This window comes from Streptosporangium sp. NBC_01755 (assembly GCF_035917995.1).
Lineage (GTDB): Bacteria > Actinomycetota > Actinomycetes > Streptosporangiales > Streptosporangiaceae > Streptosporangium.
Genome location: NZ_CP109131.1, coordinates 975,777 through 1,206,462, shown reverse-complemented (window position 1 = coordinate 1,206,462; position 230,686 = coordinate 975,777). Strand labels below are relative to the sequence as shown.

The following is a 230,686-nucleotide window of genomic DNA, read 5'->3' as shown; positions in this document are numbered from 1 at the left end:
ACGGCCGTCATGTTGGCGACCACGATGGGGATGGTGGTTCCGGTGCCGTCCCGGCTGGAGAGGTCGACGGCGAGCCGTGAGCCGACGGAGGAGAGCGACGGCACCATGAACACGTCGCTGTAGGTCAGGTCGTAGGCCGGGACCGACTCGTTGAGAAATTTCACGTTATTCCACCTTATCCCGTGAATTGCCAGAGATGAGCGTTCCCCCTTTCCACGCTCTCCAAGAGGATCCAGCAGGTCGGAGCGGAGGCTAAGATCCGGTTTGCGTGAATAATGGGTGGCCATGAGGAGGCGTTGTGATCCTGGTTGATCGGCCCGAGATGCTCGTAGTAGGTCATGCGGTACGAACATCGAACGCCGACGAGATGGAGCCGGGTCGGGGCAGGCTCCGCGCGCAGTGGGCGAGGGCGGGGTCCCCCGGAGCCTTCGCGCACGTGCCGGGACGGATCGACGAGAACATCTACGCCGTGCTCACCGACTACGAGAGCGACCACCACGGCGCCTACACCCAGATCGTCGGGGTCACCGTGCGCAGTGCCGCGGCGCTGCCCGAGGGCATGGTGGCGGTGCGGGTGCCCGGGGTGCCCTCGCTGAAGCTGGAGGCCCGAGGGCCGATGCCGGACGCGCTGCTGGAGGAGTGGCAGCGGCTGTGGAAGCACACCGAGACGGGAGGCACCCCGCCGAGGGCCTTCACCACGGACGTGGAGGTGCACCACCCCGGGGGCGCCGACATCTACGCGGCGGTCATGTCCCCGATGCGCTGAGCGGCTCGGCGCGGCCCCTGTCGCGCCGGGCGATCCGGGGCGGGTTAGGTCGTCGTCGTTCGGCGGGCCGGGCCGCCGGGACTCGGCCCTCCTGCCTCCAGGTGTCCCTGAAGGCGTCGAGGACGTCGATCAGGCCAGCATGCCCGCTTCGCGCAGCCGCGCCGCGGCCTCGTCGGACAGGCCCCAGGAGGTCAGGTCCGCCAGCCGGGTGGCGGGGGAGAGGTCCTGTTCCCCCACGCCGAGCAGGCGTGGCGCGGGGGCGGGCTGCCGGACGCCGCCGACCTCGACGAACGTGCCCCTGGCCTTGTTGTGCGGATGCTCTGCGGCCTCGCCCACCTCCAGGACGGGGGAGACGCACGCGTCGGAGCCGTCGAAGATCGCCTCCCACTCGGCGCGGGTTCTGGATCGGAAGGCCTCGGCCAGCCGCTCGCGAAGCGCGGGCCACTGCTTCCTGTCATCGCGGTCGGGCAGGTCCTCAAGTCCCATCAGCGTGACCATCTCCGCCCAGAACTGCGGTTCCAGCGAGCCGACGGCCACATGTCCGCCGTCGGCGGTCTCGTAGGTGTCGTACATCGGCGCGCCGGTGTCGAGCAGGTTCGTGCCGCGCGGGCCCCAGAGGCCGGTCTGCGCGCCGTGGTGGAACATCGCGAACAATGTCGCCGCGCCGTCCACCATGGCGGCGTCGATCACCCGGCCCTCGCCGGTCCGCTCCCGCTCGATCAGCGCGAGCAGCACGCCGTACGCGAGCATGAGGCCGCCCCCGGCGAAGTCGCCGAGGATGTTGATCGGCGGGGTGGGGCGCTCGCCCTCGCGGCCCAGCATCGACAGCACGCCGGAGATGGCGATGTAGTCGATGTCGTGCCCGGCGGTCGGCGCGAGCGGGCCGTCCTGGCCCCAGCCGGTCATCCGCCCGTAGACCAGGCGCGGATTGATCGCGTGCAGGTCGGCGGGGCCGATGCCGAGGCGTTCGGCGCCCCCCGGCCGGAAGACCTCGACGACCACGTCGGCGTGGCGGGCCAGCTCCTTGAACGCGGCCACCCCCTCGGGGGACTTCAGATCCAGGCCGATCGTCCGTTTGCCCCGGTCCATCACATCGACGCGTGGCGCGTCCCCCGCCTTGGCGACGACGCTCGCGCGATCGACGCGCAGTACCTCGGCTCCGTGGTCGGCCAGCATCATCCCGGCGAACGGCCCGGGGGCCAGCCCCGCCAGTTCGAGCACGCGAACTCCGGCCAGCGGCCCCTTTCTGGTCACGCGCTCCATAGATATTCTCCTCGGGTGCGGTATCGACTCTAGTCCGGTACGGCTCACACAAGCAATCGCTCGGTAGGACGCGACACCGTTCCCTTCGCCTGAATAGAACAACATTCGGCTTTCTGTGGCAAGACACATCGCGAGTAGCCGCGTGGCGCCCGCGCGCGTATGGGAAACTTGCGCCTTCGCCGAATGGGACCTAGGGGTTTTGCGATGACATATCCGCACAGTGAACGGGTGGTCGCTGGGCGCTATCGATTGCTGCGGGAACTCGGCAGGGGCGGCATGGGTGTTGTCTGGGAGGGCTACGACACCCTCCTCAACCGCTCGGTCGCCGTCAAGGAGGTGCTCCTGCCGCCCAACCTCTCCCCGGCAGAGCACCAGCTCCAGCTGACCCGCACCTCTCGTGAGGCCAGGACCGCCGCCCGGCTCAATCACCGGGGCATCGTGGCGATCTACGACGTGGCGGAGCAGGACGGCCGTCCCTGGATCATCATGGAGCTGGTCAGGGCCCGCGGGCTGGACGAGGTAGGTCTGCTGCCGGTACGCCCTGTCGCCGACATCGGCCGTCAGGTCCTCTCGGCCCTGCGCGCGGCCCACGAGGCCGGGATCCTGCACCGCGACGTCAAGCCCAGCAACATCCTGCTGGAGGCCGACGGCCGCGCCGTGCTCTCCGACTTCGGTATCGCCACCATCGAGGGCGACACCTCGCTGACCCAGACCGGCATGGTGACGGGCTCGCCGAGCTTCCTGCCGCCCGAGCGCGCCACCGGCACCGACGCGGGTCCCTGGTCCGACCTGTGGGCGCTCGGCGCCACCCTTTACGCGGCCCTGGTCGGGCACGGTCCCTTCGAGCGTCGAGACGCCATCGCCACCCTCGGCGCACTCCTCACCGAGGAGCCCGACTTCAGCAGGGTGCCCCTGGAGATGCGCGCGGTGCTCACCGGCATGCTCCAGCGCGAGCCCGCCCACCGGCTGACCGCCCAGCAGGCCGACGCCATGCTGGCGGAGGTCCTCGACGACCCGTCGGCCGCGGCCCGGCGCACCGGAGAGAGGGCGGTCCACCGTACGGCACGGACCGGCGAGAGGGCGGTCCACCGTACGGCACGGACCGGCGAGAACCCGCGCGGCGCCGGGGAGCGAAACGGGCGCGAGATCGGAACCTCGCCGATGCCCGGCCGCCGGCGAGGTGGAGGGCGGAGCGGCGGGGCGCGGAGCGGCGGGGCGCGGAGCGGTGGCCGGATCCCGCTGGTCCTGGCGGCCGTCGTGCTCCTGGCCGCAGGTGGCGCCGTCGCGGCCGTGGCGATGTCACAGCCCGAGGCGCAGCCGGTGGCGCGCGCCGAACTCGCCTCCCCGGAGGCGAAGCCCGAAGCCACGGAGGAGACCAGGTCGCAGACGCCCACCCCGAGCCCCACTCCCACTCCCACTCCCACCACGGCCAGAACCGTGGCACCCGCCGGAGGGTTGAAGGTATGGCGGGCCCGCCCGCCGGAGAACTGGTCCATCAGCTATCCGGCCGGCTGGAACGGCGACTGGGCGGCCGAGACGGGCTACACCCAGTGGTTGCGCCGGGACGGGGCCGCCCACCTGTCAGTGGAGGTGCTGGAGGCGGACGCCGACGGTCTGGAGTCCCTCCAGGAGATCGTCAAGGAGAACGTGGCCCAGTGGAGCGAGATCCACTCCGAGGACACGGCGAAGATCCCCCTGGCCTACGGCGCCGGGCTCCAGTGGGAGTTCACCTGGAGTATGAAGGACAACGGCGGAGCCCCCTGGGCCACCGCCGGGGTGACCTACCACGAGGTGCGGCGTTTCATCGAGGTGGGCGACGCGGTCATGGTGCTCAGCTGGACCACCCACGACGGCGACTGGGGTGCCCAGCAGCCCCTCATGAACCGGGTGTTCGGCAGTTTCCACCCCCGCGGAGGCGAGTGAGATGACCTGGAAGGTGCTCGCGCCGTCGCCGCTCCCGGAAGGTGCGGTGCGTAACCTGCTCGGCTCGCTGGGCGACCGGATCGCGGTGTCGGTCCCCGCGGCCCGCGATCGGGAGTCGCTGCTCGCCGCGCTCGGCGAGGCCGCGATCGACGGCCGTCCGGTGACGAACGTGGTCAACGGGGTTGATCCGGTGGTCGGCCGTAGGTTCCTGGAAGGACGGCCGTAGAGTTTTCCAGTGTTTAACGCGCCCCGCCTGGCTCCCGAGACATCCGAGATATAACGTGCCTAGGGGCGATCTTTCCAACGATGGTGATGGGGGTGATTACCGTGCGACAGATGACAGAAATGTCGGCGCACCGGCAAGCGGTGGAGCAGATCAGGGATTCCTACGCCGCCATTCCCGGCGACGCGGTGCCCCGGCTCGCCAAGGCCACCACGAACCTGTTCCGGTTCAGAGAGGGCGCCCGGTCGGCGAAGCTTTCCGCCAGGGACCTGGACCAGGTCATCGCGGTCGATCCGGAGACGATGACCGCCGAGGTTCAGGGGATGACCACCTACGAGCACCTGGTGGACGCCACGCTCGCCCACGGGCTCATGCCGTACGTGGTGCCGCAGCTGAAGACGATCACGCTGGGCGGGGCGGTGACGGGGCTCGGCATCGAGTCCACCAGCTTCAGGGACGGGCTGCCGCACGAGTCGGTGGAGGAGTTGGAGATCCTCACCGGCGACGGAAGGATCGTCGTGGCCCGTGACGACAACGAGCATCGCGACCTGTTCCGGGCGTTCCCCAACTCCTACGGCACGCTTGGCTACGCCCTCCGGATCCGGATCAAGCTCAAGCCCGTCCAGCCGTACGTCAGGCTGACCCACATCCCGTTCGGCGACGCCGACAAGTGCATGCTCGCGATGCGCGAGATCTGTGAAAGCGGCGAGCACGAGGGCGAGCGCGTCGACTTCGTGGACGGCACGTTCTTTGGTCCAGGTGAGCTCTACATCACCGTGGGACGCTTCGCCGAGCGTGCCCCGTACCTGTCCGACTACACCGGGATGCGCATCTACTACCGGTCGATCCAGACCAGGACCCGCGACTGGCTGACCGTCCGCGACTACCTGTGGCGCTGGGACACCGACTGGTTCTGGTGCTCGCGCGCCTTCGGCGTGCAGACCGCGCTGGTGCGCTCCCTGATGCCGCGCAAGTGGATGCGCTCGGACGTCTACCGCAAGCTCGTGGGCCTCGACCGCAAGTACGGGGTGATCGCCAGGATCGACCGCTGGCGGGACCTGCCGGTGCAGGAGTCGGTCATCCAGGACATCGAGGTGCCCGTCGAGCGCGGTGCCGAGTTCCTGAGTTTCTTCCACGACAAGGTCGGGATGGCGCCGGTCTGGATGTGCCCGCTGAGGTCCGAGGGCGAGTGGCCGCTCTACCCGCTGGAGCCCGGCCGGCTGTACGTCAACTTCGGCTTCTGGGGGACGGTCCCGTTGCCCCGGGGGCAGTTCGACGGTTACCACAACCGTCTCATCGAGAACCGGGTCCACGAGCTGGACGGTCATAAATCGCTGTACTCCACCTCGTTCTACCCAGAGGATGAATTCTGGCGGTTTTATAACGGAACCGCCTATTGGCCGGTCAAGCGGGCATACGACGGGGGTGGCCGGTTGCTCGACCTCTACGACAAGTGTGTTCGGGGGCGTTAGGAGAGGCTGATTCTGTGTTGCTCGCAGAGATCTTCGAAAAGGTGATGGGCCCCGAGGCGGATGTGCGCTTCGTCGCCTACGACGGAAGTAAGGCCGGCCCGGCCAGCGCCGACATCAGCGTCGAGGTGAAGACCCCGGCGGCCGTCGCGTACCTGGCACAGGCCCCCGGGGAGCTGGGACTGGCCAGGGCGTACGTGTCCGGCCACCTCGACGTCCAGGGGGACATGTACACCCTGCTGTCCCGGATGTGGTCGCTCACGATCAACGACATCCCCGTCGGGCAGAAGCTCGCGGCCGTCCGAGCCCTCGGGGTCCGCCCACTGCTCACCCGGATGCCGCCGCCTCCGCAGGAGGTGCGGCGCAGCATGCTCGCCCGGATGGGCAGCAGGCACGCCAAGCAGCGCGACGCCGAGGCGATCCACCACCACTACGACGTCTCCAACAGGTTCTACTCGTGGGTGCTCGGCCCCTCCATGGCCTACACCTGTGCGGTCTTCCCCGAGCAGGAGTCCACCCTGGAGGAGGCACAACTCGCCAAGTTCGAGCTGGTCGCCCGGAAGCTGGGCCTGAAGCCGGGGATGAGGCTGCTGGACGTCGGCTGCGGCTGGGGCGGCATGGTCATCCACGCCGCCCGTGAGTACGGGGTGCAGGCGCTGGGCGTCACCCTCTCGCGCCAGCAGGCCGAGTGGGCGCAGAAGGCCATCGCGGAGGCCGGTCTCAGCGAGCTCGCCGAGGTCCGTCACATGGACTATCGCGACGTGCCGGAGACGGGCTTCGACGCCGTCAGCTCGATCGGCCTGACCGAGCACATCGGCAAGGGGCAACTGCCCTTCTACTTCCGTTCCCTGTACGACAAGCTCGTCCCCGGCGGGCGGCTGCTCAACCACTGCATCACCCGGCCGACGGGCACCGAGAAGACCCTCAACGCCGGCGGCTTCATCAACCGCTACGTCTTCCCCGACGGTGAGCTGGAGTCGGTCGGCTACCTGGCCCGCCAGATCGAGGACACCGGTTTCGAGATCCGGCACGAGGAGAACCTGCGCGAACACTACGCGCAGACCCTCCGCTACTGGTGCGCCAACCTCGACGAGCACTGGGACGAGGCGGTCGCCGAGGTAGGGGAGGGCACGGCGCGGGTCTGGCGTCTCTACATGGCGGCCTGCGTGGTCGGCTTCGAACGCAACAAGATCCAGCTTCACCAGATCCTCGGCGTGAAGCTGGACTCCGAGGGGGCGGCCCACGTACCGCTCCGCCCCTCACGCGACTGGCCCTGACCCTCTGCGGACGCGCTCACGCCGGGTGCGCCCGCGCGGAGGAAGCTCATAGGGGATGTTCCCGTACGAGATCCCGCGCGGACGCGCTCACGTGGGCGCGTTCACCTCGGTCCACCCGGTGTGGCCACCTCGTCGGGACCGGGTTCCGGCGACACACGAAGGCGCCGGAACCCGGTCCCGAGGCTTTCTCGGCCCGGCGGGTGCGAACCGCTCAGCGGAGCTCGCGCTTGAGGATCTTGCCCGTCGCGGTCATCGGCAGGGCGTCACGGAACTCGATGATCCGCGGGTACTTGTACGCCGCCATGTTCTCCTTACCCCAGGCGATGAGTTCGGCCTCGGTGATCGTCGCGCCGGGGATGCGGATGACGTACGCCTTGACCTCCTCGCCGTGCGAGTCGTGGGCGACGCCGACCACCGCCGCGAGGGAGACCTCCGGATGGGTGATCAGGACCTCTTCGAGCTCGCGCGGGTAGACGTTGAAGCCACCCCGGATGATCATGTCCTTGGCCCGGTCGACGATGGCGTAGTAGCCGTCCGCGTCGCGGGTGGCGATGTCACCGGTGCGGAACCAGCCGTCCCTCATGACCTCGGCGGTCGCCTCGGGCCGGTTGTAGTAGCCCTTCATCACGTTGTGGCCGCGGATCGCGATCTCGCCGGGACCCTCGCCCTCGACGGTCTTCCAGTCGCCGTCGACCAGCTTCATCTCCACACCCCAGATCGGCGTGCCGATCATGCCGGGCTTGGCGGGCCTGCCCGGATGGTTGAAGCTGGCCACCGGGGAGGTCTCCGACAGGCCGTACCCCTCCAGGATCCCGATCCCGAAGGTCTTCTCGAAGTCCCTGAGCACCTCGACGGGTGAGGAGGCGCCGCCGGCCACCGCGACCTTGAGCGAGGTGGGCACCTCGTCGCCCTCACTGTGGATCTTTGTCAGCATGGCCCAGTACATGGTCGGCACGCCCGCGAACAGCGTGACGTTCTCGGTGCGCATCAGCGCGAGGGCCGGCCCCGGCTCGAAGCGCGGCATGAGCACGATGGTCGCCTGGCGCCGGAACCCGGCGTTCATGATGACTGTCTGCCCGAAGGAGTGGAAGAGCGGCAGCACCGCCAGGTAGGCGTCGCCGCCCTCGGCGCGGGGGAACATCTCATCCGAGACCATGGCGTTGAGCAGCATGTTCTGATGACTGAGCTCGGCGCCCTTGGGCTGGCCGGTGGTGCCGCTGGTGTAGAGGATCACGGCCGTGTCGTCGGGCGCGGTCTGCACGGTCTCGAACTCGCCGGACACGCCGTCGAGCGCAGCCCAGAAGGTCTCCCCGTACTCGGACTCGGTGGCGAACGCGGCGGCGGGCAGCACGAAGAAGTGCTCCGCCGACGATCCCTCGAAGCCCGCCTTGCCCCGCTCGCCGAGCGGCAGTTCTGGGGTGCCCTCGAAGCAGAACAGCACCTTGGCCTCGGAGTCGTCCAGGTGGTAGGCGATCTCCCTGGACTGCAGCAGCACGTTGAGCGGCACGACCGTGGCGCCGGTCTTGAGGATGCCGTAGTAGACGAAGGGGAAGTAGGGCAGGTTGGGGCAGGCCAGCGCGACCTTGTCCCCCTTCCCGATCCCCCTGGAGACCAGTAGGTTGGCAACCTGGTTCGCGATGGTGTTGACCAGGGAGTACGGCAGCCGCAGGTCACCGAAGACCAGTGCGGTGCGCTCGGGGTTCTCCCGGGCGCTGTCCTCCAGTGCGACCGACAGGTTGAGCATCGTGCGTCCTCCTCCGAGCGAGCTCTGACTCGCCCATACTCGCAGCCATCGGATACCTACTGGTAGGTAACTTTGGTTACAAATTGACGAGCAACCCGCGGGGGAGTAAGTAGACAAGAGCCCGCTTACGGGGAGGCGAGCTGACCGTCTGTGCGAGGAGGGGTCAGTGAGCGTGGAGTACGACTACGTCATCGTGGGCGCGGGGTCGGCGGGATGCGTGCTGGCCAACCGACTCTCCGCGGATCCGGGTACAAGGGTCGTCCTCATCGAGGCGGGTGGTTCCGACAGGAGGCTTGAGGTCCGGATGCCGGCCGGCTTCGCCAAGCTGTTCAAAACCGAACACGACTGGAACTTCACCACCGCCAAGCAGTCCGAGCTGTCCGGCAGGGAGCTCTACTGGCCACGCGGCCGGATGCTCGGTGGATCCTCCTCGATGAACGCTCAGATGTGGGTGCGCGGGCACCGCGCGGACTACGACGGCTGGGACGTGCCAGGCTGGTCCTACGACGAGGTCCTGCCCTACTTCCACCGGATCGAGCGCCGTGCCGGCTCCAATCGGGGCGGTGTGTACGGCACGGAAGGCCCGACCCACATCTCGGAGCTGCGCTCCCCGAACCGGGCCACCGCACTCTTCCTTCGGGCCTGCGAGGAGCTGGGCATCGCCCGCCTGGAGGAGCTCAACGGCCCCTCCAACGAGGGGTGCTCGCCGACACCCGTCACCCAGCACAGGGGGCGCCGCTGGAGTTCCGCCGACGCCTATCTCGGACCCGCGGCCAAGCGGCCCAACCTCACGGTGCTGACCTCCTCACACGTGAGCCGGGTGCTGATCGAGGGCGGGCGCGCGACCGGCGTGCGGTATCACGGTGGCGACGACGACAGCGGTACGGTGGTGCGGGCGCGCAGGGAGGTCGTGCTGTCGGCCGGTGCGATCGGCTCCCCGCACCTGCTGATGCTGTCGGGCCTCGGCCCGGCCGACGAGCTGCGGGCCGCCGGCGTCGAGCCGGTCCACGAGTTGCCCGGGGTGGGCGCCAACCTCCAGGACCACCTCGCCTCGGGCGTCGTCCTGCACTGCCCCGAGCCGATCACGCTCGCCGGAGCCGAGTCGGCGGGCAACCTGCTCCGCTTCCTGGTCGGCCGCCGGGGCATGCTCACCTCCAACGTCGGCGAGGCCGTGGCGTTCATCCGCACCTCTCCCGAGGAGCACGCCCCCGACATCGAGCTGATCTTCGCTCCAGGCCCCTTCGTCAACCACGGCCTCACCCCGCCGTCCGGCCACGGCCTGACCATCGCCTCGATCCTGCTCCAACCCGAGAGTCGGGGCCGCGTCCTGCTGGACGGCCGCGACGTCGTGATCGATCCCGGCTACCTGACGGCGGAGGCCGACGTCCGGCGGCAGGTCGCCGGGCTGCGGAAGGCCGGGGAGCTGTTCGCCACCGAGGCGCTACGACCGCTCGCGGGGCCTCCGATGGACCCGTACTGGGGGGCGAGGACCACCGAGGAGCTTGTCCGCTGGATCCGCGAGCGCAGCGAGACCCTCTACCACCCGGTCGGCACCTGCCGGATGGGTGACGATCCCGAGTCGGTGGTGGACCCCGCCCTGAGGGTCCGCGGGGTCGCGGGTCTGCGGGTGGTCGACGCCTCCGTCATGCCGGTCATCAACCGGGGGCACACCCATGCGCCCACCGTCATGATCGCCGAGAAGGCCGCCGACCTCATCGCCACAGACAGCTGAGGCGCCCTCTTCGCCCCGAGCGCCGGCGTAAGGCGGTCGCGATGGCGGTGCCCCCGACGGGCGCGATGCCGCCGAGCAGTCCGCGACCGGCCGGGAGGTTCCGATCCTCTACCTGCACGGGGTCCGTGACGGCGGCCTGGGGGTGGACCAGATCGACCGGGCCGCGGCCTTCCTTCCGCCGGGCTCCAGGGGGGAGCATGTTCTCCAGGCAGGGCACTTCCTGCACCTGGAACGACCTCGGGAAGTCAACGACCTCGTTCTCGACTGGTTGAGCTGAGGATCCTGTGGCAGGATCGGTAAACCGAATGTGGTTCTAGTGGAGGCTGGCGTGACGGTTTCACTCGCGGACATCGACCTGTCGGACATCACTTTCTGGGAGCGTCCGATGGCCGAACGGGAGGCCGCCTTCGCGGTACTCCGCGCGCAGCCGGGCCCGATCCTGTTCGCCGAACCCGAGATCCCCTTCGCGCCGGTCGGTCCCGGCTACTACGCCCTGGTAAGGCACGCGGACATCGTCGAGGCCAGCCGTAACCCCGAGATCTTCTCCTCGGGCCGGGGGGCGACGTCCATCCAGGACCTCGGCCCCGACTTCAGCGAGTACTTCGGCTCGATGATCAGCATGGACGATCCCCGGCACGCGAGGCTTCGCCGGATCGTCTCCCGGGCGTTCACGCCAAAGATGATCAAGAAGTTCGAGGCCGACGTCGAGGCGACCGCCGTGCGGATCGTGGACGAGCTGATCGCCAGGGGCCCCGGCTGTGACTTCGTGACCGAGGTGGCCGCCAAGCTGCCCCTGAAGATCATCTGTGACATGATGGGTATCGGCCCCGAGCACTACCAGACGGTCTTCGACGCCACGAGCATCATCCTGTCGGGCGGCGACCCCGAGTTCATCGCCGACGTCAGCCGCGCGGCCGAGTTGCTCCTCGGAGCGGGGCAGCGGCTCCAGGACCTCGTCGTCTCCCTGGCCGCCGAGGGCGGAGACAACCTCACCACCTCCCTGACCAGTGCCAACATCGACGGTGAGAAGCTGACGATGCAGGAGCTCGGTTCGTTCTTCATTCTGCTGGTGGTGGCGGGCAACGAGACCACCCGCAACGCCATCTCGCACGGCCTGCACCTGTTCACCGAGAACCCCGACCAGCGGGCACTGCTGCTCGGGGACCTCGACGGGCGCCTGCCCGGCGCGGTCGAGGAGATCGTCCGCCTCGCCTCGCCCGTCGCCTGGATGCGCCGCAGCCTCACCCGCGACCACGAGATGAACGGTCACCTCTACCGAGAGGGCGAGAAGGTCCTGCTCTACTACTGGGCGGCCAACCGTGACGAGAGCGTTTTCACCGACCCGCACCGCTTCGACATCCTGCGCACCGAGGGCCCGCACGTCGGCTTCGGCGGCCCCGGGCCGCACTTCTGCCTCGGCGCCCACCTGGCCCGCCGCGAGATCACCGTGATGTTCCGCGAGCTGTTCACCCGCCTGCCCGCGATCCGCTCGGTCGGCGAGCCCGACCGCCTGCGATCCAGCTTCATCAACGGCATCAAGCACCTCGACTGCGACTTCTGAGGTCCTGCCACATCCTGCCGGTGGTGACGGGCGACGAGAGCACCGGCAGGGCGGCGGGCGACGAGAGCGCCGGCAGGGCGGCGGGCCCAGCGACTCCAGCCCGGTCAGAACACGGAATGCGCCCCCTGAGTGGTTCGAGCGGACTGAGCGGGCGAGGTCACCGCCCCGCCACGCGGATCGACTTGAAGACCGTGTTGATGTCGGGGAGCATTTCCTTCTTGCTGTCCGGCACCGACATGTAGACGATCGCCGGCAGGTCGGCGCCGGTGCTCACGGCCGCCACGACCATGATCGTCTTCGAATCGCCCGAGGTGATCTCGTACGCGGCGAGTTGGCCCGGCAGGCCGTTCACGGACAGGGTCTGCTGGGCGGTCTTGCGGGCGGTGTTGTCCTCGGGGAAGAACCTCTTGCGGCCGGTGGAGGCCACCGCGTTGATCACCGGGGCGAGGTTCTCCGGAGAGGTGTACCTGCTCTTCAAGCGAGGCGAGAGCGGGCCCGACATCAATTGCGCGTACTGGGCCTTGCCCGTGGAGTCCGTACCGGCCGGGAGATACTGGCGGGTCGTGAAGCCGTAAGTGGTGGGCACGCTGGGGCGCTGGTCCTGCCGCCACGGGGCACCGAGCTGGGCCAGGGTGATTCCCGCCGACTGGTCGGTGAGCGTACCGGCCACCGGCGAGGGATCGCCGGTGAATCGCGGCAGGCGACCGATGGCGGCGGGCTTGGAGGTCTTTTTGGGAGCCGTCGTCGCAGGCTTGGGCTCGGCGATCTCCTCCTCGGAGGAGGCCAGCGGCCCGGCCAGGAAAGCCCAGAGCACCACGCCGACCAGCGCGATGATCACGGATCCGGCCAGCGCGAAGATCCAGACCGGCCGGCCCCGCTCCTCAAGCTCGTCCTCGATGTCCCGGTAGTTGTCGCCGAAGACCGTGTTCCACAGCTCCTGCTGGCGCTCAGGCGGAGGTGTCTTCGGGCCGCTGATCTGGCCGGCGGTGACGAACGGTCTGTTCGGATCGGAGGGGTCGCGGCTCAGGTGATGGCCGGGTTGCCCCGGATGCTGGGGCTGTCCCGGCTGGGTCTGTGGCGCTTGAGGGCCGGCTCCGGGGTGAACGGAGGTTCCTTGGGGTGAGGGGGCCTGGGAGGCCGCCGCCGCGTTCGCCGCGGCCATGGCCCACATGGCGGGGTTGTCCGGCACGCCGTAGCTGCGCCGCGCGTTTCCGGCACCGGTTCTGTCGCCTCCCTCAGGGGAGGTGCCAGGGGCGCCGGGAGCCGCGCCCGAGGAGGCGTCGCCGAAGTGAGCGGCCGAGCCCTCGGAGGGAGGGGCGACCCAGGAGAACGTCGACGTCTGTGCCTCGGCGGAACCCGGGTTTCCCATGGGGGACGTGGGTGGCCAGGTGGCGCCGGCCGCCGGAGGGGTGGGTGGCCAGGTGGCGCCGGCCGCCGGAGGGGTGGGCGGCCAGGCGGCGTTCTCCGCCGGAGGGGTGGGCGGCCACACGCTGTTCTCAGCCGTCTGAGCCGGAGGGCGGCCGGAGGCGTCGCGCGGGGGTGCGGCTTGCCATGCCTCGCCCGTCGTACCGGGAACCCGCTGCCCCTGCCCATCCCCCTGCGGGCCTGACGCGTGTGTCCGGCCGTCGTTCTGCGGGGTGGCAGCCTGTGCCCAGCCGTCGTGCGAGGGTGCGGTGGCCTGTGCCCAGCCGCTGCCGCCGGAGGAGGTCTGGCCGCGGGGGTCCGCCTGGGGGGTGGAGGTGGGCTGCGGCCACCCGTTGCCCGGAGAGGAGGGATTGTGGTCGCCGGCGCCGCCCTGCGGGCCCGATGTCTGCGACCAGCCGCCACCCTGCGACGGCGTGGGCTGCGGCCACCCGTTGCCGGGGGAGGTCTGGTGCCGGTCATCGCCGCCCTGCGGGGTGGACGCCTGTGCCCAGTTGTCGTTCCGGGGGCTGAAAGCCTGTGCCCAGGTGTCGTTCTGTGGAGTCGAGGCTTGTGCCCAGGTGTCGTTCTGCGGGCCGGTGGCCTGTGCCCAGCCGTTGTTCTGCGGATCGGAGGCTTGCGCCCAGCCGTCGTGCGTGGGTGTGCCGGCCTGTGCCCAGGTGTTGTTCTGTGGGTTGGAGGCCTGTGCCCAGCCGTCGTGCGTGGGTGTGCCGGCCTGTGCCCAGGTGTTGTTCTGCGGATCGGAGGCTTGCGCCCAGCCGTCGTGCGTGGGTGTGCCGGCCTGTGCCCAGGTGTCGTTCTGCGGGCCGGTGGCCTGTGCCCAGCCGTCGTTCTGGGAGGCCGAGGCCTGTGCCCAGCCGCTGTTCTGCGGATCGGAGGCTTGCGCCCAGCCGTCGTGCGTGGGTGTGCCGGCCTGTGCCCAGCCGCTGTTCTGTGGGTTGGAGGCCTGTGCCCAGGTGTCGTTCTGTGGAGTCGAGGCTTGTGCCCAGCCGCTGTTCTGCGGGCCGGTGGCCTGTGCCCAGCCGTCGTTCTGGGAGGCCGAGGCCTGTGCCCAGCCGCTGTTCTGCGGATCGGAGGCCTGTGCCCAGCCGTTGCCGCCGGGGGAGGTCTGGCCGGGAGAACCGGTCTGCGGGTCGGAGTCCCGCTGCCCCCCGACGCCTGGCGAGGTCTGCCAGGAGCCGTTGCCGCCCTGTGGCTCCTCCTGTGGGTGGGGGAGCCTGGGGCCGGTGCCGAGGGGATCGTTCGTCCACGGCGGTGGCGGTTCGGCAGCCTCCGGCCATGCCGGAGGCAGGTGGGACTGGCTGGACTGCTCCGAGGCCATGCTTTCCTTACCTCCCGCGCGGGTGCCCGAATTGGGCGTATTGGGCATGATCTCACGTGAGACGGGGGGGCTCGCAGGGAAACTGGAGAACGCCCCTCTGAACTGGAGTCCGGTTGGGTCGGTCGGTGGGTCCTGCATGGGCAGGCCGACCTCCAACGGATCCGGGCCCCGCCCCGGCTCTACTGAATGTGCCACGGTGAAAAGAGTAAACGCGAAGGACGTACGAGGTCACAACAGGTGCATAGCCATCGGGTCTCGTTCGCTCCGGAGAGCACGGAAATCCTCATTCTGTCGACCTGCTCGGACGCCTGTCTCCTGTTTGCCGTGATCGGGCCTGTTTCCCCAGGCCACGAATATGCCTTGCGGGCTGCGATAGTCTTGGTCTATGCGTGCCGCGACCCTGCTTATCGGGCCGCATCGGCCTCCCTGCCCCTGAGCGCCCTGCCGATGCGGCCGCCCTCCGCGTGAGCGGGGGGTTTTTGCATTGGGCCAGGCGGGTCAGACCATCCACGCAGACATACCCCGAGGGAAAATCGACGTGAGCGAGCGAGCCGACATGCAGAGCGACGAGCAGCACTATGACCCGCAGGCCCTGCAGGTCAAGTGGCAGCGCCGGTGGGAGGAACTGGACCCCTTCCGGGCCGGTGACGACCCCGCCGACCCGCGTGAGCGGCGCTACATGCTCGACATGTTCCCCTACCCCTCGGGTGACCTGCACATGGGACACGCAGAGGTGTTCGCCATCGGCGACGTCGTCTCCCGCTATTGGCTGCAGCGCGGCTACAACGTGTTGCACCCCATCGGCTGGGACTCCTTCGGCCTGCCCGCGGAGAACGCCGCGATCAAGCGTGACGCCCACCCCGCCGAGTGGACCTACGCCAACATCGAGACCCAGGCCAACTCCTTCAAGCGCTACGCGATCTCCTTCGACTGGTCCAGCCGCCTGCACACCAGCGACGCCGAGTACTACAAGTGGACTCAGTGGCTGTTCATCCGCTTCTTCGAGCGCGGCCTGGCCTACCGCAAGGGCGGACTGGTCAACTGGTGCCCCAACGACCAGACGGTGCTGGCCAACGAGCAGGTCAAGGACGGCAGGTGTGAGCGCTGCGGTGCCGAGGTCATCCGCCGCGAGCTGACCCAGTGGTACTTCAAGATCACTGACTACGCGGACCGGCTGCTGAACGACATGGCCCAGTTGGAAGGGGGCTGGCCCGAGCGCGTGCTGACCATGCAGCGCAACTGGATCGGCCGCTCCGAGGGTGCCGACGTCAATTTCGTCATCGAGGGCCGTGACGAGCCGGTCACCGTTTACACCACCCGCCCCGACACCCTGTACGGCGCGACCTTCTTCGTGGTCGCCCCGGACGCGCCGCTGGCCGAGGAGATCGTCGCGGAGGACCGGCGCGAGGCATTCGAGGCGTACCGGGCCGAGGTGTCGAAGCTGTCCGACATCGACCGGCTGTCCACCGAGAAGGAGAAGACCGGCGTCTTCCTGGGCCGGTACGCGATCAACCCGGTCAACGGTGAGCGCATGCCGGTCTGGGCGGCCGACTACGTGCTGTCCGACTACGGTCATGGCGCGATCATGGCTGTGCCCGCGCACGACCAGCGCGACCTGGACTTCGCCCGCGCCTTCGACCTGCCGGTACGGGTCGTCGTACACACCGGCCTGGCCGACCCCGGTGAGACCGGCATCGCCACCGCCGGGAACGGTGCGATGGTCAACTCCGGCCCGCTGGACGGTCTGACCAAGACCGACGCGATCCGGAAGATCATCGAGGTGCTGAGCGAGCGGGGCACCGGCCGCTTCACCGTCAACTTCCGGCTGCGCGACTGGCTGCTGTCCCGCCAGCGCTTCTGGGGTTGCCCGATCCCGATCATCCACTGCGCCGACTGCGGCGAGGTCCCCGTCCCCGACGAGCAGCTGCCCGTCACCCTGCCCGACCTGCGCGGCGAGGCCCTGGCGCCCAAGGGCGTCTCCCCGCTGGCCTCGGCGGAAGAGTGGGTCAACGTCTCCTGCCCCAAGTGCGGCGGCCCGGCCAGGCGCGACACCGACACGATGGACACCTTCGTCGACTCCTCGTGGTACTTCCTGCGCTACGTCAATCCCTCCTACGAGGACGGCCCGTTCGACGTCGAGGGTGTCCGCAGGTGGGGCCCGATCGACCAGTACGTCGGGGGCGTCGAGCACGCCGTGCTGCACCTGCTGTACTCCAGGTTCTTCACCAAGGTCCTGTACGACATGGGCATGGTCGACTTCGTCGAGCCCTTCACCCGCCTGCTGAACCAGGGGCAGGTCATCAACCAGGGCAAGGCGATGTCCAAGTCGCTGGGCAACGGCGTCGACCTGGGCGAGCAGATCGACGCCTACGGGGTCGACGCGGTCAGGCTGACCGTCGTCTTCGCCGGCCCGCCCGAGGATGACATCGACTGGGCCGACGTCTCGCCGGCCGCGTCCCAGAAGTTCCTGGCCCGGGCGTTCCGCGTCATGGCCGAGGCGGGTGCGGCCTCCGCCCCCGGTGTCGACTTCGCAGGCGGAGACCTGGATCTGCGCAAGGTCGTGCACCGCACGGTCGACGAGGTCACCAGGCTGGTCGACTCCCACCGCTTCAACGTCGCGGTGGCCCGGATGATGGAGCTGACGAGCGCGACCCGCAAGGCCATCGACTCCGGGCCCGGCGCCGCCGACCCCGCGGTCAGGGAGTCCGCCGAGACGCTGGCGGTCATGCTCTCCCTGGTCGCGCCGTACGCGGCGGAGGAGGGCTGGGAGCGGCTGGGGCACAGCGGCTCGGTCGCGGTCGCGGGCTGGCCGGTGGCGGATCCGGCGCTGCTCGTCCAGGACTCCGTCACCTGCGTCGTTCAGGTCGCGGGCAAGGTGCGCGACCGGCTGGAGGTCTCTCCGGAGATCTCCGAGGGAGATCTGGAGGCGCTGGCGCTGGCATCGGAGAAGGTCCGGTCCTTCCTGCCCGGCGGCACGCCGCGCAAGGTCATCGTCCGAGCGCCCAAGCTGGTCAACATCGTCCCGTAGACGTTCGAGAGGGGACGTTCGAGAGGGGCGCCCGTCCGGTGTGCGCCCCCCGAGCTTTCATGGGCGGGCCGACCTCTGGCCCGCCCGGCTCGGGCTCTGCCGTCCGGTCGTCGCACCGCCACCCGAAAATCGTCGCACCGCCACCCGAAAACACGCCGGGCGACCGGCACCCCGATATCGGGGTGCCGGTCGCCCGGCGTTTCGCGCGTCCCTTGGAGTGTTGACGTGCAGGTCGAAGGTGCGTGCTTCAGAGCTTGCGGAGGACCGCCACGACCTTGCCGAGCACGGTGGCCTCGTCACCCGGAATCGGGTCGTAGTTGGAGTTGTGCGGGACCAGCCAGACGTGGCCGTCCCTGCGCTTGAAGGTCTTGACCGTGGCCTCGCCGTCGATCATCGCCGCGACCACGTCACCGTTGTCGGCCACCGGCTGCTGGCGTACGACCACCCAGTCGCCGTTGGCGATGGCGGCCTCGATCATCGAGTCTCCGGTCACCTGGAGGAGGAAGAGCGTGCCCTCGCCGACGAGTTGCTTGGGCAGGGCGAAGACATCCTCGATGCTCTCCTCGGCGAGGATCGGGCCGCCGGCGGCGATCCGGCCGACGAGTGGCACGTAGGCGGCGGTCGGGCGGCTGACCGGGGTCTCGTCCTCACCGGAGTCGGGATCCACCCACAGCACGGGCTCGCCGGGAAGGCGCACCTCCAGGGCACGGGGGCGGTGCGGGTCACGCCGCAGATAGCCCTTGCGCTGCAACGCCGTCAGCTGGTGCGACACGCTGGAGGTGCTGGTGAGCTGAACGGCCTCACCGATCTCCCGCATGGACGGCGGATAACCGCGCTGCTGCACGGAGTCGCGGATCACCTCAAGGATCTTCCGCTGCCTGGGGGTGAGGCCAAGGGAGTCACGCCTTCGCACCGCCAGGTCGCTGGCGGCCGAACCGTTCTCGTTGTGCTGGCTCATACGAACTCCTCGCCTCCCGGTCTGTATCTGATGTGTCGCACACAGCGACCATATAATGGCCGAAGATCATACTCAAACAATTGTTCGAATGTCCTCGATATCGGCCACGCCGTGGTGTACAACATCGTACGGGAGTTCGATCGACATCGTGTTCGATTCACCGATCTTTCTTCGACATGTGTTCGGCCAGGTCGAGGGGATGGGGGCCACCGTGAAACCGACCGCGACGACACCACGATCCATGGCTGTGCCGAGACCCCGGACGGCGCGGCGATCATCGGGGGCACCGGGGGCACCGGGAGTACCGCGCCTACGCCTTGTGCCGCCACCGAGACCGGAGCCGGAGCCCACGCCGGAGCCTGCGCTGGATCCCGGCAGAGGGGCCGGGGGCGGGCGGGGCGCGGAAGGCGGAAGGGGGCCGGGGCGGCTCGGGCGGGAGCAGGCGGTCGGGCGGCCGCGCGATCCGAAGGCGAGGTCGGGGGCCGGGTGCGAAGCGGGGCCGCGACTCGGGCGTGGAGCGAGAGGTGGGCCCGGGCGAGAGCGGGGAGCCGGGCGAGAGCGGGGAGCCGGGCGTGGGGCAGGGCCGAAGCGGGCGCCGGGATCGGGGGCGGCTCGTGCGGGGGGTGTACGCCGCCCGGGGGTCACCCGCTCCCGGACCGTCGGGCGGCCGCTCCGGCTCACCCGGCGTGGGAGGATCGTGGCGGTGGTGGTGCTCGCGCTGTTCACCCTGGGGGTGCTCTGGATCGGCGGGCGCATCGACACGGCCCTGGCGGGCGAGCGGACAGGTCCTGAGGGCCTGCCCCGGATCACGGTGCACGCGGGCGACACGCTGTGGGAGATCGCGGACGCGCTGACGCAGGAGGGTGACGCCGGTCGGACGGTCCGCCGCATCGTGGACCTCAACGGGCTGGCCGGATCCGCGGTGCGGCCCGGAACCCGGCTCTATCTCCCCGAGGGTCTCATTCGCTGAGAAGGGGGGCGGTCGGTGGGGCGCGTGGGAGTGATGGGCGGGGCCTGGGGAAGGTGTGGGTGGGCCATGCGAAGAGGGTTCGCCGGGGCTCCTGCCTGACAGATCGGCCGGGACGCGTGTGAGGGAGGGGGTGTGCGGGGTGGAGGGCATTGCCCGATGGGCGACACGCCGAGACGTGACGGCTGATCAGCGACTTCGCGTGGCGGGGTCCTTTCAACTTGCGTTCATGGTCGCGCACTTCTACCGTTAGACCACAACATCTAGTGGCTGCACCGCAACACTTCACCACAGATTGTGTTTCCATTACCGCATCTCGACTATTCGAGGGGCGTGCGCGAGCGTCTCGACACGCACGTCGTGGGGCAGGTGAGGTGGGTGAGCCGCTCCCGCAGGTCAAGGAGGCGACGCGCGTGCACTGTCCGTTCTGTCGTCATCCGGACACGCGAGTCATCGACAGCAGGGCCACCGAGGACGGTGGTGCCATCCGCCGCAGGCGCACGTGCCCGGAGTGCGGGCGCAGATTCACCACGCAGGAGACGGTCCTGCTCATGGTGGGCAAGCGCAGTGGCGTGACGGAGCCGTTCTTCAGGGACAAGGTGATCGCCGGGGTTCGGCGGGCCTGCCAGGGGCGGCCCGTCGGCGAGGACTCCCTGGCGCAGTTGGGCCAGCGGGTCGAGGAGAGCATCCGGGCCACCGGATGTGCCGAGATCGCGGCTCACGAGGTCGGGCTGGCGATCCTGGGTCCACTCCGCGAGCTGGACGAGGTGGCGTACCTGCGGTTCGCCTCCGTCTACCGGGGGTTCGAGACCCTGGCCGACTTCGAGGCGGAGATCGAGCAGCTCCGGGCGGGGCGCTCCAGCGAGCAAGACTGAGAAAGACCCTGGGCGCCGGGGGTGAGCGGCGTGTTGGTGTGGTCCGATTTGAGGGCTCGCGGAGCCCCAGGAGGGGGAAGTCATGACGGAGACCGCCGGTGCGGTGGCACGTGGGAGCAAGCGGCCGCGCAAGGGCCTGAGGATGAAGCGCATCTTCACCACCCCAGGCGTGCATCCTTATGACGAGTTGCCCTGGGAGCGCCGTGACGTCGTCATGACCAACTGGCGCGACGGCTCGGTCAACTTCGAGCAGCGCGGCGTCGAGTTCCCCCAGTCGTGGTCGGTCAACGCCGCCAACATCGTGACCACCAAATACTTCCGCGGTGCGGTCGGCACCCCGCAGCGGGAGTGGAGCCTCAAGCAGCTGATCGACCGGGTGGTGGGCGTCTACACCCGTACGGCGGTCGAGCACGGCTACTTCGCCGGCGAGGAGGATGTCGAGATCTTCGACCACGAGCTCAAGCACGCTCTGGTCAACCAGGTCTTCAGCTTCAACTCCCCCGTCTGGTTCAACGTCGGCACCGCGTCGCCGCAGCAGGTCAGCGCCTGCTTCATCCTGGCCGTCGACGACCAGATGGAGTCGATCCTCGACTGGTACAAGGAAGAGGGTGTGATCTTCAAGGGCGGTTCCGGTTCCGGCGTCAACCTCTCCAGGATCCGCTCCTCCAAGGAGCTCCTCTCCAGCGGCGGCACCGCCAGCGGCCCGGTCTCCTTCATGCGCGGAGCGGACGCCTCGGCGGGCACCATCAAGTCCGGGGGCGCCACCCGCCGCGCCGCCAAGATGGTGGTCCTCGACGTCGACCACCCCGACATCGAGGAGTTCGTCGAGACCAAGGCGCGCGAGGAGGACAAGATCCGCGCCCTCCGCGACGCCGGGTTCGACATGGACCTGGGCGGCAAGGACATCGTCTCCGTCCAGTACCAGAACGCCAACAACTCCGTGCGCGTCTCCGACGAGTTCATGCGCGCGGTGGAGAAGGGCGAGGAGTTCGGCCTGCGCGCCCGCCTCACCGGCGAGGTCATCGAGAAGGTCGACGCCAGGAGCCTGTTCCGCAAGATGGGCAAGGCCGCGTGGGAGTGCGCCGACCCCGGCCTCCAGTACGACGACACGATCAACGACTGGCACACCAGCCCCGAGACGGGCCGTATCACCGCCAGTAACCCCTGCTCGGAATACCTGCACCTGGACAACTCCTCGTGCAACCTGGCGAGCATCAACCTGCTGAGGTTCCTGAAGGACGACGACACCTTCGACATCGCGAACTTCGTGAAGATCACCGAGCTGATCATCACCGCGATGGACATCTCCATCACCTTCGCCGACTTCCCGACCGAGAAGATCGACGAGACCACTCGCGCCTACCGTCAGCTCGGCATCGGCTACGCCAACCTCGGCGCGCTGCTCATGGCCACCGGCCACGCCTACGACTCCGAAGGCGGCCGGGCCCTCGCCGGAGCCATCACCTCGCTGATGACCGGCGTCTCCTACCGCCGCAGCGCCGAGCTGGCCGCGGTCGTGGGCCCGTACGACGGCTACGCCCGCAACGCCGAGGCGCACAAGCGGGTCATGCGCAAGCACAACGACGCCAACGAGGCGCTGCGCACGTTCGAGAAGATGGACGGGGACATCCACCACGAGGCCTCGGGGCAGTGGGCCGAGTGTCTGCGGCTCGGCGAGAAGAACGGCTACCGCAACGCCCAGGCCTCGCTGCTCGCGCCCACCGGGTGCCTGACGGGTGAAACACTGATTACCACGGACCGAGGGCTCGTCCGCCTGGCCGAGATCGCGAACGTGTACGGCGATCGCTGGCAGGACCTCGACATGATGGTCTCCACCGACGAGGGGCCGCGCCGGGCTACGAAGTTCTTCGTCAACGGCGAGGAGCCCACCCGTCTCATCCGCACCCACGGCGGCTACCGCGTCCAGGGCACGCTGACCCACCGCGTCAAGGTCGTCGACAGCGCGACCGGAGTGTGGGAGTGGAAGCGCCTGGCCGACATCGAGCCGGGTGACCTCGTCCCCATGCAGCTGCAGACCCTCGTCGGTGAGCGCCGTGCGGTTCCCCTGCCCGTGCTCGACCAGGCGTACGGAGCCGAAGACCGCTCCATCGTCGTCCCCGACACGGTGTCGCCGGAGCTGGCCGAGCTGGTCGGCTACTTCATGGGTGACGGCAGCCTGCACGCCAAGGGCGTCCGGTTCTGTGTCGCGGACGCCGACCTCGATGTGGTCGAGCGTCTCCGCATCCTGTCCAAGGAGCTTTTCCACCTCGAACCGGTGCTCACCCAGCGGGAGGGATACCAGGAGGTCGTCCTCCAGTCGGTGCGGCTCGCGCGCTGGTGGCAGGCCTCCGGTTTCGCGAAAGAGCTTCCCGGTATCGACCACTCCGGCAAGGGCTGGACGCCGCGGGTCCCCTCGGCGATCCTTGAGACCAACGACAGCGAGATCTACGGTGCCTTCCTGCGTGGTCTCTTCGAGGCAGACGGCGCCGTCCTGGAGGGCGTGCCGAGCCTCTCGACGGCTTCGGACTCCTTCGCGGGTGAGATCCGGACCCTGCTTCTCGCCCTCGGCATGGCCACCACGACCCGTGAAACGGTCAGTGGCTTCGGCGGGCCGATCTTCCAGGTGCGGTTGCGCAACGTCGACCACGCCCTGAGCTTCGACGAGATCGTCGGGTTCATGGGAGACCGCAAGAACAAGCTCATGGCCGAGCTGGAGCCTGAGCGGTCCGCCAGGAAGGACCAGGTGTTCCTGCCCCGAGAGGTGTGGGAGACGATCCTGCCCGAGGGGCATTCCCTGCGCGGGACCGTGCTCCAGTCGGTTCGCAGGAGCGGCGGTGTCGCTCGCATGCCGGCCAAGCAGATCTTCGCCGAGTTTCTCGACGAGCGGCTCGGCCACGCGCTCGGCTACCTCTTCGAGCGAGTCGAGGCGAACGAGGACGGCGGAGTGCAGCCGACCTATGACCTGTCCGTCCCGGACAACGTCACCTACGTGGCCAACGGCATGGTCAGCCACAACACCATCGGCCTGATGATGGACTGCGACACCACCGGCATCGAGCCCGACCTCGCCCTGGTCAAGTTCAAGAAGCTCGTCGGCGGCGGCTCCATGCAGATCGTCAACCAGACGATCCCGCGCGCGCTCCGGCAGCTGGGCTATCAGGAGGAGCAGGTCGAGGCGATCGTCGAGTTCATCGCCGAGCACGGCCACGTCGTCGACGCCCCCGGCCTGCGCCGCGAGCACTACGAGGTGTTCGACTGCGCCATGGGCGAGCGCGCGATCGCTCCCATGGGTCACGTCCGCATGATGGCCGCGGCCCAGCCGTTCCTGTCCGGTGCCATCTCCAAGACCGTCAACCTCCCCGAGTCCGCCACCATCGAGGACATCGAGCAGGTCTACATGGAGGGCTGGAAGCTCGGTCTGAAGGCCCTCGCGGTCTACCGCGACAACTGCAAGGTCGGTCAGCCCCTTTCGGCCTCGGGCAAGAAGACCGAGGACAAGAGGATCGAGGACAGGAGGATCGAGCAGCAGGAGGCTTCGGCCGAGCCGGAGATCCAGGTCGTGGAGATCAGCCGCCCGACCCGTCGCCGGATGCCGAACCAGCGCCCCAGCACCACCACCCGCTTCACCGTGGGCGGAGCCAAGGGCTACATGACCGCCTCCTCCTACCCCGACGACGGCCTCGGCGAGGTCTTCCTGAAGATGTCCAAGCAGGGCTCGACCCTCGCGGGCGTCATGGACGCGTTCTCGGTGGCCATCTCCATCGGCCTGCAGTACGGGGTGCCGCTGGAGACCTACGTCGGCAAGTTCGTCAACATGCGCTTCGACCCGGCCGGCATGACCGACGACCCGGACATCCGGATGGCGGCCTCGGTGATGGACTACATCTTCCGCCGCCTGGCCCTGGACCACCTGCCCTACGACGACCGCGCCGCCCTCGGTGTCTTCTCCGCCTCCGAGCGCGCCGCTCAGCAGCGTGGCGAGGACCCGGCTCCGATCCACACCGACGAGGTCATCGCCGAACTCGCCACCTCGGCCCCCATCGAGGAGCCCCAGCCTCGCCCCGAAGCGGTGCCGGTGGAAACCCCGCGGCGGGTCGGCTCCCTGGAGTCCCACCAGGGCCGCACCGCCGACGCGCCGCTCTGCATGACCTGCGGTACCAAGATGCGCCCCGCGGGCAGCTGCTACGTCTGCGAGGGCTGCGGCTCCACCAGCGGCTGCAGCTGAAAATGGGCCGAGTTGCATCGGATACAACGTGCTGAATGTCCGTTGTGGGGGATGGCTCGGCCTGGTTAAACGTGGTTGTCCTTTGGCTTCGCAGCCGGAACCGGAGGATTGCCCAGGTTCGTCTCAGCCGCTGATAGTTGGCGGCTGAACGGCGAACGCCTGGCCTTGTAGGGGCCAGGCGTTCGGTGCGGCACTGAACTGATGTCAATGCGCTGGGTCAGATCACGCATGACATCAGCTTTCGGGTCGCGATGCAAATTAGACCCGGAGGGGGGTGTTGATCATTCCAAAGAATCCTCGTCAGACCGGCGCAAAGGCTGCTTCAGCCGCTGCTAAGGCCCTGACCAGCGCGAATGCGACCAAGGCGGAGAAGTCCGCTGCGGCCAGCGCACTGTCGCAGGCTCCCAAGAGCACCGGCCAGACCGGCGCGAAGGCCGCTTCGGCCGCCGGCAAGACGCTGGCGAACCCGAATGCGACCAAGGCGGAGAAGGCTGCCGCAGCCAGCGCGCTGGCGCAGACGCCGGTCCGCCCGAAGAAGAAGTAGCACGCGGCTGCTCGGGGCCTACACCCGGGCAGCCGCCCCGCTGAACGCCGTCTCCGACGGCTGCTCCGCATACTCAGAGCTTGCCGTGTCCTTGTCTTTTGATCACATCAACCACAACAATGTTGCGGTGAATACAACGGAAGCTCGTGAGGGTCATGTCAGCCGCTTGGCCGGGTCCGCCGGCTTGGAACTCGTCGATGGAGTGGTCCACCTCGACCCTTCAAGCGCGGTGTTCGAGGCGATGCTGCTGGGCTGGGCACGCCAGCAACGCACTCGTTTCCTCAACGAGGAGGCGACGATCAAACCGCGGATGTCGCTGGTGCGGCGTTTGGCTGACTTCACGAACCAGTACCCGTGGCAGTGGCAACCTGCCGATGGTGAGGCGTTCATAGCTCACCTGCGGTCCCCGAACCGCAAGAAGCCGGTCGTTCTGTCGACAGGGCGGGGCTACGAGACCACCCTCGCTCTGTTTATGGACTTCATCACCGACCGCCGCTACGGATGGGCGGCGGAGTGCCTGGAGCGGTTCGGACAGACCCCGCAGCAGATCTTCCACGAGGACAATCGTGTCGCCCACGTGGCCGAATACGAGGGCCAGCCTGATCGCCGCCCGTTGACCTACGACGAGGTCCAAGCCCTGTTCGACGCCGCCGACAGCCGAGTTGAGGAGGCCCAGACTCGGGGCCGCAAAGGCGCGTTGACCGCGATGCGCGACTCCGCCCTGCTCAAGACGGTCTACGCCTACGGGCTGCGGCGCAACGAGGCGCGGATGCTCGACCTCGCCGACCTTCGGCGGGCTCCGAAAAGACCGCAGTACGGCAAACACGGCGGCCTCTACGTCCGCTACGGCAAGGCCTCCAACGGCAGTCCGCCCAAGCGCCGCACGGTGTTCACGGTCAAGGAGTTCGACTGGATCGTTGACGTGCTCGACCACTGGTGCACCGAGGTCCGCCCCGCCTTCTCACCTGGCAAGCTCGCCGCACTGTTTGTCACCGAACGCTCCAGCCGCATGTCCCTGCGCGGCGTCAACATGGCTTTCACCACGGCCAGAGACGCCGCTGGCCTACCGCCCGAACTGGATCTGCACTGTCTGCGGCATTCGTACATCACGCACCTCGTGGAGTTCGACTATCCCGAGAAGTTCGTGTCCATGCAGGTCGGCCACAGCTACGCCAGCACGACCGCGATCTACACCGGTGTGTCCGACGAGTACCGCAACCGGGTGATCCAGCGCGCCCTGAAGGACCGCCACCCTGACCTCTGGGAGAGTCAATGATCAAGAAAATGGGGATCACCTGGAACCTGCGCAAGCTCATGGCCGACCGCGACATGTTCCAGACGACGGACATGGTCCCGCTACTCGCCGAACGAGGCGTCCATCTCTCCCGCGAGCAGGTCTTCCGGTTGGTCACCCAGCCCCCGCAGCGGCTGTCGATGGACACCCTCGCTGCGCTCTGCGACATCCTTCAATGCACCCCGAACGACTTGATCGAAGTCGAGACGGTCAATGCCCAGGTCAGCAAGGCTGTCGGAGACACGGACCGTCCTGCGCCGCAGGTTCGGCGGACCACGATCCGTCGACCGGGCCAGTGAGCCGCACCCGCGACGAGCGCAGAGTCGCAGAACGCCACGAACGACGCGTCCGGATCATCAATGCGCTCACCACCCGCCTGCCTGACCTGGACGCGGAGGCCGCGTCGGACGCACTGCTGCAGGCGCGGGCCGAACGCGGCGTCGCCCAGCGGGAGCTCGACGAGCACTTGGCCGCGCATCCGGACGCGCTCACCTCCGGCGATCCACGTTGCCCGGCCGTGATCGTGCGCCTCGCGCAGGCCCTGCTCGCCGCCGGACACACCGGTGTCACCTCGCCCGGTTGCTCGGAATGTCGACGCACCGGCATCACGCTGCCCCGCAGCGGCCCGGGCGGCCGGATCTGCCAGGCATGCGCCGCACGAAGCTCCCTGAACAAGAAGCCGTGCGGGCGCTGCGGTCGCACCGCCAGGATTTCCGCTCGGCGCGACGAAGGTGGCATCTGCTATTCCTGCTACCGCAAGGATCCGCAGGTCACCGAGGACTGCGCGGGCTGCGGACGTTCGCGGATGCCCGCCACCCGGCGCTCGGATGGCAAGCCGCTCTGTGAAGCCTGCTGGACTCCGCCCGCGCATACCTGCACCGCCTGCGGTCGCGTCGGCCGCGCCCATTCCCTCGGCTCGGCCGGGGCGCTCTGCCCGACCTGCTACCGCCACCTTGCCCAGCCTCGCCGGACCTGCGGGAACTGCGGCAGGCACCAGCAGATTGTCCGCCGAGCCACTACCAACAGCCCTGACCTCTGCTGGAACTGCGCGACCCCGGCCGCAACCCCGTGCTCAACTTGTGGGCAGGTCCGCCCCTGCACCAAGAACTCTCAAGGGCGGCTCGTCTGCCGCACCTGTCGGCCCCGGCCCACCAGTGTGTGCTCTGCTTGCAGCCAGGTTCGCCCCGTGCACGCCCACTGGCCCCGCGGACCGGTCTGTGGCGCCTGCTATGTCCGCATCCTCGACCACTCCGATGAGTGCCACCTCTGCCACGAGCAGCAACCTCTGATCGCAAGGGACGACAGCGGTCACAACATCTGCGGCCCATGCGCCGGCATGCCCGGCATCTACACCTGCCTGGCCTGCGGCAAGGGCGGACGCCTCTACGCTGATGGCCGCTGCCCCCGCTGCGTGCTCTTGCTCCGCCTCGAAGAACACCTCGCTGGACCCGATGGCCAGGTCTCCTGCCAACTCCGTCCGCTGCAGGACGCGCTGGCCGCCGCAAACGACCCCCGCGGTGTCCTGTGCTGGCTGCGGCGAAGCCCGAACGCACACCTACTGGGCGAACTTGCCGCAAGCGGAAAGCCGCTTAGTCACGACCTTTTAGACGAACTCCCGCCCAGCCGCTACGAGCACTACGTCCGGCAGACTCTGGTTCACACCGGCGTGCTGCCCGAACGCCACGAAGACCTCGACCGGATCCCCGCCTGGCTGGATCAACTCCTGGCCGACCGGCCTACCCAGCACGCCGCCCTGATCCGACCGTTCGTCCACTGGTTCCTGCTCAAACGGGCCCGCCGCCGAGCCGCCCACCGGGGACGACCCGCCATGGCGGGCACCTACGTCCGCACCCGGGTCCGCGTCGCCCTGGAACTGCTGACCTGGCTCGACGAGCACCGACTCGCGCTCGGGGACCTCACCCAAGACCGCCTCAACCAGTGGCTCGCGGACGGCAGCACGCGCAACTACTCCATCCGCTACTTCCTAAGCTGGGCCGCCAAACGCGACCTCCTGCCGGAGATGACCATCCCGTCCATCCCTCGCCAGGATCCAACGCGGATCTTGGACGAGGATGAGCGCTGGCACCAGCTCAGCCTCTTGCTGAACGACGCCACACTGCCGCTGGACGTCCGGGCCGCCGGCGCTTTGGTGCTGCTTTTCGGGCTTCCGACCTCACGCATCCGGCATATCCACACCGGGCACCTGCACGAGCATGACGGTCAGATGCACCTCAACGTCGGCTCACCTGCGTTGCTGATCCCGCCCAAGCTGGCCAGGCTGTTGAGCCAACTCGCTGAAGGCCAGAGCCGACAAGCCAGGATCAAGACCGACGGCCCCGGGCAGCGTTGGCTCTTCCCCGGCCTGCTACCAGGGCGCCCAGCCGCCCCGTCTGGGTTCAGCCGCAAGCTCCTCGACCACGGGATCGACGCTCGGCCGGCCCGCAACGCGGCCCTCATCGCGCTCCTGGAGGATGTTCCGCCCCCGATTCTGGCCGATCTCCTCGGCCTCCACATCAACACCGCAGTTCGATGGGCCAACATCGCCAGACGCGACTGGACCGACTACCTTGCCGCCCGCGACCAGGACACGACGAATACCGCACCCTCTGAATAAGTGCACGTCCCCAGTATTCCAGGCAGAAAAGCAGCGTTGGACACGGAAGCCAAATCTGCATAGTGCCCGGTAGCAAAGGGGGTCGGAGTTGAGTCCGGCCCCCTTTTGGCGTTTTCCGATGCGTGCCGACCCCGGTGATCCTGCTGTTCCTCACCTGGAAGGCCTCCGGCGGCGAGTAGGCCCGAGACCACCGGCGACCGGGCCGTGGACGTGGCGGCGGTCGGCGCCGGGGCGTGGGAAGGGGCCGGAAACGGAGAAAGACCCGCCCGGGCGGGTCTTTCGCGATGGAGGTCAGGCGGCGGAGGTGGGGCCGCTCGTCTGTGGAAAGCGCAGAACGTTGCGGCCGGTGTAGGCGTTGAGGTCGACGACCTTGGCGTCGCCGGTCACTCCACGGCGTGTCGCGGAACGGATATCCCTGATCTTGAGCCGTGCGACATATGGTGGCACGACCACAAGTCTCTTCATTGAGCCCCCCGGCGTGATGGTTCCGTTATATGAAATATCTACAGATCGCCGCATAAGACTGCCGTAAAGACCGGGTCAATAGGGGAGTGGGCGACCTGAGGGAGATCTCAGATCCAGGCCAAAGGCGCGGGCGGGACGGTTTGTGCTCCGCCGCCGGATGATCCTGATGCGTCGAATGATCTTCCTCCCCTCCTTGGGCTCGCCGTGCTATGCGTCACCTGACACCGGCGTGCCCGAGGCTTGCGGGCCCGGCACGCGCGAAAGTCCGTGCAAGCCAACCTAGCCCGCCCCCGCCCTGTGGATCAACCGGTTTGGCTACGGAGGGCTTCGGAGGTCATGCGTACGGTGATGGCGGTGCGGGTTCGGAGGTCATGCGTACGGTGTTGGGTGGTGCGGGTTCGGAGGTCATGCGTACGGTGATGGCGGTGCGGGTTCGGAGGTCATGCGTACGGTGTGGGTGGTGCGGGTTCGGACGTTGATCGCCGAGATCGTCACGACTCGCGTCGCCGGCACCTCGGGCCGGCCGCGGCGGCCCGCTCCCGGCCGCCACGACACGACGTGTTTTTCGCGGTGTAGGCGCGCCGGACGCGGCATGCCCGGTGCCGGCCCGGATACTGTGGCGACCGGCCGGCCCGTGACGTCCCCGATCTCCGAACGGTCACCCCGCCCAGCCGGAGGCAGGCATCCTGGTCGGTGTTCCCGGCCTCGTCGACGCCGCCCAGCGGGCCACGGGCCATGTCGTCCGCGAGAGTTTCGTCACCGTTCACGCAAGGAGGACGAGACGTGTGCAGAATATCCGGCACTCCGCGAACTTCGTCATCCTCCAGGGCGTCCAATCTGCCGTTGAACGGAGTGTGAGTTGAGCACGACACTTATCGACGGTGATCCGCAGCGGTTGGGCGGTTACTGGCTGGCCGGGCGGTTGGGCGCGGGTGGTCAGGGTGTGGTCTACGAGGCGTACGACGCCGCCGGCAGGCGTGTCGCGGTGAAGGTGTTGCACGGTGACGCCGGGAGCGATCCGGAGCTGCGTGAGCGGTTCGGTCGTGAGGCCGCCGCGGCGCGCCGGGTGGCCTCGTTCTGTACGGCGGGGGTGCTGGACGCCGATCTGGCCGGGCCCAGGCCGTACATCGTCAGCGAGTACGTCGAGGGCCCCAGCCTGCGCAGGGCCGTCGCCGAGGGGCGCCGCTTCACCGGAGGCGACCTGCACCGTCTCGCGACGGCGATCGCCACCGCGCTGACCGCCGTCCACGAGGCCGGGGTCATCCACCGCGACCTCAAACCCGACAACGTCCTGCTGGGCCCGGACGGCCCCCGCGTGATCGACTTCGGCATCGCCCGCACGGATGACATGTCACTGACCGCGACCGGCATGGTGGCGGGCACTCCGACCTACATGGCCCCCGAGATCTTCATGGGCCGGCGCGCGAGCGCCGCCGTCGACGTCTTCGCCTGGGGCGGGATCATGGTCTTCGCCGCGACGGGTGCCGACCCGTTCCGGGCGGAGAGCCTGGGCGGGATCATGCACCGCGTGCTGTCGGTACAGCCTCAGCTGGACATGCTCCCCGAGCACCTGCGGCCGTTCGTCGCCGCCTCGCTCGCCAAGGATCCCGCCTCCAGGCCCACGGCGAGGGACCTGCTGCTCGCCCTGGTCAGCGGGGACGGTGCCATCGACACACCGAGGCTGCTGGCGGCGGGCAGCGACGCCGGGGCCCAGATCCGCGCGGCCTCCGCCGACCCCGCGCTCGGCACCCTCGCCGAGGACGCCTACGTCGCGCTCGGCCCCGCCGAGCGGGAACTCGCCCCCGAGATCTTCCTGCGGCTGGTCACCGTGACCGACGACGACCAGCTGGTCGTACGGCAGGCGCGGTGGGCCGAGCTCCTCGACGGGCGCGAGGAGGGTGAGGTGACAGCGATCCGGCGCCTGGTGGAGGTGTTCTCGTACCTGATCGCCCACGACGAGCAGGAGGTCTGGCTGTCGCGGCCCGCACTGCCGCAGGCCTGGCCGAGGCTGCGGATGTGGGTCCAGGCCAATCGGGACGGCCTGGCCGTGCACCGCGGCATCCTGACCGCGGCGCGGCGCTGGGAGGCCCAGGGGCACCGGGACGGAGACCTGTTCCAGGGCAGCAGCCTGGAGAACGCCATGCGGTGGGCGGCCACGGGGCGCCGCAACATCACGCTCAGCCCGGTCGAGCGGGACTTCCTGGAGGCGGGTGCCGCCCTCACCCGGCGCCGCGCCCGCCGGGGCCGGGTGCTGTCCGGCACGCTGGCCGTGCTACTGGTCGTCGCGCTGGTCGCCGGGGTGCTCGCCGTGCAGCAGAGCAGGGTGGCCGACGCGCGCAGCGACGTCATCGCCTCCCAGCGTGACCAGGCGACGGCCGCCCGGCTCGCCGCGACGGCCGACGCGCTGCGGATCGCCGAGCCGGTCAGGGCCATGCTGCTCAGCGTGGCCGCCTGGCGGCTGGCGCCGGTGACCGAGGCCAGGGCGAGCCTGGCCGGTTCGCTGGCCCAGCGGGAGACGGCAGCCTTCCACGACCCGGCCGCGGGAATCCAGACCCTCAGGGCGCTGAGCGCCGACGGGCGCACGCTCGTCAGCGTGAGCGACGGCGAGGCGCGCTTCTGGGACGTGCGGACCGGAAGGCGCACCGGCGGTTTCACCGGCCTCGGCGACGACCTGCGCGGCATCGCGCTGAGCCCGGGCGGCGGGCTGCTGGCCGTGATCAGCGGCCTGAGGCTGAAGGTCTGGAACGTGCGGACCGGCAGGCCGACGGGGTTCTCCATCGCCGTCCAGGGGCGGACCGCGGGCGGTGACACCGGGGTGTTCTTCGGGCAGTCCGACGACTGGCTCGTGGTCACTCAAGGGCAGGGCCTCTCTCTCTGGAACGTCGTGACCGGTAAGGAGCTGTCGCCGCCCGTGGCCACCAGCGGCTTCGACATCTCGGCGGACGGGCGCGGGTTCGCGACCGGCGACCTCGACGGGGAGGTGGCGGCCTTCACCCTGGAGGACCTGCGCAGGATCCCGCTGGGCAGCCGCTGTAACGGCTGCGGGCCGCGCGTGGCCTACAGCCCCGACGGCGTGACCGTCGCCGTGGCCAGAGGCAGGCGGATCGAGTTGCGCGACGCGTCCACCGGGGCCGACCTGGATCGTTTCTTCGAGGAGGGTGCCACCGGCGGCCTCGTCTTCAGCTCCGACGGGCGCTTCCTGGCCTCGGCGCTCGATACGGCCCTGCGGGTCTGGCGGGTCCAGGACGGCCGGCTGCTGCTCACCCAGAAGATCGACGCGTACCAGCCCGTCGTGGCCTTCGACCCGGACGGGCGCACCCTGCGCTACCTCACGGAGGACTCGGTGACGAGCCTCGACGTCTCCGCGCTGACCAGGCCCGTCACGCTGAAGGGGCCCGGGACCGGCTGGGCGGCCCTCAGTCCCGACGGGAGGCTCCTCGCCTCCAGGGACGACAGGGCGAGCGAGGTCGTGATCCGGGACGTCCGGCGGCGCGCCCGCGTGGGCTCGCTGGAGGTCGGGCCCGAGGGCGCCGACGGCTTCTTCGAGATGGCCTTCAGCGCCGATGGCGGGCGGCTGGTGGCCAACACCGGAGGGGACGGTTCCCGGCTGACCGTCTGGGACACGGCCACCTCCAAGCGGATCGCCGCCGTCGCCACCGCCCGCGCGGGCCAGGTGCCCGCCGTGGCCATCAGCGCCGACGGCACCGCGGTGGCCTCCTACACCCTCTACTACGACTCCGACGAGGCGCCCGGCGGGGAGATCCACGTCTGGGACGTGCCCAGCGGCCGACTCCGCTGGTCGCGGGCGCAGGAGCTGGTCGATGGGCTGGTGTTCACCCCGGACGGCAGGGCGCTCGCGGTCGCGGGCGGCGACCACCGGTTGCTGGACGCGAAGACCGGCGAACCGTTCGGCGACACCTACGGCTCGCCCGGCGTCGGCATCCCGACGATCGCGCTGGCCTTCGGCGAGGACGGAGCCCGCTTCGCCATCGCCGATCAGGTCGGGCGGATCTCGGTGTTCGAGACCCGGGGCAGGGACCGGGTGGGCACCCTGATCCGGAGCGAGCGGGGCGCGGGGGCCGCCCTGACGTACTCGCCCCGCGGCGATGTCATCGCCGCGGCGGTGAACGAACGGTCGGTGGGGTTGTGGGACGTCGCGACCGGGCGCCGCCTCGGCCAGCCGATCGTCGCGCAGACCGGCGATCTCCAGTCGCTGGCGTTCAGTCCCGACGGGGCCAGGCTGGTCGTCGTCGACTCGGCAGGCACCCTGGACGAGTATCCGGTCGAGCCGGAGGCGGTGGCGCGGGCGGTCTGCGAGCGCGCGGGCCGCACCCTCTCGCGCGAGGAGTGGCGCACCTACCTCGGCGACCTGCCCTATCGCAACGTTTGCCGCGGTTAGAGAAACTTTTTCTCCAGGAGTCGCATCAAACACCGCATGAGAGTGGCGCGGGAACTGATCATGGGTGATCCGCAGCGGTTGGGCGGCTACCGGCTGGCCGGGCGGTTGGGCGCGGGTGGTCAGGGTGTGGTCTACGAGGCGTACGACGCCGCCGGCAGGCGTGTCGCGGTGAAGGTGTTGCACGGTGACGCCGGGAGCGATCCCAAGGTGCGTGAGCGGTTCGGTCGTGAGGCCGCCGCGGCGCGCCGGGTGGCCTCGTTCTGTACGGCGGGGGTGCTGGACGCCGATCTGGCCGGGCCCAGGCCGTACATCGTCAGCGAGTACGTCGAGGGCCCCAGCCTGCGCGGGGCCGGCCGGATCTTCGGTGGTGACGACCTGCACGCCCTCGCGACGGCGATCGCCGTCGCGCTGACCGCCCTCCACGACGTCGGGGTCGTTCACCGCGACCTCACCCCCGACAACGTGTTCCTCGGCCGGAGCGGACCCCGGATCGTCGGATTCGGGGTGAGTCCCGGCTTGAGAGCCTCGCTGACCGCCACCGGGCTCAGGCCACGCGCGCCGTCGTACACGGCGCCCGAGGTGTTCACCGGCGGCGAGGTGGGTCCCGCCGCCGACGTGTTCGCCTGGGGCGGGATCGTGCTGTACGCCGCGAGCGGCACGGATCCGTTCGCGGCGGGCAGCCTGGGCGCGGTGATGCATCGGATCCTCGCCCTCGATCCCGACCTGAGCCCGCTGCCCTGCCCGCTGCGGACCCTGGCCGCCGCCGCGCTCACCAAGGACCTCCGCGCCAGGCCCGCCGCCCGCGACCTGCTGCTCGCACTGATCGCCGCCGGGCCGGCCGCTCCCCGGACGGACGCGCCGGGGCTCGAGACGGCCTCGCTGCTGCGGGCGGGTGCCGAGGTGGCGGCCAGGGTCCGCACGGCCTGCGACGATCCTGGGCTGGGCGCGCTGGCCGAGTCGGCGTTCGCCGCGCTGGACCCGGCGGACCGGGAGCGTGTGCCGGCGGTGTTCCTGAGACTCGTCGCCATCGGTGCCGACGGGCAGGCGGTCGCCCGCGAGGCCAGGGCTCCCGCCGGGTCCGAGGGCGTCCTGCACGGCTTCGCGGGGCTGGTCGAGCACCGGGGCGACAGGGTGTGCCTGGTCCACCAGGCGCTGCCCTACGCCTGGCCCCGTCTGGGGGAGTGGATCGACGCCAACCGCACCCGGCTCGTGGCGCGTGAGAAGTTCGCCCGGCTGCTCCCCTTGCTGCTGGCCGCCTCGGCGGTGTTCGCGCTGGTCGCGGGAGTGATCGCGCTGGGATGGATTGACTGACCGGCGAATACCTGGGTAGGACTTCACCGGAAATGCCGCGAGTTTTCGGGGGGAAACATGGCGAAGTGTGAAACATGCGGTAACGACTATGAGATGAGCTTCGAGGTGCATACCCAGGGCAAGGTGCACATCTTCGACAGCTTCGAGTGTGCGATCCAGCGGCTGGCGCCGATCTGCGAGCACTGCGAGGTCCGCATCGTCGGACACGGCGTCGAGGCGGGCAGGCGCTGGTTCTGCTGCGCCAACTGCGCACGCCAGGAGGGCGCGACCGCGATAGTGGACCATGTGGGGGCGACGGTGTAGGGCGGTAACGACGCGGGGCGGCGGCGTGGGGCCGTGTGACATCGGAGGCGGTGCGGATCAGCCGGAGGGCGAGGCGCCTGGGGCCCCGCTACGAGGCGGGGTGCCGGTGCGCGGAGCCGGCGGAGGCGGCGTGAGGCGGTATTAACAAGACCGCCATGGTGCGGACCGCAATGACTATGGCTGAGATCGCCTCATGCGTTCACACTGATCCCTATGTGGGATTTTGATGTCCTTGTTCTTGGTTCCGGGCCAGGTGGGCAGAAGGCCGCGATCGCCGCCGCGAAACTCGAACGGCGCGTCGCGCTCGTCGAGCGGCGCAACATGCTCGGCGGAGTGTGCATCAACACCGGCACCATCCCCTCCAAGACGCTGCGTGAGGCCGTCCTGCACCTGACCGGCCTCAACCAGCGTGGCATGTACGGCCAGAGTTACCGGGTGAAGGACGAGATCACCGCGGCCGACCTGGGCATCCGCACCCAGCACGTGATCGGCCGGGAGATCGACGTGATCCGCAGCCAGCTGTCGCGCAACCACGTGGCGGTGCTCAGCGGGATGGGCCACTTCGTCGACCCGCACACGGTCGGCGTCGTCGACGAGCACGGCCACGAGACCAAGGTCACCGCCGACAAGGTCATTATCGCCACGGGCACCCGGCCGGCCCGCCCCGACACCGTGGAGTTCGACGACCACACCATCATCGACTCGGACGGCATCCTGAAGCTGCAGGACATCCCCGACTCCATGGTGGTCGTCGGGGCCGGGGTGATCGGCATCGAGTACGCCTCGATGTTCGCCGCACTGGGCACCAAGGTGACAGTGGTGGAGCGTCGCGACCGGATGCTCGACTTCTGCGACCTGGAGATCGTCGAGGCGCTCAAGTACCACCTGCGCGACCTGGCGGTGACCTTCCGCTTCGGTGAGACCGTCGCCGCGGTGGAGCGCCGCTCCAGGGGGGCGCTGACCGTGCTGGAGAGCGGCAAGAGGATCCCCGCCGAGACGGTGATGTACTCGGCCGGCCGCCATGGCATGACCGACGAGCTCGCCCTGGAGAGCGCGGAGCTGGCCGCCGACGCCCGAGGCCGTATCCAGGTCGACGAGCACTACCGCACCACAGTGCCGCACATCTACGCCGTCGGCGACGTCATCGGCTTCCCCTCCCTGGCGGCCACCTCCATGGAGCAGGGCCGGATCGCCGCCCACCACGCCTGCGGGGAACCGCTGCGCGGCATCCACCACCTGCAGCCGATCGGCATCTACACCATCCCCGAGATCAGCTTCATCGGCCACACCGAGGACGGGCTGACCGCCTCCCACGTCCCCTTCGAGGTCGGCATCTCCCGCTACCGCGAGCTGGCCAGAGGCCAGATCATCGGCGACACCTACGGCATGCTCAAACTCCTGGTCTCCCCGGAGACCCGCGCCCTGCTCGGCGTGCACGTCTTCGGCACCGGCGCCACCGAACTGCTCCACATCGGCCAGGCGGTCATGGGCTGCGGCGGCACCATCGACTACCTGGTCGACGCCGTCTTCAACTACCCCACCCTGGCCGAGTCCTACAAGGTCGCCGCCCTGGACGCCATGAACAAACTCCGCCGGGTGGCCCGCTTCGAGCTTTGAAGCACGCCGCACCCGTCGCGAAGGTGAGGGGCGGGCAGCCCTTCCCAGCCGTCAGGGCGGCCTACGCAGGACGGCGTCGAGGGCGTCGCCCCGTGAGTCGCCCCGTGACCTGCGTTTCGCGCCGCCTGCGGGAGCCGTGAGCGTCGCAGGAGAGGAGACGGCGGCGCCGAAGTGATCAAAGGGCCGCACCGCTCATCGTGGGCCGTACCGTCCAGGGGGCTCAGCTTTCGGACGGGGCGTCCTTCCGGCCGGCCACGAGGGTGTCACCGGCCTTGCCGGGTGCGGGCGGCGCGGAGGGTGCGGGCGGCGCGGAGGGTGCGGAGGGCGCGGGCGGCACGGAGGGTGCGGAGGGCGCGGTACCGGAGGAGGGCTTGCGGGTGCGCGTGCGCGGACGGGGTGCGGCGGGGAACTCCGCGGTGTCGACGGTGCTCTCGGCGGCGGTCGGAGCGGGCTTGTCGGTATCGGCGGGCTTCTTCCCGGCGGCGGGCAGGGCGGGCGCCGAGGGGGTCTCCGGCTCGCGCAGCGCGGCGATGACGTCGTCGGCCTCGGTCTCGGCGGCGAAGTCCTCGGCGGCCTCGGCCTCACGGCGCTTGATCACCACCATGTGGTCGACCGACAGGCGGCCCGCGCCGCCGACCGCGAGCAGTATGGAGGCGGCCCCGAGCGCCACGATCAGCTTGACGTCGCCCCCGGTTAGCGGCAGGCCCGTCTCACCGCTGGCCAGCACGAACACGGCTAGGGCCTCGGCGAACAGCAGCAGTCCGCACGCGGATACGGCGAGACCGGCCACCAGCAGCGCGCCGCCGATGAGCTCCGTCAGCATGGTGGTGGCGGCCCACACGCCTGGCGCGGGTGCACCCAAGGTCGTGAACTGCCCGGCGGTGGCGGTCAGGCCCGCTTCGAGCTTGTGCCAGCCGTTGGCGAAGAAGATCCCGCCCACCCCCAGCCTGGCGGCCAGGGAGGCGAGATCATGGAGGGTTCGTCGCACGGTTCCTCATTCTGGTTAGATTCACCGTTCCTGCCCAGGCTTGACCGATAGATGACCGAGCGAGGGACTTCCAAACCCTTCACTGGGAGTCACTCTCCTCTCTGTCGGAACTGTCGGAACGGCGGGGCACCAGGAGCATCACGGCCAGCGCGGTGGATCCGAGCAGGAGCACGCTCACCAGGATCGTCGAGTGCAGGCCCGAGACGAACGCGACGCGGGCCGAGGCGAGCAGCGTCTCCCCGACGCCGCCGCCGATCTCCCGCGCCATGTGCGCGGCGGAGGCGAGTGACTGGCGGGCCTGGTGCATCGTCTCGGGGGCGACGCCGGGGACCGGGGCCAGCGAGGGGGCGTACACCACCGTGGTGATCGTGCCGAGCACCGCGACCCCGAGCCCGGCGCCCAGCTCGTAGGCGGTCTCCTCGATCGCGGCGGCGCCGCCCGCGCGTGACTCCGGAGTGGCCGACATGATCGTGTCGGAGGCGGCCAGCAGGGTGACCTGGATGCCGAAGCCGATGCCGATGAAGCAGAACGTCAGGGCCATCGGATGTCCCTCGGTGCCCCAGGCCAGGGTGGGGGCGAGGGACAGGGCGGTCAGCGCCAGCCCGCCGCTCATCGTGATGCGCAGGCCGAACCAGTGCAGTAGCCGAGCCCCGGCCAGACCGCCCGCGACCGAGGCGATCATGAGTGGGAGCATCCGTACGGCCGCCCCGAGCGGGCTGTCGCCGAGGACCAGCTGGAGGTACTGGGCGAGCATGAGCTCCAGCCCGACCAGGGCGAAGACCGTCAGCAGCACACAGCCCACCCCGGCGCAGAACGCCCGCCGTCTGAACAGGCCCAGGTCGATCAGGGGGAAGGTCAGCCGCCGCTGCCTGCGTACGAACCACACCAGCATCCAGATCCCGAACACCAGGACCGCCACCCCGCCGAGATGCCCGGCTCCCGTCTCCTTCAGGCCGAAGGCCACCCCGAGGATGCCCAGCACCGACAGCAGCGCGCTGAGCGCGTCCCACGGCCGGTCGGTGCGCCTTCGGGACTCGGGAAGGAGTCTGATGGCTGCGGGCAGCAGGAACATCAGGATGGGGACGTTGATCAGGAAGACGGCGCCCCACCAGAAGTGCTCGATGAGCAGCCCGCCGACGAGCGGGCCGACCGCGGCCCCGGCCGCCGCCACCGCGCTCCACACACCCAGCGCGACCGCTCGCTCGCGCCGGTCCGTGAAGACCTGCCGGATGATGGAGAGGGTGGCCGGCATGATCATGGCTCCGCCGACGCCGAGCAGCGCGCGCGCCGCGATCAGCGTGAGCGGGGTCGGGGCGAAAGCGGCAGCCGCCGAGGCGACGCCGAAGACCAGGTACCCGGCCAGCACCAGCCGTTTGCGCCCGTAGCGGTCACCGAGCGTGCCGAAGGTGAGCAGCAGCGGCGCGACCACCAGCGAGTAGACGTCGATGATCCACAGCAGCTGCACGGAGGTCGGCTCCAGGGCCGCCGTCAGCGTGGGTACCGCGATGTGCAGCACCGTGGCGTCCACCGCGATCAGCAACAGGCTGAAGCAGAGCAGGACGAGGATCGACCACCGGCTGGCCCCGGGTGCCCGTGGGCCGCCGTCCCCACCCCTGGCTTTGGCCATGATGGTGGTCATGGGCCGCTCAGGAATTGTCAGCCTGGACGAACATACGTCGCAGCCTAGGCGAAGTGCGGCGGTGCGCGGGGTGGCATTCGATGATGGATTTACATGGATATGTGTACCTTGCGGCTTGCGGTCGGTCGGCAAGCCGTGTTTTCGGCGACACTGTGAGTGACCTCTCTAGAGAGATACAGGCATATACCGCTATCTAGGCAAATGGTGATCTCCCGCGGACCATGGCGGTCGTGGGGAGTCAGCGTGAGGCCCGTGAGCCGCCGTGGTGACCGGGTCCGGCGGGCACGATCCCGCCCCGGTGCCGCCGCCCCGAGACCCCGCAGCCCCTCGGCAGTGGTGTGCCGTGGCCGCCGCATGGCTGAACAGTGACCATCCCGAGGCCGCGCTGGAGGCCGCCCGCAGGGCGCTGGACCTCGACCCCCGATCCGAGTCGGGGGCCGACTGGGGATACCGCCTCGCCAGCCTCGCGTTCGAGCGGCTCGGCCGCGACGCGGAGGCGGTGGCCGCCGCCGAGGAGGCCGTACGCCTCGCGCCGGGCTCCTGGGCCGCGCGGATGCGCCTGGGGGCGGCACTGCGCAGGGTGCCGGGCCGCTGACGCGAGTCACGGGCGCAGGCGGCACAGGGAAGGGTGTGGCCACCGGTGCGGCACCGGTCGGAGCTAGCTACCTCGAACGTGGATTCATCCATTCTCGTCCACATATCTGATCGTGCCCGCGCGACGGCGTGGCGCGACGCTCAGGCACGCGCAAACGTCCCCCCGGTGCGATATAACCGGGGGCGGACCGGGGAGGCGTGATGCGGGAATCCAGCAGGGCCCGGCCGGCGGGGCGCGCGGCCGCACGGGATCTGTTCGAGCGGGTGCGGCTGGGCTACTTCCGGCTCTCGCCGCCTCTGCGCAGACTGATCTACGTCGCGGTGCTGGTCGGAGCGGTCGTGCTGGCGTTCGGGCTCGGCTGGCCGGCGCTCAACACGTTCTTCGTCACGCTGACGCTGCTCGGCTTCGCGGCGCTGACCCTGAGCTTTCCCCGCGCCGCCGCCACCCTGCTCGTGGTGCTCGCCTGGCTGGCGGTTCTGATGATCTTCCAGGGCGCGTCCGGCTGGAACTCGCCGATCCCGACGGCGCTGATGATCCTCGCCCCTGTGGTGGCCGGCGTGGCCCACCTCATCCGCTGGGTTCCCCCGTGGGTGAGCACGGCCATGGCGCTGGTGCCCGCCGGACTGGTGGCCGTCCTGCTCGGCGTGGTCATCACCGGGTTCGTGCCCGCCGTCGCCATCTGGGCCGCGTACGCCGTGGCGGCCGGGGTGCTCGTCCAGCGGTTCCTCCAGGCCCGCCGGGTGCGAGTGGCGCTGGCGGCGGAGGAGCGTGGCCAGGCCGGGCTCAGGGGCCGCGGGGGCGGGGCGCCCGCTCCCGCCGCCGCGACCGGCGAGCGGGACGCGCCGCCGCCCATCTCGGTGGAGGAGGCGCTCGGAGAGCTGGACGCCATGATCGGCCTGGCCCCGGTGAAGGAGCAGGTGCGCTCGATCGCCGCCTCGATCGAGGCGGCCAGGCTGCGCAGGGAGGCCGGATACTCCACCGAGCCGCCGATGCGGCACTTCGTGTTCGTCGGCCCCCCGGGCACCGGCAAGACCAGTGTGGCCAGGACCGTCGCGAAGATCTTCTATGCCTTCGGCCTGCTGGAGACCCCCTACGTGGTCGAGGCCCAGCGGGCCGACCTGGTGGGGGAGTTTCTCGGCGCCACCGCGATCAAGACGAACGAGCTGGTCGACCGGGCGCTCGGCGGCGTGCTGTTCGTCGACGAGGCGTACAGCCTGATCAACTCCGGTGACGGCCAGCCGGACAGGTTCGGCGCGGAGGCCGTGCAGACGCTGCTCAAGCGGGCCGAGGACGACCGCGACCGGCTGGTCGTCATCCTGGCCGGATACGAGAAGGAGATGGCCACCTTCCTGTCGTCCAACCCCGGCCTGTCCAGCCGGTTCGCAAGCCGGGTCCGCTTCCCCAGCTACGCCCCCGACGAGCTGCTCCAGATCACCGAGCTGCTGCAGCGGCGCCGGGGCGACCGGATGTCGCCGGAGGCCGTGCCCGCGCTGCTCGCCCGATTCGAGGACATCCACCGGCGCGCGATAGTCGACGACCTGGGCAACGCCCGGTTCGTCCGCAGCCTCGTGGAGGCCGCCGCGCAGGCGAGGGACGTGCGCGTGGTGGGGGCGGGCGGCGCGCCCACCACCGAGGACCTGGTCACCACGGTCCCGGGCGACGTCGTCAAGGCCTTTGACGAGCTCACCGCCCGCTACCGGGGCTACCAGGCCACGCCCACTCTTGAGGAGGCGCTGGCAGACCTCGACCGTATGGCGGGTCTCGAGCCGGTCAAACGGCAGGTGCACGCGATCGCCGCGCAACTCAGAGTGGCCAAGATGCGCCAGGAGCGGGGACTGCCGACCCCGACGCAGATGCGGCACTTCGTCTTCGCCGGGCCGCCGGGTACCGGAAAGACCACGGTGGCACGCATCCTGGGCCGTGTCTTCGCCGCGCTCGGCCTGCTCGCCCAACCGGACGTGGTGGAGGCCCAGCGGGCCGACCTGGTCGGCCAGCACCTCGGCGCCACCGCGATCAAGACGAACGAGCTGGTCGACCGGGCGCTCGGCGGGGTGCTGTTCGTCGACGAGGCCTACGGCCTGGTCAACTCCGGCTACAGCGGGGGTGACGCCTTCGGCACCGAGGCCGTGCAGACGCTGCTCAAGCGGGCCGAGGACGACCGCGGCCGGCTGGTGATCGTCCTGGCCGGATACGAGCGGGAGATGGACGCCTTCCTGTCGTCCAACCCCGGCCTGGGCAGCAGGTTCAGCCAGCGGGTGCGGTTTCCCTCGTACTCCTCCGAGGAGCTCACCGAGATCGCGGTGCTGCTCGCCGACTCCTCGGGCGACAGGTTCGACGACGACGCCCGGCGTGACCTGGCCGAGGTCTTCACCTGGGTCTGCGACGAGGGTCTGATCGACGGTCTGGGCAACGGCAGGTTCGCGCGCTCGCTCTTCGAGCGCGCGGCGATGCGCAGGGACGTCCGCCTGGCCGCCCTGGGCGGTGCCACCGCCACCGCGGCCGATCTGACCACCATCACCAGCATCGACCTGCGCGCCGCCGTGGACGAACTCTCCGGAAAGTGATTCCGGGCCCGACCGGCGCCATCGTTCACCGAGATCCCTCCGATTCGGTACGCTATGCAGCCCATCGGTCGCCGAGTGTAGCAAGATGGTCACCGACAGCGGCGGGGCTCCGGAGGAGGAAAGATGACGGGATTCCTTGCCCGCAGGCTGCTCAACTACCTGGTGCTGATCGTCGTGGCCACCAGCCTCGCCTACATGCTGGCGGCCTCCACGCTCGACCCGCGATCCAACTATGAGGGCCGCAACCCTCCGATTCCCCCCGCGGTCGTCGACGCGCGCCTCACCGAGCTCAACCTCAACGACCGCACCCCGCTGTTCGAGCGCTACCTGACCTGGGTGGGTGCCCTCACCCGAGGCGACTTCGGCAGGACGGTGGCCGGAGGCTCGGTCGGCGACGACCTCGGGCGCCGGATAGGCGTCACCCTGCGCCTGATCACGGTCGGGCTTCTCGTCGGCAGCGTCACCGGCGTGCTCGTCGGTGCCTACGCCGCGGTCAAGCAGTACGGCGCCTTCGACCGGCTCTCGACGGGTCTTTCCTTCGTCGTCCTCGCGGTCCCCACGGTGGTGCTGGCCAACATCCTGATCATCGCCGCGGTCCGGTTCAACGAGGCCGTCGGCACCCAGATCCTCCTCGTCAGCGGAGAGGCGACCCCCGGGCTCCAGGGCGGGGTCGCCGCCGCCGCGGTCGATCGGATCCAGCATCTGCTGCTGCCCACGCTGTCGCTCTCGCTCGGCCTGGCCGCCGTCTACAGCCGCTACCAGCGCAACATGATGCTCGATGTGCTCGGCGCCGACTTCATCCGCACGGCCATGGCCAAGGGGCTGAGCCGCCGCGCCGCGCTGACCCGGCACGCACTGCGCACCGCGCTGATTCCGGCGGTCACCTACTTCGCCTTCACCTTCGGGGCGCTGCTGGTCGGCACCACCTTCACCGAGAAGATCTTCGGCTGGCACGGCATGGGAGAGCAGCTGGTCGACTCGATCTCCACCAACGACATCAACACCGTCGCCGCGATCAGCTGCTTCGCCGCGCTGGCGGTGCTGCTGGCCGCGCTGGCCTCCGACGTGCTGCACGCCGTCCTCGACCCGCGCGTCCGGGTGGGGTGAGCCGGAGATGAGCATCGCGGAGGAGGAGCTCACCGAACAGCGGGCGTCCGTCGACAGGATCAAGGCGCCCTCGCGGCTGCGGGTGGTCATGGGCCGCCTCCTGCGCTCGGGCCGGGGCCGGATCGGCTTCGTGCTCCTCGTGCTGATCTTCCTGCTGGCCTTCGCCGGCCCCTACCTCACCCGCTGGACCTACACCGCCAAGGACTTCACGGCCTTTCTCGCGCCGCCGTCGGCCGAGCACTGGTGGGGGACCCTGCAGACCGGTGCCGACGTGTACGCGGTCACGCTGCGTGGCATGCGCAGGTCCCTGGTCGTCGGCCTGCTCGCCGCGGTGGTCGGCACCGCGCTCGCGGCCGTGGTGGGGGCCTTCGCCGGATACTTCGGGAGCTGGACCGATCGTTCACTGACCTGGGTGACCGACCTGCTGCTCGTGCTTCCCGCCTTCCTGATCCTGGCGATCATGTCCCCGCTCTTCGCCGGGGGACAGTGGCCGATGTTCGTGCTGGTGCTGGCGCTCTTCCTCTGGATGGTGACCTCGAAGATCGTCCGGAGCATGACCATCTCGCTCAGGGAACGGGAGTTCATCCACGCGGCCAGGTTCATGGGCGTGCCGCCGACAAGGATCATCTTCCGGCACATCATTCCCAACATGTCCTCGCTGCTGGTCGTCGACGCCACGCTGAACGTCAGCGCCGCGATCCTCACCGAGACGTCCCTCTCCTACTTCGGCTTCGGCATCCAGCCGCCGGACGTCTCGCTGGGCAGCCTCATCGCCGACGGCGCCCAGACGGCGCTCTACGCCCCCTGGACGTTCTGGTTCTGCGCGGGCCTGTTGATCGTCACCGTGCTCGCGGTGAACCTGGTCGGCGACTCCCTGCGCGACGCCTTCGACCCCACGGCCCGCAGGAGTGGGTGAGCGGATGACCAGCGAGCGAACCGCGGGCGCGAGATCCCGGATCGGCCGGACCGGCGGGCGCGGCGCCGGGGCCGACCCCCTGTCGATGGGGGCCGGTCCCGTGCTCACCGCCCCGGTGCTCGAGGTGCGCGACCTCGACGTCACCTTCGGCCCGGGCCCTGGAGCGGTTCGCGCGGTCCGGGGGATGGGCTACGCGGTCCGTCCGGGCGAGGTGCTCGGGATCGTCGGTGAGTCCGGCTCCGGCAAGTCGGTCACCTCGCTGGCCGTGATGGGGCTGCTCCCGCCGCACGCCCACGTCACCGGGTCGGTGCGGCTGCGAGGGCAGGAGATCCTGGGGGCCCCGGAGAGGACGCTCACCACGTTCCGCGGTAAGAGCATCTCGATGGTCTTCCAGGACCCGCTCTCCGCGCTCACCCCCGTCTACCGGGTCGGTGACCAGATCGCCGAGGCGGTCCGCGTCCACCAGCGGATCGGCGCCGAGCAGGCCGCCAGGCGCGCGGTCGAACTGCTCGACCTGGTCGGCATCCCCGACGCCGCGCAGCGCGCCAGGGCGTTCCCGCACGAGTTCTCCGGCGGCATGCGCCAGCGCGTGATGATCGCGATGGCGATGGCCAACGACCCCGACGTGATCCTCTGTGACGAACCGACCACCGCGCTCGACGTGACCGTCCAGGCTCAGGTGCTGGAGGTGCTGAAGACGGCGCAGCGGGAGACGGGCGCGGCGATCGTCATCATCACCCACGACCTGGGGGTGGTGGCCGGGTTCGTCGACCGGGTCCTCGTCATGTACGCCGGGCGCCCCGTCGAGGTCGGCTCGGTGGACGAGGTCTACTACCGCACCCGCATGCCGTACACCATGGGCCTGCTCGGTTCGATCCCGCGCCTCGACCGCGGCCGGGAGCGGCCGCTGGTGCCCATTGCGGGAAACCCGCCGTCACCTGCGGCGCTGCCGCCGGGCTGCCCGTTCGAGCCGCGTTGCCCGATCGCCGTCCCGGCGTGCGCCGAGGCCGAACCCGAGCCGGTGCAGGTGGGGTCGCCCGGCCACCTCGCGGCGTGCATACGCTCCGGTGAGATCGAGGCGAAGGGCTGGTCACCCGCCCAGGTCTACGGTGTGCGTGCCATCGCCGGGGAGGCGGCGGTCCGCCCGGTCTCCGGTTCCGTCCCCGCTTCCCCCGTCGGGGAGCGGCCACGGCCGCGTGGCGAGCGTGAGGTGGTCCTGGCGGTCGACGGCCTGGTCAAGCACTATCCCCTGGTGAAGGGGAGGCTCCTGCGGCGGCGGGTCGGCACGGTCCGCGCGGTGGACGGTGTCAGCTTCGACGTCCGCGAAGGCGAGACGCTCGGCCTGGTCGGGGAGTCGGGCTGCGGCAAGACGACCACCCTGATGGAGATCCTCGAACTGGCCGCACCACAGGGCGGTGCGATCACGGTGCTGGGCCGCGACACCTCGCGGATGAGCGCCCGTGACCGGATGGCCGTCCGGCGCGACATGCAGGTCGTCTTTCAGGATCCGCTGGCCTCGCTCGACCCGAGGATGACCGTCTACGACATTCTCGCCGAGCCACTGCGCGCGCACGGCAGCCGTGACCCTGGGCCGAGGGTCCGCGAGCTGCTCGGCCTGGTCGGCCTGGAGGCCGGTCACGCCGCCCGTTATCCGCAGGACTTCTCCGGGGGCCAGCGCCAGCGCATCGGCATCGCCCGCGCTCTTGCCCTGGAGCCCCGGCTGGTCGTGCTGGACGAGCCGGTCTCGGCGCTCGACGTGTCCATCCAGGCCGGGGTGCTCAATCTGCTGGAGGAGCTGAGGACCCGCCTGGGCCTGTCGTACCTGCTCGTGGCGCACGATCTGGCCGTGGTCCGGCACGTCGCGGACCGGGTCGCGGTCATGTATCTCGGCAGGATCGCCGAGATCGGGCAGGTCGGCCGGGTGTACGACGCTCCGATGCACCCCTACACGCGGGCACTGCTGTCGGCGATCCCGCTGCCGGATCCGATCATGGAACGTTCCAGGAGGCGCGTCCTGCTGGAGGGGGACCTGCCAAGCCCCGCCGATCCCCCCTCCGGCTGTCGCTTCCGCACCCGCTGCCCCCTGTTCAGGTCCCTCGACGAGACCGTCAGAAGGCGTTGTGTGGACGAGGAACCCCAGGTGCGCCGGCTAGGAGACGACCACGGAGTCTCATGTCACTTCGCCGAGAGGCTCGACGCCTGATGATCCAGTCGAGTGCCCTTCCGTTCGCCCAGTCGTATCCTCCGGGGAGGAAAACAGTGACATCGATCCGGCGCGTGGGCGCGCTCGCCACCGCGCTGGCCGTGGTCCTGGCGGTCTCGCCGGTTCTGACCGGCTGCGATGGCAGGGGCGGGACGGGGAGCGGGTCCACCTCGGCGATCAAGGCCTACGACGTCAACCCTGTCGCCCGTGACCGGGTCGTGGACGGAGGGGTGCTCCGCTGGGGGCTCAACGAGTATCCGTCCAACTGGAACCTCAACCATGTCGACGGCAACCTGGCGACGGTCAAGAAGGTCATGGACGCCCTCATGCCCTCGCCGTTCCGCTCCGACGCCAAGGGGCAGATCTCCCCGAACACCGACTACCTGTCGGCGGGCAGGGTCACCTCGGACGGCCCCAAGCAGGTCGTCACACTGACCCTCGACCCGCGTGCCAAATGGTCCGACGGCACCCAGATCACCTGGGAGGACTACCGTGCCCAGTGGCAGGCGATGAACGGTCGCAACGGCGACTACCGGGTGGCCGGCACCACCGGCTACCAGGACATCGAGAAGGTGACCAGGGGTAAGGACGCCCACCAGGTCGTGGTGACCTTCGCCAAACCCTTCGGTGACTGGCAGTCGCTGTTCGCGCCGCTGTACCCCCGAAGCACCAACGCCACCCCGGAGGCGTTCAACAACGCCTGGCTGAACCGCGTCCCGGTGACCGCCGGCCCGTTCAGGTTCGTCTCGTTCGATCCGACCGCCAAGACCGTCACCATCGCCAGGGACGACCACTGGTGGGGAGAGCGGGCCAAGCTGGACCAGATCATCTACCGCTCCCTGGAGAGCGACGCACTGGTCGGAGCCTTCAGCAACGGTGAGCTCGACACCTTCGACATCGGTCCGTCCGCGCCCGACTACGCGCGCGCCAAGGCCACCCCGGGCGCGATCGTACGGCAGGCGGCCGGACCCGACTTCCGGCACATCACGATGAACGGCGAGAGCGCCGTCCTGTCCGACCCGAGGGTCCGCAGGGCCGTGGCGACGGGTATCAACCGCCAGGCCATCGCCCAGTCCGACCTTCAGGGCCTCGACTGGCCGATCGTCCTGCTGAACAACCACTTCTTCATGAACACCCAGGAGGGCTACCGGGACAACGCAGGTGAGATCGGCAGGTACGACCCCGGTGCGGCCGGGCGGGAGCTGGACGACGCGGGCTGGAAGCGGGAGGGGCGGATCCGCAGGAAGGACGGCAGGGAGCTGAACCTGCGCTTCGTCCTGCCGTCCAGCCTGCAGCTCACCAAGTCCGAGGCCGAACTCGTCCAGGACATGCTCGCCCAGATCGGTGTCGGGGTCACTCTCCAGTCGGTACCCACCGACGACTACTTCACCAAATACATAATTCCCGGCAATTACGACATCACTGCTTTCGCGTACATGGGCACGCCGTTTCCCGTCTCCAGCGCCTACGGCCAGTACGCCGACGCCACCAGGCGCCCGGACGACACCGGGCAGTGGAACGCCAACCTCGGCCGCATCGGCTCCCCGCAGATCGACGCCGCCATGAACAAGGCGACCGCCGCCCTCGACGCCGGCCGTGCCATCGCCGACACCAACGCCGCCGACAAGCTCATCTGGCAGGCGGTCAACGTGGTGACGCTCTACCAGCGGCCACAGAACGTCGCGGTCAAGAGCACCGTCGCCAACTTCGGCGCCCGCGGCTTCTACGACCTGAGATACCAGGACATCGGCTTCACCCGGTGACGCGGTCGTGTCTGCCGGCGGAGGTGCCCGCCGAGGCCCTCGCAGCCGAGACCGAGCGGGTGTCCGGGCTGCTGCGCTGATGGCTCCGGCTTCGAAAGCCGTCACAACCAGGACTTCCGTGGCCGAAAGCCGAACCCCGTGCCCGAAGGCCCTCCCCCCGGATCCGGTGGAGAGCGGTTCAGCCGCGGCGGAAGCGTATCCGGTCGCCGGGGCGGAGCTGGGCGGCCTCGGCAAGGCTCGCCGAGGTCAGGACGGCGATGACCGGGTAGCCGCCGGTCGGCGGGTGGTCGGCGAGGAACACGATCGGCTGGCCGCTGGGCGGCACCTGGACGGCCCCGGCCACCATGCCCTCGCTGGGCAGCTCCCCGTCCCGGGCCCGTTCCAGGCGGGCACCGCGCATTCGCACGCCCACCCGGTTGCTGTCCTGGCCGACCTCGTACGGCTCCGCACACAGGGTGGTCAGGGCTCCGGGGACGAACCAGTCGTCCCGGGGACCCGGCAGGAGACGCAGGACGCCCGCTCCGAGTTCCGGCGAGGGCGCCGCGTCCACGGTGATCGGCGGCAGGCCGTCCGTCGGTCCCACGGGCAGAACCGTTCCGGCACGGAGCGGGGGAGGGCCGAGCCCGGACCGTGAGTCGGTCGACCGGCTCCCCATCGTGACGGGGGCGTCGAGACCTCCCCGGACGGCGACGTAGGTGCGCAGACCGGTTTCGGGCGTCCCCGCGCGCAGTTCGCCGCCCGCGGGCACCCAGAAAGGCGCGCACACCCCCTGCGGGGCCATCACACCGGGAGTCGCGTCGTCCGGGGCCGTCCCGCGCGGTCGTAGGAGATCCAGCGGGCAGGCGGCCCCGGTGACGGCGACCCAGGCACCGGCGGTGAAGCGCAGCCGGGCGCCGCCGAGGGTCAGCTCGATTCCCGCGGCGGCCTCCGGGTTGCCGACCAGGCGGTTGGCCAGCCTCAGGCTCGGCTCGTCCGCGGCACCCGAGCGGGGCACCCCGAGATGGGCGTACCCGGGCCGGCCGAGATCCTGCACCGTGGCGTACGGACCCGGTGCGATCACCTCGATCATGGCCCGCCGACCGACAGGAAGCGCACCCGGGTCCCCGGCGTGAGCAGGGCGGGCGGGTCGGCGGTCACGTCCCATACCGCCGTCGTGGAGCGGCCGAGCAGCCGCCACCCGCCGGGGGAGGCCGAGGGGTAGACCGCCGAGTAGGGGCCGGCGACCGCCACGGCTCCGGCGGGCACCGAGGTTCGCGGGGTGTCCAGCCGTGGGACGCGCAGCGCCGGATCCAGCCCCGTGAGGTAGGCGAACCCGGGGGCGAAGCCCAGCCAGCCCACCACCAGTTCCCGCCCGGTGTGCCGTTCGACCACCTCCCGGGGGGAGAGGCCGCTCAGCGCGGCCACCTCGTCGAGGTCCGCCCCGTCGTACACGACGGGGAGGGTGACGGCCGGTGCGGGCGTGGCGGTGCTCGCGCCGACGGTGGCCTCCGTCTCCAGCAGGCGAAGGAGCCGGTCCCGCAGACGCGTCAGGTCGGCCCCCGGGGCGGTGACGAGGACCGTGGTCGGGCCGGGCACGATCTCCACCACCCCGGTCGGCCGATCGGCCCGCAGCAGGGCGTCCAGCCGGTGGGAGACCTCCAGGGAGCCGGTCTCCACCAGCAGAGACCGCTCCCCGGCCGGTCGGATCACCGTCGGCCCCTCAACTGAAGGACCTCAGCGTCACCCCGGCGTCCACCAGGCCGTCGCGGACGGCCCGGGCCATCAGCACGGCGCCGGGGGTGTCGCCGTGGACGCAGATCGAGCGCGCCTCGACGGGGACCAGCGAGCCGTCCACCGCCTCGACCACCCCCTCGGTCACCATCCGCACCGCACGGGCGGCGACCGTACCGGGGTCGTGCAGCACGGCGCCGGGGGAGCGGCGGGAGACCAGTGTTCCGGCACCGGTGTAGGCACGGTCGGCGAAGGCCTCGACGACCGTGCTGACCCCCTCCCTGGCGGCGATCTCGTGGACGGCCGAGTCGGGCAGGGTCAGCAGCGGCAGGCTCCGGTCATAGTCGGCGACCGCCGCCACGACGGCCTCGGCCTGCTCGGGGTCGCGGCAGATCCGGTTGTACAGCGCGCCGTGCGGCTTGACATAGGAGACCTGGCCGCCCATCGCCCTGGCGATGCCGTCCACCGCCCCCAGCTGGTAGAGCACCTCGGCGCAGAGCTCCTCCGGGTCGACGTCCATCTCGCGGCGGCCGAACCCGGCCAGGTCCCGGTAGGACACCTGGGCGCCGATCGCCACCCCCCGGTCGACCGCCGCCGCGCACGTGCGGCGGATGGTCAGCGGATCACCGGCGTGGAATCCGCAGGCGATGTTGGCACTGGTCACCAGGTCGAGCAGGGCCGCGTCGTCGCCCAGCCGCCAGATCCCGAAGCCCTCACCCAGATCGGCGTTGAGATCGATCATCATGGCTCACCTACACCGGAGGCTCGTCGGGAATGTCCGCGATGTCGTCGAGAGCGATGGCCAGCTCCTCGGGGTCGTCGCCGATGCGCTCGGCGATCTCGATCAGCACGTGCAGCACGTCGTGCCGGTCGTGGCCCAGGTCCAGCAACCGCTGTGCGGCCTCCCAGAGTTGCGGCGGGTCGCCCTCCCACAGCCGGGCGGCGATCTCCTCGTGCCAGGCGAGGTGCTCGTCGTGGCCGGGCCGGGTGATCTCGCCCACGTGGTCGATGCCCAGCAGGATCCGCCGGTCGGTGTCGTCCGCGGGGTTGAGCAGGCCGAGCTGGATCTCGCCGTGTGTGCCCTGCAGAAAAGGGAACGCGAACACCCGCCTGGCCAGTGCCGACAGGTCGCCGTCCGGAAGCAGCCGGTCGAGCAGGCCGCGGTCGAGCCCGAAGGTCGTCGGATCGCGGTAGGACTCGGCGAACTTGCCCGTCGCCTCCCAGACCGCGTCGAGCGTGGCCCGCAGCCCTTCGTCCGGCAGCCCGGTCCGGCCGGCGGCGAAACGCGCCCAGGCGCCCAGCACGTGCGGCACCGCCTCCTGCTCGGCGGTGCTGAGCATCACCTTGCGCGGCAGCCAGTCGAGAAGGAACGTCTCGCACTTGGTCGGGCTGACCCGCAGTGGGCGGCCGAAATCCTGGTCGCAGCCGTAGTCGATGATGTGATCGGCGCATCGGGAGGCCGCCGAGGGGTCGGACAGGTGCTCGGCCGCGTCCGAGGAGAGGAACTCGGCGGCCAGCATCGCCCGGCGGTCGCGGCTGTAGGGGGCCTCGCTGTGCAGCGGGGCCGGCCGCTTCCGGCCGGGCGGCAGCGCCTTGATCCGGGACCTGGCGAAGGCGTGGTAGGCGCTGTAGCTGTCGCTGACCGGAGCGGTCGTCTTGCGGTGGCCGTACTCCACGGTGGCCTTCATCGCCGATTCGAGCAGCGCCCGGGCCTGCTGCGGCTCGATCTGGCCGAACCTGAGCATAGGGTTGTCCTCAGCCTCGGCCCTGGCCTGCTCCAGCAGCTTGTCGACGTGCGATGAGACCCAGGCGTCGCGGGCGATGCCGCGCATGTTGTAGTCGACGATCATGACCAGCGCATGCCGGTCCTCGCCGCTGTCGGCACCCCGGTAGCCGAAGGTGCACACCACCGTGTCCTGGTCGCCGTAGGCGTCGCGGGAGACGAAACAGCCGGTCGTCTTGACCGCGCCCAGCCGGTCGGCCCAGCGGGGCCTGGCCACGCCGCGCTCCATGAGCGCCAGCGCGGCGCCCTCCGCCTTGGCTGCCTGGCGGGCCGTGCCGAGGTAGGCCAGCGCGATCAGCAGGGTGAGCGCGGCGGGAGAGCCGGCCTTGGCCGCGTAGTCGACCAGACCCTCGCCGAGGACCTGTTCGGCGTCCCCGCGTTTCAGCCGGCGCCCCCACCAGGCTCCGACCATGTCGGAGACCATGAGTTCGGCGTCCAGTGGGCTGCGGACGGCCAGCAGCTCGCGAGCGGCGAGCAACATCTCGGAGAAGACCGCCTCAGGGGACTGGCTCTCCCTGGGGTCTCGACGGTGTCGCCGACTCAAGCAGTCTCAGCCTCCCCCGTCGGCCGCGTGAGCTCATCGCGGTCGTCGCCGTGCGGATTGGCCCGCCCGCTTCGCTCGCTCACGTCCCAACCTTCTCGCATTCCCGGTCCAAACGGTGCGTAGAAGACGGCCGGGTTCCCCGATGTTACCGGGGACCGCGGGGCGGCGGCGCGGAGTTGACAAGGGCGAGCAGATGCTCGCGGGCTACACGCTCGACGATCTCGGGCGTCGTCTCGATGCCGAGGTGCTCTGCGCAGGCGCAGACCTCGGCCACGCACTTGCCGACGGTGTCGACAGGGACGGTCAGGAACTCGGCGGCCAGGTGAGATGTCATCGGCTCGTGGTGGGTCGTCGAAGGCCCGGTGAAGCGGGTGGCGAGAACGGGCATGGATGTCGCATTCCTCCGGAGTTTCCCGGGAGCATCCCCCGGATGTGTTCGGCGGGGACGTGCGTTCTCATTCCACAACTTATCTCGGGAGTGTCAACCCTCAGCGCCGTGATATGGGAAGCTGACCCCGTATCTTGACTGAATCCTGCAACGGTGGAGTAAGCGAGTGTCCCCGAAGAGGGGGCCGAATTGACGGCGAGTCAGTAGCCTGATCTCGCCTGCAAGCCCGACGGAGATGAGGTGGGCAGTTGCCGGGACGGTCCGGCGCGATCCTGCTAGGGTCCTGGCCGCAAACGTTCGAAGGCGCAACGCCGACTGGTCGCCGCCCGTACGGGAGCCCCGGCGTGTCGGCCCGGGGGTTCCGGTCATCGGAGCGGCGGCGTTCCCGGGGTGTGCTGACCGCATCTTGGGCAGGGCTTCCGTCCGCACCTGCCCATCGCCGATGATGTACTCCAGGATCCGGTCCCCCGGAGCCGCGCTACGCCAATTCGCAAGTTTGGAGATGTGCCTCGTGGGAGACCCTGGCACGCGACGGAGGTGCCGACCATGAGCGCCGAAACCTCCGTGCCCCGTCCCCGGGAGTCGGGTGTGGACATCTCAGACTCCGGCCTGTTGCAGGGCTTGCTGTCCCAGTCGCCGTTCGCCTTCGCGTTCTTCGACCCCGGTGGTCGCTTCGAGCGTGTCGACGAGGTCTTCGCCAACGTGGTCGGCCTGCCCGCCGAGCGCCTGGTCGGCCGGGCACCCGGAGAGCTGCTCTCCGCCGACCTGACCGCCCTGATCGAGGGCTCGGTGCGGAGCATGGTCGCGGGATCCGCGGTCGAGGGCGATCAACGGATCCGGGTGCGCACCGCCGGCGGCGAGACCCACCACTGGTCGCTGACGTTCTCCCCGGTCCACGACGACAAGGGCACGTTGCGCGCGATCTGCCTGGTCGGCGTCGACATCACCGACAGCAGGCAGGTCGAGGAGGATCTCAGGCGCAGCGAGGAGCGATATCGCTCGCTGGTCGAGGCCCAGTCCCAGCTTGTCTGGATCACCGCGCCCAACGGCGTCGTGGAGGAGGACGCGCCGCAGTGGCGGGCCATCACCGGTCAGGGGCTGGAGGAGTACCTGACCCACGGCTGGCTGGAGGCCGTCCACCCGGACGACCGCCCGCACACCGAGGAGGCGTGGCGCGAGGCGCTGCGCGGCCGGATCATGTTCGAGTGGAGCTACCGGGTCCGCACCCGGGCCAGCGGCTACCGGCACTTCGAGGTGCGCGCCGTCCCGATCATCCGGCACAACCGGGTCGTCGAGTGGGTGGGAGCCAACACCGATGTCACCCCGCAGCGCGAGGCCGAGGAGATGCGGGGCCGCCTGACCGACCAGCTCGGCGCCGCTGCCCTGCGGACCGCGCGGTTGCAGGGCGCCACGGCGCTGCTCGCCGAGGCGCTCACCGTCGAGCAGGTGGTCCAGGTCATCATCGACGTGGGTCGTACGGCGCTGGCCGCCGACCGGTCGGCCGTGGCGCTGCTCGACGTCGACCGGGCCGCGCTGAAGCTGGTCAACAGCGGCGGCATCCCCGACATTCCGGGCGCGCCCGGTGAGGAGATCCCGCTGTCGCACTCCAGCGTGATGACCATGGCGGTCAACAGCCGGCGCCCGGTCTTCGCCGAGTCGCCGGACAGCCTGCGGTCCCAACTGGTCGACGCGGGCGGCGATGACGAGAGCATCACAGGTTTCATCACCCACAGTGACGAGCGAGCCTGGGTGGGCCTGCCGTTGCTGGCCGCGGGCCGCGCGCTCGGGGCGCTGAGGTTCTCCTTCACCCGCCCGCAGAAGATCTCCCAGGAAGACGGGGTGTTCCTGGAGGCACTCGCGGGGCAGTGCGCCCTCGCCGTGGAGCGGGCCACCCTGTTCGAGCGCGAGCACCGCACCGCCGAGACGCTCCAGCGCAGCCTGCTGCCCGACCGCCTGCCGGTGGTCAGAGGTCTGGTCCTCGCCCAGCGGTTCCGCTCGGGAAGCCGCCACGTGCAGGTCGGCGGCGACTGGTACGACGCGTTCGTGCTCCAGGACGGCCGGGTCGCGGCGGTGGTCGGCGACGTCATGGGCAAGGGGGTCAAGGCCGCGGCGGGGATGGGCCGCATCCGCAACGCCATGCGGGCCCTGGCGTTGACCAACCCGCCGCCCGCGGCGGTTCTCACCGGCCTCGACCGGGTCTTCGAGGCAACCGAGGAGGAGGAGCAGGTCACGACCCTCGCCTACATGGTCGTCGAGCCCGGCACCGGAGAGGGCACGCTGGCGCTCGCCGGTCACCCGCCGCCCCTGCTGGTCTCCCCGGAGGGCGTGCCGATCCTGTGCGACGGCGAGCCGGGCACCCCACTGGGCTGGCCCACGAGTCGCAGGCAGTTCAGGTTCTGTGTCCCACCGGGCCACACCGCCGTCCTGTATTCGGATGGTCTGGTGGAGAACCGGAAGCGTGGTCTCGATGCCGGGCTTGCTGATCTTTGCTCTGTTGTGACCGAAGCCCCGGCTGAAGTGGTCGGAAGCCCTCACATGTTGCTAGATTTCCTTGTCGACCGCATGTTGTCCGGGTATGAGCAGGATGACGATGTCACGGTGCTCGCGATTCACGTTCCCCCCGCCACGAAGAGTGACTGAATGAAACAGTCATAACGGTTGCTTTCGGGTATCGGTGCCTCGCTTCCGTACGCACTACTCTCTTGGTCGGCCTAGGGTGGAGGGCAACCGCCAGGAGGCGGCCGTATGGATCACGGTGTCATGCCACAATGCTGGACAGGTGCGTCGCGGTTCGCGCGGCCTCGCTAATCACAACTAGAGGCAGAAGTGCCCCTGGTTGGGCATCTGGGTCCATTCTCGTCTCGCTTTCCTTCGAGAGGTGTTCGTGTCGCCTGCAAGTTCGACTCGCTCGAAGCCATCCGAGCTGAACGAGCCCGTCATTCAGCAGCTGATGGAGCGGGGGCGCTCGCAGGGGTTCCTCGAGTCCGAGGATGTCCGCAAGGCCGTCGAGGAAGCGGACATTCCGATGGCGCAGGTCGCTGGAATCCTGCGAAGCCTCAGCAAAGAGGGCATCACCGTACGGCTGACTGCCGAGGACTCCGCGGCTCCCAAGAAGTCCCGCACTCCGCCCAAGCGCCGCGCTGCCCCGGCCGCGCCCGCCGCCGTCAAGAAGACCAAGACCGCCGCTGCGGCCAAGGAGCAGCCGGAGACCGTCACCGCGGTCGTCGGCGGCTCCGAGCTCGCGGCCGCGGCCAAGAAGCCCGCCCCGGCTGCCAAGAAGCCGGCGGCGCCGGTCAAGAAGGTCGCCCCGGCTGCCAAGAAGCCGGTTCCCACTCCGCCGAAGAAGGCCGGTTCCGAGGTCGCCGCTCCGGCTCCCGCGTCCGAGTCGAAGTCGCTCGCCGGCGATGACGACGAGGTCGTCGACCTCGAAGACGTCGAGATCGAGGACTTCGAGCTGGAGGCCGTCGCCGAGGTCGAGGTCGAGGTCGAGGTCGAGGTGGAAGCCGAGGTCGAGGCCGAGGCCGAGGAGGAGCCCAAGGTCGAGGCCGTCGAGGTCAACGAGGACGAGGTCCTCATCCTCTCCGATGACGACGATGACGCCCCGGTGCCGCAGGTTGCCGCCGCCGGCGCCACCGCCGACCCGGTCAAGGACTACCTCAAGCAGATCGGCAAGGTTCCCCTGCTCAACGCGGAGCAGGAGGTCGAGCTCGCCAAGCGGATCGAGGCCGGTCTGTTCGCCGAGGAGCAGCTGGGAACCGACGGCGAGAGGCTCCCGGTCGACGTCCGCGCCGAGCTGGAGTGGATCGCCGAGGACGGCCGCCGGGCCAAGAACCACCTGTTGGAGGCCAACCTCCGCCTCGTGGTCTCGCTGGCCAAGCGCTACACCGGCCGCGGCATGCTCTTCCTGGATCTGATTCAGGAGGGCAACCTGGGCCTGATCCGCGCGGTGGAGAAGTTCGACTACACCAAGGGTTACAAGTTCTCCACCTACGCCACGTGGTGGATCCGGCAGGCGATCACCCGTGCCATGGCCGACCAGGCGCGGACCATCCGCATCCCGGTCCACATGGTCGAAGTGATCAACAAGCTGGCCCGCGTCCAGCGGCAGATGCTCCAGGATCTGGGGCGCGAGCCCACCCCCGAGGAGTTGGCCCGCGAACTCGACATGACCCCCGAGAAGGTCGTCGAGGTCCAGAAGTACGGTCGCGAGCCGATCTCCCTGCACACCCCGCTGGGTGAGGAGGGAGACAGTGAGTTCGGTGACCTCATCGAGGACTCCGAGGCCATCGTCCCCGCCGACGCGGTCAGTTTCACGCTCCTGCAGGAGCAGCTCCACTCCGTTCTGGACACGCTGTCCGAGCGCGAGGCGGGCGTGGTCTCGATGCGTTTCGGCCTGACCGACGGCCAGCCGAAGACGCTGGACGAGATCGGCAAGGTTTACGGGGTGACGCGCGAGCGCATCCGGCAGATCGAGTCCAAGACCATGTCCAAGCTCCGTCACCCGTCCCGGTCGCAGGTCCTGCGTGACTATCTTGACTGAGATCTCCTGAGAGGGATTTCTTGACAGAGGGCCCGCACTGTCCGGTGCGGGCCCCGCGTCGTTAACGCGGGCTTAACAGGTCGGTAGCGCGGAGCGTGAAACGCACTTCTAGGCTGCCGCCTCATGGGTGTGGCCGAAGTTGACAGTATTCGCGCCCGGAGGCTTCGGGTGATCGTCGATCGTCCGTGGGCGGACGCGATGCTCGACGATGCGGTCGCCGCTGTGTGCCGAAGGGTGTTCGAGCCCGGTACGATCACGCTCGGCGCGGCCCGCGGCGATCCGGAGAGCCGCGCGCTCAGGGTCGAGGCGCTGGCCAGGGCGGCCGTCGGCCACAGCGGTGCCATCGAGGCGCTGGCGGTCCGCGACCGGGCCAACCCCGACCTGTGGCTCTGGCTCGGGCGTACCCGTATCGAGGAAGCCTGGGCGATCAAGCCGGATGTCAAGGCCCGGGCCGTGCAGGCGCAACGCCTGCAGGCGTTCCAGGCGGCCATGGAGAGGGCCAGGCAACCGCTCTTCACCGCGGCGGCGCTCGTGCCGTCCGATCCGGTGCCCTGGGAGTCGATCATGTGGCTCTTCCTCGGCCTCGATCGGCCGCGCTGGGAGAAGGACGCGGTCTGGTTTGAAACCGCTCGCCGTTATCCGACGCTGTTCCCCGCCAATGTGGCCAGGCTCATGACGTTGTCCCCGGCCTGGGGTGGCAGCGCCCAGGAAATGCTGGAGTTCGCCAGGCAGGCCGTGTCGTGGGCGCCTGACGGGGATCCGATGGCAGCCCTGCTGCCGCTGGCCCACTTCGAGCAGGTGGCCGCCGAGCGGTCGCCGATGTCGCGCGGCGGCTGGTTCTCGGACGAGGCGTTGCGCGAGGTCGTCTCGCACGCGGGCCGCTGGCTGGGCAACGACGGCCATCCCCGGTCGATCGAGGCGCACAACCTGTTCGGGGCCGCCTTCTACCTGACCGACCTGCGTAGGCCCGCTCGTGGGCACCTGATGCGTACGGGGGGCAGGGTCAGCCGGTTGCCGTGGTCCTATCTGGGTGATCCCGCCCAGCAGTTCCAGCGGGCCTGCGGTCGGCTCCACCTTGTCCCGGTGTGAACGGGGCACCGGGGCACGGTCGTTCACCTCGGGTTCAGCGCTCGCCGCCTCTCCCGACGCGAGGACGTGAGGGAAATGTGGTGAAAATCACACCGTAACGTTGAGTGTCCATGACCGTCTCCCCGCGGGCGGTGGACAGAGAGTGACGGAGTGTCCAAGGTGGTCCAGGACCTTCGCGAGCTCATCGGGGCTTTGCGGATCGACGCCCCCCTCCAGCAGCGAGCGGGCGATCACGCCGCGGGTGGCCTTCGCCATGTGACTGACGACCTTCCCCTCCTTGAGCACCCGCACCGCCACTGCCCTGCCGCCCGGCTGCCACGCCGCCGCGTAGGTGCTGGAGCGCAGATCAACGACCAGGCCGGGCTCGGCGTCGAGCAGCGGGGTGACCGATCGGCGCCAGAAGGCACCAAGACCGCCCAGCGGCGGCAGTCTCGTCCCCATCGACAGCCGGTACGGTGGCACACGGTCGCCGACCCGCAGCAAACCCCAGAGGCCGGAGAAGATCAGCAGCCTCTCCGAGGCCCGTGCCCCGGCCTCGGGGGACAGCGAGGCAAGGTGAAGGTTGTCGTAGAGCACACCGGTGTACAGGTCGGCCGCGGCCAGCGTGGGCGCGGTCCGCAGGAGCAGGTTCCTGCCGATCTCACCGGCCTGTCCTGGCGACAGTCCGAGCACCTCCCGCGCGGCGGGACCCTCGCACAGAGCGGTCAGCGCGTCCAGGACGAGTTGTCTGGACGTGCCGAGAGAGGGGAAGCTCAACCGGGACAGGTCGAGGGCGGGGCCGTCACCCTGCGCGGCCTTCCCCTCGGACGGAGGCAGCAGAATCAGCACAGTCACCGAGCGTAGTGCGGCGATCGAGGGTTAGGATCCTGCAGCATGATCGATGAGGTCTTCGACCGGTTGGTCGACCAGGCCTGGCCGGCGATCCACCGGGTGGACGCGGGAGGCTGGACCCCGCGTGCCGCGGATAAGGTGACCAAGCGGGCCAACGCATACGCCTCGCTTGGCGGAAAGGCCGTGGGGCGGGGCGTGGTCCAGGGGGAGTGGTTCGGGATCTACTCCATGGCCGTGGTGCCGCATGCGCGGCGCAGGGGTCACGGACGGAAGGTGTTATGTGCCCTGCTCACACATGCGCGAGAGCAGGGCACACCGCGGGCATATTTAGTGGTGGTGGAGTCGAACACGGTGGCCAGGACGCTCTACGAGCGCCACGGCTTCACAGTGGCGGCCCGATATCACTATCGGGTCCGATGATGGCTCCGACCGTCTGGTTATCGTTCGTCGTTGCCTGCCGTTGCCGGAGCGTCGCTGAGACGCGCAGACTCGTCCTGGATGTTGGCGCCCTTGTCTCTCAGCACGGCTACGTGCTGACGCCCGTGGTGGGCGCAGAACAGCAGCTCCCCACCTACGGGCAGGGTTGCGCGGATGTAGGCCTGGGCGCCGCACCGGTCACAGCGGTCCGCAGCGGTCAGCTGCTTGGCGGGGGCGAGGGTTCCAGTCACGTATCGCCTTTCAGGTCATCCCCTGAGGTGGAGGATCTGGCGTCAGTCACTTGAGAGAACATCTAACCCGATACGAACGTTCCCAACCGACCCCCTGCTACGCCCAGAGCGGAAAGCGGCCGAAAGTAACGATGATCACACTGGATGTAACGCCGTTGTCCACCGGATGGCAAGCTTGTACGCGTGGTGGCGGGAAGAACGGTAAGCTGCGCACACATGTTCGACAGAGCTGGGAGTGGGCGTGACCGCAGTTAGCGCGGAGACGGGTTATACGGCCCGCCACCTGTCGGTGCTGGAGGGTCTCGAAGCCGTCCGCAAGCGCCCCGGTATGTACATCGGGTCAACCGACAGCCGCGGTCTCATGCACTGTCTGTGGGAGATCGTGGACAACGGGGTCGACGAGGCCCTGGCCGGCTATTGCACCCGCATCGAGGTTGAACTCCACGCCGACGGCTCCATCGAGGTCCGTGACAACGGCCGGGGCATCCCCGTCGACATCGAGCCCAAGAGCGGTCTGGCGGGCGTCGAGCTCGTCTACACCAAGCTTCACGCCGGTGGGAAGTTCGGCGGCGGCTCCTACGGTGCCTCCGGCGGCCTGCACGGGGTCGGCGCCTCCGTCGTCAACGCCCTCTCCTCGCGGCTGGACGTCGAGGTCGACCGTGGCGGCCGGATTCACGAGATCAGCTTCCGCAGGGGCGTTCCCGGCGTCTTCGACGGCGACGGGCCCAAGGCCAAGTTCAAGAAGAAGTCGGGGCTGCGTGACGGCGGCGACGCCGCGAAGAACGTCACCGGCACCCGCGTGCGCTTCTGGGTCGACCACCAGATCTTCCTCCCCGAGGCCGAGGTCTCCCTCGACGAGATCCATGTCCGCCTGCGCCAGACCGCCTTCCTGGTCCCCGGCCTGACCCTGGCCGTGCGCGACAGCCGCGGCGAGGAGGCGGCCGAGGAGGAGTTCCACTTCGACGGCGGCATCTCGGAGTTCACCGAGTTCCTCGCCCGGGACGAGGCGGTCTGCGATGTGCTGCGGCTGCAGGGCGTGGGTCACTTCCACGAGACGGTTCCGGTCCTCGACGAGCTGGGGCACATGACCCCGACCGAGGTCCAGCGCGAGCTCACCGTGGACGTGGCGGTGCGCTGGGGCAAGGGTTACGACAACACCGTCAGGTCCTTCGTCAACGTGATCGCCACCCCCAAGGGCGGCACCCACGTCAACGGCTTCGAACGAGCCCTCGTCCGTACCCTGAACGAGCAGCTGCGCGAGACCCGCCTGCTCAAGAACGGCGATGCCCCGGTCACCCGTGAGGACATCATGGAGGGTCTCACCGCGGTGGTGACCGTCCGGGTGCCCGAGCCGCAGTTCGAGGGCCAGACCAAGGAGGTCCTGGGCACCTCGGCGGCCTCCAGGATCGTCGCCCACGTCGTCTCGCGCGAGCTCAAGGAACTGCTCGCCAACCCGTCGCGCAATGCCAAGCCGCAGCTCCGTGCGGTCCTGGAGAAGATCGTCGCGGCGGCCAAGGCCCGCATCGCCGCCCGGGAGCACCGTGACAACCAGCGCCGCAAGACCGCACTGGAGAACTCGGCGCTCCCGGCGAAGCTGGTCGACTGCCGAAGTGACGAGGTCGACCGCAGCGAGTTGTTCATCGTCGAGGGTGACTCGGCGCTGGGCACCGCCCGGGCGGCCCGCGACTCGGAGTTCCAGGCGCTGCTGCCGATCCGAGGCAAGATCCTGAACGTGCAGAAGGCGTCCGTCGCGGACATGCTCAAGAACGCCGAGTGTGCCGCGATCATCCAGGTCATCGGGGCGGGTTCCGGTCGATCCTTCGACATCGAGGCGGCCCGCTACGGCAAGGTCATCCTGATGGCCGACGCCGACGTCGACGGGGCGCACATCCGTTGTCTCCTGCTGACCCTGTTCCACCGCTACATGAAGCCGATGGTCGAGGCCGGGCGCGTTTTCGCCGCCGTGCCGCCGCTGCATCGGATCGAGGTCATCAACCCCGGCCGCGGTCAGGGCAAGTACGTCTACTGCTACTCCGACGCCGAGCTGCACAAGGTGCTGCGTGATCTGGAGCGCCGGGGCAAGCGCTGGAAGGATCCGGTCCAGCGATACAAGGGCCTGGGCGAGATGGACGCGGACCAGCTGGCCGAGACGACCATGGAGCCCCGCCATCGCACCCTGCGCCGGGTCCGCATCCAGGACATCGAGGAGGCCGAGCGCATCTTCGCCCTCCTGATGGGCAGCGACGTGGCCCCGCGCCGGGAGTTCATCGTGGGCAGCGCGGCCGAGATCGACCGCGACCACATCGACGCCTAGGGGCGGCGGCATCATCGGGCTCCCGGCCATTTCGCGCCAAGGCCGTCTCTGAGTGCCTTGCCGCCGCTGACCGGCCCCGCTGACCGGCCCCGCTCAGCGGGGCCGGTCACCTGGCGGGCGCCCCCATGACGTCGGCGCCGGGCGTGGCGCGGGAAGACCGGTTCCGTCCGGGCGGGGCCGGGCGGAACCGGGAGCGGATCCCGAGGCTCAGATCTCGACCGGCATCAGCTTGCCGGTGTGCACGTCGTAGACGGCGCCGCCCACCGGCATGCCCGCCGGAAGGAACGGGCTGGTCCTGATCCGGGTGAGGTCGTGGCGCAGCGCAGCGTCCTGGTCGGGGACGGTGTGGAAGTCCAGGCTCCGGGTGTCGACGCCGCGCCGGGCGGCGATCGCATGCACCTCGCCGTCGGTGACCTTGGTCATGCCGCAGTCGGTGTGCGGCATGACCAGCACCCGCTCCACCGCCAGCAGGTTGACCGCCAGGACGAGTGTGCGCAGCACGTCGTCGGTCACCCTGGCCCCGGCGTTGCGGAGGATCTTGGCGTCGCCCGGCTTCAGCCCGAAGAGACCCAGCGGATCGATCCGTGAGTCCATGCAGGTGACCACCGCGAGGCCGCGAGCGGCCTTGCCGGTCAGCTCTGAGTCGGTGAACGTGGCGGAGAACTCCTCGTTGGCGGCCAGCAGGTCGTCAAAGGCACTCACGTACGTGTATCCCTCGGTCGATGGAGCTAACGGATTAATGATGCGTCATACCCGTTTGGCGAGAGTCGTCGGGGGCGCATCGAGTGACGACTTCACCAAGATCCCACCGCCGACACCCACAGTGGGTGATGATGTCGTCACTCAAAGTCCGGGAGTTGGGGAGGGTAATGAGCAGGACCGAATCGCTGGCCGACTATCTCCGTGACCAGGGCAGGCGGAAGCTGGACCGTGTGGAGGCCAGGGACGGGGGGCGCAACGCGCGCTCGGCACTGGCCCTGCTCGACGCGGCGGCCTATACCCGGTCCCTGAAGGACGACGACCCGTTCGTGGCCGTCCTCGTGGAGGCGGGGTGTTTCGGCCCGTACGGGGCCGGTGAGTTCGATCCGCCGGATCGAGTCGCCAGGGTCGTCCGCTTCTGGGAGTCGGGCGAGCCCTGGCAACTGCTGATGGCCATCAGGTTCGCGCTCCAGGGGGCCCTCACCTGAAGGTCCCGGGCGGATTCTGAGCGCCGCGCGGGAGGGGACGCGCATCCGGAACCCGAGATCTGCCGGGCGGCGTCGCCGGGTTCCGGGGACGCGACGTCGGCGCTCGGTGCGCGGGACCCGTCACCCCTCCCCGGCCCCACGGAGCCCACGCCGTCCTGGCGGGGGCTCCGTGGGGTCCCACACGGGGGGTGAGGGTCATTCCGGGGGGGTGTCGGCCCCCTGGCCCTTCCGGTCGCCTTCGGCGCAGAGAGCGCCGCCCACGGCCGCCACGGTGTGGGTGAGCCGGACACCGGAGCCGTCGCGGCGGCCCGGCTCCTCGGGGAGCGGCGCGGGCTTGCCGACGGACGAGACCGCGCGAGCCGGGCCGGGGCCCGCCCAGGCGAGCAGCAGGACGTCCTCGCCCTTGAGGAACCGCTGGACGCGGACACCGCCGGTGCCGCGGCCCTTTGGCGGGTATTCGGCGAAGTCGGAGACCTTGGCGCCGCCGATCTGGGTGCCGGGCAGTGCGGTCGAGGAGCCGGCGATCGTCACGACCTGCGACTCGCGGGAGGGGTCGACCGCGCCGAACCAGACCACCACGGCACCTCCGTCCAGCCGCACGCCGGCCATGCCGCCCGCCGGGCGGCCCTGCGGGCGGACGACGGAGGCGGGGTAGCGCAGCAGCTGGGCCTCCGAGGTGATGAAGACCAGGTCATGGTCCTCACTCGTCAGCTCCACCGCGCCCACCACGCTGTCGCCGTCCTTGAGGCCGATGACCTCGAAGTCGTCGCGGTTGGCCGGGTAGTCGGGGACGACCCGCTTGACCACGCCCTGCGCGGTGCCCAGTGCCAGGCCGGGTCCTTCGGGGTCGAGCGAGCCGACGCCGACGACGGTCTCGCCCGGGTTGAAGGTGACGTACTCGGCGACCGGGTGGCCTCCGGACAGCGACGGCGGGTTGGCCGAGCGGGGCAGCGTGGGCAGGTCGACCACCTGGACCCGGATCATCCGCCCCTGGTTGGTGACCACGCCCACCTCGCCCCTGACGGTGCTCCGCACCGCGGAGACCAGCACGTCGTGGGCCGAGCGGTCGCCGTCGCCCGCCAGTGGCGAGGCGTCGGTCGTGCGGGCCAGCAGCCCGGTGGACGAGAACAGCACCAGGCAGGGGTCATCGGCCACCTCCAGGGGAGCCGAGACGTTCCTCGCGACCCCCGAGGACTCCAGCAGCACCGTGCGGCGCGGGGTGCCGAAGGTCTTGGAGATCTGGGCAAGCTCGTCGGAGACGACCTTGCGGAGCCTGTCGTCGGAGGACAGGATCGCGGTCAGCTCGGCGATCTCGTCGCGCAGCGTCTGGCTCTCGCGGTCGAGCTCCAGCTTGTCGTAGCGGGTCAGGCGGCGCAGCGGGGTGTCGAGGATGTAGTTGGCCTGGATCTCCGACAGCTGGAATGCCTGCGTCAGGCGCTCGCGGGCCTGGGCGGAGTCATCGGAGGAGCGGATGACCCGGATCACCTCGTCGATGTTGAGCAGGGCGATGGCGAGGCCCTCGACGAGGTGCAGTCGCTCCTCGCGCTTGCGCCGGCGGTACAGCGAGCGGCGGCGGACCACGTCGATGCGGTGGTCGACGTAGACCTGGAGCAGTTCGCGCAGGCCCAGCGTGCGCGGCTCGCCGTCGACCAGCGCGACGTTGTTGATGCCGAAGGTCTCCTCCATCGGCGTGAGCCGGTAAAGCTCCTCCAGCACGGCCTCGGGGATGAAGCCGTTCTTGATCTCGATGACCAGGCTGAGGCCCTTGTGCCGGTCGCTGAGGTCCTTGAGGTCGGAGATGCCCTGGAGCTTCTTGGCGGTGACCAGTTCCCTGATCTTGGTGACCACGCGCTCGGGGCCGACGTTGAAAGGCAGTTCGGTGACGACGATGCCCTTGCGGCGGGGGCTGACCTGCTCGACGGCGCACTTGGCGCGCATCCGGAAGGTGCCGCGGCCCTTGGCGTACGCGTCGCGAATGCCGTCGAGGCCGATGATCGTGCCGCCGGTGGGCAGGTCGGGGCCGGGGACGAACCGCATCAGGTCGTCGAGGGTCGCCTCCGGCTTCTTGATCAGGTGGCGGGCGGCGGCGACGACCTCGACGAGGTTGTGCGGCGCCATGTTGGTGGCCATCCCGACCGCGATGCCGGTGGCCCCGTTGACCAGCAGGTTGGGGAAGGCCGACGGCATGACCGTGGGCTCGGTCTCCTGGCCGTCGTAGTTGGGTTTGAAATCGACGGTGTCCTCGTCGATCGACTGGACCACGGCCATGGCCGCCGAGGCCAGCCGGGCCTCGGTGTAACGCATCGCGGCGGGCATGTCGTCCGGGGAGCCGAAGTTGCCGTGCCCGTCGATGAGCGGCAGGCGCATCGAGAACGGCTGGGCCATGCGGACCAGCGCGTCGTAGATGGCGGTGTCGCCGTGCGGGTGGAGCTTGCCCATCACGTCGCCGACGACGCGCGAGGACTTGACGTGGCCCCGGTCGGGCCGCAGGCCCATCTCGCTCATCGAGTAGAGGATGCGGCGCTGAACCGGCTTGAGGCCGTCCCTGGCGTCCGGCAGCGCGCGCTGGTAGATGACCGAGTATGCGTATTCGAGGAAGCTGGTGCGCATCTCGGTGGAAACGTCGATGTCGACGATCCGCTCCTCGAAGCCCTCGTCGGTCGGGGGTGTGGTCGTCCGTCGAGCCATCTGATTTCCTGCGCGCGCGCCCCGGCCGTCAGGCCGGGGGGGAGGCGCATCCTCCTTCTGTCTTCGTGGGCGAACCGCCTGCACCGGCTCCCCGGGGAGCCTCGGGACGGGACGTCCGGCGGGAGAGCGGTGACAGGGCGACGGTATGGTACCGAGACTCGATACCATACCCAGCTCATCCGACACCTCCGGGCCTTTCCCGGCCTGCCGCCGGGGGCCACCGCCGTTCGAGCGGGGTGTTCAGGGGGTGTCGCGGGTCCGAGGGCCCGCTCCGGGCCAGGGGCCGGGGGTCTCGCCTTCGTACTCGTCGCCGGGCACGTTCAGTTTGGTGTCGTAGATCTTGAAGCCGCGTGCCCGATAGTTGGCGAGCGCCGCCGGGCTGTCGAGGGAGCAGGTGTGCAGCCACACCCGCCGGGTCGGTTCCCGATCGGGCTGCCGGTCGGCCAGGTCCCAGGCCCTGGCGGTGACGACCTCCAGCAGATGGCCGCCGAGGCCTCTGCCGATCGCCCACGGCAGGAGGCCGAAGCAGGTGATCTCGACGCTCGCGCCGTCCTGGGGGGCGAGCTCGACGTAGCCGACGGGGGTGCCGCGGTGGTAGGCCACCCAGGTCTCCACGCCGCCCTCCAGCCAGTCGCTCCACTCGCGCCAGGTCCACGGCAGCCGGTTGGTCCAGTGCCACTCTCCGCCGACGGCCGTGCTGAGGAACCGGCTGAACTCGGGCGAAGGCACCTCGGCGTGCACGATGTCGACCTCGATCGACGGCGGTTTCGCGGGCAGCAGGTCCGAGCGTGAGGTCTGTTCGAGATACCAGGTGGTGACGTCCATAGTGGATGCATCAAACCACGGAGCGGAGCCTGCCAGCTCCCTCGCTCCCCGCCGACCCGGTGTGACTTCCTCACGAGTGTGTCCACGGCGGCCGGGGCCACTCTCGGCCGGCACCGGCCCGCGGCATGTTTTTGACCAAGTGATTGCTTGATTTATTGGGCCGGGCCAGGCTCGGAAAGAGGGGAGGGTAAGGATGACCCAACCTTCGCGAATGTCGTACGGCCACGATGGAGGGGCGTCCGAAAATGATCGAGTTCAAGCCCGTGACCAGGCACATCGGTGCCGAGGTGAACGGCGTCGACCTGCGCAGGCCACTGTCGGAGGGGGAGGTCCGGGAGATCCGGCGAGGCTGGCTGAAGCACAAGGTCCTCTTCTTCCGCGACCAGCACATCAGTGACGAAGAGCACATCCGCTTCGCGGAGAACTTCGGTTCGATCAACCACCACGCCTTCAGGAAGGACGGCGGCACCGCCATCCACGTCCTCGACCAGACCGACCCCAAGGGCGAGGGCGGCGACGAGTGGCGCAGCGACAACACCTTCGAAGCACCTGGACGTTCAGGAGCCGCGGGCGCGGTAGGCCGCGACGGCGGCCGCCGTCAGCGCGGACAGGGTGGAGGTGGTGCCGACCGACAGCGGGCGGGAGGTGCCGACCAGCGCATAAGTGAAACAGTCGGCGAGACCTGGTACCAATGACCGGTGAGCGAAGAGCAGATGCTGCGAGAAGAGGCCGAGGGGCGGCTGCGGGCGCTCGCCGGGGAGCACGCCCGGCTGCGCGAGGACCAGTGGTCGGCCATCAGGGCACTGGTCATGGACCGGCGCCGGGTGCTCGTGGTGCAGCGCACCGGCTGGGGCAAGTCAGCCGTCTACTTCATCGCCACCGCGCTCCTGCGCGAGCTGGGTGAGGGGCCGACCGTCATCGTGTCCCCGCTGCTGGCCCTGATGCGCAACCAGATCGCCGCCGCCGAGCGCGCCGGGATCAACGCGGTCACGGTCAACTCGGCCAACCCCGAGGAGTGGGAGCAGATCTACAACCAGGTCGCCGAGGGCGAGGTCGACGTGCTGCTGGTCAGCCCCGAGCGGCTCAACAACCCCGACTTCCGCGACCACGTGCTGCCCGAGCTGGCCGAGAGCGCGGGCCTGATCGTGGTCGACGAGGCGCACTGCATCTCCGACTGGGGCCACGACTTCCGCCCCGACTACCGGCGGCTGCGCACGATGTTCGAGGAGCTCACCGAGGGCGTGCCGATCCTCGCGACCACCGCCACGGCCAATGCCAGGGTCACCCGCGACGTCGCCGAGCAGATGGGCGAGGAGACGCTGGTGCTGCGCGGCGCGCTGGAGCGCGACAGCCTCCATCTCGGGGTCGTGCGCCTGCGCGGCGCCGAGCAGCGCCTGGCCTGGCTCGCCAGTACGCTGCACGAGCTCCCCGGCTCCGGCATCGTCTACACGCTCACCGTGGCCGCCGCCCAGGAGATCGCCGCCTACCTGCGCGAGCAGGGCCACGAGGTGGCCGCCTACTCCGGGCAGACCGAACAGGCCGAGCGGCTCGCCGCCGAGCAGGCACTGCTGGACAACAAGATCAAGGCACTGGTCGCGACCTCCGCGCTCGGCATGGGCTATGACAAGCCCGACCTGGGATTCGTCGTCCATGTCGGGGCCCCGCAGTCCCCGGTGGCCTACTACCAGCAGGTCGGAAGGGCGGGCCGAGGAGTCGAGCGGGCAGAGGTGATCCTGCTGCCCGGTGCGGAGGACCGCGACATCTGGGCGTACTTCGCCTCGCTGGCCTTCCCGCCCGAGCCCGTCGTGCGGGCCGTGCTGGCCGCGCTGGAGGAGGGCGGAGTGATGTCCACGGCAGCCCTGGAGAACCGGGTGGATCTCAGCCGGAGCCGCCTTGAGACCATGCTGAAGGTCCTCGACGTCGACGGCGCCGTGCGCCGGGTCAAGGGCGGCTGGGAGTCCACCGGCGAGCCCTGGGAGTACGACGCCCCGCGCTACGCCAGGGTCACCGCCGAGCGGGAGGCAGAGCAGCGGGCCATGCTCGACTACCTCGACACCACCGGCTGCCGGGAGGAGTTCCTCCGCCGCCGCCTGGACGACGACACCGCCGCCCCGTGTGGGCGCTGCGACAACTGCACCGGCACGCACCGCTCGCCCGAGGTGGACGAGCAGGCCGTGCGGTCGGCGGCCGATCGGCTCCGCAGGCCCGGGGTGGAGGTCGAGGCGCGCAGGCAGTGGCCGACGGGGCTGACCGATCTCAAGGGCCGGATCAGGCCGGAACTGGGCGCCGAGCCGGGGCGGGTGCTGGGCAGGCTCACCGACATCGGCTGGGGCAACCGCCTGCGCGGCCTCCTGGCCGACGGAGCCGCCGACGGGCCGGTTCCCGACGACGTCTTCGCCGCCGTGGTCAAGGTGCTGTCGTCCTGGGAGTGGGCACAGCGCCCGGTCGGGGTGGTCGCGGTGCCCTCGGGAAGTCGCCCGCAACTCGTCCGCAACCTGGCCGAGCGGCTGGCCCAGGTGGGGCGCCTGTCCTATCTGGGCGACCTCGGCTACCGGTCGGGCCCGCCCGGACGGCAGTTCAACAGCGCGCAGCGCGTCCAGGCGATCCGGGGCACCCTCGCCATGCCCTCCGCCCTGGGCGCGGCCGTGGTCTCGGCCCAAGGGCCGCTCCTTCTGGTCGACGACCGGATCGACACGGGCTGGACGATGACCCTGGGAGCCGCCATGCTCCGTCACGCCGGAGCCCCCGCCGTGCTGCCTCTCGCCCTGGCGGTCACCAGCTAGAGAGCCGGTCAAGTAACCGCACAGAGCGTTGATCAACACCAGATGCGGCCAGGCCGACCTGTTGCGACCCGGGTTTACCGAAGGCCGGACACCGCTTGGTCCTTACTTGACCGGTGCTCTAGGCCCTGGCGGTCACCAGCTAGGAGAGTCCGCCCGACCAGGTGGACCCTCGCTAGAGGCGGGGGCGGGCGCCCAGGTGGGAGATGGCCCGGGAGGCCAGGTGGCAGCCGGAGGCCAGGGCCTCGGCCGGGGGTTTGCCGCCGAGCCATGCCGGCAGGAAGCCCGCGGTGAAGGCGTCACCGGCGCCGGTGCCGTCGACCACGCGCTCCACGGCCCCGGCGGGGACCTTGATCGGGTCGGGGCGGTTGCCGTACCAGAGCGCGCCCTCGTCACGGAGCTTGACGACCACCTGAGGGAACCAGGCGGTGAGGACCTTGGCGGCGGCGGCGGGATCGTCGCGGCCGGTGAGGACCTTCGCCTGGTCGGCGTTGGCGAACAGCAGCTTGGCGCTCTGCGTCCACTCCAGGAAGGGCTCGGCACCCGTGCGCTCCAGAGGAGCGGAGGAGGAGCAGTCGACCGAGACGGACATCCCGGAGCGGCGAGCCATCTCCAGCGCCGCCATACCGGCCTCGCGTGAACCCTCGTTGATCAGCGTGTAGCCGGACAGGTGCAGGTGCCCACCCTGGGAGAACAGGTCACGGGGCAGATCCTCGGGGGACAGGGCCGCGTTCGCGCCGGGGTCGGACAGCATGGTGCGCTCGCCCTTGTGGGTGACGAGCACCACGCAGGTGCCGGTCGGCCGCTCGGGATCCATGACGAGGCGGGCGTCGACGCCGTAGCCCATCAACTCCATGTCGCGGTTACGGCCGGTGATGTCGGCGCCGCGCCGCCCGATGAAGGCGACCTCCGTGCCCTCGACGGCGAGCCAGGAGGCGATGTTGGCCCCCGAGCCACCGCCGTGCATGGTGACGACCGCCGGTGTGTCGCTGGCCCTTGCCAACGGGTAGCGAGCTCTCGCGACCGCATCGGTCATGAGATCGCCCACCACGACCACCCGCGTCATGATGTCACCACCTTGCTGCCTTCGATGCCGACGTGCCTCTGGCCGTGCTTCAAGCCGTACCTCTAGACCTCTAGCCGCGAAAAACTTAACAGCTTCCGGCCAGGCTATGGGGTCTTGACCAGACACCGGACCATAGTCGATGCACAAGCGTTGCGTGAATTCGTGCCGCTGGTCCGTCTTGTGAGATTCGCGTCTACTCTCGGGGCTGTGGAGGCTGCTCAGTACCCTGCCCACTGGGAGGCGGACGTCGTCCTGTCGGACGGCGGCACCGCCCATGTACGCCCGATTCGGCCCGCCGACGCCGACCGGTTGCGTTCCTTCTACGGCCGGCTGTCCAACGAGTCGATCTACTTCCGCTTCTTCAGTCCCCGGCCGCGGCTGTCGGATCGGGAGATCACCTGGTTCACCAACGTCGACTACGTGGACCGCGTGGCGTTGATCGCCACGATCGGCGCCGAGATGGTGGCGGTCATCAGCTACGACCGGATCGAACCCGGCGAGGCGGAGGTCGCCTTCCTCGTCGAGGACGCCCACCAGGGCCGGGGGGTCGCCTCGGTGCTCCTCGAACACCTGGCGGCCACCGCCAGGGAGCGGGGGATCGCCTGCTTCGTCGCCGACGTGCTGCCCGCCAACCAGAAGATGATGGGCGTCCTCAAACAGGTCGGCTACACCGCGCAGAGTAGTTTCGCCGACGGCGTGGTCCGGATGACCCTCGACCTCACCCCGACCGAGACCGCCCAGGAGGTGACCACCGCCCGCGAGCACCGCGCCGAGTCCCGCTCGATCGAGCGCCTGCTCTCGCCTGGCTCGGTGGCGGTCGTCGGGGCGGGGCGCGAGCCGGGCGGCGTCGGCCAGACCGTGCTGCGCAACCTGCTCGGCGCCGATTTCACCGGTCCGGTCTACCCCGTGCACCGCGAGGTGCGGGCCGTGGCCGGGGTGCGGGCCTACCCGAGTGTGACGGCCATCGACGGGGAGGTGGACCTCGCCGTTCTCGCCGTACCCGCCGACGGGGTGATCGACGTGGTCAAGGAGTGCGCGGAGAAGGGGGTGCGCGGGCTGATCGTGGTCTCCTCCGGGTTCGGCGAGGCCGGCCCCGAGGGGCGGGCCAGGCAGGACGAGATGGTGCGCATCGCCCGCGCGTACGGCCTGCGGGTCGTCGGCCCCAACTGCCTCGGCATCGCCAATACCGACCCATCGGTGCGGCTGAACGCCACGCTCGCCGCCACCCTCCCCGGGCGCGGCAGGGTCGGCTTCTTCAGCCAGTCCGGAGCCCTGGGCGCCGCGCTGCTGCAGCGGGTGGCCCAGCGGGGCATGGGCATCTCCTCGTTCGTCTCCGCGGGCAACCGCGCCGACGTGTCGGGCAACGACCTGCTCCAGTACTGGGAGGAGGATCCGCGGACCGACGTGATCCTGCTCTACCTGGAGTCGCTGGGAAACCCCCGCAAGTTCGCCCGCCTCGCGCGGCGCATCTCGCGCCGCAAGCCGATCGTGGTCGTCAAGAGCGGCGGCACCACCCAGGGCGTGCCCACGGGTCACGCCGCGCCCGTGCTCGGCCTGCCGGACCCCGCGCTCAGCGCGCTGTTCGAGCAGGCGGGGGTGATCAGGGTGGACGACCTGATCCAGCAGTTCGACGTGGCGCAGCTGCTGGCCTACCAGCCGCTGCCCGCCGGGCCCAGGGTCGGTCTGGTCAGCAACTCCGACGCGATGGCGCTGCTGGCCGCCGACGCCTGCGCGCGGGTCGGCCTGGAGCCCAGGCCATCGGTCAACCTCGGCGCGCGGGCGGGCGCCGCCGAGTTCGGTGCGGCCCTGGCCTCGGTGCTCCCGGACGTGGACGCCGTGGTGGCGATCTACATGCCGCCCATCCCCGGCAACGCCGAAGAGGTCGGCGCCGAGCTGCTGCGCGTCTCTCGCGACTGCGGCAAACCGGTGCTGGCCACGTTCGAAGGCAAGATCGGCATGCTCGGGGAACTGCGGGTCGGCACCACTCCCGAGCGAGGCTCCATCCCCTCGTACACCGCGCCCGAGGAGGCGGTCCGCGCGCTCGCCCACGTCGTGCGGCACGCGCGCTGGCTGGAGCAGCCCGCAGGGGTGCCCGAGGAGATCGAGGGCGTCGACACCGGCGCGGCACGGAGCCTCGTGCTCGCCGGGCTGGGCGACGCCCCGGCCGAGATCGACGCCTCGCGGCTGCTCGCCCGCTACGGGGTGGAGGTCTGGCCGTCGGAGACGGTGGGATCGCCCCAGGAGGCCGTCGACGCCGCGACGAGGCTCGGCTGGCCGGTCGTGCTGAAGGCCGAGGGGTCCGAGGCGGCCAAGCATGCGGGGACCGTGCGTCTGGGGTTGTCGGGACCCGACGGGGTACGTGACGCCTACGCCGACCTGACGCGCCAACTCGAACCCGGGGCCGTGCTCGCGGTGCAGCGCATGGCCCCGCAGCCCGCGGTGCCGACCGTGGCCGGGGTGATGGACGACCCCGCCTTCGGCGCGGTCGTCTCCTTCGGGCTCGGTGAGATCACCGCGCGGCTGCTGCACGACGAGGCGTACCGGCTGGCCCCGCTGACCCGTGAGGACGCGGCGGCACTGGTGAGGTCGCCGCGCGCCGCCCCCCTGCTCCTCGGCGAGTACGGCTACCCGCCGGTCGCGGTCGAGGCGCTGGAGGACCTGCTGATCCGCCTCGGACGGCTGGCGGACGATCTCCCGGAGGTGGCACGGCTCACTCTCGACCCGGTGCTGGTGGGGCAGTCCGGGGTGACCGTGCTGGGCGCCCGGGTCGTGCTCCGCGACCACGAGGGCCCGCGCCCCGACGACGGCCCCCGGCGCCTCGGCTGACGCGGACCTCTCCCGTGGTCCGCGCCGCCCGGCCGGGTCCACGGCCGGAGAGCGCGGGGCATCCCGCCGGGTGAACGTTCCCGCCCGGCGTACCCGGCATGTCCTGTCAGGTCGCGGACGTCGCCGCAGGGAGGATCTGGACCGTGCTGGCGACGGTGTCGGACGCGTGGCCGGTCCCGGTGGGGACGGCCACGGCCTCGACGGCCCTGCCGGAGGCGGTCAGCGTGCCGGTGGCGTCCCTCGCCACGGTCACGCCGATCGTGATCCGGGGCAGCTGGAAGCCGGGAGAGGCCAGGTCACGCGTTTCGCAGTCGACGCTCCTGGGCGTTGTCCGGCATCTCCAGCCCGCGCCCGAGGCCCGTACCGGGGTCAGGTCCGCGGGGAAGTAGTAGGTGACCTCGGTCGGGTATCCGATCCCGATGGAGGCGGGGTCGGCGGTGACGTCTATGGAGAAGGTGCCGGTGCCACCGGCCTCGAAGGGGCCGTCGTGGACCGTGGTGAGGATCAGGTCGGCGGGGAGTCGCGCTCCGAGGGCGGGCGGTGCGGTGGCGGCGGCGATGGCCGCCACAGTGGTCGTGACGGTCACCGCCACGGTGGCCGCGATGGTCACCGCGAGGGCCATCCCGGCCCGCTCCGGCGAATCTGGACGTTCATCGGCCATATCTCCTCATCCCTGGATTCCGGGTTCCGGACCACCACTGCTCCCGGTAGCCCAGAAAAGATCACGTCAAACCAAACGGAGGTAAAAGTCACGGACCGGAACCGGACACCGGGCGCTTCCGGTGACGCTTTCGCGGCCGGAAAAGACCGTCGCGGGCCGGATCACGATTTGCACCACCTGCCAAAGGGGGCGCGCTCCCGGTGAAAGCGCTGCCCCGGACAGGGCAGGATGGACCCATGAGGGAAACCCGACTCTCGTCCGCCGGCCTGCGCGACGCCATCGACCGCAGTGGCTACTATCCCGATCTGGTCGCCGACGCGGTCGATTCCGCGCTCGGCAAGGAGCAGGTGGGCGCCTACGTCGTGCATCACGAGGCCACCTTCGACCCGGCCATGGAGGTGCGCAGGCACGTCACGGTGCTGGTGCTCTCCCCCACCCGGCTACTCGTCTGCCACACCGACGAGCACCCGCCCGTGGAGGGGGTGTCGGCGTCACACGCCTCCACGACCACCGAGGCCGTGCGCCTCAGCCGGATCCAGTCGGTCGCGGTCACCAGAGTCGTCCCCGACCCCGCCTCCTACGTTCCGGGCGTGCCGCCCACGGAGGTCACGCTCACGATCGGCTGGGGCGCCATCTCCCACGTCGACCTGGAGCCGGCCACCTGCGGCGACGAGAACTGCGAGGCCGACCACGGATACACCGGCGCCATCACGGCCGACGATCTCTCCCTGCGGGTGAGCGAGGCGGCCGACGGACCAGAGGCCGTCTCCCATGTGCTGGCCTTCGCCAAGGCACTGTCGGAGGCCACCGCCCGCACCGCCTCGTGATCCCTCTGGTCCCCGCCTACGGGACGGCCTCGCTCGCGGACCTGTCGTCCTCGTTGCTCGCCTCGGTCGGGATGGACGGCGACAACCCGCTGGGCCTCGCCCCGGCAGAGCGGGTCCTGCTGTTCCTCGTCGACGGCATGGGCGCCGAACTGCTCGCCGCCCACCCACTGACCGCGCCGTTCCTGTCCGCCAGGCTCGGCAGGGTGCTGACCGCGGGCTTCCCAGCCACAACCGTGACCAGCCTGGGCACACTCGGCACCGGTCTGCCACCGGGCGAGCACGGCATGCTCGGCTACCAGCTCGCCGTGCCCGGCGCCGGCTACATGCTCAACTGCCTGCGCTGGACCGCCAAGGGCCCCCTCGTCGACCCCGGCGACTGGCAGCCCACCCCGACCGTGTACGAACGTGCGGCGGCGGCCGACATCCCGGTCAGCTACGTCGGCCCGGCCAGGTTCGAGACCACCGGTTTCAACAGGGCCGTCTACCGGGGCGTGCGCTTCGTCGGTGCCGACGAGGTCGACGACCGGATCGCCGGGGTCCGCCACGCGCTGGCCGAGCCCCGCGCCCACGTCTCGGTCTACTACGGAGACCTCGACTCCGTCGGCCACCGGACCGGCTGGGGCTCCCCGGCCTGGCTCGACCAGCTCGCCCTGGTCGACCGGATGGCCGAGCGGCTGGCCGAGACGCTCCCGCCCGGCTCGGCGATGTACGTCACCGCCGACCACGGCATGGTCAACGTCACCGATCGTGTCGACGTCGACACGATCGGCGTGCTGCGCGAGGGCGTCGCCCTGCTCGGTGGGGAGGCCAGGGCCCGTCACGTTTACACCGTCCCCGGCGCCGCGGAAGCGGTACTCGACACCTGGCGTGACATCCTCGCGGGAAAGGCCTGGGTGGCATCCCGCCAGGAGGCGGTCGAATCCGGCTGGTTCGGCCCCAGGGTCCGCTCCGAATGGCTGCCCAGGATCGGCGACGTCCTCGCCGTTCCGTACACCGACTGCGCCATCGTCGCCTCGGTCGCCGAACCGCAGGAGGCGGCCTTCGTCGGCTGTCACGGCTCGCTGACACCCGCCGAGCAGCACGTTCCCCTCCTGGAGGTGAGCACCAGATGAGCCCGCGCCCTACGCCGGGTCGCGGGCCGGTCGAATGACCGATTCCCCGGGGCCGGGCGCCACCGGCTGATCCCCGCACCCGAAGCAGACGAAGCCCGCCACACCGGTCTTCCCGCTCGCGGTGGCCAGTGCCCGCGCGGGTGGGGCGCCGGCGGCCAGCGACCTGTGGAAGACGGTCATCAGAGCCAGCGTCTCCTCGTCGCGCACCGGCACCAGGCTGGCCACCACGCACCGTGTCCCCAGCGACAGGAACGTGCCCGCCAGCCCCAGGGGCGCCCCGTCGGCCGGGGCGTGCGCCATCCCCGCGTCGCACGCCGACAGCACCACCAGCCAGGGCGGGGTGCGCAGCCGGAGCAGGTCGTACGCCATCAGCGGGCCGTCGTCGAGATCGATGCTCGACAGCAGCGGGCTGCGCGGGGAGAACATCCCGTGCGCGGCCAGGTGCGCCACGTCCGCCCGCTCCAGTGCCGCCATCACCTCCGCCCGCCGCGCCGCCACCCGCTCCGTCCCCGGGTGGCACTCGCCGACCATGCGAGCCTCGGTCTCCGAGCACCGCAGCCCCGGCCCCGCCACGGCCACGACACGCCCGTCCCGCACGGCCGGCACCTCCCTGCCGGCCAGCCAGGCGGCGGCACTGGCCGCCACGCTCACCGGCCGGTCGGAGTTCATGGGCAGCAGCGGCCAGGGCAGGATGTGCAGCGTCCCCGTCGGCACGATCACCAGCGGCCGGTCGCCCAGCCGGTCGCCCAGCGGGCGGAAGAGGAGCCGTTCCAACTCCGCGGCCTCCGCACCGGGCTCGGGAGCCCTTCCATCGAGCAGGTGCGCCCTGCGTAGCCCGTACCGCAGGCGGACGACGGCCTCGGCGACGGTCGCGAACGGGCCGAGGCGGCGCAGCGTCACCCGGTCCCGGGTGACCGCGACGGCGACCAGTTCCGCCTCATGGCGGACGAACTCCACCAGGGCCGACTCTCCGAGCGCCGCTCGCAGCGCGGCCAGGCAGGGCGCGAGCGGCCGGCCCGCACCTCCGGTGACCGCCCGCCACCGCTCGGCCCACGCCAGGACCGTGCGGCCTCGTCCGGTTCGCATGGCGAGGGCCAGCCCGAACCCGGCCAGCGGCTCACCCGCCCTGGCGGCGTGCGCGCGCACCATCGGGTCCTCGAACGCCTTCGTTTCGGAACCCACCTCCGCGAGGCCTGCCAGCACCGCCGCGAACGCCCCCCGCCGGTCGCCGGCCAGGAACCGCCGCAGCGCCGTCGCCTGGCGGGCGACCAGCCCGCGACCCGAGCGGGAGAGGAGGGCCAGCTGGCCGTCGGTGGACGGCCGGTCACCCAGCCGGAGCGCGACCTCGGCGGCGCTGAGCCTGAGCGCCGCCGAGGTGTTCAGGTGGCCGGTGGCATCGAGTGCTTCGGCGCACGCGAGCATCTCCGGCACCGTCGCCGGTAGCTTCGCGGAGGACGGGTCCAGTGCGAGCCGGGCCCGCAGCAGGATCTCGTCGGCGAGCGGTGCCAGGACCGCTCGCCCCTGCGCGGCCAGCTCGTGAGCGGCCAGCTCCGCGCTCTCCCGGGCGCGGCGCGGATCTCCGGTGCGCAGCTCGACCCTGGCGAGCAGAAGGCGGGCCTCGGCCAGGGCCACCCCGGCGCCCGCCGCCGCCAGCTCGGGAACCGCCATGTTCAGCAGCGCTCGCGCCTCGCCGGGCAGGTGGGCGGTGACCAGCGCCTCGGCCAGGTCACAGCGGACCGTCGCCAGCCGCTCCGGGTAGTCGAGCAGGATGTCCTGGGCACGCCGGTAGGCGGTGAAGGCGGCGGGCAGGTCGCCGCGCCGCGCGGCCAGGAACGGCAGGTTGCCCTCGGCGAGCGCGAGCACATGCGTGAGGCCCGCGCCTCTCGCCAGCTCCGCGCACCGGCCCAGGTCGGCCTCCGCCGCCTCGAACTCCCCGAGGAACACCCGGGCGAGTCCGCGGTTCAGCATCGCCCCGGCCAGGAACCTGACGTCGTCGCCGAGGACGGCCACGGCCCGGTCGCAGTGGGCGACGGCCTCGCGGTAGCGGCCGAGCCTCGCCAGGGCCATCGCGCGATGCACGCCGAGCTTGCCCAGCTCGGCCGGGGTCAGGCCGGGTTCGGCGTCCGCGGCGATGGCCAGCGCCTGCTCCGGGTGGCCCAGCTCCGTGCGGATGTGGACCAGTGACAGGCGCGCCTGGGCCGCCCGGTGCGGCAGCCCGGCCCGCAGCGCGATCTCCACCGCCCGGTGCAACCGCTCCTCGGCGAACGGCAGGTCGCCGAGCTCTCGCGCCGCCACCGCCAGCGCCCGGTGCGCCACCGCCTCCGCCTCGCAGTGCCGGCAGCCCGGGCTCCGGTCCGCCACCGCGCCGCCATCGTCCGGATCACCCGTCGGGCCGGTCGTTCCCGGACAGGACGCGGGGAGCGAGGCGAGCAGGGTGCGGGCGAGAGCGAGGGCGCGGGCCGGGTCGCTGCCCGAGAGGTCGACCGCGTGCTCGGCGGCGGCGAGCGCCTCGTCGAAGGTCAACTACGGGCGGATCCGGGTCCAGCTGGTGACCACCGGGAGATCTTCCGGCCGGTGACACACCACACTGAACCAGCCCGGCGGCAGGCCGGTGACGGCGAACCGGCCCGTCGGGGACAGTGCGCGCGACTCGGTGAGGTGCGGCGTGCGGATCTCGACCAGCGTGCCCGCCTCGGGGCAGGGGGAGATCTGGCCCGCCAGGTCGACCAGGCCGTCCAGGGAGGTGACCTCCAGCTCCACCGTGAGCTCGGCGGCGACGAACTTCAGCAGCCGGGGACCCTCGGCGGACCGAACGCCCTGTGGTACGGGCGTGACCACGGAGCGGGCCGTGGTGGCACCGGGCAGTCGCAGACCGAAGACCGCACGGGCGGCGGCCGTCACCTGGGCCGGTACCGGGTCGCTCCCGGAGGCCAGGCGCAGCGCGGCTATCAGGGACTCGTCGTCGATCGTCGTCGGATGTCGTGTCACGGTGTCGCCTCCCGGGTGGTGAGCATGGTGCGTAGTCGGTTCAGGCAGCGACCTCGGGTGGGACCGTAGCTGCCGCTGGGCATGCCCAGGCGCCCGGCCAGCTGGTGGACGCCCGCGTCTGGGGCGGTGGCCATCAGCCGGAACAGCGAGCGGCACGGCTCGTGCATCTCGTCGACGGCCTGCCACAGACGGCGGCTCTCGTCGGCGGTCAGCACGGCCAGCGCCGGATCGGCGTGGACGTGCCCGGCGTCGGCCGGTGTGGAACGCGCGTGCCCGGTGTCCACCGGGTCGGCGACCAGCCGTTCGCCCCGGTGCCGCCGGCGGAGCAGGGACGCCTCGCGCTTGGCAGTGGTGAACAGCCAGGGGCCGATCCGGTCCGGGTCACGAATGGTGTGCAGGCTTTCGAGCAGCCGTAGCCACGTGCCCTGCACCGCGTCGGCGGCGTCCGCCGGGCTCAGGTCGTAGGCGCGCACCGCCGACCACAGCGGGCCGGTGAAGCGGGTGACCAGCGCGTCCCAGGCCGCCTGGTCGCCGGCCAGGACGGCCTCGATCGTGGGCTGGTCGCTCACCGGCACCTCCGAGCCACATAGGACACTCTGAGTGTTCACGCGAATACTTTGAGTGAGACTTTAGCCGGGTGTGGGCACGACGACTCCCAAATCGGGGATCCGCCTGGCTCCCGCCGGGGCGAGGACGTGTTCCACGGCCTCCTGCGACGGCCGGTCCGCGGACGCCGCGGCGATCGCCCCGCTCACCAGGGCGGCGGCGAAGGAGGTCCCGCTCCAGCACGCGTAGCCGCGGAACGCGCCGTGTTCGAGGAAGGTGCTGGACAGCCACTCGCCGCGGGCACACGCGTCGACCCACGGGCCGTACGCCGAGAACGGGGCCCTGTCCCGCTCCGCCGCGTCCAGTGCTCCGACGGCGATCACCCTGGGCGAGGCGGCGGGCCAGAAGGGGCGGTCCGAGGCGGTGTTGCCCGCGCAGGCCACCGTGACCGTGCCGGCCAGTTCCGCCAGGGCGGCCTCCACCAGCGGGGAGGGCCCGTCGTCGAAGGTGTGACCGCCGAAGGACAGGTTGAGCACCCGGGGTGGTTCGGCCCTGAGCCGCTCCAGGACGTGTAGCAGTCCGGCCTCGTCCCCGATGCCGTGGCCGCTCAGCATCCGGATCGGCAGCGGCCTCGCCGCCGGGGCCGACCGCAGGAGCAGTCCGGTGATGAACGTGCCGTGCCCCGCCTGGAGGTCCAACTCGCCGTCACCGTCCGAGTCGGGCACCTCTGCGGAGTCCTGTCCCTGCTCCAGAAACCATGGGCTCTTTCGCCACCACGGGTGCGACGCCAGGCCCGTGTCGGCCAGTGCCACCGTCACGGCGGTCGTGGCGGGCCCGTCCGCGGCGGGCTCGGGCATCGGGAGGGCGGGGCTGGGGAAGGGGCGGGAGGCCGGGCCTCCGAAGTAGAGCGGCTGGCCTGTCAGCACGTGGTTGGGGGAGGCGGGAAATCCCCGCTCCCGTACCGATGCCACCAGGTCGCAGACGTCCACGCCCGACGAGAGCCGTACCCGGTAGATCCCTTGGGTCTCGGTGACGGCGTCGGCCCAGCGGGCGGTGGCCGCCATGCCCGAGGCGTCGGTCAGCAGCTGACCTTTTCTGATCAGAGCGGGCGATCCGGGGATGGGTTCGACCCGTTCGATATCGTTGTCCATCTGGTCCTCCGGGGGTGCTCACCAGCTTGCGGGGTTTTCTTCGCTCCCGAGGATGCCCTGGCCAAGCGTCCGCGTCGCAACATCTTGGTATGACCCCCCTCTGGTGCGACGTCACGACCGACGGTAGTCTCTCCTTCAGTCACTTGTGATCATCCTGGTACGAGGCCGTTGGGGAAGGCGCACCTCGTACGAAACGGGAGGTCCGGTGTCTGCTCGTGGCGTGCTTTACGTCCACTCAGCTCAGCCTGCGCTGTGCCCTCATATTGAATGGGCGGTCGCAGGTGTTCTTGGCGTCCCCGTAGACCTGACATGGACTCCACAGCCCGCCGCGCCCGGTCACGTGCGCGCACAGGCCGAGTGGGAGGCCCGTGTGGGTACCGCGGCGGCCGTCACCTCGTCCCTGATGGGCTGGCAGCGGATCCGCTTCGAGATCACCGAGGATGCCTCACCGGGTGTCGACGGGTCCCGGCACGCCTACACCCCGTCTCTCGGGGCCTTCACGGCCGTTGTCGGAGCCACGGGCGACATCCTGGTCCCGGAGGACCGGCTGCGCTCCGCCATGCTGATGGCACGCCAGGGCCGCGTGGTGCTGGAGGAGGAGATCGACCGCCTGCTGGGCAAGCAGTGGGACGCCGAACTGGAGTCGTTCCGCTACGCGGGGGAGGGCGCGCCGGTCCGCTGGCTGCACGCCGCCGTCTGACCCCGCCGTCTGACCCCGCCGTCTGACCTCGCCGTCTGACCTCGCACGTCCCGCCGGACCCGGCCGGTCCCGCGCCCACGTCGATGTGACCGGCCCGTATCCGCCCTGACGACCGCCCTCTGCCGGGGCAGTGGCCGATCATGCTCACGTCGTGCCGAAGGACACATCGGAGTTTCTCGCCGGATTCCGCAACTTTCGATGCCTTTATCGCGACATAGAGGGGTATCGGAATCTGGATCGTCGGGAGTGGGCGTGTCACTGCGTGTCGGAGACCCTCAGCGGATCGGTGGCTACTGGCTCGCGGGGCGCCTGGGTGAGGACGGGCAGGGAGTCGTCTACGACGCCTACGACGAGACGGGCGGCAGAGTCGCGATCAAGGTTCTGTGTGCCGGCGGCAGGGCGGATCCGCAACTGCGGGGACGCTTCGCCAAGGAGGTCGCCGCCACCCAGAAGGTCTCCTCCTTCTGCACCGCGAGGGTCATCGAGGCCCACCCCGAGGCGTCCCCGCCCTACATCGTCAGTGAGTTCGTCCACGGCCCGACGCTGAAGCAGGCGGTCACGACCGCCGGGCCCTATCACGGCGACGGGCTCCACCGCCTGGCCACCGCCACGACGGTCCACGCCCTGAGCCCCGACGGCCGGATGCGTGCCGACGTGAACGAGAACGAGGTCCGTGTCTGGGAGGCCGGCACACGCGAGCTACTCCACACCTTCACCACGACCGGCAAGGCGGCCTTCGCAGCATCCCTGAGCCCGGACGGCACCAGGCTCGCCACGGCCGCCGGTGACGGGTTGAGGCTCTGGGACCTCGCCTCGGGAAAGCAGGTCGGCGCCGCGTTCGGTGACGCGTCCTACCTTGAGCACGCGGAGAAGCTGGAGTTCGGCCCCAGCGGACGCCTGCTCGTGGTCAGCGATGGCGGCGAGCTGCCGCAGGGCCAGTTGTGGGACGTGGACAGCCGGCAGCGGATCCTGCCGCCGACGACGCTGACCTACCTTGACGTGGTCGCCCTGTCCGTCGACGACAGGGCCGTCATATCGGGTATCCCGCCGACCGGCGTCAGCGACACGGGGCCGACGACCGAGCTGTGGGATCTCCGCACCCGGACGCGGGTGCCGGCACCGTGGCTTTCCCAGGGCGGCTCCTTCCCCATGGCGTTCAGCCCCGACGGCAGGACGCTGGTGAGCACGACGTTCGACCAGGCTCGGACGGAGTGGCGGGCGGAGCTGTGGGATGTCGCCTCCGGCAGGCGGTCGGCCGGAAACCTCACGCGGTCGCGGTCGATTCCGCGGTTCGCCTTCAGCGCCGACGGCCGCTTCCTCGCCTCCTCCGACGACGAGAGCGCCAGGGTGACGCTCTGGCGGGTGAGCGACCGTCGTGAGCTGGCTCGCTACCCGCTTTCCGGCCTGGGGAGCGTGACGCCCCGCTTCGGGCCTGAGGATCGCACGCTCCGTCTGCTCGGAGACTGGGGTTCGGTGCTGACCCTCGACATCGAGGCCTACACCCATCCGCTGCTCAGCGGCGCCCCCGGCCACGACGCGGTGTTCAGCCCCGACGGGCGCGTCATGGCGGTGGAGGGCAGGGGAGAGGTCCGGTTGTGGGACACGACGCTGCGCAGGCCGCTGGGCGATCCCATCCGGGTGCCGGGGGAGGATTTAACGGGCGGTGACCTGGCGCGGGCCGCCGCGACCTTCAGCAAGGACAGGAAGACCCTCGTCGTCGGCTACGGCACGATGGTGAGCGTGTGGCAGGTCTCCACCCGGCGCATGCTCGCCTCCTTCCCCTACAGCGAGAAGAAGCCGCGGACGGACGCGGCGGTCAGCCCGTACCAGTACGACGGCATCGAGGAACTCGCGCTCAGCCCGGATGGCAGGACCCTCGCCGCCACGTTCTATCTCACCTGCGCGGAGTGCACCGGGCCATTAGGGGCCCTCGCGATCTGGGACCTGCCGAGCGGGCGCCCGATCCGGCTCATCGAGAACAGGAACGTCGCACGCGGCAACAGGCCCGACCTGCCCTACCGCGAGGTCTGCCCCGCGACCGGTACGAGCGCGGGCGCGTGAGGCCAGGAGCCACAACGGGGGAGCCCCCGCCCCGGCTGGACCGGGGCGAGGGCTCGACGAGCCACGTTCAGAGCGGGATGTTGCCGTGCGCGCCCCGGGCGGGGGTCGCCTTGGCCAGGACCTTGGCGATGGCGCCCCGGGTGTCCCCGGGCTTGATGACCTCGTCGATCACGCCGAGCTCGATGGCCCTATCGAGGCCGCCGGCGAGGATCTCATGCTCCTCGGCGAGCCTGGTCTCCAGGGCGGCGCGCTCCTCTTCGGGGGCGGCGGCGAGCTCGCGGCGCTTGAGGATGCGGACCGCGGCGACCGCGCCCATGACCGCGATCTGGGTCGTCGGCCAGCCGAACACCTTGGTCGCGCCCAGCGAGCGGGAGTTCATCGCGATGTAGGCACCGCCGTACGCCTTCCTGGTCACCAGGGTGATCCGCGGCACGGAGGCCTCGGCGAAGGCGTGCAGGAGCTTGGCGCCGCGGCGGACCACGCCGTCGTGCTCCTGCCCGACGCCGGGCAGGTAGCCGGGGACGTCGACCAGGACGACCAGCGGCACCCCGAAGGCATCGCACATCCGGACGAACCGTGCGGCCTTCTCCGCCGAGGTGGAGTCGAGGCAGCCGCCCAGGCGCATCGGGTTGTTGGCCACCACTCCCACGGTCCGGCCCCCGAGGCGGCCCAGAGTGGTGACGATGTTGGGCGCCCACTTGGCGTGCAGCTCCACGCCCGGCTCGTCGAGCAGGCCCTTGATGAGCGGCTTCACGTCGTAGGCGCGGCGCACGTTCTCGGGCAGCAGACCGGAGAAGTCGACCTCTTCGACCTCGGTGCGAACCCGGCCCTGGTGGCCGAGGAGCACCGCGAGGCGGCGGGCCTGCAGGTAGGCCTCCGTCTCGGTCTTGGTGACCACGTGGACGACGCCGCTGCGCTTGCTGTGCGGCTCGGGTCCCCCCAGGCCGGCCATGTCGATCTGCTCGCCGGTGACGCTGCGGACCACGTCGGGACCGGTGACGAAGATACGGCCCTCGTCGGCCAGGATCACGATGTCGGTCAGCGCCGGGCCGTACGCGGCGCCGCCGGCGGCGGGGCCCACGACGACGGACAACTGCGGGATCACGCCTGAGGCACGGGTCATCGCGGCGAAGACGAGGCCGACCGCGTGCAGTGACTCGACACCCTCGGCGAGGCGTGCGCCGCCGGAGTGCCAGACGCCGATGATCGGTACCCGCTCGCGGACCGCGACGTCGTAGGCGTGCACGATGTGCTCGCACCCCTCGCCGCCCATCGCGCCGCCCTGCACGCGGGCGTCACTGACGAACGCGACGACCGGCACGCCCTCCACACGACCCGTCGCGGCGAGCATGCCGCTGCGATCGACCGGCGAGATCAGCCGCAGCGAGCCCTCGTCGAACAGAGCGGAGAGGCGCACCTGGGGGTCACGGGGATCAAGAGACTCCTGTTCGGAGGCCTCGCTCACCACCCCGCTGTCGAGCACAGTCATCACGAGCTCCTGTCAGACGCTGGTGAAGGCCACGGCGACGTCGTGTCCGCCGAACCCGAAGGAGTTGTTGATCGCGGCGATCTGGCCACCGGGCAGAGCACGTGGCTCACCGCGCACGATGTCCACCTCGACGCCGTCGTCGAGGTCGTCCACGTTGATCGTTCCGGGTGCGCGTCGCTCGTGCAGCGCGAGGACGGTGAAGACGGACTCGATGCCGCCGGCACCGCCGAGCAGGTGGCCGGTCATCGACTTGGTGCCGCTGACCAGCGGATGGTCGCCGATGACCTCCTTGATCGCGAACGCCTCCACCACGTCGCCGGCGGGAGTGGAGGTGGAGTGCGCGTTCACGTGCTTGATGTCGCCGCCCGTGAGGCCGGAGTTCTCCAGGGCGCGGCGCATGGCCAGCATGACCCCGGCACCGGTCGGCTCGGGCTGGGCGATGTGGTGGGCGTCGGCCGAGTATCCGACCCCGGCGGCCACCGCGTAGATCGTGGCGCCACGCGCGCGGGCGTGCTCCTCCGACTCCAGCACCAGGATGCCGGCGCCCTCGCCGAGGACGAACCCGTCACGGCCCTTGTCCCACGGCCGGGAGGCGCGCTGGGGCTCGTCGTTACGGGTCGACATGGCGCGCATGGCGGCGAAGGAGCCGATGTTCAGCGGGTGGATGGCGGCCTCGGTGCCGCCTGCCACGACCACGTCGGCCCGGCCGGAGCGGATCATCTCAATGGCGTACCCGATCGACTCGGCGCCGGTGGCGCAGGCGCTCACGGTGGCGTGGACGCCGGCGCGGGCGCCGACCTCGATGCCGATCCAGCCCGCCGCGCCGTTCGGCATCAGCATGGGCACGGTGAACGGTGAGAGCCGCTGCCAGCCCTTCTCCTTGAAGGTGTCGTAGGCGGCGAGGATCGTGGTGATGCCACCGATACCGCTGCCCACGACGACACCGAGCCGCTCGGGGTCGATCTTGTCGATCGCGGCGTGCGCCCACGCCTCGCGGGCCGCGACCAGTGCGAACTGTTCGGTCCGGTCCAGCCGCCGGGACTCCGGCCGAGGCAGCACCTCGGTCGGGTCCACCGCGGCGAAGGCGGCGAACTTCACCGGGACGGAGTCGACCCAGTCTTCGGTGATGTCGCGGACCCCGGACTGACCGGCGAGAAGCGCCGACCAGGACGAGGCGACGTCGCCACCGAGGGGCGTTGTCGCGCCGAGCCCGGTGACGACGACGCGTACCTGGTCTGTACTCACGTTCTGCGCTCCTTGTGAATCGCTGGTCTAGGGGCAAAGGCCGAGACGTCTCAGTTCTGGATGAAGTTGATGACGTCCTTGACGTTCTTGAGGTGCTTGAGCTGGTCGTCCGGGATCTCCACGCCGAATTCGTCCTGGGCGGCGACGGCGATCTCGACCATGGACAGCGAGTCGATGTCGAGGTCGTCGACGAAGCTCTTCTCCGGGGTGACCTCGGAGGCCGGGATTCCGGTTATCTCGTTGACGATCTTGCCAATGCCGGCGAGGATCTCCTGCTCGGTCAGAGCCATGTCGCGTGTTCTCCTTGAAATGGGTTTTCTTCTGGCTTTCCGTGCGGCGGGGCCGTGCGGAAGTTCTAGGGGATCTCGATGACCTGACCGGCGTAGGTCAGGCCCGCGCCGAAGCCCAGCAGCAGGGCGAGCCCGCCGGACCGGACCTCGCCGCGTTCGATCATCCGGGACAGGGCAAGGGGGATCGAGGCGGCCGAGGTGTTGCCCGCCAGGACGATGTCCTTGGCGATGACGGCGTTCTCGGCGCCGAGCTTGCGGGCGATCGTCTCGATGATGCGCAGGTTGGCCTGGTGGGGCACGAAGGCCGCGAGGTCCGCCGGGTCCACCCCGGCACGCTCGCAGATCTCCTTGGCGACGGGGTGGAGTGCGGTGGTCGCCCAGCGGAACACGGTCTGGCCCTCCTGGTGCAGGAAGGAGTCGCGGTCCTTGATGATGATCGCGTCGAACTTGTCGCCGGCGCTGCCCCACACCACGGGACCGATCCCCGGAGTGTCGGAGGGGCCGACGACCGCCGCGCCCGCGCCGTCGGCGAAGATCACCGCAGTGGCCCGGTCGGTCCAGTCGATCCACTGGGAGAGCTTCTCCGTGCCGATGACGAGCACGTTGGTGGCCGAGCCCGCGCGGATCGCGTCGTTGGCGACCGCGAGCGCGTAGCAGAAGCCCGAGCAGGCGGTGTTGACGTCGAACGCGCCGGGTGCGTCGATGCCCAGCCGCGTGGCCACCCGGCCGGCGGCGTTGGGGATCTGCGTCTCCAGCGTGCAGGTGGCGACGATCACCAGGTCGATGTCGGAGACCGACAGGCCGCTCGCGGCGAGGGCCTTGCCGCCCGCCTGCACGGCCAGGTCGATCTCGGACTCGCTGTCCGGGGCGATCCGGCGTTCCTTGATGCCGACGCGGCTCTGGATCCAGGCGTCGTCGGTCTCCATGGTCGCGGCCAGGTCGTCGTTGGTGACCACCTGGGAAGGCTGGTAGTGGCCGAAGGCCAGGATCTTCGCGCCCGGAGAGCCCTGAGAGGTCTTCATACGTCGGTCACCGCTCCTCATTCGACTGGAGAGCGGCTCGTGCGGCTTCCAGATCGTCGGGGGTCTTCAGGGCGACGGTCGTCACCCCGCGCAGAGCACGCTTGGCCAGGCCGGTGAGCGTGCCGCCGGGGACAAGTTCGATCATGGTGGTGACGCCGAGTTCGGCCATCGTGGCCATGCAGGCGTCCCAGCGCACCGGGTTGGCGACCTGGGTGACCAGACGCTCCAGGAACTCGGCGCCGCTTGTGACCGCCGCGCCGTCGTTGTTGGACAGCAGGGTGACGGTGGGGTCGGCGGGGTCGAGGCCCAAGGTGGCCTCACGCAGGCTGTCGACGGCGGAGGCCATGTGCACGGTGTGGAACGCGCCGGCGACCGACAGCGGGATCACCCGGGCGCGGGCGGGCGGTTCCGCCTTGAACGCCGCCAGCTGCTCCAGCGTGCCGCCGATGACGATCTGCCCGGCGCCGTTGACGTTGGCCGGAGTGAGCCCGTTGGCGGCGATGGCCGCGAGGACCTCCTCCTCGACCCCGCCGAGGACGGCGGACATGCCGGTCTCGGTGACGGCCGCGGCCTTGGCCATGGCCTGGCCGCGCTCACGGACGAGGCCGAGGGCCTGTTCGGGAGTGAGCACCCCGGCCAGGGCCGCGGCCGTGAACTCGCCCACGCTGTGCCCGGCGACGATGTCGGGAGAGGCCCCCAGGACCTCGGCGACGGCCAGTCCGGCGGCGACGAGCAGGGGCTGCGCGACGGCGGTGTCACGGATCTCGTCCGCGTCGGCGGTGGTCCCGTAGGCGATCAGATCGAGTCCGGCCAGCTCTGACCAAGCGGTCAGCCGGTCGGTCACGCTCGGCAGTTCGAGCCATGGACCGAGGAAGCCTGGAGTCTGGGCACCCTGGCCCGGAGCGACGATGACGAGCACGAAATCCAGCCTGCCCTGTAGAAGTCCAATACACGGATGGAGATCCAGACGAAGTTTGTCACCACTTTTTTGTAGGGAACCTACAGGGGGAGTTTCGTGGAAGTTAAGTAAAGCCTTCTAGGTAACCGGTGCTTCCGATAGGCGTCCGAGAATCAGTCCCACCTGCAGCGTGAAGGCGGACCGGCCCTCCGTCGGCTGGTAGCCGGTCAGCTCGGTGATCTTGCGCAGGCGGTAGCGCACCGTGTTCGGGTGGACGAACAGCAGCCGGGCCGTCGCCTCCAGGGAGGTGCCCTGTTCCAGGTAGGTCGCCAGGGTGTCGAGCAGTGGCGTGCCGATCAGCGGCAGGTAGACGTTCTCGATCAGCTGTGCCCTGGCGTCGGCGTCACCGTCGAGGGCCCGTTCGGCCAGCAGGTCCTCGGCGTGGACCGGCCTGGGCGCGTCCGGCCACCCCGCGGCGGCCCGCAGCCCGGCCATCGCCGCCCGCGCGGATCTGGCGGCCGAGTGCAGGTCCGCCACCTCGGGCCCGATCACGATCGGCCCGTCTCCGAAACGCGGCACCACGTGCCTGGCAGCGGCGGCGACGCTGTCCGCACCGCCCACGATCACGATCAGCCGGTCGCCCTGCACCCCGGCCAGCATGTCCAGACCAGACCTGCGGCCCCGGTCGCGCAACGTGTCTATCACCGCCTGCGGGTCGTCGTCGGGTGTCTGTCCCGCCAGCACCACGACGGGGGTGGAGGTCCAGCCGAGCGCGGCGGCCCACGAGTGCAGGCCGTCGTCGACCTCCCCCCTGACCAGGGCGTCCACGATCAGCGCTTCCAGTCGAGCGTCCCAGGCGCCGCGGGCCTCGGCCTCCCGCGCGTACACCTGCGCGGCGGCGAACGCGACGTCGCGGGTGTAGCGGAGCATCGCCTGCTGGAGCTGGTCATCCCCGCCGGGCGCCGCCAGTTCTTCGGTCTGTGCCTCGACCACCTCGACCACGACCCGCACGATGTCGACCGTCTGCTGCAGCGAGATGGACCGCTTCAGCTCCCTGGGCGCGGTGCCGAAGAACTCGATGCTGGGCGTCGGGCGGCCTTCGCCGGCGTGTTGGAACCACTCCACGAAGGCGGCGATCCCGGCCTGGGCGACCAGTCCGACCCAGGACCTGTCCTCTGCGGAAAGGGCGCGGAACCACATCAGCCGGTCGTCCATCCGGGCCATGGCGGCCGTGCTCAGCGTGCCCATGGCCCGCTCCAGCCGACGTGTGGTGTCCTCCCTGACCCGGTCGGAGTCGAGATCTCTCCCGTCCGACCCGGCCACGACGTCGCTGTGCCTGACCGCTCGCTCGATCCGTTCCCTCACGTCACCAAGAGTGCCAGGTCGTCGGAGATGCGCCAGCCACTGTTCCGGACAGCGCAGCACCCTCGATCTTGTACATCCGGTATGACCGGGTCCCCTACGGCGGACGCGGCCGAGTGGCGGCCGACCGCGCTCAGCCGACCACGTGCTCATATGGCCGTGCTCAGCCGACCGTGCGCTCAGACGACCGCGACGGCGGTGATCAGTCCGATGGCCAGGTGGGTGACCGCCAGCAGCCGGGCGCCTGGCTGGAGCTCCGCCTCCTTGACCAGATCGCGTACCGAGATCCCCGCCACCCTGTCGAACGCGATCATCGCCACGGTCTGCACGGCGATGCCGACCAGGCCGAAGACCAGCGTCGCGAGCAGGCCCTCGTGCAGGGCTCCGCCCGAGGACCAGATGGAGGCCGCGACGATCAGCCCGACGGCGGCCAGTCCCGAGCAGGCCAGCAGTGTGGCGTTGGGGTTACGGTCCTCCTTGATCAGCCGGCTGAGCTTGCCGGGGATGGCCATGTCGATCACGTAGAAGCCGATGATCAGCAGGATCACGCCGAGGGCGGCGTAGGAGGCGATCGCGAGCGCGCCGCGCCCGAGGATTTCGGCGATTGAGAGCGTCTCGCCGCCGGTCACGGAGGGCGGGAGCGTCACGGCCGGGATGGGGGTGGGACTCATGGCTTGATTCTCTTTTCAGGACTCAGAGCTCGATGCGGTGCGGAACGAATGACGACGTGTCGTCGGTGATGAACCCTGAGGTCTCGCGGATGCCGACACCCGCCGCCTCGTCGTGGACCACCCAGGCGCCGAGCACGGGGCGCCAGCCGTCGAAGACGGGCAGCGCCTGGAACTCCTGGTAGACGTGCCCTTCGGCGCCGTAGCCACCCGAGGTCTCGACGCGCTCGCCGGGGGCGACGATCCGCATGCTCGCGCCCTCGCGGCCGAGCAGCGGCTTGGCGATGTACGAGGACATGCAGCGGGGGCCGTCGAGATAGGCGGGCAGCAGGTTCGGGTGGTCCGGATACAGCTCCCAGAGCACCGCGAGCAGCGCCTTGTTGGACAGCAGCATCTTCCACAGTGGCTCGATCCAGGTCGTGGAGACCTGCTGGCGCACCGCCCGCGTGCCGAACGGGTCGGCGATCGCCCACTCCCACGGGTACAGCTTGCAGAGCGTGCGGATCACCCGGCGCTCCATGTCGACGAAGCGGAGGTTGAGGTCGTCCCAGCCGATGTCCTCCATGGCCACCGCGACGGTCTTGAGCCCGGCCTGGTCGGCGGTCTCCTGCAGGTAGGCGAGGGTCATCGCCTCCTCACCTGAGGCGTCCATGTTGGTCCAGGCGAAGTGCGCGGGCCCGGTGGGCAGGCTGGTCGAGATCTGCTGCCACCTGGCGATCAGTCGTTCGTGTATGGAGTTCCACTGGTCGTCGTCGGGGTAGCGGTCGCGCAGCCAGAACCACTGCACCACCGAGCTTTCCAGAAGGCTGGTGGGGGTGTCGGCGTTGTACTCCAGCATCTTGGCCGGCCCGGTCCCGTCGTAGCGCAGGTCGAACCGGCCGAACAGGTGCGGGTCGTTCCGCCCCCAGGAGGCGGCGATCTCCGGGGCCACCCAGTCCGGGATCGCGAAGTCGGCGTAGCGGTTCTTCTCGATGACGTGCTCCACGGCGTGCAGGCACATCCGGTGCAGCTCCTCGACCTGGTTCTCCAGGTCCAGGACCTCGTCCATGGAGAAGACGTACTGCACGGTCTCGTCCCAGTACGGGCGGACGAGGCCTTCGGGGTGTGCCGAGCGGTGGTAGGCCAGTCCGTGGCCTTCGATGATGCTCTCCCAGCCGTCGCGGGGGAGCGAGGTCTCGCGTCTCATCTGTGCCGGATCAGCTCCCGCCGCCCGACCCGCTGCGCCCGCCGAAGCCGCCCCGCTGGATCACGGTGCCCTTCCGGCTGGTGATCTTGACGTCCGAGGGGCGCACCGTGGTCCCCTGCTGGATGTAGGCGCCGCTCCTGACGCCGCCGTAGTACCAGCTGTAGGCGCCCCGTGACCCGTGGTAGCGGTTGTCGTCGCAGAGGTCCTCGTCCACCACCTCGTACGTGCCGTCAGGCTGGCGGCTGTTGAGGTCGACGCACTCGGCGCCTACCTCCTCGTAGTCCTGCTGCGCGGAGCAGTAGCCGACCAGAAGCAGCGACACGACGCCGATCCCGGTGATGGTGACCACCTTGGAAGCCTTGAACCCCGAGGGCTTGGCGGGTGGTTTGCCGGGAAGATTCTGTGGTGCGGCCAGTGGGTGTTTTGGTGGTTGGGCCATTGAGCTCCAATGAGATGCGTCGCACTAGGGTATCGATGCTGTTTTGTCGGTTCAACCACCGTATGGAGCCATGGCGGAGCCGCCGGTGTTCGCGCATGGAGAATCGAGCTCCATCGGCTCGGCGAGACCGCACTGCCCCGCCTGGAGACCTGCGGGCACTGGGAAGGGCGCGTCAGGAGTTGGGGCAGGTGATCCCCTTCGCCGGAACCTTCCCGTCGATCAGGTAGGCGTCGGTCACCTTTCCGATGCAGGCGTCGCCGGACAGGTAGGCGCCGTGCCCCTCGCCCTTGTAGGTCACCAGCACGCCCGTCCTGAGTTCCGAGGTCAGTTTCGGAGCCCACTCGTACGGTGTGGCGGGGTCGCCCGTGCCACCGATCACCATGATCGGAGCCGAGCCCGTGGCGTTGACCCGCCTGGCCTCGTCGCTGCCGGGAACCGGCCACATCGAGCAGATCAGACCCATGCCGGTGCCGCCGAACAGCGGGGAGACCCTCATCGTCTCGGCCTCCAGGGCTGCCAGCTGCTCGGGAGTGGGCCGTTCCGCGGTGTCGACGCAGCTGATCGCCGGGAAGCTGCTCATGAGCGTCGTGTAGCTGCCGTCGGGCAGGCGGCCGTTGTAGCTGTCGGCCAGCGCCAGCAGGATCCGGCCGTCATCCTTGATCGCCTGACCCAGCGCCTGGTCCAGCAGCGGCCAGGTCATCTCCGAATACAGCGCGGCGGCGATGCCGGTGCCCGCCAGCCCCTGCGTCAGGGTACGGTCGCGGACCTCGAGCGGCTCGTCCTTCAGGTCGTCCATGAGTTTCACGACGTTCTTGTTCGCGATGGTCGCGTCGGTGCCGATCTCGCACTGGCCGGGCTCCTTCACGCAGTCCTTCAGGAAGGCGTTGTAGGCGTGCTGGAAGCCCTTCGTCTGGACCAGCGTTCGATCGGCCATGGACACGCTCGGGTCCAGCGGGGCGTCCAGCACGAACCGGCCCACGTTCTTCGGGAACCTGGTCGCGTAGACCGCGCCGAGCTGCGTCCCGTACGAGATGCCGAAGTAGTTCAGCTGTCTTTCGCCCAGGGCCTCGCGGAGGCGGTCCATGTCCGCGGCGGCGTTCACGGTGCCGACATAGGGCAGAAGCCTGCCCGAGGTCTGCCCGCAGGCCGTCACGAACTCCTTGGTGGTCAGCCGGATCTGGGCGCGTTCGGCGTCGTTGGTGGGCAGGGTGTTCATCGAGGTGAACTTGTCCATCATCGCGTTGCCGTCGCACCTGACGCCCGAACTGCGGCCGACTCCGCGGGGATCGAAGCTGACCAGGTCGTAGCGGCGGTTCAGATTGGTGAAGGCCTTGGCGGCCTGGGCGAGGGTGTCGACGCCCGAGGCGCCGGGACCGCCGAAGTTGAAGACCAGCGAGCCGATCCGCGCACCGGGGCCCGTGGCCTTGACGCGGATGACGGCCATGTCGATGGACTCGCCGTTCGGTTTGGCGTAGTCGAGCGGGACCTTGAGCCTCCCGCACTGCTGCGTGCGGTCGGGCGCCGCGGGGGGCTGGCCGCCGGGTCGCTGGATGTCGGTGCAGGGACCCCAGACGATCGTCTTCGAGGGCGTCCCCGAGGGCGTGACCGTTGCCGCGGTGGCGGTCGGCGCGGAGATGTCCGAGACGGCGCGGTTCCCGTAGCCGCCGCAGGCGGCGAGCGCGGTTGACAGGGCCGTGACCGTCGCGGCCGCCCTAAGGATTCTTGCCATGAAACAGCTCCCCCTGGAATCGTTCGCCGGGGGAAGCGATTCCACCCTAACCGGGCGGGCCCCCCTGGAAAAGGAGAACCCGCCCGGAAAGGATCACACTCCCATGGACTGGGTGTCGTTGCTCTCGGCGCCCCCGGCCTCGGTCACGCCGTTCTTCAGGTGGTACATGGCGATGGCGTCGCCCAGCACCTCGGAGTCGAGCTCACCGCGCTCGACCAGCTGGGTGAGCACGGCCAGGGTGATCGAGGCCGCGTCCACGTGGAAGTGGCGGCGCAGCGCCGACCGGGTGTCCGACAGGCCGAAGCCGTCGGTGCCGAGCGAGCTCCAGTCACCGGGAACCCACTGGGCGATCTGGTCCTGGACCGCCCGCATGTAGTCGCTCACGCCCACGAACGGCCCCTGGGCCTTCGACAGCGCCTGCGTGATGTACGGCACGCGCTTGTCCGCCCCGGGGTTGAGCAGGTTGTGCTCCTCGGCGGCGAGCGCGTCACGGCGCAGCTCCGTCCAGGAGGTGGCCGACCAGACCTCCGCCGCCACACCCCAGTCCTCGGCCAGCAACCGCTGGGCCTCCACGGCCCACGGCCCGGCCACGCCGGACACCAGGATGTTGGCCTTCGGCCCCGAGACGGCCGGAGCCGGGGCGAACCTGTACAGACCCTTGAGCAGGCCCGCCACGTCCAGGTCCGCGGGCTCGGCGGGCTGGAGGTAGGGCTCGTTGTAGACGGTCAGGTAGTAGAAGACGTTCTCCGGTTGCTCGCCGTACATCCTCCGCAGGCCGTCCTGGACGATGTGGGCCACCTCGAACCCCCACGACGGGTCGTACGAGACCGCCGCCGGGTTCGTCGAGGCGATCAGCGGGGTGTGGCCGTCCTCGTGCTGCAGGCCCTCGCCGTTCAGCGTGGTGCGGCCTGCGGTGGCGCCGAGCAGGAAGCCGCGGCCCATCTGGTCGGCGAGCTGCCACATCTGGTCGGCGGTGCGCTGCCAGCCGAACATCGAGTAGAAGATGTAGATCGGGATCATGTGCTCGCCGTGCGTGGCGTACGACGAGCCGACCGCGATCGTGGAGGCCATCGAGCCCGACTCGCTGATGCCCTCGTGCAGGATCTGGCCCTCGGTCGACTCCTTGTACGACAGCAGCAGCTCGCGGTCGACCGCCTCGTACGTCTGGCCGTGCGGCGAGTAGATCTTCGCCGTCGGGAAGATCGCGTCGAGACCGAAGGTACGCGCCTCGTCAGGGATGATCGGCACGAAGCGGTGGCCGATCTCCTTGTCGCGCATGAGGTCCTTGAGCAGGCGGACGAACGCCATGGTGGTGGCGACGTTCTGCTTGCCGGAGCCCTTCTTCAGCTGTGCGTAGGCGGCGTCGCCGGGAAGTTTGACCGGCTTGGCGCGCATCACGCGCTTGGGCAGGAAACCGCCCAGGGCCGCGCGCCGCTCCTTCATGTACTGGATCTCGGGGTCGTTCTCGCCCGGGTGGAAGTACGGAGGAAGGTCGGCTTCGAGGGCGGAGTCGGGGATCGGCAGGTAGAGCCGGTCGCGGAACTCCTTCAGGTCGGCCTTGGACAGCTTCTTCATCTGGTGCGTCGCGTTGCGCGCCTCGAAGTCCTTGCCGAGGGTCCAGCCCTTGATGGTCTGGGCGAGGATGACGGTCGGCTGGCCGACGTGCTCGCGGGCCGACTTGTAGGCCGCGTAAACCTTGCGGTAGTCGTGGCCGCCGCGCGACAGCTTGCGGATGTCCTCGTCCGAGAGGTGCTCGACCATCTTGCGCAGGCGCGGGTCGTCACCGAAGAAGTTCTCGCGGATGTACTCGCCGGACTCGACGGAGTAGGTCTGGAACTGGCCGTCGGGGACGGTGTTCATCTTGTTGACCAGCACGCCGTCGACGTCGGCCGCCAGCAGCGGATCCCAGTCGCGGCCCCAGACGACCTTGATGACGTTCCAGCCGGCGCCACGGAAGTAGGACTCCAGCTCCTGGATGATCTTTCCGTTGCCGCGCACCGGGCCGTCGAGACGCTGCAGGTTGCAGTTGATGACGAAGGTGAGGTTGTCGAGTTCCTCACGGGCCGCCAGGCCGATCGCGCCGAGCGACTCGGGCTCGTCCATCTCGCCGTCACCGAGGTAGCACCAGACGTGGCTCCGGCTGGTGTCCTTGATCTTCCGGTTCAGCAGGTAGCGGTTGAACCGGGCCTGATAGATCGCCCCGATCGGCCCGAGACCCATGGAGACCGTGGGGAACTCCCAGAAGTCGGGCATCAGGCGGGGGTGCGGGTAGGAGGGCAGGCCCTTGAAACCGTGCGAGAGCTCTTGGCGGAAGGCGTCGAGCTGGGCCTCCTTGAGGCGGCCCTCAAGGAAGGCGCGGGCGTAGATGCCCGGTGCGGCGTGGCCCTGGAAGAAGACCTGGTCTCCGGACTCGCCGTGATCCTTGCCGCGGAAGAAGTGGTTGAAACCCACCTCGTAGAGCGACGCGGCCGAGGCATAGGTGGCGATGTGCCCGCCGACGTTGGTGCGGGCGTTGGCCCGGGTCACCATGACCGCCGCGTTCCAGCGCGTATAGGCGCGGATCCGGCGCTCGACGTACTCGTCGCCCGGGAACCAGGGCTCACGTTCCGGCGGGATGGTGTTGATGTAGTCGGTGCTGCGCAGGCCGGGCACACCGACCTGGTGCTCCCGGGCCCGTTCCAACAGCCGAAGCATCAGATAACGAGCACGAGTGCGACCTTCCGTCTTGATGACGTTGTCGAGCGACTCGAGCCACTCCTGGGTCTCACTGGGGTCGACATCAGGAAGCTGGCTGGGTAGGCCGTCGCTGATGATCGAGAAACGCTGGCGTCCGGAAGCCACTGGGTCTCGCCTTCCGAGGATGGACTTTTGTCTGGTGTAGGTCGTCTTCCATCCTGGTCGCTTACCCCGGAAAGTGCATCTCTACTTACCGGTAACCAGGAGATCCCTGCTGGCAGGGGCACAAAAGTGGCCTAGACCACCGATGGTAGGATGAATCGCCGTCAAAGGTTACAACGAGGTTCCCTACTTTTTACAGGGCCTCTCCCTGGAAATCCGGGGTCTCTCCCCTTGGGACTCCGGGCCCGCGGTCCGGACGAGGCCCGAAACCCTGCGGCAGGAAGGCTTTCCGGGCTCGGGGACGCCGCCGGGACCGATCGAAATCTTGCATATATGTAACGGGTGGCCCTCCCCACATAGTGCCCTCCGTACCCTTTTCATGCCCTCATGGAGGGCAGGAGCATCCCAAATAAGGTGATCTACCCAGGGCGGGCGTGTGACGGATGGGGCACTGATGCGCTCCGGACCGGGGTGCGGTCGTCGTCGCAGCTCACGATGGATCGTAGGATCGGTATGTGAGATCTCAGACGATCGAGGTGGTAACGGGTTCCCGGGATCGGGTGCACGACATCACCTCCGAGTGCGAGAGCTTCGTCCGGTCATGTGGGGGCGACGGCCTGTTGAACGTCTTCGTGCCCCATGCGACCGCCGGGGTCGCGCTGCTGGAGCTGGGTTCAGGCAGTGACGACGATCTGCTCGCGGCCTTGGAGGCTCTGCTTCCTGCCGATGGCAGATGGAGGCATGCGCACGGTTCAAGAGGGCATGGACGGTCGCATGTCATGCCCGCCCTCATTCCGCCGTACGCCACCGTCCCGGTCCTGTCGGGACGGCTCGCGCTGGGAACCTGGCAGTCCATCGCCGTGGTGGATCTCAACATCGACAATCTGGAACGCCAGGTCCGTTTGTCATTTTTGTCGGACTAATTCATACGTAGCCCAGTCGTTGCCGTGGCGACCGTTGACGACTAAGGGTCACAGCGTGTGGACTGTGCCGAAGCACTTTGAGCACCGTGTGATTGCGGGGCCATCCAAGCAGGAGGGACAAACGTGAGCGCGACCGCGGGTCAGGCCCAGGGCGAACGCGGCCTGGCCGAACGACTCGGCCTCAAGCAGGGTCAGGTGGTGCAGGAGGTCGGATGGGACGAGGACGCTGACGACGACCTGCGCGACTCCGTCGAGGAGCTGACCGGTAACGAGCTGGTCGATGAAGACTTCGAGGACGTCGTCGACGTCGTGCTGCTCTGGTGGCGCGACGGTGACGGCGATCTGTTCGACGCCCTGAGCAGCGTGGTGACCAACCTCACCGATGGTGGCCAGATCTGGCTGCTCACTCCCAAAGCCGGCCGGGACGGGCACGTGGAGCCGAGCGACATCGGGGAAGATGCCACCACTGCGGGTCTCTCGCAGACCAGCAGCATCAGCGCGGCCCCCGACTGGTCGGGGACGCGTCTGGCGACGCCCAAGGCGCGCCGCTAAGGGTCCGCCCTGCCGTACGGCTCGCGTGAGCCGTACGGCAGGATGATGGCGCATGCCTCATGCGACGAAAGGATCCCCGGCCATGGCGATCGAGGTGGGCACCCAGGCTCCCGGCTTCGAGCTGAGCGACCAGCACGGCACTCCGGTCAAGCTTTCCGACCACCGGGGTAAAAAGATCGTGCTGATCTTCTACCCTCTCGCGTTCACCGGGGTCTGCAGCGGCGAGCTCGACGCCATCCGTGACGAGTTCATGGCCGACATGCCCGAAGACGTTGAAGTTCTTACAATCTCGATTGACTCCATCTTCGCCCACCGTGCGTGGGCGGATCAGAAGGGCTACACCTTCCCGCTGCTCTCCGACTTCTGGCCGCACGGACAGGTCGCGCGGGCGTACGGTGTTTTCGATGAGGAGAAGGGCTTCGCGGAGCGCGGAACCTTCATCATCGACGGCGAGGGCGTGGTCCGCTGGCGTGTCGTGAACTCGATTTCACAGGCCCGCGACATCGCCGAGTACCGCAAGGTGCTCGCCGAACTTCCCTAAGCGGTGATCCGGCGGCCGCCCGCTCGCGCGGCGCCCGCCGGTCCAACCTCTCGGAGGCGATCATGCCCTGCTTCTCCTGCGGGGCCAGGCAGACCGACCCGATCCGTGGTGCCAGCCCGTGGACGCGCGGGGTACGCGACGAGACGCAGGTGCTGATCTGCCCGGACTGCCGGCGCACCCATGAAGTCGAGCTCGACACGTGCTCCTCATGCGGCTCCGTCGGGCTCATCTGCCGGCTCGGCGAGGTGGAGTGCCGGTCCTGCGGCTCGGTGCGACCCGCCCGCGCCGACGGCCGACCGGCCGTCGTCTGTGCCCCGGGCCTGGCCGACGAGGTGGAGGCCGCCCTGGCCAGGGTCCTGCGCCGGGTCCCCTGAGGGGCCGTTGAGGTGTGCGCCGTGCGCTAGGGTCGGGCTCGGTCCCGCTTCTTCGAGCCGCTGGATGGGTGCATGAGCTCCTTCGTTGTTGCCCTTGACGTCGGTGGAACGTCGATGAAGGGCGGCCTCGTCACCCGTTCCGGCGAGATCATCCGCACCGACCGCCGCGCGACCCCGCGGGATCGGGGCCCTGCTGCCGTCGTCGCGACGATCCGATCATTCATCGACGACCTCGCCACCGCGGGCGGCGGCACCCCCGCGGGTGTCGGACTCGCCGTGCCCGGCCTGGTCACCGCCGACGCGGCCCTCTACTCCGCCAACATCGGCTGGAGGGACGTCCCCGCGACGGATTTCGTCCCGCTCGACGTCCCCGTCATACTCGGCCACGACGTCCGCACCGGCGGCCTCGCGGAAAGTGTCTTCGGCGCCGGTCGCGAGCTCTCCGACTTCCTGTTCCTGCCCATCGGCACCGGCATCGCGGGCGCCGTGATCCTGCACGGCGAGCCGTACGGCGGGAGCGCCGGCTGGGGCGGCGAGATCGGCCACACCCCGGTCCTCCCCGAGGGCGAGCCGTGTGCCTGCGGTCAGATCGGCTGCCTGGAGACCTACGCCTCCGCCTCCGCCGTAGCCCGCCGCTACTCAACCCGCGCCCCCTCATCCGCCTCCTCCACCACCATCGCCCCCGCCTCCACCTCCACCGCCCCCGCCTCCACCTCCACCGCCTCCACCTCCACCGCCCCCGCCTCCACCGCCCCCGCCTCCACCGCCCCCGCCTCCACCGCCCCCGCCTCCACCGCCCCCGCCTTCTCCATCACCGCCTCGCCCGACACCACCACTACCGCCTCGGCAGCCTCACCCACTGCTGCGTCGCCCGCCACCGCCACCGCTTCGCCCGCCACCGCTGCCTCGCCAGCTCCTGTCACCGCCGAGCAGGTAGCAGCCCTGACCGCCTCCGGAGATCCTCTGGCCATGGAGATCTGGGGCGAAGCGGTCGAGGCGCTCTCCCCGGCCCTGGCCACCTATACGCTCCTGCTGGACCCCTCAGCCATCGTCCTCGGCGGCGGCCTTGCCGAGGCGGGCCCTCTCCTCTCCGTCCCCCTGGCCGAACGTCTTCAGAAACGCCTCGCCTTCCGCGACGCACCACCTCTGCGTCAGGCCGCCCTCGGCATGTCAGCCGGCATGCTCGGCGCCGCCCTCCTCGGCTGGCGCGCCGCCGGTTTCGCCGACGCGGGGGCCACCTGGTCTCCCGATGTGCTGAAATCCCCCCGAGTGGCGTAAGGTGTTGTCCCGTCTGTCCAACGGGATCACCTCGGGCGCTTAGCTCAGTGGTAGAGCGCTCGCCTTACAAGCGAGATGTCACTGGTTCGAACCCAGTAGTGCCCACCACGAGCCCCTCACCTGCGAAAACAGGCGAGGGGCTTCTCTTTTTTTACCGCCAAACCGCCTCGCCACATCGCTTGGCCAGATGTCGCCTCAACACATGAGCACACGCTTGTGTCATGTCCCCTAGGCGGCTCGGGCGGGACGAGGCGACTCTTCGACCGTTGCCGTCGGCAATGATTCGCTACTCTAGGTGAGGTGAGTGCGCGGAGGGAGTCTCAGGTGCACAAGCCGTATGGTTTTGAGATCGAGCCGGAGGTCCGTGAGTGGCTCGACAACCTGAGTGACAGCGACTTCAAACGGGTTGACGAGGTAGCTGGTCTACTGGCGGAAAAAGGGACTGAGCTTGGCGGTCCATGGTCGGACCATCTGGAAGGGCCAGTCTGGGAACTACGGGTTCGGCTCCGTGATGTTGCAGCTCGGGTGACGTACTGGTGTACTCCGGATAGGAAAATCGTGTTGCTCACGGCTTTCCGCAAGACCAAGCAGCACGATCAACGGCAGATCGACAGGGCGGTCCGGGCGCAGAAGATCTGTGAACGCGACCACCATGGGTCGGTGGCCGAGATCTATGAGAGGAAGGTGTGATGACTGGTTATCACACCCGCTGGGTGCGACCTGAACCTGAGACCGAGGATCCCGAACGGATCATGATCCGTGAAGCGTTGGCTTTTGGTAAGGCGCTGTATGACCGGCGTGGTGCGCTTGGGCTGACGGTGGCGGAGTTGGCCGAGCGCGCGGGCATGACCGAGGATGAGATCGAGTGCATCGAGGAGGGCGGAACCACTCCAACGATCGCCTTGCTGCGGCATCTGGCTGCGGCACTGAATGCTGACGTTCGTCTCACCTCCGGTCATGATCTGGGCTCGGTGTGGTTCGAGCCTCACGCGGCTTGATCGACGGATATCGATCACCTGACGTGAAGAAAGGCTTGTTTGCCCGGCACAGGGTGATTGATTGGATCAGTTGCTAGCGGCCACGCCAAACTTGCCCACAAACGGCCCGCAGAACTACGCCAAATGCACCATCCGGGAAATGCTGCGATCATGAGATGCCTTGGTCGCCCCTGGTTGGAGTTGCCGTGACGTTGAAAGAGCGGTCCCCGAGGAGTTCGACCGGCGCACCGGGTCTCCCTCTGGTCGGCTCGCTGGCGGTCATCGGCCTCCTGCTCCTGTACCAGGCGAGCTTTCCCGGTATCGGCCCTCTTTGGGTACTGCCCGCGCTGCTTGTGTTCTTCGTGCTCGGCGTGGTTTGGTTCGTTCGCCTCGCCGCAGCGCTCTTCAACCCGGCGAGCCGGCCAGGTGTCGGGCGGAACCTTTTGCGCTGGGCGGCACCACCGCTGATCGGGATCCTGGTGCTTACGTTGCCCGCCGTAGGAGAACTGAAGAAGTCCAGGTTCGCTCTGTCCGCAGAGAGCTTCCAGACGGTCGCACGGTCGGCGGTGGCGGGAAGCGCCGACTGGAAGATGGGCACGGGAACGCTGGGGCTGTTCGATGTCTCCTGGGCCGCGCGGCATGGGAACACGGTGCGCTTCGCGCTGGCCGGTGGGGGAGACGACATCCATCAGCAGGGCGTCATATGGAGCCCGCATGGTGAACCACCGCTGCCGGAAGAAGGGGGGTACGAGCCCGACGTCGAGCACTACTACGGCCCCTGGTACCTATGGCGCGAGAACTTCTGAATCCGTAGGGGACCAACCGGGTGACAACGACCCCGGACGGGGCCGGACGACGGTGGATCACTGTGGACTGTAATCGCAGGTCAGCGCAAGTATAGGCCCAGGTCGGCCCCCCATCTCGATCGCCTTACAAGCGAGATGTCACTGGTTCGAACCCAGTAGTGCCCATCAGCCGAAACGTCTCGTTATCGTTGGAAACGAGACGTGAGTGACTGACTCGCGAAGACGTCGTTCCTGGCCTCCGCGTCCTGCATGAGGACCGGCCGCGGGCTCGAAGCCGAGCCCTGTCGCCGCTGATCAGCAGGTCGGCCGCTGGGAAAATCACCTGCTCGGCGCTCAGGAGCCTGAGCGTGCCGGTGACCTTCCTGGTCGCGGTGTCCACCACCCTGAGTGCGCCGCGGTCCACGATGATCACCCGCTTGCCGTGCTGACCGTACGAATCGATGTCCTCATGCCCCTACGACGGGCTGAACCGGCGCGAGGTTCGGCACTACTCGGCCGTACGATCAGCGGGCTCGTCGCCGACGCCGTGGGCGGGGGCGCCACCGTCGACCAGGCTAATCGGGGCCGCGTGTGGGCCGCTTGATCTGTTCGGCAAAAGGCGCATATCGGACATCTCGGATCGCGCTACGATAGAAAGGTTCAAACGGGAGAAGCGGAGTCGCCGGGACGACACCGGTCATCGGCGGTTGCCACGGCCCACGCTGTGATCCCGGGTGCCGCAGCGGCTGCCGCCGTCGCCCTGTGTGGTCGGCCCACCCCGCCGCAGGCGGGACCCGCGAACCGGCTATCGATCTGAGAGGCCTTTGGATCGGCGGGACCGAGGGGAGACGTGGGGAGGCTGAAATGATCACTACCGTCATCGCTGTACTGATCGCGATCCTCGTGCTGGGCGCGATATGGCTGAAGGCCGGTGTACGAGTCGTCAAACAGTTCGAGCGGGGCGTCGTCTTCCGGTTCGGACAGGTCCGCGCTGAGATCCGCGCTCCCGGGCTCGCCCTGATAGTGCCGGTCGCCGACCACCTGCAGAAGGTCAACATGCAGGTCGTCACCATGCCGGTACCCGCCCAGGATGCCATCACCCGCGACAACGTGACGGTTCACGTGGATGCCGTCATCTACTTCCGGGTCGTCGACCCGGTGCGTGTGGTCGTCGGCGTCCAGGATTACGAGTCCGCCATTCGCCAGGTCGCGCTGGCCTCGCTGCGTTCGATCATCGGCAAGAGCGAGCTGGATGACCTGCTGTCCAATCGGGAGAAGCTCAACCAAGGCCTGGAGCTGATGATCGACAGCCCGGCTGTGGGCTGGGGCGTGCACATCGACCGCGTCGAGATCAAGGACGTGGTGCTCCCCGAGTCGATGAAGCGGTCCATGTCGCGGCAGGCTGAGGCAGAACGTGAACGGCGCTCCCGCATCATCACCGCCGAGGGCGAGCTGCAGGCCTCGAAGAAGCTGGCCCAAGCCGCTGAAACGATGAACATGCACCCCGCCGCGTTGCAACTACGCCTACTCCAGACCGTCGTCGAAGTCGCCGCCGAGAAGAACTCCACCCTCGTGCTGCCCTTCCCTGTCGAACTGCTCCGCTTCCTGGAACGAGCGACGCCTCCCGAAGCGGGCCAGGCCACCTCACACTCCACCCCGGCAGTGTCCGACCGCTTGTCGGCAGTGTCCGACCGATGCCTTCCAGACACTCACATCCCCAACCAGGTCGCCCCCAACGGTGCCGAAACCGGCCGGTAGGTCGTACCCGAGTGACCAACGGGGTGATGTCGTACCCGAGTGACCAACGGGGTGACAAGGAGCATGGGCGGGGGTTGGAAGCCGACGGATCGTCGTGGACTGTGACTCCAGGTCAAGGGCGGGGTGGTGCCGGACCGGGGCCTCTCACGGCCGTCAGTTCTGGTCGAGGCGGACGGCCTGGGCGATGTAGTCGCGCAGTATCGTCCTGAACACCACCGGCCAGGTCGACACCCTCGTCCAGCTCGTCACCCAGAGCCTCGCAGAAACCGATGACCTGGAACGCGACCTGCTGGAACTGGCCCACCGCTTTGTCGCCGCGCTCATGCGCCCGGAACTACTGGCGCTACGCCGCCTGGTCATCGCCGAGGCCGAACGCTTCCCCGCCCTCGGGACCGCCTGGTACCAGCAGGGCTTCGAACGAGTGCTGGCCGGCCTCGCCGGCTGCTTCGACCGCCTGGCCAGGCGCGGCTCCCTGACCGTGGACGACCCCGCCCTGACCGTGGACGACCCCGCCCTGACCGCCAACCAGTTCGTCGGCCTGCTGCTGTGGATACCGATCAACCGCGTCATGTTCTGCGGCGGCAGCTATCCGGCCGACGAACTGTCCCGTATCGCCGACGGCGCCACTCATATGTTTCTGGCCACCTACCGGCCGGCCGCCTCCACCGGGACCGCGGCGACGCGATCCGTGCTCACGCCTGATGGTGATCACTGACCGCGACCCCGCGGATGGATGCCTGCAGTTCGGCCTTCTCCTCGTCGCCGAGCGCGTCGCCGAGCGCCGCCACGGCAACGTGGCGGCTCACCGATCCGCACTGACGAACACCGAGAATCAGCGAACGGCTCGTCTGGAGCCTGTCGGTATCGGCCGCAGACCGCCGGAGGCCGTCCGGGCGCCGGTGAGAAAACCTGTTTCCCGCCCGGGGAGGTTTCAGTACACTCGCCGCGAATCACACGCTGCCGCGACACCGCGGCGCGGGCCTTGACGAACGAGGGGAGCCGGCCGTGCGCTACAGCGCCGCTGTTGTCATTCCCCGGTCACGGTACGAGGTGATTCTGGTGTCTTCGTTGGTGCCCGGTGCCCGGTGCCCGGTGCCCGGTGCCCGGTGCCCGGTGCCGGCTGCGCGGGATGTGCGATACCTGATCCGAGCAGATGGCGGGTGCGTGAGAGGCTTCGGCGAGAGGGGGCGTCCATCCGCCTCGGGTGTCCCGGCCGGGCCATGATCGCGGTGGCGTGCAACGGCGGGGCGGTTTCGCGGGGATTGTCGTAGCGCTCTGATACACGTGGCTCATGGGTGTGAGCGTTGGTGAATTCCTGGAGATGCTGGACCGACTTCCCGAGGTTCAGCAGAGCGATTCCGGCAGCTGGACCTCGCTGAAGGTCCGAGGCAAGGGTTTCGGCTACATATGGGGAGATACGGAGACCGTGGGTCTCAAGGCGACGATCGATGAGCAGATCGCGCTGGTGGCGGAGCGGCCGGAGGTGTTCGAGGTCCAGTTCACCGCGGGCCGGTTCGGCTGGGTCGTGGTGCACCTCGCGAAGATCGATCCGGATGAGCTGTTCGAGCTGGTCACCGAGGCGTGGTGCCTGACGGCCCCCAAGGGGCTGGTCGACGCGCACGAGGCCGGGAGGTAGTCTGCGATCTCGGGTGGCCTCGCGGGGCCACCCACGGCCCTGTCAGTTGTCGATCCCCGCGCCGCCTCTGTTGCCGGGGGTCCTGTGGCCGTTGATGCTGCCACCGATGCCGACATTGCCCCGGCCGATGCCGATGCCGACACCGTCGATACTGCTGTGCTCACCGCTGCGGGACCCCTGGTTCTACGTGCCGTGGTGCCCGCTCCTGGCACGGCACCTCTCGGGGTTCTTGTGTTCGCGGCACGGCTTCTGGGCGGAGGTGAGAGTGGTCGGGGTGGTCGAGTGGGCGGAGGTGAGACTGGTCGGGGTGGTCTGCCTCGCACGGCTTAGAGGGGGCGCCGAACCCGCTCGGGCGGAGACCCTCCGGTAGGAGGATCCCCGCCCGAGCGGTTCCCAGCGCTTGTTCACCCGCAGGGACACGACCGTCCCCGGGGGAAGGGGGGCCGTGGAGGTGACTCCCGCCGGTCAGTGGGGGACACCGGCTCCGAAGGCGGTGTGCCGGGTGGACGAGGCCACGACCCGGCCCGCGACGACGACGTGCCGGGGCGGCGCGTGCCGGGTCAGGGCCTCGCGGAGGGTCCGTCCCTCAAGGACGACGAGGTCGGCGGGGGTCCCGGGCTCCAGGCGGTGGGCGGGCAGGCCGACGACCCGCGCGGCGTCGACGGTCACCATGTCGTACAGCCGTTCCAGAGCCGCGTCGGTACGGGCATCGAGCAGGTGCGCGGCCAGGAACGCCACCTCCAGGAGGTTGTGCCGCCCGAACGGGTAGTAGGCGTCCTCGATGTCGTCCTGCCCCAGCGCGACCGGAACCCCGGCGCCGGCCAGCTCGAAGACCGGCAGGTGGAGCGGTCCCGTGTGCGGGTCGCTGACGAAGCCGAGCCCCGCCGCGCGGCACAACCCGGCCAGGCGCCGCAGGTACGGCTCGGGATAGAGAGCCATCGCCCGGGCGTGCTGGGCACTGCCGCGCCCGATCATGTTCTGCTCCAGCAGCTCCCGTGCGAGCATCTCGGTCGTACGCAGCCCCGGGTCTCCGGCGTCGTCGACCAGCATGGCGACACGTAGCCCGTGCCGTCGCGCGAGATCGACCATGCGCCGTACGTGCTCGGCGGCGTCGGCGTCGGTCCATTCGATCCACGGAATGCCGCCCACCACGTCGGCGCCGCGCCGTACGGCCTCGGCGACCAACTCCTCGGTGCCGGGCTCGCGGAGCAGACCGTCCTGCGGGAACGCCACCACCCGCACGTCGACCACGCCGCGGAACTCCTCGCGTAGCGCCAGCAGCGCCTCCACCCCGGTGAGCCCCGCCTCCGGGTCGATGTCGGCGAAGGCCTGCACGGCCCGGACACCGTGTCGCACGGACTCCACCAGCACCGGACGGACCCGCTCCAGGACGGCCTCCCGCGTCTGACCGGCCTTGACGGCGGCGGCCGTCTCGATGGCGCCCATCGCGGCTCCCATGGTGCCGCCGGTGTACGCCGACAGCGCGGCGGGCCCGGCCGCATCGAGGGTGTGCGCCTTGCACAGATGCAGGTGGGCGTCCACGAACGGCTCGGTGACCAGGGCGCCGTCGGCGTCGATGGTCACACCGCTCGCCGGGCCGAGATCGGGGTCGTCCTCGGCGACGAGGCCGATGAGCCCGCCCGTGGCCGCCAGCGACCACCTGCCGGGACGGCCACGGAGGGAGGCGTTGCGGATGAGGAGATCTGGGGTGTCCATAGGACAGCACGGTAGAAGCGCACCCGCGAGATCCGGGACGGCCAGACCTGCCAGATCACGTGCCGCGAAGCGGTAGGCGTTGGGTGACGGTCGGACTGAAGGCTTACGAGCGTGCGGGGAGAGCCGGGACGGACTGGGGACGGACTGGGGACGGACCGGGGACGGACCGGGGGATGGGCCGAGGGATGGGCCGGGGGCGCTGCCCCTCGCCGGCCGTCAGGCGACGGGGGTCACTTCGCGGACCACCCGGTTCATCAGGTAGAGCGACGGCTCCACACCCGTTTCAGCGCGGGTGAGAGAGTCCCAGTACTGCTGATTCCGCTCCCGGAAGCTTTCCGGGCCGTCATACGAGAGGACCACGATGAACTGGTTCCGCTCGTGATCCACCCAGGCGCCATGGATCTCGAACCCGAATTCACGGCGGAGCGGCGCGACCTTCGATCGCCACTTCTCCAGCCATTCCTCCATCAGGTCCTCCTGGATCGTGTAGGTGCGATGTTGAAAGGTCCTGGCCATGTCATCGCCTTCCGTGCCGGGCGGATACGGGGCCGCCGTGCGGTGGGGATCGTACGGTTACCGGAGTGGGGCAAACACGGGGCCACTCCGGCCTGTTCCAGGCTCGATACGAGATCAGGACCAGAAGCGGAGGGTTGGATCGGCTTACGTCGGGTTCCAGGGTGAAAGTTTCATTGTTCATTGACACTGGGAAAGCGATTTCCTGTGATCGCTCGCCGACGTTTTCGCATGAGGGGTCAGTGGCTGAGCCGGTCCAGGTTCTCCAGCTCGGGTCGCGTCCACGGATGTGGTGTACGAGCATCCGAATCCGGTAAGCCGGTCACGGTGGAAAAGCGCGGCGTCGTCCGTGGTGAAAAGCGCGGCGAGGGGGGTGGAGTGGTTCAGGGCCGCTCGTCGGTGTCGCGTCGTGCGGGGTCGAAGGTCAAAAGCGCGCCGAGGACCGTGGAGTGGCCCCAGACCGCTCATCGGTACGGGTCCGCCGCGGTGCGGAAGGATCCGGGGCCGCTCCTCGCCGCTGCTCGCCGCCGCCTCGCGCGGCGCTCTCGCCGTGCGGGGTACGAAGGTCCGCGGGGCGTCCGGTCACGGGTCGCCCCCGGCCGGGTGCGGGGATGAATCGGGCCTTCCACCACGAAAGGCGGCCCACCCGAGGGGGTGGGAGTGGCGCTTTCCTTGATCTGGGTGAATCCGCACGCCCCCAGCGTGCCAACTCACCCAGATCATGGAAAATCCCCGATCGTCACCACCACGGCCCCGCCTCCACGCCCGCCATGACCCGCTTTATCCCCTCCCGGAGCTCCACCGGCCCGCCCTCTTAACCCACACCCGCCCAACGCCCGCCACCACCCCGCACGATGCGTTACCGGTGAGCGGTCCCGGGCGACTCCACGACCCTCGCTGCGCTTTTGATCTTTGACTCCGCGCGGTGCGTTACCGGTGAGCGGTCCCGGGCGACTCCACCGCCCTCGCTGCGCTTTTCCCCACGGACGACGCCGCGCTTTTCAACGGCGATCAGCCAGGCGCGACGCGGGTACCGATCTCAAACACTCGTACACCACCTGCGCGGACGCGACCCCAGCTCGGTGGTGTTCAACCCGAGCGCCCGGTCGTAGAGCCCCGCACCCCTTTCAACCAGCCCGTCTTGAAAAACGCAGACTCGATCGCGGCTTCGAAGACCTTCTACGGAAACCGTGGGTCTCAAGGTGGCGATCGACGAGCAGATCGCGCTGGTGGCGGAGCGGCCGGAGGTCCACCGTACCGAGCGGCGGGTTCAGTGCCCGAGTTGGTCCAGGTTCTCCAGCAGGGTCTGGACATGCCGGGTCTCCGGATGGTCGGGGCCGAAGACGGCGGTCAGGTCGGGGAGCAGGGCGCGAAGATCGGCTCGGGCCCGCTCGTGGTCGCCCGTCCTGGCCAGCAGCTCGCCGATCTCCCGGCGGAGCTCCAGCGTGAGGATGTCGTGCTCGTCCAGTGAGGTACGGACGTCGCCGAGCAGACCGGTCATCTGCTCTCGCGCCGTCTCGTTCCACCCCAGGGCGGCCGAGCTGAGTGCCTGGTTGTACCGGCACTCCAGGACGACCCGGTGCCCGGCCCCGAGCATATCGGTGAGCGCGGGGATCAACTCCTCGAAGTCGTCCAGGGCCGTCGGGTAGTCGCGGGCGGTGAACCGGGCGTTCGCCAGGTCCATCTTCAAGGCGATCAGCAGCCGGCGATCCCCGGCGGGCGGCGCGCAGGCGGCCACGGCCTCCTTGAGGATCTCGATCGCCTGGCTGAGCCGGCCCTCGACCGCGAGTTCCTCCGCCCGTTCCCTGGCCGCGACCAGATCACCTCTGGACAGCCGAGGTGGGGGAGTCGTGCGCGGGACCGGGATTCGCGGGCCGACCAGGGCGGTCTCGGCGATCCGGCCGACGACCGTCGCGTACATCCGGCCCGGGTCCGGCGACGGTGCGACCGCCGTCGTGCCCGGCAGCGGTGGCAGGGCGACGATGTACGGCAGCAGCCGCTGGTAGACCTGGGCGGCGTCGCCGGGCCGGTCGGCGGGGTTCTTGGCCAGCAACGCCAGGACGAGTTCCTCGATCTCGGCGGGCACGTCCGGCCGCCGGGACCGCAGGGGCGGGGGCGCCTCGGAGTAGTGGCGGGCCATCTCGGCCGCCGGGTGGGCGGACTCGAAGACCCGCTTTCCGGCGAGGAGCTCGTGCAGCACGCAGCCGAGCGCGTACAGGTCGCTGCGCGCGTCGGCCTTCCCGGTGATGGCCTGCTCGGAGGGCATGTAGCAGTAGGTGCCGACGCCCTGCCCCACCTGGGTGATCTTTGTGATGTTCGGGGAGTCGAGGACGGCGACGATGCCGAAGTCGAGCACCTTGACCGTGCCGTCGCCGCACAGCATGAGGTTCACCGGCTTCAGGTCCCGGTGGATCAGCGACCGGGCGTGGGCGACGGTCAGCACGGCGCAGATCTGGGCGGCGATCGCCGCCGCCCAGGCCACCGGAAGGGGATCGTGCGCGTCGATCAGATGGTCGATGCGATAGCCCTCGACCAGCTCCATCACCAGATAGAGCGATCCGTCGAGGTCACCCACGTCGTGGACGACCGGGACGCCCGGGTGCCGGATCCTGGCCGTGACCCGGGCCTCCCGGCGGAACCGCTGCTCGGCCTCGCGGCGTTCCCCGGGCGTGGGGAAGCTCTCGGCGCGGATGAACTTGACGGCCACGTGCCGGTCCAGCGACTGGTCGAAGCCTTTCCAGACCTCGCCGTGGCCGCCCTCGCCCAGCCGCATGACGAGCTCGTATCGGCCGCCGACGACCGTTCCCGCATCCACGATCATGCTTATATCACTCGATCCCGGTGCTTTCCCGGATCATCTTGTAGACCTGTTTCCGGCCCAGCTCGGTGATCCGGGAGCGGAAGAGCGAGTCGTCGAAGAACCGCTGGACCAGGCCGGTGTTGCCGGTGTGCCGGTCCACCACGACCTTCTCCAGGTGGTCGGCGAAGACCTCGCCGAAGTTGGCCTCGTCGTTGACCAGCGCGGCGGCCTTCAGCGAGTCGTTGACCACCGCCTCCTCGAACTGCTGCTCCACCCAGACCTGGTCGGCCTCCGACAGGCCCAGGCCGTACTTGTCGTTCACCGCCGCGATCAGCGCGTGCAGCGACGTCATCTCCGGCTCGGCCGCCACGCCGCCCGCGCCGGACGGGGCGGGCAGCGTCACCTCACCGCCGGGCGTGGCGGACAGGCTGACGTCGTGCTCGCCCGTCTTGGCGATCTTCAGGTGGGTGAGGTCGATCTCCCCGACGTCCACCGCCGGGTCCTCCCGGCGCGGCAGCCGGTTCAGCAGGAACCGGCCGAACAGGTAGAGCCGCTCCAGGTCGTCGTCGGTGTAGGGCACGACCTGCGACAGGAACCCGTACATCCGGACGAAGGACTGCAGGTCGCCGCGGAACCGCTCGGCCGAGTCGTCGTCGCTCTCCTTGTCCTGCCCCTGCCGCTCGACGAAGCGCGCCACGGCGGGCTCGGTGAACCGGTAGAGGGCCGCGTGCGCCTTCTCCCAGTCGCGCTGCGTCGCCGAGGCCCGCTCGGCCCGCAGGTAGGCCTCGGTGAGGGCCTGCATCTCCGACTCCACAAGCAGCGCGTGCCCCGCTACGGCGCCCGCCCGCGTGTAGAGCAGGTTCGGATCGATGGTCTCGGCCGCCGTACCCTCGAAGTAGGGCTGGAACTCGGCCTGGATGTCCTCGGCCTCGTTGGCGAAGTCGAGCACGAACACGTCGCCCTGCGACTTGAGCCGGTGCGTGCGGTTCAGCCGCGACAGCGTCTGCACCGCCGCAACTCCGGCCAGCTTCTTGTCCACGTACATCGTGGTCAGCAGCGGCTGGTCGAACCCGGTCTGGTACTTGTCGGCGACCACCAGGATCCGGTACTCCGCCTTCTCGGCGGCGTTGGGCGCGCTGTCGTCGGCCCGGCAGTACGCGAACCGGTCCGGCAGCTCCTTCTCCCCGAAGCCGTTCAGCCCGGCCTCGGTGTACTCCGTCTCCACCCCGTGCTCGTCGGTGACCTTCAGCGTCTGGGAGAAGGCGATGAGCGTGCCGCAGCCGGCGTATCCATTCGTCTCCACGTAGTCGCGGATCGCCTGGCCGAGCCGGAGCGCGTGCTCCCGCGACCGGGTCACCACCATCGCCTTGGACCGGCCGCCCAGCTGCGGGGCGGTGTGCCTGCGGAAGTGCTCGACGATGATCTGCGCCCGCTGCTGCATGCTCGTCGGGTGCAGCTCGGCGAACCGCGCCAGCAGCGCCTGCCCCTTACGCCTCTGCACCTGGCGATCTTCCGGCTCCTGGCTCATCAGCCGCCAGAGCGTCTTGTAGGTGACGTAGTTCTTCAGCACGTCGAGGATGAAGCCCTCCTCGATCGCCTGGCGCATCGAGTAGATGTGGAAGGCGCGCGGCTTGCCGTCGCTCCCGGGGGTGCCGAACAGGGTGAGCGTCTTGCTCTTCGGCGTCGCGGTGAACGCGAAGTACGACAGGGTCTCGTGCCTGCCCCTGGCCAGCGCGGAGGCGGTCAGCAGGTTGCCGTCCTCGTCCACGTCGTCACTGCCGAGCCGGCGCAGCACCCGCTTGAGCGCGGCGGCGCCCTCGCCCGACTGCGAGGAGTGCGCCTCGTCCACGATGACCGCGAACCGCTTGCCGCGCAGCCCCTCCACCTGCTGGAGGACGTGCGGGAACTTCTGCAGCGTGGTGATGACGATGCGGGCGGACTCGCCCTGGAGCGCCTCGGCGAGCTGGGCGGCGTCCTGGTCGATCCGCTTGACCACGCCCGGCGTGTGCTCGAACTGGTAGATCGTCTCCTGCAGCTGCCGGTCCAGCACCACCCGGTCGGTGATCACGATGACCTTGTCGAACACCGGCTGGTTCGCCCGGTACCCTCGCTCGATCGCCTCCGGGTCGATCTCCGCGAGGCTCGCCGACGTGTGCAGGTTCGACAGCGCGTGCGCGAGCCAGGCGATCGTGTTCGACTTGCCGGAGCCCGCAGAGTGCTCGACCAGGTAGTTGTGCCCGGAGCCGTGCCGCCTGGCGTGCGCGGTCATCTCCCGCACCGCGTGCCACTGGTGGTAGCGGGGGAAGATCATCGGAAGCCGGTGCGCCTTGCCCGGGTACGTCTTGCGCCCCCGGCCCTTGCGCACGTCCTCGTCGTCCACGTGCAGGAACCGCTTGAGCAGGTCCATCCAGGTGTCCGGCGCCCAGATCTCCTGCCACAGGTAGGCGGTCCGGTAGTCGCCGACGAGCGGGACGCGCGGGTTGCCCGCGCCGCCCTTGTTCCCGGGACCGCCGTCGCCGGTGTTGAACGGCAGGAACCTGGTCTTCTCCCGCGCCAGCCGGGTGGTGACGAACACCAGGTCCTGATCCACCGCGAAGTGCACCAGGGTCCGCCGGGCGAACAGCGGCTCCTTGGGGTCGCGGGTCCTGCGGTACTGCTCCTTGGCGTCCTCGACGGTCGTGCCGGTGAGCGTGTTCTTCAGCTCGGCCGTGGCGACCGGGATGCCGTTGACGAACAGCACCAGGTCCAGCTCGTCCTGCGTGGTCTCCGAGTAGCGGAGCTGGCGGACCACGCTGAGGATGTTCTTGCTGTACGGCTCCAGCGCGTCGGCCGCGATGGTGTGCGCGGGCCGGAAGTAGGCCAGTTTGAAGGTGATGCCCCGGTCCTTCACCCCGTGCCGGAGCACCTCAAGGGCGCCCTCGTTGTCGATCGCCTTCGCCACCGTGTCGGCAAGCCGCTGCGCGGCTCCGGCGTCGTCCCCGGCCTGCATGGTGACCAGCCGTTCCCACTCCTTGCGCTGGCTCGCCCGCACGAAATCCAGCAACTCGGTGGTGTTCAACCCGAGCGTCCGGTCGTAGGCGCCTCTCACGCCCTTCAACCAGCCCGCTCCGCGCAACGCAGACTCGATCGCGTCCTCGAAGACCTTCTCGTGATGTACGGGGGACACGATCACATTCCCTTCGGCGCTGATCCGTCACGGGCGTGCCCGCCGTCGCACCGGTCGGCCTTCGGCCTTGGCGGAGGAGGCAAGGTCACGTGAACACGGTACACAATCAAGCTGTGTTGTGTGGAGTGATGGCGACATCGTTATCGAGATTCCTGCCGCCGTACGCGAGACGGGTTCGACGGCTACGGCGAGTGATCGGAATCGGTGATCTCATGGATCCCGGTGACGGCCGCGCGCCCACTCGGGTCATCGGGGTATTTCCCCGGTGCGGACATGACCCTCACCTTTCCGGGCCGATGGCCCCCTCTTCGGTGCCGACCCCGAACGGTACGTGGGCGCCGCCTGAGCGCTGACTGTCGGTCTCCGGTCGCCACTCGCATGTCGGTGACCGGAACCTCTACATTCGACAGATACCTAGGGGGGGTATAAGTTAGGGCCATGAATGACCGCACTGAACAGCACCTGAAGGTCCATGTCCACAAACCAGACGACCAGGACGACCCGCACGCCGGTCACGACCACGGCAACCGTGAGGGACACGGCGGGCACTCTGGCCACTCTGGCCATGGAGGCCACGGTGACCACGGCGATCATGTGGGTCGGTTCCGGCGGCTGTTCTGGATCATGCTGGTCCTGGCGGTGCCGGTGGTGGGCTTCAATGACATGTTCGCCCATCTCGTGGGCTACCGTCTGCCCGACGCACCGTGGGTGTGGTGGGTGTCGCCGGTGCTGGGGACGGTCGTTTACTTCTGGGGTGGTTGGCCGTTCCTGACCGGCGCGATCAGTGAGATTCGCTCACGCAAGCCCGGGATGATGCTGCTCATCGGGTTGGCCATCACGGTCGCCTTCATCGCCTCGTGGGGCGCGAGCCTGCACCTGCTCGATCATGAGCTGAACTTCTGGTGGGAACTGGCGCTGCTGGTCGTCATCATGCTGCTCGGGCACTGGATCGAGATGCGCTCGCTGGCCCAGACCACCTCCGCGCTCGACTCGCTGGCTGCGCTCCTGCCCGACGAGGCAGAAAAGGTCGACGGCGACGATGTCGTCAAGGTCGCACCTGCCGATCTGGTGGTCGGTGACGTGGTGATCGTCCGCCCCGGGGCCTCGGTGCCGGCGGACGGCCGGATCGTTGGTGGCTCGGCGAGCATGGACGAGTCGATGGTGACCGGCGAGTCGAAGTCGGTGCGCCGCGAGCAGGGCGACCAGGTTATCGCCGGAACGGTCGCCACCGACTCCGGGCTACGCGTGGAAGTCACCGCCACCGGTGACGACACCACCCTTTCCGGTATCCAGCGGCTCGTGTCCGATGCCCAGGCGTCGTCATCGCGGGCCCAGCGGATTGCCGACACCGCGGCGGGGGGGTTGTTCTGGTTCGCGCTCGGCGCGGCGGCGATCACCGCTGTGGCCTGGAGCGTCCTCGGGATGCCCGATGCCGGTGTGGTGCGCACCATCACAGTGCTGGTCATCGCCTGCCCCCACGCCCTCGGGCTGGCCATCCCGCTGGTGGTCTCCATCGCCACCGAGCGGGCCGCCCGCGGAGGGGTCCTCATCAAGGACCGTCTGGCCCTGGAGAGCATGCGCGCCGTCGACTCGGTCCTGCTCGACAAGACCGGAACCCTCACGAAGGGTGAGCCGACCGTCACCGCGGTCCAGCAGGCCGGTGACCGCAGCGAGGAGGATGTGCTCGCGCTGGCTGCCGCTGCGGAAGCCGACAGCGAGCACCCACTCGCCAAGGCGATCGTTGGTGCCGCCCGCACCCGAGAGCTGGACGTCCCAGCCGCGAGCGACTTCTCGTCCTCGCCGGCGGTCGGCGTCAAGGCGAATGTCGACGGCACCACGATTGAGGTCGGCGGTCCCTACCTGCTCAAGCAGCACAACCTGGACGAACTGTCGGTGGCCGACGCGTGGCGCGAGGAAGGCGCCATCATCCTGCACGTCCTCGCCGACGGTCAGATCGTCGGCGCGCTGCGCCTGGCCGATGAGATCCGCCCGGAGTCCCGCGAAACGGTCGATGCCCTGCACGCGCTCGGCGTCCAGGTCGTCATGATCACCGGCGACGCCCAAGCCGTCGCCGACTCTGTCGCCGCAGAACTCGGAATCGACCGGGTCTTCGCCGGGGTCCGGCCCGAGGACAAGTCCGCCAAGGTCGCCGAACTCCAGGCCGAGGGCCACAAGGTCGCCATGGTCGGCGACGGCGTCAACGACGCCCCCGCCCTCGCCCAGGCCGATGTGGGCATCGCGATCGGCGCCGGAACCGACGTGGCCATCGCCTCGGCCGGTGTCATCCTCGCCGGCTCCGACCCCCGCTCGGTGCTCTCGGTGATCGAGCTGTCCCGGGCCGGCTACCGCAAGATGAGACAGAACCTGTGGTGGGCCGCCGGCTACAACCTCATCTCCGTACCTCTGGCCGCCGGTGTCCTGGCACCCATCGGTTTCGTTCTTCCCATGAGCGTCGGCGCGATCCTCATGTCCGCCTCAACCGTCGTCGTCGCCCTCAACGCCCAGTTGCTGCGACGACTCGACCTCACGCCCGAGCACAGCGCAGCACGCGTCCTCGACGAGCGCGCCGGAGGCGATCGACATCCGCATCGGTGACGGCGAGTGTCCCGGTTCCCCGTCCTGTGGGCGCTTCTGCCGGAGTGTCACGCCAGTCAAGGCGGGTTCGACACCTACGGAGAGTGATCGGAGCCGGTGAACTCGTGGATCGCGTCGACGGCAGGGTGGGCGAGCATGAAAGGAGGATCAGGATGGACCGGAAAATGTCGGTGATCAGATCCGGCAGACCGAAGATGAACATCCTTGATATACGTCCATAGGACAGGAAAGCAACGATACAGCGGGAGAGGTCGAATGCGTGTCTGCTCTGGAGGGCCACGATGAGCAGACGTCGGTGGTCGACATTGTTTCTGCAGCTCGTCCTGGTTGTGGTCGCCGCACTTCTGGGCATCGTGACGAACTACGCGACCAGTGTGGAGAACGGTCCGTTCTTGTTGCAGATTCTGCAACAGATCGCGGCTCCGGCCATCGGGGTGCTGATCCTCATCCTGATCGCGGGCACTATTGTGACCTATCGCCTGGAGAACCCTCCGCTTCCCAAGCGGGTATGGGATTTCAGCCGTCCGCCGTATCCCGGGCTGGATGCTTTCAAAGAGGATGAAGCGGCGGTTTTCTTCGGCCGTGACCGACAGATCTCCGATCTCGTACGGCGGTTGCACAACTCCTCCATCGCGCCGGATGACCGGTTCGTCGCGCTGGTCGGCGCTTCCGGAAGCGGTAAGTCCTCACTGGTGCAAGCCGGGGTGATACCGAGGTTGCGAGAGCGGCGCTGGTTGGTGCTGCCTGTCATGACGCCCGGAGGCAACCCGATGGCGGCACTTGCCACAGCCCTGTCCGATGCCGAGGGCACGGTTGAGGCCCCTGCCGTACTGCGGCGTTTACGGCGGTCGCCGGATGACCTCGCCCATCATGTCCAGCGACTGAGGACGACGACCGGGCGCCGCTTCAGCCGGTTGCTACTGGTCGTCGACCAGTTCGAGGAGCTGCTCACGTCAACGGGAGAACATGAGCGGGATCTGTTCCTTTCCGCCGTGCGCACAGCCCTTGAGCGGGATCGAAGACTCTGGCTGGTGGCCACGCTGCGTATCGAGTTTCTCCGTGACTTTCTGGAGACCACCCAGGCGGGGCTTTTTGAGAACCCCATGGCCATCGGGGCGATCGGACACCCCGAACTGGCGCAGGCCGTCGAGGAACCCGGTCGACTGGCGGGGATGCGGTTCGCACCCGGCCTGGTGGATCTCATCGTGAAGGAGGCCGGAACCAGCGACGCACTACCGCTGCTGGCGTACCTGCTACAGGAGCTGTACGACTTGGTGGGCTCGGACAGGATGGCTGACATCGAGCACTACCGGTCACTCGGCGGTGTGGGCGGGGCCATGGCACGCCAGGCGGACCAGGCGGTCGTGGCATTACACGGGGAGGCCGGCATCGAGCCGGTTCTCGCGGTGCTGTTGAAGTTCGTGACCGTCGAAGGACAGGAGGCGGCCAGGCGCAAGGTCGTCCTGACCGAACTGCCCCCTGACGAACGGCGGATCGTCGAGGTGTTCGTCGAGGCCCGGCTGCTCGTCACCGACGTACGAGACGATCGGCCGGTGGGGCAGGTCGCGCACGAGGCCTTGTTCCGGCAGTGGCCACCACTCCGGCAGGAGGTCGAGACCCGTGCCGAGCAGCTGCGCCGACGCGCTGAACTGGAACGGTGGGCGGTCGATTGGCGGAGATCCGGGCGCAGTGACGATTACCTTCTGACCGGGAGCCGGCTCGTGCTCGCCCAGCGATGGCTGACCGGCCTGGTGGATTCCGGCCAGGCCACCGAAGATACTCGTGAACTGGTCGAGGTCTCCCAGCGCCGGGATCTGGCGTTCTTGCGGCGGATCTCGGATGGCATCGGCAGGCATGTCCTGACCTCCGCCGAGCGGGCACCCGAAGAGTCCCTGTTGCTCTCGCTGGCAGCCCTCGACGAGTGCGTGACGACCCAGGCCGCACTGCGTGGCCTGATGACCGCACTGGTGTTCAGCCACTCCACCCTGTCTCTGCATGAGCACACGGACGCGGTCCGCAATCTGGCATGGTCACCTGACGGGACACGCATTGTCACCGCCTCCCGTGACGGTACCGGCCGGGTGTGGGATGCCGTCACCGGTCGGACGCTGGCCGTACTCTCCGGTCATGGCGGAATGGTCGAGATGGCCTCATGGTCGCCCGACTCGGCCAGAGTCGCGACCGCCTCGCGAGACCAGACAGTCCGCCTCTGGGATGCCGTGACCGGCGAACTTCAGCGGATTCTGACCGGTGCGGCGGACGTCGTACGAGGCGTGGCCTGGTCACCGGATGGCCTGCACGTGGCGGGCACCTCGCGGGATCTGACCGTGCGGATCTGGAACGCGGAATCAGGCGAGATCATGCGTGAACTACACGGCCACTGCGACAACGTGCTCGGTGTGGCGTGGTCCCCCGACAGCAGTCGTCTGGCCACCGCATCTCATGACCGCACGGTGATCATATGGAATGTCGCAGACGGTACGGCGGACCTGACCCTTAAGGGACATCAGGACTACGTCGAAGGGATCGCCTGGTCGCCCGACGGGACGAGGCTGGTCACCGGCGGCCACGACTGGTTCATTCGCGTCTGGGACGCGGCCGACGGACGACAACTCACTACCCTGACCGGTCACCAGGACTGGGTCATCTCGCTAGCCTGGTCCCCGACACAACGAATGCTGGCCTCCACTTCCGACGACCGCACTGCCCGCATCTGGAACATTGCCGCCGGAGAGCAGCACACGGTCCTGCGCGGGCACGACAGCTGGGTCGACTGCGTCTCCTGGTCCGCTGACGGGACCAGCGTGGTCACAGGTTCGGCGGACCGGACCGCACGCATCTGGGACGTCGCCTCCGGCAGGCAGACCGGTGTCCTACGTGGCCATGAAAGCCGAGTCCATGCGGTCGCCTGGTCGCCGGACGGCACCCGGATAGCCACCGGATCCGACGACTGCACCGTACGGGTCTGGGACGCCGAGCGCTGTGAGGAGATCACCATCGCCGGTGTCCACCGCGGAAAGATCAGCTCCGTCGCCTGGTCCGCGGACGGACGGGCGCTGCTCACCGCGTCATTCGACGGCACGGCGCGAATCTGGCAGGCCGAGCCCGACCTGTCCCGGCTGCAGGCCCTGGCGCGAGGCCGCGTCTATCGGAGCCTGACAGTGGAAGAACGACGCGGTCACATGTTGCCCCTCCCCGCCCGTCAGGAGACGGCCGCCACCTCGCGGACCACCCGGTCCACCAGGTAGAGCGACGGATCCACGCCCATCCGGGCGCGCTTGGGAGAGTCCCAGTACTGCTGATTCCGCTCCTGGAAGCTCTCCGGTCCGTCGTACGAGAGCACCCAGATGAACTGGCTGCGCTCGTGATCCAGCCAGGCACCGTGGATCTCGAACCCGAATTCGCGGCGGAGTGGCACGATCCGCGATCGCCACTTCTCCGCCCATTCCTCCAGCAGGCCCTCTTGGATCGTGTAAATGCGATGCTGAACGGTCCCGGCCATGTCATCGCCTTTCGCCTTGGGTTGGATATGGGGCCACCGTGCGCTGAAGATCGTACGACTGCGGTCTCCTCACCCCTGATTCGTGAGCGGGAGGCGGAGGATGAAGCGCGCGCCGCGGGTGGGCGGGGCTTCTACGTGCAGGGTCCCGTGGTGGGAGTGGGCGATGTCGCGGGCGATGGCCAGGCCGAGGCCGGTGCCTCCTGTGTCGCGGCTGCGGGCGGTGTCCAGCCGGGCGAAGCGCTGGAAGATGTTCTCGCGTTCTGACGCTGGGACTCCCGGGCCGTCGTCGGTGACGGTGAGCTCGGCGCTGTCACCGCTGCGGCGCAGCCCGACCTCGACGCGGCGTACCGCGTGACGCTGGGCGTTGTCGAGCAGGTTGGTCAGTATCCGGCCGATCTGCCCGGGGACGGCGTCGACTACCACGCCGGGTTCGAGCCGGAGCCGCATCGGGTGCAGATCGTGCGCGCGGCGGGGCACCTCGGTCTCGATCAGCCGTGCCAGGTCGACGTTCTCCAGCGCGGCGGCCTGGTCGGCCCCTTGCCTGGCCAGCTGGAGGAGGTCGGTGGTGATGGCCTGCAGCCGGTCCACATCGCCCAAGGTGTGTTCGAGCAGGTCGCCGAGGTCGGTCTCCTCGGGGTGGAGTTGCGCCTCCTCCAGCTGGGCCCGCAGTCCGGCCAGCGGGGTGCGCAACTCGTGGGAGGCGTCGGCGGTGAAGCACCGCTGCCGTTCGAGGGACTCCCGCAGCCCCGCCTGCAGGTGTTGCAGCTCCTGGACGCGGGTGTGCTCCACCTCGTAGAGGCGGGCCCGCACCAGGGCCTGGGAGATCAGCCCGCTGAGCGCCGTGAGCAGCGTACGCTCCTCGCCAGGGAAGCGGTGGGGCTGGTCGAAGGAGATCACGCAGCACCCCCGGTACTGGCCGGGCACGAGCAGCGGCAGAATCGCCCAGGCGTTCTTCTCCGAGTCGTCGACGCTCCTGCGGGCCATCCAGCGGGCGAAGTTCGGATAGCGCTTGTGGTGCTCGGCCCTGGAGGTGATGAAGACCGGGGCACGCGATCGCAGGGCGTCGGAGAGGGGGGACGGCTCCACGGGCACCTGGTCCTCCAGCCGGTCAAGGATGTCCGCGGCGTGGTTGAAGGCTCCGGCCACGTGCAGGCGACCGTGGTCGACGGTCAGCATGATCAGTCCCGCCGCGCCGAACGGCGGCAGCACCCGCTCGGCGATGACCCGCACCAGGTCACGGGCGGTCACGGCGTCGCCGAGGGCTCGGGTCAGCTCCTGGACCCAGGCGGTCCGCTCGGCGGCGGCCTGCTCGGCGGCCTCGCGCTCGGCGTCGCGCAGGCGCTTGTCGGTGACGTCGGCGAGATAGAGGGTCAGGCCGTCGGGCACCGGCACCAGTCGCACGCGGTACCAGCGACCGTCGGTCGGCCACCGCATGTCGAGAGTGGCGGGCTCCCGCCCGGCGGCGGCCCGGTGGCACGCCGCCCGCAGGTCGGGCGACTTTCCTGTCGGCAGGTCCCACAGCACCTGACCGTAGGGGTCGGTGACCCCCAGGAGGCGCTCGGCGTCGAGGTTGACGAAGGTGATCCGCCAGTCGCGGTCCACCGCGAGGAAGGCGTCGCTCATGTAGCGCAGCGCGCGGCTGACCGACTCGCGGGCGATACGGCTCTCCGTGGTGTCCCAGACCGTGCCGATCATGTGTGTCGGCTCGCCGGCCGCATCCAGCACCACCCGGCCGCGTTCCTGCACCCAGCCCGTGGTTCCGTCCGGGCGGCGGGCACGATACTCGGCCTCGAACAGTCCCCTGGTGCGGACGGCCTCCTCGGTTGCGGTCATCACCCGGGGATAGTCATCTGGGTGGATGAGGTTGACCCAGTAGTCAATGGTGTGGGGGCCGCTGTCCACATCGATCCCCATCACGGTTAGGCCGGCCTCGTCCCAGCGCAGTTCGCCGGTCAGGATGTTCCAGTCCCAAGATCCGATCTTGGTCGCCTTCAGCGCCTGCCGGAGATGAGAGCCGGTGGAGAGGTCCTGCCGCCGCGGGTATCCACCGTCTGAGTCGGTGCCGGATCCGGCCAGCCGCTGGGCCAGCCAGTCGGCCAGCGATCGCAGGAACGCCCGCTGGCGGCCGGTGAGCTTGGCGGGCCCGCAGGAGAGTACGGACAGTACGCCGACCGGCGCGTCGCGGACGCGCAGCGGCACGGCCGTCAGGGTCGCGGTGGGCGGTATGGCCGCGGCCGTCTCCTTGGCGCTCTCGCGCCCGGCGCCTGGGGCGACGGACGTGCACACGGGCGCTCCGTCGCGCAGCGCCCGGACGACGACGTCCCGGATCGCCTCCCCCCACGTCTGCAACTGGGCGGGAGGCAGCCCGGAGGCCACCAGCAGGCGCGGTCCCCCGCGGTCGACCCGCGCTCCGGACCAGTGCACCATCCCGCTCAACCCATGCAGTTCGGCGACCGCCTGGTCCAGCGCGTACTTCAGCACCTCGATCTCGCCGAGGCCGACGGAGGTGAGCGCGAGAGTACGCAGCCGCTGGTTCTCCTCGGAATCGGCGCCCCAGGTTTCGTTCCTCGCCATCCTCTTGCCCCCCAACTGTCACAACAGAGGCACGGCGCCGGACAGATGTTCTTCGCGCTGCCGACAGCGGATGAACTATTTTCCAAATTTATCATAGTAACGACTGATTTTCAGAAAAAAGCAAAGCCTCTGGCAAGCGGAGACCTGGCCGGTTCCGACCATGCCATTTCAAGACGGATCTTTTGCGAATTCATCATTGACATCCCAATTTGACTTCTTATTATTCGACCGGCATGCGGCATTGATCCATGATTATGGTGAGGTCGGTCTCCAATCCGGTGGTTGGATGACGCACGATCCCGTCGTCATCTCCTCGCTGGAGAAGAAGGCGATCGGGCTTCGGACGGCGGCTGTTCCGTTCGAGGATTTCTTCGCGGGCGTATGAAATCTCGCCTCACTGTCTGTCCTGCTGGTCTTCGCTGAGAGCACGGTCGATGTCGGTCGTGCTGTCGCTTTCCGCCAGGTCGTCGGTGCTCTCCCGATCCTTGAACTCCTGTTCGGTGAAGAGCGTGACGTAGACGTACTCGTTCAGACCCTTCTCGGCCGCGAGCTGGTTCACCTGCCTGCGAAGCGAGTGCGTCAACTCGGCGGGCCAGCCGCCTTCGTACGCCCCCTCGACAACGATCAGAGCCTTGAGCGCCGGCTCCCCGTCCGCGTCCAGGTATGGCTCGACGGACACCTTCCTGATTGACGACGAGCCGGGGAGCTCCGTCTCGCGTATCGCTTGTGCCAGCTCTTCCAATACTTTGCCCCGGCGGTCAATGCTCATGTGTGAGGGATCACCTTGAGGTGGGACCCACGTGATCGGCACAACAACGGGCGGCGTCTTCTCGGAACTGTTCGTAGGAGCGGTTTCGGCCTGCGGGGTTCGTCGCCAAGCCCATCATCGCGGCCTGGCCGAGAACCTCCGGTGCGTCGGCCTCCCGATAGCGGCGGCCTGAGCCGCTGACCTCTCGCATGAGCACCCGCTTGGGATCGGCCAGCCGTCCGGTGTCCCTGCCACGATGGCGGGCGGGCACCGACCACGAGCCGCATACGGCAGTGAGTGCGTCAGGAAACAGCAGTAGCCAGGACTCGATCTCTGCCACGGCCAGGGCATAGTGCGCCGTACCCAGTGCTGCCTCCAATGCCTTCTCCACCCGCAGGCGAATGGCCGGATACCGCTCGTCGTCGACCGCGTCGAGATCCTCGTGAACGAACACGCACGCCACCGTCGTGTCATCGCGTACGGCTCTCGCGCGGACCTTGCGCGCGAGGGTCTCCGCGCGGGCGGCGAGGTTCGCACCGGTGGCCTGGTGCAGTCGCACCGGATCGCCGATCTCCACGATCCGTCCGCGCATCTCCGGGCAGAACTCCTCCAAGAGGATCCGGAGGCTGAGCCGGTCGTTCCGATCCTCACCGGCGACGACCACGATCGGCTTCCTGGTCGGCCGGATGCGGGTTCCCCCGCGCCTGCTCACAGATCGCCCCCCAGCGCACCGGAGAACCACAGCTCTCCCAGGGGCATCCCCTCGCTGGCTCGCACGATTTTCTCAACCTGGGCGGTCGAAACCGCCGGGATGACGGAGGAACCGTCCTCCGCACGCTCGCACACGATGAGTTCCTCTGGCTTGAGCCGGTCGGCGAGGGCCGGCGAATGTGTGGCGATGATGAACTGTGTTCTGTCGCTCGCCTCCCGGACCCGCTCGACGAGGATCTCCAATGCCTGCGGGTGCAGGCCGTGATCGATCTCTTCGACGCAGGTGAGCGCGGGCGGGCTGGGATCGTAGAGCATCGCGAGAAGACCCAGCAGGCGGATCGTGCCGTAGGAGGCGTCGAGCAGCGAGGTGGGTTCGCGCAGCCCACGTTCCCTGAGGACCACGACGACGGAATGAGCGCCCCCGGACCGGTAGTCGAAGTCGAGCGCTTCGAGTTGGGGGAGAACCTCCACCGCGTCGGCCTGGAGCCGCTCCCACGCCTCTTCGTCGGTATCCCGCAGAGTCAGCAGGAACCTCGCCAGGTTGGAGGCGTCATCCGCGATCGCCTCATATCCGCTCCGAGGAACACGCGACGGCAGGCGCGCGCGGTGCACGTCGACGTCGAAGACGCGGAAGGTGGTGAGGAAATCGGCCAGGGCCACCACCTCTCGGCCGCCGAAATTCTCCGACAGCCGGGGCAGAGTGGACAGGCCGGTGCTGAACGGCTGGATTCCGACCTCCATCACCGCGGTGCGCCGCTCGGACTCGTCATCCGAGATCACCTCGTCGGCCCCGTACTGTGAACTCGCGGCTCGCTCACCCGACACTTCGATCCGGTTCCGCCAGCCGCCGGCCCGGCTGAGGTGAAAGATCTCCTCCCGTGCCGGAGGACTACCGTTGATCTTCAAGCGGTACACATCAAGCGGGCACCCGGATGTCTCGGGGACGGACCAGTGTCCCTTCAAGCCGATCTGGATGTGATTCGGCCTCAGTTCGCCGCCCCGGAACACCAGCTCGTCAAAGCCGCCCCGGTCCTCAAGCGCCGGTCCCAGGTCGGTCCGGACGATGTCGGCCAGGAAGTCGAACACCCGTAGCACGTTCGTCTTGCCCGCGCCGTTGGGCCCGACCAGCACGTTGACCGGTCCCAGCGGCAGCGACACCTTCCGCAGGCTGCGGAAGTTCTCCACTTCCAGCTCTACCAACCGCCCAGCCATCAACCCCACCTCTTCCTGCCCGGCGCCGACGAGAGTCGTCCGGCGAGCCGCTTCCCGAGCCATCTTTCCTGTTCTCATGGCACCGATCCGGCGAGATCACCGAGAACCCTGCCGGGTGGTCGGTGCCTCGGACCACGACGCGAGCAGTCAATCATCCGGCAGGCGATCCCCATGGACGGCAGGGCACGAGGTCGGACAGCCCCTACCGGCCGCCCTGGTGCGTGGTCGGGCGGCCGGTAGGGGAGATCGTTCAGCCGAGGTCGAAGTCGTCGGCCTTGATGCCGTTGATGAAGGCGGTCCACTCGGTGGGGGTGAAGAAGAGGTTGGGGCCGTGGGGGTCCTTGGAATCGCGTACGGCGATCAGGTGGGGGTGTCCGGGCTTGTGGGCGGGGCCTTCGGTGAGGATGCCGAGCTCCGCGACCTCGACGCAGTTTCCACCGTTGTTGCCGCTGAGGCTTGACTTGCGCCACTGAGCCTTGCTCAGGTCCATTTTTCCTCCGCTGTGCGCTTAATGAGGTCCGTCGACATGTTCAGCGGCAGGGCCTCGATGCGAATGGCCTCGAACCGCTGGACGGCCATTGTGATGTCGTCCCGGTCGCCGGTCGTCAGTCCGCGAATGGCCGTTTCCAAATACGCTACCTCGCTGCTGTCTTCCAGGGTCGCGATCGCGAATCCCGCCAGCAGGCCGGAACGGACGTAACCGGAGGGAACGACCTGCACGCTGATTTGGGGACTGGCGATCGCGGCGATGTGCTCCAGTTGCTCGCGCATGACATCCGGGCCTCCCACCAGCAGGTTCAGGACCGTTTCGCTGATTACGCAGCGGAGGGTCGGTGGCTTCTCGCGGGTCAGAATGTTCTGACGCTCCAGGCGGGCTGTGACGGCTTCGTTGTCGCCCAGCAGAGCGTGTGCGTATGCCTCGGTCTGGAGCAGGCCGGGGACCATCAGCGGCTCGTATGTCCGGAGCGTGACGGCGGCGCTTTCCTTGTCCCGCCACTTTCCGAACCAGGAGGGGAAGACCTGGCCCTTTCTCCAGTCGAGGAGTCGGAGGAGGGCGCCGCCCGTGTTGAGGGCGAAGTCGCACGCCTCGGCGAATTCCGGGCTGGCCGGGAGGTGCCCCGTCTCCACCCCGCTGATCAGGGACTCGCTGAAGTGGATCTTCTCGGCGAGCTCTCCCTGGGTGAGGCCGGCTGCCTTCCGGTAGTAACGCAGCTCCCTGCCCCATATTGCCTGAGGCGTGTAGAGGTCGGCCACAGTGCCCTCCTAACCGGAGTTCAACAAAAGCCTTGTGAACTCCAATGCGTGCCCTTCGTAATCGTTCCGCTACCAAGCGTAGTGATGTCTCGGCAATCTGAACATACAAAATCCGAGACAGGAAGAAAAATCATGGAAGAGGCCATCAAGGCGAGTGCGGCACTGACCGAATGCCGCTATACGATGAATCCGGCATTCTCCCCATTGGGGGAAAAGTGGATACCTCGTGATCCCAGAAACGTCGCCTCGGCCCGCCGATTCGTGCGTGACCTGGCAGCCGACTGGAACGCGGCGGAAGACGTCCCGGAAATCGCCGAACTCCTGGCCTCGGAACTCGTCACCAACGCCATCGCGTACGGCTCGGCGGACGTCTCCGATGCGAGCCCGATCCGCATCACGGTCAGCGGGGAGAAGGACCTGCTGACCGTGGACGTCTACGACTCCTGCATCGAGATCCCACGGATGAAACAGCCCGACGACCTGGAAACCTCCGGCCGTGGCCTCGCCATTGTCCAGGACCTCTCCCACAACTGGGGTTGGACCCTGAACCCTTACGGCAAATCCGTCTGGTTCCAACTGGTGGCATGGCCGTAGAGGTCGAGAAGAACAAACCCGCCGCTCTCATCCGCTACGGCCACCGGCGGCACTGGCCGGCAGAGCTGTCACTCACACCTTGACCTGTTGTGCCGTCGCCATATCAATCCGCCCGGTCACCGCCATCGTGATCAGTGCCTGCCGTCGCTCGGTAAGGACTTCCAATTGCTTCTCTAATGCTGCTCTCAGGAGTCGGTTCCTCTTGGTGGCTTCATCTAGATTACGAATAAGGCGGTCCTGGACTTCCCGCTCAGGGAAAGGGAATCGATGAACGGCGAGTTGCTCGCCGGTGAGGTGGGTCATTGTCGTGCTGTTGCCTTCGACCTCGAAGACGCTCATGGCCCGAGCGACACGGAGGCAGTAGTACAACCAGCGCACCGAACTGCGCCCGCGAGATCTGGCTCTATGTAGAGCCTTTTGGTAGTAGATCTCTGGGATTTGTCCTTCCCAGATGGCGGCTCGCCCTGGGTAACTTCCACCCTCGCAGATAAGGAGATCGCCGGGGAGAACCTCGTAGCGCTTACGCTCGCTGCGAGGAAAGTTCATCTGGGCGAGGTCTTCGACATCAATGTCATCCCACTGAACGTTGAGAACGCGTAGGTAGGGTTTTAGATTCGTACCTCTGGTGCGCTCCTCGTTGAGCATCTTCCCCAGCTGAATGTCGAACTGACTGGAAACGGAGGCGACCGGCCACGAGGCTGGGATCTCTCTCAACCAATCAAGGCCACTTGTTTTTCGTTCACCTGGTTCGTCGGCTCCGCGTAGCGCGTCATAAATACTGGAAAGCTCTCGTTCCTCGATGAGGTGAATCTGGCGCCTGTGGGCGGAGATGAATTGATCGATTCGAGACGTTTCGGTGTCTAGGAAGTCAGCGATGTTCCGCTGTTCTTCGAAACTGGGAAGAAGTAGAGAAAGATTTCCCACCTGCTCGGCATTAAGGTTGTTTTGAGTGGTGCTTCGCGCCATGGAAAGTAGCGTTGGACGTAGACTCACAAGGGAGTAGTTGAGAAATCTTGGGTCCACTCCAAGGGCTGGAGTAATCCCTAAGATTGCCTGGTTCCAACATCCAGGCTCTCCGAGAATTGCTGTATGCCCCAAGCTTGCATACATGCTGAATAGGAGGGTTCCGGGAGGAGCTAATTTTAGTCGGGCATTGCGCATTCCTTGACTTGATATGCGACGACTTGTGGATTCAACTACTGAGCGGTTTGACATATCACCTATTGCTACCCAGGCGTAACCATGAGTATCTGATTCCACCCAGTTATCTGCATCGCTAACATCGGGAGTTCCCCCGGAGGTGAGATGGGCAATGCGCTTAAGCTGCACTCTTTGCCAGTTCATCCAGTCACCTCGCCCAGGAGCTTCTGGATCTCGGCCTCCAACGCCTTGAGTTCCGCGTCGATCTCTTCCAGCGGCCGAGGTGGTGTGTACACGTAGAAGTGCCGGGTGAACGGGATCTCGAAGCCGACCTTCGTCTTGGAGTGGTCCACCCACGCCTCCGGGACATGCGGGAGGACCTCGCGCCTCATGTACTCCTCGATCTCGGCCTCCAGCTCCGCCGGGGTGGAGTGCATCGAGGTCAGCGGCACGTTCTCGTTGTCGCGCAGGTCGGGATCGGGCAGCGGGTTGTTCTTCCGGTCGGTCTGTAGCTCGCCCTCGGGGTCGCCGGTCGACACCTCGGCCCAGATCGCCTTCTCCACCGGGGCGGGCAGCTTGCTCAGCCCGTGCTCCGCCATGGCCGCGTCCAGCTTTCCGGCGAACTCCAGCTTGGTGCCGCACCCCGTACCGGCCAGGGATCGCAGCGCCGCCAGCAGCGCGTCGCGCTGCTCGAACTTGGCCACCGCCTTGGCCTCGGCCACCGTGTCGGCGGTCTCGGCGGTCACCTCGAACCGCTGCCGGAGCGGGCGCTCGACGGTGATCCGCTGGTAGCCGAACGCGTGCCGCGGGAAGACCTTGACCTTGGGGTTCGGCTCCTGGCCGTCGGTCAGGGAAAGGACCTCGCGGTAGAGGTCGGTGATCTCGGCGATCCGGTCGTCGGGGATGAGCTTGCGCTTGTCGCCGAGGGACTTGCGCATCTTGGCCCAGCGATCCCGGGCGTCCAGCAGGATCACCTTGTCCTTCAACGCGGGCGCCTTGCGGTTGGACAGGATCCAGAAGTAGGTGGAGATCCCGGTGTTGTAGAAGAGCTGGTCGGGCAGGGCGACGATCGCCTCCAGCCAGTCGTTCTCCAGGATCCAGCGGCGGATCTCCGACTCGCCGGAACCGGCGGCGCCGGTGAAGAGCGGGGAGCCGTTGAAGACGATCGCGATGCGGGAGCCGCCCTGGTCGACGGGCTTCATCTTGGAGATCATGTGCTGGAGGAAGAGGAACGACCCGTCGTTGATCCGGGGGGTGCCCGCGCCGAACCGGCCGGCCCAGCCGAGCTGGTCGGCCTCGTCCTGCACCTGCTTCTGGACCTTCTTCCACTCCACGCCGAACGGCGGGTTGGCCAGCAGGTAGTCGAACCGCCCCTCGGGATGGCCGTCCTGGGTGAAGGAGTTACCGAAGGCGATCTTCGTGGGGTCCTGGCCCTTGAGCATCATGTCCGAGCGGCAGATCGCCCACGACTCGGGGTTGAGCTCCTGGCCGGAGACCTTGACCGTGGCCTTGGTGTTGTAGCGGGTGATGTGCTCCTCGGCGGCCGAGAGCATGCCGCCGGTGCCGCAGGCCGGGTCATAGATCGTACGGACGATGTTGGGCGTCATCACGTCCTTGTCGTCCGGCGCCATCAGCAGGTTGACCATCAGCCTGATGACCTCGCGCGGGGTGAAGTGCTCACCGGCGGTCTCGTTGGAGATCTCGGAGAACTTCCGGATCAGCTCCTCGAAGACGTAGCCCATCTGGTGGTTGTCGACCACGTCCGGATGCAGGTCGATCTCGGCGAACTTCGAGGTCACCAGGTAGAGCAGCCCGGCCTCCTCCAGCCGGGTGATCTGGTCGTCGAAGCGGTACTTCTCCAGCACCTCGACCGCGCCCGGGGAGAACGCGCCGATGTAGGAGCGCAGGTTGCGGGCGACGTTCTCGGAATCCTTGCCCAGGGTCCCGAAGTCGAGCGGGCTGGTGTTGTAGAAGCTCGCGCCGGAGGCGTTCCGCAACTTGAGCTCGACCAGCCGGGGCGGCAGCAACTGGCCCTTCAGCTGTTTCGCCTCGGCGAGCACCGCCTCCTTGGTGGGCTCCAGCACGCAGTCGAGCCGCCGCAGCACGGTGAGGGGCAGGATGACCTTGCCGTACTCCGACTGCCGGTAGTCGCCGCGCAGCAGGTCGGCCACCGACCAGATGAAGTCCGCGTACCTCTGGTGGTTACCGCTCAAGGTTTTTCCTTCACGTCGTTCTCGGTGTTCTCAGTGTGCTCGGTGTTCTTGATGTCCTCGGTGGACGGCCGGACGGCGCCGTGGGTCAGGCCGTCGGATATCAGCTGGATCAGATCCTCGCCGAGGGTGGCGACCCGGCGCAGCGAAGCCTCGAATTCCGCCAGTTTCCGGAACGTCTCGCCGTACCCGCGCTGCTCCTCGATCGGCAGGGGCGGGAGTTCCGCGCGGCGTACGTCCACCTGGGCGCGGCTGCCCACGGTGACGTAGTTGCGCAGGTTGACCGAGCCGCTCAGGAAGCCCGCCACGAAGTGGGGGTCGAGCAGGGCCGGGTCGGGGCGGAGCAGGGAGAGGCGGAGGCCGAGGACGGGGCCGCCCTCCCCGGCGACCCGCGCCACCGGGCGCCGCGCGATGTTGGGCACCAGCACGTCACCGGGCCGCACGATGATCTCGTGCTGTACGGCTACGTCCGGCGTGGTCGCGGTCGGCGGGGTGCCGTCGACGACGTCCTCGGCGGTGAGGACGGTCAGCCCGTCCGCGACCTCGGACGGCTCGCCGGGTCTCACCGGGCTCTGGTGGTGGATCGTCAGCATGCCGCGCCGCAGGAGTTCGGCGAGCGGGACCATCGGGAGGTCCTTCGGCTCCGGAGCCGACTCGACGGTCGGCACCAGCTCCGCGGCGAGGCGGAGGAAGTCGGCTACTCGGTTCCGCTGCCCGGTGACGCGCTCGGGCGACAGGTCCGCAGACGGTGGCGCGAGATACCGGGCGGGGGTGAGGTCGACGTCGTCGTCGAGCAGTTCGATGGAGGGGACGGCCCGGCTCACGCCCGGCTCGTCGGCGCCCGCACCGGCCTCGAAGCGCGCCCAGGCAGCCGCGGCGACCCGCGCGAAGTCCTCCGGACGGTCGGAGGTGTCGACCATCAGGACGTGATCGGGTGTCTGGGAGTCCGCAGGTCTGCGCAGCACCCACAGGGCCAGGGCGACCGCCATGTTGGGGATGCTCCCGAGCGGGAGTGTGATCACCGCTTTGAGCGCTCCCCGGCGGATCAGCTGGGCGCGGATGCGGCGGCCGGATCTGCGGCCGGCGACGGCGGGTGGCATGAGTACGACGGCTGTGCCGCCGGGTTTCAGCTGGAAGAGGGCATGCTGGATCCAGGCGAGTTCTGACTCCATCCGGGGTGGCAGGCCGTACTCCCAGCGGGGGTCGGCGGTCAGCTCCTCGTATCCCCAGGCACGGTCGTTGAACGGCGGGTTGCACACGACCGCGTCCACCCGCGTGCCGGGGAACGCGTTCTGGCGGAGTGAGTCGCCGTGCGAGACGCGCACGGTGGCGGCGTGCAGCGCGAGATGCGCGGCGGTCAGCCGGGTGGTCGCCTCGTCGGCGTCCTGGCCGAGGAGATGGCGGACCTGGTTGCCGGGGCGGTCGCGCAGCGCTTTCAGCAGGGCTCCCGAGCCGCAGGCCGGGTCGAGGACGACCTCGGGGGAGGGGCCGCAGAGCTCCGCCATGAGCCGGGCGACCGGTTCGGGGGTGGCGTACATCCGCTTGCTGTGCAGTTCGAAGTAGCGTTCGCGCAGGAAGGTGAAGGTCTCCTTCGCGCCGTCCTCGGTGGCGAGAGCGGCCACCCGGCGCAGCAGCGGCAGCCGGTCCCGGATGAGGCACTTCGGCGGCGGCGGGTTCTGCATCGGCGCGGCGCACGCGGCCAGGACCCGTTCGGGGAGCACGGCCGCCACGGCCGCGTCGTCGGTGGCGGAGAGTGCCGCCCAGTCGTCGTCCTCCCGATCGAGGTAGACCAGGAAGGCGCCGAGGTCGGCGATCAGGTCGGCGAGTTCCTCCTCGGGCACGCCCGCGCGCAGGTCCTGCCAGAGCCACTCGCGCGCCGGGAGCGGCTTACCGTCGCTGTGGCCGAGCAGCCACTCCTTGATCTCGCCGAGGGAGAAGGCGGGGCTGGTCGCGGTGCCGCCGACGGGCTGGGGGAAGTCATCGTGCCTGCGCCGCCAGTTGCTCACCGCGGCGCGGCCCACATCGCCCAGCCGGGCGATGTCCGCCGCGGTCACCTGGACGTCCCTGTCCATCGGTTCCTCCGTGTCCGCCGTGGTCACCTGGGCGTCTCTGCCCATGGGCGCCTCGTCATGCCCGCCGCGGTCGTCCGGGCGTCCCTGTCCATCGGTTCCTCCGTGTCCGCCGCGGTCACCTGGGCGTCCCTGTCCACCGCTCCTCCGTCCGCTGTCGATCGGACCGTACCCGAGCGCGTCGCCTGCATGCAACGTCCCCAAAATTGTTGGTCGATTCCATCAACACGTGTTTTACTGAATTTAATTGGACACTAAGCATCATCATCACGGAAGGAACCGATGACACGTGATCACCCCCACCACGCGCATCGATCAGTTCCAGGCCCCCACGTCACGCGGCAGGAGGCGCCTTCGCTCCGGGCGGGCCGTGCACCTGCTGGACATCGAGAACCTGACAGGGGCCAGTCGCCCCACCACCTCCGAGGTCGCCGAGGTCATGGCCCTCTACCGGCGGACCGTCCCGATCGGCCCGATGGACCAGTTCGTCGTCGCGGTCAACCACGGCGCGCTCGTCGCGGTCGGGATCGCCTTTCACGGTGTGCAGTTACTGGCCCGCTCCGGCCCCGACGGCGCCGACCAGGCCCTGGCCGAGGCCGCCCGGGGCGACCGGATGGACCAGCGGTTCGACCGGGTCGTGATCGGCTCGGGGGACGGTTACTTCGCCGACCTGGCCGCCTGGCTCGTCGACTGTGGTGTGCACGTCACGGTCGTCTCCCAGCGCGATTCGCTCAGCCGCCGTCTGCGCGCCGAGGTGCCCGCCGTCATCACGCTGGAACCGCCCGCCGTCATCACGCTGGAACCGCCCGCCGTCATCACGCTGGAACCGCCGGCTGTCATCACGCTGGAACCGCCGGCTGTCATCACGCTGGAACCGCCGGCTGTCATCACGCTGGAACCGCCGGCTGTCATCACGCTGGAACCGTCGGCCGCACAGGTGGCCTGACCTTTGTGCGGAGGGTCGGGAATGGGGACGGTGCCCGCGTCGGGTCTGGCGTTCATACTTTCACCATAGGAAGCGGAGCATGTTCGCGTCATGGTCCAATCACGGCAAACTGGACCGGTGCTCAAGAACGTTTCGCGCGACGCCCGGTGCTTTCAGTACGGGCGGCCCCGCTAACCGGCGGCCGTGGGAACCCTGTCGTTCACGGCCAGTGCCACTCGATCGAGGCCGCGGCGCGGCGCTCGGCCAGCCACTCGGTGAACGCCACCCGCCCGGCCGCGGCCAGGGTCCGCTCGTCCGCCGACGAGGCCGTACGCCCCAGGACGACCCCGGCGAGGAAGGCGGTGCCATGGGCCGTCGGCCCGACGACGTCTCCTGGCTCGGCGTCCCGCAGCGGTTCGGGCAGCTCGAAGGCGAAACGCTCGGCGATCGTCGTCTCCACCTCGCCGGCCGGACCCGCGAGCGCGGGAAGGAGGCCGTCCGGTGAATCACCGGCGAGGTCCGCGAGGACCCGCTCCGGCCCGATGCTCCAGAGCGCGCGTACCCGGTCGAACTTCCCGGCGTGCGCGGCCAGGTAGGCCGGGCCGAGCTCGGCCTCCCTGCGGCGGCGGAAGTTCCGGCGCCTGGCGATACCGCCGATGTAGCCGTCGAACTGCTGGAGGGTCATCCCCACCTCGGCCAGCCAGGCCAGCGTCGTCGCGCGGTCGTGCAGGCCCCGCCCCCGGCGGAACTCCTCCGAGGCGGCCTGCAGGTCCTCGTCGCCGACAGGCGTGTCGTCGTGCTGGATCTCGTCCAGGACCAGGCACTGGTCGACGATCTCGTCGTGCGGCGTCGCGTCGCGGCGTGACAGCGAACGGATCATGGTGAGCGCCTGGGCGACCGACAGGTGTATCCCGTCCACGCTGACCAGCTGGCCCGCCGCCCAGTGCGTGGAGTGGTCGATCAGCCAGGGGACGCCGTCGTCGGCCTGCGCGGTGAGCGCGATCGTCCCGCCTTCCGGGTCCTGGAACAGCAGGTCGAAGTCGACCACCGAGGTGCCGGGACGCTCGTCGACGACGAGCTCCGCCTTCAGCCCGGGGTGGTCGGCCGCCCACGCGGCGGCCGTCCGACGGGCCTGCGGCACCTGTGCGCGGCGGCGAGGCAGGCCGCGCAGCAGCCGCACCCCGGAGGCGAGCGTCGTTCCGAGGTCACTCATCGAATACCTCCAGCGAAAAAACCCCGGGTCTCGGTCGTGGGCAGGAAGTCGGTCCTGGTGTCCGCCGCCACCAGCCAGTCGGTGATCGCGTCACTGATGGGCAGCCCCGCGCGCTGCTCCAGGAAACCCCAGGCCCCGTTGGGATTGATCTCCAGAAACACGTACTCCCCTTCGGGGGTGAGGATGAGGTCGATGGCGCCGTAGTTGAGGCCCAGCCCGCTGACCAGTTCCACGCATCCGCGCTCCAGGTCGCCGGGGAGCCGGTGCGCGGAATAGAGCACCCGGTCGTCGTCGTAGTGCCGCCAGTCGTCCCTGGCGGTGCGCGACGCCTGGGAGTCGATCGCGGCGGCGAAGACCCGCTCGCCCACCACGACCACGCGCAGTTCCACGGCCTTGGGAACGTACGGCTGCAGGATGACCGGTTCGTGACGGAGACGGTGGCGCGCGGTGAGGTGGCGGCGGGTCAGGACCGTGGTGTACGTGCGGTGGTCGACGCCGTCGATGTCGAACTCGTCGGAGTTGATCTGCTTGGCGATCAGGCGTCCCGAGGCGCGCTCGTAGGCCGGCACCAGTTCCGCCGGGTCGTTCGTGAAGACGGTCTCCGGTACGGAGAAGCCGAGCGCGGCCGCGTGGGCCAGGTGAATGATCTTGTTGTGCGCCCGGCGCTCGGTGTCCCGGCGCGCGGGCAGCCACCGGGCCGGCGCCAGCTCCCAGGCGCCGTCGAGCAGGAACTCCGCCTGCCAGACCACGTGACGGCGGTGGGAGGGGTTGGTCACGCCGTCGGCCGGGGTGGGCGCCTTGGGGCGCCGCCGCCACACCGCGCGTACCGTCGACAGATCCAGCCGCTCGGTGCCGGTGTCGAGGGTGAACCGGTGCCCGTCGCCGGTGAAGGTGGCGGTGAGCGTGCCACGGGAGGGATAGTCGCCGGGGTCCCACCAGGTGACCGGCGTTCCACGGCGCCGCAGCTTCGGCAGCACCAGGTCGACCGTGTCGTCCTTCCGGTCGCTCAGTATCAGGATCATCGAATATCTCCAGCGTGGAGACCCCGAGCCTTGGCTCCGGGAAATCAGGCTCGTCTCGTCATGAAGGCGCGGCGGAACGGGAATCCCGGTCCGGCCGGGTCGGTGCTTTTCCGAGGGTCGGCGCTTTTCCGAGGGTCGGCGCTTTTCCGAGGGTCGGCGCTTTTCCGAAAGGAAGGGCGCCGCCCCGGGCGGGGTCTGATCCCACCCAGGGCGGCGAGCCGACCGTCAGCTGACCCACCACTCGCTGGCCTGGCCCTTGCTGTTGCGCCAGGAGACGGTCATCCGGCCGCCGGCGACCTCGCCCAGCTCGGCCTCGGACAGCTCGGCACCCTCGAACGGGATGTCGTCAATACTGATCTTGGACATGTTCGGTCCCCTCCGTAGACCGGGCGCGGCGTTCCTTGTCGAGTGCGGCGCCCGGTGTTTTCCGTTACGTCGAGGACGCTAGGTACCGGCTCTTGTGATCATCTGAAAGATAACTTGGTAACCACTGGCCGCGCTGGTCACGACGGTGAACGGGCCCGTGGCGGGTCGGTGGCGGGCCGGTGCGGAGGGGGGTTGACGCCGGAGTGAGCCGGCGCCCTGAGGGCGGACGGGGTGGGCGATCCTTACTCGTCCCCACCACAACTGTGTTCTCTTCTGTCACTCGCGTGAGCGTCCGTTTGGCGAACAGAGTGCCGACAGTCTGGAATGATCGCGTAGATATCCTGTCGGACATCGAGACTGACGGACAGTGACTGATGCCCCCCATCGATCAAATCACCACCTTCGCATCCGACCAGCCGGTGTTAACGATCATCATCGGCGTGTTCGCTCTCGCGCTCCTGGTCGTGTCCTACTTCGTGCTCCGTGCCATCCTGCGAATGGCGGTCCGCTTCTTCCACTCCCATGTCGCACCTCGTCCGGTGGAGGACATCCTCACCATCGTCGCCGCCAGCATCGCGACGGGTGTCTCCGCCCAGGGCATGTGGCGCTTCTCCGGTGACGTGCTCGGCTTCGACGGCCCGCTGCGGCTGCTGCTCTTCGCCTTCATCGAGGTCGCCGTCATCACCAGCGCGGTCCGGGCCCGCCGCAACATGCGGGAGAACTTCTCGGCCGGCATCGACGGCATCGCGGTGTGGGCGCTCACCGGCCTGACCGCGGTGCTGTCCAGCATGGACGCCCGCAGCATGGCCGAGGCCATCTTCCGGCTCGCCGCGCCCCTGGTGGCGGCGTGGCTCTGGGAGCGCGGCATGGCGATCGAACGCCATCGCATCAGCGGGCGCGCGCGCATCAACTGGCGGCTAACCCCCGAGCGGGCGCTGGTCCGCATCGGGCTGGCCGAGGTCAGCGACCGTACGGCGAGTGAGGTCGACGCCCACCGCAGGCTGACCCGGGTCGCGCTGGCGGCCAAGCGCGCCCGCGCGCTCCGCGAGTCCGGGGCGTCCGAGCGGAAGATGCGCGTGGCTCTCGGCAAGCTGGACCGTGCCATGGACCGGGCGGTGGAGCACACCGGCCTGGCCGTCGACTCGGTACGCCAGGAGGCCCTGCTCTCCCAGATCGGCGCCCTCTACAACACCTCCGCGCTGATCGACCTGTCCCCGCCGGTGCCGTGGGACCCGGAGCCCGAGCCGGTGCGCCCCGCGGTGGCCGCGGGGCGGTCGGTCATCGACGACGATGACGACGAGGTCCAGGTGCTGGACGGCCCGCCGCCGGTCGTCGACACGGCGCAGCGCGCGGCCCTGATGCGTGCCGCGCGGGAGTACTGGGACAAGCAGATCGAGCGGAAGTTCGTGCCCCGTGCGACGGACATCGCCCACGAGACCGGCGTCTCCCTGGCCACCGCCCGCGAGTACCGGGCGCTGTGGAAGCTGGAGCCCAAGGCTCACGCGCTGCTGGAGGCGGCCTTCCACGAGCACGGGATCATCGACACCGGCACCTTCCCCGCCATCGAGACCGAGCAGGTTCTGACCGTGAACGGCTCGTCCGCGAACGGCTCGTCCGCCGCACGCTGACCCCGTACCGAACGGCTCGCCCCCTGTCCGCCGAGCGCGGCCGGGGGGCGGCTCAGGTCGACTCGCCTTCCTGCCGAGGATGTCGGCGAAGCCCTCCGGTCGCAGTGCCGCCGCCGGGGCTGTCGAGCGGGCCGGTGATGGTGGCGATGGGCGTGGGTGGGGCCGGAACGATCGTCACGGACCCGGTGAGGATCCGTGGGCGTGCCTAGTCGACCTCGGCGCTCCCGTTGACGCGGAGCTTGCGGCGGGCGCGCTCGTAGAAGCTCGTGGTGCCGAGCCGGACCACCCACGCGGCGGCGCGCATCGCGGTGACGGTGAGCTCGTCCCCCGGCGACAGGTGCGCGCCCACCGAGCCGTCCACCTCCAGGGCCAGCCGGCCGCTCGTCGGCAGCAGGCCGAGCACGACCCGCTCGTCCGCCGACAGCACGAGGGCCCGGTTGAACGACGAGTGCGCCGCGGCCGGGACCACGAGGAACCCCTCGACCGTCGGCGACACGATGGGACCGCCCGCGGAGAAGTTGTAGGCGGTCGACCCGGTGGGAGTCGCGACGATCACCGCGTCGGCCGCGTAGCGCACGAAGGGGTGCCCCTCCACGGCGATCGACACCGCCGACAGCCTGTGGCCCGGTATCCGCACCAGGGCGATGTCGTTGAACGCGGTCACCGAGGTGCCGTCGGGCAGGGCGGCCCGCACCGCCATCCGCGGTTCGACGGTGTAGGCGTGGTCGTCGATGGCCGACAGCGCGAAGGGCAGCTCGTCGACGTCGATCTCCGCGAGGAACCCCAGTTTGCCGAGGTTGACGCCGAGGATCGGAGTCCGTCGCCCCGAGATGAGCCGCATGGTGCGCAGCATCGTGCCGTCGCCGCCGAGGCTGACGAGCAGGTCGGCGCGGTCGACCAGGGTGGTGCTGTCGACGGACACCGCGCTGCAGTCGATGCGCCCGACCTCGTCGGGCAGCCCGAGCACCGTGACGTCGCGGGCGCGGGCCCATTCCACGATCGTGTCGATGGCCACCTTCGAATCGCGTTGCGGGTGCAGAACCAGCCCCACGGTTTTGACCATCCCCATGGCTCACACTGTACGGGGATTCACCATCGCCCGTACGCCGGAAATCCTTGGCGCGAAGGGGGCGGGAGGGCTCTCGGCGCGCTGTCGCGCGGGAGGCGGGAGGCGGGAGGCGGGAGGCGAACTCGGTCTTTCCGCGCCATGGGAACCGCCGTCCGGGGAAATGAGCACACAATGTCCGGAATAACGGATATCCCCAGTTCGCAAACCCCTTCATGTGAGCTGAACCGTAGCCATCAATGGGACATTCAATATTTTTCGGGCATTTGACGATGGCGCCTTTATTTATTATTGGCTCGATCGTATTCAATGCTTGACAAGATATTTAAGGGCCACCCAAAATTGAGGCGCCCACGATGGCGGAGCGAATCTGGAACCGCGCATCGGGAGGTCGGTTTTGCCGTTTCCATAGCGGTTAACTGATGTTTCCTCCTGGTTGATTCATCTCTTCGCTTTCCCCCTGTCAGTACGAGCACGGATCGGTGGTGTGTGTTGTGACGGAGTTCGAGGCTGGCCGGTCGCAGCTGAGTCTGAGTACGGACGCCGCGCGTAACCTGGCGACGACGACCAAGTCGACTCCCCAGATGCAGGAGATCACCTCACGGTGGCTGCTGCGGATGCTTCCCTGGACACAGGTGTCGGGCGGCACCTACCGCGTCAACCGGAGGCTGTCCTACACGATCGGCGACGGGCGGGTGAGCTTCAGCAACGCCGGATCGCAGGTGACGGTCATCCCCGCCGAGTTGTGTGAGCTGCCCCTGCTGCGCGGGTTCGACGACTCCGGCACCCTCGACGCGCTGGCGGGCCGGTTCGTTCAGCGGGAGTTCCGGGCCGGCGACGTGCTCGCGGAGTCGGGGCAGCCGGCCGACGAGGTGGTGCTCATCGCGCACGGCAAGGTCAACAAGGTCGGCGCCGGGCCGTACGGCGACGAGATCGTGCTGACGGTGCTGGCCGCGGGCGACCACTTCGGCGACGAGACGCTGGTCGGCGCGGACAGCGAGTGGCCGTTCACCGCCAGGGCGGTCACCAGCGGCACGGCGATGGTCCTGCCCCGGCACGCGTTCCTGGAGCTGGCCGAGCGCTCCGAGGAGCTCCAGGCCCACCTGCGGCGACGGGAGACCGCCACCAGCGGGCCGCAGAACAAGTACGGCGAGGCCGCCGTCGAGGTGGCCGCCGGGCACGCGGGAGAGGCCGACCTGCCGGGCACGTTCGTCGACTACGAGCTCAGCCCGCGCGAGTACCAGCTGAGCGTCGCGCAGACGGTCCTGCGGGTGCACAGCCGGGTGGCCGACCTCTACAACGACCCGATGGACCAGATCGAGCAGCAGCTCCGGCTGACGATCGAGGTGCTGCGCGAGCGGCAGGAGCACGAGCTGATCAACAACCGCGAGTTCGGGCTGCTGCACAACGCCGATCTCAAGCAGCGGATTCACACCCGCAGCGGGCCGCCCACCCCCGACGACCTCGACGAGCTGCTCAGCCGCCGCAGGAGCACGAGCTTCTTCCTGGCCCACCCCCACGCCATCGCCGCCTTCGGCCGCGAGTGCAACGCGCGCGGGCTCTACCCGCAGGGCGTCGACGTCGGCGGTAGCGGGGTGCCCGCCTGGCGCGGCGTCCCCATCTTCTCCTGCAGCAAGATCCCCATCACCGACACCCGCACCACCTCGATCCTGGCTCTGCGCGTCGGCGAGGACAACCAGGGCGTCATCGGCCTGCACCAGACCGGCATTCCCGACGAGTACCAGCCCAGCCTGTCGGTCCGGTTCATGGGCATCAGCGAGAAAGCGATCATCTCCTACCTGGTCAGCGCCTACTACTCCGCGGCCGTCCTGGTGCCCGACGCGCTCGGCATCCTGGAAGACGTCGAGATCGGCCACTGAGACCTCGGCCTCAGTGGCCGAGGTCTCCGGTCCTGACGGACACGTTTCCCGCGGGCCGCCCGGCCCCGGCACCTCGGCCGTTCCGGCCGCATCGCTTCTTGGAACGGCCGAGTCAACGACCCTCTCCTGAGGAAGGGGGCTTGAGGCGCAGCGATGCGCTTCGAAGCCCCGTGTTGACCAGCCCTAGCCGTCACGAACTGGAGGTATCGGATGACGACCACTGAGATGAGGACGGACGGGCGGTCCGCGGACGAGGTGCTGGCCTGGAGCCGGAACATGGTCGAGACGACCATGCGTCCGGCGACCGACACGCTGTCGGCCCCGATGAGGCACATCGCCGGTTACCACTTCGGCTGGTGGGACGAGCAGGGCCGACCGTCCGCGACCGGTGGGGGCAAGGCGCTCCGTCCCGCGCTGGCCCTGCTGTCGGCCGAGGCCGTCGGGGGCGCCGCGGCCCTGGCGCTCCGTCCGGCGGCGGCGGTCGAGCTGGTGCACGACTTCTCCCTGCTGCACGACGACGTGATGGACGGTGACCGGACCCGCCGCCACCGTCCCACGGCCTGGGCCGTCTTCGGTGTCAGCCCGGCCATCCTGGCCGGTGACGCGCTGCTGACGCTGGCCTTCGACGTGCTCGCGACCGGCGGGCACTCGATCACCGCCGAGGCGACACGGGTCTTCAGCGCAGCGGTCCAGGAGCTGCTTGAGGGCCAGAGCGCGGACGTCGCGTTCGAGGGACGCCATGACGTCGGGCCGGCCGAGTGCCTGGGCATGGCGGCGGGCAAGACCGGCGCCCTGCTGGGGTGCGCCTGCGGGCTCGGCGCCCTGTTCGGAGGCGGCGGCCCCGAGCAGGTCGAGCACCTCGCGGCCTTCGGCAGGGACCTGGGGCTGGCGTTCCAGCTCGTCGACGACCTGCTGGGCATCTGGGGAGATCCCGAGGTGACCGGCAAGCCGGTCTACTCGGATCTGCGCAGCCGGAAGAAGTCCATCCCGGTCGTCGCCGCCCTGACCTCGGGCACCCCGGCCGGACAGGAGCTGGCCGGTCTCTACCACCGAGAGCAGCCGCTCTCCGACACCGACCTGACCCGCGCGGCCGAGCTCGTCGAGACCGCGGGCGGGCGGGCCTGGACCCAGTTGGAGGCCGATGAGCTGCTCGCGCGGGCCCTACGTCATCTGCGGTCCGCGGGCGCGCTGCCCCGGCCCGCCGCCGAGCTGGCCGAACTCGCCCGTCTCGTCACCCGCCGCGACCGCTGACCGGAGCCGTCCGAGCGGAGCCGTCTGAGCGGAGCCCTCGCCATCCGGAGCCGGGAATGCGCGAAGACGGTGTCGCACGGAGACGGTGTCGCACGGAGACGGCGGAAGTCCGGGGTGTCCCGGGCTTCCGCCGTCGGCTGCCGTCCGGCCGCGGCGCGGCCGTCAGACCGGCCGTCAGACCGGCCTATCGGTGATAGCTGTAAACGCGCACCCAGTCGGACCGGCTCCTGCTCTCGGAGAGGTCGTCGGTCCCGTCGAAGATCGCGCGGTACTCACCGCTCTTGGTGGCGCGGGCCTTGGCACGGAATGTGCCCTTCCAGCCGGTGTCGGCGGAGGTCACGTACTTCCAGGCACTGGAGCCGCGCTTGCGGAAGTAGATCTCCACCTCCTCGCCCCGTGCGCCCTTCCAGTAGTGGTCGTCGACCTGGAGACGGCCGGTGAAGTAGACCGAGCGGCCCTTGCGGACGGAGTTGGGATCGGCGGAGAACCGGTAGACGCGGGTCTCGGCCTTCTCCTTCTTCTCGTGCTTGACGGAGAAGTTGACCTCGTCGGTGACCTTCTTGCCGTCCTTGTTGTACGCGTCGGCGATCGCGACCCAGCGGCCCTCGAAGTCGGAGGCGTCGAAGCTGGTCGTGAAGCGCCACAGGTCGCCCTGGTGGAAGATCCGGGGCTTGCGTGCGTCCTGGGTGCGGAGCTGGTCGCTGACCGGCTTGAGACGCAGTTCGACGCGGGTGGCCTCGGTGGTGCGGACCTCGATGGTGACTCTCGTGTCGTCGTCACCCGTCACGACGACCGGATTCGGGTTGACGCTGTCGATGCGCACGCTGAGGGCGACTCGCTCCGCGGAGGCCGTTCCGGCGGACATGAGCAGCGAGCCGCTCACGGCCGCGGACAGCAGGCCGATGGCGATTCGTTTCATGAAGATAATTCCTTTTCTCCCCGTTGACGGAGGCGGTCGGGAGTGACCGTCTTCTCCCCATAAGACGGCCTAGAAGTAAGTGATGTTGCCCGAAGTCCCAAAAAAAGTGGCGCTAAGTCTCCGTAAAGTAACGTTTCTCCGCGGAAATGGGCAGGTCAATCGCCGATCGCCGTCGTCAGAAAAGTTTTTCCACTAAAAGAGATATGTCCGATTTGTCGGGAATAAGGGTTGCGGTGGCGTGTGGCGCCCGCTCGGGGTGGGATGGAGTGCCAATCGGACATATCGGACGTGACGTTGCGGTCTCCGCGGGCGGATAGCGTTTACGCATGAGTGCCACCATCGTCGCCAAGGATCTGGCCGCCGGACACGGCGACCGAGCGCTTTTCGCCGGGCTCGACCTGGTGGTCGCCCCAGGCGACGTCGTCGGCCTGGTCGGTGTGAACGGCGCGGGGAAGTCCACCCTGATGCGTATCCTCGCCGGGCTGCTGCCCCCCGAGCACGGCTCCGTACGGCTCAGCCCACCGTCGGCGTCGGTCGGTTACCTGCCGCAGGAGCGCGAGCGACGGGCGGATGAGACGGTCGCGGACTTCCTGGCCCGCCGCACCGGGGTGGCCGCCGCGCAGCGCGCGCTGGACGCCGCGACCCAGGGGCTGGTCGAGGGCCGCCCGGGTGCCGACGACGAGTACGCCGTCGGTCTGGAGCGCTGGCTCGCCCTGGGCGGTGCCGACCTGGAGGACCGGGCGGGGGAGGTCGTCGCCGAACTCGGCCTCGCGGTGGAGCTCGACAGGCCGATGACGGCGCTCTCCGGAGGTCAGGCGGCGCGGGCGGGCATGGCCTCTCTGCTGCTCAGCCGCTACGACGTCTTCCTGCTGGACGAACCCACCAACGACCTCGACCTGGAGGGTCTGGAGCGGCTCGAACGCTTCGTCGCGGGCCTGCGTGCCGGGACCGTCCTCGTCAGCCACGACCGTGAGTTCCTGGCCAGGACAGTGAACCGGGTCGTCGAACTCGACCTCGCCCAGCAGTTGATCCGCCTCCACGGCGGCGGCTACGAGGCGTACCTCGCCGAGCGCGAGGTCGCCCGCAGGCACGCCCGCGACGAGTACGAGGAGTACGCCGGCACCGTCGCCTCCCTCAAGCAGCGCGCCGGGATCCAGCGGGCCTGGATGGAGAAGGGCGTCAAGAACGCACGGCGCAAGGCGCCGGACAATGACAAGATCGGCCGCAGCTTCCGTAGCGAGACGACCGAGAAGCAGGCCGCGAAGGCCCGCCAGACCGAGCGGATGATCGAGCGGCTGGAGGAGGTCGAGGAGCCGCGCAAGGAGTGGGAGCTCCGGATGGAGATCGCGGTGGCCCCCCGCTCCGGAGCCGTCGTCGCGACGCTGCGCGAGGCCGTGGTCCGGCGTGGCGCGTTCACTCTCGGCCCGGTGAACCTGCAGGTCGGCTGGGCCGACCGGGTGGCCGTCACCGGCGCCAACGGCTCCGGCAAGTCCACGCTGCTCGCCGCGCTCCTGGGCCGGATCCCGCTCCAGGAGGGGGACGCCTCGCTCGGTCCCGGCGTGGTCGTCGGCGAGGTGGACCAGGCGCGTGGGCTGTTCCTCGGTGATGAGCCCCTGGTGGACGCCTTCGGTGCCGCCGTGCCCGACATGGCCCCCGCCGACGTCCGTACCCTGCTGGCCAAGTTCGGGCTGCGCGCCGCGCATGTGCCGCGCCCGGCCGTCACCCTGTCGCCGGGGGAGCGGACCAGGGCCGCGCTGGCGCTGCTCCAGGCACGCGGGGTGAACCTGCTCGTGCTCGACGAGCCGACCAACCACCTGGACCTGGTCGCGATCGAACAGCTGGAGTCCGCGCTCGCCTCCTACCCCGGTACGCTGCTGCTGGTCACCCACGACCGCCGGATGCTGGACGCGGTGCACACCACCCGGCGGATCCACGTCGACGCCGGTCGGATCACCGAAAGCTGAACGGGGCGGCTATCCGGGCGCTTGACTCTTGACGTAACTTTCGCAAGTTTACGCAAGTAATTGCTTCTTTTGCCTTATAGTTTCATCATGACGCGACGGCTTGCAGAAGTGGCCAAGAAGGTCGGGATGAGCGAGGCGACGGTCAGTCGCGTGCTCAACGGGAAGCCGGGGGTGTCCGAGGCGACCCGCGAGGCCGTGCTCACCGCGCTCGACGTGCTCGGCTACGAGCGGCCGACCCAACTGCGGGGTGACCGGGCGAGGCTGGTCGGGCTCGTGCTCCCCGAGTTGCAGAACCCCATCTTTCCCGCTTTCGCCGAGGTGGTCGGTGGGGCACTGGCCCAGCAGGGGTTCACCTCCGTGCTGTGCACCCGCACCCTGGGCGGCGTCTCCGAGGCGGAGTACGTCGACCTGCTGCTCCAGCAGCAGGTGTCGGGCGTGGTGTTCGCCGGAGGTCTGTTCGCCCAGGCGGACGCCTCGCACGAGCACTACGAGCTGCTGCGGGAGCGGCGCCTGCCGACCGTGCTGGTGAACGCCGCGGTCGCGCACCTCGCCTTCCCGCAGGTCTCCTGCGACGACGTGGTCGCCGCCGAGATGGCGCTCGGTCACCTGCGGTCGCTGGGCCACGAGCGGATCGGCATGGTGCTCGGACCCCCCGACCACGTGCCCTCACAGCGCAAGCTGGACGCGGCGGGGCTTGACCCGGAATTCGTGGAGCACACCATGTTCTCCCTGGAAGGCGGGCATGCGGCGACCGCGCGGCTGATACGCAGGGGTGTGACCGGCGTCATCTGCGCCAGCGACGTGATGGCCCTGGGGGCGATCAGGGCGGCCCGCAGGGCGGGCCTCTCCGTGCCCGGCGACGTCTCGGTGATCGGCTATGACGACTCCGCGCTGATGAACTGCACGGACCCGCCGCTGACGACGCTGCGCCAGCCGATCGACGCGATGGGCCGCGCGGTCGTCGACCTCCTCGCGGCCCAGATCGACAAGGCGCTGGTCCCGGCCGACGAGCTGCTGTTCGAGCCCGAGCTGGTGGTCAGGGCCTCGACAGGCCCGGTGAAGCGCTGAGGGAACTCGCCGGCCATCGCTGTTCTCGTAAGCGTTTGTCGTGAGCTTGGAAATTTACATTGGAATATTACGGAAATATGCTCTAGAGGTAGACGCTTAATATTGGTGATTTCCAAAAAATAACTCTTTCCTTGCGAATCCGGATCGGTTTCCGCCTCGGGCCGGTTCCCATCTCGGGCCGGCCCACCGAAGGGCGATGTGCTCACTCTGGGGCGTCGCGGGGCCTGTCCGGCCCTTTGGGCGTTACCGGGCCATCTGTGGGTCGCCATTTTGCCATTTCGGTCACGCTGTGTAGTTGCTGATCTCTTAAGGTGATCGGAGCGGGTGTGGAAGATCCAATGCTTGCTCGTCCCCCCGAGGACATGCTCCGTCATTCGGAAGGAAGAGACCTTGCGTAAGAGATTCGCCGCACTCGCCTCAGCGGGTGCGGGCGTCCTGCTGTTCATCCTGGCGGCTCCGGCGGTGGCGGCCCCCAGCGCCGACACCATCGTCACGTTCACCGTGTCGGCGGGAAGCCTGGACATCACCGCGCCGGTCGGTCCGATCAACATCGGCTCCGCTCCTCCGGCCGGTTCGGTCACCGGGCAGATCGGCCCGGTGTCGGTCTCCGACACCCGTGGCGGGGCCACCTCGGTCTGGACCGCGTCGGTGTTCGCGACGGACTTCACCGTCGACGCCCTGACCGTTCCCTTCGCCGCGGTGCAGTACTGGTCAGGTCCGGCGACCGCCACCACCGGCGGCGGCACCTTCACCCCGGGACAGCTCACGGCAGGCGACGCCATCGCCCTGACCGGTACGACGGAGACCGCCGTGACGGCCTTCGGCCACACGGGGGGCACCGGCGGCAGCACGGCCACCTGGAACCCCACTCTGATCGTCAACGTCCCCATCACGACCGAGCTGGGCACCTACAGCGGTACGGTGACACATCAGGTGGCATAACCGGCTCGCTGGATCGTTCATGCTGACGCTGCTGGCCGCGTTGTCCTCCAGCGCGGCCGGCGCGAGCCCGGTCACAACGAGCCCGGTCACAACGGGCTTGGTCACAACGGGCCCGGTCGCCGCCGACCCCCATGGCACGATCGGCATCCGTCTCCTTGAGGCGCCGGTCAGCCACCGCAACGACCCGCGTGCGCTCTCCTACATCGTCGACCATCTCCATCCGGGCACCACCATCCAGCGAAAGCTGGAGGTGTCCAACACCTCCAGGAGGGCCCAGCACATCAGCCTGTATCCGGCCAGTGCCGACATCGTGCGGAATGCTTTCAGCGCGCCACCGGGCCAGGTCCAGAACGAGTTGGCGAGCTGGATGTCACTCGACCGTCCCTCGATCGACGTGGCACCGGGCGCCAAGGAGATCGCGCAGGTGACGATCAAGGTGCCGCCCGCCGCCTCGCGGGGCGAGCGGTACGGCGTCGTCTGGGCGGAGAGCATGGCCGAATCCGACGACGCCAACCCGGTGCGCGTCATCAATCGTGTCGGGATCCGCGTCTACCTCGACGTCGGGAGCGGTGGTGAGCCGCCCTCGGACTTCCGGATCGAGAATCTGACGCCCAAGCGCGCCCCGGACGGTAGTCCGCAACTGGAGGTACTGATCCGTAACACCGGTAAGCGGACGCTGGACATGAGCGGGACGCTGTCGCTGTCCGACGGGCCCAGCGGCCTGCAGGCCGGGCCTTTCCCCGCCGATCTGGGGGTCACGCTGCTTCCGGGTTCCGCCGCTCCGGTGAGCGTGACCCTGGACAAGCAGGTACCGGACGGCCCCTGGAAGGTACGGCTGACCCTGATGAGCGGCATGGTGAAACGGATGGTCACCGCCACCGTCACCTTCCCCGCGACCGGCACGGGCTCGTCCGTCACGCCCGACCAGGACTACCTGCCCCTGGCGGGGCTGATCGCGGGGCTGGTCGTGCTGCCCGCCACCGTCCTCGGCTTCGCGGTACGCCGCAGGCGCCGGGCCGTTTCCCCGGCGAGCTGACGCTCTCAGCGAGGGGCGGGCCCGGCGGCCATGCCGGGAGGCCGGGGGGAAACCCTGGCCGCCGGTCACTTCGAGACGTAGAGGACCTTGCCGGGAGGCCGGGGGGAAACCCTGGCCGCCGGTCACTTCGAGACGTAGAGGACCTTCCAGCTACCCGCGTACAGGCAGTTCACTGAGGGCTTGGAAGCCTTGGCCCCCGAGCAGACCTTCAGTTCGAGCTGGTAGAGGTTGCGCTGGGTGAACGCGAACGACTTCGGGGTGCCGTACGAGCAGTCGACGACGCTGTGGTGCTTGAACGGCAGGTTCCCGCCCGCGGTCCGGTAGGTGAGGCGGAAGACCGCCCAGCCGCACGAGGACCCCTTGGTCAGGTCGTAGACCTTGCCGGAGATCCGGCTCGTCGCGGCGGCGGGGATGTCGGCGTGGTCCTCGCCGGAGACCGTCAGCGAGCCGTGTGTCTTGGCCTTCCGGCCGGGAGCGTACTTGGTGCTCCACTGGATGGTGCCCTGGGTGGCGCTCCGCGCGGCCGTCGTGCCCTCACCGGCCGGGCCGGTCGCCGCCTGGGCGGCCGCCGGGGTGATCGAGATGAGAACGGCGGCAAGGGCGAGCCCTGTCAGGGAACGGATGGTCATCATGGGTAGGGTTCCTTTCCGGCTGCGATGCCCAAAGTCTGAAATAGGCTGCTTTCAAATGGGTTGATCGCCATCTGCAAACGAGTATCAGCCGTCGATCAGGGGGAAGAGGAGCGGCAGGAGGTGGGCCCATGGAAGCACTGGGAATCGACATCGGCGGGTCGGGAATCAAAGGTGCGCCGGTGGACGTCGCCACGGGGCGGCTGACACGGGAGCGGCTGCGCATCCCCACACCGAAGCCCGCCAAGCCCAGAGCGGTGGCCGAGGTGGTGGTGCGGATCGTCCGGCACTTCGGCTGGAACGGACAGGTGGGCGTGACCTTCCCCGGAGTCGTGGTCGACGGGGTCGTCGGCTCGGCCGCCAATGTGGACAAGGAGTGGATCGGCACGAACGCGCGGGAGTTGTTCTCCGCGGAGACCGGCCTGTCGGTGACGGTGCTCAACGACGCCGACGCGGCGGGCCTGGCCGAGGTGGCGGTGGGGGCGGCCAGGGACAGATCGGGTGTGGTCATGCTGCTGACCTTCGGCACCGGGATCGGCAGTGCCCTGCTCATGGACGGCCGTCTGGTGCCCAACACCGAACTCGGCCACCTGGAGCTCAAGGGCAAGGAGGCCGAGAAGCGCGCCTCGGACCACGCGCGGGAGGCGCACGGCCTCGGCTGGGACGAGTGGGCCGACAGGGTGGCCGAGTATCTCGAACACCTTGAGGCGCTTTTCTCTCCCTCGCTGTTCGTCATCGGCGGAGGGGTCAGCAAGAAAGCCGACAGGTTCCTGCCCCGGATCAAGATACGTACCCCGATCGTTCCCGCCGGTCTCCAGAACGAGGCGGGCATCGTGGGCGCGGCCATGGCGACCTTGCAAAAGCCACGGAACCGGACCGCTTAGGTCCCCTCTCGCGGATCCTGCCGTGGCGGGGGCCGGCCGGAGCACCATTCCGGACCGGTCCTGGACAGGGTTCTGAAACTTTCATCGGGTTCGAAACCCGCTCTCTTTCCCCGGTGGGGGATCCGGGGGGTGGATGTGGGGGTGGATATTGGGATGCGGGGAAGCGGCGGGCCGGGCAGCATGAACGGTTGGGGCTTCACACGGGGGCCTTCGCAGGGCACGCGTGAGCCTTCACGCGCGGGCCGAAAGTATCCTGGGTTTCAGTATGGGAACGCCTCCTTTGACATCTCCGCTCTCCGAGCTGCACGCGCGCCTGCCCGAGCTCACGCTCCGTGATCAGCGGCGGCTACGACGCAGGCTCGACGGCGCCCGCAAGGTCAGAAACCGGGCCGCGCAGCAGAAGATCACCACCGAGATCACCGCCGACATCGAGCGGGCCGAACGCCGGGTCGCCCGGCGCCGCGCCGGCGTCCCCGCGATCACCTATCCGGAGGCGCTGCCGGTCAGCCGGCGCAAGGACGACATCCTGGAGGCGATCCGCGACAACCAGGTCGTGATCGTCGCCGGTGAGACCGGCTCGGGCAAGACCACCCAGCTACCGAAGATCTGCCTGGAGCTCGGCCGGGGTGTCAGAGGGCTGATCGGGCACACCCAGCCCCGCCGCATCGCCGCCCGTACCGTGGCCGAACGCGTCGCCGAAGAGCTCGACACCCCGCTCGGCGACGCCGTGGGCTACAAGGTGCGCTTCACCGACCAGGTGAGCGACGGCACGCTCGTCAAGGTCATGACGGACGGCATCCTGCTGGCCGAGCTGCAGAACGACCGCGACCTCGACCAGTACGACACGCTGATCGTCGACGAGGCGCACGAGCGCAGCCTCAACATCGACTTCATTCTGGGCTACCTCAAGCAACTCCTCCCTCGCCGCCCCGACCTGAAGGTGATCATCACCTCGGCGACCATCGACCCCGAGCGCTTCTCCAAGCACTTCGGCGACGCGCCGATCGTGGAGGTCTCCGGCCGGACCTACCCCGTTGAGGTGCGTTACCGGCCGATCGCCGAGGACGACGACCAGATCCAGGCGATCGGCAACGCCGTCGACGAACTGTGTGCCGAGGGGCCCGGAGACATCCTGGTCTTCCTCAGCGGCGAGCGGGAGATCCGCGACACAGCCGAGGCGCTCTCCAAACGCAAGGACGCCGAGATCCTGCCGCTGTACGCCAGGCTGTCCGCCGCCGAGCAGCACAAGGTCTTCCAGCGGCACACCAACCGCAGGGTCGTGCTGGCCACCAACGTGGCCGAGACCTCACTGACCGTGCCCGGTATCAAATACGTGGTCGACCCCGGATTCGCCCGCATCTCCCGCTACAGCCACCGCACCAAGGTCCAGCGCCTCCCCATCGAGGCGATCTCCCAGGCCTCGGCCAACCAGCGCAAGGGCCGCTGCGGCCGCGTCTCCGACGGAATCTGCATCCGGCTGTACGAGGAGGACGACTTCGTCACCCGGCCGGAGTTCACCGACCCGGAGATCCTCCGCACCAACCTCGCCTCGGTCATCCTGCAGATGACCTCGATCGGCCTGGGCGACATCGGGGCCTTCCCGTTCGTCGAGCCGCCCGACCAGCGCCAGGTCAGGGACGGTTACGACCTGCTGCAGGAGCTGGGCGCCTTCGACCAGGGGCGGCAGATGACCCCGCTCGGCCGCAAGCTGGCCGGGCTCCCCGTCGACCCGCGACTGGCCCGCATGGTGCTGGAGGCCGACCACAACGGCTGCGTCCGCGAGGTCATGGTCATCGCCTCCGCCCTGTCGATCCAGGACCCGCGCGAGCGCCCGGCGGACAAGCAGCAGGCCGCCGACGACAAGCACCGCCGCTTCGCCGACAAGGAGTCCGACTTCGTCTCCTACCTGAACCTGTGGAACTACCTGCAGGAGCAGCAGAAGGAGCTGTCCTCCAGCGCGTTCCGGCGCCTGTGCAAGGCCGAGTTCCTCAACTACCTGCGGGTCCGTGAGTGGCAGGACGTCTACGGCCAGCTACGCCAGACGTCGAAGACCCTCGGCGTCGCCCTCAATAGCACCCCCGGCGACGAGCAGAAGATCCACATCTCACTGCTGTCCGGTCTGCTCTCCCACGTCGGTGTCAAGGACATCGACAAGAAGACCGCGGAGCCCGGCGCCCGCCGCGGCACGAACGAGCCGCGCAGGCCGATGGCCGAGCCGCGTAGGCCGTTCACGGAGTATGTCGGCGCGCGCAACGCCAGGTTCGCGATCTTCCCTGGTTCCGCGCTCGCCAAGAAGCAGCCGCTCTGGGTGATGTCCGCCGAGCTGGTGGAGACCTCCCGCCTCTGGGCCCGGGTCAACGCCAAGATCGAACCCGAGTGGGTCGAGCCGCTCGCCGCGCACCTGATCAAGCGCACCTACTCCGAGCCGCACTGGGAGAAGAAGCAGGGCTCGGTGATGGCGTACGAGAAGGTCACCCTGTACGGGGTGCCGATCGTGGTCCAGCGCAAGGTCAACTACGGCCGCATCGACCCCGAGCTGAGCCGGGAGCTGTTCATCCGGCACGCCCTGGTCGAGGGCGACTGGGAGACCCACCACGCCTTCTTCGCCGAGAATCGCAGGCTTCTCGAAGAGGTCGAGGAACTGGAGGAGCGGGCCAGGCGCCGCGACATCCTCGTCGACGACGAGACCCTGTTCGACTTCTACGACCAGCGCGTTCCCGCCGACGTCGTCTCCGGACGCCACTTCGACTCCTGGTGGAAGAAGGTCCGCGCCGACCAGCCCGACCTGCTCAGCTTCGAGAAGTCGATGCTGATCAGCGAGTCGGCGGGCGACGTCAGCCAGCGCGACTACCCCGACGTGTGGCGCCAGGGCGGCCTGCGCTTCCCGCTGACGTACCAGTTCGAGCCCGGCACCGACGCCGACGGCGTCACCGCGCACATCCCGCTCGCGCTGCTCAACCAGGTCAACGTCGAGGGTTTCGACTGGCAGATCCCGGGGCTGCGCGAGGAGCTGCTCACCGCGCTCATCCGGAGCCTGCCCAAGAACATCCGGCGCAACTTCGTTCCCGCCCCCAACTACGCCAAGAAGACCCTGGAGCGGGCCAAGCCCACCCAGGAACCGCTGCTCGCGGTGCTGGAGCGCGAACTGCTCAACCTGACCGGCGTCCAGGTGTCGCGCGAGGACTGGCAACCCGACCTGGTCCCCGACCATCTCAAGATCACCTTCCGGGTGACCGACGGCCGCAAGCAGAAGCTGGCCGAGAGCAAGGACCTGGCCGATCTCAAGCGGCGCCTCGCCCCCAAACTCCGCCAGACCCTCTCCAAGGCCGCCGACGGCCTGGAGAAATCCGGCCTGACGGGGTGGACCGTGGGCGCGCTGCCCAAGACGTTCGAGCAGCGCAGGATGAAGGCCTATCCCGCGCTCGCCGACGAGGGCGTCACCGTGGCCGTACGAATGTTCGAGACCGAGGCCGAGCAGCGCCAGGCCATGTGGGAGGGCACTCGCAGGCTGCTGCTGCTCAACACCCCGTCCCCGGCCAAATGGGTGCTCGGCCGCCTCGGCAACCAGTCCAAGCTCGCCCTGAGCCGGAGCCCGCACGCCGGTGCCGTCGCCCTCTTCGACGACTGCATCGCCTGCGCCGCCGACCACCTCATGAACGAGTACGGCGGGCCGGTCTGGGACGAGTCCGCCTTCACCGCCCTGCACGAGGCGGTCCGCGCCGAACTCTTCGACACCACGGCCGAGGTGGTCGCTCGCGTCGAGAGCATCCTCAAGGTCTGGCACACCGTCTCGACGCTGCTGCCCGAGTCTCGCTCAACGCCGGCGATCGAGGACATCCGCGACCAGGTGGCCAACCTGGTCTACCCGGGTTTCGTCACCGAGACCGGCTACAGGCGTCTGCCCGACCTGCTCCGCTATCTCAAGGGCGCCGAGCGGCGGCTGGAGAAGGTGCACGAGGACGCGTTCCGCGACGGGGAGCGGATGGGCAAGGTGCACGACATCGAGGACGACTATCACGAGCTGGTCGAGAAGCTTCCCCCGGCCCGCCGCTCCGACGACGACGTCCGGCAGATCCGCTGGATGATCGAGGAGCTCAGGGTCAGCTACTTCGCCCAGACCCTCGGCACCCCGTACTCGATCTCCGACAAGCGCATCCGCAAGGCGATGGAGAAGCTCTGACGGTTCACTCAGGGGGTGAACCGTCGGCGCCGGAGGCCTTGTTGGCTCCGGCGTTGTGCGCGAGGTTTCCGGCTTGATTTCGGCGGAACCATTGCCGCAGGCCGAGGTTCCGCCGGATCGCGAGAGCTAGAGGAAGATCGAGGTGTCCAGGTCGAAGTCGACGGGGGAGGGGATCCGGAGCGGCTTGCCCATCTCGGTGTGCGTCATGGTCCGGTAGCTGCCGTCCTCGGGATCGCTGAGGACGGTGACCATCGGTGGCGAGGCGACGGGGTCGACGATCAGCATGATCGGGATGCCGCAGCCCGCGTAGATCCGGGGCTTCGTGGCGCGGTCCATCTCCATGGAGCCGGGCGAGACGATCTCCGCCACCAGAATCAGCCCAGAGGAGAGGATCTCCCGATCGCCCCAGAGCGGAGCGTCCACGGGGACCAGGCAGTAATCGGGGATCAGAGTGTCACGTGGCCCCTCGATGCAGATATCGACATTTCCCGCGAAACTCTCCCAGTCGTTTTTCTCCAGGATGGGCTGCAAGGCAAAGGCGAGGCGCATGGCGATCCGGCCGTGCTTGGGAATGCCAGATGGGCTCACGATGAGGTTCCCGTCGATGATCTCGGCGCGAAGGCACAGGGTTGGGGGAAGGGACTCGAAGATCTCCCTCGGGGTGCGAGGTAGCGGACGGTCCTCAGGTGCGGCGGGCTGAGCGGGCGGCTGGGGCGCGGTGCGCGAGACGGATCGCTGAGACGCTGTCATCACCATGAGTGTGTATCCCTTCGTGTCCGAACATGCACTCTAAGTGTTCCATGGGATGTCGCCGGTCGTGAGAGAAATGCGCGGCGATTGTGGATCGGCTGTGGGCCGTAGCGTGGCCGAGAGCGCGTCGAAAGCAATCCCTGTGTCGCGCTGACCTTCCGCCACCGAAATGTGGGCCGGTGCTCCGGCCTTCAGGTGGGGGAGGACGTCAAAGGAAGATCGAGGTGTCGAGGTCGAAGTCGACGGGGGAGGGGATCCGGAGCGGTTTGCCCAGCTGGACGCGCGTGATGGTCTGGTAGGCGCCGTCCTCGGGGTCGCTGAGAACCGTTGCCGTCCCAGGGGTGGCGATCGGGTCGACGAGCAGCATGATCGGCACTCCGCCCGTGGCGTAGATGCGGGGTTTGTCGTCGCGGTCGGTTCGGGCGCTCCCTGGGGAGACGACCTCGGTGACCATGATCAAACCGGCGGAGCGCAGCTCCAGGGCGCCCCAACGCGGGCAGTTCGCGGGAGCGATGACGAAGTCGGGGATGAGGCTGTCTCGGGGGTCGTCGATGCAGATGTTCACTCCGCCCACGTGTGCGCGCCAGTCGCGCTCCATGACGACCGGCTGCAACGCGTAGGAGAGGAGCGTCGCGCTCCAGCTGTGCTCGGGGGTGCCCACGGGGCTCACGATCAGACTCCCGTCGATGACTTCGGCACGGAAGCCGGGTGTGGGGGGCAGCGTTTCGAGGAGATCTCGCGCCGTACGGGCGGGTGGCGGATCCTTCGGGGAAGCATGGTGTGAGGGACGTCCCCGTGTCGTTGTCGCCATTGACTTATCCCCCTCCGTGTTCGAACAAGCACCCTAAGTGTCGCACGGACTCTCTTTGGACACGGGACACATGCCCTCCGGTTATGGATCGGCTTGGCGGGGCGTTGGCAGAGGGGCGGGTGTGCCGGTGTCCGGGCGCGTCCGTTCGGTCATGCTCCCGCCTGATGTCGTTTTGTCGGGTCGGGCTACGATCGGATGGGCTTGGGAAAGGGGTGGCGTGGTCAAGGCGCTGGTGTTCGACGTGGGTGAGACGCTGATCGACGAGACGCGGATCTGGTCGCGCTGGGCCGACCGGCTCGGCGTCACCCGGTTCACCATGCTCGGCGTGCTGGGCGGCATGGCCGCGCTCGACCGGTCGTTCGAGGACGCGTTCCGGCTGCTGCGGCCCGGGTTCGACGTCGAGGCCGAGCAGGAGGCGTGGAAGCGTGACGACCCCGCCGGGCTCCGGGTGAACTTCGACGCCGACGACCTCTATCCGGACGTGCGGCTCGGTCTGGCCGCGTTGCGTGGGCTCGGATACGAGCTGATCATCGCGGGCAACCAGCCGCCGCAGGCCTATGACGCGCTGGCCGCGATGGATCTGCCCGTCGACGCGATCCACACCTCCGACGGCTGGGGCGTGTCCAAGCCCGATCCCGGCTTCTTCGCGAAGGTCGTCGCGGTGTCGGGGCGCGAGGCCGGCGAGATCCTCTACGTGGGCGACCGGCTCGACAACGACGTCCGGCCCGCCCGCGCGGCCGGAATGCGGACCGCCCTGATCCGCCGGGGGCCGTGGGGTCACCTGCACGCCGCCCGCCCCGAGGCGGCCGAGGCCGACCACGTCATCGACGACTTTCCCAGCCTCGTCGAGGCAATGGTTCGCAGGACCGCCGGCTGACCGCGTACGGCTCCGGCGGCATCCTCGGCGAAAGGTATCGCCAAGGGCCGGATCAGTCGGGTTCGATGTGGATGGCGCGTTCCTCGGCTGACAGGTCTCCGCTGTCGGGGCCGACGTCCCGGGCGTACTCCTCGGCCGTCTCGTCCGGGCCGATGCCCTCATCCGGCGCCACCAGACGGTTCTCCTCGCGCGGGACCCGCTCGTGGTTCGGGGCCTCGCGCCAGAGACGTTCGTCAAGCGTGTCGTGATGCTCGGGGTCGTTCGGAAGAATCTCGTGGTGCAGACCGAGGTCATCGGTCCACTCCTCGACTTCTATCGCCTGCTCGTCGCTTAGACCTTCACGGTCCGGGGGCTTTTCCGTCATATTGCGGCCTTACCCGTTCTGCGCCCGAAAACCCACAGGTCAGAGCATGGTTCGGCGGCAGTCCCTTCGGCCGCCGAGCCATCTCGTGTCAAGTGGGTACGGTTACCCGTCGCCGTCGCCGTCGCCGTCGCCGTCGCCGTCGCCGAGCCAGACGAGGCCGGAGCCGAGCCGGTGGGCCGCGCTCTGCGCGCTCATCCACCGGCCGAATCCCCGGGTCGCGCCGACGGTGGCCGCGTCGCCGCCCGGCAGGGCCAGCCCGTACGCCACCAACCGCGCGATGATCTCCTCACCCTCTCCCTCGGCCTCCCGGACCAGCGCGAACACGCGGGGCAGTCCCCCGGCCAGTGCCCGAACCTCCTCCCTGCCGAGAGCCGAATCGGACTGCCAGGACAAACCGCCTCCGCCTCCTCCGGTCTCGCCGCGCCACGAGACCATGCCGTGGTAAACAGTCGGGTAGTCGGAACCGTTGAAGTGCTCCATCTCGGGTGCTTCCTTCCGGCTTCGGGGCCGGGGCGAGCGTGGCCTGTCAGCGAAGCCCGCCCCGGTCTCTTTATCTTCCTTGGGGTGCGTGCGACCACAGGGCTCTCTGGTTGACCGGTAACTGCTGAACCATGCACTTATTGTGATCGCTCTCTCACTCTGGGTATAGTTGCATGCACGATACGTGCTCCACAAGTTGTCCAACTTGATTGTTTGAATTGGCTTCCGGTTTGCGTGGATCTGTTCAGAAAGGAGGAGTGTGGCTGCTCCAAAGTGGGTCACGTTGCGTTCTCAGTGGCTTGGTCAGCAACTCCGAGAGCTGCGCGAGGCCAACGATCTGCTCCTCAAGGACGTGGCCGAGTACCTGCAGCGCGATCCGGGCACCGTCAGCCGCTTCGAGTCCGGCGGTTATCCGATCCGGCGCCCGGACCTGCTGGCCCTCCTCGATCTGTACGGGGTGGCCGACAGCAGGCGACGTGAGAGCCTGATCAAGCTCAGCCAGGAGGTCTGGCAGAAAGGTTGGTGGGACGGATACGCCAACGAGGTCGCCGGTGCGTTCGTCGACTATGTGTGGCTGGAGTCCCGCGCGGCCGAGATCCGCTCCTTTGACAACACACTGCTTCTCGGGTTGTTTCAGACGCAGGAGTACGCGCGGGCGGTGATCGCGGCGGCGGAGTTCGGTGCCGAAAAACAGCAGATCGAGCGGTGGGTCGAGTTGCGCATGACTCGTCAGGAGATCCTCCGAGGTGATGACCCTCCGCGCCTGTCAGCGATCATCGATGAAGCGGTGCTGCACCGTGAGGTCGGTGGGCCGGAATGTCAGATGGCGCAGCTACGCCATCTGATCGAATGTGCCGCCCGGCCGGATATCGAGATCCGGGTGCTCCCGTTCAGTGCTGGCGCGCATGCCAGCCCGACAGGTGCTTTCCGAATACTGGCGATGAGGAATCCCTATCCCGAGGTCGCCTATGCGGAGACCCCGAAGGGCGCTATTTACGTGGAATCACCCGATGCTGAGAGCTTCGTGCTGACGTACGATAATTTGCGGAAGCTCGCCCTCGGCCCCGAAGACTCGGCCGAACTCATCTCCGCAATAGCAGAAGAAATGCGGTGAACGCGATGCAAGAGCACAGCAAGCCCAGCTCCGCTGAACTGGCCGGTGTTGCCTGGCATATCAGCACGAAGAGCGAGAACGGTGGCGGAAGCTGTGTGGAGGCTGGGCCGTTGGCGGATGGTAGTGGGCGGGTGGCGGTGCGGCACAGTCATCGGCCTGATGGTGAGGTGATCGTCTATACCCGCGCCGAGTGGGAGGCGTTCGTCGGCGGTGTCAAGGACGGGGAGTTCGACTTCCCCGGCGTCTGATTCTCCCGGCGCGAACCGTACATATTCCCCGACGGCAGCAGAGTTGCGGTGAACGCGATGCGGGAGCACAGCAGGCCCAGCTCCGGTGAACTAGTAGGGCCTGGTCAGGTGGAGGTCGACCCGGCGAGTCGCCCAGTGGCAGGGCCTCAGGTGGAGCGATGATTGGATATCATCCGTCCCACCTGGGGCCCTGTGTCTCTTCCGCCTCGCCTGCAAGGGACCGACACGCCGCCGCGTCCGAAGCCGACCAGACCCTATTAGGTCATCCGCAGAGGTCGGTGATGAACTGGGTAAGGATGTCTGCCAAGTTCTCGGGAGCTTCCACCTGGGGGGCGTGGCCGACGCCCGGTATGAGTTGTACCGCGCCGCGCCAGAGTGTCGGCATGGCGAGTCCGCGCAGGTAGTCCAGACTGACCAACTGTTCGCCCTCGCCGTGCAGCACCGCGATGGGACGCGTGAGTTGAGCCACGATCTCGACCTCGTCGGCGAATCCGCCACTCCCGAGAGTCGCGAAGAGGCTGGTGCGGGCTGTGCCGTCTGTGGCGAGGATGTCGGCGACGAGCTCGTCCGTCGGCAGGACCGATCCGGGGGCGAGGAAGCTGCCGGCGTAGGACTCCGCCGCTTTGGTGTCGACATCGGCGGTGAAGCCCACGTTCACGGCGGGATTCGGCAGGAATGCCTTGCCGAAGTCAGCGGCGGTGCCGACCGGCGGAGTACCGAAGACGACGAACCCCGCGGCCTCGGGCATCTCCGCCGCCGCTTCGAGGGCGATGTGCCCTCCCAGGCTCCATCCGACGATCACGGCGTCCTCGGCACCCGTCTTCCTGGCGAACTCCGCAAGAACCGCGGCGTACCCCGGCAGTGAGTAGTCGTCCGGGTGCCTGGCGGGAGCCGACCTGCCGTGGCCGGGCAGATCAAGTGCCAGACAACGGAACCGCTGTCCGAAGGAGCCGGTCAGCAAGGGCTGCCAGACGCGAGCGGATGAGGAGTTTCCGTGCACGAGGAGTACGGCTCGTCCAGTGCCCTCCGACGCGATGAACGCGATGTCGTTACCGGCGATGCTCAACTGCTGTTGGTCCACAGCGTGTTCTCCTTTGGTGGCAGCCTGGCAGGCCCTGGCTCGCCCCCCGCCCGGCGAGGTGGCGTGCGTGAGCTCCATGATCTCCCCGACGCAGGCTGCCGAACAAGGGCATCTTTTTGCCGAGGGAAGGCTTTTGCCACCTCAACCCGCGCTAGTCGGTGTTGCCTGGCACATCAGTACGAAAAGCGACAACGGTGGCGGAAACTGCGTGGAGGCCGGGCCGTTGGCTGACGGCAGTGGGCTGACGGCAGTGGGCGGGTGGTGGTGCGGCACAGTCATCGGCCTGATGGTGAGGTGATCGTCTATACCCGCGCCGAGTGGGAGGCGTTCATCGGCGGCGTCAAGGACGGGGAGTTCGACTTCTCCGGCTGAGACGTGATGCCTCCGCCTCGTCTGTCAGGACCGGCCCGTCGGTTACTCGGTGTCCGACAGGTAGATGGGGCGTCGGTCGCGTAGGGCGAGGCGGGCGGTGCGCAGGCGGGTGGCGGCGCTCTCCGGAAGGAGGGTGGCGGCGGTATCCCACGGGAGGAACGCCGCCTCGTCAAGCTCCTCAACCTGCAACCTGATCTGGCCGAGGTCATTCAGGACGCCGCCGTCGAACATGAAGGTGATCAGTGGGCGGGGGCGTTCCCCCGACGGCGGGCTCCAGTGGACCACGAGGAGATCGCCCACCTCGGCGGACACGCCGAGTTCCTCGGCCACCTCCCGCATCGCGGCGTGATGGGGCGCCTCACCGTCCTCCACGACCCCGCCGGGGAAGCCCCAGCCCGGCCGGTAGTTGGGCTTGACCAGCAGAACCCGGTCCTCACCGTCGGTGAGCAGCAGGCAGGCGGAGATGAACACGCTGGGCAGAGTGGCGTACCAGGCGGCGGGCTCGATGTAGGTATTGCTCACCCCCGCCACGTTACCGCCGCGAGTCGTCCGCCGTGGGCAAGGCCCGCCAGGCCGTCTGTCGGCCTTGATGAGATTCCTCAGATGCGCCTCGCTCGTCCAGCCGGCCAGGCTCGACTCTCCCCGGTACGCCGACTCGACCAGAGACAGTACGGGGAGAACGTCCGCGAACGTGGCGGTACGGAAGGTTGGCCGCGTGGTCCGCGAAGGGCTGTCCGTCATGTTCAGCGAGGGTACTGCCGGGTTCAACCGGCGGGTGATCAACTGGGCGGCCACGACTCCGGTGGCGGTGATGGTGATCGCGCTCGCCGGTGGGGTCGTCACCCACGTTCTCGCACCCCAGGGGATCTTCCCGTTCGCGGGCCTGGTCGCGATCGGCTCGCTGGCCGCCGCCCGGTCGCCCCGGGTGTCGCTGCCCGCGCTCGCGGCGCTGCTCGGTCTCACCGCGCTGAACTTCCTCACCGGCCCCGCCGAGGACACGCGGTTCGCGATGGCGTCCCCGGTCATCGCCTGGGCGCTCGGCGAGGTCGTACGCAACCGACGGGTGGCGATCGACCAGGAGTTGCGCCGGGTGGTCAGCGAGGAGCAGGCGCGGATCACGCGCGAGCTGCACGACGTGATCGCGCACAGTGTCTCGGTCATCGTCGTGCAGGCCGCCGCCGTCGACGTCTTCGACGAGCGCCCGGACCAGGCGCGCGCCGCGCTGCGCTCGATCGAGTCGGCGGGGCGCGAGGCGCTCGGGGAGCTGCGCCGCCTGCTGGCCGTGGTACGGCCTGGTACGGTCCAGGCCGTCGTACTGGCGTACGACGTGGGGCTCGTACGACCGCGCTCCACCTGAAGGGGGAGATGCGCGGCCGGATTCGGTCCGAGGGAGGTGCGCCGGGCTCCGGTCGAGGGGGCGCTCCGCTGCGTTCTTCGTCCGTCCCGAGGACTGGTGGGGGGTCACCGCGGGCGTCGCGCTGATCGCGTATCCGCGGCAATCGGATCTGATTCCAGAATCAGACTCCCCGAGTTCGCCACGATCCAAGCCTTAAAGGAAAATTAATCCTTTCGTAGTCTTGCCGACGTCATCGCGACGCCTGATTCGTTCTTTTGAATCGAAATGAGAAAGCCGAAAAGATTATCACAGAAAACAACGATGTCAAGCTGTTGATCGTTTCCGTGAAGTGTGATCGACTCGGCATTCAGATCCCCACGAAACGAGGCCTCCGGTGCGATTACCTAAACTTCCGATGCTGCTGCTCGCCCTCGCGCTCGCGGTCAGCAATACGGCCACCTCGGCGTATGCGCTCACGCTCTCGTCGGACGATCCGCCAAAGCCCGGCGAGCAGATCGAGAAGGAGCCGTTCAGCTACCTCTCGCCCGAGACGAAGAAAAGAATGGATGTACAGGAACCACTCCGGCGGGCAGCCAAGCCGATCATGGACGCCGTGCTTTCCGACACGAAAGACCTGGGATTCGCCGGGCTCAAGCTGGAAGACGGCTTCGTTCAGGTCTGGTGGAAGGGCGATGTTCCCGCTCACATAGATCCGGTTCTTGCCGAGGCGCGTCTGAACGCTCCGGTGAAGGTGGATTCGGCTCGATTCTCACGGGAGGAGCTCAGGGGAACTGCGGCGGCGATAAGGAAAGACTTGGCCGACAACCCTCGCGGGCCACTTCATGCTGTCGGTATAGAGTCCGACGGCAGCGGGGTCTACGTCGAGGCCGAGACCTCGCGAGCCAAAAGGGATCTCGGTAAGACATACGACTCGCTTGGCTCTTCCGTGCCCATTGAGGTCAAGATCGTCGAGCGAGCGGTTCCCAGCGGGCGCATGAACGACACCGCGCCATTCTATGGAGGAATGCGTATTGTAAGCGACGACGGTCCGATCTGCACCGCGGGATGGCCGGTGGCGGCGACGAGCAATCCCGGCTTTCAATACCTGCTTACCGCGGGTCACTGCACCGGTATGTATACAAACTGGCAAAACGGCAATCGCTCCGTGAACATCGGCCAAACGGTCCTCGAAAGAGCCGACCATGACCTGGCGCTGATTCATGCTCCGAACGGCGTGGGAAGGCACATGTGGGACGGCGGAGTGCCGGGAGGGTGGAACACCTCAGCCGAGTTCACGAAGCGTATCGTAGGCTGGGACCACGTGTACGAAGGACAGTGGCTCTGCCAGTCCGGGCAGACGAGCGGCGCGGTCTGTAACTTCGAGGTCGTGACCAGCGGCGATTATGCCTACTGTGGTAACGACGCATACGGTAACTACGAGTGCTACTACGGCCTGTTCCGCGCCAATCAGATCTACGGGCAAGGGGCGCGCTCCGGCGACAGCGGGGGGCCGGTTTTCTACCCGGACACGGCCGGGCAGGTTCATCCGGTCGGCGTGACATCTGGATCGAGCTCGAGCAGCATGATATTCCAGGATATATACACCGCGCTGGTGGACTTCCCGATACAGATGCGAACCTACTGACGGTCCGAGGGTGTGTGTGACCGGGAGTGAAACTCCGCCGGAAGCGGTGATTTCACGGCATTTCAACCGGCACAGGATTACCGTGCTGATCGACAACGACCCTTCCCTCCAGTGGTCGATCGATTCGTACGGTTCCGCTCCTCAGCATCGCGAAAGCCGGCCGATCACAGCCGGAGTCCGCGGCACTTGATTCACCGGTAAAGATCACCACGGTGGACTGGAGTTGACCGGCTTCGAAATGATCGCCACCCGTTGAGCCGTCGCAGGGATTCGGGTCGGCGATCATTTCGAAGGAAAGCGAAGTTTTCGACGCGTCCAGAGACACGCTGTTAATCGTCGCCGACCGCCTTATTTTACCTAGGCGCCAAAACGCGTCAGGTGTCACCGCCGGCCAGCTTACCGACCCTCCATCGTCCGTGTAGAAGCTCCATGAGGGAAGTGACAGCGACCCTCTGTCCGTCATCCACTCCAATTGATTCAGACGTGCTTTGACGACAGTCATTAAATTAGTCTCGCCGGGTAACTGTCGAAGCTGTACAGAAAGATAATCGAAAGCATCTGCTGCTGATATCTGAGTAAGGCTTACCCTGCCTCCATGGAGTAGGATCTCCTGGCTTTCCGGCGGGTCGTCGGACAGTTTTTTCCGCAAAGTGAACTGCGTTCCCGGCTTAGCGTTTCCCAAGGATTTGGGGAGATCTTCAATAATGACTATCGGACGTGGATCGCGTGCGTACGGAAACTCGCGCCATTGATCCACTGCCGCGCGAGAATCACCGCCCACTCCCGCCTGCCCGGCACAGGCCGACACGAACATAATCGCGGAGCACAACAGGATCATTTTTTTGGTGGTATGAATGTCGCCCATGCCCGGAACGCTACTTCATGGTAAGGTATCGCGCCAGTGCCGGATAAGCGGCGACGTATATCGCAGGGCACGCATGATGTCCTGCGACAGGTACTGCATTCGTAGATCATGGAATGGGTGCCGGGTGTAGCCCGTTGACCAGGGATGACGGATACCATCACCTATGATCGGATCGTGGCTTGGGAGGAAGATCTTCGCGAGTTGAGTGAGGAGATCGCCGGGCCGTTGTTCACCCGTCCGGAGCCGAGGGCGACGTTCGCGGATCTGGTGCGCGGCCTGCTGGCCGATGTGGCTCGTAAGAACTCCTGGCAGCTGGCTGATCATGTCGGGCATGGCACGGCGTATCGGATCGAGTGGCTGTTGAACGGCGCCAAGTGGGACGCCGCCGACGCCGACTACGGCCGCGACCCGGACCTGCGGGAGTTCTGTCATCGGCGCGAGGTCGCCTACGCGCTGGCGGTGCCGGTCGATCTTCCCCTGGTCGAGGTACGCGGACAGGCCGAATGCGCGGGTCATGTCCTGGATCGTCGGTGGCCACGATGAACGTCCATGCTCGCCTGCCGTTGAGGGCGCCGTGATGAGATTCCGTGTTCTCGGTGCGCTCACCCTCCTTCTCGTGGCCGGCCGGACCGTACGCGGGGCAGGCCCGAGTAACCCCAAAACCCACATCTGACAGGGTCTCCACAGGCCGAGGGCGTGGCTGTCAGTCGACAGGTGGGGCTGCACGTAGCACCTGGCGTCGACGCGTTCCATGCCGCGTTCGGTCGGTGCTGACATGGCGGTCTCCTCTGTCGTGGATGCGGCCGAGGTCGGCCGCTCGCGGGCTGGTGGTGGCCCTGCGGCGGACCGGCTCAGCTACCCACCGCCACCGGCTTGGCGGCGCCGCGGAGCGGGACCTGGCGAATGAACAGGGCGACGACGATGCCGATGGCGGCCACGGCCGCGCCCCAGGTGAAGAGCACGGTGACGCCGTCGGTGACGGCCTGCTGGAACAGGTGCCTGGCCGCTTCGGGCAGGGCTCGCAGCGCTTGGGGGGTCATCGAGGTGGCGGAGGCGGCCACCCCCTGCGTCGCGGTCCCGCCACCTGTCAGGGAGTCGGTCAGTTGGCTGGCGTAGACGGCGCCGAGCAGGGAGACGCCGAGCGAACTGCCCATGTTGCGCAGGAAGGTCGATACCCCTGTGCCCGCGCCCATGTCACGCAGGTCGAGGCTGTTTTGGGCGATCAAGGTGCTGGTCTGCATCATCGCGCCCATCCCGGCGCCCAGGAGCACCATGTAGATGCCGGAGGTGAACGTGGAGGTGCCGAGGTCCATGGTGGCGAACAGTGCCAGGCCGGCGGTGACCAGGATGGCACCGATGATCGGCAACGATTTGTAGTGCCCGGTCTTGCTGATCAGCACGCCACCGCTCAGGCTGACGACCATCGCGGCGATCATCATCGGCATCAGAGCCAGGCCGCTGTTGGTGGCCGAGGAGCCTTGGACGAACTGCTGGAACTGTGGCAGGAAGCTAATGGCGCCGAACATCGCGAAGCCCGAGATGAAGGCGACCACGCCGGACAGCGTGAAGTTGAGGCTCTTGAAGACCCGCAGCGGCATGATCGGCTCGGCCACTCGCCGCTGGACGAAGACGAAGGCGATGAACGCGACGATTGCCAGCGCCGCCAGGCCGAGGATCTGTGCCGAGCCCCAGTCGTACTGGGTGCCGCCCCAGCTGGTGATGAGCACCAGCGCGGTGATCCACACGGTCAGCAGGGCGGTGCCCCACCAGTCGATCACGGCCTTGCCGCTGCCCTTGGGCAGCTTGGCGAGCGTGATCCAGCACAGGGCCAGGGTGACGACGCCGAGGGGCACGTTGACGTAGAAGGCCCAGCGCCAGCTGAGGTTGTCGGTGATGAAGCCGCCGATGAGCGGGCCGCCGATCATCGCGACCGGCATGACGGCCATCATCACGCCCTGGTACTTGCTGCGGTCCCGCGGCGGGATCATCTCCCCGATGATCGACAGCACGCCGACCATCAGACCGCCCGCGCCCAGGCCCTGGACCGCGCGGAAGCCGATCAGCTGCGCCATGTCCTGGGACACGCCGCACAGCATCGAACCGATCAGGAAGATCGCCACAGCAGCGACAAAGGTGATGCGCCGGCCGTACAGGTCGCCGAGTTTGCCCCAGATCGGCGTGGACACGGTGGAGGCCAGGACGTAGCCGGTGGCCACCCATGCCAGGTGGTTCAGGCCGCCCAGCTCGCCGACGATCGTCGGCAGCGCCGGAGCGACGATCATGTTGTCCAGCATCGCCAGCAGCATGGCGATGACCAGGCCGCTCATTGTGACCAGGATCTGGCGGTGGCTGAACCCCAGCCCGGCCTCCTTTTCTGCCGCAGGGGGACTGTCCGCGCCTTTCGCGCTGTCCTTCTCCACCACTGTTTTCCCTCCAGGTTCCAACAACTTACCGGTCGGTCGGTAAATTTACTTGCTAACCGGCCGGTAAGCAAATGGGGGAGAAGCGATAGACTCCAGGGGCAGTGCGGCGTTCCCGGGACACGGTCCAGCCGGATGACGAGAGCTGGGCACACCGCGACCGCGGGTGCCGGCGGCACCATGTCGGCGACTCCCGGCGGCTCCCGGAGCGTGCGGCATCGGATCAAGGGCGAAGGCGGAACGGGTGACGGGTACGCGGCGCAAGGGCAGCGACAGACGGGCCGAGATCCAGGAGGTCGCGTTGGCCCTGTTCACCGAGCATGGCTACGACGCCACGTCGATGCGCGAAGTCGCCGAGCAACTCGGTATCACCAAGGCCGCGCTCTACTATCACTTCGAGAGCAAAGAGGCGATCATCCTCAGCCTCTTCGAGGAGCACCTGCGCACGCTCGACGAACTCCTCGACTGGGCCGCCGAGCAGCCGCACTCTCCGGAACTGGCTTCCGAACTCCTCGGCAGATGGCTCACCCTGGCCGCCGCTCGGGGGCTGCGGACCATGCGTTTCACGGCCGCCAACCAGACCGCGCTGCGCACGGCCCTGCCTTCGAGGCAGGGCGGCGCACTGCAGCGCCTTGAGAAGGCCGTCTCGATCATGTTGGGGCCGGGTGCACCCCTCCAGGACCGCCTGCGTATCCGGATGGCCCTGCTCAGCGTGCACAGCACCGTAATGGCCGCCCAGGGCACCGAGGCCGACGACGCCGACATCCTCACCGCCGCGATGCAGGCGGCAACGCTACTGGTCGAGGGCCTGCTTCCCGCCCCGAAGCTTCCGGCCGTCGGACGATGACGGATGCGACCGGCAACCGTGCCGAACCCTGCCCGGCGGTTTCGCCGGCGGGCGCGGGGAGAACTGGAATGACCGGCCTGGTGGTCTCCCTGGCGGTCTCCGCCATCGCGGGAGGTGGCCCGGGTCAGGCCGTGGTGAGGGAGCGGTCGCGGTTGACGAGGGCGGCGTAGGGGCCGCCGGCGGCGAGGAGGTCGTCGTGGCTGCCGCGTTCGACGATGCGGCCCCGGTCGAGGACCACGATCTGGTCGGCGTCGCGGATCGTCGACAGGCGGTGGGCGATCGTGATGGTGGTACGGCCGCGAGACAGGGTGTCCAGCGCCTCCTGGACGGCGCGCTCGGTCTGAGTGTCGAGGGCGCTGGTGGCCTCGTCGAGGACCAGTACGGGCGGGTCGCGCAGCAGCGTCCTGGCGATGGCCAGGCGCTGCTTCTCGCCGCCGGAGAAGCGGTAGCCGCGTTCGCCGACCACGGTCTCGTACCCCTCGGGCAGCGCGGCGATGTGGTCGTGGATCCGGGCGGCCCGGGCGGCGGCGACGATCTCCTCGTCGGTGGCCGAGGGGTTGGCGAAGCGCAGGTTGTCGGCGATCGAGGAGTGGAACAGGTAGGTCTCCTGGGAGACCACGCCGACCGTCTCGGCCAGGGCCTCGAAGGTCAGCTCGCGCACGTCCACCCCGTCGATGGTGATCCGCCCGCCGGTCACGTCGTACAGACGGGGCAGCAGGTAGCTCAGCGTGGTCTTGCCCGAGCCGGTCTCGCCGACCACGGCCAGGGTCGTGCCCGCGGGGACGGTGAGGTCGATGTCCGACAGGGTCGGGGTCTCTCCGTAGCAGAAGCCGACCTGCTCGAAGCGGATCTCGCCGCGTACGGTCTGCGGTGTGTGGGTGCCGGGGTGGATGTCCACGGCCAGGTCCAGGTACTCGAAGATCCGGGCGAACAGCGCCAGGGAGCTCTGCACGTCGACGCCGAGCCGGAGCAGCGACACCGAGGGGCGGAACAGGTTCAGCTGGAGGGTGGTGAAGGCGACGACGGTGCCGATGGAGATCGCCGAGGTCAGTCCGGTGGCCCAGTAGATCATCGCGGGCATGGCCGCCATGATGATCTGGATGGTGGACTGCCGCCAGCGCCCGGCCATGCTGGAGCGGAGCTCCAGGACGGCCAGCTCGTCCGAGGCGGCGGAGAATCGTCTGGCGAGCTCGGGGCCCTGGCCCATCGTCCGGCCCAGCAGGATGCCGCTGATCGACAGCGACTCCTGGATCATCGACGACATGGCGGCCATCTTCCGCTGCCGTTCGGAGGTGATCCTCCTGCGCTCCCGGCCGACTCGGCGGCTGATGCCGACGAAGAGCGGGAGCAGCAGCAGCGACACCACGGTCAGCCGCCAGTCCAGCACGAGCATCGCGATGACCGTCGCGATCACGGTGGTCAGGTTGGAGACGATCGCGGCGGCGGTGGAGGTGACCACCAGTTGCATGCCGCCGATGTCGCCGGCGATGCGCGACTGCACCTCACCGGTCCTGGTGCGGGTGAAGAAGGCCATGGACATGCGCTGCAGGTGACCGTAGACGGCGGTGCGCAGATCGTGCATGACGCGCTGGCCGACTCCGTTGGAGATCAGCATCTGGATGACGTCGAGCACGCTGGTGACGACGGCGACCGCGACCATGCCGAGTACGAGCAGCGTCAGCAGGCCGGTCCTGCCATGCGGGATGGCGTCGTCGAGCACCGCACGGAGCATGAACGGCGAGGACAGCGAGACGAGCGAGGACAGTCCGATGAGGGCGCCCACGACGACCAGCCGGCCCCGGTAGGGGTGGAACAGGCCGACGACGCGCCGCAGGGGCGCGCGGGGCTCGTCGCTCGTGGGGGGTACTTCGTCTTCGAGGGGGGCTTCGTTCGCGCGGGGATCGTCGGTCATACGAGGTGTTTCGTGCCGTTCGGCACTCCCGGTCTGTTCCGCCATGGAGCTCCTTTCTGATGTTTGCTCAAACAGAGGCTACCTCACATTCATTCCGGGTGGCACTGGGATAGGTTCGGCGCTGTGGAGACGGAACTGGCCGATCTGGTGCACGGTGTCGGCCATCGACTACGCCGGGGATACGGCGAGCGGCTCGGCCCGCTCGGCCTGAGCCCCGGCCAGGCGCGGGCGCTTCGGGTGATCGTCGACTCCGAGCCGCCGCTCAAGATGGTGCAGCTCGCCGAGAGGCTGCGGATCGTGCCGCGCTCGGTGACCCCGGTGATCGACGCGCTGGAGGAGGCCGGTCTGGTCCGCCGCGAGGTCGATCCGGCCAACCGCCGCTCCACCCTGCTCGTGGTGACCGGCGAGGGTCGCGAGCTGTACGAGCAGGTACGTGAGGCGCGCAGGCAGGTGGCCGAGGAACTGTTCTCGGTGCTCACCGCTGAGCAGCGAGACCAGCTCAGGGAACTGCTGGGCGCGGTCGACGCGCAGCTCGCCTAGTGTGCCGCCCGGGAATCCTCACCGGCTTCCCGGATGATCCGAGCCGAGGCCGTCTCCGTGACCTCGGCTGTCGGACCCGGAGAGCGTGGGCAAATTTAATGTTTAACCAGCGTCCACGCAGACGCTTCAACTCCGATTAACTTCGAATTAACTTCAAATTAACTTCGAAGACCCCGAAAATTCGGAGCAATTTTGCTACCCTGGCCCGGGAGGTGTCGCGGATGACGCGTCAAGCCCACGGAGTCGGCGCCGATGAGGCGAGGTTCGGAACTGTGCTGAGGGCCGCGTCGGTATTTTGGCGCGCGGGCTGCTGGTTCCGTGCCACCTGCGTGGCCGGAATGCGGACAGTCGTGTTGACCGTGTATCCCGACAAACTGTTGCGTGCTACCATGCGTTTGATCGGAGCCAGTGCCGCTGTCGCCACTAAGAGGCTTAGATCATTCCGGACAGCGGAATCTGCGGCCGCGGGCTACGCAACCGACTGAAGTTCTATGTATTCGTCGAGGACTTCGTTTGGCGTCCGGTAACCAACAGATGAGTGAAGTCGGCACCGATTGTAGAAGCCCTCGATGTAACGAACCGCAGCTCGGCGAGCTTTGGCCTGAAGGGCCGCACCTGCGCCGGCAGCAGGCCCAGCTCGCGCATCAGCACCCGCACCAGCTCAGCCGAGCAACGCTCACCCCGGCGCAGCAATTCGGCATGGACGCGCCGGTAGCCGTACACCTCCTCGTGCTCGTAGAAGATGCCCGAGACCAGGTCCTGGAGGAGGTCGCGACGCTGTGCGGTCGCCGAGGCGGGCCGGTCGCGCCACTCGTAATACCCCGAGCGGGACACCTCCAGCCAGTCGCACATTTTCACAATCTTGTGGTTGGCCTTCTCCGCGTCGATCAACTCGAACTTCGCGGTCACCGATTGTTCTCGGCCGCGAAGAAGGCCGCGGCTTTTTTCAGAGAGGAAAGCTTCTCTCGGAGCTCGGAGTTTTCTCGCTCAAGTTCACCCAGCAGGGCGCGCTCGGGGCCGCTGAGGGAGTGCGGTTCTTCTTCCGCGCGTGTCCGCTTGTAGGTGTTCACCCAGTTGCCGAGCGTGGTGTCGTGGACGCCGAACTCTCTGGCGACCTCGGCGATCGTACGGGGGCCATCGAGGACCATGCGCACAGCCTTGTCCTTGAACTCCTGACTGAACCTACGCCTGGAACCTTTCGGCATGTTTCTATCTTCTTCGGACTATTACCAGCCTAGCGAGTGGTCTATCCGGAATCTTTGGGGCACCTCAATCCGAGGCCGCCTGACGATCCACGAACAGGACGCCGGGATGGCGCGAGATCCGCGAATTACCGATGTATCTAAGGAAATTCTTAGTTCCAAATGGGTGATTATCCAGCGAAAGTGTGGTGCCCAAACCAAACCCCAGGAGGCTCGGATGGACCATAGTGAAGTGCCAGCACTGGGCGCACGCGGATGCCTGGGCCAGTTGAACCCGTTGATCCGCCGGCTGCGGGACACCGGCCCCATCGTCCGGGTGCGTACCCCGGTCGGCGATGAAGCGTGGCTGGTGACCCGGCTCGCCGAGCTCAAGCAGCTCCTGCTCGACGACCGACTCGGGACCACCCACCCGGACCCGCCGAACAGGGCGCGGTACCTGGACAACCCGATGTTGGATCTGATCGTGTCGGACCAGGATCCGGCTGACGCGCGTCGTACGCATCACGCCCTCCGATCGAGTCTCACCCCGTATTTCTCGGCCAAGCGCATAGCCGGCATGCGGTCGCGCGTCGGCGCCGTGGCCGACGAGCATCTCGACGCCATACTTGCCAAGCAGCCGCCGGTAGACATGCACACCGAGTTCTCGCTGCCGTTCTCCTATCAGATCCTGTGTGACCTGCTCGGCGTAGCGGATCCAGCGGAATACCAGGCGGTGCTCGACCGGATCAGCAGCGTGGGGGCGGGACTGGACCAGGTGCAGGAGCTGTTCGGATACCTGGGCGAGGTTGCCGAGCGTAAACGCGTGCAACCGGGCGACGATCTGGCCTCGGCGCTGTGCCAAGCCGGACTCCCCGACGAGTTCGTCGGTGCGTTGCTGGCTTTTGTCACCATGTCGTACCAGGTGACTCCGCACAGCATCAGCGCGGCGATCGGGCTGTTCGCCACGAACCCGGATCAGCACAAGCTGGTGCTCGAAGACCCGGAACTGTTGCCCGGCGCGGTGGAGGAGGCACTGCGGATGAGCAAATTCGCCGAATCCGCGCTGCCCCGGTACGCCAGCGCGGACATCGAGATCGGCGGGGTCACGATCCGCGCCGGCGACCTCGTTCTGTGCGACCACGGCTCGACCGCGTTCGACGACCGGGTGTTCGAAGACCCGGAACGGTTCGACGTCACCCGATCGCCCAACCCCCACCTGGTGTTCAGCCACGGAATGACCTACTGCATCGGCGCCCCACTGGCTCGGCTGGAAATTAGCGAGGTACTCGCCAGGCTTCTGCCCCGGCTGCCCTCCATGCGCCTGGCGATCCCGATCGGCGATATCCCGGTCTCCGGCGAGCTGAGCGAACAGAAGGTCGGTGGCGGCATCGCCCAGCTACCGATCACCTGGGATCTGCCGGTTCCCTCCGCGTACTGATCGCCACCGGTACCTACACCGGTCCGCCAACCCGCCAACCCGCCAACCCGCTAACCCGGCCGCGCATCGTGCGGCCGGGCTGCCGCGCCGAGACGTACTAAGGGAATCTTTACTTCCAAAGGGGTGATGATCTAGCGAGAGCGTGGTGCCCAAACAAACCTCGGATGACCATAGCGAAGTGCCGGTCCTGGGCGCATGTGGATGCCCGGGCCAGTTGAACCCGTTGATCCGCCGGCTGCGGGACAGCGGCCCCATCGTCCGGGTGCGTACCCCGGTCGGCGATGAAGCGTGGCTGGTGACCCGGCTCGCCGAGCTCAAGCAGCTCCTGCTCGACGACCGGCTTGGGACCACCCACCCGGACCCGCCGAACAGGCCACGGTACCTGGACAACCCGATGTTGGACCTGATCGAGGGGGCCTACCCCTCTGTGCCAAGCTCAAGCGGTCTACGTGGAGAACCTCGCCGTGTCCGGACTCGGCCGCACCCGGCTGGCCACGTCGGTTCACGACGCCGGATGGACATAGTTTATCGGGATGTTGGAGTACAAGGCCGCTCGGTACGGCCGGACGTTCGTCAAGATTGACCGCTGGTTCCCTTCCTCGAAACTGTGCTCGGAGTGCGGCACCCTGCAAGAGTCGATGCCGTTGAACGTCCGCGACTGGGTATGCGCCTGCGGCGCAACCCATGACCGAGACGTCAACGCGGTCATCAACGTGCTGGCCGAAGGACGACGAGTCGTCGCCGCTGGACGGAAACCTGCCGCTGAGATGCGGCAGGAGGCGGGCGAGCGGCGGGCCGCGGTGGACGTCCTGCGCCAGGCCCAGGACATCTACCGCAGCCTCGGCAACCAGGCGGGGATGGGCCGCACCCTGGAACTCCTGCGCCGTACGGAGGGCTGAATGGAGAAAAATGCGGTGCATTTGCGGACGTGGCACATGGACATCGGCAATTACGGAAATAGGTCCTATGTGTTAACTGGCCATACGTAAAGGGGCGTATAAACTTGGCGGCGATGAACGACTTCACGCGTTGGATTGATCTTGAAGGTGCCGTCAACGTACGCGACCTCGGCGGGCTCGCCACGGTGGACGGCGGAACCACACGCTTCGGCCGCATCTACCGGGCCGACAACCTGCAGGGGCTGACCGAGCGGGACATTCAGCTGCTCGTCGCAGACCTGAAGCTCCGCAACGTCGTCGACCTGCGCTCCGGTCCGGAGGTGCGCCTGGAGGGGCCGGGGCCGCTCACCGGGGTGCCGGAGGTGAGCATCCACCACCTCACCCTGTTCGCCGAGGGCGGCAGGTACACCGATGTCGAGGCCGACACCATCGAGGGTGACAGGGTGCTGCCCTGGACGGCGCGGGACGAGGAGGACCTCGCCGAGCTGCGGGTGACCGGCTTCTACTACGCCTACCTCCGGGACCGTCCCGACTCGGTCCTGGCGGCCCTGCGTGCCATGGCCCGCGACGACGGCGCGGCCCTCGTGCACTGCGCGGCGGGCAAGGACCGCACCGGTGTCGTCAGCGCCCTCGCGCTGGAGGTCGCCGGTGCCACCCGTGAGGCGATCGTCGCCGACTACACCGCCACGGGTGACCGCCTGGAGGGCATCCTGGCACGGCTGCGCGCCAGCGCCACCTACCGCGACGACCTCGACGCCCGCCCGGCCGACGATCATCGTCCGAGGCCCGAGTACATCGAGCAGTTCCTGCACATCCTGGACAACCGTTTCGGCGGCCCGCTCGAATGGCTCGCCTCGCACGGCTGGAGCGAGAGCGACTCCGGTCTCCTCCGCGCCCGCCTGCGCGACTGAGGCCCCTTGGCAGGTCGCGCGACCGGCCCGCGCTTCCAGTACGGAGGCGCGGTATCCGGATGCGACCGCCTTGAGCGGTGCGTCGTCAGGTCGTCGTCAGGTCGTCGTCAGGTCGTCAGAGGGTGACGACCCGGCGCTCGGCGGCCGAGCGACGGGCCGCCTCCAGCACCGTGAGAGCCTCGACGACCTCCTCGGGGTCGACCGGTGGCGGAGCACCCTCGCGCAGGCAGGCGGCCACCGCCCGGTAGAAGCCGGCGTAGGTGCCGGGTTCGGTGGGGACGACACGGTTGTCGTCGTCGGTGCCAAGGGTGCCCCACCGCTCGGGAGGCTCCGCACCGAAACCGGGAGAGACGGGGGTGAGACCGGCGCGCAACTGCTCCTCCTGCACGTCCAGCCCGTACTTCAGGTAGCCCGCCCGCGAGCCGAGCACCCGGAAGCGGGGGCCGAGCCGGGGCGCGACCGCGCCGGCCCACAGGTGGGAACGGGCCCCGCTCGAATGGGAGAGGGCGATGAAGGTGTCGTCGTCGGCGTTCACCCCCGGGCGCCGCACATCCGACTCGGCGTAGACGTCGACGACCGGACCGAGCAGGCGCAGAACCTGGTCGACCAGGTGGCTGCCGAGGTCGTAGAGCAGCCCGGCGACCTCGTCGGTGCCGCCCGTCTCGCGCCAGCCGCCCTTCGGCACCGGCCGCCAGCGCTCGAATCGCGACTCCAGCCGGGTGACCTCGCCAAGCTCGCCCGCCGAGACCAGCCGCCCGAGCGTCAGGAAGTCGCCGTCCCAGCGCCGGTTCTGGAACACGGTCAGCATCAGGCCCTCCGCGCGCGCCAGCTCCACCAGGCCGCACGCCTGTCCGGCGGTCGCGGCCAGCGGCTTGTCCACCACGACCGGCAGGCCGGCCTTCAGGGCGGCCTCCGCCAGCGGAACGTGTGTGCGGTTGGGGGAGGCGATCACGACCAGGTCGACCGGGTCGGCGCCGTCCCACAGGACGGTGGCGTCGCCGACCACCCGCGCGCCGTACTTCCCCGAGACCTCGGCGGCCCGGCCGGGGTCGCCGGTGACCACCGCGGACAGCCGCATACCGGGGGTCGCGGTGATCAGCGGGGCATGGAAGAACGCCCCCGCCACCCCGTACCCGACGAGGCCGACGCGCAGCTCAGTCACCGCGTTGCTCGTCACGTTCGGCCAGGAACGCCTCGAACTGGGCGGCGAGCTCGTCGCCGGTCGGCATCTCCGTGGACTCGGCCATCAGGCTCTCGTGCTCGGCGCCCGCGGCGAACGCGTCGTACTGCTGTTCCAGGCCGGTGATGGCGGTGGACAGCTCCTGGGAGGCCTCGATCTGTTCGGCGATCTCGGCATCGGTCTTGCCGGCGGCCTCGCGCAGGCCCTCCAGCGGGAACACCAGCCCGGTGCTCTTGGTGACCGACTCCAGCACGGTCACCGCGGCCGAGGGGTATTCGGCCTGGGCCAGGTAGTGCGGAACGTGCACCGCATAGCCGAGGGCGTCGTGCCCCTTGGCGCCGAGCCGGAACTCGATCAGCGCGGTCACGCTGCCGGGCACCTGGACCTTGCCGAAGGTACTGGTCTGGCCGGTGACGAGCTCGGGCCGGCTGGCGTGTCCGGTGACGCCCAGCGGGCGGGTGTGCGGGACGGCCATCGGGATGCCGTGGGCGGTCACCAGCTTGCCGACGTTCAGCCGGTTGACCAGCGTTTCGACGGCGGAGGTGAACAGCTCCCACTCGCGGTCCGGCTCGGGGCCGCTGAGCAGCAGGAACGGCGTGCCCGTGGTGTCGTGGACGAGGCGCAGTGCGAGCTCGGGGCTCTCCACGGCCACCCAGCGGTCGCTGTCGAAGGTCATGGTGGGCCGCCGGGAGCGGTAGTCGAGCAGGCGGTCCACGTCAAAGGTCGCCACGACCTGGTGCTCCAGCTCGTCGAGCAGGTGGGTGACGGCGAGCCGTCCGGCACCGCCCGCGTCCACGAACCCGTCGAAGTGGTAGAGCAGCACCGGATCGGTCAGCTCAGGGACGTCTCCGCTGAGCCGGTAGAGATCCGTCGGGTCGAACACCGTTTTCCAGCCTTTCGTCGGTCGTCTCTTCAGCTCAACCCGCTCCGGGTCCGCTGAATTCCGGCTGCCCTCGGCGATCACAGGCACCCTATCGGGGCACAGTGGGTCACATGCAGCCTGACCCTGAGCTTGAGGAGTTCGCAACCCGTCTGTTCGACCTGGCGATAGGCGGCGAGAGGTGGCGAGACGGAGCAGCTCCGTGCCTACGTCGAGGCCGGGGTTCCGGCCGATCTCACCGACGGCAGGGGCACACGCCGCTGATGCGCGCCGCCTACCACGGCTGCGCGCCGCCTACCACGGCCACGCCGGAACGCCCTCGGCGACGGACGCGGCCCGGATGTTCGGCCAGGACGAATACCTGAAATGGTTTGGGCATTAAGTCGGAAATTGCGATATCCAGGTGTTTACCGATGTATAGGAAAACTGTCGCCCTTCAGTCATCCTTGGAGGGTGGGAACTACTACTACGCGTAGGTCAGGCCTACCACTTCGCGTCCCCCCGTTACCCTGCCCCTTCCCCAGCGAGGTCAGCCCCCATGTCGAAAGGGTCAACACCGAGACCCTCGACTGGCTGGTGGACACGGGCATCCTGGAGGACGCCGAGACCGTGGAGCGCTACCGGCAGGCGAAGTACGGCTGGCTGGGGGCTCGTACGTATCCCTACGCCGAGCACCACACGCTCCGGCTGGTGACCGACTGGTGTGTGTGGCTGTTCGCCTTCGACGACGCCTTCTGTGAGTCGGGCCGCGGCGCCGGCGAGCTGACCCGCGCCCTGCCCCGGCTGTTCACCGTCCTCGACGACCTGGAGGCCGGGCAGGAGGTCGACGACGTCTTCGCCAGGACGCTCCTGGAGATCAAGGGCAGGATCTCCGCCTACGGGGACGACGACCAGCTCGACCGCTGGCGCTCCGTTACCAAGGACTACCTCTTCGCCCAGGTGTGGGAGGCCGCCAACTGCGAGGCCGACGTGGTGCCGCAGGTGGACGACTACCTCTTCATGCGGCGGCGCACCGGTGCCATGCTCACGGTCTTCGCCCTCATCGACGTCGCCAGCGGCCGCCCCCTCACCCCGGAGGAGTGGCGCCACCCCGACGTCAAGGCGATCACCGAGAGCGCCAACGACGTCGTCGTCTGGGACAACGACCTCATCTCGTACGCCAAGGAGAGCGACGGCGTCAACTCCCGCAACAACCTGGTGAGCGTGCTCACCAGGCACCGGGGCTACTCCCGGCAGCAGGCGATGGAGGCGATCGGCGCCATGCGCAACCGGGCGATCGCCGACATGGTGGCGCTGCGCCCCTCACTGGAGGCGCTCGGCTCCGAGGCGGTGCTCGCGTACGTGCGCGGCCTGGAGTTCTGGATCAGCGGCAGTGTCGACTACTCGCTGACCAGCTCCCGCTACACGACGGCCTGGCAGCGGGAGGGAGAGTCCGCCGGGTGACTCACCCGGAGAGCGTCTGACCGTCCTCGTGGTCTCCGAGCGCGAGGACGATCAGCTCCTCCAGGTTCAGCCTCCTGCCCCGGGAGAAGGCCTCCTCGTGTGCCTCGTCGCCGAGGAGGCGCCTGCACTCCTTGACGCAGCGGTCGTGCTCGGTGTTGAAGAACGGGGAGCTCATCTGCGGCATCCCGAAGGTCCGCCAGTTGGCCTGCCCGCCGCCCATCAGCAGGGAGGCGAGCACCGGCTGGCCGTCTTCCAGCGCCTGTTTGGCGACCACCTCGATCGCCAGGCCGATGCCGAGCACGTCATGGAAGTAGCGTTTGAGGCGGAGCGCCTCACGGGCGTTCGACGTGGCCTCGGGCGAGCGGCCCATCGCCTGGCACACGCTGGCGAGTGCGTAGATGGCGTACGAGCGCAGCCACAGCTCGCCGCGCTGGGTGCAGACCGCGATGCAGTCGCGCAGCAGCACCTCGGCCTCGGCCGGCTCGTTCTGGATGAGCAGCACCATGGACAGCTCGACGATCGAGGGGAGCAGTCCCGGGTTGAGCTCCCGCCCGCTCTTGTGGAACTCGATCGCCACGCCCAGCAGCGCGCTCGCCTTCTGCAGGTCGTTCTGGAGGAACGCGGCGGTGCCGAGCATCTTGGTGGCCAGGATGACCGCGCCCGAGTCGCCGACCCTGACGGCGTCCGAGCTGCACTGCTCCGCGGCCTCGATGGCACCGCTGATGTTGCCCTGCGCGCTGTTGATGTAGGACAGCACCCAGAGCGCCTTGCACCGCTCGGGGCTCGGCCGGCGCGCCAGCTCCAGGGTCTTCTCCAGATAGAGCCTGCCCTCGCGGGCCAGCCCGCAGGCGACCCACATGAACCACAGGGAGGACAGCAGCTTCAGCCCGGACTGCACCTCGCCGGGGGTGCGCAGGCAGTAGTCGAGCGCGACCCGGATGTTGTCGTGCTCGTGGCGCATCCTGACGTACCAGTAGACCTGGCGGGCGCCCGACCAGGCGTCCTCGCTCCTTGAGGCCAGCTGCAGGTAGTAGTCGCGGTGCTTCTTCCGGACCCTGTCGCTCTCGCCGAGTTTGTCCAGCCACTCCTCGCCGTACTGCCGCAGGGTGTCGATCAGCTGGTAGCGGTGCCCGGACGGCGTGCCGTCGCTCAGCAGGATCGACTTCTCCACCAGGCTGGAGATGAGGTCCATGATGTCCTCTGAGGGGAGATTGTCCCCTGAGCAGACGTAGCGGGCGGCATCGAGCTCGAAGTCTCCCGCGAAGACCGACAGCCGTGCCCACAGGAGCCGCTCGGCCGGCTCGCACAGCTCGTGGCTCCAGCCGATCGCGGCCCGCAGCGTCTGGTGCCTGGGCAGCGCCGTGCGGCTGGCCCCCGCGAGCAGGCTGAACCGGTCGGCCAGCAGGCCGAGGATCTGCTCCACGGACAGCGCGCGCATCCGGACCGCGGCCAGCTCGATGGCGAGCGGGATGCCGTCGAGACGGCGGCAGAGCTCGGACACCGGGCCGATGTTGCCCTCGTCGAGCATGAAGTTGGGCACCACCGCACCGGCCCGCGCGGCGAAGAGCTGCACCGCCTCGTTGGTGAAGACGTCCTCGCCGGGGGAGTCGCCGGGGACGGCCAGCGGCGGGATGGTGACCGTGTGCTCGCCCCTGGCGTTCAGCGACTGGCGGCTGGTCGCCAGGATGGTCAGGCCCCCGGCGTTGCGGAGCAGGTCCTCGAAGAGCGCGGCGCACGCGTCGACCAGATGTTCGCAGGTGTCGATGATCAGGAGGATCTCGCGGTCACCCAGCCACTCGATCAGCGTCTCGTCCGCCGAGCGGGCGGACTGGTCGGCGATCCCGAGGGCCGAGGTGATCGTGTGGCGGACCATCCCCGAGTCCTGGAGGCGGGCCAGGTCGGCGAACCAGACGCCGTCCTTGAACTGGCTGCGCATCAGGTGCGCGATCCGCAGGGCGGTGCGGGACTTGCCGACCCCTCCGATGCCGGTCACCGTGACCAGGCGGTGCTCGCCCAACCGCTGCCTGAGTGTGGTGAGCAACCTGGTGCGCCCCACGAAGCTGGTCAGCTCGTTGGGGAGATTGCCGTCTCGCCGCCATCCTGCTGGCGTTGTCATGGCGCCTCACGGAAGTAGCCGAAACCTGCCCAAGCATCGTACCGTCTGGGCTCTCGCCTGTCCCGGCGTCGCGGCGCCGCGGTGGCTTTCTCGCGTGGGGGAGGAATGACAGGTCACTCGGATGATTAGCATGGGCGTGTGACAGTGCCCGAACCCGATGACCTGCGTCCCGTCGATCTCGCCGACGACGGCCTGCCGATCCTGCCCGATCAGACCGCCGACGACACCGATGTCGGCTGGAGCGAGTGGCGCGAGGCCGACGACGACGCCCGCCTGATGGAGGAGCGCCCGCCGCACTGGGGCTGACCCGCGTTCACGCCCCTCCGCGCCCGGACCCGTCAGGCGCGGAAAGGGACATGTCAGGGCGGCCGCACCCGGGTGAGAAACGCCGATCGGCCGTTCCAGGCCCCCCGCCAGTGCCCCGCCGTCGTGGCGACCATCGGTCCCACACCACCTTAGAGAGTTCAGCCGACGCCGGCTTGGAGAGTTCAGCCGACGCCGCTGACGGGGCTGCAGATCCACAGGACGCCGGCCACCTCGGTGCCGTCGTTGCGCACGTGGTGCGGCGTGCTGCTGCGGAACTCGATGCTGTCGCCGGCCCGTAGCACGTACGTGGCGTCGTCGAGGGTGAGTACGACCTCCCCTGCGGTGACGATGAAGACCTCCTGCGAGTCGCCATGGGTGTACGGCTCGTCGCCGGTGCTCGATCCGGGATCGAACTCGCCGCCGTAGATCTCCAGGTTCCGCAGCGGGCGCTGGGTGATCAGGTATTTGCGCGCGCCGGGCTCGCTGGCCAGCCGGGGATGCTTCTCGAAGCGCACCGCCTGCGGCTTGGGCTGCTGGTCTTCGGCGAACAGGTCGGCCATGCTGACGCCGAGCGCCTCGGCGACGCTGCGCAGCGAGCCGATGCTACTGGCCAACGGGATCACCTCGATCCACACCATCCCGTTCGCCGCCTCCGACGAGGCCGCCCTGCGCGACGCCCACCGCCGAGGCGATTACCTTCGACGAGGCGGCCCGGATGTTCACCTCGTGGGCCGCCGCCGGCGGGCACGAGGACCAGGTACGCGGCGCGCTCAAGCACGGCCTGGCCGGGGACGCGGTGATCCTCTCGCACGACGTGTCCACCGTCGCCGACGCGGACCTGTTCGACGTGCGCGTCGCGCGCACCATCATCGCCGGGATCGCCCGCCACACCGGAAGGACCTCGGCGTGACGGTCAACGGAGAGGTGTCGTTCTGGTACCGGGAGATCGGCCTGCCCGCTCCCCGCCCCGCGCTGGAGCGCTCCATCGAGGCCGACGTGTGCGTCGTCGGAGAATGTGCCGATGGCAGGCCCTAGGAGACCACGTCCTTGACGCGGAAGCGGCGGAAGGCGAACGCGATCATGATCGCCGAGTAGGTGACCGAGACGGCCACCCCCTTGAGCATGCCCTCGTACGAGGGCTGGGCCGCCAGGGCGTCCAGCCACGCGTTGCTCCAGAACGTCGGCAGGAACTCCCTGAGCGGGCCGAGCGCCTCGACCGCCTGCAGGATGTTGCTGACGATCACCAGGCCGACCGCCCCGCCGACCGCCCCCAGCGGGGAGTCGGTGCTGACCGAGAGCAGGAAGCCCATGGCCGCGACCACGAACTGGCTGACCAGGACATAGCCGATCACCACCCCGAACCGGGGCAGCACCTCCAGGGCGGCGATCGTCTCGCCGGTCTGGGGTACCCGGACGTCGTTCCAGCCGAAGACGAGGCTGCCGGCCAGCAACGCCATCACCGGCAGGCAGATCACCGCCGCCGCCGAGTAGCCCATCGTGACGATCAGCTTCTGCCGCAGCAGCCGGTCGCGCGGGATCGGGGCGGCCAGCAGGTAGCGCAGCGACGACCAGCCGGCCTCGCTGGCCACGCTGTCGCCGCAGAACAGCGCCACCGCGACGGCCAGCAGGAAGCTCGCCGACACCAACAGGGTGAACGCCGCGAAGTTCAGCCCGCCCTGGGTGGCCAGGTCGGCGACGCGCAGCCCGGTGCCCGGCTGCCCGGGCACGGTGCCGAACTTGAAGGCGATCACCAGGATCCACGGCAGCGCGAGCAGCAGGCCGAACACGATCAGCGTGCGGCGCCGCTTGAACTGCCGGACGATCTCCACGGCGAGCGGCAACGTGCGTCCCGGCGCGTACCCGCGCGCCGAGCCGTTCTGCGCGAGTCCGCCGCCCGGAGAGCCGGTCGGGGTGGTGAGGGCAGCGTTGGAGTCGCTCATGCCTTGTTTCCGATCAGGTCCAGGAAGACGTCCTCCAGGCGGGGGCCGGAGCCGTTGACCGGGGTGTGGCTGGCCAGCAGCTCGCTCACGGTTCCGGCCGTGACCAGGCGCCCGCGGTGCATGACCACCGCGTGGCTGCAGGTCTGTTCCACCTCCGACAGCAGGTGGCTGGAGACGATGACGGTGCGGCCCCCCTCCGCGTAGCGGATCAGGACCTGGCGCATCTCGCGGATCTGGGGCGGGTCGAGCCCGTTGGTGGGCTCGTCCAGTACGAGCAGGTCGGGCAGGCCGAGCATGGCCTGGGCGATGGCCAGGCGCTGGCGCATGCCCTGGGAGTAGGTGCGGACGGCGCGGTCCAGCGCCTTGCCGAGCCCGGCGATCTCCAGGGCCTCGGCGAACCTGGCGTCCTCGGCGGGCCGCCCGGTCGCCTTCCAGTACAGCTCCAGGTTCTCGCGGCCGTTGAGATGCGGCAGAAAGCCCGGGCCCTCGACGAACGAGCCGAGCCTGGACAGGACCGGGGCACCGGGCACCACCCGGTGACCGAAGATCCGGATCTCGCCGCCGTCCGGCCGGATCAGGCCCATCAGCATGCGCAGGGTGGTGGTCTTGCCCGCCCCGTTGGGGCCGAGCAGACCAAGCACCTGGCCGTGCTCCACGGTGAACGACAGGTCGTCCACCGCGCGCTCGCCGTTCCGGTACGCCTTGGTCAGCCCACTGATCCGCAGCGGTACGGAGCCCAGCTCGGGATCGTGCTCATCGGTGGTGCGGCGGCGGCCGGCGAGCAGCAGGACGGCCGCGACGACGAGGGATGCCAGCGGCAGTGCCCAGATCCACCAGACGGGGCCGGTCTGCGGGGTGCGCAGGGTGGCGTGGGTGGGGACGGTCACGGCCGGCGAGGCCAGGGCGACCTTGTGGACGGCCGGGGCCGCCGGGGTGCCGTAGGCCAGGTCGGTGGTGGTGAACGCGACCCGCAGCCGGTGTCCGACGTCGAATCTGTGGTCGATGGCGGGCAGGGTCACCGTGGCCTCGCCCGAGCCGTCCGCGCCGATCGCGATCCTGAGCGGGGCGACGAGCCCCTCGGGCAGGATCGGCGCCTGGGTCGCGCCGGCGATGTCGTAGAGCTTGGCGAACAGGGTGACCTCGCCCGCAGGGCTCTTCGCCTTGTCGCTCCCGGTCCGGGTGTCGCCCGCGCCGCCTTCCGCGTCATCGGTGGACGAGCCGGTGGACGAGCCGGTGGCGGCCTCGGCCGCGGCGGGGGACCCGGAGGTCTCGGATGTCACCCGGACCCGCACGGTAGAGCTGCCGGTGACCTGGAGCGGGGCGGTCAGCAGGGCGGAGTCGAAGACGGCGCTCTGCCCCGTCATGTCGACGGACAGGTTCACCGTGGCGCCACCGCCACCGCCGAGGCCGCCGAAGCCGGGCACCGCGGAGATCGAGGAGGGAGAGCCGCCGGGCGGGGTGGCCACCGACTGGTCGGGGCCGCTGAGCGGTACGGAGGTCTGGCCGCTGCCCGACAGCCCGGGGTAGCCGTCGGCCGTGGCGTGCAGCTGGATCGGCTGGCGGGTGCCGGGGTCGCGGCCGCCGCTGCGGGTGACCGTGAAGGCGCCGCCGGCCTGGGCCGCGTCGCCGGTCTCCTTCAGGTAGCGATCGAACCAGCCGAGCGTCCTACCGTGCAGCCAGTCGACCTCGCCGTCGCCACCGTCGTGGCCGCCGTCGAACCAGGCGACCTGTACCGGGGCGCCGGTGGCGGCGATGGCCTTGGCGTTGGCGTCCGCGTGGCCCAGCGGGAACAGCGAGTCGCGCTGTCCTTGCAGCAGCAGCGTCGGAATCCTGATCTTCCCGGGCACCGAGATCGGGCTCGACCTGCGCAGCGTCTCCACCGCGCTCGCCGTCGCCCGGCCGCTCTGGGCCACCTGCTGGTACATGTCGCAGATCTCCGGCAGGAACCGGCCGCAGCGCACCTCATCGGCGGTGAGCGGCCGCTCCTGCGCCTGCCGCTCCGGGCCTCCGCCGTTCCCGCCACCGAGGGCGGCCGGGCCGGCGACGGCCGGTGTGGGGCCGCCCCGGCTGAAGAAGAGCCCGGCCCACATGCGCTTGAACACCCCGTTCTCGGGCCCCTGCCCGGTGGCGTCGGGGAACAGCGCGTCGGCCAGGTCGTACCAGGTGATCTGCGGGACGATCGCGTCGATCCTGGGGTCGTGGGCGGCGGCCATCAGCGCGATGGCGCCGCCGTACGAGCCGCCCGCGATGCCCACCCGCGGGTCGCCCGCCGCGTCGAGCCGGACCTCGGGTCGCTTCGCGACCCAGTCGACCAGCTGGCGCACGTCCTTGACCTCGTAGTCGGGGGAGTTCAGCGCGATCTGCCCCGAGGAACGGCCGAAACCCCGCGCCGACCAGGTCAGCACGGCGTAGCCGTCCTGGGCCAGCCGCACCGCGGCGTCCCTGACGCTCTGCTTGCTGCCGCCGAAGCCGTGCGCGAGCAGTACCGCCGGGGCCCTGCCGCCTCCGGCGGGAGGGAAGAAACTCGCGTCCAGCGTAACCCGCTGGTCGTCGCCCGGCCCGTCGAGCACCGTGATCATCTGCTCCTGGGCCCGCACGTCCGGTGTGGACGGCCAGACCAGCCAGGCCACGACACCGACGGCCAGCACGGTGACCACCGCGACCCAGGCGGCCCACCTTGCCCCACGTTTCACCAGTTCTCCTTGAGCGTGGGAGTCCCCTCCCTTCGAAAGAGGGAAGGATGTCACGGCGCGAGCTTACTGATCCAAGCTGAGATGCTCCTGAGACGATTCTCAGGAGCATCCCCACCGGTCAGCCGCCGTGGTGCGACGCCGGAAGTGAACAAGGACGATCACCTGTGCCGGAAGGACGGCAGTCGCCCCGATGGTTCGGGGATGTCCCTGATTGCGGACCGAGGTGAAGGGGCGGCATCATTTCGACACGTGAAGCCAGTAGAAAGCCTCCGAAGAAGAGCCACTCCGGTCATCGAGTGGGCTCTGCCGTATTGGACGCGAGGAAAGGCCGGCAGGGAGACCCCGGAGGACCTGTTCAGGCTCCTCTACCTCGGGTGGCTGGTGGCTTTCTCCTTCAAGGTGCTGGGGGCCTCCTGGGACGTCTCCTGGCACTTCAAGTGGCTCCGTGACGACCTGGCCCCGCCGCACCTGCTCAACAGCGTCGGCACCGCCATCGCCCTCGCGCTCACGATCATCCACATCTACACCGGTTACGGCGTCGACAAGCTCGCGCAGCGCCTCATCACCTGGGGCACGGCGGTCTTCCTGATCGCGGTTCCGCTCGACCTGATCAACCACCGGGTCAACGGGCTCGACATCACCTCGTGGAGCCCGTCCCACCTGATGCTCTACATCGGCACGCTCTTCATGGTCTGCGGCGTCCTCTGGGGCTGGTTCATCCGGGCGGTTCCCGGCCGGACGCGCACGCTGGTCCTCGGCGGGCTCTTCGTCTTCCTCTTCGAGAACGTCTGGTTCCCCGAACAGCACCAGGAGTACGGGGTCTACGGCCTCGCCGCCTGGGACAGGGGCGAGCCGGACGCGGAACCGATCCTGATCAGGTTCGCCGCCGACCAGATCGGCCTGCCGGTGGACGACAGGGCGGTGGCGCTCCACTTCACGCTGCCCGTGCCCGACCAGCTCTACCCGCTCTACGCCGTGATCGCCGCCATGCTGGTGGCCGTCTATGCCCGGGCGATGATCGGCCGGATGTTCTCCGCCACCGCGGTGGTCGGGGCCTACGTGGTCTTCCGCGCCCTGATCTGGCCCCTGCTCGCGGTCGCCGACTTCCCGCGCTCGGCGGTGCCGGTCTTCCTGATCGCCGGAGCGCTCGCCGTCGACCTGGCGTTCCTGATCAGGATGCCCGTGGTCAGGGCGCTGGTCGGCGCACTCGGCGTCACCCTCATCGTCGACCAGGCGCTCCGCCTCCAGCACGAGATGTTCATGGCGCCCCCGCTGGTGACCCCCGCGACCATGCTGATCGGAGGGGTGGGACTCGCCGTCCTGTGGCTGGCGGCCGAATGGTCCTTCGGCCGCTGCACGCTCCGGGCTCAGGACAGGGAGGCCGTGGTCAGCGCCACCGCCACCCCGTAGGCGAGCCCCATCACGGTGATCTCGGCCGCCGCCCACGCGACGACCGCCGTCGCCCGCCGCTCCGCGATGTGCGGCAGCAGGCGGAAGCGGATGTGGGCGGCGAACGGGATCAGCAGCGCCACGCAGACGACCTTGGCCACCACCAGCGGGCCGTACTCACCGCTCAGCAGCGCCCCGGGTAGTTCCACCCCGGGGGTGAGGGCCATCGTGGCAAGCCCGTTCACCAGCCCGGAGACGCTGACCAGGACCAGCGCCAGGGTGGCCAGCCTGGAGAACTTCGGCAGCACCCGCGCCAGCAGCTCCCGGTCCGCGGCGACCAGCAGAATGATCGTGAGCAGGCCGCCGGTCCACGCCGCCGCGCCCATCACGTGCAGCTCCATCGAGATCATGATGGGGTCGTGCCAGACCGAGTCGACGGCGTGGCCGGTGACCGGGATCGGCAGGAGCCCGAAGAAGGCGATCACGATCCGCAGTTCGGCGGGGACCTTCTCGCCGTACCGCACGGCCAGCAGCCCGATCCCGGCGTAGGAGAGCGCGCAGGCGGCGGTGAAGAGCATTCCCTGCCCGGCGCCGACACCGTCGACGTACTCGGCGATCATCGACGGAGTGGGGATCAGCCCGGGGTTCAGCTCGGCCGTCTGGAAGACGATGATGACCAGCGCCAGCAGCGCCCACGCCCAGGCGAAGGTCACGGCCATCGGTCGCGCCCGGCGCATCACCGGCTCGGTCCGCTCGGGGTCGTCGAATCCGAGCATCTTCGGCAGCAGGCTCAGCCCGACCACCGCCACCGTCGCCAGGTCCAGCAGCACCCGCAGCACCGGCAGGCCGTACTCCACCAGCGGCCCGGGGATGACGATCCCCGGCACCACCTCCTGCGCGGTGAACGCGGTCGCGGCCAGCACGGCCAGCACGGCACCCGACACGAACCCGCCGGCCACCAGCCTCCTGGCGGTGCCGGCCTCGGGAGCCCGCTCGGTGGTCACGGTCATCTCGTGTCCCCCTCCTTGGTACGGCGCATCGCCACGACGGTGGCCCCGCCCAGCAGGACGATGGAGGCGGCGATCCACAGCACGGCCATCCCGGCTCCGCCGTTCTGCGCGGCCTCGGCGGCCTGGGCGCCCAGATCGGGGCTCTGGGCCGCGGCGGCCGCGGCCGCCGGTGCCGGGTCGGTGGCTGCCGGGCCCGCGGGGGCCTGCTCGGTGGACGCCTGCCCCGAGGAGGCAGGGCCGGGCGCCGTCAGGGTGAAGGTGATCTTGCTGGAGACCGGGTGACCGTCGGAGGAGAGGATCCGGTAGCCCACCACGTACTCCCCGGCGGGGCCGAGGGCCTTCACGCGGACGCTGGCCTTCGCCCTGTCGACCGCGGTCTTGCCGTCTTCCCAACGCGTGCCGTCAGGGCCGGTCACGCTGATCTGCGCGAAACCCTGCCGGACAGGCTGGTCGAAGGTGAGTGTGATCGTCTCGGGTCCGGTGGCCAGCTCGGCACCGTTCTTGGGGTCGCTGTCGATCAGCACGTTGTGGGCCTGCGCCGGGGTGACCGCGCCGAGCAGCGCGGCGCACGCGAGCAACAGGACCGTGAGTAGCCGCCTCACCGGTCGTGGCCTTCCGTTGGGTCCGTCATGACCTGGACATGGTCCCACGCTTGCGTGTCCGGGACGCGGCCACCCGGGCGATGGCCGGGCACGGAGGGAAAAGGGGGCGTCCCGGGTCGAGGAGCCGGAACGGCTTTTCGCCCGTGAGCGGTCCGGAGCCTGCCCGCGGGCGGAAACGGCCCGCTCGTCGTGGGGGCACGCGTCTCCCGGGCCGTCCGCCCACGGGTGAAGCCCGGAGGGTGCCTTGCGAGGCGTCCATCCAGGCTTCGGCCCCGTTGAGAGGCTCCGCGCGTCGCTCTCCAGTGGCCCCACACCGAACGTTGACCGGGAAACCCGCAGCGGGGAACAGTGGGCGGGGAGGCCTACGGCGTTCCCGCCCGCGACCGCCACCGCTTCCCGGAGGGAGCCGGTGGTGGCCGGGGCTGTCGGTGTGGGAGGGGGACGGCGTACCATCCGGGCACGCCTCGTGTTGTCGGGCGCTTGTTCGGAGTCGTGAGTCACGAGGATGCGAGGCCATATGGGCGTTGTCCAGCCTGTTCCCGATCCGAGGGCGGCGCTCGCGGAGCCGACGCGCCGGGTGGGGTCCTGGTGGGTGGCCGGCATCTCGCTGGCCAACCTGGCGCTCTGGATGGGCTACTTCGGGCCGCTCCAGGTCCTGCTTCCCTCGCAGGTGGCGCTGGTCGACCCGGCGGGCAAGGAGGGGGCGCTGGCGCTGGTGACCGGGCTGGGGGCCGCCGTCGCGATGCTGTTCAACCCCATCGCGGGGGCGCTGTCCGATCGCACGGCAGGGCGGTTCGGGCGCAGGCACCCGTGGTCGCTGGCAGGGGCGCTGGTCGGCGCCGGGGCGCTGGCCCTGCTGGCGGGGCAGGGGTCGATCGCCGGCCTGGCGGCCGGCTGGTGCCTCGCGCAGGCCGGGCTCAACGCGATGCAGGCCGCGCTCAGCGCCGAGGTGCCCGACCACGTCCCGGTGAGCCAGCGGGGTGAGGTGTCGGGCTGGATCGGGATTCCCCAGACGCTCGGGGTGGTGCTCGCCGTGGTCCTGGTCACCATGGTCGCCACCACCACCGAATCCGGATATTTCCTGATAGCGGCGCTGATGCCGCTCTGCGTGCTTCCCTTCGTCCTCACCACCCACGACCCCCGCCTGGCGGCCAGACCACCCTTCGAGCTCGGGGCCTTCCTGAGAGGTTTCTGGATCAGCCCCCGCGCTCACCCCGACTTCTTCTGGGCCTGGCTGACCCGCTTCCTGATGCAGCTCGGCAACGCCGTCGCCACGCTCTACCTGCTGTACTTCCTCACCGACGCGGTCGGCTACGAGCGGCTCTTCCCCGGCGAGCGGGCCGAGGACGGCCTGCTCACGCTGATCCTGATCTACACCGCGACGGTCGTGCTCACCACCGTCGCCGCGGGCGTCGTCTCCGACCGGCTCGGCCGACGCAAAGCGCTCGTCACGGCCTCCGGCCTGATCAGCGTGATTCCCGCGGTGATGCTCGCGTTCTGGCCGCAGTGGCCGGTGGCCACGGCCGGCGCCGCGATCATGGGGATCGGCTTCGGCATCTATCTCTCGGTCGACAACGCCCTGGTCACTCAGGTCCTGCCGGCCGCCGAGGGACGTGCCAAGGATCTCGGTGTCATCAACATCGCCAACTCGGGACCCCAGGTGCTCGGCCCGGTCATCGCCGGTCCCATCGTGGCCGGTCTCGGTGGCTATCCGGTCCTCTACCTGACCTCCGCGGCCCTCGCCCTGCTCGGCGCCGCCCTCGTCTGGAAGATCCGCTCGGTGCCCTGACCGTGCGGACGGACGCCGCCCGCCACCGGGAGCAGTGCCCGGCGCATGTGCGGCACGGTTCTTCGTCCGGGAGCAGTGCCCGGCGCATGTGCGGTTAAGGCGGAAAGTCCTGTGAGGGTACGAGGTCCCTCGCGCCGGTGTGACGTCCTTCACTCAGTGTTGTATTAAGGCCACTCCCGCTCCGATCGGTGATGTCTCCGTCGCTGCACGTGATGGAACCCTTTGGGTATGGCAGTGGTTGTAGCCCCCCGGCCCGTCCTGGGAATCGTTCTCCTGACCTTCGTCAGCGCCGCCTGGGGGTCGGCTTTCCCGCTGATGAAGGACCTCATCGTCCGCATGCCCGTGGCGGACCTACTCGCCGAGCGGTACGGCATCGCCACGTTCGCGCTGGTCGCGTGCCGCCCGCGCAGCCTGCGAGGGCTTTCCGAGAGCACCTGGCTGACCGGCATCCTGCTCGGCCTGCTGTTCGGTGTCGGCCAGACGGTCCAGGCGGTCTCGCTGCACGACCTGCCCTCATCGGTCTCGGGGTTCACGGTCGGCTCGTACGTGGTGATCACCCCGGTTCTCGGGCTGGTCCTGCTCGGCGCCAGGACCTCGGCCAGGATCTGGGCCGCGGTGGCGCTGGCGGCCGTCGCGATGACCGTGTTCACCCTGCTGAAGGGCGCGGAGGGCGACATCTCCGCACCCGCGCTGGTCGCCACCCTGGTGTCGGCGCTCCTGTACGCGGCCCACACGCTGGCGCTCGGCAACTCCGCCGAGGCGCGGCGACACGCCTACGCGGTCACGGTCATCCAACTCGGCACCATCGCCGTCATGACGGGTGTCCTCGCCCTGCCGGACGGGCTGACCCTGCCCGCCACGCCGTGTGACTGGGCGGTCCTCGGGCACCTGTCGATCGTGGCCTGCGCCCTGGGTTTCCTGGCCCGCTCGTGGGGCCAGGTCCACGTATCGCCGGTGCCCGCAGCGGTGATCCTGTCGGCCCAGCCGCTCTGGGTGACCATCCTGGCGGTCGCGCTGTACGGGGAGTCGCTCACCTTGAGTATCTTCCTCGGCGGAGGGCTGATCGCCCTCGCCATGCTCCTGGTCGTGCTGCCCAGGGGGCTGCTCAGCTCAGTTCGGCGGGGGATAGGCCCAGTTCCGCCGCGGCGGCCGTCTGGATGAGCTCGGTCATGCGCGCCCGGGGGAGCAGCCGCCTGTGCACCGTCACCTGAGTGGCCAGGCCGTCGATGAGAGACATGATCCGCCAGGTCGCGCCCTCGGGGTCCGCGCAGACGAAGATTCCCACCTCGACGCCGTCGTCGATGATCGCGTGAAGTGTCTCCTTCCATCGCATGTCGATCCTGCGGGACGTCTCCTCAAGCTCTGAGTTACGCATCGACTCGGCCCAGGCGTCGATCCACAGGGCCCACGACTTGGTCTTCCCGCCGGGAGGATAGAACCGGAGCAGGGCCCGCAGCCGATCGAGGGGGGAGCCGCCCGACTCCGCCACCTTGGTGAGCGCGTCCAGATGGAGTTGGGCCGCGTAGGAGAAGGCCTGGGCGAACAGCTTCTCCTTGGTCTCGAAATGGTAGAAGAGCAGTGCCTGGCTGACGCCGGCCGCCTGCGCGATGTCCGCGGTCCGTGTGTGACCGAACCCCTGGGCCGCGATGACATCGCAGGCGGTTCGGAGTAGATCTTCACGACGTAATCGCCCAAATCCCCGTGCCACAAGGGAACACTAGCGGGTCAGGGGCCGCCCTCCCGGCCGGGGTGCAGGGGGATGCGCAGGACGAATCGCGCGCCCCGGGTGCTGTCCTCCAGCCTCAGGATGCCGCGGTGCGCGCGGGCGATCTCCCTGGCGATGGGGAGTCCCAGTCCGGTGCCTCCCTCGTCCCTGTTGCGGGAGGCGTCCAGCCGGGCGAACCGCTGGAAGACCAGTTCCCGCTGCTCGGACGCGATCCCGGCGCCGTCGTCGAGCACCTCCACGACGGCCGTTTCGTCGTCCACGCTCACACTCACCGAGATCTGGGAGTCGGCGTGCCGTTCCGCGTTGTCCAGCAGGTTCGTCAGCAGCCGGGCCATCCGGAGCCGGTCGCCGGTGATCGCCACCCCCGGCTGCAGATCCCTGTCGACCCGGACGTTGCGCCTGCGCCTGTCCAGCTCGTCGCCGACAAGCGCGCCCAGGTCGATCCGCTCGTGCCGGGCGGGCACCCCGGAGTCGAGCTTGGCCAGTGTCAGCAGGTCCGAGATGATCGCCTGGAGCCGGTCCAGGCTGGTGAGCATCGCGCCGGCCTTCGCCTTCCAGTCGACGTCGTCGGGGTAGCGCAACGCCTCCTCCACCTGGGCGCGCATGGCGGTGAGCGGGCTGCGCAGGTCGTGTGAGGCGTCGGAGGCGAACCTGCGCTGCTGCTCGGCCGAGGCCTCCAGCCGGTCCAGCGTCTGGTTGATCGTCTCGGCCAGCTGCCTGATCTCGTTCTGCGCGGCCGGTACCGGCACCCGGCGGCCGATGTCGGTCGCGGTGATCTCCTCCAGCTCGCGTCTGATCGCCTTCACCGGCACGAGCGCCGCCTTCACGGTCCTGAGCGTCGCGATCGCGAGGAGGGCGACCGCCGTCACGATGGCCGTCGTGACGGCGGTCAACGTCAGCCGACGCCGTACCGACCGCGCGTTCCCCGCGAACACTTCACTCCTCGGCGCTAAATAGGGCCATTAAACGGATTAATTGCCGTTTCCTGGTGATTGATGGCCAAGAAGGGGCAAATATCCTTCCACCTTCCCCTGTAGAGCATTGCTCTGTACGGCTGATCGGGCGCCGGCTAGCGTAAGTGAGCACTGATTGGAGCGGGCATGCACCCCGGGGTCATCGAGTTCCGCGACGAGCTGCCCCGCACGCCCACCGGGAAGCTCTCCCGCTCCAGGGTCCGGGAGGAGTATCTGGCCTCCTAGCCGTTCCGTTGCGGAATGCCGGGCTAGCGGGTGATCCACTCGGTGGAGGTGGTGACCTCCCGCAGCACGCCGGGGATCGGCTCGACGCCGATGCCCGGCCCGGTGGGGACGCCCAGGTGGCCGTCGCTCAGCTCGAAGGGCGGGGTGATGTCGGTGGTGTAGTAGCGGCGGGAGGCGGAGGTGTCGCCGGGCAGGGTGAAACCGGGCAGGGCGGCCAGGGCGACGTTGGCGGCGCGGCCGATGCCGGTCTCCAGCATGCCGCCGCACCAGACGGCGACGCCGTGGGCGCGGCACAGGTCGTGGATGCGCCGGGCCTCCAGGTAGCCGCCGACCCGGCCGGGTTTGACGTTGACCACTGAGCAGGCGCCCAGCGAGATGGCGGCGGCCGCGTCGGCGGCCGACTCGATGGACTCGTCCAGGCAGATCGGGGTGGCGATTCTGCCGGCCAGCCGGGCGTGCTGGACGATGTCGTCGTGGGCCAGCGGCTGTTCGATGAGCAGCAGGCCGAAGTCGTCCAACCTGGCGAGGTGGGCTGCGTCGCTGAGGGTGTAGGCGGCGTTGGCGTCGACCTGGAGGAGCAGGTCGTCGCCGAAGCGCTCCCGCACCGCGCGGACCGGGGCGAGGTCCCAGCCGGGTTCGATCTTGAGCTTGATCCGGGCGTAGCCCTCGTCGAGATAGCCCGCGACCGTGTCCAGGAGTTCGGGGACGGAGTTCATGATCCCGACCGACACCCCGGCGGGGACGCGGTCCGTGGCGGCGCCGAGGAAGGAGGCGAGGGACACACCGGACGCGCGCAGCTGGGCGTCCAGGACCGCGCTCTCCAGGGCGGCCTTCGCCATCCGGTGGCCCTTGAAGGGGTGCAGCGCGCGGCCCACGCCGTGGACGTCGAGGTGGGCGGGCAGGGCCGGGATGAGGAAGCGGCGCAGCACGTCGGCGGCGGCGTCGACGTACTCGGGGGAGTAGAGCGGGTCGGACATGGCCACGCACTCGCCCCAGCCCTCCGCCTCGGGGGTGACCACGCGGAGCAGGAGCACATCGCGCTCGGTCTCCGTGCCGAAGGAGGTACGGAACGGTGTGACCAGCGGCATCGCGATCCGCCTCAACTCGATCCCGGTGATCTTCAAGTTTCCTTCTCTCGTTCGTCGCACCGGGTTCCATTGTCACGCCGCTCTCCGTCGCCGTGTCGGCGAGGCTCGCTCAGGCGGGCCTTCCCAGCTCGGCGCGGAACAGCCGATGCACGTTCCCGCCGATGATCTTCACGATCTCCTCGTCGGCGAAGCCGTGCTTGAGCAGGGCGTCGGTGACCAGGGGCAGGCCGCTCGGGCCGGACAGTCCGGGCAGGGTCGCGCCGACGTCGACGCCGCTGTAGCCGACCTCCTCGCAGCACGGGGGAGTGACGTCGTGCATGACCTCGCGGATGAAGTCGGGACCGAGACCGACGTGGTCGATCCCGCCGACGCTCGCGACGTGCTCGATGTGGTCGACCAGCCGGTCCACCGTGTACTCGGTGATGTCCTCCGTCAGGAAGGCGGGCAGGAAGTTGACGCAGATCACGCCGCCGGTGGCGGCGACGGCACGGATCTGGTCGTCGGTCAGGTTGCGGTGGTGGTCGCGCAGCGCGCGGGCCGAGGAGTGGGTCGCCATCACCGGCCTCCTCGCCAGCTCCAGCACGTGCCCCACCCCCGAGGCGCCCAGGTGGGAGACATCGAAGATCATGCCGAGCCGTTCCATCTCCCGGACCGTCTCCACCCCCGCCGCGGTGAGCCTGCTGCCGGTGGCGTCCTCGCCGCTGCCGTCGGCCAGCGCGGTACGGCCCCAGTGCGCGATCGAGGCGACCCGCACGCCCAGCCGGTGCAGCGTGGGCACCAGCTCGACGGCCGAATCCAGCCCCGGCATGCTCTCCAGCGCCAGGACCAGGGCGATCCTCCCCCCGGCGAGGGTCTCGTCGATCTGCGCGCCGTCCAGGCAGAGCCGTACGGCGTCGGCGTTGCCCTCGGCCAGCACGTGGGCGCACTCGATCATGCGCAGTGTCTGCCGGAGCGCGCCCTCGGGCCGGTACTGGTCGTCGATGAAGACCGGCAGCACCTGGAGGTTCACCCCGCCCTCGCGCAGCTGCGGCAGCCAGCGCTCGCGGAAGAACGACGCCCAGCGTTGTGGCGGACGCGCGGTGACGGCCATCAGCAGGTCGTTGTGGGTATCGGCGACCACGGAGTCGCGGTGGAGGTCGGCGGACACGGCGGGCCCTTCTGCGCGTACGGCTCTCGTTCGCCACGACGGTATCGGCACCTCACCTCCCGCGCCTCGCGAGGGAGCGTGGGTCAGCGCGCGAAGTGGAAGTCGTCCGGGCGTGCGGCACCGGTGACGCGGCGGTAGGCGGTCGTCTTGCCCGGCCAGTTGTTGGTCACCCGGCCGGCCTCGTTCTTGTACCAGCTCGTGCAGCCCGCCTGCCAGACCATGCCTGCCATGGCTTCGTCGAGGGTCTTCCGCCAGGTGGCCATCGTCTCCGGCCTGACCTCCATCGGCCCGCGCGCGGCCAGCTGCGGCAGGCAGCCCATGATGTACCGGACCTGGCACTCGATCATGAAGACGATCGAGCTGTGGCCGAGGTTGGTGTTGGGGCCGTACAGCAGGAACAGGTTGGGGAAGTGCGGCACGGCGATGCCCAGGTACGCCTCCGCGCCGTCCTTCCACTCCTCGGCCAGATACCGGTCGCCGCGCCCGGTGACCTGGATGGAGGCCAGGAAGTCGGAGGTCTCGAAGCCGGTCGCGTAGACGATCGCGTCGGCCTCGTGGAGCCCGGCGGCGGTCTCCACACCGCCGGGGACGATCCGGTTGATCCGGTCGGTGACGACGTCCACGTTGGGGCGGGTCAGCGCGGGATAGAACTTGCTGTCGGCGACGATCCGCTTGCAGCCGACCGGGTAGTCCGGGGTCAGCTTGGCCCGCAGCACCGGGTCGGGGACCTGGTTGTGCAGGTGTTCCAGGGCGCGCTTGCGGAGCGGGTCGGAGCTCCAGCCTCCGGCCAGGGCCGGGTAGAGGGTGATCTCCGTGTACCGGTAGATCCACTCGCGGTAGGCGCGCTGCAGGAAGGGCACGTAACGGAAGGCGGTCCTGGCTCCGGAGCCGAAGACGGCGTCCGCCTTGGGGATCACCCAGTTTGGGGTCCGCTGGAAGACATCCAGGTGATCGGCTACCTCGGCGACCTTCGGGATCAACTGCGCCGCCGAGGACCCGCTTCCGATCACGGCCACCCGCCTGCCGGTCAGATCGAAGGAGTGGTCCCAGCGGGCGGAGTGGAAAGCCGCGCCATTAAACGTTGACATTCCCGGAATGTCGGGCAACTGGGGTCGGTTGAGCTGTCCCACGGCCGACACCACCACGTCGAACAGCTCGTCCCCGGCCGTGGTGCGGACCCGCCACTTCCCCAGCGACTCCTCGAAGGTGGCGGCGATGACCGCGGTGTTCAGCCGGAGGCGGGGTCGCACGTCGTACTTGTCGGCGCACCTCTCCAGGTAGTCCAGGATCTCCGGCTGCTCGGGAAAGCGGCGCGTCCAGCTGGAGTACTTCTCGAAGGAGAAGGAGTACAGGTGCGAGGGGATGTCGCAGCCCGCCCCCGGATAGGTGTTGTCGCGCCAGGTGCCCCCGACGTTGTTCCCCTTCTCGAAGATCGTGTACGAGCGGATGCCGGCCTTCTCCAGCTGGATGGCCATGCACAGGCCGCCGAATCCGGCACCGATGATCGCGACGTTCGGACTCATGCGTACGTCCCCGGGTTGATGTTGTCACGGCAGCGGCCCCCGATGCCGGCAAGGGTCAGGCGCCGGTAGACGTCCGCAAGCTCCAGCTGCCGCCTGCGTCCACGTCTCCCCAGCTCCACACCTCTTCATACACCAGGAGTGTTGTGACAAATACTGGAATAAATACTGGAATCCGCCGCTGCCCATGGGGCAGTGTCCGCTTACATCAGGTGATCCGTTCGTGCCGGGGAACAGGCCGATAGTCTGCGCTGGTGCCTACGCTTGCCGACATCGTCACAGAGCTGGAATCCCGCTACGACCCCCGCTGGGCGGAGTCGTGGGACGCGGTCGGACTCGTCTGCGGAGACCCCGCCGCGGAGGTGCGCAGGATCCTGTTCGCGGTCGACCCGGTGGCCGCCGTCGCCGACGAGGCCCTCGGCTGGGGCGCCGACCTCATCGTCACCCACCACCCGCTCTACCTGCGCGGCACCACGAGCGTCGCGGCCACCACCTTCAAGGGCCGCCTGATCCACACGCTGATCAAGAACGACATCGCGCTCTTCACCGCCCACACCAACGCCGACATCGCCGATCCCGGCGTCTCCGACGCGCTCGCCCGCGCCGTCGGCCTGACCGGCACGCTCGTCCCGCTCATGCCCGCGGCCGACGACCCCAGGCGTGGTCTAGGCCGGATCGGCTCGCTGCCGGGCCCCATCCCCCTCGCCGAGTTCGCCCGGCAGGCCGCGCGCGGTCTCCCCGCCACGGCGGGCGGCCTGCGGGTCGCCGGAGACCTCGGCCGCCCCGTCCAGCGGATCGCGGTCAGCGGGGGATCCGGAGACTCCCTCCTCGGGACGGCCCGCGCCGCCGGAGTCGACGTCTTCCTCACCGCCGACCTGCGCCACCACCCGGCGAGCGAGTTCATGGAGGCCGACGGCCCCGCGCTGATCGACGCCGCCCACTGGGCCACCGAGTGGCCATGGCTCGCCGACGCGGCGCACCATCTGACGTCCGCATCGGCCGCCAGGGGGATTACTGTTGAGACGCGCGTTTCCGAGACGGTCACGGACGCCTGGAAAACAACAGCAAAGTGCGAGGATTTCACGTGAAAGCAGCCCCTGCGGCCCAGAAGCGTCTGCTTGACCTGGCCGAACTCGACTCCGTCATCGACCGGCTGGCCCACCGCCGCCGTACCCAGCCCGAGCTGGCCCAGATCGACGAGCTCTCCGCTCGCGTCGCCCGCATCGCGACACAGGTGATCGCCGCCGAGACCGAGTCCGGAGACCTCGCCAGAGACCAGACCAAGGCCGAGGCCGACGTCGACTCGGTCCGCATCCGCGCCGAACGCGACCAGAAGCGCCTCGACTCCGGCCAGGTGTCCTCGCCGAAGGACCTGGCCAGCCTCCAGTCGGAGATCGTCTCCCTGACGCGCAGGCAGGGCGACCTGGAGGACGTGGTGCTGGAGATCATGGAGCGCCGCGAGGCGGCCGACGCGCAGGTCGCCAAGCTGGTGGCCGAGCGCGACGAGCTCGCGGGCACCCGAGGCGTCGCCGAGGATCGCAGGGACGCGGCCTTCGCCGAGATCGACAAGGAGAAGAACGAGGTCCAGAGCAGGCGCACCGAGGTCGTGAAGGACATCCCGGCCGACCTGCTCGCCCTCTACGGCAAGCTGCGGGAGCAGTTCGGGGTGGGCGCCGCGATGCTCCAGGGCGGCCGCTGCCTCGGCTGCCGCACCAGCCTGTCCATCGCCGAGATCAACCGCATCAAGGCCGCCGCCCACGAGGAGGTCATTCGCTGCGAGGAGTGCCGCCGGATCCTGGTCCGCACCGCGGAGTCCGGCCTGTGACCTTGTACGTCATGGAGGCCGACGGCGGCTCGCGGGGCAACCCCGGGCCGGCCGGCTACGGCGCCGTCGTCAAGGACGCCGCCGACGGCCAGATACTGGTCGAGACCGCCGAGTCGATCGGCACCCAGACCAACAACGTCGCCGAGTACCGAGGACTCATCGCCGGCCTGGCCGCCCTGCTCGCCCTCGCCGGAGACGGCGCGAAGGTCGAGGTCCGGATGGACTCCAAGCTGGTCATCGAGCAGATGGCCGGCCGGTGGAAGGTCAAGAACGAGGGCCTGCGCCCGCTCGCCCTGGAGGCCGCGGCCCTCGCCAGGCGGCTGAAGGTGACCTGGCGCTGGATCCCGCGCGAGAAGAACAAGGACGCCGACCGCCTGGCCAACGAGGCCATGGACGCCGCGGCCAAGGGCCGCATCTGGCGATCCTCGGGTTCCTCCTCTCCCATCGAGGGAGTGAGCGGCGGCCGTACCTCCGGCAGCGGCGCCTCCGGGAGTCGCGCTTCCGGTGGTGCTGTCTCCGAGATCCCTGCCTCCGGCAGCGGCGCCTCCGGCAGCGGCGCCTCCGGGAATGGTGCCCCCGCCACCCTCACCGGTGGAGGGCCCGCCGAGGATCTTCTCCTCTTCGACACCGATGACCTCGGCGCCGGTGACTCCGGTGGCGGTGTCGTCACCCGGGAGCCGGCGGGGCAGGCGGCACGGACGGCCATGCCCACGGGGCGCGGCACCGGCTGGCGCCCGCCTACCTCGGTCGCGACCTCGCTGTACCTGCTCCGGCACGGTGAGACGACGCTCTCCATCGAGCGCAGGTTCTCCGGGCTCGGCGATCCCGAACTCACGCCCAACGGCGTCGCCCAGGGCGAGGCAGCCGCCGCCAGGCTGGCGGGGGAGGCGTACGGCATCCAGGTGATCGTCAGCTCACCGCTGAAGCGCGCCCGCGCCACCGCGGAGATCGTCGCGGCCAGGACCGGTCTTGAGGTCGTCGTCGAGGAGGGGCTGCGGGAGACCGACTTCGGCGACTGGGAAGGCCACACGTTCACCGAGATCCAGCGTCGCTGGCCGGACGAGCTCGCCGCGTGGCTGGCGGACCCGTCCGCCGCGCCGCCGGGTGGGGAGAGTTTCGGGAAGGCGGCGCGGCGGGTCCAGGCGACCGGGGACCTGCTGATCGAGCGCTACGAGGGCAAGACGATCCTCGCCGTCTCCCACGTCACGCCGATCAAGATGCTGCTGCGATTCGCGCTGCTCGCTCCCCTCAGCGCGTTGTACCGCATGCATCTCGACCTGTCAGCCCTGTCCCTGATCGAGTACTACGCCGACGGTCCGGCGGTGGTGAAGGCGTTCAACGACACCTCCCACCTGCGCTGAACCGGCGGTCTCGCGTCCGAAGGAACTCGGCTGTCCCGTCCCGCTTGATTCATATTTCAGCGCAGATGACTTGCCGTTCGGTTGGAGCCCACTTGGGACCCGTTAGGCTTGGAACACGGCGGACGAGCCGGCCGGGCGGCCGCGTCGGGTCTCTTCGGAGACCCGCCGAGGAAGGTCCGGGCTCCACAGGGCAGGGTGGTCGGTAACGCCGACCCGGGGTGACCCGCGGGAAAGTGCCACAGAGAACAGACCGCCTCCCCTCGCGGGGAGGTAAGGGTGAAACGGTGGTGTAAGAGACCACCAGCGCCCACGGTGACGTGGGCGGCTCGGTAAACCCCACCCGGAGCAAGGTCAAGAAGGGGCGCTCTCCGGAGCGTCCCGCGCGCGACGTCTGAGGGCTGCCCGCCCGAGCCGCGCGGGTAGACCGCTTGAGGCCGTCGGCAACGACGGCCCTAGATGGATGGTCGCCTCTTCACGCGAGTGAGGAACAAAACCCGGCCTACAGGCCGACTCGTCCGCCCTTATGGCTTTGACCTGCGACGGAGCAATCATTACTGGTGATCAAAGGTTGGCGTTACCCTGAATGTCGCTTGCCAGCTTGATGGGACCACCTGGTTGCCACGAGGAAGGGACCACCTGGCCGTGTAGTCGATCATAGTGATCTTCCTCGGTTCGTTCCCGGCGACGCCCCGTTGCCGGAGTCGTGATCGGGGTGGATGGTGGGTCGTTGACGCGTCCGGTGAGCGGGTCGCGCCATACCTTCAGGTCGGCCAGTACCTGCTGCGGCGCGTTGTCGGCCCACTGCTCGATCGCGGTCAGCGAGTCGCCGCCCACCGCCGCCGTCGCACAGGCCACCACCGCCAGGGCCGAGACCAGTGAGTGGCGTCGCCCTCTCCGCGAGCGCGGATCGGTAATCAGGGCGAACCGGCCCAGAAGCTCCAGGCGGGCCGAGGAGCCGGCATTCGTTTCCTCAAGCTGCTCGCGGTCGACAGCAGCGATTAGCGATGATGGCGTGACGGGCACGGTTTCCTCTTTGGATCAGACGGCTTCAGAGACCTCTGATCTTCGGGAACCGTGCCCTTCCTCATGCGCGAACTGGGCCGGCCATTACCCAGCCCGTACCGCTGTACCTGGCTTGCACCTCACGCTTGGCCGTGTCAAAGAAATCAAACCCGAAAGAAATTAAACCCGGACGAATCCTCGATGTGCCGGGGCCCTGGTAGCCCCGCGACCTGTATTTTCTCCCGAAACAACCCCTGTTAAAACATGAAGCAGAAATTACGTCCCACATGCTTTTCCCGGCTCGCGCGCAGGATTTCTTTTTCGTAGGAAGAAATAATCTTCCCGCGGCGGGAAAGAAGATATTCCTCTTCTTGTCGCGAACATCTTCGCTCCCCTGAGAAGCTGAAGCCATGCCGCGCAAGGAAAAGTTCGAGTACATTACGCCAGATCGGCTGAGAGCGTTCCTCCCTCGGCATTCCTACTTCGTCTCTCGTGCACTTCTCGCCCTTCGCGATGAGATCACAGCTCACTGTCGGGTACTGGGCGATCAAGGTCGACATGAGGATATTTTTGAGATTAATGTGATCGGTCCGCTGGAGGATGGAGCGATCGATCTCGTCCTGGGGCCGTCACCTCCGTACCCCGAGAAACACGAAGCGTTGGATTCTCTTGGGCTGTACACCACCCAACTCGAAGCGATGGCGCCCATCAATGATCCTCTCGACGCGGTCAGCTTGGAGCAACTGGTCAGCAGGGGGCCGTTGCTGTTGGCGCCGTCAGGGAGTCGATCACGAAAGCCAAGGCGAGGCCGAGATGTCCGATCGCGGAGAAAATGCCATGACGCGCCGCATCCCCATGTTCACCCTCGACGGCGTCCCCGACGCGCGGACGAGCACGCATCCGTTCACCACCCAGGACGGCCTGGGGCTGAGCATGCTCAGGTTCCTCAGGGAGCCGTCCGGCGACGTCGTCCTTGTGATCCACGGGTTGACGACCTCCAGCGACATGTTCATCATGCCCGAGCACCCCAACCTCGTCCGCTACCTCCTGGACAACGGCTACCCGGACGTGTGGACGCTGGACTACCGGATGAGCAACCGGCACCCGTACAACCGCTCGATGCACCGCTTCACCATGGACGACATCGCGCTGTTCGACTACCCGGCCGCGCTGCGCACACTGCGCGCGGAGGTGGGGGACCGGCGGGTGCACGTCATCGCGCATTGCCTGGGCTCGGTGTCGTTCATGATGAGCCTGTTCGGCGGGGCGGTGGACGGCATCGCCGGCGTCATCGCCAACAGCGCCGCGCTCACCCCGAGGGTGCCCGCCTGGTCGCAGCTCAAGTTGACCGTGGCGCCGGCGTTCATGGAGTACGTCCTCGGCTTCCCCTACCTGGACCCCAAGTGGGGCGAGGAGCCGGCGCTCACCCGCGGGTGGCTGTTCTCGAAGGCGGTGGACCTGTTCCACCCGGAATGCGATGAGTCCTCCTGCCACATGCTGAGCCTCATGTGGGGCACCGGCTGGCCCGCCCTCTACGGCCACGACAAGCTGCACGCGATCACCCACGCCCGCAGCGGCGACCTGTACGGCGCCACCGGCCTCCACTACTACCGGCACGTGCTCAAGATGGTCCGGGCAGGCCGCGCGGTGAAGTACGACCCGCGGGACCCCCGGCACAGCGCCCTGCCGGGCGACTACCTGGCGAACGCCGCCGAGATCACCACCCCCGTGCTACTGACCACGGGCGACCGCAACCGCGTCTTCGCCGACTCCAACGTCGTCTGCCACGACCGGCTCAACGCCGTCGCCCCGGGCCGCCACGAGCTCGTCGTCTTCCCCGGCTACGGCCACCAGGACGTCTTCATGGGCAAGAACTGCCACCAGGACGTCTTCCCGGTAATGACCGACTTTCTCAAGCGTCAGGGGGCGTGACCGTGTCCCAGACCTACCGGCCCACCAGCCACGAGGCCTTCCAGCACGGCACGCTGCTCAGTCTCGCCTACGACTGGGAGCGCGTCGCCGACCCGGGCGTCCCGCCGCGCTGGCCGTTCAGGGTCTACCTGCCGCGCGACACCGACGACGTCGTCAGAGCCGTGCGCGAGGCCCGTGACCGCGGCGAGCGGCTGATCGTCCGCGGCCACGGCCATTCCAGCAACAATCTCGTCACCGGCGAGGGCGCCACGGTCCTGCTGACCGACCGGATGAACGAGATCATCAACGTGGACGAGCGCCAGGCGTTCTGCACCATGCAGGGCGGTGCCGTCCTGGCCGACGTGGACGCGCACCTCGCGCGGCGCGGCTGGGGGCTGTCGATCATTGGCGACCACGACCACATCACGGCCGGCGGCTTCGCATCCGTCGGCGGCATCAGCCCCGCGTCCCACCGGTACGGGCTGTTCGTCGACACCGTCACCGAGCTGGAGTACGTCGACTGGGACGGCGAGGCGCACATCTGCGGCCGCGAGCGCGACCCGGACCGCTTCCACCGCGTCCTGGCGGGCACCGGCAGGCACGGCATGATCACCTGGCTCACGGTCGCGATCGTCCGCGTCGACAAGCACCGGACCGTGCTGAAGAACGACCGGCTGCTCACCACGAATCTCGACGACTACATCCGCCGCTCCGGCGAGCTGATCCGCGACCCCGGCGACGCGCTGATGGAGCGCGGCGTCTGGGCCGACTTCCCGACCCCGGCCGGGCCGCTGCGGCTCGGCCAGTTCTCCTCCTATCACGAGACCCCGCAGAACCCGCTCAAATCACTCCTCAACAACGTCGCCTACGGCTACCAGCGGTTCCTCGGCTACTGGGCGGGCCGCCTGCCCTCGGTGGTGGACGAGATCGTCAAGTACCTCGGCATGGCGACGATCATGCTCAGCCCCGCCTACGCCAGCGGCAAGAACATCGAGCGCTTCACCGACCAGGTGCTCGACTCCACCGTCGGCGACCCGACCCGCATGCTCGTCGCCCTGGCCCCGGCCGAGCGCTACGAGTCGCTGTTCAGGCAGTTGTACGAGGCCGCCGTCGAGGAGCGGCGCGCCAGCGGGGGGATCACGTTCATCTCCGTGTACGTGAAGGCGATCCGCTCGGCGTACCTGTCGAGAGGGGACGAGACCAAGCGGCACTGCGAGCTGATGCTCTACGTCGGTGTCAACCCCGAGCAGATGACCGAGAAGATCCTCGAACGCCTGGTGGACCGGGTCGACGACATCGTCATCGACCACGGCGGCTTCCGGTACATGCATTCACGCACCAGCAGCGATCCGGAACGGCGGCGACTGCTGGACCCGAACGCCCGGTACGCCGAGCACGCCACCGAGCCGGTCCCCGGCAAGCCGCGGAAGGGATGATCGCCCATGGCCGCCAGAGCACACCGGCGCGACGAGGACCCGAGTGGCGCGGCAGTCCCCGCGCCGACGCGGCAGAAGCCCGCGAGCCGAGCGGCGGCGACGACCGTACGCGACCGTGCGACGATCGCACGCGACCGTGCGACGACCGCCACGGACGGCATCCGGGCGACAACGGCCGCGGCGGGCGGCCGGTCGGCGGCGACGCGACGGGCAGGGGCGACGGCCGTGGCCGCCAGGCGGGCGCCGGTGCTGCCCGAGCGCAGCGTGCCCGAGCAGGTTGACGCGGGCGCTGGGTTGACCTTCCACGAGAAGATGTCCGGATATTTCGCCATGGGTTATGCGGATCCGCACGAGGGCGCCCGCGCGGGCCGCCGCACCCGGTGGCGGCTCACCTTGCGCGCCACCGTCACGATCGCCGACATCGACGCCTTCGTCGCCGACCCGCTCCACCACGGGACCCTGCGCGGGGAGGTCGAACTGCCGGGCGTCGAACACCGCATCCCGTTCCACGACGGGGTGTTCCGGCTCTTCGCGCCGTCCGGGCGGCCCGACCTCACGCTGCTGGTGTACGAGGCGCCGTTCTCGTACGGCGGGCAGGCGTACTACCTGGCCGGGCGCAAGAACGTACGCGACGACCTGGGCCTGGACCTGTGGCCCGACACGACGACGCTCGACGTGCGGCTGCACCGGGGACCCGACGTCGGCGGCGAGGTGGTGGGGGCCGGGGTGCTGCGGCTGGGTGGCGCCGACCTGGTGGCGCTGCTGCTGTCGATGCGCGCCACGAACGTGGCCTCGCCGGTCGAGGCGGCCCGCGTGCTGGGGACGTTCGGGCTGTTGTTCGCGCGCAGCCTGCGCAACAGCTATCTGCAGTGGCTGCGTGCCTTCATCCTGAAGGAGGGACGATGAGTGCCGAGCCTTTGACACCGTCCACTGAACACGTCGACGCCGTGGTGGTCGGCTCCGGATTCGGCGGATCCGTGTCCGCCTACCGGCTGGCGGAGGCCGGCCTGCGAGTGGTCGTGCTGGAGCGCGGCCGCGCGTACCCGCCCGGGAGCTTCGCCCGCACGCCACAGGAGATGAGCAGGAACTTCTGGGATCCGAGCGAGGGGCTGCACGGCCTGTTCGACATTTGGACGTTCAACGGGTTCGACTCCGTGGTGAGCAGCGGGCTGGGCGGCGGCTCGCTGATCTACGCGAACGTGCTGCTCAGGAAGGAAGAGCGGTGGTTTGTGAGGCGCGAGTCGCTGCCCGGCGGCGGGTACGAGACGTGGCCGGTCACCAGGGACGACCTGGAGCCCCACTACGAGGCCGTGGAACGCATGCTGGGCGCCACCCGCTATCCGCTGCACGCCCCCGCGTACGCCGACACGCGCAAGACCCTGGCGATGCGGCTGGCGGCCAAGAACCTGGGGCTGGAATGGGAGCTACCGCCGCTCGCGGTCAGCTTCTCGGCGGGGCCCGAGGAACCGCCCGGCCTGGGGCTGCCGATCAAAGACGCGGAGTACGGCAACCTGCACGGGCTGCCCCGCCGTACCTGCCGGTTGATCGGGGAGTGCGACATCGGCTGCAACGACGGGGCGAAGAACACGCTCGACCACACGTACCTGTCGGCCGCGAAGGCGGCGGGCGCGAAGGCGGCGGGCGCCGACATCCGCACCCGCTGCGAGGTACGCGGCCTGCAGGCACGGGACGGCGGCGGATACGAGGTCACCTACGTCGAGCACGACGAGGCGAACGAAGGCCGCCGCACGGACACGCATGCGCTGCCGCTCCGCACGATCACCTGTGACCTGCTGATTCTCGGTGCGGGCACGTACGGCACGACGTACCTGCTGCTGCGCAACCACCGCACCCTGCCGGGACTCAACCTGCCCGCGCTCGGCAGGCGCTACTCCGGCAACGGCGACCTGCTCACCTTCCTGCTCCCGAAGAAAGGCTCCGGCAGCGCGCTGGAGGCCAGCCGCGGGCCGGTGATCACCAGCTCGATGTTCGTCCCCGACCGGCTGGACCGCCCGGACGTCATGGGGCGGGGCTTCTACGTGCAGGACGGCGGGTACCCGGGGTTCGTCGACTGGCTGGCCGAGAGCGCGGACGTGACGCGCACGGTGTTCCGGGCGGGCGAGTTCGCGATGCGGGCGCTGATGGCCCGGCTGTTCGGCACCCCTGACACCAGCCTGAGCAGCGAGATCGCGCGCCTGATCGGGGACGGAACGCTGTCGGCGGGCTCGCTGCCCCTGCTCGGCATCGGCCGCGACGTGCCGGATGGCGTGATGCGGCTGCGAGGCGAGCGCCTGCAGGTGGACTGGACGACCGAGACGAGCACGGAGTATTTCGCCCGGGTCCGGCGCACCATGCGCGACATCGCCGACGCGCTGGACGCCCGGTACGTGGACAACCCGCTCTGGTTCTTCCGGAAGATCATCACCGTGCATCCGCTGGGTGGCGCCGCCATCGGCCACAACAGGACCGAGGGCGTGTGCGACCCGTACAACGCCGTGTTCGGCCTGCCCGGCCTGTACGTCGCCGACGGCGCGGCCATGCCGGGACCGGTGGGCCCGAACCCGTCGCTCACCATCGCGGCGTTGGCCGACCGCATGTGCACCCGGCTGCTGGAGAACCGTCCGCACCGGAACCGCCGCCGCGCCCGCACGACCACAGCGACCCCCACGAGCAGCGGGCCCGCGGAAGAAGGGCGGCCGTCGTGAACCGCATCGCCGTCGCGATCGTGCACGGCGTCGAGATCGCCGACCCCGCCTTCGCCGCGGAACCGGCCAGGCTGCTGCGCCGCAGCTTCGCCGCCGAGCTCGGCCTGAGCCCGCTCGACGCCGACAACGCGCTGGTCATCGAGCCCGTCTACTGGGCGCCGCACATCGAGGGCCGGCAGCGCGAGCTGTTCGCCAAGATGTGCGGGGACGACGCCGGAACGTTCTTCGACGACCACCTCGAAGGCATCGTCAAGAGCGTCAACGCGGGATCGGCGGCGTCGCTGGCGCGGCTGCTCGCGTCCCTGGTGCGGCGGACCACGCCCGAGATCCGCACGCTGCACTACCCGACGGCGCGCTGGCTGACGCTGCACTTCGTCGGCGACATCATCGCCTACGACCGGAAGCTCAACGAGGAGAACTACGTCGCCGCGCACCATGTGCTCGCGCAGGCGCTGGCGGTGCTCGCCGACAAGGCGGGTGACCGGGCGCCGCTGTGCGTGCTCGCGCACTCCTTCGGTTCCGTACTGGTCAGCGACTACCTCTACGACCAGCAGGAGACCCTGCGCGGGCGCAAGCTCGTCCCCGACGCGGTACGCGCCGTCATGGGCACCTCGCCGCTCGCCCGGGGTGAGACCCTCGCCTGGCTGTACACGATGGGCAGCCCGCTCGCCCTCTGGAGCCTGCGCAACCCGGACGCCGGCCTGGACCGGCCCATCGACTTCCCCGGCGCCGACATCGCCGGCCGCGGCTCGCGGCTGAGGAGCGAGTGGGTCAACTTCTACGACCGCGACGACGTGATCGCCTATCCGCTGCGGCCGCTCGGCCCCGCCTACGCGCGGCAGGTCACCATGGACCGGCCGGTGACGGTGCGGGGGCCGTGGCCGGTGTTCGCCACGCCGCTGGTCCACCCCTTCTACTGGACCGATCCGCAGGTGATCGACGCCATCGGCGGCTCGCTGGCCGCGGGCTGGCGGAACCTCAACCCGGACTGAGGGACCCGTCGCCGAGCTCGACGCCGCGCAGCGCCGGTCGCGTCCGCGCAGGTGGTGTACGAGTGTTTGAGATCGGTACCTGCGTCGCGCCTGGCTGATCGCCGTTGAAAAGCGCGGCGTAGTCCGTGGGGAAAAGCGCAGCGAGGGCGGTGGAGTGGTTGGGGGCCGCTCACCGGTGTCGCGTCGTGCGGGGTGGAAGGTCAAAAGCGCGGCGAGGGCGGTGGAGTGGTGTGGGGCCGCTCACCGGTAACGCCTCGTGCGGGGTGGGGGCGGGCGTTGGTCGGGTGTGGGTGACCGGGGGCGGGCCGGTGGAGCTCCGGGAGGGGGCAAAGCGGGTCATGGCGGGCGTGGAGGCGGGGCCGTGGTGGTGACGATCGGGGATTTTCCATGATCTGGGTGAGTTGGCACGCTGGGGGCGTGCGGATTCACCCAGATCAAGGAAAGCACAACTCCGGCCCCTCGGGGTGGGCCGCTTTTCGTGGTGGAAGGCCCGGTTCGTCCCCGCACCCGGCCGGGGGCGACCCGTGACCGGACGCCCCGCGGACCTTCGTACCCCGCACGGCGAGAGCCCCGCGCGAGGCGGCGGCGAGCAGCGGCGAGGAGCGGCCCCGAATCCTGCCGCACCGCGGCGGACCCGTACCGATGAGCGGTCTTGGGCCACTCCACTGCCCTCGCTGCGCTTTTGATCTTCGACCCCGCACGACGCGACACCGATGAGCGGTCTTCGACCCCGCACGACGCGACACCGATGAGCGGTCTTCGACCCCGCACGACGCGACACCGATGAGCGGTCTTGGGCCACTCCACTGCCCTCGCTGCGCTTTTGATCTTCGACCCCGCACGACGCGACACCGACGAGCGGCCCTGAACCACTCCACCACCCTCGCCGCGCTTTTCCCCACGGACAACGCCGCGCTTTTCCACCGTGACCGGCTTACCGGACTCGGATGCTCGTACACCACGTCCGTGGACGCGACCGTCAAAGGATGGCAGCGTTCCCGTAGGTCAGGAGGCAGGTCGCTGGCCGGCGTGCAGGTCGTGAGCACGCCGGATCAGAACCCGGCCTACAGGCCGACCCATCCGCCCTTATGGCTTTGACCTGCGACGGAGCAATCACTACGTGCCCGTGTTCCGCGGGATCAGTGGCCGCTGATCCCGGAGGCCGGTTGATGAGCGGCTGCGGTCACGTAGGCGATCGGACCGCCGGACGTGGATTTGAGGCGCTTGCCGAGAAGGAGCTTGGCGATTCGCAGGTCGTCGGCTGTACCGATCGTGATCATGTTGGTGGCCGTGTCGAGGTCGCTGATGTAGCCGGCGAGTCTCGCGTCGAAACGATGACGGGTCAGGCCATTGTCGGTCAGTTTGGTGTCCCAGCTGCTCAGTCCCGTTAGTACGGCGACAACGAATCCGCCGAGTGTCACCGGGAGAATCCCTGCCTGGGCGATCTTTTCCGGTCTCCCCACCCACCATCCGCGCAGCGCCTCCAGCAGGTCCTCAGGTGTCAGATCGGCGTGAAAGCCGATGAAGGGGCGATCTTCATCTGGGACATGCTTCGCCACGTCGACGCGCAACACCGCCATCGTGGCGTTGCCCGTTGTCGTTGACAGGAGGTGATGTAGCGCCACAGCGGAGCGAGCCCGGATCCGTTGCGCCACGTCCGTAGGGATGACCGGCTTGTCGCCGTGTTGACCGACCGCAGGAAGCAGACCCGCAGCAGCGATCTTCTGTAGGGCGGCGCCGGGGAGGTCGAAGCGGACGGCGGCTTGCCGCAGGGTGATGAGGGTCATGGGCTTGTGAGGTCATCTCTCGGCTCGCTGCGTTTGGACTTTCGAAGTCGATCATGTGGAAGTGCGAGTTGTCCAGAAGGGGGGACGCAGGCTGGGACGGCGAGCATTCCAGGCGGTGATGGGGGCGCGACGCGGACGCACGTGTGGATCCCTGCTCACCGTGGAGGTGAATATCGGATCCTCGCCCCGAGGTGTGTCCGGCATATAAAAGCTCTGTCGGATGCCAAGTCGATACAGGAATGATCATATTGATACCTATTGCTATCGATATAATCGTTTTGGATCCTATTCTCCATTTTAGGAGTATCTCTGTGCGTATCCGGTCTCTGCTGACGGCCGCCGTGCTGGCCGCCGGAGTGGTCGTCGTCTCCTCGCCCGCCCACGCTGCGGGCCCTGCCGTTCAGATCACCAAGATCTACTACGATTCGCCCGGCTCGCCGGACTTCGGCGCGAACAGCAGCCTGAACGGCGAGTACGCGCAGATCAAGAACACCACCAGGAAGGCCGTCAGCCTCAAGGGCTGGACCCTCCGCGACAAGACGAAACGGCCGGATCACATCTACACGTTCGGCACGTTCACCCTCGGAGCCGGGAAGACGGTCACCGTGCGGACCGGCAAGGGTAGGAACACCGCCACTACCCTCTACTGGGGCAGGAGCGGAGGAACCTTCGCCTACATCTGGAACCAGGGCCAGGACGCCGCGTACCTGCGGAACGTGTCCGGCACGCTGGTGGACTCCTGCTCGTACAGTTCGACGCGGCACGGCTACAAGATCTGCTGACCTCGGCCGGACATACGAACGGCCCGCGGCAGGTGCCGCCGGGAGGCAGGAAAGGTTGACAGGTTCCGGGTCGAGACCGGCTTGGCCTTCAGCCTGGTGTAACTCCACGAATTAAAGATAGGTGAGCCCCTGGCGTAATAGTTGATCTTGGTCGACAACCCTTCCGTCGGGGGCTTCCTCATTTGCCGATCAAGGCAACTTGGTCGCAATCGGCTCGCGGCCTGCGAGATCAGGTTGGCATGAGTTCGGTATCTCTGCTATCGGCGCACCACATACCAGTACAGCGTCGAAATGTGGATCGTTTCAACGCTTCTCAAACACGCCCTTGGCGTCTTACACTCGGCGTGTATGCAATCCAGCACTTAGAGGTGCAGTTATGCCTGAGCCGGTCATCTTTGGGGTCTACCATCTCGGCAAGCTTGGCTGGAATGCCCGAAAGTGGGCCAAAGAACTGGTGCTCAAGCCATTCACCTACGAGAACAGCACCGGTAAAGATCTCTATTGTGCGATGCATCTGTACTCGACCGACAGTTCGATGGGATGGCTTCACGTTCCCTCTGGAGGCCGGAAGGTGGTGCAGATACCAGTCCCTCGTCTTGGACGAGCATCGGTGATCGTCTATGCCCGTACGTCAGGTGGAAAACGCGAATACGGGGGCAGGGGGCTTTTGGCAACCTCGTTTCATGTCGCGCTTCCCACTGGGGGAGGGAAAATCCGCGAGTCGCACAAGTTCGCAATCGACAACGCCGGTGCGGACTTCGCAAGCTTGCGCATGAACGCTGGGGGAGCCGAAAGACTGGTCAGAGTCGACGGCCGTGAGTTCTATTTCACCGGCCCCCCTACGTACAGGTATCCGCAGGACGTGGAAGCAGCACCCTCCCGGTATGAAATGGGTTACTAGCGCCCCTATAACGAAATAGGAGAAGGTGTGACGGTGCCGGCGTTGCTTGCGATACTCAACGCACGGCCGCGTTGACACGCAGCGAAACGGATCGCCTACCGAGTGGGACTGGGTATGAACGATGCGGGGACGGAGTCGCACTCCTCCACTGACACTGCCGACTCGGGGACCGCTCGCGGCGCCGTCTGGCGGACGAACATTCTTGTCGGGCTCGGCTCGGTCGCCGACATCGCAGCCGTGACGCAGCTGATCACCAGCGGCTCGCGGCAGGGAATACTCGTCGCAGGACTGCTGTCGGTCCTGGCCGGCCTGCTCGGACTGATCCAGCTCTTCGGGCGGCCGGTCGGGCTTCGGGCGATGATGATGGTGATACTGATCGGCACCGGCGCGGGAGTGACCGGTGCGATGATCGAGCAGTACCTCAATGAACCCGCCGACGTCACATCGGCCGCCACTGCGCACTCCTCGCCCTCCCCTTCCTCCTCGGGTATCCCGACGCCTGCCGGCACCACGCCGGCTCCCAGGCCCACACCGTCGGCTCCCAGGCTCACGCCGTCGGCTCCCAGGCTCACGCCGTCGGCTCCCAGGCTCACGCCGTCGGCTCCCAGGCTCACGCCGTCGGACACGACATCTCCACTCACGGCCGGTGAGGTTCTGTACGAGGCCGAGGTCTCCCTGAAGGACCAGGACTACCTGGACGCCGAGACCGGAAAGATCGGCGAGGTGCGGCCGAATGTCAGCGATCTCTGGTACGTCAGCCCCTACCGTGCGCTGTGGACGGCCGGCGGCGGAGCCCTCCCCATCACCCCCATCGACATCGACGGCCGCCCGGACAGCGCTGCGTGCGCGGACGCGCTGGCGACTCACGACTACGGCATGGTGGAGGTCGGCAAGATGAAAGCCGGTGACTGGGCATGCGCGCGCACCGCGGAGGACAATCTCCTCGCGGTCCAGGTCCGCGCCGTGCCGGTGGGCGACGCGCCGCTGGAGATCTCGTACGTCGTCTGGCGCAAGTGACCGCCGCAAGGTCGGCCGAAACCGTTCATGTTCAGGGACTGGCCGGCCTTGTGCGCACCTCCGCGGGGGTAACGGGCCCACGGCGGCGGGTCGCGCCGATGCCTGCCAGGGCTGACCTCGGTGGCGAACCGGGGTCAGGGCGCGCGAACGTACGCGACGCCGAACGTACTGTCGCCACGGGCCCCCGTGGGGGTGTGACACCAGACATAGATGGATAAACGGGGTGGTGCGGCGTACGAGTCGATGGTGCCGAGGTGGCAGTAGCCGCCGCCTGCTCCAGTTGCGGTGACCTGCACGCTGTCGCCGGTTTTGCCCAGCGTGTTCCAGGTCAGACGGTAGTAGCCCACGCCGAGCCGGGCGACCACGGGCACCTCTCCGTTGCCGCTGAACGAGCGGGCCGCGTCCACGACCGGGTCGGCCGGGTCACCGGTGACGCCGACGTAGGCGGCCGGTGTACCCGCGTCCCGGTGCAGACCCGCACCGTCCACGTAGGACAGCAGCCATGGCGAGTCCGCGGGCTGTGCGGTGGCCGCGCCGCCGATCGCGTAGCAGGCCACGGTGATTTCCACCCGGCCCGCGCCGGGCGTGGTGCCCGACGGGTTGCAACGTACCGCTGCCCCGGCGCCGTACGGCGTCACCTGAACGTACCCGGCTCCCGCGGCGAACGCCGTACCCTCCAGGATCACCCGGTACCGCCCGGTGCCCTCACGCAGTACGCGGTTGACGCCACCGCCCGAGTTCACCGTGCCATTGTTGTGGACCGGGTCCACCGTGGCCGTACCCCCGGCGCCGTCGTCGTACCGGACGGTGGCGTAGGGGCGCGTCCCGCCGCTGGGCGCGGCGAAGAAGATCGTGAACCACCAGTCCACCGGCGCGCCGGCTTCGTTGAGGCAGCGCACCCGGATCAGCTCATCCGGGCCGTCGGGAACGTGGCTGACAACCCCGCAGGTACGGCCACGGTACACGGTCCGGTACGCGGTCACGTGTGCGATCCCGGTCGCCGAGGCGACCCCGGGAAGGCGTACCTCGTACTCGCCGGTGCCGGTGTGCACCACGGTGGCGCGCCGGTCCGCGGTGGCAGGGTCGAGTCGGCCGGTGCTCCACTGCCAGTACGGGTTGAGCGGCGTCACCGCACCGATCGGCGCTTCGGCCGTGGTGGCCCGGTCCATGTACGCGTAACCCCAGCGCGGCGCCGCCCCGGGTGCCGTGCTGCTCGCCGCGACCAGCGCGTCGATGACGCGCGCCCGGTGGCGTTTGATCTCCGCCGTGCCCATCTCGGGGACCGGCGCGGGCAGGGCCTGCCCGGCATCCGGCGAGACACCGATGCGGAACCCGAGGCGTGCCCAGTCGTCGGCGCCGTCCAAGGTGTCGTCGTAGCCGTACTCCACCGGGTAGTCGTACCCGTTCGCGACCTTCGCTGTGTCGCCCGGCACGGCCGGCGTCTCGCACCGCCCGTTGAGGCCGGCGTAGATCAGCCCGTACCTGGACAGGTCATCGGTGCCGGGGGAGGGCGCGGTCTCCAGGTCGTCGTTGTTCGGAGGGGTACGGTCCGGGTCGGTGCCCTCGACGCACTTCTGGAACTCGCCGTTGACGTCGACCGCGACCGGAGCGGCGTCGAGCGTGTCGTCGAGGTCCCAGTCCAGCCCGGCCGAGCCGTCGCCCACCCGCAGGGTGCCCTCGTTGTCCCACCACGCCGCCATGGTGTCGGTGCTGATGCCGATACCGGTGTGCTCGTCGAGGCGCCGACGGTCGAGCGGCGGCAGCACGGCCCGGGAGTAGTCGAGCGTGCTCACCTGGTCGAGTGCCACTCGAAGGCGGGTGCCCCCGTCGGTGGCCGGGCCGATCGCCTCTATCCGCGCGCGCCATTCGCTGATGTCCGGCAATCCTACGAACTGGTAGTTGTAGTTCATCACCGACAGGTGGTTCGGTTTGTGGTTGACGTCGTCCGCGCCGCCGTGGCCGAGGCCGAGGGCATGGCCGAGTTCATGGGCGAGCGTCCCGCTCTGCGCCCGTACCGGCACGTCCGGCCAGGTGCCGAGGGTGACCATGAAGTCCCGCCCGTGGCAGCACCATCCGCTGCTGTCGGTGTCGTCGTGCTGGAAGCCCCAGAGGTTGTAGCGGAACAGGTCGGACCGGCCGGGCGTGAAGTTGGCCTCCCGGAAGCGGAGGAAGGGCTTCTGCCCGTCCTGTTCCATGTTGAGCGGCTGCCGGCGCTGCTCCGGGGTGACCGGGATCGCGTCGTCGACGTCCACGAGCAACTGGATGCCGGGCTCCGGCGTGTGGCCGTACGGGCAGGTGGGCCGCGCCGGGCGCGGCGCGGCGTCGAACATGGTGACCACCTCCTCGATCGCCGCGGTGTCCGGCCGGTCGTCGCCGGCGTCCGTACCGTCATCGAGCCAGTCGAGCTCGATCGCGATGGTGCCGCGGCACGGGTCGGCGCCGTGCTCCGGCAGCCAGGTGTCCACTGTGCCGTCGGCGCGGGTGATGCCCTCCAGTTCGACGCGGTCGGTGAGGCCGTCGCCGTCGCCGTCCAGGTCGAGGGTGCTGAAGGTCTGGTTGTCGTTCTTGCGGAACCGGTGCAGGAACTGGCCGGGCGGTGCGGCGCGGTCGATGAGCACCGTGCCCGTGTCGCGGTCCACGATGCGCAGGGCGGCCAGATCCCAGTTGTCGGCACTGATGTCCGGAGCGTCCGAGAGATGGTGGAACACGAACCCGTCGCGCAGGGCGCTCACCGGCAGACACGGTGACAGCACCGCGTTCCAGGTGAATGTGGCATGAGGACGGTCACCGGTGCCGCCCGAATGGAATTGACGCAGCGGCTCGGGGTCGGGCGTGCCGTCGCCGTCGGCGTCCTCGAAGAGGAAGAACGGACCGGTAGGCCGGTCGCCGAGGCGGATCGACTCCAAGGAGTCGTCGCGCAGGCCGTCCCCACCGGTGGTGATGGTGAAGGCGACCCGGCACAGTTCGCCGGGCAGGGCGTGCGCGGTCGGCGGGGCTCCGGCCATCGTCGCCGCCACCGTCAGGATCGTCACCGCCACCATTGCGCCTGGCAGAGCCTTCGAGGGGGTTCGTCCCCACCATGACGTCATGCGCCCGTCCCTCCGCGTGGCTCCGGTACCCCCAAACGCATCGAACCGCGCCATATGACCGGTGACAAGAATCTGAGACGCACCGAATTCTTTGGACAAGTGTCCGCGTTCCTTGATGTGTAGTGAAATCGCCCTCGGGCGACCTGTCTCGCTCACATCCGATATGGGGATGCCCTGCGCAGACACCGTGCCGGTAGGAGGATGCCGTGTCCCTGGGAGATGTGGCCTTCGCGAGACAGGTTCGTTCCCGTCGGGCGAGAGCTCGCCGAGGACGGCTCCGGGTTCATAACGATCGGCGCGTCCGCCGTAACCCTGACCTCCCCGGACGCTGATAAGACGGGCATGCGCCTCCCCGCGGGGTCTCGCCGTCGTCGTCTCCGCCATCTGTCTTCTCGGTCGGCCGGACCGCCCGTATCGGTCGGCTGCAGAGAACCACATCGATGTGTTAACGCTGTCAACGCGAAACATGTCCCGAATCTTCGGGATAGTGTGTACTCTGCTGGAGATGTAGGGACCTACTTACTTACAACATAAGGGCTTGTCGGTCGTCGCTGGGCCCCGTTCCCGGCGCCGGGTGCGTGGAGAGCGAGAAGTCCTGTGAACTTCGAGCAGGTGGCAAGCCGGTTCCGTCTCCTGGGAGCCGTGGGTAAGGGCAACATGGGGGAGGTCTACCGCGCCGAGGACCTCCAGGCGGCCGAAGACGACAGGGATCGCGTGGTCGCGGTGAAGCTGATCCTGCGCAGCCGCTCCGGTGCGATCATCGACTCGTACGCCGACGCCAAGGCGGTCCAGCGGTTCGAACGCGAGGTGCGCATCATGCGCAGGCTCGACCACCGCAACCTCCCGCGCATCATCGACGGCGGGGTGGACGGCACCGGTCTGCCCTACATCGCGATGGAGCTTCTCGACGGGGAGACCCTGCGAGACCTGGTGGGCGAGCATCCGCAGCTGCCCGTCGGCTGGGTCGCGGCGCTGGGCGCTCAGATCGCGGACGGGCTGTCCGCGGCGCACACCGCCGGTGTCATTCACCGCGATCTCAAGCCCGCCAACGTCATGCTGCTGCGCGGTGGAGTGGTCAAGGTCCTCGACTTCGGCATGGGGCGGATCCTCGACGACATCGAGAACGGCAAGGTGACGAGCACGGGTGTCACGGTCGGCACCGCCCGCTACATGGCCCCCGAGCAGTTCCTCGCCGCGACGGTGACCCAGGCGGCCGACCTGTACGCCCTCGGCTGCGTGCTGTTCGAACTCCTCACCGGTGTTCCGCCGTTCCACAGCGAGTCCGCGCACGAGCTCGGCCAGAAACACCTCACCGAACCGGCACCCCCGGTACGGCTGCTCCGCTCCGACGTCCCCGAAGAGATGTCGAGACTCATCGAGCAGCTGCTCGCCAAGGACCCGGCCGACCGGCCCGCCGACGCCGTCGCCGTCCGTGAGGCACTGCTGCCGTTCGCCGTGGGGGAGGAGCACGTTCCCGGCTGGCAGGAGCTCGATCCGGTACGGCACCTCGCGACGGTGCGCGCCGAGAGCCGCCTTCCCCGGCCGGCCACCGACCTCGCGGACACCCCCGAGCCCCGGGCGCCCGGATCCGGGATGGATGTCTTCGGAGTGCACCGCAAGCTCATCAAGGACTACCGCTCGTTCACCGAGGGCGGCACGGTCATCCGCGACGATCGGATCGCGGCCTTCGTCGAGAACGACCTGGATGCCAAGTCCCAGTGGCCCGACCCCTGGCTGTCGCTGAACCCGTTCTTCGCCTCGGGCGGCACCGTTCTCGAACTCGCGACCGAAGGGGTGCTGCACCCGGAGTGCGCGCGCATCTTCCAGGCGGGGAAGACCAAGGACGGTACGGTATGCGACGGTCGTCCGCTCACTCTCCACCGCCACCAGCGTGAGGCGATCGACACCGCCCGGTCCGGCGCCTCCTACGTGCTGACCACCGGCACCGGCTCGGGCAAATCCCTCTCCTACATCGTGCCGATCGTCGACAAGGTGCTGAGGGACCGCGAACAGCAGGGGTCCGAGGCCCGCAAGCGGGTCCGCGCGATCATCGTCTACCCGATGAACGCACTGGCCAACAGCCAGATCAAGGAACTCGACAAGTACCTGCGCGACGGTTACGGCCCCGGCCGCGAGCCGGTCACCTACGCCCGGTACACCGGCCAGGAGGATGAGGCGCGGCGCAAGGAGATCCGTGACAACCCGCCGGACATCCTGCTCACCAACTACGTGATGCTGGAACTGATGCTCACCCGTCCGGGCGACCGGCGCTCTCTCATCAAGATGGCCAAGGGGCTGGAGTTCCTCGTCTTCGACGAGCTGCACACCTACCGCGGCCGCCAGGGCGCCGATGTGGCCCTGCTCATCCGCCGGGTTCGTGAGGCCTGCCAGGCCGAGCGCCTGCAGTGCATCGGCACCTCCGCCACCATCTCCAGCGAGGGCACCGCCGAGGACCAGCGAACGGCCGTCGGCCGCGTCGCCACCACCCTCTTCGGCACCACAGTGGGCTCTGAGAACGTCATCGGTGAGACGCTGGTGCGCGCCACCGACGAAGCCCCCGACAGGGTTCCGGTCGAGCGCCTCCGGGCTCCGGGGGCTCCGCGCGCCTACGCCGACCTGGTGAAGGATCCCCTCGCCCGCTGGATCGAGACCCGCTTCGGCCTCGCCACGGACGAGGCGGGGCGCCTGGTCCGGCAGAGACCCGCCAAGATCGAGGAAGCGGCCCTCGAACTCGCCGAGGACAGCGGGCTGACCGCGGCCGAATGCGCGCGGGCGATCCGCCGCACGCTGGAGGCCGGTTCCGAGGCCGGGAACCCCGTCACCGAGCGCCCCCTGTTCGCCTTCCGGCTGCACCAGTTCCTCTCCAAGGGCGACACCGTCTACGTCACCCTTGACGACAAGCCGGCCCGTCACCTGACGCGCGACTACCAGCTCGTCCAGCCCGGTTCGGACGGCAAGATCCTGCTGCCGCTGGCCTTCTGCCGCGAGTGCGGTCAGGAGTACCCGACCGTGTGGCGCACCGAGAAGAACGGCCGCGTCGTCTACGAGCCGCGCCGGGACACCGCCGCCACCGGTGGCCGCGCCGGGGACGGCTACCTCTACGTCGACTCCGACCGCCCCTGGCCGAGCACGCCGGAGGAGGCCATCGCCGATCGCTGGCTGCCCGAGTCCTGGCTGGAGATCGACGAGCGGGGACAGGAGGTCGTGCGCGCCTCCTACCGGGTGCGGCTGCCCAGAGCCGTCACCGTCGACCCGTACGGGGTCGAGGGGCAGGGCGAGCTGAAGGCGGCCTTCATCCCCTCACCGTTCCTCTTCTGCATGCACTGCGGAGTGAGTTACGAGCAGGTCAGGGGAAAGGACTTCGCCAAGCTCGCGACCCTCGACCAGGAGGGCCGCTCCTCGGCGACCTCCCTCGTCTCCGCCTCCATCGTCCGCTCGCTCAAGGAGGTCCCCGCCGAGGCACTCAAGGAAGCGGCCCGCAAGCTGCTCACCTTCGTCGACAATCGGCAGGACGCCTCTCTCCAGGCCGGTCACTTCAATGACTTCGTGCAGATCGTCCAGCTGCGCGGCGCCCTCTACCAGGCGGCTGTCGAGGCGGGCGAGGAGGGCGTCAACCACGAGGAGCTCGCCTCCCGCGTCTCGGTCGCCCTGGGCCTGGAGCTCGCCGACTACGCCGGCAGCGCGGACCTGCCTCCTTCGATGGCACGCAACGCCGCGAAGACCCTGCGGGACGTCATCGCCTTCCGCCTCTACCTGGATCTCGAACGCGGCTGGCGCATCACCATGCCCAACCTGGAGCAGACCGGCCTGCTGGAGATCCACTACGAGGACCTGGAGTGGCTCGCCGAGCAGCAGGACCGGTGGTCCGAGACTCACCTGAAGCTGCGTGAGGCGGCCCCGGGCCAACGTGCCGAGATCATGCGGGCACTGCTCGACGAGATGCGCCGCGCCCTCGCCATCGACGTGCAGCACTTCCGCGAGGACTTCGACACCCTCCAGCGCGCCAGCGAGGAGCGCCTCGTCGACCCCTGGGGGCTCGCCGCGGGTGACCGTCCCAAGGTCGGCACCGCCTACCCGCAGGGCTCCAGGCCCGGCCTGGACCGCTCGGGTCTGTTCCTGTCCGGCCGGGGCAAGTTCGGCAAGTACCTGCGGCGGGTGCACTTCGGCAAGGATCTGCCGGTTGACGACACCCAGCTGATCATCGTGGAGCTGCTGAAGGTGCTCGCCAGAGCCGGGCTGGTCAAGGAGATCGCCGCGGCCCCGCAGCGCGCTGGCCGCTTCCGGGGCACCTCCGGCCCGACCATCACCGGTTACCGGATCTCCGCCGCGGCCCTCATCTGGCGGGCCGGAACAGGGGAGACCGGCACCCACGACCCGCTGACCCGCACCTACGCCAGCGGCGACGGCCCCCGCGTCAACGCCTTCTTCCGTGACCTCTACCGGGGTGCGGCCGGTGCTCTCAGCGGCCTCGTCGCCCGCGAACACACCGCCCAGGTCACCCCGGAAGAGCGGGAGAGGCGCGAGGAGGCCTTCCGTAGCGCGAAGCTGAAGCTTCTCTACTGCTCGCCGACGATGGAGTTGGGCGTCGACATCGCCGAGCTCAACGCCGTGATGATGCGCAATGTGCCGCCCACCCCGGCCAACTACGCCCAGCGCAGCGGCCGGGCCGGTCGGTCCGGGCAGCCCGCACTCGTCACCACCTACTGCGCGACCGGAAACAGCCACGACCAGTACTACTTCCGCCGCTCCGAGCGCATGGTCGCGGGAGCCGTCGCCCCGCCCCGTCTCGACCTCGCCAACGAGGACCTGGTCCGCTCCCACGTCCAGGCCATCTGGCTGGCCGAGGCCGGGCTCAAACTGGGCAACGCCATCCCCAACATCATCGACATCGGCTATGCCGAGGACGCACGCATCCCCAACCCCAAACTTGCCCTGCAGGACCACATCGCCGAGGCCCTGCGCGACACCGTTGTGCAGGAGCGCGCGGTGCAGGCCGCACACAAGGTCTTCGGTGGACTGCTGACCGACTTCGCGGCCACCGCCTGGTGGTACAACGAGTGGATCGAGGACAAGGTCCGTGCCGCTCCCGCGCAGTTCGACCGGGACCTTGACCGCTGGCGTGGCCTGTTCAGAGCGGCCCTGGTCGACCAGGCCGAGCAGAACCGGCGGGTCCTGGACCACACCCTCTCCGAGCGCGACCGCAAGATCGCCGTCGGGCGCCGCCGGGAGGCCGAGACCCAGCTCAACCTCCTCAAGAACGAGAGCGCGGACAGCAAGTCGGTACTCTCCGACTTCAACCCCTACCGCTACCTCGCCGGCGAGGGCTTCCTGCCCGGCTACTCCTTCCCGCGCCTGCCGCTCGCCGCCTACATCCCCACGGTCGGCAGCCGGTTCGGCGACGGCGACTACCTCCAGCGCCCCCGCTTCCTGGCCATCCGCGAGTTCGGGCCCGGAGCCCTCGTCTACCACGAGGGCGCCCGCTACCAGGTCACCCGCATCCAACTGCCGCCGGACGCGACGGGCGACGTCGTCACCAGTAGCGCACGCAGGTGCGCCGGTTGCGGCTACCACCACGACATCCACGACCGCGTCGACCGCTGCAAGATGTGCGACGAGCCGCTGGGCGAGACCACGTACGGGCTGCTTCAACTGCACACCGTCTACACCAAGCGTCGCGAGCGGATCTCCTCCGACGAGGAGGAGCGCCGCAAGGCGGGTTTCCGGCTGGTGACCTCCTACAGCTTCCAGAAGCATGGCGAGCGTTCGGGCCGTCAGGACGCCCTCGTCTTCGAGGCCGGAAACAAACTCGCCACCCTGTCCTACGGGGACTCGGCGATCGTCCGCATCACCAACGTCGGCCGGGTACGGGCCAAGCCGAACGAGCCGGACGGCTTCTGGCTCGATCCCGCCGACGGCCGCTGGATGAACGAGCGCGACGCCGGTGAGGCCTCCGGCGACTCCGGTGAGATGCCCGTCATCGACGCGGACGGCAATGAGAAGCGCCGCAAGAAGCGGGTCATCCCCTACGTCCAGGACAGCCGCAACATCCTGGTGCTGAAGCTGGACGAGCCGCTGGACGAGCCTGTCGCGCTCTCGCTCATGTACGCGCTGGAACGCGGCATCGAGGCCGCCTTCGAGCTGGAGGACTCCGAGCTGAGCAGCGAACTGCTGCCGCCCGACGACGGTCCCCGCGACCGGATGCTGTTCACCGAGGCCGCCGAAGGCGGTGCCGGTGTGCTGCGCCTGATGCAGTCCGAGCCCGGCGCGCTCGCCCGCGCCGCCGCAGAGGCCCTGGCCATCTGCCACTTCGACGCCGACGGCACCGACCTGGGCGGAGCGCACCCCGACCGTCCCTGTGCCAAGGGCTGCTACGAGTGCCTGCTCACCTACGGCAACCAGTTCAACCACGCCTTCATCGACCGACACTCGATGCGTGACCTGCTGCTCCGGATCGCGGGTTCGACGGCCCGTACGACCGGCCGGGGCGAGTCCCGTTCGGAGCAGCTGGCACGGCTGACCGCGCAGTCGGACACCGCGCTGGAGGCCAGGCTCATCACCTGGCTCAAGGAACGAGGGCTGCGCCTGCCCGACGAGGCGCAGACCCTCGTCGCCGAGGCGCGTGCCCGGCCCGACTACGTCTACCGGCTGCCCGGCGTCAACGTCGCGGTCTTCGTCGACGGCCCCGTCCACGAGCACGCCTCGGTCGCCGAACGCGACCGCGAGGCGGAGGACCGGCTGATCGACAAGGGCTGGGACGTGGTCCGGTTCCCCCACGACGCCGACTGGTCCGCCATCGCGGCGGAGTTCAGGCGTTACTTCGGGACCGGTGCCTGAACCGGAGAACCGGCAACGATCAACTACCCAAGGACCCCCCTCCGATGACGATCACCCCCACCGTCGGTTCCCTGGTCTCCGCCCGAGGCCGTGACTGGGTGGTGCTGCCCGAAAGCGCCCCCGACATGCTCGTGCTGCGCCCCCTGGGCGGAGCGGACGACGACATCGCGGCCGTCTTCCCCGCCTTCGAGAAAGTCACCAGCGCCCAGTTCGCACCCCCGTTGGCCGCCGACCTCGGCGACGAACGTGCCGCAGGCCTGCTCCGCTCGGCCCTGCGCATCGGCTTCCGCTCCGGTGCCGGCCCCTTCCGCTCGCTCGCCGGGATCGCCGTCGATCCCCGCGCCTACCAGCTCGTACCGCTGATGATGGCGCTGCGCCAGAAGACCGTACGGATGCTGATCTCCGACGACGTCGGCATCGGCAAGACCGTCGAGGCCGGTCTGATCGCGAGCGAGCTGCTCGCCCAGGGAGGCGCGAAGGGGCTCGCCGTACTCTGCTCGCCCGCGCTGGCCGAGCAGTGGCAGCAGGAGCTGCGCACCAAGTTCGGCATCGACGCCGAGCTGGTGCTGGCCTCCACGGTCTCCAGGCTGGAGCGCGGCCTGGACCTGGGCCAGTCCCTCTTCGAGCGGCACCCCCACGTGGTGGTCTCCACCGACTTCATCAAGTCCACCCGGCACCGCGACGACTTCGTCCGGCACTGCCCCGACCTGGTCATCGTCGACGAGGCCCACACCTGTGTCGCCGCCGACGAGAACAGCTCCACGCAGAACCAGCTCCGTTACGAGCTTCTCCAACGCGTCGCCGACCCCAAGGCCGGCCGCCACCTGCTGCTGGTGACGGCGACCCCGCACAGCGGGAAGGAGAGCGCGTTCCGCAACCTGCTGGGCCTGGTCAGGCCGGAGCTCGCGACGGTCGACTTCGGCTCGGAGGAGGGCCGCAGGCTCCTGGCCGCGCACTTCGTGCATCGCAAGCGGGCCGACGTCCGCCGGTTCCTCACCGTGAACGACGGGTTGGCCGACAACAGCCTGGCCGAGGAGACCACGTTTCCCTCGGACCGGTACTTCAAGGACGAGACCTACAAGCTCTCTCCTGCCTACCAGGCCCTCCTCGACGACGCCATCGCCTACGCGCGTGAGCGGGTGACCGCCGCCGGTGACCGGGGCAGGCGTGAGGCCCGGATCGCCTGGTGGTCGGCGATCGCGCTGCTCCGCTCCCTGGTCTCCTCACCGCGCGCCGCCGCCCAGACGCTGCGCACCCGCTCGGCGGCGGCGAAGGCCACCACCGCCGAGGAGGCCGACAGGCTCGGTGCCCCCCTGACCAGCGACTCCTCGGAAAACGACGCCCTGGAAGGTCTCGACGTCGCCCCCGGCGCGGAGATCGGGGAGGTCGCGGAGATCGGGGAGGTCGCGGAGGCCGGGGGGATCGCGGAGACCGGGGAAGCGGGCACACGGCTCGCCGAACTGGCCGACAGGGCGGCCCGCCTGGAGGGAACGGCCGGTGACCTGAAGCTGGCGGCGCTGGTCAGGCACCTCAAGAAGCTGCTGGACGAGGGTTACCACCCGATCGTCTTCTGCCGCTACATCCCGACCGCCGAGTACGTCGCCGAGCACCTGGACGGCAAGCTCGGTAAGAAGACCGTCGTCCGGGCCGTCACCGGAACCCTCTCCCCGCAGCAGCGCCTGCAGCGCATCGAGGAACTCGCCGACGAGGCGGGCGACGACAGCGCGGCCCGCCGCGTCCTGATCGCCACCGACTGCCTCTCCGAGGGCGTCAACCTCCAGCACCACTTCGACGCCGTCGTCCACTACGACCTGGCATGGAACCCCACCCGCCATGACCAGCGCGAAGGCCGCGTCGACCGCTACGGCCAGAAGAGGGACATCGTCCGGGTCATCACCCTCTGGGGCAGTGACAACGGCATCGACGGCAAGGTCCTCGAAGTCCTCATCAAGAAGCACCGCCAGATCCGCAAGGACCTGGGCATCTCCGTCTCCGTTCCCGACGCGGCCTCCTCCGGGGTGACCGACGCGATCGTCGAATGGATGCTGATGCGCGACCGGCAACGCGGGCAGGAGACGCTCTTCGGCCTTGAGGAGCTCGGCGCGATCGACGACAGGGCCGCCGACTTGGAGACGGAGTGGAAGTCCGCCGCCGAACGCGAGAAGACGTCCCGCTCCCGCTTCGCCCAGCGTTCCATCCACCCCGAGGAGGTCGCCCGCGAGGTCGCCGCGATCCGCGACACCCTGGGACGGTCGGGTGAGACCCACGACTTCGTCCGGCATGCGCTGGCCGCTCTCGACGGCGTCCTGCGCGACGACGCGAGCGGCACCGGCGACTTCACCGCGGAGGTGAGCGGCGCTCCCGCCGGGCTCCGCGACGTCCTCGCCCCCGTTCTCGGCGGCGACGCCGTCGAGCTGGGCCGTCCGGTCCCGTTCCGTACGACGGCCGCGGTGGCGCGCGGTGAGGCCGCCCTGGTCCGCACCGACCCGGTGGTCGGCGCGCTCGCCGGTTACGTCCTCAACGCCGCCCTCGACGGCAAGGCCGAAGGCCCCCGCCCGGCCCGCCGCTGCGGAGTGATCCGCACCAGAGCCGTCGGCAACCGCACCACGCTGCTCCTGGTCCGCTACCGCTTCCACCTCACCTTGCCGTCCAGGTCGGGGGAGCGGGAGCTCGTCGCCGAGGACGCCCGGCTGCTCGCCTTCGAGGGCTCACCCGCGAACGCGGTGTGGCTGCCCGCCGAAGCCGCGCTGGGGCTGCTCGACGCGACCGCCGACGAGAACACCGACCCCACCTTCGGCGAGCGCACGATGAGCCGCGTCCTGGACGGCCTGCCCACCGTGACCGCACATCTGGAGGCGTACGGCGTGGAACTCGCCGACGAACTCCTCGCCTCGCACCGCCGGGTCCGCAGCGCCTCCGGCGAGATCGTCCGTGGGGTGGACGTCACCGCGCAGAAACCCGCCGATGTTCTCGGCGTCTACGTCTACCTGCCGGCCTCCGGCGCCGTCACCCCCACCGTCACCGTCCCCGGGGGAGCAGCCTGATGTCCGCCACCGTCCGCAACCAGGTCTTTTCCGCGGTCCACACCATCGGCGGTCTCATCCCCGCCGACATGCTGGTCCGCATCTCCGAGGGCAGGGACGTCAAGGGCTCCCTGCCCACCGACTACCGCGTCATCGGCTCCCGTTCGGTCCGCGACGACGCCGAGCGCCACTGGGACTACCTCAAGTCGGTCTGGAGCGAGCTGCGCGCGAAGCTCCTCGTCGCCCCGGAGCTGGAGGCCCCGTCCGACCCCACCGGCGTCGCGATCACGCAGTGGCTCGAACCGCTCTTCATGGAGCTCGGCTTCGGCGAACTGACGGCGGTCGGAGCGGCGGGCATCCCGTCCGACGACGGCGGCAAGATCTTCGCGATCAGCCACCGCTGGGGCCGCGTTCCCCTGCACCTGGCCGCCTGGAACGCCGCGCTGGACAAGCGTCCGGGCGGCGCGGGCACGGTCCCGCCGCAGTCCCTCGTCCAGGAGTGCCTCAACCGGACCGACGCCCACCTGTGGGGAGTCCTCACCAACGGCCGCCGGCTACGCCTGCTGCGCGACTCCAGCGCGCTCGCCACCGCCTCGTACGTCGAGTTCGACCTGGAGGCCATCTTCGACGGCGAGCTGTTCAGCGAGTTCGTCCTGCTCTACCGGCTGCTGCACTTCTCCCGCTTCAGGATCGAGGAGGGCCAGGCGCCGTCGACGTGCTGGCTGGAGAAGTGGCGCACCGAGGCGATCGCGTCCGGCACGCGGGCGCTGGAGAACCATCGCAAAGGAGTCCAGAAGGCCATCACAGCGCTCGGCACCGGCTTCCTCAAGCACCCCGACAACGCCGACCTCCGCAAGAACCTGGACGTCGACGCCTTCCACGCCGCGCTGCTCCGCCTCGCCTACCGGCTGATCTTCCTGTTCGTCACCGAGGACCGGGACGCACTCCACCCGCCCGGGACGGACGACAGAGCCCGCAAGCGATACGCGGACTACTTCTCCTCCGACCGGTTGCGCCGCCAGGCGAGCCGCCGCCGGGGCACCGCGCACACCGACCTCTACCAGGCTCTGCGGATCGTGCTCAAGGCACTCGGCGACGAGAAAGGCCGTCCGGAGCTGGGCCTGCCCGGCCTCGGCGGGCTCTTCGACGACACCGCCGCCGACGCCCCGCTGCACGGTTTGTTCCTTTCCAACACGCACCTGCTGGAGGCGGTACGCCACCTCGACCGGGTCCGCGACGTGAACTCGGCCCGCTGGCGCCAGGTGGACTACCGCAACATGGGCTCGGAGGAACTCGGCTCCATCTACGAGTCGCTCCTTGAGCTCGTCCCCAAGCACAGCGCCGTCGACCGGACCTTCGAGCTGGTCAACCGCCTCGGCAACGACCGGAAGAAGACCGGCTCGTACTACACGCCGAGCTCCCTGATCGAGACCCTGCTCGATTCCACCCTTGACCCGGTCATCGACGACGCGCAGAAGCGCGGCGAGCAGCGGGCCTCGGCAGCGGGGGAGCCGGACCCGGCCGAGAGCATCGTCGCCGAGCTGCTCTCCCTGACCGTCTGCGACCCGGCCTGCGGCTCCGGCCACTTCCTGGTCGCCGCCGCCCGCCGGATCGCCAAGCGCGTCGCCGCCGTACGGGAGCGCAACCCGGAGCCCACCCTGGACGCGGTCCGGCACGCCCTGCACGAGGTCATCGCCCGCTGCGTGTACGGCGTCGACCTCAACCCGATGGCCGTCGAACTCGCCAAGGTGTCGCTCTGGCTGGAGGCTCTGGAGCCGGGCAGGCCGCTTGGCTTCCTTGACGCGCACATCAAGCACGGCAACGGTCTGATCGGGGCGACACCGGTCCTGCTGCGCGACGGCATCCCCAGCAAGGCGTTCAAAGCGGTTGAGGGCGACGACGACAGGTACGCGAAGTTCCTGGAGAAGCAGAACAACGAGGAACGCGCGGGACAGGGCGGACTGTTCGACCTGGCAGGAGAGACGAAGGTGGCCAACACCACCTTCGCCTCCGGCTTGCGCCGCATCACCAACGCCCCCTCCGGCACCCTCGAAGAGGTCCACCGGCAAGCCGCGGACTACCGCAAGTGGGAGACCTCCGCCGCGTACGTCCACGCCGTGCACGTGGCAGATGCCTGGTGTGCGGCGTTCATGTGGCACAAGACCAAGGACGCGCCGCCCCCGGTCACCTATGACGTCTTTCGCGCACTCCAGGATCCGGACGCCACGGCCGCCTCGCAGGCGACCCATGATGAGATCGTGCGGCTCCGCGATGAGTACCGCTTCTTCCACTGGTACCTGGCGTTTCCCGATGTCTTCACTGTCCCTGACGACGGCGCGGGCGTGGACCCCGCTACCGGCTGGGCGGGCGGTTTCTCCTGTGTACTGGGTAATCCGCCATGGGACAAGGTCGACTTCGAGGACAAGAAATATTTCAGCGTCGTTGACCCCTTGATCGCCGCGATCTCCGGGACTGCGCGGCGGACCCGGATCGCCGGGTGGGCGAAGGAAAACCCGGAGGCGGGTAAGCGCTACCAGGCGGAGCGTCGCAAGGTGAAGTCGACTTTCCTCTTCGCGGGCGGTTCAGGGGCGTACCCGCTGTGCGGCAAGGGCCTCACTGTCAAAGGCGTCAACTCGCTCCAGACCGACCAGCTCTTCGCCGAGCGATTCGCCTCCATCGCCGCGCCCAAGGGTCGCTTCGGGTGCATCATCCCGACGGCCATCGCGACGGGCGCTGGGGCGCAGCACCTCTTCAGCGACCTCACCCGGCGCGGCGCCATCGCCTCCCTGTACGACTTCGAGAACCTCAAGCCGCTTTTCGTGGGAGTGCACTCCAGCTACAAGTTCTGCCTGCTCTCGATGACCGGCCGGAAACTGCGCGAACCGGCGGCGAAGTTCGCGTTCTTCCTTGAGGACACGACCGACCTCGACGACTCCAAGCGCGTCTTCGCGCTCAGTCCCGAGGAGATCGCCCTCATCAACCCCAACACCGGCACCCTCCCCATCTTCCGCACCCGCCAGGACGCTGACCTCACCGTTGCGATCTACCGCCGTGTCCCGGTCCTGTGGAACGAGACCGAGAAAAACGGCAACCCGTGGGGCATCACCTTCAAGAACTTTTTCAACATGACCGACGACTCCGACCTTTTCCGCACGCGGGATCAGTTGGAGGCGCAGGGGTGGGAATTGCGCGGGAACGTGTTCATTCGGGGTAAGGAGCGCATGCTGCCGCTCTATGAGGGAAAGATGGCCCACCACTTCGACCACCGCTGGAACTCTTACTACGATACGGGCAATGAGGATCGCCGTCGCCTGACATTTGATGAAAAGCAGAACCCATCGGTGGCAGCCGATCCCCGCTACTGGATCGCAGAGAACGGGCTAATCTCAACCATTAGGAAGAACAAGGAGGTCGAGATCCCGGGTATTACCCTCCGCTTGGAGGATGTGGGTTGGGGCCGGGACTGGCTCTGTGGTTGGCGTGACGTGTGTCGTACGACCGATGAGCGTACGGCTATCCCCGCCTTCCTCCCGCGCGCGGCTGTCGGCCACACGTATCCTCTGATGCTGCCACGTGTCTCACCTGTCCTGACTGCTGCCCTTGTCGCTGCTCAGAGCTCTCTGGTCTTCGACTTTGTGAGCCGCCAAAAGGTGGGTGGCATTCACATGGCTCTCATGACGTGGAAGCAACTCCCCGTTCCCGCTCCCCAGAGGGTGGAATTCCACACATCGTTCCTCGCCCCCCGCGTTCTCGAACTCGTCTACACCGCCCACGACATGGCCGGACTCGCCCGTGACCTCGGTGACTCCGGTGCCCCCTTCAAATGGGACGAGAACCGCCGAGCCCAGATCCGTGCCGAGTTGGACGCCTACTTCTTCCATCTCTACGGGATCAGCGCCTCCGATGTGGACTACATTCTGGAGACCTTCCAGACCGAGAACGGCGGTCTCAAGAACAACGAGATCGCCAAGTACGGCACGTACCGCACCAAGGACCTCGTCCTCGCCGAGTACGACCGCATGGCCGAGTCCGGCGTAAGCCTCACCACCACCCCCCTCATCGACGGCGAGAACTACACCTCCACCCTCACCCCACCTCCCGGCCACGGCCCCCGCCATCCCGTGGCGCACACCACAGCCACCGATCGAACGGAAGGCGAAGGAGTCTGAGGCCCCGGGCGAGCCCCCTGAGTTCCAGTGACGTATATGACAGGCTGCTTCGGCTATACGCCCAACATGCATATATCAGCATTCGTCGACGGGAAGCACCTTTTGGTCCACCGCATATCTACAGGCGGCTTTTCATTGCCGCCAGAATTGGAATAGCCTCGATCTTCTGTTGGCTCAAGCTGTCCCAATAGAGCCCTTGTGGTCGGCGCTGTGGTCCGCACTCGATGACCTCATCCGGCGTCACGATCAGATCGACGCTGAAGTCATGCTTGGTTTCCGGCAATTCGTCGTCAACCACCTGCAGAGAGTGCACCGTCGTCACGATTGTCGTCTCAGGCCCGATTAACCCCGCCTCTTGTAGCAGGGCTACCTCGATGTCGGAGTAGCCGGCGCCCTTACCCAGCCGGACACCACGCCGGTTGACCGCGACGCTGCCGCACACGATCAGATCGACTGGCCGCATGTCGCCCACGCCGATCTTGCGTGCCACGGTCGCGGCCACCTTGCTCGACGCGGCTTCGGCCGGAGGTACGGTCAGCGTCGCCGGATCGAGTAGGTAGAACGGCAGTTCCTCGGCCAACTTGGGCACGGCCATGTAGACCAACCGGTTCTCAGCGAGTGCCCGTACCCGGACCGGGAGCTGCGCCTTGTCCGGTACGGACTTGATGACCTGGGCGGCCTGCCACACGGGCAGCTCGGCTAGGCGGTCGGCGGCTGCCTCGGCTCCGAAAAAGGCGGGGATACGGCCGTGGACACCGGGCGGCGCAGCCCGCTCGCGCTCCAGCAGTGCCCACACTCGCTCGCGGATCGCCTGTTTGGCCTGGTCGATGTCCAAACTGGTCAACTTCGCTCCTTACGCCGCTGCCATAAGGGTGAGTAGGCGGTCGTACACGTCCTGGACGACCGGCATCCGTCGCCAGGGACGCAGTTCACGGCCCGCTCCGAAGACGATGCCGAGCCCACCACCACCCCAGGTCATCTCTACCACTTCTATAGCGCTGTGCAGCCAAGCCGCGGCCTCGTCGAGCTTCTTCTGACGGATACAGGCGAGGGCCAGATTGCCGAGCACAATCGCTTGGGACTTCGACCGATCGCGGAGGGCTTGCGCGATACCTTCAAGGATTTGTTCAGCGCGTCCGGCATCGTTGAGGAACAGGTAGCAGGAGCCCGCCAACCGGCCATGTTGGGTCGGCGAGAACAGATCAGCCGCCGCATCCGCAGCGCCGATCTGTTCGAAGTGCACCTGTGCCCGGCTCAAGGCCTGTTCGCAATCCTGCCGTTGCCCGAGCATGGCTCGCGCCTCCGCCGCGTGCAAGGTGGCGAGGCCCGCCAGGACGTGGCTGTTGCCTTTGACAGCCTCAGCTGTCTGCATGGCGAGTACCAATCCGGCCTGCGGGTCTTTCTCGCCGTAGAGGGCAACGAAGCTCGTCCGAAGCAAGGCCAGCCCTTCGGCTGTTGGCTCGTGGATCTGCCGCGCTGCTTCCACGGCTTGCCCGAGGTAGGCGCGAGCCGTGGCGTGATCGCGGCGCTGTGAGGCGTCCCAAACAAGCTGACCCATGAGCGTTGCCGCTTCGGCCTCGACCGCGAACAGTTCGCGGCGCACTC

General features: G+C 69.0%; 182 protein-coding genes, 1 tRNA gene, 1 other RNA gene and 2 pseudogenes (2 of these 186 only partly in view). 100 read left to right on the top strand and 86 right to left on the bottom strand.

What is annotated here, in order from left to right; genetic code table 11:
- On the bottom strand, nucleotides 1–164 hold the beginning of the coding sequence (locus tag OG884_RS05085) for a GuaB1 family IMP dehydrogenase-related protein (RefSeq protein WP_326642628.1). Its footprint begins 1,276 nt before the window's first position; the window shows 164 of its 1,440 coding nt (coding positions 1–164); the start codon lies at nucleotides 162–164; its stop codon lies off the left edge, out of view.
- 134 nt (nucleotides 165–298) lie between these two features.
- Here OG884_RS05085 and OG884_RS05080 point away from each other — a divergent pair, with 134 nt between their 5' ends.
- A complete protein-coding gene (locus OG884_RS05080; RefSeq protein WP_326642626.1) occupies nucleotides 299–766 on the top strand; it encodes a GyrI-like domain-containing protein in 468 nt (155 codons plus the stop codon).
- Between the two features lie 129 nt (nucleotides 767–895).
- Here OG884_RS05080 and OG884_RS05075 read toward each other — a convergent pair whose 3' ends face one another.
- Nucleotides 896–2,029, bottom strand: a complete 1,134-nt coding sequence (locus OG884_RS05075) for a CaiB/BaiF CoA transferase family protein (RefSeq protein WP_326642625.1) — start codon at nucleotides 2,027–2,029, stop codon at nucleotides 896–898.
- 228 nt (nucleotides 2,030–2,257) lie between these two features.
- Here OG884_RS05075 and OG884_RS05070 point away from each other — a divergent pair, with 228 nt between their 5' ends.
- The 4 genes from OG884_RS05070 to OG884_RS05055 all read left to right on the top strand — a co-directional run bounded on the left by OG884_RS05070 (nucleotide 2,258) and on the right by OG884_RS05055 (nucleotide 6,921).
- Nucleotides 2,258–3,952: a serine/threonine-protein kinase gene (locus tag OG884_RS05070; protein ID WP_326642623.1), complete on the top strand. Its 1,695-nt coding sequence runs from the start codon at nucleotides 2,258–2,260 to the stop codon at nucleotides 3,950–3,952.
- A gap of 1 nt (nucleotide 3,953) precedes the next feature.
- The gene (locus OG884_RS05065; protein WP_326642621.1) at nucleotides 3,954–4,178 is read left to right on the top strand and encodes a hypothetical protein; all 225 of its coding nucleotides are present in this window, start codon (nucleotides 3,954–3,956) and stop codon (nucleotides 4,176–4,178) included.
- A gap of 110 nt (nucleotides 4,179–4,288) precedes the next feature.
- Entirely contained in the window at nucleotides 4,289–5,647 is a 1,359-nt protein-coding gene (locus OG884_RS05060) for an FAD-binding oxidoreductase (protein WP_326642620.1), read from the top strand.
- A gap of 14 nt (nucleotides 5,648–5,661) precedes the next feature.
- A complete protein-coding gene (locus OG884_RS05055; protein WP_326642618.1) occupies nucleotides 5,662–6,921 on the top strand; it encodes a cyclopropane-fatty-acyl-phospholipid synthase family protein in 1,260 nt (419 codons plus the stop codon).
- A gap of 211 nt (nucleotides 6,922–7,132) precedes the next feature.
- On the opposite strand, the gene OG884_RS05050 is transcribed toward OG884_RS05055, so the two are convergent.
- Nucleotides 7,133–8,665: a long-chain-fatty-acid--CoA ligase gene (locus OG884_RS05050; protein WP_326642616.1), complete on the bottom strand. Its 1,533-nt coding sequence runs from the start codon at nucleotides 8,663–8,665 to the stop codon at nucleotides 7,133–7,135.
- Between the two features lie 166 nt (nucleotides 8,666–8,831).
- Between OG884_RS05050 and OG884_RS05045 the strand changes: the two genes are divergently transcribed.
- From OG884_RS05045 to OG884_RS05035, 3 genes are all read left to right on the top strand, one after another.
- On the top strand, nucleotides 8,832–10,397 hold the full coding sequence (locus OG884_RS05045) for a GMC family oxidoreductase (protein ID WP_326642614.1): 1,566 nt from the start codon (nucleotides 8,832–8,834) through the stop codon (nucleotides 10,395–10,397).
- A 142-nt stretch (nucleotides 10,398–10,539) separates the two neighbouring features.
- The gene (locus tag OG884_RS05040; protein WP_326642612.1) at nucleotides 10,540–10,674 is read left to right on the top strand and encodes an alpha/beta fold hydrolase; all 135 of its coding nucleotides are present in this window, start codon (nucleotides 10,540–10,542) and stop codon (nucleotides 10,672–10,674) included.
- A gap of 51 nt (nucleotides 10,675–10,725) precedes the next feature.
- On the top strand, nucleotides 10,726–11,958 hold the full coding sequence (locus tag OG884_RS05035) for a cytochrome P450 (RefSeq protein WP_326642610.1): 1,233 nt from the start codon (nucleotides 10,726–10,728) through the stop codon (nucleotides 11,956–11,958).
- Nucleotides 11,959–12,115: 157 nt separating this feature from the next.
- Here the strand turns inward: OG884_RS05035 and OG884_RS05030 are convergent, their stop codons facing one another.
- Complete coding sequence (locus OG884_RS05030) at nucleotides 12,116–14,701, bottom strand: hypothetical protein (RefSeq protein WP_326642608.1); 2,586 nt, start codon at nucleotides 14,699–14,701, stop codon at nucleotides 12,116–12,118.
- Nucleotides 14,702–15,257: 556 nt separating this feature from the next.
- On the opposite strand from OG884_RS05030, the gene leuS reads away from it, so the two are divergent.
- A complete protein-coding gene (gene leuS / locus OG884_RS05025; protein WP_326646863.1) occupies nucleotides 15,258–17,729 on the top strand; it encodes a leucine--tRNA ligase in 2,472 nt (823 codons plus the stop codon).
- 247 nt (nucleotides 17,730–17,976) lie between these two features.
- Here leuS and lexA read toward each other — a convergent pair whose 3' ends face one another.
- Nucleotides 17,977–18,687: a transcriptional repressor LexA gene (gene lexA / locus OG884_RS05020; RefSeq protein ID WP_326642606.1), complete on the bottom strand. Its 711-nt coding sequence runs from the start codon at nucleotides 18,685–18,687 to the stop codon at nucleotides 17,977–17,979.
- Nucleotides 18,688–19,384: 697 nt separating this feature from the next.
- On the opposite strand from lexA, the gene OG884_RS05015 reads away from it, so the two are divergent.
- From OG884_RS05015 to OG884_RS04985, 7 genes are all read left to right on the top strand, one after another.
- On the top strand, nucleotides 19,385–19,657 hold the full coding sequence (locus OG884_RS05015) for a LysM peptidoglycan-binding domain-containing protein (RefSeq protein WP_326642604.1): 273 nt from the start codon (nucleotides 19,385–19,387) through the stop codon (nucleotides 19,655–19,657).
- Nucleotides 19,658–20,067: 410 nt separating this feature from the next.
- On the top strand, nucleotides 20,068–20,529 hold the full coding sequence (gene nrdR, locus OG884_RS05010; RefSeq protein ID WP_326646862.1) for a transcriptional regulator NrdR: 462 nt from the start codon (nucleotides 20,068–20,070) through the stop codon (nucleotides 20,527–20,529).
- Nucleotides 20,530–20,611: 82 nt separating this feature from the next.
- Nucleotides 20,612–24,754 carry a vitamin B12-dependent ribonucleotide reductase gene (locus tag OG884_RS05005; RefSeq protein ID WP_326642602.1) on the top strand — a complete coding sequence of 1,381 codons (4,143 nt, stop codon included), beginning with the start codon at nucleotides 20,612–20,614 and terminating at the stop codon, nucleotides 24,752–24,754.
- Between the two features lie 274 nt (nucleotides 24,755–25,028).
- On the top strand, nucleotides 25,029–25,298 hold the full coding sequence (locus tag OG884_RS05000; protein ID WP_326637189.1) for a hypothetical protein: 270 nt from the start codon (nucleotides 25,029–25,031) through the stop codon (nucleotides 25,296–25,298).
- 184 nt (nucleotides 25,299–25,482) lie between these two features.
- Nucleotides 25,483–26,574 (top strand): tyrosine-type recombinase/integrase, encoded by a 1,092-nt coding sequence (locus tag OG884_RS04995; RefSeq protein WP_326637187.1) that lies wholly within the window; start codon nucleotides 25,483–25,485, stop codon nucleotides 26,572–26,574.
- Nucleotides 26,571–26,891, top strand: a complete 321-nt coding sequence (locus OG884_RS04990) for a helix-turn-helix domain-containing protein (protein ID WP_326637185.1) — start codon at nucleotides 26,571–26,573, stop codon at nucleotides 26,889–26,891. The genes OG884_RS04995 and OG884_RS04990 overlap by 4 nt, the downstream gene beginning before the upstream one ends.
- Complete coding sequence (locus OG884_RS04985; protein ID WP_326637182.1) at nucleotides 26,888–29,206, top strand: hypothetical protein; 2,319 nt, start codon at nucleotides 26,888–26,890, stop codon at nucleotides 29,204–29,206. Before OG884_RS04990 ends, OG884_RS04985 begins: the two co-directional genes overlap by 4 nt.
- 291 nt (nucleotides 29,207–29,497) lie before the next feature.
- On the opposite strand, the gene OG884_RS04980 is transcribed toward OG884_RS04985, so the two are convergent.
- Nucleotides 29,498–29,653 (bottom strand): hypothetical protein, encoded by a 156-nt coding sequence (locus tag OG884_RS04980; protein ID WP_326642600.1) that lies wholly within the window; start codon nucleotides 29,651–29,653, stop codon nucleotides 29,498–29,500.
- Between the two features lie 877 nt (nucleotides 29,654–30,530).
- Between OG884_RS04980 and OG884_RS04975 the strand changes: the two genes are divergently transcribed.
- The 4 genes from OG884_RS04975 to sthA all read left to right on the top strand — a co-directional run bounded on the left by OG884_RS04975 (nucleotide 30,531) and on the right by sthA (nucleotide 37,301).
- The gene (locus OG884_RS04975) at nucleotides 30,531–34,070 is read left to right on the top strand and encodes a WD40 repeat domain-containing serine/threonine protein kinase (protein ID WP_326642598.1); all 3,540 of its coding nucleotides are present in this window, start codon (nucleotides 30,531–30,533) and stop codon (nucleotides 34,068–34,070) included.
- Nucleotides 34,071–34,106: 36 nt separating this feature from the next.
- Complete coding sequence (locus OG884_RS04970; RefSeq protein WP_326642596.1) at nucleotides 34,107–35,381, top strand: serine/threonine-protein kinase; 1,275 nt, start codon at nucleotides 34,107–34,109, stop codon at nucleotides 35,379–35,381.
- Between the two features lie 57 nt (nucleotides 35,382–35,438).
- Complete coding sequence (locus tag OG884_RS04965) at nucleotides 35,439–35,684, top strand: hypothetical protein (RefSeq protein ID WP_326642593.1); 246 nt, start codon at nucleotides 35,439–35,441, stop codon at nucleotides 35,682–35,684.
- Between the two features lie 213 nt (nucleotides 35,685–35,897).
- A complete protein-coding gene (gene sthA / locus OG884_RS04960) occupies nucleotides 35,898–37,301 on the top strand; it encodes a Si-specific NAD(P)(+) transhydrogenase (RefSeq protein WP_326642591.1) in 1,404 nt (467 codons plus the stop codon).
- Nucleotides 37,302–37,521: 220 nt separating this feature from the next.
- Here sthA and OG884_RS04955 read toward each other — a convergent pair whose 3' ends face one another.
- Both OG884_RS04955 and OG884_RS04950 read right to left on the bottom strand, forming a co-directional pair.
- Complete coding sequence (locus OG884_RS04955; protein WP_326642588.1) at nucleotides 37,522–38,289, bottom strand: DoxX family protein; 768 nt, start codon at nucleotides 38,287–38,289, stop codon at nucleotides 37,522–37,524.
- A gap of 79 nt (nucleotides 38,290–38,368) precedes the next feature.
- Nucleotides 38,369–39,928, bottom strand: coding sequence for an MFS transporter (locus OG884_RS04950; protein ID WP_326642586.1), 1,560 nt, complete (start codon nucleotides 39,926–39,928; stop codon nucleotides 38,369–38,371).
- Nucleotides 39,929–40,271: 343 nt separating this feature from the next.
- Between OG884_RS04950 and OG884_RS04945 the strand changes: the two genes are divergently transcribed.
- The 6 genes from OG884_RS04945 (at nucleotide 40,272) to OG884_RS04920 (ending at nucleotide 49,076) form a co-directional block, all read left to right on the top strand.
- The gene (locus OG884_RS04945; protein ID WP_326642584.1) at nucleotides 40,272–40,523 is read left to right on the top strand and encodes a tetratricopeptide repeat protein; all 252 of its coding nucleotides are present in this window, start codon (nucleotides 40,272–40,274) and stop codon (nucleotides 40,521–40,523) included.
- Nucleotides 40,524–40,723: 200 nt separating this feature from the next.
- Nucleotides 40,724–43,087, top strand: coding sequence for an AAA family ATPase (locus OG884_RS04940; RefSeq protein ID WP_326642582.1), 2,364 nt, complete (start codon nucleotides 40,724–40,726; stop codon nucleotides 43,085–43,087).
- 123 nt (nucleotides 43,088–43,210) lie between these two features.
- Nucleotides 43,211–44,194, top strand: coding sequence for an ABC transporter permease (locus OG884_RS04935; RefSeq protein WP_326642580.1), 984 nt, complete (start codon nucleotides 43,211–43,213; stop codon nucleotides 44,192–44,194).
- A gap of 7 nt (nucleotides 44,195–44,201) precedes the next feature.
- Nucleotides 44,202–45,110, top strand: coding sequence for an ABC transporter permease (locus tag OG884_RS04930; RefSeq protein WP_326642579.1), 909 nt, complete (start codon nucleotides 44,202–44,204; stop codon nucleotides 45,108–45,110).
- 85 nt (nucleotides 45,111–45,195) lie between these two features.
- Nucleotides 45,196–47,313 carry an ABC transporter ATP-binding protein gene (locus OG884_RS04925; RefSeq protein ID WP_326646861.1) on the top strand — a complete coding sequence of 706 codons (2,118 nt, stop codon included), beginning with the start codon at nucleotides 45,196–45,198 and terminating at the stop codon, nucleotides 47,311–47,313.
- A 56-nt stretch (nucleotides 47,314–47,369) separates the two neighbouring features.
- The gene (locus tag OG884_RS04920; RefSeq protein WP_326642577.1) at nucleotides 47,370–49,076 is read left to right on the top strand and encodes an ABC transporter family substrate-binding protein; all 1,707 of its coding nucleotides are present in this window, start codon (nucleotides 47,370–47,372) and stop codon (nucleotides 49,074–49,076) included.
- 178 nt (nucleotides 49,077–49,254) lie between these two features.
- Here OG884_RS04920 and OG884_RS04915 read toward each other — a convergent pair whose 3' ends face one another.
- The 5 genes from OG884_RS04915 to OG884_RS04895 form a co-directional block, all read right to left on the bottom strand.
- Nucleotides 49,255–50,145: a biotin-dependent carboxyltransferase family protein gene (locus OG884_RS04915; protein ID WP_326642575.1), complete on the bottom strand. Its 891-nt coding sequence runs from the start codon at nucleotides 50,143–50,145 to the stop codon at nucleotides 49,255–49,257.
- Entirely contained in the window at nucleotides 50,142–50,765 is a 624-nt protein-coding gene (locus OG884_RS04910) for a 5-oxoprolinase subunit B family protein (protein WP_326642573.1), read from the bottom strand. The genes OG884_RS04915 and OG884_RS04910 overlap by 4 nt, the downstream gene beginning before the upstream one ends.
- 10 nt (nucleotides 50,766–50,775) lie before the next feature.
- Nucleotides 50,776–51,531: a LamB/YcsF family protein gene (locus OG884_RS04905; protein ID WP_326642571.1), complete on the bottom strand. Its 756-nt coding sequence runs from the start codon at nucleotides 51,529–51,531 to the stop codon at nucleotides 50,776–50,778.
- Nucleotides 51,532–51,538: 7 nt separating this feature from the next.
- On the bottom strand, nucleotides 51,539–53,050 hold the full coding sequence (locus OG884_RS04900; protein WP_326646860.1) for a hypothetical protein: 1,512 nt from the start codon (nucleotides 53,048–53,050) through the stop codon (nucleotides 51,539–51,541).
- 208 nt (nucleotides 53,051–53,258) lie between these two features.
- On the bottom strand, nucleotides 53,259–53,501 hold the full coding sequence (locus OG884_RS04895; protein ID WP_442811634.1) for a hypothetical protein: 243 nt from the start codon (nucleotides 53,499–53,501) through the stop codon (nucleotides 53,259–53,261).
- A 546-nt stretch (nucleotides 53,502–54,047) separates the two neighbouring features.
- Here OG884_RS04895 and OG884_RS04890 point away from each other — a divergent pair.
- From OG884_RS04890 to OG884_RS04880, 3 genes are all read left to right on the top strand, one after another.
- Nucleotides 54,048–56,141 (top strand): SpoIIE family protein phosphatase, encoded by a 2,094-nt coding sequence (locus OG884_RS04890; protein ID WP_326642569.1) that lies wholly within the window; start codon nucleotides 54,048–54,050, stop codon nucleotides 56,139–56,141.
- 244 nt (nucleotides 56,142–56,385) lie between these two features.
- A complete protein-coding gene (locus OG884_RS04885; protein WP_326642567.1) occupies nucleotides 56,386–58,041 on the top strand; it encodes an RNA polymerase sigma factor in 1,656 nt (551 codons plus the stop codon).
- Nucleotides 58,042–58,209: 168 nt separating this feature from the next.
- Nucleotides 58,210–59,130, top strand: a complete 921-nt coding sequence (locus OG884_RS04880) for a hypothetical protein (protein ID WP_326642565.1) — start codon at nucleotides 58,210–58,212, stop codon at nucleotides 59,128–59,130.
- 87 nt (nucleotides 59,131–59,217) lie between these two features.
- Here the strand turns inward: OG884_RS04880 and OG884_RS04875 are convergent, their stop codons facing one another.
- On the bottom strand, nucleotides 59,218–59,958 hold the full coding sequence (locus OG884_RS04875) for a YaaA family protein (RefSeq protein ID WP_326646858.1): 741 nt from the start codon (nucleotides 59,956–59,958) through the stop codon (nucleotides 59,218–59,220).
- Between the two features lie 45 nt (nucleotides 59,959–60,003).
- Between OG884_RS04875 and OG884_RS04870 the strand changes: the two genes are divergently transcribed.
- Nucleotides 60,004–60,381: a GNAT family N-acetyltransferase gene (locus OG884_RS04870; RefSeq protein ID WP_326642563.1), complete on the top strand. Its 378-nt coding sequence runs from the start codon at nucleotides 60,004–60,006 to the stop codon at nucleotides 60,379–60,381.
- 17 nt (nucleotides 60,382–60,398) lie between these two features.
- Here the strand turns inward: OG884_RS04870 and OG884_RS04865 are convergent, their stop codons facing one another.
- A complete protein-coding gene (locus OG884_RS04865) occupies nucleotides 60,399–60,629 on the bottom strand; it encodes a DUF7455 domain-containing protein (protein ID WP_030920243.1) in 231 nt (76 codons plus the stop codon).
- A 241-nt stretch (nucleotides 60,630–60,870) separates the two neighbouring features.
- Between OG884_RS04865 and OG884_RS04860 the strand changes: the two genes are divergently transcribed.
- Entirely contained in the window at nucleotides 60,871–62,943 is a 2,073-nt protein-coding gene (locus OG884_RS04860; RefSeq protein ID WP_326642559.1) for a DNA gyrase/topoisomerase IV subunit B, read from the top strand.
- A 207-nt stretch (nucleotides 62,944–63,150) separates the two neighbouring features.
- Here the strand turns inward: OG884_RS04860 and OG884_RS04855 are convergent, their stop codons facing one another.
- The gene (locus OG884_RS04855; protein ID WP_326642557.1) at nucleotides 63,151–63,645 is read right to left on the bottom strand and encodes a beta-class carbonic anhydrase; all 495 of its coding nucleotides are present in this window, start codon (nucleotides 63,643–63,645) and stop codon (nucleotides 63,151–63,153) included.
- A gap of 167 nt (nucleotides 63,646–63,812) precedes the next feature.
- Here OG884_RS04855 and OG884_RS04850 point away from each other — a divergent pair, with 167 nt between their 5' ends.
- Nucleotides 63,813–64,130 carry a hypothetical protein gene (locus tag OG884_RS04850; RefSeq protein WP_326642555.1) on the top strand — a complete coding sequence of 106 codons (318 nt, stop codon included), beginning with the start codon at nucleotides 63,813–63,815 and terminating at the stop codon, nucleotides 64,128–64,130.
- A gap of 195 nt (nucleotides 64,131–64,325) precedes the next feature.
- Here the strand turns inward: OG884_RS04850 and OG884_RS04845 are convergent, their stop codons facing one another.
- The gene (locus OG884_RS04845; RefSeq protein ID WP_326642553.1) at nucleotides 64,326–66,818 is read right to left on the bottom strand and encodes a DNA gyrase/topoisomerase IV subunit A; all 2,493 of its coding nucleotides are present in this window, start codon (nucleotides 66,816–66,818) and stop codon (nucleotides 64,326–64,328) included.
- Between the two features lie 240 nt (nucleotides 66,819–67,058).
- Nucleotides 67,059–67,643, bottom strand: a complete 585-nt coding sequence (locus OG884_RS04840; protein WP_326642551.1) for a GNAT family N-acetyltransferase — start codon at nucleotides 67,641–67,643, stop codon at nucleotides 67,059–67,061.
- A gap of 245 nt (nucleotides 67,644–67,888) precedes the next feature.
- Here OG884_RS04840 and OG884_RS04835 point away from each other — a divergent pair, with 245 nt between their 5' ends.
- On the top strand, nucleotides 67,889–68,338 hold the full coding sequence (locus OG884_RS04835) for a TauD/TfdA dioxygenase family protein (protein WP_326642549.1): 450 nt from the start codon (nucleotides 67,889–67,891) through the stop codon (nucleotides 68,336–68,338).
- Between the two features lie 18 nt (nucleotides 68,339–68,356).
- Nucleotides 68,357–70,426, top strand: a complete 2,070-nt coding sequence (locus tag OG884_RS04830) for a RecQ family ATP-dependent DNA helicase (protein ID WP_326646856.1) — start codon at nucleotides 68,357–68,359, stop codon at nucleotides 70,424–70,426.
- A gap of 172 nt (nucleotides 70,427–70,598) precedes the next feature.
- Here OG884_RS04830 and OG884_RS04825 read toward each other — a convergent pair whose 3' ends face one another.
- Entirely contained in the window at nucleotides 70,599–71,489 is an 891-nt protein-coding gene (locus tag OG884_RS04825) for a carbohydrate kinase family protein (RefSeq protein WP_326642547.1), read from the bottom strand.
- A gap of 207 nt (nucleotides 71,490–71,696) precedes the next feature.
- Here OG884_RS04825 and OG884_RS04820 point away from each other — a divergent pair, with 207 nt between their 5' ends.
- Nucleotides 71,697–74,315, top strand: coding sequence for a bifunctional acetate--CoA ligase family protein/GNAT family N-acetyltransferase (locus OG884_RS04820; protein WP_326642545.1), 2,619 nt, complete (start codon nucleotides 71,697–71,699; stop codon nucleotides 74,313–74,315).
- A 106-nt stretch (nucleotides 74,316–74,421) separates the two neighbouring features.
- On the opposite strand, the gene OG884_RS04815 is transcribed toward OG884_RS04820, so the two are convergent.
- Nucleotides 74,422–74,976: a hypothetical protein gene (locus OG884_RS04815; RefSeq protein WP_326642543.1), complete on the bottom strand. Its 555-nt coding sequence runs from the start codon at nucleotides 74,974–74,976 to the stop codon at nucleotides 74,422–74,424.
- A gap of 236 nt (nucleotides 74,977–75,212) precedes the next feature.
- On the opposite strand from OG884_RS04815, the gene OG884_RS04810 reads away from it, so the two are divergent.
- Together OG884_RS04810 and OG884_RS04805 are read left to right on the top strand one after the other, a co-directional pair.
- Entirely contained in the window at nucleotides 75,213–75,803 is a 591-nt protein-coding gene (locus tag OG884_RS04810; protein WP_326642540.1) for a DUF5998 family protein, read from the top strand.
- The gene (locus OG884_RS04805) at nucleotides 75,800–76,915 is read left to right on the top strand and encodes an alkaline phosphatase family protein (protein WP_326642538.1); all 1,116 of its coding nucleotides are present in this window, start codon (nucleotides 75,800–75,802) and stop codon (nucleotides 76,913–76,915) included. Before OG884_RS04810 ends, OG884_RS04805 begins: the two co-directional genes overlap by 4 nt.
- A 9-nt stretch (nucleotides 76,916–76,924) precedes the next feature.
- Here OG884_RS04805 and OG884_RS04800 read toward each other — a convergent pair whose 3' ends face one another.
- From OG884_RS04800 to OG884_RS04785, 4 genes are read right to left on the bottom strand one after another with little or no spacing between them, the layout of a single operon-like run.
- Nucleotides 76,925–79,438 carry a CHAT domain-containing protein gene (locus OG884_RS04800; protein ID WP_326642537.1) on the bottom strand — a complete coding sequence of 838 codons (2,514 nt, stop codon included), beginning with the start codon at nucleotides 79,436–79,438 and terminating at the stop codon, nucleotides 76,925–76,927.
- Nucleotides 79,439–79,903: a hypothetical protein gene (locus OG884_RS04795; RefSeq protein ID WP_326642535.1), complete on the bottom strand. Its 465-nt coding sequence runs from the start codon at nucleotides 79,901–79,903 to the stop codon at nucleotides 79,439–79,441.
- Nucleotides 79,900–80,511, bottom strand: coding sequence for an RNA polymerase sigma factor (locus tag OG884_RS04790; RefSeq protein ID WP_326642533.1), 612 nt, complete (start codon nucleotides 80,509–80,511; stop codon nucleotides 79,900–79,902). Before OG884_RS04790 ends, OG884_RS04795 begins: the two co-directional genes overlap by 4 nt.
- Nucleotides 80,512–80,532: 21 nt before the next feature.
- The gene (locus tag OG884_RS04785) at nucleotides 80,533–81,600 is read right to left on the bottom strand and encodes a S8 family peptidase (RefSeq protein ID WP_326642531.1); all 1,068 of its coding nucleotides are present in this window, start codon (nucleotides 81,598–81,600) and stop codon (nucleotides 80,533–80,535) included.
- Between the two features lie 205 nt (nucleotides 81,601–81,805).
- On the opposite strand from OG884_RS04785, the gene OG884_RS04780 reads away from it, so the two are divergent.
- Nucleotides 81,806–82,300 (top strand): DUF3145 domain-containing protein, encoded by a 495-nt coding sequence (locus OG884_RS04780; RefSeq protein ID WP_326642529.1) that lies wholly within the window; start codon nucleotides 81,806–81,808, stop codon nucleotides 82,298–82,300.
- A gap of 252 nt (nucleotides 82,301–82,552) precedes the next feature.
- Nucleotides 82,553–84,361, top strand: a complete 1,809-nt coding sequence (locus tag OG884_RS04775; protein ID WP_326642527.1) for a WD40 repeat domain-containing protein — start codon at nucleotides 82,553–82,555, stop codon at nucleotides 84,359–84,361.
- A 67-nt stretch (nucleotides 84,362–84,428) separates the two neighbouring features.
- Here OG884_RS04775 and OG884_RS04770 read toward each other — a convergent pair whose 3' ends face one another.
- The 11 genes from OG884_RS04770 to aceE form a co-directional block, all read right to left on the bottom strand.
- Nucleotides 84,429–85,850 carry an acyl-CoA carboxylase subunit beta gene (locus OG884_RS04770; protein ID WP_326642525.1) on the bottom strand — a complete coding sequence of 474 codons (1,422 nt, stop codon included), beginning with the start codon at nucleotides 85,848–85,850 and terminating at the stop codon, nucleotides 84,429–84,431.
- Nucleotides 85,851–85,862: 12 nt separating this feature from the next.
- Nucleotides 85,863–87,095: a beta-ketoacyl-ACP synthase II gene (fabF, locus tag OG884_RS04765; protein ID WP_326642523.1), complete on the bottom strand. Its 1,233-nt coding sequence runs from the start codon at nucleotides 87,093–87,095 to the stop codon at nucleotides 85,863–85,865.
- Between the two features lie 50 nt (nucleotides 87,096–87,145).
- Entirely contained in the window at nucleotides 87,146–87,385 is a 240-nt protein-coding gene (locus OG884_RS04760; protein WP_030920149.1) for an acyl carrier protein, read from the bottom strand.
- A gap of 65 nt (nucleotides 87,386–87,450) precedes the next feature.
- Nucleotides 87,451–88,407: a beta-ketoacyl-ACP synthase III gene (locus OG884_RS04755; RefSeq protein ID WP_326642520.1), complete on the bottom strand. Its 957-nt coding sequence runs from the start codon at nucleotides 88,405–88,407 to the stop codon at nucleotides 87,451–87,453.
- Nucleotides 88,408–88,414: 7 nt separating this feature from the next.
- A complete protein-coding gene (locus OG884_RS04750; protein ID WP_326642518.1) occupies nucleotides 88,415–89,326 on the bottom strand; it encodes an ACP S-malonyltransferase in 912 nt (303 codons plus the stop codon).
- 117 nt (nucleotides 89,327–89,443) lie between these two features.
- Nucleotides 89,444–90,553 carry a PucR family transcriptional regulator gene (locus tag OG884_RS04745; RefSeq protein WP_326646855.1) on the bottom strand — a complete coding sequence of 370 codons (1,110 nt, stop codon included), beginning with the start codon at nucleotides 90,551–90,553 and terminating at the stop codon, nucleotides 89,444–89,446.
- A gap of 293 nt (nucleotides 90,554–90,846) precedes the next feature.
- Nucleotides 90,847–91,338 (bottom strand): DUF350 domain-containing protein, encoded by a 492-nt coding sequence (locus OG884_RS04740; RefSeq protein WP_326642516.1) that lies wholly within the window; start codon nucleotides 91,336–91,338, stop codon nucleotides 90,847–90,849.
- A 22-nt stretch (nucleotides 91,339–91,360) separates the two neighbouring features.
- Nucleotides 91,361–92,521 (bottom strand): glutathionylspermidine synthase family protein, encoded by a 1,161-nt coding sequence (locus tag OG884_RS04735; RefSeq protein WP_326642515.1) that lies wholly within the window; start codon nucleotides 92,519–92,521, stop codon nucleotides 91,361–91,363.
- 10 nt (nucleotides 92,522–92,531) lie between these two features.
- Nucleotides 92,532–92,960, bottom strand: coding sequence for a hypothetical protein (locus OG884_RS04730; protein ID WP_326642513.1), 429 nt, complete (start codon nucleotides 92,958–92,960; stop codon nucleotides 92,532–92,534).
- 172 nt (nucleotides 92,961–93,132) lie between these two features.
- Complete coding sequence (locus OG884_RS04725) at nucleotides 93,133–94,689, bottom strand: alpha/beta hydrolase (RefSeq protein WP_326642511.1); 1,557 nt, start codon at nucleotides 94,687–94,689, stop codon at nucleotides 93,133–93,135.
- Nucleotides 94,690–94,782: 93 nt separating this feature from the next.
- Nucleotides 94,783–97,530 carry a pyruvate dehydrogenase (acetyl-transferring), homodimeric type gene (aceE, locus tag OG884_RS04720; protein WP_442811633.1) on the bottom strand — a complete coding sequence of 916 codons (2,748 nt, stop codon included), beginning with the start codon at nucleotides 97,528–97,530 and terminating at the stop codon, nucleotides 94,783–94,785.
- Between the two features lie 512 nt (nucleotides 97,531–98,042).
- On the opposite strand from aceE, the gene OG884_RS04715 reads away from it, so the two are divergent.
- The 10 genes from OG884_RS04715 to OG884_RS04670 all read left to right on the top strand — a co-directional run bounded on the left by OG884_RS04715 (nucleotide 98,043) and on the right by OG884_RS04670 (nucleotide 104,715).
- Complete coding sequence (locus tag OG884_RS04715; RefSeq protein ID WP_326642509.1) at nucleotides 98,043–98,450, top strand: secondary thiamine-phosphate synthase enzyme YjbQ; 408 nt, start codon at nucleotides 98,043–98,045, stop codon at nucleotides 98,448–98,450.
- A gap of 123 nt (nucleotides 98,451–98,573) precedes the next feature.
- Entirely contained in the window at nucleotides 98,574–99,002 is a 429-nt protein-coding gene (locus OG884_RS04710) for a DUF3052 domain-containing protein (RefSeq protein WP_030920118.1), read from the top strand.
- Nucleotides 99,003–99,084: 82 nt separating this feature from the next.
- Nucleotides 99,085–99,543, top strand: coding sequence for a peroxiredoxin (locus OG884_RS04705; protein ID WP_326642505.1), 459 nt, complete (start codon nucleotides 99,085–99,087; stop codon nucleotides 99,541–99,543).
- A gap of 62 nt (nucleotides 99,544–99,605) precedes the next feature.
- Nucleotides 99,606–99,917, top strand: coding sequence for a hypothetical protein (locus OG884_RS04700; RefSeq protein WP_326642503.1), 312 nt, complete (start codon nucleotides 99,606–99,608; stop codon nucleotides 99,915–99,917).
- A gap of 72 nt (nucleotides 99,918–99,989) precedes the next feature.
- A complete protein-coding gene (locus OG884_RS04695) occupies nucleotides 99,990–101,195 on the top strand; it encodes an ROK family protein (RefSeq protein ID WP_326642501.1) in 1,206 nt (401 codons plus the stop codon).
- A 33-nt stretch (nucleotides 101,196–101,228) separates the two neighbouring features.
- Nucleotides 101,229–101,303 (top strand) — tRNA-Val (locus OG884_RS04690).
- Between the two features lie 216 nt (nucleotides 101,304–101,519).
- Nucleotides 101,520–101,885 (top strand): type II toxin-antitoxin system RelE/ParE family toxin, encoded by a 366-nt coding sequence (locus OG884_RS04685; RefSeq protein ID WP_326642499.1) that lies wholly within the window; start codon nucleotides 101,520–101,522, stop codon nucleotides 101,883–101,885.
- Nucleotides 101,885–102,193 carry a helix-turn-helix domain-containing protein gene (locus OG884_RS04680; RefSeq protein ID WP_326642497.1) on the top strand — a complete coding sequence of 103 codons (309 nt, stop codon included), beginning with the start codon at nucleotides 101,885–101,887 and terminating at the stop codon, nucleotides 102,191–102,193. The genes OG884_RS04685 and OG884_RS04680 overlap by 1 nt, the downstream gene beginning before the upstream one ends.
- Before the next feature lie 185 nt (nucleotides 102,194–102,378).
- Entirely contained in the window at nucleotides 102,379–102,978 is a 600-nt protein-coding gene (locus OG884_RS04675) for a hypothetical protein (RefSeq protein ID WP_326642495.1), read from the top strand.
- A gap of 843 nt (nucleotides 102,979–103,821) precedes the next feature.
- Complete coding sequence (locus OG884_RS04670; RefSeq protein WP_326642494.1) at nucleotides 103,822–104,715, top strand: slipin family protein; 894 nt, start codon at nucleotides 103,822–103,824, stop codon at nucleotides 104,713–104,715.
- Between the two features lie 153 nt (nucleotides 104,716–104,868).
- Here OG884_RS04670 and OG884_RS04665 read toward each other — a convergent pair whose 3' ends face one another.
- The gene (locus OG884_RS04665; RefSeq protein WP_326642492.1) at nucleotides 104,869–105,039 is read right to left on the bottom strand and encodes a hypothetical protein; all 171 of its coding nucleotides are present in this window, start codon (nucleotides 105,037–105,039) and stop codon (nucleotides 104,869–104,871) included.
- Here OG884_RS04665 and OG884_RS04660 point away from each other — a divergent pair.
- The 3 genes from OG884_RS04660 (at nucleotide 104,990) to OG884_RS04650 (ending at nucleotide 106,721) form a co-directional block, all read left to right on the top strand.
- Complete coding sequence (locus OG884_RS04660; RefSeq protein WP_326646853.1) at nucleotides 104,990–105,430, top strand: TetR/AcrR family transcriptional regulator C-terminal domain-containing protein; 441 nt, start codon at nucleotides 104,990–104,992, stop codon at nucleotides 105,428–105,430. The genes OG884_RS04665 and OG884_RS04660 overlap by 50 nt on opposite strands.
- Nucleotides 105,431–106,006: 576 nt before the next feature.
- The gene (locus OG884_RS04655; RefSeq protein ID WP_326642490.1) at nucleotides 106,007–106,351 is read left to right on the top strand and encodes an MmcQ/YjbR family DNA-binding protein; all 345 of its coding nucleotides are present in this window, start codon (nucleotides 106,007–106,009) and stop codon (nucleotides 106,349–106,351) included.
- 106 nt (nucleotides 106,352–106,457) lie between these two features.
- Nucleotides 106,458–106,721, top strand: coding sequence for a hypothetical protein (locus OG884_RS04650; protein WP_326642488.1), 264 nt, complete (start codon nucleotides 106,458–106,460; stop codon nucleotides 106,719–106,721).
- Nucleotides 106,722–106,816: 95 nt separating this feature from the next.
- Here the strand turns inward: OG884_RS04650 and OG884_RS04645 are convergent, their stop codons facing one another.
- From OG884_RS04645 to OG884_RS04630, 4 genes are all read right to left on the bottom strand, one after another.
- Nucleotides 106,817–108,067: an amidohydrolase family protein gene (locus OG884_RS04645; RefSeq protein WP_326642486.1), complete on the bottom strand. Its 1,251-nt coding sequence runs from the start codon at nucleotides 108,065–108,067 to the stop codon at nucleotides 106,817–106,819.
- 216 nt (nucleotides 108,068–108,283) lie between these two features.
- Complete coding sequence (locus OG884_RS04640; RefSeq protein WP_326642484.1) at nucleotides 108,284–108,583, bottom strand: NIPSNAP family protein; 300 nt, start codon at nucleotides 108,581–108,583, stop codon at nucleotides 108,284–108,286.
- 1,267 nt (nucleotides 108,584–109,850) lie between these two features.
- On the bottom strand, nucleotides 109,851–111,395 hold the full coding sequence (locus OG884_RS04635; RefSeq protein ID WP_326642482.1) for a serine/threonine-protein kinase: 1,545 nt from the start codon (nucleotides 111,393–111,395) through the stop codon (nucleotides 109,851–109,853).
- 13 nt (nucleotides 111,396–111,408) lie between these two features.
- The gene (locus OG884_RS04630) at nucleotides 111,409–114,546 is read right to left on the bottom strand and encodes a type I restriction endonuclease subunit R (RefSeq protein ID WP_326642481.1); all 3,138 of its coding nucleotides are present in this window, start codon (nucleotides 114,544–114,546) and stop codon (nucleotides 111,409–111,411) included.
- A 438-nt stretch (nucleotides 114,547–114,984) separates the two neighbouring features.
- Between OG884_RS04630 and OG884_RS04625 the strand changes: the two genes are divergently transcribed.
- On the top strand, nucleotides 114,985–117,141 hold the full coding sequence (locus OG884_RS04625) for a heavy metal translocating P-type ATPase (protein WP_326642479.1): 2,157 nt from the start codon (nucleotides 114,985–114,987) through the stop codon (nucleotides 117,139–117,141).
- Nucleotides 117,142–117,422: 281 nt separating this feature from the next.
- Nucleotides 117,423–120,389 carry an NACHT and WD repeat domain-containing protein gene (locus tag OG884_RS04620; protein WP_326642477.1) on the top strand — a complete coding sequence of 989 codons (2,967 nt, stop codon included), beginning with the start codon at nucleotides 117,423–117,425 and terminating at the stop codon, nucleotides 120,387–120,389.
- Here the strand turns inward: OG884_RS04620 and OG884_RS04615 are convergent.
- Nucleotides 120,344–120,643: an NIPSNAP family protein gene (locus OG884_RS04615; RefSeq protein WP_326642475.1), complete on the bottom strand. Its 300-nt coding sequence runs from the start codon at nucleotides 120,641–120,643 to the stop codon at nucleotides 120,344–120,346. The two genes, OG884_RS04620 and OG884_RS04615, sit on opposite strands and share 46 nt — an antisense overlap.
- Nucleotides 120,644–120,712: 69 nt before the next feature.
- Nucleotides 120,713–123,217 carry an ATP-binding protein gene (locus OG884_RS04610; protein ID WP_326642473.1) on the bottom strand — a complete coding sequence of 835 codons (2,505 nt, stop codon included), beginning with the start codon at nucleotides 123,215–123,217 and terminating at the stop codon, nucleotides 120,713–120,715.
- A 160-nt stretch (nucleotides 123,218–123,377) separates the two neighbouring features.
- Between OG884_RS04610 and OG884_RS04605 the strand changes: the two genes are divergently transcribed.
- Nucleotides 123,378–123,602: a DUF6879 family protein gene (locus OG884_RS04605; protein WP_326642471.1), complete on the top strand. Its 225-nt coding sequence runs from the start codon at nucleotides 123,378–123,380 to the stop codon at nucleotides 123,600–123,602.
- Nucleotides 123,603–123,611: 9 nt separating this feature from the next.
- Here the strand turns inward: OG884_RS04605 and OG884_RS04600 are convergent, their stop codons facing one another.
- The 5 genes from OG884_RS04600 to OG884_RS04580 form a co-directional block, all read right to left on the bottom strand.
- A complete protein-coding gene (locus tag OG884_RS04600; RefSeq protein ID WP_326642469.1) occupies nucleotides 123,612–123,986 on the bottom strand; it encodes a hypothetical protein in 375 nt (124 codons plus the stop codon).
- Between the two features lie 10 nt (nucleotides 123,987–123,996).
- Complete coding sequence (locus OG884_RS04595; RefSeq protein WP_326642467.1) at nucleotides 123,997–124,677, bottom strand: hypothetical protein; 681 nt, start codon at nucleotides 124,675–124,677, stop codon at nucleotides 123,997–123,999.
- Nucleotides 124,674–125,888, bottom strand: coding sequence for an AAA family ATPase (locus tag OG884_RS04590; RefSeq protein WP_326642465.1), 1,215 nt, complete (start codon nucleotides 125,886–125,888; stop codon nucleotides 124,674–124,676). The genes OG884_RS04595 and OG884_RS04590 overlap by 4 nt, the downstream gene beginning before the upstream one ends.
- A 250-nt stretch (nucleotides 125,889–126,138) precedes the next feature.
- Entirely contained in the window at nucleotides 126,139–126,378 is a 240-nt protein-coding gene (locus OG884_RS04585; protein WP_326642463.1) for a DUF397 domain-containing protein, read from the bottom strand.
- A complete protein-coding gene (locus tag OG884_RS04580) occupies nucleotides 126,369–127,142 on the bottom strand; it encodes a helix-turn-helix domain-containing protein (RefSeq protein WP_326642462.1) in 774 nt (257 codons plus the stop codon). Before OG884_RS04580 ends, OG884_RS04585 begins: the two co-directional genes overlap by 10 nt.
- 132 nt (nucleotides 127,143–127,274) lie before the next feature.
- Here OG884_RS04580 and OG884_RS04575 point away from each other — a divergent pair, with 132 nt between their 5' ends.
- Nucleotides 127,275–127,736: an ATP-binding protein gene (locus tag OG884_RS04575; protein ID WP_326642460.1), complete on the top strand. Its 462-nt coding sequence runs from the start codon at nucleotides 127,275–127,277 to the stop codon at nucleotides 127,734–127,736.
- A 72-nt stretch (nucleotides 127,737–127,808) separates the two neighbouring features.
- Here the strand turns inward: OG884_RS04575 and OG884_RS04570 are convergent, their stop codons facing one another.
- From OG884_RS04570 to OG884_RS04560, 3 genes are read right to left on the bottom strand one after another with little or no spacing between them, the layout of a single operon-like run.
- Nucleotides 127,809–129,080, bottom strand: coding sequence for a restriction endonuclease subunit S (locus OG884_RS04570; protein ID WP_326642458.1), 1,272 nt, complete (start codon nucleotides 129,078–129,080; stop codon nucleotides 127,809–127,811).
- Nucleotides 129,077–131,089: a type I restriction-modification system subunit M gene (locus tag OG884_RS04565; RefSeq protein WP_326642456.1), complete on the bottom strand. Its 2,013-nt coding sequence runs from the start codon at nucleotides 131,087–131,089 to the stop codon at nucleotides 129,077–129,079. Before OG884_RS04565 ends, OG884_RS04570 begins: the two co-directional genes overlap by 4 nt.
- On the bottom strand, nucleotides 131,086–133,158 hold the full coding sequence (locus OG884_RS04560; protein ID WP_326642455.1) for an N-6 DNA methylase: 2,073 nt from the start codon (nucleotides 133,156–133,158) through the stop codon (nucleotides 131,086–131,088). The genes OG884_RS04565 and OG884_RS04560 overlap by 4 nt, the downstream gene beginning before the upstream one ends.
- A 286-nt stretch (nucleotides 133,159–133,444) precedes the next feature.
- Between OG884_RS04560 and OG884_RS04555 the strand changes: the two genes are divergently transcribed.
- On the top strand, nucleotides 133,445–134,101 hold the full coding sequence (locus OG884_RS04555) for a hypothetical protein (RefSeq protein ID WP_326642452.1): 657 nt from the start codon (nucleotides 133,445–133,447) through the stop codon (nucleotides 134,099–134,101).
- A gap of 199 nt (nucleotides 134,102–134,300) precedes the next feature.
- On the opposite strand, the gene OG884_RS04550 is transcribed toward OG884_RS04555, so the two are convergent.
- From OG884_RS04550 to OG884_RS04540, 3 genes are all read right to left on the bottom strand, one after another.
- Nucleotides 134,301–135,293 carry a TIGR04500 family putative peptide maturation system protein gene (locus OG884_RS04550; RefSeq protein ID WP_326642450.1) on the bottom strand — a complete coding sequence of 331 codons (993 nt, stop codon included), beginning with the start codon at nucleotides 135,291–135,293 and terminating at the stop codon, nucleotides 134,301–134,303.
- The gene (locus OG884_RS04545; RefSeq protein ID WP_326642448.1) at nucleotides 135,290–136,315 is read right to left on the bottom strand and encodes an MvdC/MvdD family ATP grasp protein; all 1,026 of its coding nucleotides are present in this window, start codon (nucleotides 136,313–136,315) and stop codon (nucleotides 135,290–135,292) included. Before OG884_RS04545 ends, OG884_RS04550 begins: the two co-directional genes overlap by 4 nt.
- Before the next feature lie 225 nt (nucleotides 136,316–136,540).
- The gene (locus OG884_RS04540; protein WP_326642446.1) at nucleotides 136,541–136,681 is read right to left on the bottom strand and encodes a putative ATP-grasp target RiPP; all 141 of its coding nucleotides are present in this window, start codon (nucleotides 136,679–136,681) and stop codon (nucleotides 136,541–136,543) included.
- A 440-nt stretch (nucleotides 136,682–137,121) separates the two neighbouring features.
- On the opposite strand from OG884_RS04540, the gene OG884_RS04535 reads away from it, so the two are divergent.
- The gene (locus OG884_RS04535; protein WP_326642444.1) at nucleotides 137,122–138,309 is read left to right on the top strand and encodes a hypothetical protein; all 1,188 of its coding nucleotides are present in this window, start codon (nucleotides 137,122–137,124) and stop codon (nucleotides 138,307–138,309) included.
- A 205-nt stretch (nucleotides 138,310–138,514) separates the two neighbouring features.
- On the opposite strand, the gene OG884_RS04530 is transcribed toward OG884_RS04535, so the two are convergent.
- Nucleotides 138,515–139,378, bottom strand: a complete 864-nt coding sequence (locus OG884_RS04530; protein ID WP_326642442.1) for an NAD(+)/NADH kinase — start codon at nucleotides 139,376–139,378, stop codon at nucleotides 138,515–138,517.
- A gap of 491 nt (nucleotides 139,379–139,869) precedes the next feature.
- Between OG884_RS04530 and OG884_RS04525 the strand changes: the two genes are divergently transcribed.
- The gene (locus tag OG884_RS04525) at nucleotides 139,870–141,255 is read left to right on the top strand and encodes a family 2B encapsulin nanocompartment shell protein (RefSeq protein ID WP_326642440.1); all 1,386 of its coding nucleotides are present in this window, start codon (nucleotides 139,870–139,872) and stop codon (nucleotides 141,253–141,255) included.
- Nucleotides 141,256–141,465: 210 nt separating this feature from the next.
- Nucleotides 141,466–142,506, top strand: coding sequence for a family 2 encapsulin nanocompartment cargo protein polyprenyl transferase (locus tag OG884_RS04520; protein WP_326642438.1), 1,041 nt, complete (start codon nucleotides 141,466–141,468; stop codon nucleotides 142,504–142,506).
- Nucleotides 142,507–142,690: 184 nt separating this feature from the next.
- Here OG884_RS04520 and OG884_RS04515 read toward each other — a convergent pair whose 3' ends face one another.
- Nucleotides 142,691–143,425 carry a hypothetical protein gene (locus OG884_RS04515; RefSeq protein WP_326642436.1) on the bottom strand — a complete coding sequence of 245 codons (735 nt, stop codon included), beginning with the start codon at nucleotides 143,423–143,425 and terminating at the stop codon, nucleotides 142,691–142,693.
- A 326-nt stretch (nucleotides 143,426–143,751) separates the two neighbouring features.
- On the opposite strand from OG884_RS04515, the gene OG884_RS04510 reads away from it, so the two are divergent.
- The 4 genes from OG884_RS04510 to OG884_RS04495 all read left to right on the top strand — a co-directional run bounded on the left by OG884_RS04510 (nucleotide 143,752) and on the right by OG884_RS04495 (nucleotide 148,435).
- On the top strand, nucleotides 143,752–145,389 hold the full coding sequence (locus OG884_RS04510; RefSeq protein WP_326642435.1) for an ABC-F family ATP-binding cassette domain-containing protein: 1,638 nt from the start codon (nucleotides 143,752–143,754) through the stop codon (nucleotides 145,387–145,389).
- An 87-nt stretch (nucleotides 145,390–145,476) separates the two neighbouring features.
- Entirely contained in the window at nucleotides 145,477–146,457 is a 981-nt protein-coding gene (locus OG884_RS04505; RefSeq protein WP_326642433.1) for a LacI family DNA-binding transcriptional regulator, read from the top strand.
- A gap of 390 nt (nucleotides 146,458–146,847) precedes the next feature.
- Nucleotides 146,848–147,399, top strand: a complete 552-nt coding sequence (locus OG884_RS04500; RefSeq protein ID WP_326642431.1) for a hypothetical protein — start codon at nucleotides 146,848–146,850, stop codon at nucleotides 147,397–147,399.
- Between the two features lie 19 nt (nucleotides 147,400–147,418).
- Nucleotides 147,419–148,435 (top strand): hypothetical protein, encoded by a 1,017-nt coding sequence (locus OG884_RS04495; protein ID WP_326642429.1) that lies wholly within the window; start codon nucleotides 147,419–147,421, stop codon nucleotides 148,433–148,435.
- Nucleotides 148,436–148,557: 122 nt separating this feature from the next.
- Here the strand turns inward: OG884_RS04495 and OG884_RS04490 are convergent, their stop codons facing one another.
- The gene (locus OG884_RS04490) at nucleotides 148,558–149,067 is read right to left on the bottom strand and encodes a hypothetical protein (protein ID WP_326642428.1); all 510 of its coding nucleotides are present in this window, start codon (nucleotides 149,065–149,067) and stop codon (nucleotides 148,558–148,560) included.
- Between the two features lie 128 nt (nucleotides 149,068–149,195).
- On the opposite strand from OG884_RS04490, the gene ppgK reads away from it, so the two are divergent.
- Together ppgK and hrpA are read left to right on the top strand one after the other, a co-directional pair.
- Complete coding sequence (gene ppgK / locus OG884_RS04485; RefSeq protein ID WP_326642426.1) at nucleotides 149,196–149,948, top strand: polyphosphate--glucose phosphotransferase; 753 nt, start codon at nucleotides 149,196–149,198, stop codon at nucleotides 149,946–149,948.
- Between the two features lie 265 nt (nucleotides 149,949–150,213).
- Nucleotides 150,214–154,128: an ATP-dependent RNA helicase HrpA gene (hrpA, locus tag OG884_RS04480; RefSeq protein ID WP_326642425.1), complete on the top strand. Its 3,915-nt coding sequence runs from the start codon at nucleotides 150,214–150,216 to the stop codon at nucleotides 154,126–154,128.
- A 126-nt stretch (nucleotides 154,129–154,254) separates the two neighbouring features.
- On the opposite strand, the gene OG884_RS04475 is transcribed toward hrpA, so the two are convergent.
- Nucleotides 154,255–154,878, bottom strand: a complete 624-nt coding sequence (locus tag OG884_RS04475; protein WP_326642423.1) for a Uma2 family endonuclease — start codon at nucleotides 154,876–154,878, stop codon at nucleotides 154,255–154,257.
- Nucleotides 154,879–155,086: 208 nt separating this feature from the next.
- On the bottom strand, nucleotides 155,087–155,689 hold the full coding sequence (locus tag OG884_RS04470) for a Uma2 family endonuclease (RefSeq protein ID WP_326642421.1): 603 nt from the start codon (nucleotides 155,687–155,689) through the stop codon (nucleotides 155,087–155,089).
- A gap of 217 nt (nucleotides 155,690–155,906) precedes the next feature.
- Between OG884_RS04470 and OG884_RS04465 the strand changes: the two genes are divergently transcribed.
- Entirely contained in the window at nucleotides 155,907–156,566 is a 660-nt protein-coding gene (locus OG884_RS04465; protein ID WP_326642419.1) for an HAD family hydrolase, read from the top strand.
- Nucleotides 156,567–156,618: 52 nt separating this feature from the next.
- Here the strand turns inward: OG884_RS04465 and OG884_RS04460 are convergent, their stop codons facing one another.
- Both OG884_RS04460 and OG884_RS04455 read right to left on the bottom strand, forming a co-directional pair.
- A complete protein-coding gene (locus OG884_RS04460; RefSeq protein ID WP_326642417.1) occupies nucleotides 156,619–156,930 on the bottom strand; it encodes a DUF5709 domain-containing protein in 312 nt (103 codons plus the stop codon).
- Nucleotides 156,931–157,032: 102 nt separating this feature from the next.
- Nucleotides 157,033–157,410: a hypothetical protein gene (locus OG884_RS04455; RefSeq protein WP_326642416.1), complete on the bottom strand. Its 378-nt coding sequence runs from the start codon at nucleotides 157,408–157,410 to the stop codon at nucleotides 157,033–157,035.
- A gap of 259 nt (nucleotides 157,411–157,669) precedes the next feature.
- On the opposite strand from OG884_RS04455, the gene OG884_RS04450 reads away from it, so the two are divergent.
- Both OG884_RS04450 and OG884_RS04445 read left to right on the top strand, forming a co-directional pair.
- Nucleotides 157,670–158,524 (top strand): helix-turn-helix domain-containing protein, encoded by an 855-nt coding sequence (locus OG884_RS04450; protein WP_326642414.1) that lies wholly within the window; start codon nucleotides 157,670–157,672, stop codon nucleotides 158,522–158,524.
- A gap of 5 nt (nucleotides 158,525–158,529) precedes the next feature.
- Nucleotides 158,530–158,772, top strand: coding sequence for a DUF397 domain-containing protein (locus tag OG884_RS04445; protein ID WP_326646852.1), 243 nt, complete (start codon nucleotides 158,530–158,532; stop codon nucleotides 158,770–158,772).
- 262 nt (nucleotides 158,773–159,034) lie between these two features.
- Here OG884_RS04445 and OG884_RS04440 read toward each other — a convergent pair whose 3' ends face one another.
- Nucleotides 159,035–159,853 carry an alpha/beta fold hydrolase gene (locus tag OG884_RS04440; protein ID WP_326642412.1) on the bottom strand — a complete coding sequence of 273 codons (819 nt, stop codon included), beginning with the start codon at nucleotides 159,851–159,853 and terminating at the stop codon, nucleotides 159,035–159,037.
- A gap of 264 nt (nucleotides 159,854–160,117) precedes the next feature.
- Between OG884_RS04440 and OG884_RS37400 the strand changes: the two genes are divergently transcribed.
- Nucleotides 160,118–160,225, top strand: a complete 108-nt coding sequence (locus tag OG884_RS37400; RefSeq protein ID WP_442811631.1) for a DUF397 domain-containing protein — start codon at nucleotides 160,118–160,120, stop codon at nucleotides 160,223–160,225.
- Nucleotides 160,226–160,267: 42 nt separating this feature from the next.
- Here OG884_RS37400 and OG884_RS04430 read toward each other — a convergent pair whose 3' ends face one another.
- Nucleotides 160,268–160,747, bottom strand: a complete 480-nt coding sequence (locus OG884_RS04430) for an NUDIX hydrolase (RefSeq protein WP_326642411.1) — start codon at nucleotides 160,745–160,747, stop codon at nucleotides 160,268–160,270.
- A 67-nt stretch (nucleotides 160,748–160,814) separates the two neighbouring features.
- Here OG884_RS04430 and OG884_RS04425 point away from each other — a divergent pair, with 67 nt between their 5' ends.
- Complete coding sequence (locus OG884_RS04425) at nucleotides 160,815–161,582, top strand: histidine kinase dimerization/phosphoacceptor domain-containing protein (RefSeq protein ID WP_326642409.1); 768 nt, start codon at nucleotides 160,815–160,817, stop codon at nucleotides 161,580–161,582.
- A gap of 394 nt (nucleotides 161,583–161,976) precedes the next feature.
- Nucleotides 161,977–163,206: a trypsin-like serine protease gene (locus OG884_RS04420; protein ID WP_326642407.1), complete on the top strand. Its 1,230-nt coding sequence runs from the start codon at nucleotides 161,977–161,979 to the stop codon at nucleotides 163,204–163,206.
- 52 nt (nucleotides 163,207–163,258) lie between these two features.
- Here the strand turns inward: OG884_RS04420 and OG884_RS04415 are convergent, their stop codons facing one another.
- Nucleotides 163,259–164,071 carry a hypothetical protein gene (locus tag OG884_RS04415; protein ID WP_326642405.1) on the bottom strand — a complete coding sequence of 271 codons (813 nt, stop codon included), beginning with the start codon at nucleotides 164,069–164,071 and terminating at the stop codon, nucleotides 163,259–163,261.
- A 144-nt stretch (nucleotides 164,072–164,215) separates the two neighbouring features.
- Here OG884_RS04415 and OG884_RS04410 point away from each other — a divergent pair.
- A pseudogene (locus OG884_RS04410) lies at nucleotides 164,216–164,599 on the top strand (hypothetical protein); the annotation flags it as partial.
- A gap of 323 nt (nucleotides 164,600–164,922) precedes the next feature.
- Here the strand turns inward: OG884_RS04410 and OG884_RS04405 are convergent.
- Complete coding sequence (locus OG884_RS04405; RefSeq protein WP_326642401.1) at nucleotides 164,923–166,491, bottom strand: MDR family MFS transporter; 1,569 nt, start codon at nucleotides 166,489–166,491, stop codon at nucleotides 164,923–164,925.
- A 244-nt stretch (nucleotides 166,492–166,735) separates the two neighbouring features.
- Here OG884_RS04405 and OG884_RS04400 point away from each other — a divergent pair, with 244 nt between their 5' ends.
- Nucleotides 166,736–167,338 (top strand): TetR/AcrR family transcriptional regulator, encoded by a 603-nt coding sequence (locus OG884_RS04400; protein ID WP_326642399.1) that lies wholly within the window; start codon nucleotides 166,736–166,738, stop codon nucleotides 167,336–167,338.
- Nucleotides 167,339–167,462: 124 nt separating this feature from the next.
- Here OG884_RS04400 and OG884_RS04395 read toward each other — a convergent pair whose 3' ends face one another.
- Nucleotides 167,463–169,295, bottom strand: a complete 1,833-nt coding sequence (locus tag OG884_RS04395) for an ABC transporter ATP-binding protein (protein ID WP_326642397.1) — start codon at nucleotides 169,293–169,295, stop codon at nucleotides 167,463–167,465.
- Between the two features lie 78 nt (nucleotides 169,296–169,373).
- Between OG884_RS04395 and OG884_RS04390 the strand changes: the two genes are divergently transcribed.
- Nucleotides 169,374–169,790 (top strand): MarR family winged helix-turn-helix transcriptional regulator, encoded by a 417-nt coding sequence (locus tag OG884_RS04390; RefSeq protein ID WP_326642396.1) that lies wholly within the window; start codon nucleotides 169,374–169,376, stop codon nucleotides 169,788–169,790.
- Nucleotides 169,791–170,279: 489 nt separating this feature from the next.
- Here OG884_RS04390 and OG884_RS04385 read toward each other — a convergent pair whose 3' ends face one another.
- Complete coding sequence (locus OG884_RS04385; RefSeq protein WP_326642394.1) at nucleotides 170,280–170,699, bottom strand: IS3 family transposase; 420 nt, start codon at nucleotides 170,697–170,699, stop codon at nucleotides 170,280–170,282.
- Nucleotides 170,696–170,995 (bottom strand): transposase, encoded by a 300-nt coding sequence (locus tag OG884_RS04380; RefSeq protein WP_326642392.1) that lies wholly within the window; start codon nucleotides 170,993–170,995, stop codon nucleotides 170,696–170,698. Before OG884_RS04380 ends, OG884_RS04385 begins: the two co-directional genes overlap by 4 nt.
- A gap of 106 nt (nucleotides 170,996–171,101) precedes the next feature.
- On the opposite strand from OG884_RS04380, the gene OG884_RS04375 reads away from it, so the two are divergent.
- From OG884_RS04375 to OG884_RS04365, 3 genes and pseudogenes are all read left to right on the top strand, one after another.
- Nucleotides 171,102–172,409 (top strand): cytochrome P450, encoded by a 1,308-nt coding sequence (locus OG884_RS04375; protein WP_326642390.1) that lies wholly within the window; start codon nucleotides 171,102–171,104, stop codon nucleotides 172,407–172,409.
- Nucleotides 172,410–172,846: 437 nt separating this feature from the next.
- Nucleotides 172,847–173,173 (top strand): annotated as a pseudogene (locus OG884_RS04370) (RNA-guided endonuclease InsQ/TnpB family protein); the annotation flags it as partial.
- 248 nt (nucleotides 173,174–173,421) lie between these two features.
- The gene (locus tag OG884_RS04365; protein ID WP_326642388.1) at nucleotides 173,422–174,219 is read left to right on the top strand and encodes a tyrosine-protein phosphatase; all 798 of its coding nucleotides are present in this window, start codon (nucleotides 173,422–173,424) and stop codon (nucleotides 174,217–174,219) included.
- Nucleotides 174,220–174,334: 115 nt separating this feature from the next.
- Here the strand turns inward: OG884_RS04365 and OG884_RS04360 are convergent, their stop codons facing one another.
- A complete protein-coding gene (locus OG884_RS04360) occupies nucleotides 174,335–175,381 on the bottom strand; it encodes a Gfo/Idh/MocA family oxidoreductase (RefSeq protein WP_326642386.1) in 1,047 nt (348 codons plus the stop codon).
- On the bottom strand, nucleotides 175,374–176,282 hold the full coding sequence (locus OG884_RS04355) for a proteasome assembly chaperone family protein (RefSeq protein ID WP_326642384.1): 909 nt from the start codon (nucleotides 176,280–176,282) through the stop codon (nucleotides 175,374–175,376). Before OG884_RS04355 ends, OG884_RS04360 begins: the two co-directional genes overlap by 8 nt.
- A 363-nt stretch (nucleotides 176,283–176,645) precedes the next feature.
- On the opposite strand from OG884_RS04355, the gene OG884_RS04350 reads away from it, so the two are divergent.
- Nucleotides 176,646–177,722: a 4-epi-cubebol synthase gene (locus OG884_RS04350; RefSeq protein WP_326642382.1), complete on the top strand. Its 1,077-nt coding sequence runs from the start codon at nucleotides 176,646–176,648 to the stop codon at nucleotides 177,720–177,722.
- A 1-nt stretch (nucleotide 177,723) separates the two neighbouring features.
- Here the strand turns inward: OG884_RS04350 and OG884_RS04345 are convergent, their stop codons facing one another.
- Complete coding sequence (locus OG884_RS04345) at nucleotides 177,724–179,838, bottom strand: ATP-binding protein (RefSeq protein ID WP_326642380.1); 2,115 nt, start codon at nucleotides 179,836–179,838, stop codon at nucleotides 177,724–177,726.
- 138 nt (nucleotides 179,839–179,976) lie between these two features.
- Here OG884_RS04345 and OG884_RS04340 point away from each other — a divergent pair, with 138 nt between their 5' ends.
- Nucleotides 179,977–180,144 carry a hypothetical protein gene (locus tag OG884_RS04340; RefSeq protein WP_326647127.1) on the top strand — a complete coding sequence of 56 codons (168 nt, stop codon included), beginning with the start codon at nucleotides 179,977–179,979 and terminating at the stop codon, nucleotides 180,142–180,144.
- A 182-nt stretch (nucleotides 180,145–180,326) separates the two neighbouring features.
- Here OG884_RS04340 and OG884_RS04335 read toward each other — a convergent pair whose 3' ends face one another.
- Nucleotides 180,327–180,758, bottom strand: coding sequence for a cupin domain-containing protein (locus OG884_RS04335; RefSeq protein ID WP_326642379.1), 432 nt, complete (start codon nucleotides 180,756–180,758; stop codon nucleotides 180,327–180,329).
- A gap of 77 nt (nucleotides 180,759–180,835) precedes the next feature.
- On the opposite strand from OG884_RS04335, the gene OG884_RS04330 reads away from it, so the two are divergent.
- Together OG884_RS04330 and OG884_RS04325 are read left to right on the top strand one after the other, a co-directional pair.
- Nucleotides 180,836–181,054 (top strand): amidohydrolase family protein, encoded by a 219-nt coding sequence (locus OG884_RS04330; protein ID WP_326646851.1) that lies wholly within the window; start codon nucleotides 180,836–180,838, stop codon nucleotides 181,052–181,054.
- Complete coding sequence (locus OG884_RS04325; RefSeq protein ID WP_326642377.1) at nucleotides 181,051–181,179, top strand: hypothetical protein; 129 nt, start codon at nucleotides 181,051–181,053, stop codon at nucleotides 181,177–181,179. The genes OG884_RS04330 and OG884_RS04325 overlap by 4 nt, the downstream gene beginning before the upstream one ends.
- On the opposite strand, the gene OG884_RS04320 is transcribed toward OG884_RS04325, so the two are convergent.
- On the bottom strand, nucleotides 181,176–182,084 hold the full coding sequence (locus OG884_RS04320; RefSeq protein ID WP_326642375.1) for an ABC transporter permease: 909 nt from the start codon (nucleotides 182,082–182,084) through the stop codon (nucleotides 181,176–181,178). The two genes, OG884_RS04325 and OG884_RS04320, sit on opposite strands and share 4 nt — an antisense overlap.
- Nucleotides 182,081–184,777 carry an alpha/beta fold hydrolase gene (locus tag OG884_RS04315; RefSeq protein ID WP_326642373.1) on the bottom strand — a complete coding sequence of 899 codons (2,697 nt, stop codon included), beginning with the start codon at nucleotides 184,775–184,777 and terminating at the stop codon, nucleotides 182,081–182,083. The genes OG884_RS04320 and OG884_RS04315 overlap by 4 nt, the downstream gene beginning before the upstream one ends.
- Before the next feature lie 249 nt (nucleotides 184,778–185,026).
- Here OG884_RS04315 and OG884_RS04310 point away from each other — a divergent pair, with 249 nt between their 5' ends.
- Complete coding sequence (locus OG884_RS04310; protein ID WP_326642372.1) at nucleotides 185,027–186,187, top strand: hypothetical protein; 1,161 nt, start codon at nucleotides 185,027–185,029, stop codon at nucleotides 186,185–186,187.
- Here OG884_RS04310 and OG884_RS04305 read toward each other — a convergent pair.
- Together OG884_RS04305 and OG884_RS04300 are read right to left on the bottom strand one after the other, a co-directional pair.
- Nucleotides 186,145–187,176, bottom strand: a complete 1,032-nt coding sequence (locus tag OG884_RS04305; RefSeq protein WP_326642371.1) for a copper resistance D family protein — start codon at nucleotides 187,174–187,176, stop codon at nucleotides 186,145–186,147. The two genes, OG884_RS04310 and OG884_RS04305, sit on opposite strands and share 43 nt — an antisense overlap.
- On the bottom strand, nucleotides 187,173–187,778 hold the full coding sequence (locus tag OG884_RS04300) for a copper resistance CopC family protein (protein ID WP_326642369.1): 606 nt from the start codon (nucleotides 187,776–187,778) through the stop codon (nucleotides 187,173–187,175). The genes OG884_RS04305 and OG884_RS04300 overlap by 4 nt, the downstream gene beginning before the upstream one ends.
- Before the next feature lie 517 nt (nucleotides 187,779–188,295).
- Here OG884_RS04300 and OG884_RS04295 point away from each other — a divergent pair.
- Nucleotides 188,296–189,567 (top strand): MFS transporter, encoded by a 1,272-nt coding sequence (locus tag OG884_RS04295; protein WP_326642367.1) that lies wholly within the window; start codon nucleotides 188,296–188,298, stop codon nucleotides 189,565–189,567.
- Between the two features lie 228 nt (nucleotides 189,568–189,795).
- Nucleotides 189,796–190,728, top strand: a complete 933-nt coding sequence (locus OG884_RS04290; RefSeq protein ID WP_326642366.1) for a DMT family transporter — start codon at nucleotides 189,796–189,798, stop codon at nucleotides 190,726–190,728.
- On the opposite strand, the gene OG884_RS04285 is transcribed toward OG884_RS04290, so the two are convergent.
- The 5 genes from OG884_RS04285 to OG884_RS04265 form a co-directional block, all read right to left on the bottom strand.
- The gene (locus tag OG884_RS04285) at nucleotides 190,673–191,275 is read right to left on the bottom strand and encodes a TetR/AcrR family transcriptional regulator (RefSeq protein WP_326642364.1); all 603 of its coding nucleotides are present in this window, start codon (nucleotides 191,273–191,275) and stop codon (nucleotides 190,673–190,675) included. The two genes, OG884_RS04290 and OG884_RS04285, sit on opposite strands and share 56 nt — an antisense overlap.
- A gap of 17 nt (nucleotides 191,276–191,292) precedes the next feature.
- A complete protein-coding gene (locus OG884_RS04280; RefSeq protein ID WP_326642362.1) occupies nucleotides 191,293–192,228 on the bottom strand; it encodes a sensor histidine kinase in 936 nt (311 codons plus the stop codon).
- A gap of 287 nt (nucleotides 192,229–192,515) precedes the next feature.
- Nucleotides 192,516–193,616 (bottom strand): o-succinylbenzoate synthase, encoded by a 1,101-nt coding sequence (gene menC / locus OG884_RS04275; RefSeq protein WP_326642360.1) that lies wholly within the window; start codon nucleotides 193,614–193,616, stop codon nucleotides 192,516–192,518.
- Between the two features lie 73 nt (nucleotides 193,617–193,689).
- Entirely contained in the window at nucleotides 193,690–194,727 is a 1,038-nt protein-coding gene (locus OG884_RS04270) for a dipeptidase (protein WP_326642358.1), read from the bottom strand.
- Between the two features lie 83 nt (nucleotides 194,728–194,810).
- Complete coding sequence (locus OG884_RS04265; protein ID WP_326642356.1) at nucleotides 194,811–196,250, bottom strand: flavin-containing monooxygenase; 1,440 nt, start codon at nucleotides 196,248–196,250, stop codon at nucleotides 194,811–194,813.
- Nucleotides 196,251–196,501: 251 nt separating this feature from the next.
- On the opposite strand from OG884_RS04265, the gene OG884_RS04260 reads away from it, so the two are divergent.
- The 4 genes from OG884_RS04260 to rnpB all read left to right on the top strand — a co-directional run bounded on the left by OG884_RS04260 (nucleotide 196,502) and on the right by rnpB (nucleotide 199,951).
- Nucleotides 196,502–197,335 carry a Nif3-like dinuclear metal center hexameric protein gene (locus tag OG884_RS04260; protein ID WP_326642354.1) on the top strand — a complete coding sequence of 278 codons (834 nt, stop codon included), beginning with the start codon at nucleotides 196,502–196,504 and terminating at the stop codon, nucleotides 197,333–197,335.
- Nucleotides 197,332–198,072, top strand: coding sequence for a zinc ribbon domain-containing protein (locus OG884_RS04255; protein WP_326642351.1), 741 nt, complete (start codon nucleotides 197,332–197,334; stop codon nucleotides 198,070–198,072). Before OG884_RS04260 ends, OG884_RS04255 begins: the two co-directional genes overlap by 4 nt.
- Nucleotides 198,069–199,433, top strand: coding sequence for a bifunctional RNase H/acid phosphatase (locus OG884_RS04250; RefSeq protein ID WP_326642349.1), 1,365 nt, complete (start codon nucleotides 198,069–198,071; stop codon nucleotides 199,431–199,433). The genes OG884_RS04255 and OG884_RS04250 overlap by 4 nt, the downstream gene beginning before the upstream one ends.
- Before the next feature lie 123 nt (nucleotides 199,434–199,556).
- Nucleotides 199,557–199,951: RNase P RNA component class A (gene rnpB, locus OG884_RS04245), an RNA gene on the top strand.
- Between the two features lie 43 nt (nucleotides 199,952–199,994).
- Here rnpB and OG884_RS04240 read toward each other — a convergent pair.
- Both OG884_RS04240 and OG884_RS04235 read right to left on the bottom strand, forming a co-directional pair.
- Nucleotides 199,995–200,456 carry a transposase family protein gene (locus OG884_RS04240; protein ID WP_326642347.1) on the bottom strand — a complete coding sequence of 154 codons (462 nt, stop codon included), beginning with the start codon at nucleotides 200,454–200,456 and terminating at the stop codon, nucleotides 199,995–199,997.
- Nucleotides 200,457–200,692: 236 nt separating this feature from the next.
- On the bottom strand, nucleotides 200,693–200,995 hold the full coding sequence (locus OG884_RS04235) for a hypothetical protein (protein WP_326642345.1): 303 nt from the start codon (nucleotides 200,993–200,995) through the stop codon (nucleotides 200,693–200,695).
- Between the two features lie 277 nt (nucleotides 200,996–201,272).
- Between OG884_RS04235 and OG884_RS04230 the strand changes: the two genes are divergently transcribed.
- The 5 genes from OG884_RS04230 to OG884_RS04210 are packed head-to-tail and all read left to right on the top strand — an operon-like array spanning nucleotide 201,273 to nucleotide 207,479.
- Complete coding sequence (locus tag OG884_RS04230; protein WP_326642343.1) at nucleotides 201,273–202,367, top strand: alpha/beta hydrolase; 1,095 nt, start codon at nucleotides 201,273–201,275, stop codon at nucleotides 202,365–202,367.
- Complete coding sequence (locus OG884_RS04225) at nucleotides 202,364–203,782, top strand: FAD-binding oxidoreductase (protein ID WP_326642341.1); 1,419 nt, start codon at nucleotides 202,364–202,366, stop codon at nucleotides 203,780–203,782. The genes OG884_RS04230 and OG884_RS04225 overlap by 4 nt, the downstream gene beginning before the upstream one ends.
- Before the next feature lie 6 nt (nucleotides 203,783–203,788).
- Nucleotides 203,789–204,688 carry a hypothetical protein gene (locus tag OG884_RS04220; protein ID WP_326642339.1) on the top strand — a complete coding sequence of 300 codons (900 nt, stop codon included), beginning with the start codon at nucleotides 203,789–203,791 and terminating at the stop codon, nucleotides 204,686–204,688.
- Nucleotides 204,685–206,487, top strand: coding sequence for a GMC family oxidoreductase (locus OG884_RS04215; RefSeq protein ID WP_326642337.1), 1,803 nt, complete (start codon nucleotides 204,685–204,687; stop codon nucleotides 206,485–206,487). The genes OG884_RS04220 and OG884_RS04215 overlap by 4 nt, the downstream gene beginning before the upstream one ends.
- Nucleotides 206,484–207,479: a hypothetical protein gene (locus OG884_RS04210; protein WP_326642335.1), complete on the top strand. Its 996-nt coding sequence runs from the start codon at nucleotides 206,484–206,486 to the stop codon at nucleotides 207,477–207,479. Before OG884_RS04215 ends, OG884_RS04210 begins: the two co-directional genes overlap by 4 nt.
- Before the next feature lie 1,139 nt (nucleotides 207,480–208,618).
- Here OG884_RS04210 and OG884_RS04205 read toward each other — a convergent pair.
- A complete protein-coding gene (locus tag OG884_RS04205) occupies nucleotides 208,619–209,266 on the bottom strand; it encodes a hypothetical protein (protein ID WP_326642333.1) in 648 nt (215 codons plus the stop codon).
- Between the two features lie 311 nt (nucleotides 209,267–209,577).
- Here OG884_RS04205 and OG884_RS04200 point away from each other — a divergent pair, with 311 nt between their 5' ends.
- The 3 genes from OG884_RS04200 (at nucleotide 209,578) to OG884_RS04190 (ending at nucleotide 211,966) form a co-directional block, all read left to right on the top strand.
- Nucleotides 209,578–210,048: a lamin tail domain-containing protein gene (locus OG884_RS04200; RefSeq protein WP_326642331.1), complete on the top strand. Its 471-nt coding sequence runs from the start codon at nucleotides 209,578–209,580 to the stop codon at nucleotides 210,046–210,048.
- Between the two features lie 376 nt (nucleotides 210,049–210,424).
- Complete coding sequence (locus OG884_RS04195) at nucleotides 210,425–210,949, top strand: hypothetical protein (RefSeq protein WP_326642329.1); 525 nt, start codon at nucleotides 210,425–210,427, stop codon at nucleotides 210,947–210,949.
- A 114-nt stretch (nucleotides 210,950–211,063) separates the two neighbouring features.
- Nucleotides 211,064–211,966: a hypothetical protein gene (locus tag OG884_RS04190; protein WP_326642327.1), complete on the top strand. Its 903-nt coding sequence runs from the start codon at nucleotides 211,064–211,066 to the stop codon at nucleotides 211,964–211,966.
- A 134-nt stretch (nucleotides 211,967–212,100) separates the two neighbouring features.
- On the opposite strand, the gene OG884_RS04185 is transcribed toward OG884_RS04190, so the two are convergent.
- Nucleotides 212,101–214,998 (bottom strand): hypothetical protein, encoded by a 2,898-nt coding sequence (locus OG884_RS04185; RefSeq protein ID WP_326642325.1) that lies wholly within the window; start codon nucleotides 214,996–214,998, stop codon nucleotides 212,101–212,103.
- A 654-nt stretch (nucleotides 214,999–215,652) separates the two neighbouring features.
- Here OG884_RS04185 and OG884_RS04180 point away from each other — a divergent pair.
- Genes OG884_RS04180 through OG884_RS04170 form a run of 3 tightly spaced genes read left to right on the top strand, consistent with a single transcriptional unit; the run spans nucleotide 215,653 to nucleotide 229,081 of the window.
- Nucleotides 215,653–221,889 (top strand): protein kinase domain-containing protein, encoded by a 6,237-nt coding sequence (locus OG884_RS04180; RefSeq protein ID WP_326642322.1) that lies wholly within the window; start codon nucleotides 215,653–215,655, stop codon nucleotides 221,887–221,889.
- 44 nt (nucleotides 221,890–221,933) lie between these two features.
- Nucleotides 221,934–224,933 (top strand): DEAD/DEAH box helicase, encoded by a 3,000-nt coding sequence (locus OG884_RS04175; protein ID WP_326642320.1) that lies wholly within the window; start codon nucleotides 221,934–221,936, stop codon nucleotides 224,931–224,933.
- Nucleotides 224,933–229,081 carry an Eco57I restriction-modification methylase domain-containing protein gene (locus tag OG884_RS04170; protein WP_326642318.1) on the top strand — a complete coding sequence of 1,383 codons (4,149 nt, stop codon included), beginning with the start codon at nucleotides 224,933–224,935 and terminating at the stop codon, nucleotides 229,079–229,081. The genes OG884_RS04175 and OG884_RS04170 overlap by 1 nt, the downstream gene beginning before the upstream one ends.
- Before the next feature lie 118 nt (nucleotides 229,082–229,199).
- Here OG884_RS04170 and OG884_RS04165 read toward each other — a convergent pair whose 3' ends face one another.
- Together OG884_RS04165 and OG884_RS04160 are read right to left on the bottom strand one after the other, a co-directional pair.
- On the bottom strand, nucleotides 229,200–229,925 hold the full coding sequence (locus tag OG884_RS04165) for a 5-formyltetrahydrofolate cyclo-ligase (protein ID WP_326642316.1): 726 nt from the start codon (nucleotides 229,923–229,925) through the stop codon (nucleotides 229,200–229,202).
- Nucleotides 229,926–229,934: 9 nt separating this feature from the next.
- Nucleotides 229,935–230,686, bottom strand: the 3' portion of a protein-coding gene (locus OG884_RS04160) for a helix-turn-helix domain-containing protein (protein ID WP_326642314.1). Its footprint extends 415 nt past the window's final position; 752 of the gene's 1,167 nt are visible here — the last part of the coding sequence; its start codon lies beyond the right edge, outside the window; its stop codon occupies nucleotides 229,935–229,937.

What these genes read in the sequence shown, in the direction of transcription:
- OG884_RS04420 (WP_326642407.1), top strand. Translation starts at nt 161,977, where the DNA reads ATGCTGCTGCTCGCCCTCGCGCTCGCGGTCAGCAATACGGCCACCTCG.
- OG884_RS04890 (WP_326642569.1), top strand. Translation starts at nt 54,048, where the DNA reads ATGAGCGCCGAAACCTCCGTGCCCCGTCCCCGGGAGTCGGGTGTGGAC.
- OG884_RS04850 (WP_326642555.1), top strand. Translation starts at nt 63,813, where the DNA reads ATGAGCAGGACCGAATCGCTGGCCGACTATCTCCGTGACCAGGGCAGG.
- OG884_RS04215 (WP_326642337.1), top strand. Translation starts at nt 204,685, where the DNA reads ATGAGTGCCGAGCCTTTGACACCGTCCACTGAACACGTCGACGCCGTG.
- OG884_RS04395 (WP_326642397.1), bottom strand. Translation starts at nt 169,295, where the DNA reads ATGGCGGAACAGACCGGGAGTGCCGAACGGCACGAAACACCTCGTATG.
- OG884_RS04530 (WP_326642442.1), bottom strand. Translation starts at nt 139,378, where the DNA reads ATGGGGATGGTCAAAACCGTGGGGCTGGTTCTGCACCCGCAACGCGAT.
- OG884_RS04895 (WP_442811634.1), bottom strand. Translation starts at nt 53,501, where the DNA reads ATGCCCGTTCTCGCCACCCGCTTCACCGGGCCTTCGACGACCCACCAC.
- OG884_RS04970 (WP_326642596.1), top strand. Translation starts at nt 34,107, where the DNA reads ATGAGAGTGGCGCGGGAACTGATCATGGGTGATCCGCAGCGGTTGGGC.
- OG884_RS05005 (WP_326642602.1), top strand. Translation starts at nt 20,612, where the DNA reads ATGACGGAGACCGCCGGTGCGGTGGCACGTGGGAGCAAGCGGCCGCGC.
- OG884_RS04785 (WP_326642531.1), bottom strand. Translation starts at nt 81,600, where the DNA reads ATGGACAACGATATCGAACGGGTCGAACCCATCCCCGGATCGCCCGCT.
- OG884_RS04475 (WP_326642423.1), bottom strand. Translation starts at nt 154,878, where the DNA reads ATGACAGCGTCTCAGCGATCCGTCTCGCGCACCGCGCCCCAGCCGCCC.
- OG884_RS05050 (WP_326642616.1), bottom strand. Translation starts at nt 8,665, where the DNA reads ATGCTCAACCTGTCGGTCGCACTGGAGGACAGCGCCCGGGAGAACCCC.
- OG884_RS04540 (WP_326642446.1), bottom strand. Translation starts at nt 136,681, where the DNA reads ATGTCCAAGATCAGTATTGACGACATCCCGTTCGAGGGTGCCGAGCTG.
- OG884_RS04195 (WP_326642329.1), top strand. Translation starts at nt 210,425, where the DNA reads ATGCCTGAGCCGGTCATCTTTGGGGTCTACCATCTCGGCAAGCTTGGC.
- lexA (WP_326642606.1), bottom strand. Translation starts at nt 18,687, where the DNA reads ATGAGCCAGCACAACGAGAACGGTTCGGCCGCCAGCGACCTGGCGGTG.
- hrpA (WP_326642425.1), top strand. Translation starts at nt 150,214, where the DNA reads ATGGGAACGCCTCCTTTGACATCTCCGCTCTCCGAGCTGCACGCGCGC.
- OG884_RS04700 (WP_326642503.1), top strand. Translation starts at nt 99,606, where the DNA reads ATGCCCTGCTTCTCCTGCGGGGCCAGGCAGACCGACCCGATCCGTGGT.
- OG884_RS04870 (WP_326642563.1), top strand. Translation starts at nt 60,004, where the DNA reads ATGATCGATGAGGTCTTCGACCGGTTGGTCGACCAGGCCTGGCCGGCG.
- OG884_RS04560 (WP_326642455.1), bottom strand. Translation starts at nt 133,158, where the DNA reads ATGGACAGGGACGTCCAGGTGACCGCGGCGGACATCGCCCGGCTGGGC.
- OG884_RS04930 (WP_326642579.1), top strand. Translation starts at nt 44,202, where the DNA reads ATGAGCATCGCGGAGGAGGAGCTCACCGAACAGCGGGCGTCCGTCGAC.
- OG884_RS04470 (WP_326642421.1), bottom strand. Translation starts at nt 155,689, where the DNA reads ATGGCGACAACGACACGGGGACGTCCCTCACACCATGCTTCCCCGAAG.
- OG884_RS04900 (WP_326646860.1), bottom strand. Translation starts at nt 53,050, where the DNA reads ATGTTGCTCGCCGCTCGCGAGCTGCTGGCCGTCCGCAGCCCACTGGAC.
- OG884_RS04205 (WP_326642333.1), bottom strand. Translation starts at nt 209,266, where the DNA reads ATGACCCTCATCACCCTGCGGCAAGCCGCCGTCCGCTTCGACCTCCCC.
- OG884_RS04830 (WP_326646856.1), top strand. Translation starts at nt 68,357, where the DNA reads ATGCTGCGAGAAGAGGCCGAGGGGCGGCTGCGGGCGCTCGCCGGGGAG.
- OG884_RS04570 (WP_326642458.1), bottom strand. Translation starts at nt 129,080, where the DNA reads ATGAACTGGCAAAGAGTGCAGCTTAAGCGCATTGCCCATCTCACCTCC.
- OG884_RS04640 (WP_326642484.1), bottom strand. Translation starts at nt 108,583, where the DNA reads ATGGCCAGGACCTTTCAACATCGCACCTACACGATCCAGGAGGACCTG.
- OG884_RS04760 (WP_030920149.1), bottom strand. Translation starts at nt 87,385, where the DNA reads ATGGCTCTGACCGAGCAGGAGATCCTCGCCGGCATTGGCAAGATCGTC.
- OG884_RS04510 (WP_326642435.1), top strand. Translation starts at nt 143,752, where the DNA reads ATGAGTGCCACCATCGTCGCCAAGGATCTGGCCGCCGGACACGGCGAC.
- OG884_RS05075 (WP_326642625.1), bottom strand. Translation starts at nt 2,029, where the DNA reads ATGGAGCGCGTGACCAGAAAGGGGCCGCTGGCCGGAGTTCGCGTGCTC.
- OG884_RS04490 (WP_326642428.1), bottom strand. Translation starts at nt 149,067, where the DNA reads ATGATGACCATCCGTTCCCTGACAGGGCTCGCCCTTGCCGCCGTTCTC.
- OG884_RS04320 (WP_326642375.1), bottom strand. Translation starts at nt 182,084, where the DNA reads ATGAGCGACTCCAACGCTGCCCTCACCACCCCGACCGGCTCTCCGGGC.
- OG884_RS04220 (WP_326642339.1), top strand. Translation starts at nt 203,789, where the DNA reads ATGGCCGCCAGAGCACACCGGCGCGACGAGGACCCGAGTGGCGCGGCA.
- OG884_RS04840 (WP_326642551.1), bottom strand. Translation starts at nt 67,643, where the DNA reads ATGGACGTCACCACCTGGTATCTCGAACAGACCTCACGCTCGGACCTG.
- OG884_RS04615 (WP_326642475.1), bottom strand. Translation starts at nt 120,643, where the DNA reads ATGGCCGGGACCGTTCAGCATCGCATTTACACGATCCAAGAGGGCCTG.
- OG884_RS04670 (WP_326642494.1), top strand. Translation starts at nt 103,822, where the DNA reads ATGATCACTACCGTCATCGCTGTACTGATCGCGATCCTCGTGCTGGGC.
- sthA (WP_326642591.1), top strand. Translation starts at nt 35,898, where the DNA reads ATGTGGGATTTTGATGTCCTTGTTCTTGGTTCCGGGCCAGGTGGGCAG.
- OG884_RS04175 (WP_326642320.1), top strand. Translation starts at nt 221,934, where the DNA reads ATGACGATCACCCCCACCGTCGGTTCCCTGGTCTCCGCCCGAGGCCGT.
- OG884_RS04940 (WP_326642582.1), top strand. Translation starts at nt 40,724, where the DNA reads ATGCGGGAATCCAGCAGGGCCCGGCCGGCGGGGCGCGCGGCCGCACGG.
- OG884_RS04520 (WP_326642438.1), top strand. Translation starts at nt 141,466, where the DNA reads ATGACGACCACTGAGATGAGGACGGACGGGCGGTCCGCGGACGAGGTG.
- OG884_RS04505 (WP_326642433.1), top strand. Translation starts at nt 145,477, where the DNA reads ATGACGCGACGGCTTGCAGAAGTGGCCAAGAAGGTCGGGATGAGCGAG.
- OG884_RS04590 (WP_326642465.1), bottom strand. Translation starts at nt 125,888, where the DNA reads ATGGCTGGGCGGTTGGTAGAGCTGGAAGTGGAGAACTTCCGCAGCCTG.
- OG884_RS04845 (WP_326642553.1), bottom strand. Translation starts at nt 66,818, where the DNA reads ATGGCTCGACGGACGACCACACCCCCGACCGACGAGGGCTTCGAGGAG.
- OG884_RS04230 (WP_326642343.1), top strand. Translation starts at nt 201,273, where the DNA reads ATGACGCGCCGCATCCCCATGTTCACCCTCGACGGCGTCCCCGACGCG.
- OG884_RS04755 (WP_326642520.1), bottom strand. Translation starts at nt 88,407, where the DNA reads ATGAAGACCTCTCAGGGCTCTCCGGGCGCGAAGATCCTGGCCTTCGGC.
- OG884_RS04415 (WP_326642405.1), bottom strand. Translation starts at nt 164,071, where the DNA reads ATGGGCGACATTCATACCACCAAAAAAATGATCCTGTTGTGCTCCGCG.
- OG884_RS04550 (WP_326642450.1), bottom strand. Translation starts at nt 135,293, where the DNA reads ATGAGTGACCTCGGAACGACGCTCGCCTCCGGGGTGCGGCTGCTGCGC.
- OG884_RS04350 (WP_326642382.1), top strand. Translation starts at nt 176,646, where the DNA reads ATGGTTTGGGCATTAAGTCGGAAATTGCGATATCCAGGTGTTTACCGA.
- OG884_RS04680 (WP_326642497.1), top strand. Translation starts at nt 101,885, where the DNA reads ATGACTGGTTATCACACCCGCTGGGTGCGACCTGAACCTGAGACCGAG.
- OG884_RS04445 (WP_326646852.1), top strand. Translation starts at nt 158,530, where the DNA reads ATGCAAGAGCACAGCAAGCCCAGCTCCGCTGAACTGGCCGGTGTTGCC.
- OG884_RS04545 (WP_326642448.1), bottom strand. Translation starts at nt 136,315, where the DNA reads ATGATCCTGATACTGAGCGACCGGAAGGACGACACGGTCGACCTGGTG.
- OG884_RS04235 (WP_326642345.1), bottom strand. Translation starts at nt 200,995, where the DNA reads ATGTCGACCTTGATCGCCCAGTACCCGACAGTGAGCTGTGATCTCATC.
- OG884_RS04810 (WP_326642540.1), top strand. Translation starts at nt 75,213, where the DNA reads ATGAGGGAAACCCGACTCTCGTCCGCCGGCCTGCGCGACGCCATCGAC.
- OG884_RS04695 (WP_326642501.1), top strand. Translation starts at nt 99,990, where the DNA reads ATGAGCTCCTTCGTTGTTGCCCTTGACGTCGGTGGAACGTCGATGAAG.
- OG884_RS04990 (WP_326637185.1), top strand. Translation starts at nt 26,571, where the DNA reads ATGATCAAGAAAATGGGGATCACCTGGAACCTGCGCAAGCTCATGGCC.
- OG884_RS04380 (WP_326642392.1), bottom strand. Translation starts at nt 170,995, where the DNA reads ATGCCGAAAGGTTCCAGGCGTAGGTTCAGTCAGGAGTTCAAGGACAAG.
- OG884_RS04935 (WP_326642580.1), top strand. Translation starts at nt 43,211, where the DNA reads ATGACGGGATTCCTTGCCCGCAGGCTGCTCAACTACCTGGTGCTGATC.
- OG884_RS04645 (WP_326642486.1), bottom strand. Translation starts at nt 108,067, where the DNA reads ATGGACACCCCAGATCTCCTCATCCGCAACGCCTCCCTCCGTGGCCGT.
- OG884_RS04425 (WP_326642409.1), top strand. Translation starts at nt 160,815, where the DNA reads ATGAGATTCCTCAGATGCGCCTCGCTCGTCCAGCCGGCCAGGCTCGAC.
- OG884_RS04375 (WP_326642390.1), top strand. Translation starts at nt 171,102, where the DNA reads ATGGCGCGAGATCCGCGAATTACCGATGTATCTAAGGAAATTCTTAGT.
- OG884_RS04495 (WP_326642429.1), top strand. Translation starts at nt 147,419, where the DNA reads ATGCTGACGCTGCTGGCCGCGTTGTCCTCCAGCGCGGCCGGCGCGAGC.
- OG884_RS04190 (WP_326642327.1), top strand. Translation starts at nt 211,064, where the DNA reads ATGAACGATGCGGGGACGGAGTCGCACTCCTCCACTGACACTGCCGAC.
- OG884_RS05060 (WP_326642620.1), top strand. Translation starts at nt 4,289, where the DNA reads ATGACAGAAATGTCGGCGCACCGGCAAGCGGTGGAGCAGATCAGGGAT.
- OG884_RS04835 (WP_326642549.1), top strand. Translation starts at nt 67,889, where the DNA reads ATGATCGAGTTCAAGCCCGTGACCAGGCACATCGGTGCCGAGGTGAAC.
- OG884_RS04815 (WP_326642543.1), bottom strand. Translation starts at nt 74,976, where the DNA reads ATGGCCGATGAACGTCCAGATTCGCCGGAGCGGGCCGGGATGGCCCTC.
- OG884_RS05065 (WP_326642621.1), top strand. Translation starts at nt 3,954, where the DNA reads ATGACCTGGAAGGTGCTCGCGCCGTCGCCGCTCCCGGAAGGTGCGGTG.
- OG884_RS04170 (WP_326642318.1), top strand. Translation starts at nt 224,933, where the DNA reads ATGTCCGCCACCGTCCGCAACCAGGTCTTTTCCGCGGTCCACACCATC.
- OG884_RS04610 (WP_326642473.1), bottom strand. Translation starts at nt 123,217, where the DNA reads ATGGCGAGGAACGAAACCTGGGGCGCCGATTCCGAGGAGAACCAGCGG.
- leuS (WP_326646863.1), top strand. Translation starts at nt 15,258, where the DNA reads ATGCAGAGCGACGAGCAGCACTATGACCCGCAGGCCCTGCAGGTCAAG.
- ppgK (WP_326642426.1), top strand. Translation starts at nt 149,196, where the DNA reads ATGGAAGCACTGGGAATCGACATCGGCGGGTCGGGAATCAAAGGTGCG.
- OG884_RS04345 (WP_326642380.1), bottom strand. Translation starts at nt 179,838, where the DNA reads ATGACAACGCCAGCAGGATGGCGGCGAGACGGCAATCTCCCCAACGAG.
- OG884_RS04770 (WP_326642525.1), bottom strand. Translation starts at nt 85,850, where the DNA reads ATGACTGTGCTCGACAGCGGGGTGGTGAGCGAGGCCTCCGAACAGGAG.
- OG884_RS04515 (WP_326642436.1), bottom strand. Translation starts at nt 143,425, where the DNA reads ATGAAACGAATCGCCATCGGCCTGCTGTCCGCGGCCGTGAGCGGCTCG.
- OG884_RS04455 (WP_326642416.1), bottom strand. Translation starts at nt 157,410, where the DNA reads ATGGAGCACTTCAACGGTTCCGACTACCCGACTGTTTACCACGGCATG.
- OG884_RS05030 (WP_326642608.1), bottom strand. Translation starts at nt 14,701, where the DNA reads ATGGCCTCGGAGCAGTCCAGCCAGTCCCACCTGCCTCCGGCATGGCCG.
- OG884_RS04365 (WP_326642388.1), top strand. Translation starts at nt 173,422, where the DNA reads ATGAACGACTTCACGCGTTGGATTGATCTTGAAGGTGCCGTCAACGTA.
- OG884_RS04725 (WP_326642511.1), bottom strand. Translation starts at nt 94,689, where the DNA reads ATGGCAAGAATCCTTAGGGCGGCCGCGACGGTCACGGCCCTGTCAACC.
- OG884_RS04950 (WP_326642586.1), bottom strand. Translation starts at nt 39,928, where the DNA reads ATGACCACCATCATGGCCAAAGCCAGGGGTGGGGACGGCGGCCCACGG.
- OG884_RS04740 (WP_326642516.1), bottom strand. Translation starts at nt 91,338, where the DNA reads ATGAGTCCCACCCCCATCCCGGCCGTGACGCTCCCGCCCTCCGTGACC.
- OG884_RS04730 (WP_326642513.1), bottom strand. Translation starts at nt 92,960, where the DNA reads ATGGCCCAACCACCAAAACACCCACTGGCCGCACCACAGAATCTTCCC.
- OG884_RS04825 (WP_326642547.1), bottom strand. Translation starts at nt 71,489, where the DNA reads ATGACGCGGGTGGTCGTGGTGGGCGATCTCATGACCGATGCGGTCGCG.
- OG884_RS04605 (WP_326642471.1), top strand. Translation starts at nt 123,378, where the DNA reads ATGCCATTTCAAGACGGATCTTTTGCGAATTCATCATTGACATCCCAA.
- OG884_RS04665 (WP_326642492.1), bottom strand. Translation starts at nt 105,039, where the DNA reads ATGAGCGCGGCGACAAAGCGGTGGGCCAGTTCCAGCAGGTCGCGTTCC.
- OG884_RS04295 (WP_326642367.1), top strand. Translation starts at nt 188,296, where the DNA reads ATGGGCGTTGTCCAGCCTGTTCCCGATCCGAGGGCGGCGCTCGCGGAG.
- OG884_RS04600 (WP_326642469.1), bottom strand. Translation starts at nt 123,986, where the DNA reads ATGAGCATTGACCGCCGGGGCAAAGTATTGGAAGAGCTGGCACAAGCG.
- OG884_RS04905 (WP_326642571.1), bottom strand. Translation starts at nt 51,531, where the DNA reads ATGATGATCGATCTCAACGCCGATCTGGGTGAGGGCTTCGGGATCTGG.
- OG884_RS04620 (WP_326642477.1), top strand. Translation starts at nt 117,423, where the DNA reads ATGAGCAGACGTCGGTGGTCGACATTGTTTCTGCAGCTCGTCCTGGTT.
- OG884_RS04265 (WP_326642356.1), bottom strand. Translation starts at nt 196,250, where the DNA reads ATGAGTCCGAACGTCGCGATCATCGGTGCCGGATTCGGCGGCCTGTGC.
- OG884_RS04915 (WP_326642575.1), bottom strand. Translation starts at nt 50,145, where the DNA reads ATGATCGAGGTGATCGCACCGGGTCCGTACGCCACGGTGCAGGATCTC.
- OG884_RS04650 (WP_326642488.1), top strand. Translation starts at nt 106,458, where the DNA reads ATGCCGACATTGCCCCGGCCGATGCCGATGCCGACACCGTCGATACTG.
- OG884_RS04705 (WP_326642505.1), top strand. Translation starts at nt 99,085, where the DNA reads ATGGCGATCGAGGTGGGCACCCAGGCTCCCGGCTTCGAGCTGAGCGAC.
- OG884_RS04585 (WP_326642463.1), bottom strand. Translation starts at nt 126,378, where the DNA reads ATGGACCTGAGCAAGGCTCAGTGGCGCAAGTCAAGCCTCAGCGGCAAC.
- OG884_RS04925 (WP_326646861.1), top strand. Translation starts at nt 45,196, where the DNA reads ATGGGGGCCGGTCCCGTGCTCACCGCCCCGGTGCTCGAGGTGCGCGAC.
- OG884_RS04655 (WP_326642490.1), top strand. Translation starts at nt 106,007, where the DNA reads ATGGGTGTGAGCGTTGGTGAATTCCTGGAGATGCTGGACCGACTTCCC.
- OG884_RS04625 (WP_326642479.1), top strand. Translation starts at nt 114,985, where the DNA reads ATGAATGACCGCACTGAACAGCACCTGAAGGTCCATGTCCACAAACCA.
- OG884_RS04290 (WP_326642366.1), top strand. Translation starts at nt 189,796, where the DNA reads ATGGCAGTGGTTGTAGCCCCCCGGCCCGTCCTGGGAATCGTTCTCCTG.
- OG884_RS04460 (WP_326642417.1), bottom strand. Translation starts at nt 156,930, where the DNA reads ATGACGGAAAAGCCCCCGGACCGTGAAGGTCTAAGCGACGAGCAGGCG.
- OG884_RS04965 (WP_326642593.1), top strand. Translation starts at nt 35,439, where the DNA reads ATGGCGAAGTGTGAAACATGCGGTAACGACTATGAGATGAGCTTCGAG.
- OG884_RS04735 (WP_326642515.1), bottom strand. Translation starts at nt 92,521, where the DNA reads ATGAGACGCGAGACCTCGCTCCCCCGCGACGGCTGGGAGAGCATCATC.
- OG884_RS04305 (WP_326642371.1), bottom strand. Translation starts at nt 187,176, where the DNA reads ATGACCGTGACCACCGAGCGGGCTCCCGAGGCCGGCACCGCCAGGAGG.
- OG884_RS04575 (WP_326642460.1), top strand. Translation starts at nt 127,275, where the DNA reads ATGGAAGAGGCCATCAAGGCGAGTGCGGCACTGACCGAATGCCGCTAT.
- OG884_RS04745 (WP_326646855.1), bottom strand. Translation starts at nt 90,553, where the DNA reads ATGGGCACGCTGAGCACGGCCGCCATGGCCCGGATGGACGACCGGCTG.